Origin of the sequence: Salinisphaera sp. T5B8 (assembly GCF_040361255.1) — a bacterium.
In the GTDB taxonomy this organism is placed as follows: domain Bacteria; phylum Pseudomonadota; class Gammaproteobacteria; order Nevskiales; family Salinisphaeraceae; genus Salinisphaera.
The window spans coordinates 1-230,686 of the sequence record NZ_APNG01000003.1 but is presented as its reverse complement, the minus strand read 5'-3'; the positions used below and the strand labels follow the sequence as shown (position 1 = coordinate 230,686).

Below are 230,686 nucleotides of genomic sequence, written 5' to 3'. Positions count from 1 at the left end.
ATTTGCGTACCGAAAACACGGCAAACTCGTTACCTAACGCCGCTCTGCGCCCCTTACTTGCGAAACAATCGCTTAGTAGTCGACAACCCGTACGCGTGTATCAACCGACCCACCCTAAACTTAATATCGCACGGGCCACAATCGTGAGAAAGCACTCGATAGCCGAAGCCAAAAACGAATGATGTCTTCTTTTCTGGCCAGCACCCCACGACCGTAAGCGGTCTTGCACAGGCTCGCTGAATCGGCCGATTCGATTGGCATGAATTGGTACTTGCAGCGATATCCGGGGACAGGATATTTAATTCCTAACCGCCAAGGCGGTTCGACATTGCTAATCGTTCAATCCCGATACTCCGGAAAAAGCGGCAATGAACGAAAGAATGCGAAATCGTGGTTGGGCCAGAGTTCGGCCCCTTCGCGAGTGCCCATCTGTTTGATACGACGGATGCTGGCCAGGGCTTCGGCTTCGCGATCCTGCCAGCAGTAGCCAGGGGCGATTTCGTCGATCAGGTTTTCGGTGAGGTCGGCTGCGTCGCCGCACAGGATCACCGGGGAGCCCTTGGGCAGTTCGATGAATAGCGACATGTGGCCGGCGGTGTGGCCCGGGGTTTCGAAGGCATGTACGCCGGGGACAACATCGTAATCGTCCTGCTGAATTTTCCAGCGTTCGCGCTCGGCGATCTCGTCTTCGAAGATGCCGCTCACCTCGCCGGTATCTGCGGCCTCGACTTCGGCGGCATGCAGATGCACATCGCAGCCGGGCACGTCGCACAGCCCGCCCGCGTGGTCGAAATGCAGATGGCTCAGGAATACCAGATCGATATCGGCCACGCTCAGGCCCAGCCGCTCGAGATAAGCCGGAATGCGCTGCGTCTGCGACATCGCGGGAACGTCGAACGTCGGCCGCATGGGCTCAAGGTATTTCTTGCGCAGTTCGGGCGTGGCGATCTTGTGATAATCGCAGCCCACGTCGAAGAGAATGCGCCCGTTCGGGGTTTCGATCAGGTACGCCAGAATCGGGGCGTCGATATACACGCCGTGGCCGCGCCCCCGTGTCGAAACGGTCTTTTCGTAGCGGTGGGTGGCGGTGAGCAGTGGCCGGATGGAAAGCGCGCGGGTCATGGCGATCGGGTTGCAGCGTAACGATGGCATACCCGATGCAGCGACCGTGCCGTTTCGCCCGGTCAAAACGCCGCGACCGGCTCACCCCGTATCGGCGAGCGCGGGTGCGGCTTGCATCGCGGCGATCTGATCGACCAGATATTGGGCATCCGCACCGACCGCGGCGAACCGTCCCGAGCCCCAGGTATTGAGCCAGGGCAGCCCGAGAAAATACAGCCCGTCGACCGGCGTCACGCCGCGCCGATGTACCGGCTCCCCCCGGCCATCGAACACCGGTGCTTCCACCCAGGAGAAATCGCCGGCGAAACCGGTCGCCCAGATGATCGTGCGGATGCCGCTGTCATCGAGCGCCAGTGCTTCGGGCTCGAATGGCGGCTGCCAGACCGGTCGATACGGCTCGGCAGCGGGCGCGTCGATGCCCTGTTCGGCGATATAGGCATCGATGCTGTCGCGTATCTTGCAGTAGGTGGCGTCCGCGCTATCGAGGTTGTCGGCCAGATTGGCCTCGAACCGCATGCGCCCGCCGGCTTCGATCGTCGCCAGGCGACCATAGAGCTGCATACCATCGAGCGCGAACGCGCGCAGATCGATTTCGTGGCCACCGTCGCGCCCGCTCATATAGTGGTTGGCCTTGTGGCGCAACGTGTATTCCGATTCGGGATGATGGGCGACCGTGACATCGTAGGTGCCCATGCGTTCGAGCCAGTCCACCGAATCGCGGCCACGATAGACCCGCGGTGCGCGCGGGGCGCTGCCCACGCACAAATGCACACGCCGGCCGGCCCGGTGCAGGTCTTCGGCAATCTGGCAACCGGACTGGCCCGTGCCTACGACCATGACCTCGCCTGCGGCGAGCTGCTCGGGGTTGCGATAGTCGACCGAATGCAGCTGGTCGATCGTGGTCGGCACACGCTCGGCGATACGCGGCACGCGCGGCACGTGGTAACCGGCCACCGCGAGCACCACCTGATCGGCGGTGGCCGTACCGGCGCTGGTTTCGACGCGGAACGTAGCGCGTTCGTCGCGGCCCAGACGGGTAACGGTGACGCCTTCGCGCAGGGGCGGATCGACGAAATCCGCATAGCGCTCGAGATAGGCCACGATCTCGTCTTTTTCCATGAAGCCGTTAGGGTCGGCGCCGTCGTAGCCGAAACCGGGCAGCCGGCATTGCCAGTTGGGCGTGACCAGACAGAAGGTATCCCAGCGCTTGTCGCGCCAGGCGTGACCGACCCGATGCTTTTCCAGCACGATATGGTCGATATCGGCCTGCTGGAGCCAGTAGCTTGCCGACAGCCCCGCCTGGCCGCCGCCGATCACGACCACCGGCCAGTGACGGCCGATATCCGGGCCGTCGATCATGGCACGACGCATGAAACGGCTCATCGTTCGAACCCCTCGACGGTGACCGTGGCATCGCTTGCAAACGCCTGCGCGGCGCGCTCGATGGCCACCAGCTGTTCGGCCGAGGCGCTGCATGCATAGCCGTACTTCGCGCGTACCCGTTCGCCGGCGTGCGTGAGTGCCGTGCGCGCGATACGCACGAACTCCGGCACCGCGTAACGCGTGCCGGGCTCGAAGAATTGGGTGATCGTGCTCGACGGCGAATAACAGCGCATACGGCGATCGTCCGGCCAGCGCACGTTGAACCAGGTTTCAGGCATGAAAGGACTCCGACTCGGCAACAGCCTGTGTCCGTGCACAGGCGATATAGGGTTGGGTTCGAAAATCGCGGATCTCGCGTTCGGCGCGGCCCGCGCGTAGACGCAGCCGCAGGCTGTCGTCGCAATGGCCGATCGCGGCACAGGCGATATCGCGGGCACAAAAGCGCGCGATTACGGCGTCGACATCCGCCGCCGCCACGGCCAGCAGAAAACCGAAGCTGGGAAAGGTTTCGCACAGCCAGCGGGCGGGATCGGCGGTGTCCGGGCACGGCACGCGCTCGATATCGATCACCGCACCCACCTGCGACGACTCGGCCAGCATCATGGCCGTGCCCACCAAACCGCCCATGCTGATGTCCTTGGCCGCGCGGCACACGCCGTCCTCGGCCAGGCCCGGCAACAACGCGAGATCGGCCCGCAGGCGCGCGGCCGGCGCATCGGTACTCGCATCCCAGTTCGGCAGCGGGTGGCGATAACGCCCGCGTAGATCGATGGCGGCCACCAGGACATCGCCGGGCTGTGCATCGAAACTGGTCAGCAGCTGTCGCGCCCGGCCGATGATGGCCACCGACAGCTGTTCGTCGTCGCTATGGGCATTGCTGTGGCCACCTACGATGGGCACGCCGTACGCCTGCGCGGCGGCGGCCATGCCCTCGACAATCGGGCGCGCATGGGCCACATCGCGGCTCCACACGGCATCGACCACCGCGCTGGCACGTCCGCCCATTGCGGCGATATCGCTGATGTTCACCATCACGCCGCAGTAGCCGGCAAACCACGGCATATGCGCCACGAAGCTTTTGACGAAACCTTCGATCGCGAACAGCAGCCAGCCGTCGCCATCGGCAATCGCTGCGCAATCGTCGCCGATACGAATCGCGCCTGGATCGGCCCCGTGGGCACGTAGCGTGTCCATGACCGCGGCGATATCGGTCTTGCCGGTAATGCCCTTGGCCGAGCGCGCGGCCTGGACTACGGCATCGAGGCTGTTCATGCGGCCGCCCGGCGCGGCGCGACGACCGCGCAGGCATTCGGTGCACACGGCGGATACCAGGCCAGATCGGCCTGCATGAGCGCATGCGGTGCGCCGCACACGCGAACCTGTTCCAAGGTCTGCCAGTGCAGGGATTCGAAAAACGCCACGTTGGCCATCTGCACGGTGGCAGTGAATCGACGACAGCCACGGGCATGGGCACTACCGACGGCCACCCGAATGAGTTCACGGCCGAGCCCGGCCATGCGTCGAAAGCCGCGGGCTACGGCCAGCCGCGAGCCGTGCCAGAGACCATTGTCGTCGGCATGAATACGGACCGTACCTACGACCTGCTCGGCCATGCCGGCATTCCATGACAGGGCCACGATGGGTATCGCGATCGCATCGATGGCGTCGCGATCGGTGTGCGCGAACAGCCGTTGTTCGTCGCAGAACACCTGCTTGCGCAGCCGCTGGGCGGCACGGATCTCCCAGGCGCGATCGGCGCGCTTGACGCTGTACGCCGCAGGTACGAAGGCTGCCACCTTGTAGTCGTCGCCGTCGAGCAGCATCACGCGATCTCGGCGCTGCGCTCGTAAGCCGATAGCGACGAACAGGCACCGCAACGCCCGCAGCCGGCCTTGATATCGGCCGAGCGCATGCCGGCGGCCCCGAGCATTTCGCCGATCGGCTCGAGTAGCGACTGCATGAACGCCGCACTCGGGGCGGCGTGATTTTCCAGCGGCGTACCGGTGATCGGTACGAACGGCACCACGAACGGATAGACCCCGCGCGCGATAAGCGCACGGCTCATGTCGATAATCGCTTCGCGCGTGTCGCCCAGTCCGGCCAGAATATAGGTCGAGACCTGACCACGGCCGAATACCGCGACCGCCTGCTCGAAGGCGTGCAGATACGCATCGGGCGTGACTTCGGCCTTGCCCGGCATGATGCGCTCGCGCACCGCGGGCGTGACCGCTTCCAGATGCATACCCAGCGAATCCACGCCGGCGGCCTTGAGCCGCTCGAACCAGATTGGTTCGTCCGGCGGTTCGCATTGCGCCTGAATCGGCAGATCCACCGCCGCGCGCACGGCGGCCGCGCTTTCGCACAGAATCGCGGCCCCGCGATCGGTGAAATTGGGCGTGCCGGTGGTCATCACCATATGCGTCACGCCGTCGAGCTCGACCGCCGCGCGGGCCACTTCGGCCAGCTGTTCCGGCGTCTTGCGATTGATGGTGCGCCCTTCGGCCAGCGATTGGCCGATCGCACAGAACTGGCAGGAGGTCGCCCGGCGGCCATAGCGCACACAGGTCTGAAAGACGGTCGTGGCCAGCACGTCACGCGAATGCAGCTGGGCGATCTTCCAGTAGGGAATGCCGTCGGCGGTTTCGCGACCATAGAACCGCGGCTGCGGAGCAAAACCGATGGTGGTCACCGGCTCGCCATTGCGGGTCAGCCGCCCCTGGCTGTCGGTGGCGAACGGCGAGCGCTGCGAATGGCCGGTATGCACTGGCACCATCACGGTCTGGCCGTCGACGGTCACCGCCTTGTGATCCGACGGCCCGGCCCCGCCGCGCCGGCTGGGCGCGCCCTGATACTGGGCTTGGCTCGGGTCAGCCAGTCGAAGCCCGAGTGATTGCATCTCGGTAAGCAGCGTTCGGCTCGGATTCGCCATGGTCGGATTCCTCGGATTCAGCTAAGGACGGGGTCGCAACCCGCGCGGGATCGGCGTGCCGTGTCGCGTGGGAGCGCGGATCGATACGCAACGACAACAATTCCGGGCGGGCGTAATGGCCGACCGAATCCATCATGCGCTTGCGCTTGGTGATCAGATCCAGATCGATGTCGGCGATCATTCGGCCCGGCCCATCGCGTAGCGGCTCGACCACATGCGAGCCGTCCGGGGCGATGATGGCGGTATAGCAACCGCCGGACAGGCCTTTCTGGAGCGCCGGGTCGGGGGTCACGCTTTCGATCTGATCGGCATCGAGCCAGGCCGTGGCATTGACCACGAAACAGCCAGCTTCCAATGCATGGTGGCGCAGCGTGACTTCCTGTTGTTCGGCAAAGATCGGGCCCACCAGCGAGCCCGGGAACTGGCTGCAATGGATCTGTTCGTGGTCGGCCATCAGTGCATAGCGCGCCAACGGGTTGTAATGCTCCCAGCAGGCCAGCGCGCCGACACGCCCGACCGCGGTATCGACAGCATGCAGCCCGGAACCGTCGCCTTGGCCCCAGACCATGCGTTCGTGGTAGGTGGGCGTGATCTTGCGACGTTTGAGTACGATCTCGCCGTCGCTGTCGAACACCAGCTGGCAGTTGTAGAGCGTGCCGTGGTCGCGCTCGTTAATGCCAAGCACCACCACGATCTCGTGGGCACGCGCGGCCGCGGCCACCGCATCGGTGACCGGGCCGGGCACGCTCGGCGAATGGGCATAAAGGGCACGATGGCGTTCGCCCATGGCCATGGGCGCCATGACGAACGACCAGTACGGGTAATAGGGCACGGCGGTCTCTGGAAAGACCACCAGCTGTGCGCCCTCGGCGGCGGCCACGGCAATTTCGTCGAGCACCCGCGCGACGGTGCCATCGGCACTATCGAGCACCGGCTGCAATTGCACGGCTGCGACCTTCACGGTTCGTGGTTCACGCATCGCGACGTGGCGCTACATGGTCCAGGTGGACACGACATAGGCATTGTCGCGGCGTGCGATCAGCTGGATATCGAGCACATCGAGCGGGCTGATCGGCTGAATGCCTTCCACAAGTGCTGGCTCGCCGTGGCCGTAGAGCGCCTGCAGGGCAAACCGGCAGGCATAGACTTTGCCGCCTTCGTCCATGAATGCCTTGAGCTGGTTTTCGTAGTTCTGATGGCCGGGAAAGGCTTCGTCGCCAATGGTGGGAAAACCGCGTTGCACCCCCAGTGTCACGCCGGGTCCGTAGAGCAGAATGGTGGTTTCGAAACCCTTGCGCAGCAGCCGCTTGGCCTGAAGCATATTCACCAGGCCGATCGAGCCTTCGAAGGCGACGGTATGAAACGTCACCAGCGCTTTCTCGCCCGGTTCGGCCTGTACGTCCTCGAAGACCTTGTCTTCGTAGTCGACGAAATAATCGCCTTTCTGCACTTTCGCTGTGGTGACTTCAGGCATCGGGTTGTCTCCTGTTGAGTGGCCATATGTCAGGCCGACGCACCGGCGTCGGTCAGCAAGGATGTTGCAACGCCTGTGCCAAATGATCGGCCATACAATGCGATCATTTGTCGATCATTTACGCGAAAACTGTGCTAGCGTTTAGCTGCGCGGCGGGCGATTATTTTTCGCGTGACCGGTAACGGCGGGAAAGCGTGATGAAGAGCGCGCACCACACTGGTGAATTCCGCGTGCCGCGCACGATTCGAGGGCAGTCATGAACAACCATCTGAGCCGCTGGTGTGCAGCGATCACCGCCAGCGATCGGCCGACCTATCATGCGATCGCCGATGCGATCGCTGAAGATATTCAGGCCGGCCGTCTGCGCGCCGAGCAGAAACTGCCGCCGCTGCGCGCGCTCTCGCGCATGCTGGGGGTGAATTTCAGCACCGCCGCACGCGGCTATGCCGAAGCCGCCGAACGCGGGCTCATTGCCGGGCGCCCCGGCAGCGGCAGCTATGTACGCGGCGAGATCAGAAGCGACCCGGTACGCCATGCCAGCACGGTCGGGCCGATCGACATGCGCATGAATATGCCGCCGGAACCGCGCTCGCCTGCGTTGCGCGCCCGGCTGCGCGAAGGCTTTGCCAGCCTCGGCTCGGGCCACGATGTCTACGATTTGCTGCGCTACCAGGAATTCGGCGGTGCGCAACGCGACCGCGAAGCCGGCGCTGCCTGGATGGCCCAGCGCCTGCCCCGGGCCGACTGCGCCAATATCCTGGTGTGCCCGGGCGCGCATAGTGCGCTGCTGGGCCTGTGTGCCTCGCTGCTACGCGCCGGCGATAGCCTGGCCTGTGAAGCGATCAGTTATCCCGGCATCAAGGGCATTGCGGCCCATCTGGGTATTCGCCCGGCCGCCTTGCCTGCCGACCACCACGGACTCGATCCGGACGCCTTTGCTGCGTTGTGCGCGGCCGACCCGCCCAAGGCGCTGTATATCAACCCCACACTCAACAACCCGACCACCACCACCCTGCCCGCCGAACGCCGCGCGGCCATCGCCGAAATCGCGCTGCGTTATGGCGTGCCGATCATCGAGGACGACCCCTACGGCTGCCTGCCCAAACAGCGGCTTGCGCCGATCGCCACCTATGCGCCCGAATTGACGTTCTATGTGGCTGGCCTGTCCAAGGTGCTGGGGGCGGGTCTGCGCATCGGTTATCTGGTGACCCCGAATGCGCGCTACACCGCCCGCGTGTCGTCCACCATGGCGACGCTATCGGTGATGGCCAACCCGGCGATGATTCGCCTGGCCACGCGCTGGATCGAGGATGGCACGGTACGCGCTGCGACCCGCGCGATTCGCAAGGAATCGATGGCACGGCAGGCATTGGCGACACGCGTGCTGCGCGGAATCGAATACCAGAGCCAGCCGGAGGCCTTTCATCTGTGGCTACCGGTGCCGGCGCCGTGGAACCGTATCGAACTGGCCACACGACTGCAGCAACATGGCATCGCCGCGGTCGTATCCGATGCCTTTGCCATGCGCGCGCCGGCGCCGGAGGCCGTGCGCATATGCCTGGGCGGCACCGCCAGCCGCGAGGAATGCCATCGCCATCTGGAAATCATGCACGATGTGATCGAGCACCTGCCGGCGATGGCCGCGGGCGGCTATGGCGAGCCCTTGGCAGGCGCTTATTAGTCGCGCACCCAAACAGCTGCCTTGATCCGCTGTTTCAACGCCTCAGCCGAGGGCGATATAGCTCACAAGGCCGATCACGATCAGACCGAGCACGGCCGACAGCCCTTTCCAGAAGCGATTGGGGTCACGCTCGATCAGCGGCAGGCGATGATCGGCCACGAGTTCGCCGCGCGGATGGCGCAGGTCGTAGACGAATTCGGCCACCTCAGCGTAGCGCTTGTCGGGATTCGGATGCAGGGCCTTGCGTAATGCGTTGTCGACCCAGACCGGCACGTCGTCGTTGTAGACGATCGCGCTGGTATAACGCAGCCGGTTCAGATCGGTGGCATTGCGGGCCCGCGATACGTCCGGCCCGTACGGCAGATGCCCGGTGAGCATCTGATAGGCAATCACGCCCAGCGAATACACATCCGAACGCGTGGAACCACCCGCGCCGACGAAATACTCGGGGGCGGCATACTGGCTGGTACCGAGCACGTCGTCGCTGCCCAGACGCCCGGCGCTTTCCCGAATACCGGCGACCGCCACCGCGCCGAAATCGATAATCTTCACCGTACCCAGCGTATCGATGAGGATATTGTCGGGCCGCAGATCCTGGTGAATCATCTCCTGGCGATGAAAGGCGAGCACGCCCTTGCCGATCTGCTCGACGATGGGCCGCACGCTGGCCATATCCGGCCCGGAATGATCGACCATCCACTGCGACAGGCTCTGGCCCTCGATATATTCCATCGCAACGAACAGATGCGTCGGGTTCTGACGCGGCGCCGAGGCCTTGAGCACATACGGGCTATCGATACGGCGTGCGATCCATTCCTCGAGCAGAAAACGTTCTAGCAGCACCGGATCGGCTTTCAGATCGCTGGCCGGTATCTTGAGTGCGACCGGCGCGCCGTCGACTTCGTCACGGGCCAGAAACACATGGCTGCGCCCGCTGACATGCAAGGCGCGCACGATTTCATAGCCTTCGAAATGCATGCGCGCTTCCAGCGCGGGTGCAAAGGCGCGTTGTGCCACACCTTCGCTGATATCGTCGGCGCTGGCTTCGCCGACGCGATCGATACGCACCAGCTGTACGGTGAGATTGTCGTGGCTGCCGTGCTCGTAGGACATATCGACCAGATGGGCCGCCGCGGCTTCCAGGTCGTCGCCGTGCACGGCGACCGTATCGATCAGGGTCGGGTCGTCGGTGTATTCATAGACGCCGTCCGTGGCCAGCACGAACACATCGCCCGACGCGATGGCCAGGCGCTGGTAGTCGATCTCGACCCGATCGTTGACACCCAGCGCCCGCGAGAGATAGCTCTCGTAACGGGAAATACGCAGCCGATGACTTTCCGTCAACCGCTCCAACGCGCCGTCGCGGATGCGATAGATACAGGTATCGCCGACATGAAACAGATAGGCGCTGGCCGCCTTGAGCACCAGCGCGCTGAAGGTACACACATAGCCACGATCGGCATCGTCGCGATACTGGCTCTGGCGCGTCTGGGCATAAAGCCAGGAATTGAGCGCGGCAATCACCCGTTCGCCGGAGCGGCGGACCGACCAGGCCTGCGAGGTGCAGTAATAATCTTCCAGAAAACTCGAAACCGCGGTTTCACTGGCGATCTGGCTGACATCGCTGCTACTGATGCCATCCGCGATGGCCACCGCGATCCCCTTGGTATGCAGCGGCGTGCCCTGAGGCACGTACAGGCCGTGAAAATCCTGGTTCTGCTTCTTGCGTCCGGCCGAACTCGCCTGGCCGGTCGTGACCGTTAGTAAAGAGGGCATGACGATGTGCGCGGCTCGCGCGGCTCGCGCGGCCAGCCGCTAGCGACAGACAAAGCGCAGGTAAAACGACACGCGCCGAAACCGGCGCGTGTCGCTACCGAGCGTACAAGCGCTCGACCGATCAAACGATCTCCCGGCGCGGCTGGGTCCGCACATGGGTGGAGTAGAGCGTCAGACCGGTGAGCGAAATACCGCCCACGATATTGCCCAGCACGGTGGGGATTTCGTTCCAGAAGATGTAGTCCCCGAGGGTGAAACCGCCGCCCAGAATCAGACCCAGCGGAAACAGGAACATGTTCACCACCGAGTGCTCGAAGCCGAGATAGAAGAACACCATGATCGGCATCCACATGGCCGCGATCTTGCCGGTGGCCGAGGTCGATACCATCGCGCCGACCACGCCCATCGACACCATCCAGTTGCACAGGCAACCACGGATGAACAGCGTCAGCCAGCCACCGAAGCCATGTTCCTTGTAGCCGAGCGTACGGCCCTCGCCGACATGGGCGATGGTCTGGCCGACCTCGTTGACCGGCGTATCGAATCCGTAGGTGAAGTTGATCGACATGATCACCGCCACCGTCAACGCACCGGCGAGATTGCCGATGAACACCAGCCCCCAGTTCTCGAGCACCCGACCGATCGTGACCCCCGGGCGCTTGTCCAGCCAGGCCAGCGGCGTGAGCATGAACACGCCAGTGAGCAGGTCGAACTTCATCAGATAGAGCATGCAAAAGCCCACCGGAAACAGCACCGCGCCGAGTAGCGGGTTACCGGTGTTCACGGTGATGGTGACCGCAAAGACCACCGCCAGCGCCAGGATGGCGCCGGCCATATAGGCACGCACGATGGTGTCGCGCCGGCCCATATAGATTTTGGATTCGCCGGAATCGACCATCTTCTGGACGAACTCGGCGGGTTCTAGATACGACATGAATAATCCCCCAATGAAATCGGAACCATGTGATCGCAGCCGCTATCTTGCGGCGTGCTACCAGCGCACATAGGGCAGGAACTTGCCGTTCATCACGATCTTCACGCGGTCGCCCTTGGGGTGTTCCTCGCGTTCGACATCGATCATGAAATCGATGGCCGACATGATGCCGTCACCGAATTCCTCGTGAATGCACTGCTTCACGCCGGGGCCGAACACCGACAGAATTTCGTAGAAGCGATAGAGCAGCGGATCGCTCGGGATGGTCTTGTCCATCCACTGGCCCTTGAGCGGGCACTCCTGCAGCGCTTCGGCGACGTCGTCGCCCAGGTCGAGCACCGCGGTAATCTTCTGTGCAATCTCCTCGGTCGCCGAGGCCTCACCCAGACAGGCGGTCGCCGTCCATACCGGCGCCATGCCGATCTCGCCGGCGATATCGTCCCAGCGCAACCCCTTGGCTTTCTTGGCATCCAGAATCGCGCGGGTCATGGCCTTCTTTTCCATCTCGATCTCCCTTCAAACGAGGCAATACGGGCGTCATGGGCCCAGGTAAAAATGAGGCGCCTGCGACCCTGCCCCAGCGGCAGCGCCGCCTGCAGACGCCGGCTCGCCCCGGGCTATCGCGAAATTCGTGCCACTTGCCGCAAACACACCATTGCGACTTGGCATGTCGCCACTTGGAGTCGATGACTTGCGTCGCAGCAAAACAATTATTATTACCCTGTTGCACCGCAACATTGCATATGCACCATTTTTGACCCGCGCTGCGCACACGGGTGACGCTTGCGCCGCCCGCAACGAATCAGCGCCGTCGAAACGCCTCGCCAGGGCCTTTTGCCGGCTCACGGCTGTTGGCGGCGGTACACGGGCATGCGCATACGCGTGTTGTGGCCCCACCCGGCATACGGGTATGTTCATATTCGGGCAGAACAGGTTTCGTCGTACGCGTGCATCACGCAGGCAAACACCGATCACCCATCGTGCAACCGGGGGCCGTAAACTGAATGCGTAATCGTCTGGGCGCGGGTATTACCGCGCTGTTGTGTGTGGCCACCCTGGCCACGGCCGGTGCCGCACTCTACGGCTGGTGGCGTGCCGATCACTGGAACGGACTGCCGATTCCCCAGGCCGCCCTGACCCTGGCCACGATCCTGCTCGCCTGGCTTGCCAGCCGTGCGACCGACCGGCTGGCCAACGGTCTGAATGAAGGCCATCGCGCCTGGCAGCAACGTTTGCGACGCGTACTCAATGTCGAGGACGGCGAGCGTTTTCGCGAGGCCGATCTGATCGCGGCCTTGCTGCATCTGGCGATCTGGCTGGCCGTGCCGCTGGTGTTGCTGCGTATCTGGGGCCTGTCGCGAACGAGCTTCGACATGCTCCGCCATCTAGCCTGGACCGGGTTCAATCTCGGCCAGATCCAGATCGTGCCGGCACAGCTGATCATGGGCGCGCTGCTGCTGGTGGTACTGGCCACCGTCATTCGCTGGATTACCGGGCGCATGGAAAACCAGTGGCTGGCACGCACGCCCATGGAGACGCATACGCGTGAGGCCGTGGCCACGATCACCGGCTATGTGCTGTTCGTGATCGCGGCCCTCGTGGTGCTCAGCTATGTGGGCCTGGATCTGACCAAACTGGCATTCATCGCCGGTGCGCTGTCGGTGGGTATCGGTTTCGGCCTGCAGACGATCGTGAACAACTTCGTCTCCGGGCTGATTCTGCTGTTCGAACAACCCGTACGCCGCGGTAATTACATCACCGTGGGTGAAACCGAAGGCTTCGTACGCCGTATTCGTATCCGGGCCACCGAGATCGAAACACTACAGCGCACCACCGTGGTGGTACCCAATTCCGAACTGCTGACCCTGCACCTGAAGAACTGGAACCTGCGCGATCGCTACGGGCGCATCAGCGCGCCGGTGGGCGTGGCCTACGGCAGCGATGTGCGACTGGTGGAAAAGCTGTTGTTACAGGTCGCAAGCGAGAACAAGGATGTCATCAGCGACGGCCGCGCAGGCGTACCCGCCCCGGCTGCCCTGTTTCGCGGTTTTGGCGATTCGGCGCTGGATTTCGAGCTGCGCTGTTTCATTCGCGATGTGACCCGGCGCTTTTTCGTGGTTTCGGATCTGAATTTCGCTATCGACGCCGCCTTTCGCGAACACGACGTCACGATCGCCTTTCCGCAGCTGGATGTGTGGCATCGCAGCGCCCCGCCACCGCAGGATGGGGCCGGCGAAGGCTCGCCGGAGCGACCGAGCGAGCCCGATACGGCGTGATCCGCCACCGGGCACGCGAACCGGATCAGCCGTTGCTGGATACGGTATCGACCGGGCGTCCCAGGCGAATGGGCCCGCGTGCGCTGCGCACATCCACAACCGTGCCCTGCTGGGTGGCCACGATCTCACCGGCCTCGGCCAGACGCGCGGCGGCCGCGCGCACCGCGCCCATGTGATCGCGCCATTCCGTGGCTGCCCACAGATTGCGCGCCACATCCGACGGGCAGATCGTGGCCCCGGGCTCGCCGGCATCGACCTGGCTGAGAATCGTGGCTTCGATGGTTTGTGTATTCGGCTCGGTCATGGTCACTGACTCGCGGAAGATTTAGCACGTTCGGGCGCGCCCTGGCGCAGGCGCATGAGTACATCGGCAATCCGGCGCTGATCGTGGCCGCCGGCCAGCGCCGAACGCACGATACGCCCAATCGCGGCGCGATTGTCACCGTGCCGGGCCACGATCAGTGGCAGATCGGAATCGCGCGCCGACGGACTGCCATGCCAGGAGTGATAAAGCGGGGCGAAATAATAACGCTGGGCCGGGTCGTCGCGGTCGCCGTTGTGGGCCACCAGAATCAGATCGCCCGCACGATCGCCGTGGCGGCCCACGGTGAGGTCGTGCAAGCGCTGCGGCATATCGACATAGCTCGGATGCGGATGAGCCGCCAGATAGGCCGCGATCGGCTGGGTCCTGCCGTGACCGGTATACACTTCGAAGACCTGTTCGGCATCGCTGTCCGAAGCCGCGGTACGCACCAGAATCATATCCAGCGTGCCCCGCAATTCCGGCACGAGCAGGCCGTCTTCGTTGTTTCGATAGAACGCTTCGGCCGCGGTTTCGATATCTTCGGCGCGCGCCGGGCGGGTCCAGTCGCAGGGGGCGTCGCGCGTTGCACAGGTGGTGCGATCGGCCACGTAGACATAGGCCAGCGCGCCCTGATAGGCAATCACCGCATCGAAGAATACGTCGTCATCGATGGCCAGTTCGTAGGGCCGCAGGGTAAAGCCGGCGGCTTCGAGCAGATTGGGCGGCTCGCCTTCGCCGTCGGTCGACAACGAATGGGCATCGTCGTGCAATACGCCGGTATGGCCGTGATCGGAGGTGATCACGATATAGCGATCGTCGAGCTCGCCGGCCTCGGCAAGCGATTCGCGCAGATCGGCCATCATCGGTTCCAGGCCCTTCTTGAGATAGTCGCGACGCGAAACATCCGGATCGGCGTCGTGGATATGCGCGTAGTGATCCAGGCCGGGCAGATAGATCGTGATCACATCCGCGGCGAGTTCGTCCTCGATGAGATCGTCCATGTTCTCGATGACTTCGGCATCGAGTTCCTCGAACAGCGACAACGACTGCTCGCCGGTGAGCTGGCCGGCCACATGCTCGGCAAACAGACTCTGGAAGGCATCCAGCATCGCGGTACGATCGGTGAGAATGAGCCGGTCGGCCCCGGCATAGAACTGGTGCATGCCCACCCAGATGCGTACGCCGGGATCGGTTTCGCGCAGGCGCTGGTAGATCGTGGGCACTTCCAGCAAGTCGTTGGCATAGCCGTCGGTATAGATTTCGAATACCGGTGTGGCGTCATGGATGGTCACCGGCACCGGCGCCGCATATTCGCCGGTCGCACGAATGAAGTATTCGTTGCCGGCGACGCCATGTTCGGCCGGCGTGGCGCCGGTCACCGTGGTCGCCCACGACACCGCCGTGGACGAGGGCAATACACTGACGATTGAATCCTGGAACCAGGCATGGGCGAATTGCTGGTTGCCGTCATCGCCGAGCAGACGTGCCATTTCCGGCAGTTCGCCGGCACGCAGCATGTCGTAGAGCAGATGCCGGTCGATACCGTCGATCGCGACCACGAGCAGTTTCGGCGCCGCGTTCGCGGGCGGGCGCTCGTCGGCATCGGTTTCGCGCAGCGCCACCTGTTCGCCAGCCACCCAGAACTGGGCGGCCTGCCAGGCACAGCCGTTGATCCCCAGGGCCAGGCACCACACCAGAATGCGCACGCTAATCCGCCTACGCCAAAAACCTGCTAACGCCAAGCCCCACTCCTTTGTTTTCCTTCAACCTGCTCGCTGGCGCGACATGGATTCGCCCGTCGCGGCACATCGGCCTCTATCCCTGCGCGTCAAAATAACCGAAATTACGGGGCAGCGTCTCGATCGAACCCGCCAGCGCGAAGTAGAGAACGCAGCGCGGTGGCGGCGTGGCAGGAAAACTGCATGCCTGTGCAGTTGAGGCGGCCAATGGCGCGCCTGGTGTTCTGGAAACGTCTGCAATGCTCGAAACACTCGATAGTCCGATCGGCCGCTGGGCCGTAACCCTGGCCACCGGCGCGCTCACCGCCGCCGCGGTGACCTTCGCCTACATCCTGTTAATCAAGCTCGGTTATCGTCTGATCCAGCGGCGCGCGATCGCCCGTGAATTCCTGCAGCAATGCGACAACGCCGGCGGCGTGGTGGTGTTCTTTGTCGCCCTCCAGGCGGTCTGGCATGCCAGCGATGACAGCGTGCCGTGGATTGCGGCCATTCGCCATCTCAACAGCCTGTGTCTGATCCTGGCCCTGACCTGGGCAGCGCTGAAAGCGATTACCGCGATCGGCGATGTCATCGTCAGCCTCAATCCGGCCGTCGAAGGTCGCCACCACGCGGCCCGCCGGGTCGAAACCCAGGCGCGTTTTCTCACCCGCGGGCTGACCGTACTGGTGGCGATCATCGGTATTTCCACCGCGCTCATGACCTTCCCGTCGATTCGCCAGCTGGGCACCAGCCTGCTGGCCTCGGCCGGTATCGGTGGCCTGATCATCGGTTTTGCGGCCCGGCCGGTGCTGTCGAATCTGCTGGCCGGCCTGCAGATCGCGCTGTCTCAACCCTTTCGTATCGAGGACGTGCTCAAGTTCAAGGACGAATGGTGCTGGGTGGAGGAAGTCACCACCACCTATGTGGTGCTGCGCACCTGGGATCTGCGCCGGCTGGTCGTGCCCCTGCAGTGGTTCATCGAAAACCCGTTCGAGAACTGGACCCGTCGCCCGACGAGCCTGATGGGGACCGTATTCATGTGGCTGGATTACCGGATGCCGGTACCGCCGCTACGCGCCGAGTTCGAGCGGCTGCTCAAGGCCGACGGTGCCTGGGACGAACTCATCGGCACCACCCAGGTCGTGGATGCCGGCGAGCACGCCATGCAGATTCGTTTTCTGATGAGTTCCACCGACTCGATCACGCTCTGGCATTTGCGTTGTCGCATGCGCGAAGCATTGCTGGATTTCGTACAGCGCGAATACCCGGACTACCTGCCGAACGTGCGCGCCCGCGTCGACGAAAACGAAGTACCCGAGGCCTCGCGCCCGCCGGCCGCGCCCGAGATCTGATTCAGGCGCTTTCGCTGCGCTCGGCCGCGATCTGGCGCAGGGCATCGGCCAATGTCGCGGGCGGCTGGGCGCCGGCGAGCAGATATTGGTTGTCGACAATGAACGACGGCACCGACGATACCCCCAGCGACTGCCAGTGGGCGACTTCGCGCTCGACCTGTTCGGCATAGGCCTCACCGGCCACGATCTCGCGGATGCGCTCCCCATCCAGGCCCAGCGATGCGCCGATCGTCGCAAGCACGTTGGCATCGGTCGGGTTTTCGGCACGGCCGAAATACGCCGCGAACAACGCGCGATTGAACGCCCCGTCGCAGCCCTGTTCTTTCGCATAGGCCAGCACGCGATGCGTATCGAAGGTATTCCAGGAGCGCCGTGCCAGGGCCCGGTCGAAGTTCAGCCCGAGTTCGTTCGCGGCGGCCATGATCTCGTGCTGCGCGGCTTTCATCTCGTCTTCGCTGCGCCCGTATTTCGCGCTCAGATGTTCGAGAATATCCCGCCCGTCGTCCGGCACATCGGGGTTGAGCAGAAACGGATGCCACTCGAGTTGCACATCGATTTCGTCATCCAGTTGGGTAATCGCTTGTTGCAGGCGCGCGTCGCCGATGGCGCACCAGGGGCAGACCACATCGGAAACCAGGTCGATCTTGAGTGTTTGCATCGTGCGTATTGCCTTGGGTAATCCGCCGACGATGCCGCTGTTCGCCTGGCTTTCAAGCCCGGTCGGTCTGATCGTCCGCGCCAGAGGTATTTCCCGCGGCCGAACTTTGCTGGAACTGTACGGCCATGGTGAGCGCACTTTCACAAAACGCCATGACCCGCTCGAAATCCGCCTGCGGCAGCTGGCGGGCGGCTTCGTTGCCGCGGTAGATGTTCATCCATTGCCGATCGCGCTCGACCATGCCGGGCAGCCGGCCCACGCCCCAATCCTCGGCGAGCGCCCACAACCGCGGGTTGAAGCCACGAACGAGTTGAATCAGGAACGGGATCGGATCGTTGCGCGCCAAAAGTGAGGTCAGTCGCAGAATCAGATCGAAGGATACGGTGGCCGAACCCTGTTCCATGGCCTGCAATACGGTCTTGTCTTCCAGATCGAGCGCGCTGGCCAGTTCATCGCGCGAAAGCCCGGCCGTCTGGCGTGCATCCTGGATCGCCTCGCCGGCGCGCTTCATCCAGGCGCGCTGCTCGTCGGACAACAGACGACGCTGGGCGCGGTCGAGGATGATCGTACGTCCGATATCCAGGGTCAGCCCGCCGACGCGCCTTGTCAGCGCGCCCAGCGCCTTTTTCGACAGGCTGCCGCTCAGGCTCGCGAACTGACCCAACAGATTGCTGCGTGCACTTTCGCCTTTGTCTGCCATGCGATTCGACCATTGGAGGCGGAATGTCAGTGCCGATCATGCACGCCCGGCGTGTCGTGCGCGAGTCGGCGCCGTGGTTTTCGACACCGGGGCCGGGCACGGCCAAGCGTGGACGCTGCGCACGCACCGTTTCATCCGGCTGCATTGAGCGGCCGACGCCGAGACGAACCACATGGGCCGAATCGGTACGCAGGCTGTGTGCGATGTGAGATTACGCTGCGTTAATCCACCTACACTTACGCGCTGGCCGTATCGGCGCTGACTTCTCATTCGCTTCACAACCGGGGCCGAAGAAAGCACGTGACCCGTAGCGGTCAGTCGTTACAGCGACCAACCGGCATCGAACTCGGGGGCTACGTTCCTGTCGGATTACGCCTTCGGCTAATCCGACCTCCGACTGCAACTGCGTTCGCTGCGTATCGCGACGCCGAATCGAGGTCCTTTATTTGCGACCTTCGCGTTCATTGGCGAACTATTGATTCAAACCCAGTCCACCGCCTGCGCCAGATCCTGGACGAAACGCTGGTATTCGCTGGCGTTCGCGGCCGCCGTCCCGCGCCGAAGCAGATACGACGGGTGGACGGTCAGCAGATAACGCCGATCGTCGTGCGTGATGATGCGGCCACGATCACGGTTTATACGCACGTCGGTGCCCAGCAATGCGCGCCCGGCGGTCGCGCCCAGGCCGATCACCAGCTCCGGTGCCACCAAACCGATCTCGGCATCCAACCAGGGCCGACAGGCCATGACCTCGGTTTCGCTGGGCGTGGCATGCAGGCGGGTCTTGCCGCGTGGGCTAAACTTGAAGTGCTTGACCGTGTTGGTCAGATACAAACGCTCGCGCGCCACCCCCGCGGCCGCGAGCGCGCGATCGAGCAGCTGCCCGGCTGGCCCGACGAACGGCAGACCGGCCAGGTCTTCGCGATCGCCGGGTTGTTCGCCAACAAGCATGACGCGGGCATCGGCCGGGCCCTGGCCGAACACGGTCTGGGTCGCTGGTTGCCAGAGCGGGCAGTTACGACAGGTGGTGGCCTGCAACGCCAGGCGTTCGAGCGATGCCGGCGCGCTCGCCGCGACGGCCGCAGCGTTGTCGGCCTCGGGGCTGGCCGGGCGGGGCCCGCAGCGCAGTTCGTCACTATGCTTGCGGTTGGCCTCCATCGCCTGCACGCGCCGGTCGGCGTCGCGCAGCAAGGCGGGGATGAGATGCGCCTCGGGCATGTTCTTCCAGTACTTCTGCGGCATTTCGGATTGCATCGCCCGAACCTTGACCCGTGCCGGGTTGAAGATACTGCGGTAATAGATCTGCCAGGCCTGCTCGAGAGCATCGCCTTCGGGCGCGGCCGATTTGTCGGTGGCCGGCGAGAACCAGAGCTGGCCATGACCTTCCCAATGCACACAGCCGACCGGCGTGAGAATCGACCAGCGCATGTTGGCAAAACGGCGTTGGAAAAAGCCGCTGACGTACTCGACGATGAAATGCTCGGGTTCGAACCAGGCCAGATAACGTGGCACGCCGTCGTCGGTATCCGTCACCTCGCGAAACCGCACAAACGCTTTCATCTTGTGCACATCCCGCCGCACGGCCTTGGCATAGCGGTTAAAGCGCGCCGTATCGGCATCGCCGGAGAGTTGCAGCACATGCCGTTCGCCGTGGGTCAGCCGCCAGAGCAAGCGATACAGCAGCGCCCAGCGATCGTCGTCGCGATGACAGCTGACCGTACGTGCCTGGGCAACGAATGCTTTGGGCACCCGCGCGCCGGAGGCAGGCGCATCGGCGTCTGCCTGTTCATGATCGGGCGTGGGCTGCCACCAGACACGCGCCGGCGCGATACCGGCGGCCAGCAATCGACGTGCGGCGTTCTGCCAACCGGCGAAATTCGGCGCAAAACGCGCAACGACCTGATCGCCGGCCGTGCTCTGCGAATCGAATAACGACGCTTGAAAGCTCATGGGCAAAGCGCCTAGAAATCGAAGGCCTGCTGGGCAGCGCGTGCGGGCACAAATCGGGCTCTAAGCGCGGCGCTTGGTGCTTCGGCCAGCGCCGGTCGGTGATTGGCACAGATCACGAATGGCATGGCTTTCTTGACGCCAGCTCTGAGCGCAACCAGATCTTCGAGCCGGATTTTCTGCCAGCGCCGAATGGCCAGTAACCGGTCGACCGATTTCACCCCCAGCCCGGGCACGCGCAGCAGCCGTTCGCGCGCGTCGCGGTTGAGATCCACCGGGAAATAATCGCGGTTGCGCAATGCCCAGCCCAGCTTCGGGTCCACATCGAGATCGAGCATGCCGTGGCTCGCGCTGTCGTCGACGCCGGCGGTGATTTCGTCATGGCCGTAGCCGTAGAAACGCATCAGCCAGTCGGATTGGTACAACCGATGCTCGCGTATGAGCGGTGTACGCCGGGCCGGCAGCTTGGCCGAGGCGTCGGCGATCGGCGAAAAGGCCGAGAAATACACCCGCTTGAGGCGGTAGGCCGAATACAGATTCGCCGTGGTCGACAGAATCTGGGCATCGGTCGACGGCTCGGCGCCGACGATCATCTGGGTGGACTGGCCCGCCGGGGCGAAGCGCGGCGTGGCGATACGCCGCGGCGACAGACTGGATGTGCGGCGCGCCTCGCGTCGACGTTCGGCGTATTCGTCCTGGCGCGCACGAATACGCGCCATCGACAGCTTGATGGTGCGATGATCCTTTTCAGGCGCGAGATCGGCGAGCGCGATCCGCGTGGGTAGTTCCACGTTAATCGACAGCCGGTCGGCATAGGTGCCGGCATCAGCCAGCAATTGGCCGTCGGCATCCGGAATCGTCTTGAGATGGATATAGCCGCGAAAATCGTGATCGACACGCAGACGCCTGGCGACTTCCACGAGCTGGCCCATCGTATAGTCCGGGCTCTGAATCACCCCGGAACTCAGAAACAGGCCTTCGATATAGTTGCGCTTGTAGAAATCCAGGGTCAGGCGCACCACTTCATCGACGGTAAAACGCGCCCGTGCCACGTTCGATGAATTGCGATTGATGCAGTAGCTGCATTCGTAAATACAGAAATTGGTCAGCAGGATCTTGAGCAGCGAGATGCAGCGGCCATCCGGCGCATAGGCATGGCAAATGCCCGAACCCTCGCTCGAGCCGATGCCCTTGCCGCCGAGCGAGTGGCGCCTGCGCGTGCCACTCGACGAGCAGGACGCATCGTATTTGGCCGCATCGGCGAGAATCTCGAGTTTCTTGATCAGCTCCATAGCTGTAACTATATACAGCCGAGTGCGATCTGGATTCACCCGAATCGAAGTTTTCCTGCGGCGGCGGCGAATGCCGCCTTACCGGATACAGACTAGGCGCTGGCCAGCGCCGGCGGCGCACAGAGGCTTGCAGGCAGCGCGGTTTCGTCGCCCAGCAACTCGGCAGCCAGGGCCTGTAGGCACAGCAGCGACAGATACTGTTTACGTTCGCCCACCCCTACCGACGTCAGACAATGATGCCGTTGGGCCAGCGTCGGCCTGGCCGCGTCGCTACCGCGCCGATACACATGCAGGCTATCGGCCGGCGCTTCGATATATTCGATATCGTCGGCGGCGTCCACAATAAAGCCGATACGCCCGGCCGGCACCGGCACCACCAGCACACGGCAATCCCCGCCGGCGGCCTGTTCACGACCCAGCAGGCGACGCAGATCCACCAGGTTGACCAGCGCCCCCAGATGCCGGAATACGCCTTCGAACACACGGGCGTGGCCAAGCGGTGCATAGTGCTCGGGCATGGGCAGTACGGCCTCGAGTTGATCGAGCCACACCACGAACTCGCCCGCGACCTGAAAATGCAGAAAGGCAAAACGCCGCCAGGCGAGTCCGCTTGACTGACGTTGTTGCAGCATGTCCTGATTGAGTTCTGCGTGTACGCGCGCGATGTTGGCGAGCTCCTCGCGTGCGAAAAGCGCGCTGTGCGAAAGCATCAGCGCATCGGCCTGGCCCGGCCGCGACAACAACCCGGCTACCACGCTGTCGCGCAATTGATCGGCCGACCCGCTCAGCGGCAGGCAATCCTGCGACTGATACGTAGCCATGCTCTGAACATGCTCGACCGCCAACGCCAGCTTGCCCTGGCCGGTATCGATCACCAGCAACTGGGCCGGCGGCTGGGTCGTCGGGGCCTCGCCGAGCAGCGAGCGCGCATCGAAGACCGGCACCAGATCGTCGCGCAGGCGATGATTGCCCAGATAACCGGCAATCGCGACCGCGGGCTTGCTCAGATCCTGGCAGGCCGCGATTTCGCGTACGACATCGGCATCCACGGCAAACGTCAGGGGCCCGGCACAGGCAATCACGGCGCGCTTGCGAGCGGTTTCGCGCGCGTAGTTGCCGGTACGCGCTGCGCGTGCCTTGCGCCCTGCTTCGTCGCTGACATGGACCATGCCCTCGATCGCCAGCAAGGCCTCCATATCGAGTACGTAAATCGGCTTATCGCTTTGTGTACGGCAGAATACATGGGCCGCCAGCAAACGTTCGTCGCTGTCGGCGCGATCCAGGGTATTGAGTTGTTCGCCATCGATACTGATGACATCGCCCACCCGGTCGACGAGTACACCGAAGCGCCGCCCGCCGCTGGCAAGCACGGCGACGACATACCGCTGTTCGTCGGCCGACGATGGCTGGCCGTTGCCCATCAGCGCCGCCAGGTCGACCGTCGGGATCTGGGCGCCGCGCAGGGTAAAGCTGCCGCTGACCCATGCCGGCGTTCGCGGCAGCCGGGCCAACGGCTGTTGGAGCGCAACCACCTCGCGTAGCGAGTCCAGTTCGAAGGCGACCTCGCCGTCGCCGACGCCGAGAATACCGAAACTGTGCGTACTCATCAGCCGGCGTTGACGGCCTTGAGCCGGACCGGCGGCGCGTGCTGCTCGCGCGATTCGCGATGCACGTTTTCGTGGGCCGAATCGGTCAGCGCGCGAATGAGGCTATCGACACGCGTGGCCGTACCCAGTTGCTCTTGTGTGGTGGTCGCGATTTCTTCGACCGACGATGTGGTCTGCTCGACGCCCTCGGCGATCCGCCCGAAGGCATCGTGGGCCACCCGGATGACCTCGTTGCCGCTGTCGATCCGCTTGAGCGATTGGCCGATGAGACGATTGATCTGACGGGTGGCGTCGGCCGATTTTTCGGCCAGCTTGCGCACCTCGTCGGCCACGACGGAAAAGCCAAGCCCGTGTTCACCGGCACGCGCGGCCTCGATCGCGGCGTTGAAGGCCAGCAGATTGGTTTGCGAGGCGATCTCGCCAATGACCTTGACGATTTCCTCGATGTCTTCGGCGGATTTCTGGATCGCGCCCATGGCCTCGGTGGAATTGTCCAGCGCCTTGACGCCCTGGCTGGCTTCGCGCTGGGTCGTACGCGCCATTTCCTGCGTCAGCCGCGTATTTTCGGCGATCGAGGCGATCGAGGCATTGAGCTGTTCGACTGCATCGCGCATGGCGTCGCACTGGCGCTGGATATGTTCTTCGCGCTCGACCTGTTCGCTGATATCGGTGGCGAACTTGACCACCTTGTACGGCTGGCCATCGGCATCGAAGATCGGATTGTAGGTCGCCTGGATCCAGATCCGCTGGCCGAACCGGCCGATGCGCATGAAACGTCCGCCAAAGAATTCACCGCGCGCCAGCGCCAGCCAGAAATCGCGATAGGCGGCACTGGCGACATAGCTGGGTTCGCAAAGCAGGCGATGATGCTGACCGACCAGCTCGTCGCGCTGATAGCCCAGGGTATTCAGGAAGTTATCGTTCGCTGCCAGGATATAACCCTTGAGATCGAACTCGATCACGGCCTGCGAACGCGCGATCGCGTTGACCTTGCCTTCGAATTCCGTATTGCGGTGCTTGTCGGCGGTGATGTCGGTGGCGAACTTCACCACCTTATAGGGCCGACCGTGCAGATCGAAGATGGGGTTGTAGCTGGCCTGCAGCCAGATCTCGCGGCCGTCGCGCGCCAGGCGCTTGAACTGATCGGCGATATATTCGCCGGCCGCCAGTTTCTGCCACAGCCGCTTGTAGTCTTCGCTGGCCGCGTATTCGGGCTCACAGAACATGCGGTGGTGCTGGCCGACCAGTTCGTCGAGCCGATAGCCCACCGTATCGCGAAAATTCTTGTTGGCCGTGATGATGGTGCCATCGAGATTGAACTCGATGATGGCCTGCGCACGATCCATGGCCGTGAATTTGCCGTCGGCCTCGGCCTGGCTGCGTCGCTGCTCGGTAATGTCGCTGGCGAACTTGACGATCTTGGTCGGGCGTCCGCGCGCGTCGAGCACCGGATTGTAGACCGCCTGCACCCACACTTCGCGGCCATCCCGGGTATAGCGCTGAAACTCACCGGAGATGAATTCACCGCGCGCCAGACGCGCCCAGAAGTTTCGATACTCCTGGCTTTGCGCGTATTCCAGATCGCAAAGACGGCGATGATGCTCACCGACCAGTTCATCTTCGCTATAGCCCATCAGGTTCAGGAAGTTGGCGTTCGCTTTGAGGACATGGCCATCGAGATCAAACTCGACGACCGCGCGCGAGCGATCCAGGGCATCGAGCTTGCTGGCGTGTTCGGCGCTAATGCCTTTTTCGCGCGTGATATCGCTGGCGAGCTTGATGATGCGCACGACCTCGCCAGCCTCGTTGTAAATCGGGTTGTAGGTGGCCTGCAGCCACACTTCACTGCCGTCGCGTGCGATACGCCGATATTCGCCGCTGTCGAAATGCCCTTCGGCCAGGCGCTGCCAGAACTCGGCATAGGCCGGCTGCTCGACTTCTTCGGTCGCGCAGAACATGCGGTGATGTTCACCGATGATCGTTTGGCGTTCGTACCCCATGGTGCGACAGAAATTGTCGTTCGCATCGAGGACGTAGCCTTGGGCATCGAACTCGATCACGGCTTGCGCGCGATCAATCGCGGTGCGCAGCGCCTTGAACTGGGCAGCGGTGACGGCAGCGGAATCGGTCATGGCTTGGCCTGCATAAGATGAAAGAAACACGCCGGGATACAGAGGCGCTACGCGCGTGGGTCACAACGCTTGCATGCGCACCAACCCGGCCCCGCTACAGATCGGCGAAATGTCGCCAAACTTTATTCGCCGACCCTTGGGAGGGCGCGCGGTATCAGCGCGTCATAAAAACAGCGGGCGTCTCGGGTTGGTAACGCGCGTACGCGCCGTGGCAAAGGCCCTTTAGAACATTGAAAAACAACGTCGAAAAGGTGCTTTCGCTTATTACTAGATAATGTTGAACATAGCGGCCACACCGTGCTGTTTGGGCGTCGGATCAAGTCCGCCAATCGGTCACGTACGCCATGGCAATAGCTTGCAGTCGTGTGTCCGCGGGCGAACAATGGGCCGAACTGCCGCGCGAACGACCGGGGAGCATTCGAGCATGGCATCCAGTGCACAGGCCGCCGCGGCGCCCGATACGATCGACGAAGTCATGGCGTCGGTGCAGGACACCGTGCTCGTAAGCTGGGGTGATTTCGTCGATCATCTGCCGTTTATCGGCATCGGGCTGATGATTCTCGTGCTGAGCTGGCTGCTGGCCTGGCTGAGCCGGTTCATTGCCGCCCGCGTGGTCCGCTCGAAAACGCGCCCGTCGTTACGCCGTCTCATCGAACGTCTGCTGTCGCTGGGCATCTGGGCGCTGGGGCTTACGCTCGCGGCGATCGCGGTGTTTCCGGGCCTGTCACCCGCCAAGGCCCTCGGCGGGTTGGGCCTCCTGTCGGTCGCCGTCGGCTTCGCCTTCAAGGACACCTTCGAGAATTTCTTTGCCGGCATGCTCATGCTCTGGAAATACCCCTTCGAAAGCGGGGATTTCATCGAAAGCGGCGAGGTCATGGGCCGGGTCGAGCAGATCAATATCCGGGTCACCAATATTCGCCAGGTCACCGGCGAGCTGCTGGTCGTACCCAATGCCAGCCTGTTCAAGAACTCGGTTCTGGTACTCACCAACCAACGGGTACGGCGTATTCATATCACCACGGGCGTGGCCTACGACGAGGATCTGGCCAGCGCACTCGAGGTCATCGAAACCGCGGTCCGCGCCTGCGAAAGCCGTGTGCCCGACTATCCGGTGCAGGTCTTTGCCACCGGCTTTGGCAGCAGCAGCATGGATATCGACGTGAGCTGGTGGTGCGATTCGACACCGCTGGGCACGCGCAAATCGCGCAACGAGGTGGTGGTCGCGATCAAGGCCGCGCTCGACGCCGCGGGTATCGAGATCCCCTACCCCTATCGCACCCTGCACTTTCGAACGCCGGTTGCGCTCGAGCAGGTCGACTAGGACGGCGCGCCGATACAGAACAGGGCGACGCTGCGCAGGCCATCCGGCAGCGCCAGCGTGTCCACCAGTCGGCGATCGTCGAAGCCGGCAACGATCACCCCGCCCAGACCTTGTGCCTGTGTGGCTAGATGTAGATTCTGCAATACCGCGCCGGTCTCGATATGCGCATACCGATCGCCGCGCAGGCCATCGGGCTGCTGGTCGGCGAAATGGGCCCGGGCGGCCGGGTAATCGGCAGCCACCACGAGCACGACTGCCGCGTGTTCGAGCCAGTGATCGTCGGCCAGCGAGGTGGCGCGCAACGCCTGCGGCGAGGTCGTGCCGAGTCGCGGCCCCAGGCGCCGATGCGCCCCGTCGAACGCATACAGACCTGGCGGGCAGCTCGAATCGTCCAGGCGGTTGATGATGGCAAACAGGCGCAATGGATAGAGCGCATGCGCCGAGGGCGCGTTGCGCTGGCCGGCACCGGATGGCCCCTGGGCACAGGCCACGATCCATTCGAGCGCGGCGCGGCTGACCGGGGTACGACTGTACTCACGCAGACTACGACGGCTTTCGATCAGATCGGCAAGTATCGAGCGTGTATCTTCGCTGTAGTGGGACATGGTGGGTAAGCCGGGGCCGCACACGGCCCCGGCCTTTGCCTTAACAGGCCCTAGCCAAGGAAATCGAGGAGGGCCTTGTTGAACTCGTCCGCATGTGTGGCGTTGATGCCATGCGGGCCGCCTTCGATGAGCGTGAGCGAGGCGTCGTCAATCGCATCCACCGAGCGCTTGCCGCTGACTTCGAACGGCACGATGCCATCCGAATCGCCATGAATGACCAGCGTCGGCACATCGAACTTGGCGAGATCGTCGCGGAAGTCGGTCCGCCCGAACGCAGCGATGCAATCCAACGTGCCCTTGGGCGAAGCAAACCAGGCGATATCGCGGTGGTACTGGCGATTGGCCTCGCTGACCAAAAGCCCGCCCTGTTCGGTGGAAAAGAAATTGCCGGAAAAGTCTTCGAAGAAGGCAGGCCGATCGGCCTTCACGCCATTTTCGAAATCGGCGATGGTGGCATCGTCGAGACCGCCGTCGGGGTTGTCGTCGGCCTTATAGAGATACGGCGGCACGGCGGCGGCGAGCACGGCCTTGGCCACGCGATCAGTGCCGTAGGTGCCGATATAGCGCGCGACTTCGCCGCCGCCCATGGAAAAGCCGACCAGGGTCATGTCGGTCAGGTCCAGATGCTCGACCAGCGTGTTCAGATCGCGGGCCAGCGTGTCGTAGTCGTAGCCGGTAAACGGCTGCGAGGATTTGCCGAAGCCGCGGCGATCGTAGGTGATCACACGGTAGCCGGCCTGCACCAGTGCCGGTACCTGGTTTTCCCAGGAACGCCCGGACAATGGCCAGCCATGGATGAGCACGACCGGCTTGCCGCTGCCGACATCCTCGTAATACAACTCGACCGGTGCGTCGTTTTCGCGATCGACTTCAACAAATGCCATAACGCTGTTCCTTATCGAATGCTTCATCTTCGAACATGGGTCGGGCCCGGCGTGAGACAAGCCGTACCCCGGGCATCCCTGCATGGCGCTGGACGGGAGGAGAAATTCGGGTAGGCTTGCGCGCTGCAAAATCCAGTTGCGCACAATTCAATGCCCGATAGCCCGCCCCGCCCCATCCCGAACGCGCGTGTCTCCGCGCGTGCGATCTATCAGACCATTCGCCGCGATGGCGAAGAGGAAATGGCGCGCCCGATGGGCTCGCTGTGGTGGTCCGGTGTGGCCGCCGGTATCGCCATCTCGACCTCGGTGATTGCGGAAGGCCTGCTACACACCCATCTGCCCGACAGCCCCTGGCGCGAGCCGTTACAAGCATTCGGCTATTGCGTGGGGTTTGTGCTGGTCGTGCTCGGGCGTATGCAGCTGTTTACCGAAAACACCATCACCGCGGTATTGCCGCTCATGGCGCGGACCAACCGCCAGGCGCTGATGTGCATCGCGCGGCTATGGAGCGTGGTACTGATTGCCAATCTGCTGGGCACCCTGGTGGCCGCGACCTTTACTGACATCATCGGCTTCGCCACGGCCGACCAGCTGGCCGCTTTCCACGAGGTGTCCCGACCATTGCTGGAAAAAGGCTGGCTGGAAACGCTGCTGCACGGCATCCCGGCCGGCTTTTTCGTGGCTGCCATGGTGTGGATGCTGCCCAACGCCCGCGGCTCGGAGATCTGGGTGATCGTAATCACGACCTACATGATCGCCATCGGCGGTTTCGCCCACGTCGTGGTGGGTTCCATGGAGGCCTTCCTGCTCGTGCTCGCCGGCGAGGTCGCACTGGGCGATGCGCTCTGGAACTGCCTGGTGCCCGCTTTCATCGGCAATGTGCTCGGCGGCACGGTGTTGTTTTCGCTGCTCGCCTACGGCCAGGTGCGCCAGGAAATCGATTAACCTGAAATCATGGCGCTATCGATTTCCAATCGGGTATCTATCGACGAATCGGAACTCGAATGGCATGCCGTGCGCGCTTCCGGCGCCGGCGGGCAGAACGTCAACAAACTGGCCACGGCGGTTCATCTGCGCTTCGATATCCAGGCCTCGTCGTTACCGGACAGCTACAAGACGCGGCTGCTCGAACGCCGCGATCGACGTATCAGCCGCGACGGCGTGCTCGTGATCAAGGCGCAACGATTTCGCAGTCAGGAGAAAAACCGCGCGGATGCGCTCGCGCGCCTGGAGGCGATCGTACGCAGTGCCGGCACGGCACCCCGTCGGCGCAAGGCCACGAAACCGTCACGCGCGGCCAAGCGCAAACGCCTGAACGACAAATCCCGCCGCGCACGAACCAAGGCGCTACGCACGCCACCCAAGCGCCACGACTAGGGAAGCTCTGCACAACCTGTCATGGTCGCGCCGGCGTGCTTTGCGCGTGGCTGACAAACAGAGGTAGGCGTAGCGTGCTGGTTGCACAGTGCGTCTGACTTGACGCTGACCAGGCGGGCGCAAAGCCGGCGGCGCCGGAAGGGGTCGGCCTCAAATGCGAGCCGCGAGAGGTTATGCAGAGCTTCCCTAACCTTCACGATTTGCATCACTGCTGTATGCTGGCGCGCTTTATTTTGCACCGCAACAATGCGGCAACGGGGACCGAACCACACGTTAAAGCGGCCGAACTGGCAGGTTCCGGTGCGCGATCATGCGCGGGTGGCGTCTTCGTTGTAGACGAACCGGCTTGTTAATGAATCAATCTGCTACCGGCCCCCGCTCGCGCTGGGGCGATCCCATCACCCTGGCCTTGAGCGTGGGTTTCGTGGTCCTGTTCCTGGGTGCGTCGCTTTACGATCTCGACGGGGTCGCCGGCGCGATCGCCGGCGGATTCGCCTGGACGGCAGCGACCCTGGGCAGCTATTTTGAGTGGTTGTTGCTGGCCACGTTCTTCATCGGTATCGGGCTGGCCTGTACGCCGGCAGCGCGAGCGCGTATCGGCGGCGTGGATACGCCGGAACTGAGCACGTTCAAGTGGCTGTCGATCATCATGTGTACGCTGCTGGCCGGCGGCGGCGTGTTCTTTGCCGCGGGCGAGCCGGTCTATCATTTTCTGACCACGCCGCCGGCGTTCGATAGCCAGGCCGGCAGTGCAGCCGCGGTTTCCGATGCGCTGGCGCAATCGTTCATGCACTGGGGGTTTCTCGCCTGGGCCGTGCTGGGATCGCTGACTGCGATCGTGCTCGCCCATGCCCATTACGACAACGGTGAGGCGCTACGCCCGCGCAGCCTGTTGTTGCCGGTGCTGGGCCGGCGCCTGATCCACGGGCCGATCGGCAGCGTGATCGACGCCGTGTGCATTATCGCGGTGGTTGCCGGCACGGTCGGGCCGATCGGTTTTCTGGCCACCCAGGTCAGTTACGGGCTGCACGAAATCTTCGGCCTGACCGAAGGTTTGACCAGCCAACTGTCGATTCTGGCGGTGCTGGGCGTGGTCTATGTCACCTCGGCGGTGACCGGTATCAACCGCGGCATTCAGCTGATGAGCCGCTTCAACGTGTTTCTGGCTCTGGGCATCGCCGCGGTGATCTTCGTATTCGGCCCGACACTGTTTCTGGTGAATGCCTATAGCCAGGCCCTGGGCGACTACATCAGTTCGTTCATGACCATGGCCACGATGAACGCCCAGACCGCGCCGGCGTGGTGGATGAAGTGGTGGACGATCTTCTTCTTTGCCTGGTTCATCGGCTACGGGCCGTTGATGGCGATCTTCGTGGCCCGTATTTCGCGTGGCCGCACGATCCGCCAGATGATCATTTCGGTGGCCGTGCTGGCGCCGATCGCCACCACGATCTGGTTCACCCTGCTGGGCGGCTCGGGCATTCACTATCAGATGGCCGGCGTGTTCGATCTCACCGATGCCCTGGCCGACTTCAAGTTCGATGTGGCTACGCTCACCGTGGCCCAGGCGCTGCCGGGCGGGGCCGCCATGGCGCTGGCAATCATGGTACTGACCTCGATCTTCGTGGCCACCACCGGCGATTCCATGAGCTATGCGATCGCCGTGGTCGCGGCCGGCCACGACGAACCCGCGCCGCTGATGCGTGCGCTATGCGGCATTCTCATGGCGATCATGGCCGGCGTGTTGCTGACCATGGGCAGCGGCCAGATCGGCGCGCTGCAGCAGTTGATCGTGATTACCGCGATCCCGGTATCGCTGGTGTTGCTGTCCTCGCTTTGGACTGGCCCGAAAGCGGCCTATGCCATGGCTCGTGCCCAGGGCATTGTCGCCAGCTAAGCCGAATGCCCAAATGATTGCACCGTGCTGTCGTGGTACAAGACAACATCGTATGCACCATGGGCTGTGTCCGCCTTGGCCGAAACACAAGCGACAGACCGCGAACATGCGCTCGATCGCCTGACGATCGAGCGCTGCATGAACGATCGCCAGCGTCGCTTGCGCTTTCCGGCGCCCGTCGAACGGGCCTACGAGACCTATCGACGCGAATATCGCGCCCGGGTCATGGCCAGCACCATCGTGCCGTCGCTGCTCATCTACAACCTCTACCTGATCGTCGACTACCTGCTGCTGCCGGCCACCTTCGACATCGCGCTGTTGTGTCACCTGCTGGTGGTCACGCCGTGGTTGCTCGTCGCGGGGCTGGTGGTGCGACAGCGCCCCGGGCTGTGGCTGCGCGAATGCCTGTCCGCCAGCATGCCGCTGGCCATGGCGGCCCAGTTGCTGTTCATCTTCTATCTCAATCGCGAGGTCGGGACGGCCGAGCACTATCAGTACGCCGTTTCCGGCATCCTGACCTACGCCAACGTCAACCAAAGGCCGCCGTTTCGATTCGCGCTGGCCAGCACGCTCATTCTGATCGCCGGTTACTGCAGCGTGCTGCTGGCGGCACAGATCGCCTTTCCCGCGTTTTTTATCGGCATGGCGCTCATGAGCGGCGTGGGCTATGTGAGCCTCGTGGCCAACTATCGAATGGAGCGCGATACCCGCTACGCCTTCCTGCGCCGTATCCATGACCGGCTGGAAAACGAAATCAGCGCGCATGCAGCGACCCACGATGCGCTCACCGGGCTGGCCAATCGCCACGAATTCGATCGACAGAGCGCGCTGCTCTACGCGGACCGACGCCATGCGCGTACGAGTCTTGGCGTACTCATGCTCGATGTGGATGATTTCAAGGCCTATAACGACTACTACGGGCATCCGGCCGGCGATGCCTGTCTGCGATGTGTCGCCGGGGAAATATCGGCCCAGTTACGCAGCGACCGGGATCTGGCGATCCGCTACGGCGGCGAAGAGTTTCTCATCCTGCTATTCGATGCAACGCTTGCCGAAACGACGGTCATGGCCGAACGACTGCGCCGGGCCATCGAGACGTTCGGGATACCGCATGCGCCGACCGGCAGTCATGTGAGCGTCAGCATCGGCGCCGCTGCCGGCGTCATCGCCGAGCATCCACTCGATACACTCGTCGCGCAGGCCGATGCGGCGCTCTACGACGCCAAACATGGCGGCAAGAACCGCGTATCACCCAGCGTGATGGTCGACGCGGCAAGCACACCGCGCCCGGCGGTTGCGCGTTATTAGGGCCCGGTACCGGCATTCGTTTTTAATGGCGGTGAGAAACGCGGGCCGCGTAATCCGTTTTCCATGGCCTGCGGGGGTCGATCCGGGCAAACGCGGACTCAGCCGGTACAGCGCTGTCTCTGGCCACCGAGCAACTCGGCGAATACATCCGCCGCGCCGGGGCGGCTGTAATAAAAACCCTGCATGCCATCGCAGGCCTGATTGCGCAGGAAGGCTTCCTGTTCGGCGTTTTCCACGCCTTCGGCGATGACGTTCAGGCTCAAGCTCTTGCCCATGGTAATGATGGCGCTGGCGATGGATTGATCGGTGCTGTTGGTCGCCAACTCGTGCACGAAGGAACGGTCGATCTTGAGGGTATCCACGGGCAACGAGCGCAACTGGGTGAGCGAAGAATAGCCGGTGCCGAAATCGTCGATCGCGATCATCACACCCAGGCGCTTGATTTCGGCCAGCAATGCGAGCGCGCTCGCGATGTCCTGCATGACCGCGGTTTCGGTGATTTCGAGTTCCAGCAGATGCGGCGGCATACCCGTGCGTTCGAGCACCGAACGCAGGTGCGAAACCAGGGTCTGGTCGCCGAGCTGGACCGCGGAAATATTCACGGCCATACGCACCGCAGGCAGTCCGGCACGCTGCCAGGCCATATTCTGTTCGCAGGCGGTTTCCAGCACCCAGCGGCCGATGGGCACGATCAGGCCAAGCTCTTCGGCCAGCGGCAGGAACTGACCGGGCATCATCGGACCCAGTTCGTCGCAGTGCCAACGCAACAGCGCTTCGACGCCGGCAATCGCACCGTCGGCGAGATTGATCTTGGCCTGATAGGCCAGCTCGAACTGCTGTTTTTCGAGCGCGCAACGCAGATTGTTTTCCAGACACATGCGTACGCGCATACGATCCTGGAGTTCGGCGGCATAGAACTGAAAGTTGTTCTTGCCATCCTCCTTGGCGCCATACATTGCCATATCGGCCTGCTTGAGCAGGCCCGAGGCATCGCGCGCGTCCTGCGGATGCAGTGACACGCCGATACTCGCGGTGACGCGGTATTCCTGACCGTTAAGTGCCACCGGCTGCAACACGGTATCGAGAATCCGCCCGGCGACCGGTTCGACATCGCCGGCCATGTCGACATTGTCGATCAGTACCACGAATTCATCGCCACCCAGGCGTGCCACCCGATCGCTGGCGCCGACACAGGCACGCAGACGCTTGGCGATGGCCTGCAGCAACTGATCGCCTGCTTCGTGGCCGAGCGAATCGTTAATGAACTTGAATCGATCCAGATCGATGAACAGCACCGCGAAGTGATCCCCCGCGGCGATCGCCATTGACAACCACTGATTGAACAACGTGCGGTTAGGCAGGTGCGTCAGGGCATCGTGCGTGGCCAGGTATTCGATATGTTTTTCGCTTTCGCGACGAAATGCCTCGTGTTCGAGATTGTCCAGGGCGAACACCAGATTCTCGACCATACGCTCGATCAGGCGCACGCCCTCGCCGCCGAAGCCGCCGCGCTGTCCGGCAATCAACAACATCACGCCGACGGTCTCGCCATTCTTGACGATAGGCACCGCAGCGGCGGATTTCATGCCCGCCCGGCTTGCGATCCGGCGCCAGGGCAGCACGCGGTCATCGTTGAGATAATCGTCGGCAACCTGGGTACGACTTTGAAAAAAACAGCGACCAACCAGGCCGTTGCTGCGTTCGTCCTGTTTATCCAGCGGCACGACCAGATCGCGCACCTTCGGCGCGATCACACCGGCCACACCCGCTACCCGCAACGCCTGCCCGGTCTCATCGACACGCAGCGTGGCAGCAACGAGCACGTCGTCATTGGCAACCGCCGCTTCGCAGACTTGCTGATAGAGCGCTTCGGGGGTGGTGGCACGCAGCAGCGCTTCGTTGGAGGCACTGAGCGTGGCATACATGCGACTCAGCCGATCCCGCGCCTGTTCGGCGAGTTTGCGGTCGGTAATATCGTGCACGATGCTGACGATCACCCAACGCCCGCCCACGAACAGCGCACAGCGGCGGCGCTCGACCAACATGAACCCCCCACGCCCGAGACGGCTGCGATCTTCGACCGTGAGCCGGCCCTCGGCGATCACGCGATCGTACTGGGCTTCGAGCTTGGCCCGTTCGATGCCCAGCATTCGGTCCGGAGAGGACGATAAGAACGTTTCGCGGTCGTGGCCGGTGAGCTCGCAGGCAATATCGTTGACATAGAGAAAACGCATCGACTCGCGATCGATCACGAAGATCATGTCGTGCGACGCATCGATGGCCATACGCAGCTGTTTGAGCTCGCGGTAACGGCTGCGATGGCAGGTGATATCGCGCGCCAGGCCATGCCAGCCGACGCAGCCGCCCTGCGCTTGCTTCAGGCATTCGGCCGCGATGGACAGATAGCGAATCGAGCCGTTAGCGCCGACCCAGCTGACCACGCACTCGGAAACCGCCTGCTCGGGAAACGGCCAGCCCTCGCTGTCGAGCGTGCCCAGGCCAACGTCCGCTGGCATTCGGCCAATCCAATCGGCCGGGTCGATATCGCCGCGCTCGAGCGCCGCGCCCTCCAGGTGTACGAAGCGCCCCTGCGAATCGCAGCGGTAGTAGAAGTCCGAAACGAGGGTCAGAAGGCTTCCGGAATCCCCCGGTTGGCTTTGGTTGCCGTTCATGAGCGCCGCGTCCCACCCCGCGCATCACGCCAGCATCGCCACGGCCGGCATGATCAAGTGTTTTCAATCCGGCCACTGCCTGCGGCACGGGTATCTGCACCGACGCCTGGTCACCAGCGCGTTTGCGTATGTCGCAACGCCAACAACACGGCCCGTCCTTCGAACAGACCGTTGCCGGCTCGGTTTCGTATTTTCGTGATACGGATATCGGCCGCTGGCGAACAAACTTGAACAGCGTTCGCTGTCAGCGACGAACGCATGCATAGCTGCGCTGCCCCTGACCGTATCGGGATGCCGCTAGCACGGGCGTTCATCGCCGCCGGTCGATTCGTGCCTGGCTATCGCGTTCGCTGGCTTGGCGCTTTAGCCTTGGCGTATGCGTGATACCGACGATCTATTCGCCCACCTTCAGCGCTCGCGCTTTCGTAGCCGTTTCAGGCTGGGCGCGCGTGAAACCGCCTATCTCGAGCAGCGCGGGCTCGATACGGTCATCGAACATGCAGATCGATTCATCGCCGAGCGCCTGGCACCGGCCCAGCCGAAAAACGACGGACGCCAGACGCCGATGCGCAATCATCCGGTCTTCATCGCCCAGCATGCCACCGCCACCTGCTGTCGCAGTTGTCTGGAGAAATGGCACTGCATACCCCAGGGCGTCGAACTCGACGACACCGAGCAATCCTATGTGGTGGGCGTGATTCGGCGCTGGCTGGAAAGCCAGCAATGAGCGGCACCGCTGGTTCGCGTACAGGCCGGGCACGCGCGCGTGTAACGCGCAATCAGGGCGGGCATGCGAAAGTAGATGACATGTCGCCCGCAAACATTCATCAACCCGGAGGACGCAATGCGGCTAGACGATGACCTACAGGCACTGATCGAAAAAGTCGAACTCGAAAACGATGCCGCCGCCCCGCCGCGCTTCGACGATAGTGAACGTCGTCTCATGCGCGAAGCGATTCAGGCATCGCAGACCCGTCGTGACCACGGCGAACAACCCGCGACGAGCCATTTTCGGCGCGAACTGGATTTCTTCGTGGTCTGTCTGGGCTACGGCCTGGTCGCATTCGCCGTGCTGGTCATGATGCGCTGGTCGGCCGCCGAGCCGCTGGGCGCACCCGGCGTTTTCGGCCTGGCGTTTCTGGCCGGCGTGGCCGGCGCGCTGTTTCGTCATGTCTACCTGCGCCCGGACGCGGTCAATCGGAGCGTGATTCTGGTGGCCTCGGCGATCGTGCTGCTGGTGTGTCTGATCGCGCTGGTCGCGGCGCAGGCGATTGGCGGTCCGCTGGGGATCGTGCTGGGCGCCATCTTCTTTCGCGCGCTCATGCGTCGGCGGCATAAGACGTCGCCCATGGCGAATACCGCCTGCGACTGAACCAGCGCCGACACAGCGCAAAAAAAAAGCGGGGCCGAAGCCCCGCTTTTTTAGTGGACGGCCGCGGGCGAACCCGCGATGTCACGATGGAACCGGCATTTAGCCGAACTGGTTCATCGTGTTGTCCTTGCCACCGGCCTTCAGCGCGCTTTCACGCGAGAAGAATTCCTTGTGGTCATCGCCGATGTTGGAACCGGCCATGTCCTGATGCTTGACGGTGGCGATACCTTCACGGATTTCCTTGCGCTGCACGCCTTCCACATAGGCCAGCATGCCCAGATCGCCGAAGTAGCCCTTGGCCAGCTGATCGGTGGACAGCGCGGCCGTATGGTAGGTCGGCAGCGTGATCAGGTGATGGAAGATGCCCGCCTTGGCCGAGCCTTCCTTCTGGAAGTCACGGGTCCATTCGTCGGCAACCTTGCCCAGCTCGGTGTCGTCGTACTTGACGTCCATGAGGTTGTCACGATCGTACGCCGACAGATCCTTGCCTTCCTCGGCCCAGGCGTCGTACACCTGCTGACGGAAGTTGAGCGTCCAGTTGAACGACGGGCTGTTGTTGTAGACCAGCTTGGCGTCCGGCACTTCCTGGCGGATGCGATCGACCATGCCGCCGATCTGTTTGACGTGCGGCTTCTCGGTTTCGATCCACAGCAGGTCGGCGCCGTTCTTGAGGCTGGCGATACAGTCCATGACCACGCGATCTTCGCCGGTGCCCTTGCGGAACTCGAACAGGCCCGAGGCCAGACGCTGCAGACGCACCAGCTTGCCGCCCTGCTTGATCACGACGTCGTTCGGGTTGATTTCCGAGGCGTCCTTGATCTCTTCGCCGGCAATGAAGCTGTTGTACTGGTCGCCCAGGTCACCCGGCTCGTTGGAGACGGCGATCTGCTGGGTCAGGCCCGCGCCCAGGCTGTCGGTACGGGCGACGATGATGCCGTCGTCCACACCCAGCTCGAGGAACGCATAACGCACGGCGTTGATCTTGGCCAGGAACTGCGCATGCGGCACGGTGACCTTGCCGTCCTGATGGCCGCACTGCTTGACGTCGGAGACCTGGTTTTCGATCTGGATGGCGCAGGCGCCGGCCTCGATCATCTTCTTGGCCAGCAGATAGGTGGCCTCCTCGTTACCGAAACCGGCATCGATATCGGCGATGATCGGAATGACGTGGGTTTCGAAATTGTCGATCTTTTCCTGGGCCTTCTTGACCGCGACATCGTCGCCGGCTTCCTTGGCCGCTTCCAGATCACGGAAATAGTGGTTGAGCTCCCAGGCGTCGGCCTGCTTCAAAAAGGTGTAGAGCTCTTCGATGAGCATCGGCACGGTGGTCTTTTCGTGCATCGACTGATCCGGCAGCGGGCCGAATTCGCTACGCAGCGCCGCGACCATCCAGCCCGACAGGTACAGATAGTTGCGCTTCAGGCTGCCGAAATGCTTCTTGATCGAAATCGCCTTCTGCTGACCGATGAAGCCGTGCCAGCAACCCAGCGACTGGGTGTACTTGGAGCTGTCCTTGTCGTAGGCCGCCATGTCTTCGCGCATGATCTTGGCGGTGTACTTGGCGATATCCAGGCCCGTATGGAAACGGTTCTGGGCGCGCATGCGCGCGGCATGTTCGGGGTTGATGGCCGACCAGGCACTGCCCTGGGCATCGCGCAGCGACGCGATCGCATCAACGTCCTTCGAATACTGTGACATGTTCAATCCTCAACAATTGGCGAGTAGACACGGGCGCAGTCGATCGTCGCGAAGCCGAACCCCGCAGCGATCAACCGCTGACCCGGCGTATTCTAAGGGCGACCAGCCGATACGAACAGTAAATGCGCTCAATATTCGCCATTCACGCCCTGAATAAAGGGGCACTAATCACCCGGCGCTGGCCCCGGAACGCGCCAGGCAACGAATCTGGTGGCGTTCGTTTGTGCGTAATACGTACACCGGCATGGCGACAACCGCACTTAGGAATATTGCCCGATCGGGCGCGTGACGCTTCAGTCGAGCCTCAAGCCGCCGATCACTAGTCATTGAGGCCACAAAATGGGCAGCGCCCCAGCCGCGGGCCATTTTGTTGTCGGATTTCACCCGCGTGGGCCGCGCCCGCCCTACGTAAGGCTTGCATGACGAACCCGCGCACTCCACTGGAACAAGAAAACGATCGTCTTGCCGCCCTGCGCCGCACCACCTTGCTGCAGGAAATGCCGGACCCGGTTTTCGACCGTATCGTCGAGCTGGCCTCGCGCTTGCTGGGTACGTCCATCGGCTGTGTGACGATCGTCGATGCACGCCATCTGTGGTTCAAGGCATCCACCCGCGGCAGCCAGTACCGTGTCGAGCGCGAACACGCATTCTGTGCCCACACCATCGCCGGCAATGACGTGCTGGTCGTCCCCGATCTCAAGCGCGATGCGCGGTTCGCGGACAATCCGTTCGTCACCGACGAACCGTTTGTGCGTTTTTATGCGGGCGCGCCGCTGGCATCGGAAGGTTATAACGTGGGCGCGCTGTGTGTGCTGGATACCGTGGCGCGCAGCGACTTCGGCGAGCGCGAACGCACCATTCTCCGACAGCTGGCCGATTTTCTCGAGAACTGGCTGCAGGCCGCGAACCACCCGCTGTTTCGCGACCCCACCACGGGCATCTACACACGCCAGCGCATGCTCAGCGTACTCAAGCACGAACTCGCCCAGTCGAGCGTATGCCCGAACATGCATGTACGTCTGATCGGCATCGTGGATATCAGCGTGCCCAAGCAGATGCACGAACTCACGCAGGTGATGGGCCACGAGCAAACCGAACGCTTCATCGTCGAATGTATCGATCGCTTGTCCGACAAGATTGGCGCGAACCGCGAGCTTTATCGAATCGGCCTGTATCGGTTCGGTTTTTTCATGACCGAACAGGTCGGCATCGGCATCCAGCGCAAACTCGATGCGCTGGTGCAGTCCTTGCACGAACCCTTCGACTCGCAGGTCGGTCTGTTGCTTCAACCCAGCGCCAAGCTGGGCGTGACCATTCTGCGCGAGCACGATAACGACAACGCCGAAGAAATCCTGCGCCAGGCCTCGGTGGCAGCCGACGATGCCTGGGATCACAGCCGTCGCTGGACGTTTTACAAACCGCAAAGCGATGCATCGCGTCAGCGCAAGCTTCAGCTGCTCACCGAACTGCCCGCCGCGCTGACGTCCAACGATCAGCTGTATCTGCTGTTTCAGCCCCAGATCGACCTCGCCACGCAGGCCTGTGTGGGCGTCGAAGCGCTATTACGCTGGCAGCATCCCACGCTCGGCTTCGTTTCACCGATCGAGCTGATCGATGCCGCCGAAAAGACCGCCCTCATTCAACCCCTGACCAACTGGGTCCTCGATGCGGCCATCGCGCAGGGCGTGCGTTGGCGCGCCGAAGGGCTGAACCTGCGCGTGGCGGTCAACCTATCGGCCCATGATCTGGCCGACGACCGCATCGTTGAGCGTGTATCGCAACGATTGCGCGACCACGATCTGCCCGGCGAAAACCTGGAACTCGAGTTCACCGAAAGCACCTTGATCAGCGATCTCGACGCCAGCCTGCCGAAACTGCGGCAACTGCACATGCTCGGCGTGTCCACCGCGATCGACGATTTCGGCACCGGCTATTGCAACCTGTCGTATCTGCAAAAACTCAGTGCCAGCAAGATCAAGATCGACCGGCGATTCGTACAGGATATCGAGCGCAATCCGCGCGGCCAGACACTCACCCGCGCGATCATCAATCTGGCGCACGATCTGGGTTACGAACTCATCGCCGAAGGCATCGAGAACGAAAGCACCCTGGCACTGATGGCCGACTGGGGCTGCGAGCAGGCCCAGGGCTATCTGTTCAGTCGTCCGCTCACGCCTGAACATTTGAACCGCTGGATTGCCAACGGCGGCGCGGCCCGCGTGCTCGCCCGGCGGGTGGCCGAGCGCGACGATGCGCAGGCGCTATACGCCAAGCGGGTCAGCCAGCCAGGGCACGATGTCGATGACGAGCGATAATGCGGGCCAGCGCCGGCACCACGCTACGGATTTCGCCGGCCGCACGCCCACGAACCCGGGCATAGGCTGAACGGATCGGCCGGCTGCCCACGCGCTCGGCGCGGTGATCGGCGACCTCGAGCACGGCGTCGACCACCCGCGTATCACGGGCCGCCAGATAGTCGCCAAAGTCGGCATCGGGCCCGGCGCTTGCCTTGAAGTCGGCATGGCAGGGTTCTAGCGCGACCAGAAAATCGGGCATGAGCTCGCGTACCGTGCGTTCGACGATCGATGGCTTGAGTTTTTTGACCATACTCACCGCGGTACGCACAGTCATGCCACGGCCCTGGAGTTCGTTGGCGACGAGTCGATCGCAGTCGGCCACCAGGGCATCGAAATACGGCGAAGCCCCGAGCAAACCCGCCAGGGTTTCGTCGTTGTCGCACACGGCGTCATTCATACGGACAGTCCAGATAGATAAAATCGCCTTTGTAGGCGCCACTGTAGTTAAAGCACGGCCGTGCGACCAGGGAATCTCTGCACAACCTCTTGCGGATCGCGTTCGAGTCCTCACAGACGGTGCGGCAAGGCGTCCAAGCGCAGCGCCTGCCTTTTGGGCAGGTCAAGCTTGGCAACGCAGCCGCGGCGTCTGTGAGGCCGAACCCCTTGCGGGCCGCCGGCTTTGCGCGCTCCTGGTCTTCGTCAAGACACGCTGGCGTGCAACAAACACGCTACGTGCACCTTTGCTCGCCCGCCAAGCGCAAAGCACGCCGGCGCGACCGTGACAGGTTTTGCAGAGATTCCCTAGTTATCGGCCCGTATGGCGATGCCTTCATGCCGGCTCAAGAACCGATCTCACCCAACGCCCGTTCGATCAGCCCGCGCTGGTTTTCGTACTGGGGGGGCAACATGAGCCCACTACCCAGCTGCGCCACCGGTTCGTCGACGACAAACCCGGGGCCATCGGTGGCGATCTCGAAGAGCACGCCGCCGGGTTCGCGAAAATAAATCGACATGAAATACTGACGATCGATCGCCTCGGTAACCTGCAGGCCGCGATCGACCAGGCGCTTGCGCAGCGCGCTTTGCTCGGCCTCGTCGCTGGCTCGAAACGCGACGTGATGAACGCTGCCCACGCCCTGGCGCTGGGCTGTCATTTCCGGCGCGACACACACGTCCAATACCGCCCCCGGCCCCGGGTTGTCGTGGGCCACGAAACGCACCCGATCGCCCGCTTGCGCGCTGCGCTCGAAACCCAACACCTGCTCGATGACCCCCGCGCTGGGGGCAAGCTCGGCGACGTTGATGCTCACGCCGTACAAACCGCGAATGGCGTACTCGCCGGCCACCGGCGCGTCGTGCCAGGCGTCAATACGCCCGGCCGCCTCGCTGGCGACAAGTGCGAACCGGTTGCCGTGCGGGCCGGTAAAACAAAGCACCTCGTCGTCGAAACGGGGCTGACGGCCGGATTCGATGTCGTATGCGGCCAGACGCGTCTGCCAGAAATCGAGCGAGGCACTAGGCACCGCGAACGCGATTTCGCTCGCCCCGCCCAGGCCATGCTGACCCGCCGGCGCATCGGCAAATGCAAAGAAGGTGAGCACGGTACCGGGGGTGCCGACTTCATCACCGTAATAGAGATGGCAAGTGCCCGGATCGTCGAAGTTGACGGTCTTCTTGACCAGACGCAACCCCAGAACCTCGGCGAAAAACCGCCGATTCTGTTCCGGATCACCACAGATCGCGGTGATATGGTGCAAACCCGCTATGGATGATGTCATCGCCAACCTCTTGCCGCGTGACGGCTCGGCCACATGATGACAGCCGATGTGTGGCCAACCCATGACGTTTGCAAACCGCGCCTCGATGATTGACCAGACTCAGGCGGCTGCGTTCGAGCAGGCATCGGGCCCGCAAATGAACGCAAATGACCGCGAACAAGGCGAACGACAGGTCGATTCAAGGGCGCGTGCTCAACGTTTCACGCCTTCTGCCGAGCTTTGTACGGGATCAATAATGTTGTCGTCGTACAGGGTCTAGAATGACGGCATGACACCCGCCGAGGGGTTTGCACTCATGGCCGAGAATCGAAATCCACGCAGCAAGGGCAACCCCAGGGCAAGGGCAACTCGCTGGTGCTCGACACGCTCGATGCCCGGCGCCAACTGCCCGCGTCCCTGCCGCCCAAGCCTGTCGAGCAGATCAGTGCCGAGCTGTTCACATCGCTGTTCGTGCTGGAAAGCCGGTTTCGCTTCAAGCCGGTTCCTGGCCAGACCTATTTTCTGTATCGGCGCGGCACGTCGGCGTACTGGCTGGGGCTGACCCCGCCCCGCATGCTCGGCGAGACCGTGGCCGGACGCTTTATCGGCCATTGTGTGATGCAGACCGACATGACCTGGACACTCGCGCTCAGCGAAAGCGCGGCAAACGATCACGCCTTCCTCGACGAACTCGAACACAAGAAACACGAATTCGAGCAGCGCTTGCAGGCCGCCGAACGTATCGACGACTTGCTGCCCGTCTACGAACGCGGTTTCGACTTCTATCGCCGTGCGGCCGGATTCGCCCTGGCCTATTCGCTGTCGCGTTCGATGGTGCGCGCGGGGATTAGCGGTCTGTCCTACGACAGCGCCCGCGCCCTGCTGCCGGCTCGCCCGCAAACCGACCCGCAGGCGTAGCCGGTTCGTAGCCGGCGGCCGGTCGATCAGGCCACAACGCGGTCGCGCCCGTCCGTTTTGGCCTGATACAGGCGCCGATCGGCTACCCGCAACAGGCTATCCAGATCGCTGCCGTCGCGGCCGAATTCGGCGATACCGATGCTCGTGCTCAGGCTGATTTGCTGGCCGGCATAGACGCACGGCTGGGCGCGCACGCGTCGGCATAGGTCTTCGGCCAGGGTAATCGCCGCATCGCGGTGCGTATCGCGCAGCAGCACGCAGAATTCCTCGCCGCCGATACGACAGGCCAGATCCTGTGCACGCAGACGTTCGCGCATGACCCGCGCGACCATACACAGCACGGCATCGCCTGCTTCATGCCCATAGCAGTCGTTGATGTGCTTGAAGTGATCGAGATCGAGCATCAGCAGGGTCAACGGCATGGCTTGCGCCACGTCATCACGCGCAAGCGCTGCCATAAAGACCTCGCGCAAATGCATGCGATTGCTCAGGCCGGTCAGTGGATCGGTCTGGGCCATACGGCGCAGGCGTGACTCGGCATGCTCGCGACTGACCTCGTAGAGATGCGAAAAACCGAAGATACAGATCGCCACGAGCACGACGTTGGCCAGCGAGCGCAGTTCCGAATAGCCGTGCTCGAAACCAAACTGGGCAAAGAAAATCACGCCGGATACCGCCAGATAAAAGCCGGCGACCGCCGCCCCCAGCCACCGGCCCAACAGCAGATAGGACAGAATCGGGATCAACAGCACCCAGGCGAATACGCTCGGCACCACCGCCGCCGTGGTCAGGGCAAACATCATCACGGTGAAGAACGGCAGCAGAAAGACCATGATCCAGAGCTGCAGCCGTCGGGTGCGCGCGATCGTGCGTATCAGACTCGCCGCGAATCCCGCCATGAGCAGTTCCAGCGCCATGAGCGCGTAATCGCCCGCGTGATAGTTGAGCAGCGCGAACAGCACGCCGAAAACGGCGGTGAACAACAGCAGTGCCTGGGTAATCGGCCGGCGATACGGCGCCGCTGCCGTTGATTCGTCCCTCATAGAGGCCGGCCAGTCTGCCTGCGCCGGCAACGATGCATGGTCACCGCGGATCGTATTCTGCCTGGCTTTCATTCACTGACCTGTCATGCCGAGCGGCGACGTCCGTTATGCTTGGCTGCCGCAACCACCGGCCGAGGAATGGTTAACCTGGGCGGCTGCAACAGCGTGTGGGCGTACCGTTTTTATCGGCCGACGGCGTGATTTCGCAAGGCCTCGCCCGTGGCCCGGTTCGGCCGGCGTACTCGTACGCTTACGGCAACGCGATTCATACACCATTCAGCGATTCATCGTTAAATACATACTGAACGATTAAAACGACAAACCTGGAGAGCGCACATGAACATGTCCCTACGCAAATCGCTGACTGCGGCGACCCTCGTGACCGCCTTATCGAGCGCACCGGCCATGGCCTGGGATGACAACACCCTCTCGGCCGCGCTGGGCGGCGGCGTTGGCGGCGCGCTGGGCGCGGCGATCGGCAATGAAATCGGCGGCAATACCGGTGCGATGATCGGCGGCGCCGTGGGCGCTGCAGGCGGCACCATGATTACCAACCGCAACCACCGCGACGACGATCGTTATTACGATCGCGATTATCGTCGGCGTGGATACGATTACGGGCGCTACAGCCGCTATCGCTACTGATTCGCTCGCCCACGATCCGCGCGCAGCCCGTAGCGGATAAGCGCTTGCGCTTACGTTCGGACCGTATCGCCCCGGCATGACGCGATAGTCAGGCCGGGGCGATTGTGGTCAGGCACGACGGCGTTGCTCGTCCTTGGCCAGATACAGCACCTTGTCGGCATATTCGCTGAGCCCGCTGGCGTGCTGAGCATGGGTCGGGAAAATCGCGGTTCCCATACTCGCCGATACCTGCAGGCGATACTCGCCGAACAGCACCGGCTGTTCGATTGCCGCCACCATGCGTTGTGCCTGCGCGGAGGCATCGTCGTCGCCAGCGACATGCCATTCGATGATCGCGAATTCGTCGCCCCCGAGCCGTGCGACGAGATCCTCGCGGCGCGCCAGCCGCTTCATGCGCTCAGCGATGATCTTGAGCAACTCATCGCCTGCCCCGTGACCATAAGTGTCGTTGATGGGCTTGAACTCGTCGAGATCGAGCATATGCAGGGCAAAACGCTCCCCGGTGCGCCGACAATGGTCGATCCGGTCGGCCATGGCCTGTTCGAAGGCATACCGGTTGGCCAGCCCGGTCAACGGGTCGAGATAAGCCAGCTCCTTGTGCCGGGCGGCCTGGCGATATTCCGCCAGCGCCTCGCGTAGTTCCTGGGCGATTTCCAGCGTGGCCTCACCCCAGCGCTTGGCACGGTAGCGCACACTCTGCGACCAGGCCTCGAACGAACTGCGCGGCGTAAGCGTCTGCGCGGTATCGCCCGGTTCGGGCTGCTTGCCGGCCCAGGTGATCTTTTGTACCTGTTCCTTGCGCACGGCCAGCAATTCGCACTGCGGGCTGATCGACATACTGAGCACACCCGCGCCATGCCGGCACAGGCCCGGATGACCGCGCAGCGCCACCGGCAATACATCGAAATGCAGAAAATCGCCATGCTGATGGTCGCGCGTCCAATCGTCGAGTGCAGCCAGCGCAGCGGCATCGGGCAACTCGCCCTGCGTATGTTCGTCGTTGCCCCAGCGCAGGCGCAACCCATCGGCTTCGAGCATGGACTGCAGCCCCGCGAGCTGACCGACGAGCAATTGCTTGGGTTGATCCGCGGTGGGATCCAGCGCCCGGCTCATCACGGCCAGGCGCTCGCGCAGCACCGACCGCAACGATTCCATCGCGAGTCGACAGATGTTGGTCAGATGCAGACAGGCCAGACGCGCCATTTCCTCGAACGCCAGCCGCTCGATCGAGTTCAGCACCTTGCCTGCATAGTCGTGGCAGGTAACCAGCCCCCAGAGTTCGCCCTCGACCAGCAGCGACACGCTGAACGAGCCGCGAATGCCCATGTTGCGCAGATACTGGATATGCACCGGATGCACCGCCCGCAGCATCGAAAAGGTCAGATCCAGTGGTTCGTCTATATCGGGCGCGGCATAGAGCTCGACATTGTCGGTTTCGGTGTCCGCGATGATGCGCTGCCAGTTCAGCGTATAAAGTCGACGTGCATTCTCGGGAATATCGTGGGCAGGGAAACGCAGCCCGAGAAAACCTTCCACCCCCGGCTTGCAGCACTGGTCGATGACCTCGCCGTCCCAGTCTTCGAGAAACCGATAGACCATGACACGGTCGTAACCGGTACAGGCCGCGATCGTCGACGTGAGTACGCCCGCGATCTCCTTGGGCGTATGCACGCGCGACAATCGGGTGATGAAATCGATCCGCGCGGCCTCGTCCCACCAATCCGGCGCTGCGATGGCCGCCGGCTCGAATTCCAGCACGTAATGCCGGCCGCGCTGGTGGCCGACGGCAGTGACCGGCACGATCAGTTCGACCTGACCGATCCGGTTGGCGCCCACGCCCTGGGCCAGGCGTTCGAGTTGCGGCCAGGCCGCGCCAAGCACTTCGGCGGCCGGGCGGCCGAGCAGTTGCTGCGGCGTACGGCCGAGCCATTCGCCGATGTTGGCTGAGCAATATTCCACGCGGGCACTATCGATACATACCGCAACGAGCGCACCCAGCGGCTGCAAGGCACCAATAAGCTGCAGATCGCCCTTTTTGCAATCGGCGACGACCTCCGGGTTCATACCGGTCCCCGGCCGGGGTCATCCAGCGCCTGATAAAAATGTTCGAAGGTACGACGCGCCGAACGGGCAGCGCGGGCGACTTCGTCGCGGCTGTGCAGACCCGACAACCCCACCCGAAGACGACGCCAGTCATTGCGGCTGACAAACGCCGCCGACCAGAATTCGGCGCGGGCGGCCAACGGCGCTGCCGGCGAGCCTGCCAGCGCCGCGGCGATGACGCGGTGCCCGAACTGGGCGCCATCGACCACATAGCGCGCGCCGAGATAGGCGGGCGTGCTGTCGATCGGCCGGCCGCTGGCGGCAAGCCCGGCGCTGGACTCGCCAGCACGATGCAGGTCGGCCAGCAACGCCGGCGAACGCAGCCGATAGGCGCCGACAGCGCGCGGGCGCCAGTGCTCGGCGGCCACGAACTGCCGGTCGAGTGTGGCGTAGATTGCCGCCGACAAACGCAGCGCCCGACGATATTCTTCGACCGTACAATCATGCGCAGCCAGACGCGCCAGCGGCGTATCGCGCTCGATAGCGGTATGCAAACGCGCGGTGCTTCGCCGTATCAGCGCAAGCGGATCCGGCGTCGACACGGCGCAGCGCTGGGCAAGACTACGAACCTGCATGGTTGGGGCACTCTCTGGTCCGGCGTGCCCGCGCGCCGTCTTGTGCAGACGCTGCGAAGGGCAGAAGACACCGGTCGCGATCGTTTAGGGTAGCCCGACCGCGTGACGGAAAAACTAACGTGTCCGAATACTATACGCCGGGAACAACAGCGCACAATTAAATTGCGCCGCAGTGTTTACCTTGCAACCCGCCGCCGCCAGCCGTGCCATGGGCGACTCGTTGTCCCGTTCACACCGACCTGGCACGACATCAATCCGTCTTATTACGCGATAGCCTCCCGGTGTGCCCGCCCGGAGTGCCTGGCTTGTGCCCTCGCGCCTAACCCCGCCCGCCAGCCGTGACGCCGGGCGCCGTACCGATGACCGTTGCCGCCGGTACGCCGGTCGCGGCCTGGCTGCTCGAATAGGACCAGGTGCCGGCCACGACGATGGCACAGGCCACGCCCAGACAGGCCAGCGATGCATTGCGCCCGAACCGGGTATAGCTGTTTCGCTCGTTGATCGCGCGCCAGGCAAAGACAGCACCCGCGACGATACACACGGCCAGCGGCAGCCACACCAACGGCGACGAACAGGCGCCGTAAACCAGTGCTCGCAGATAGTCGAGGTCGCCCGCGAGACGCGCCCACTGTGTTTCAGTCATAGCGTTGTCACCGGAAATTCACTTTACAGTTTCGCTATCGGCGGATCGGGCCGTGGCTTGAGCCGGTCCAGCGCGTACGCACCGTTGTGCGATACGATCGCGGCTGGGTTTTGAACACGCGGCGCACGCGCCGACGCAACGGGCATGAATCGAGAACGAACGTTATGGCTGGCGCTGGGCGCCGGTGCGGCGATTGGCGCTGGTATCCTCGCACGGCGTAGCGCGGCGTCAGCATGGCGCTATACGCTGGCCGAAGAGCCGCCCATCAATATCGAGGATCAGGACCCGGGCTGGCCGCGGATTCTTGCCTGGGCCGCCGTGAGCGGCTTTTGCGTGGCCTTTGCCCGGGTGGTCGGGCGCGGCGTGGCCAGCCGCGCCTGGCAGCGCAGCCTCGGACGCCGGCCACCCGGTTACTGAGCGCGATTACCCGCGCAGATTGCCCAAGCGCGCGTCGAGCTGGGTCAGGCGCTGGCGCAGCAAGTCCGGAAAACGCTTGTACCACGTGGCATTCAACGGTGAGGGATGCGGCAAGGGCCGGATATCGAATACGGCCCGCTCGCCCTCGTCGGTCGTCAGCTCGATATCGATCGCGGATTCGAAACGATCCTCGCGTGCCCAGAACGCCTCGATACGCGCGCGTTCGTCTTTCGGCTGATCGATACCGAACCATAAAAACGCCTCGCGGCCGAGAGTAATCAACGAACGGCCCTGCCAGGCATTGATCAACAACGCGCGCATGGTCGGCGCAAAGCTACGCTTGACCTTCATCGACCAGGCTTTGTTGCCGATGGGCTTGTAGGGCACGGTGTTGATCCAGAAAAAATCCTCGCCAAGCGCGCGCGACGTTTCGAAATCCGGCAACTCGTCGCCATGCAGATGCCGATAAATCGTCTTGCGCACGAGCTGCCCACCGGCGCCGATGAACGGCTCGCCGTACTTGATTTCGTCGGTGCCGGGATCGCGGCCGAAAAAACCGATCCGCGTATCGGGTGCGCCGAGGCCGATCACCGGTTCGAGCGGATCTTTTTCGAAACGCGCATACACCGCGCGATCGATGCCGTCGACCTGGCTGGCCAGATCGCGCAGCGTGCGGTGTTGTTCTCGGCTCAAGGGCATGCCCGGACCTCGCTAGCAAAAAGGCCGACGCAGCCTATAGCGCTGCCCGGTTCGCGGCAACACGCAGTGGGCGTGCGTCAACGCCGGCGCAGATTCACCACCACCAGGATCACGCCCGCCACCAGGGCCATGAGAAACCACTGCGAAGCATAGGCATAGTGGCCGAACGGGCGTAGACCCACGGTATCGGTTTCTTCCGACCAGTCGCGCACAAAGCCGCCGGGCGCGCTGGCATCGAGCAGCAGCACCCCGTCCAGCAGGGCCGGGTCGTACTGACAACGCAGCGCCTCGATCGTGGGATAGCTCAGCACCCGCGGCCAGCCCTGGCCTTCACAAGCCGATGTCCTACCCCAATCGAGCGCTGGCGCAGGCAGCGGTTGCCAGATGCCGCGGATCTGCACGCGCGCCGCAGGCACGGCCGGATCGGGCAGGCCCGAATCGCTGCGCGCAATCCAGCCGCGATCGACCAGCACCCGCTTGCCGTCGTTCAGACGCAGCGCTGTCCATACGTGATACCCCACCTGCGAAGCATGGGTCTGATCGGCCAGCAGGATCTGTCGATCGGCATCGTAAACGCCGGCCGCGTCATAGGTGCGCCCGTAGACAAGCGCCTGATCCTGACCGGTGATCGCCACCGGTGCTGCTGCCTGCGCGGCCTGCTGGGCTTCGAGCAGGCGCTGCTTGTAATGCGCCCGCTCGATCTGCCAGACACCCAGCGCACAGAATATCGTCGCGCCCAGCGCGAACAACAACACGCCCCACCAGGGCGGCGAAAACCGATACGGGCCGATATCCATAGCAGCACAGTCTTTGATTGCAGCGGGCATCGCCCAGCCGGCGCTTTAGGCACCGCCGATACGCGCATCGAATCACACCGAGTATAAAGGCCCGCGACTTGGGCCACGCCAACGGCTAAAGCCGTGCGTGATAGCGGCCGTTAATCACGGCAAGGCCCGCACGACGCGTCGCCTTATCCACACGCCTCAGCCGAGGCAGGAAGGCCATCATGGCGTCTGGTAAGAAATCTGCTCCATCTCGCCCGGTACGCGGGCCTCAAGGTTCGCGCCGTGCAGCGCCGACCAGTGCAGCGCCCAAAGCCGAACCGCGTAACTGGTCGGTCCGGCTGCTCGATCTCGACTATTCCTGAACGGCGCGCCCGAGGCGGCTTGTACGCCGCCAGCCCCGGGCCGTTGGCGCTCACCCCGCGGCGAGTCGGCGCAACAACGCTTCGGTTGGTACCCAGCCCAGACAGGCATCGGTAACCGACACGCCATAGGCCAGCTCGGAGCCAAGCGCCTGTTTGCCGGTTTCCAGATGGCTTTCCAGCATGATCCCGGCGATGGCGCGCGTATCCACGCGCCGCTGGGCGAGCACCTGCTCGGCGACCTCGGGCTGGCGTAGCGCATCCTTGCCGCTATTGGCATGGCTGCAATCGACGATCAGACGCCGGTCGATACCGGCCCGTGCCAGCGCGTCGGCCGCGGCGGCTACGCTGTCGGCGTCGTAGTTGGGGCCACGCCGGCCACCACGCAGGATCAGGTGCGTATCCGGATTGCCGGCGGTCGCGACGAGCGCAGATTCGCCGGCGTCGCTCATGCCGAAATGGCTGTGCGCACGCGCGGCGGCCTGGATGGCATCCAGCGCGGCGCCGAGTTCGCCATCGGTGCCGTTCTTGAAGCCCACCGGCATGTCCAGACCGCTGACCAGTTCGCGATGGGTCTGGGATTCGGTGGTACGCGCACCAATTGCAGCCCAGCTGAGCGTGTCTTCGAGATAAGCCGCCGCCGCCGGACTGAGCACTTCCGTGGCAATCGGCAGACCCAGTTCGGCCAGCTCGATGAGCAGACGGCGCGAGATTCGCAGACCGGCTTCCAGATCGTTGCTTTCGTCGAGATGCGGGTCGTGCAGCAGCCCTTTCCAGCCGACGGTGGTGCGCGGCTTTTCGACATAGGCGCGCATGACGATGAGCAATCGGTCGCCCAGTTCATCGGCCAGCGCGGCCAGACGCCGGCCGTAGTCGAGCGCGGCCTGCGGATCGTGCAGTGAACAGGGGCCGGTAATCACCAGCAGGCGGTCGTCTTCGCCGCGCAGCACGGCGCGGATGGCCGCGCGCTGGCGCTCGATCTGCGCGGCCAGTTGGGCCGATACCGGCAAGGCCTTGCGCAACGCAGCCGGTGTGCTCAGACGAAAGGCCCGGCGCGCGGGCGAGACGGTGTCGAGATCGTGATTAACGCTGGCGAGACGGGCGGTCATGGGTCGTTCCTTGCAGTTCATGCGCGTTTGTGGCGCGCGAAGACATCAATACGTGGTCGGCGGTGTCGCCGTCGATAAACCAGTGGCGGTCGCGGTCGTCGTAATACATGGCGTGTTCCTGTGTGCTGCTGAATTCGTGGCGGTATGCCAGAACGAAAAAACCCCCGGTTGGGAGGCCAACCGGGGGTTTGAAAACTCTTCGGCAGGCGTCCCGTATGCCGGGCGCCTGTCCGGGTGGATCAGACGCCGTGGCGGCTAAACCAATACCCGTAGAAATAAATCGAGGCCACGCGCGCCTGTGCGCCGTGTCGCATCGTTATGCTGTTGTCGTGTGTTAACGGCATGGATGGAACGCCTCGTAGATTTCGCCAAGAAGCCTACGCCCTTGCGCGATCAAGCTCAAGCACCTGTTGCACAGGCCGATACGCTATAAAGGGCCCGCGCTCGTAAAGCACGGCACCGCTGGCGTGGCGGTCGGATTGTTCCTGGCGCACGCCAATACGTTACGTCTTGGATTCGGAGTCATGCATGGCCCGTCGTTCGATTGTGTTGTCGCTCGTTGCGGGCATCCTGCTCGCCGCCGGCTGTGCCCACGGCCCGGAGGAACACACCGCCCGTTATCAATGCGATAGCGACCGGCCGCTGACCATCACGTATCGGGGCCCGGATATCGCCGTTGTGCAAATGGGCCCGCGCCTGATCGAAATGCAAAGCGCACCGAGCCCGATCGGCCAACGTTATACAGGCACCGAGCTGCAACTGCTTTTGCGCATCGAAGACGAACAACGCCTGGCCACCGTATTCACCCGGGGCAATGACGGCGGGCCAGGCAATATCGTCGAACAATGCCGCGAGACCGAGCGCGACTGACTGACGCCCCGGCGGTGGGCGCGCCCTGCCTCGCCCAATCGGTCGTCCACAATACAAGCGCACAGACGCGGGGCGTATCTCTATACTCGGGGGCCGTATTCAGCCATGCCTGTCCGAGACGCGATCATGAAACCGGAAACTATTGCCCTGCATACCGGCTATACGCCGGATGAACAGCACGCGGTGGCCGTGCCGATTCACCAGACCACCTCCTTTGCCTTCGACAACGCCCAACACGCGGCGGATCTGTTCGATCTCAAGGAAGTCGGCAATATCTACAGCCGTATTACCAACCCGACCTGCGGGGTGCTCGAACAACGCGTCGCCGCCCTGGAAGGCGGTATCGGCGCGCTGGCGATGGCCTCCGGCATGGCCGCGATTACCGCGGCGATTCAGACCATTGCCGAGGCCGGTGACAACATCGTGTCGATCAGCGAGCTGTATGGCGGCACCTACAACCTGTTTGCGCATACGCTGCCGCGCCAGGGCATTTCGGTACGCTTTGCCGACAAGGACGATCTCGATGCGATGGCCGAGCTCATCGACGAGCGCACCAAGGCCGTCTATTGCGAATCCATCGGCAACCCCTCGGGCAATATCGCCGATATCGCCCGGCTGGCCGAAATCGCCCATGCCCACGGCGTGCCGCTGATGGTCGACAACACCGTCTGCTCGCCCATGCTGCTGCGCCCGATCGAGCACGGCGCGGATATCGTGGTGCATTCGGCGACGAAGTATATCGGCGGCCATGGCACCACCCTCGGCGGCCTGATCGTGGATTCCGGGCGTTTTCCCTGGCTCGATCATGCCCAGCGTTTTTCGCTGCTCACCGAGCCGGACGTGTCGTATCACGGCATCAATTACGCCAAGGACGCCGGCGAGGCCGCCTTCATCACGCGTGCGCGCGTAGTGCCGCTGCGCAACATGGGCGGCGCGATGAGCGCCTTCAATGCCTGGCTGTTCCTGCAGGGGCTGGAAACCCTGGCCCTGCGCATGGAACGCGTGTGTTTCAACACGCAACGCATCGCCGAATACCTGGAAGCCCACGAACGCGTGGCCTGGGTCAGCTATGCGGGGCTTGCCAGCCACCGCGATCATCATCTGGCCGAGCGCTATATGAACGGCCAGGCGTCGGGCATTCTCAGCTTCGGTATCGACGGCGGTTTTGAGGCCGGGGTCGCGTTCTACGATGCGCTCAAGCTATTCATCCGACTAGTCAATATCGGCGACGCGAAAAGCTGTGCCGCCATGCCGGCTGCCACCACCCACAGCCAACTCAACGAAGCCGAGCTGGAAAGCGCCGGCGTGACCGCCGATATGGTGCGGCTGTCGGTCGGCATCGAACACATCGACGACCTGATTGCCGATCTGGAACAGGCCCTGGCCGCAGCCCCTGCGGGCTAGCTAATAGCGCAGCCCGGTGACGATGCCCCGGGCTGCGCAGTCTGCTTACAGCAGGCTCGCGGGACTGACCGTGTTGCCACTGCGCTTGGCCTCTTCCTTGAGCCGCGTGATCAGACCCATGAGCGCACACTCGTGGCGTTGGCCGCTTTGCCCGGCCAGCTGCACCAGCGCACAGCTGGCCGAAAGCAGGGCAAAACGCGCGCGCTGGCCGCGCCGGTCGTGACCGACGATATAACCCGCCTGGCGGTGTTTTTCGTCGTACAAGGACTCGGCATCGCGTCGAAACGAGGCCACCACCGACAGCGCCGCCTCGAAGCCGGCCGCAAACGATACGTTCTGCAGGCCGCCGAAGAAATCGTCGCCGCCAATATGTGCGACCAGGCCCCCGAAGCCGCCAAAGACCTTGGATAGCCGCTCGGCAAACATGCGCAGGGCGCGGTCGCCCATGCGAAAACCGTAGGCATCGTTGAAGGTCTTGAAATTGTCGAGATCGAAATACATCAGCGTGAGCGCGTTGGCATCCGGCAGATGTGTGCCGATGAAGCGTTCGATCGAGGGGTTGCCCGGCAGGCCCGTGAGCGGGTTCTGATCGCGCGCGAGCTCCAGATTGCGTTCCTGAACCGCCAGCACCAACGCCTCGGCACTGAGCACACCGCGATAGCGTCCGTCTTCGGTGATAATCACGCCGTCGCGGCTCGGACTGACTGCATACTGTTCCAGTATCGTGTCGATCGGCGTGTTGATATCGGCCACCGGACAACGGCGCACGAACAGATCCAGATGGTCGTCGATCTTCTTGCGTGACAGCAGATCCCGGCCATAGGGCGAATAGATATATTCCTTGAGTTCGGTCTCCCGGATCACGCCAATGGGATGCCGATTGTCGTCCAGAAACGGGAAGAACGAGCGCTGCGGGTTGACCCGGAACGATTCGAAGATGTCTTCCATGCGCATATCGACATCGATCGCCGGCGCGCCGTCCAACTGATCACCGACGAACCGGGATTCGAGTTGCTCGCGACGGCGATCGTTGCCGCGTATGCGGCCAACGACTTCATACACCGGCACCAGCTGGTCGACACGGGTCGTGGGGCGTTGAATCAGATAGCCCTGCACCAGATCGCAGCCGATCTCGCGACAGGTATAGAACTCGGCCTCGGTTTCCACGCCTTCGGCGACCACCCGTATGCCCAGCGTCCGCGCCAGGCTCACCACATGCGAAAGAAACACTTTCTTCTTGCGGTTGCTGCCGATGTCGGCGACGAAGTAGCGATCGATCTTCACGTATTCCGGATGGGTGTCGTACAACAACGCCAGTCCGGAAAAACCGGTACCGAAATCGTCGAGCGCCACCTGGACCGTCGAGTCTCGAAAGAACTGCAATATGTCGCGGGACGCACGACCACGATCCAGATGCTTGCGCTCCGAAACTTCCAGCACCATCGAAGACGCACGCAGGCCGTATTGCTCGAGCAGTTGCATGGTTGATACGGCACGAAAGCCCGGCAGGCCGAACAACCGGTTATCGAGATTGAAGAACAAACGCAGCGCTCGGTGATGCGATATGCGGCAGAATTTCTCTACCGCGAGCTGCTTTAGCAGGGCATCGGTTTCGACCAGCAAATCATTTGCATGGGCGTAATCGAACACACGGTCGATGGTGCTGAACCCGGCATCGCCGTAGCCACGCATGAGCGCTTCCACACCGTAGCAGCGGCCACTGTTGAGACTGACGATCGGCTGAAACGCATAGTCGATATGGCGCGCGATCACACCCAGAAAATCAGCCTTGTCGTCGTGCTCGCGCACGGTGTGGTGTACTGCCTGTTGCATGTCTGCTCCCGCTCATCGCCAGATCGGGTGCCGCCTGGCAACACCCGTACAGCCGCTGTCTGATCTATCGACAACGACCGGCGACCGTTGACAGCAAAAACGCAGGTGTCACGAAAATTTCACGCGCCCGCGTCAGAGCATCAATCCGCCGAAAAACATGCCGCGCCAACAATTTGCACGCCACTCTAATCGTGGGCAACCGATCGCGGACGCGCGCACGTCGAACGATTATCATTTTCGCTGGCAAACCGCTGCCTGTCTGGCTGTGTTCAACGCCATGCCCGATCGTGGCGGCATCGTGCTTCGCGCTCATGCTGGCCCGTTTTGTTTTTCTCGTTCAAACCCGGGCGCACATGAAAAGGCCATGCCTACGCCTGGCCACCGATGGAATCACCTATGGCTTCCGGCAATCCGGCACTGACTAGCAAAACCTTCGAGCGCCTGCCCGCGACCGACGGCGCGCGCATGACCCTCAACGGCACGGTGCACAAAACCGCGCTGTTGTTGCTGCTGACCGTGGCCAGCGCCTTCATGAGCTGGCGCGCCGGCTACGGCATGCTCCCGCCCGATTACGACGCCGCGGCCAGCTTCGGACCGTGGATTATCGGCGCGTCCATCGCCGGTCTGGTGATCGCACTGGCGATCGTATTCCGAAAACAGTGGGCACCTTTTCTGGCGCCGGTCTATGCCATCGTCGAAGGCGTGGCCATTGGCTTCATATCGATGCTGCTGGAAATGCAATTCCCGGGCATCGCACTGCAGGCGGCCACGCTCACGTTCGGCACGCTCGCCGCCCTGCTCATGGCCTATCGCAGCGGCTTAATCCGGGCGACGGAGAATTTCAAACTGGGCGTGACCGCGGCGACCGGCGGCATTCTGGTGGTCTACCTGCTCGATCTGGGCATGCGCTTTTTCGGCATGTCGATCGGCTTCATCCACGAAAACGGCTGGATGGGCATCGGCTTCAGCCTGTTCGTCGTGGCCATCGCCGCGCTCAATCTGGTACTCGATTTCGACTTCATCGAAACCGGCGTCGAACGCGGCGCGCCAGCCTATATGGAATGGTATGGCGCCTTTGGTTTGCTGGTGACCCTGATCTGGCTGTACCTGGAAATTCTGCGCCTGCTGGCCAAGGCGCGCAGCCGTTAGCACACGGCCCGACGACGACGATTCATTCATCAGCCCCGGGAAAGACGCCATGAACGCTGAGGATGCCGAACAACACCGGCCCGCCACTCTGAGCGAAGCACAGCGCCAGCGTTTTCCGCTGGTCACCGACAAACCGGAGACGGATGACGCCCAGACCTATACCGTATTCAGTTATCTCGTGAGCGCGATCGGCCTGCTCACCTTGCTGGTCGGCGGGTATTTCCTGCTGTTCGGGCCCGAATACGTACGCTACAACGTCGTTACCGGCATGACGTTCAAACAAATACTCCAGGCCTACCCGGGCCCGATCGCCTCGCTCGGGGCGGTAGCCGTGGCGATCGGTCAGGCGATTGGCAATGCCGGCGAAAAACACCGCGTGGCCGCTGTAGAAGCGGTTGTGACCACAGCGCTCGAACGCGAACAGATCACACCGGAGGACTTCGGCGACGAATACCGGCTGAGCATGCGCAAACGACAGGACGATCGCCTCGAGCTGGACCTGGTGGACGTTACGCAATAGCGTTTTGAAAGCGCGCCCTTCAAGTCCGGCGTGCGCGCGGCCGATGGCCCCAGAGCAGCTCGGGGCCTGACATCGGCTCGCGGCAGGACACATTCAAAATAGAACCGGCCTATCGATGACGATCGACGTCCACGACGAAGCACGGGCCGCCGATGCACCGTTCGCCGATTATCTGGCCGCCCAGTTCGTGGCCCGCAAGAGTTTTTCGGCACAACTGAGCGTGCCCGAACTCGAGCCGGCCCGCGCGGCCTGCGACTATCTGCTGATCCGCCACGATGGCCTGCAATTCAGCGCGGTATGTATCGTCGACTGTGAACGCGACCCAGCACGCACCTTCGGTTTGTCGGCCGAGCGCACGCGCGAAATCATCGGCGCCTGTCGCCATTACGCGGGCCGTATCGGCATGGCGAAAATGCCGGTGCACCTGCATGTGATCGAGGTGCGCGGCCAGCCGATCGATGCACAAACGCGCGCCCGGCTGAAACCCTATAAACGGCGCTCGCCGTTGTCCAAAAGCGTGGTCACCGCCTGGGCGCTGGATAGCAGCAACGCCACGGTCTGGACCAATGCACCGATCGCCATGCGCTGGGGCCAGGGCCGCTGGTTCCAACGCCTGCTCGCCGGCCCGCGCACGCAGGTCACCGCCGATGACAACGGCCGACGTCTGGTCCGGGTCGCGCCGGGCCGGCCCTGGGCGAGCTTTGCCATCGCGCTGTTGCTGGTCGCGATGTACGGCGCCCAGATCGCGTTTGCCGTGAGTCCCCAGGCCAGCTTTTTCGGCTTCGATACCCAGAGCCTGTTCGCGCTCGGCGGGCTCAATCCGGTGGCCGTGTTCGAACAGGGGCAATGGTATCGGCTGATCAGCGCAATCCTGCTGCACGACGGTGTGTTGCACCTGCTGTTCAACCTGTTCGCGCTGTTGCTGGCCGGCTTTGCGGCCGAACGATTAATGGGCTCGGCCTGGTTCGCCGCCACCTTCGTGCTCGGCGGCGCGGCCGGTGCGGCACTGTCACTGTGGCTGGGGCCGCCCGGCATGGTGGCCGTCGGCGCTTCCGGGGCGATCATGGCGTTACTCGCGGCCGGCTTGATCTGCAGTTTCCGTCTGGTGGATAACGCCCAGCGCCTGCAGATTCAGATGCAGTTGATGTTCATGCTCATCCCGTCGCTGATCCCCGGCGCCAACCAGCATGATATTGGCGGCGCGACCGATTATGCCGCTCATTTCGGTGGCGCGATCGCCGGCGCCCTGATCGGGTTGGGCCTGCGCCGGAACTGGCGGCGCCACGCGTCGACGCCGGCCGGGCAACGCGTCGCCGCGGCGATTGCGGGGCTGGGTATCGTCCTGGCGGGTTGGTCGCTGATCGCGGTCGCCCATAACTACCCGCGTTATGCCGATATGCCCGAATATATTCCCCGCGATCGCGTAACCGGCGCGTGGTCGGCGCTTTCGAAGGACCAGGCCATCGAGCTGGCACAAGACTATCCCGACGATCCGCGCGGCCATTACGCGCTCGGGCGTATTCTGTTTGCCGATAAGCGTTATGGTGCGGCCGAACCGGCCTTTCGTGATGCCCTGGCGGCCTATCGGGCCCATCCGGACGATTTCGTGGACAGCTTCGCCGACCAGACGCGCCTTTTGCTCGCACTGAGTCTGCTGCTGCAAGGCCAGTCCGTCCCGGCCCGCCATGAGGCCGCGCCGCTATGCGATCGCGTCGATAGCGGCAAGATTCACGACGCACTGATGTCCGCTGAGTTGTGCACGCCGGATTGAACCGTCACTGACCTGTCTGACGGGCCGTGCGACGCCCAGGCTAATCGAAGCGCCAGACCTCGATGTTGTTTTCGCGGGCCACCCGATAATCACGCCCGCTGGGCACGGCACGCGCCAGGCCCAGGCGTTCGAGCTGGGTGCCGACCCGCGCTGCGGCTTCGTCGTTGACGATGGCCATCGTATCGGCCGCGCGCTGTAGCACATACAACAGATACGGCTCGGCCCCGACTTCGATCGGCACGCCGCGATACTGGGTATTCACGGTGCCCAGTTGACGGCGGTGGGGCTTGTCGGCGACCGGCCGGCCGTCGGCCGGGCGCTGTTCGGCGATCCAGCGATCGAAAAAATCCAGCTTGTCGTCGAGTTCGGGGAAGATATCCTCGGCGACATGGCGTAAAAACGGCTCCAGCGAAGGCGGGATCGTATCGTCGGCCACGAAAGCCGACGCCTGTTCGGGGTATTCGACGGTATCCAGGCCGGGCGCATTCATGCGCTCCACCCAGCGAAACACCCGCGGTGCGCGTTGCTTCATGATCGCCGCCGGCACCGGATCACGGCCGAGATGGGCGAACAACGGGGCAATCAGGCCGTAATCGGCGATCGACGGCCGGCCTCCCAGCAGATACGGCATGACCGCGAAATGCGCTTCGAGCGTATCCAGCAGGGTTTCGTAGGAGCGCTCGATCAAGGGCGCGGTTTGCTCGGTCACACCGAGCGCGGGCAGATAGGAATGCATCCGTCCCATGACCTTCTCGGCCACGGCCTCACCCGAACCGGTGACGAACGCATGCCAGAGAAAATCGCGCTGTTCGGGCAGATACGACCAGCGGTAATGCATGGCGTGCTTGCGCATCGCCTGGCAACCGAAATACTCGATAATCACCGCTACCACATGCTGCAGCGGTGTGCTCGGATAGACCGGGCGAACGTCACCACGACGCTCGAAGTAATCGATGATATCGATCGTATCCTGAATGATTTCGCCGTCGGGCGTTTCCAATACCGGAATGATCGCCCGCCCGAGCGCCGGCGCAATACGCGCGACGAAATCCGGGTGCGAGGTCGGGCGTTCGACATAGGCGATGCCCTGATTGCGCAAATAACAGCGCGCCTTGCCCGTATAGAGCGAATGCGGCGCGCCGTAGAGCACGTACGGTGTGGCTTGGCTGAACATCGACCCCTCGCTTGTCAACGAACCGACGCTACTTTGCCACAGTCGAACGCGCTTTTATCCGGCCAGCGTTCGACGCTGACCCTGTGCAGCCGTTTCGCGGCTAGATCGACACCGCCGAGCGCACGTCGTCCGGCAGGGAATCGGCCACCTTGGCGACAATGCCGGCATCAAGCTCGTCTTCGAGCACGCCCAGCACCGCACGCGATGCGCGTTCGAGCTGTGCGCCGTCGAGATTGTCGCCTGCGGCAGCCACGGCCGCATGCCAGTCCTCGGCGCGGCGATACGTGGTCGGCGTGTCGGCCGGCACATAGCCGTCGTAATAGACGCCGCGCACGAGCAGCGGCAGCTGGGCACCGAGATTCGCGGCGACATCGATCGGCAGGCGATCACGCAGCGTGGTCAGCACCGATCTGAGCGCCTGAAACGCGAACTGCTTATCGTCGGTGTCCATATCGGCCATGATCGCGCCCAACCAGCGGTTGGTTTGCTGTACGGACGTGTCGATCACTGCCAGTCCCAATTCCGGCATACATCCTCCATTATCGAAGCGAAAACGCCACGCGGGCTGTCGCCCACGCGACTCGAAACCCTGAAAGCGCCGCCGCTATAAATCAATCCGCATTCCAACGTAGTTCAGATCATCCCGGTCGACGGCATGGCCCAGGCCGGGTGGCGTCGCCCGCTGTCACACCGCAGATTGCGCCGGCATCACCGCCGACAATCGATCATTGGAGGCCGTCGATGCCCCGGGCAACAGACACACCGACTGCACGCCGTGGAGCTTGTCCAGCTGCGCACGCAACATGTCCGGACAACGGCTGCCGGAACACGACAGCCGGATGCGCAGCCGTCCCTTGTCGTGTTCGGCCGTGAAACGCTCGACCGAGAACCCGCGTTTACGCACCACCTGCAGTATCCGCTCCAGGGCTGCTGTTTCCGGCTTAATGCAGCAGGTCATTGTATGTAAAGGTTTATCGTTCATGGACATCGAACTAGGCTCCGGCTGTGGCAATGGGGGTCACGTGGTCATGTCGGCCCGCGGGCGGGGCGTCGATCATGTCGATATTGGCGCTGCCGGCACGCACCATCGGCCAGACGTTGCCTGCCCGAGCCACCGCGACATGCAGCAAACAGGGTCCGGTATGGGCAAACAGGCGATCGATGGCTGCCGGCATATCCGCGGCACGACAGATCGACTCGGCCGCGATACCGAAAGCCCGGGCCAGCATCACGAAATCCGGGTTGTCGTCGAGGTCGATCTGACTTTCGCGGTTGTCGTAAAACAGTTCCTGCTGCTGGCGCACCATGCCCAGACAGGCGTTGTCGAGCACCACGATCTTTACCGGCAGACCATAGCGACCGACGGTGGCCAGCTCCTGCAGGTTCATCAAAAACGAGCCATCACCGGCGACGTTGACCACCGGTCGTTGCGGATGGGCGAACTGGGCGCCGATCGCAGCCGGCAAGCCGTAGCCCATGGTGCCGAGACCGCCACTGCTCAAATGACAGCGCGGTGCGCAAAAGTCGAAATATTGCGCCACCCACATCTGATGCTGGCCCACATCGCAGGCCACGGTCGTACCCGGCGGCGCCTGATCCGATAGCGCGCGAACAAAGGCCGGGCCGCTGATTGCATGACCCGCCTGTGGGGGCACGGCAAAGCCATGCAGCGCCCGCCATTGCCGGCACTGCCGGCGCCAGGCATCGATGGCCAGCGGCGCCGTACGCAGCGCCTGCGTGAGTGCGGGCAGAACGGCGTTCAGATCCCCCTGCACGACCGCGCTGGCACACCGCAACTTGTTGAATTCGGCCGCATCGATATCGATATGCAACAGCCGTGCGTTCGGGGCGAAGCCGCCCAGACGCCCGGTGGCACGATCATCAAGCCGGGCACCGACGACCACCAGCAGATCGCAGTCATGCACGGCGAGATTGGCCGCCCGCGAACCGTGCATGCCCAACATGCCCAGATGATCAGGACAATCGCGGCCCGGATTGCCGATGCCGTTGAGCGTATTCACATGCGGCATGGCTGCAACGGCGGCGAACTCGCGAAAGGCGGCTTCTGCATTGGCCTTGCTCACGCCGCCGCCGCTGTACAGCAGGGGTCGTTGCGCCGAGCGCAGCAGTGCGAGCGCGCTGTCGATCGCGGGCTCCGCCGTTGCCCATGACCGGTATTCGGCGGCGCTGATCGAGGCCGCACGATAGTCGGCGTCGACTTCGGCTAGTTGCACATCCTTGGGGATATCGATCCAGACGGGCCCGGGCCGGCCCGACGCGGCCAATGCAAAGGCCTCGTCGAGCGTTGCTGCCAGCGTGCTGGCGTCGGTCACCAGATAACTGTGCTTGACGATATCCAGCGTCATGCCCAACACATCGACTTCCTGGAAGGCATCGGTACCCATCAGTGCCGAGGGCGTCTGGCCGGTGATCACCACCAGCGGCACCGAGTCGCGATGGGCATTGGCGACACCGGTAATCAGATTGGTGGCCCCCGGCCCCGAGGTTGCAATACACACACCCACGCGCCCGCTGGCGCGGGCATAGCCGTCGGCGGCCAGCGCACAGGCCTGCTCGTGGCGGCATAGCACATGCCGAATCCGGTCATCGTCGACCAGCGCATCGTAGAGCGGCATGATGCACCCGCCCGGGTAGCCGAACACGGTATCGATCCCGTGGCCCGTGAGTATCTGCAAAATCTGTTGTGCTGCGTTCACCTGAAAATCGCCCTGGTCAAAGACAAAAAAAAGCCCCCGGAACCTTGCGGTGCCGGGGGCCTGCGTCGCGATCGGAATGTGCTGTCTAGATCATCCTGTCGCCCACGCCAGCGCCCCCGGCGGTTACGAGTACCACCAGGGTGAGCGCTACGACTACGTGGGCGAATGCGAATGTCATCGAATGCCTACAGCACAATCCGAATAATCAGAAGGCGCAAAAGTAGCCGCGCGTTTTTCTGCTGTCAATGTGCGCATGCAAAGGCTCAGCCCGTGGAAGCCGTGGGATCGCCCCCGTCAACGCCGGTATCCACCGGGTCGTCCCGGCGTTTTTCCAGGGGCGGCATGGCTGCCGGGTCGGCGAACAGCAGCAGCCGGTCGATATCCAGCGCATGAATCGAATGCGCCCGGCAGAAGGCATGGACAGCCGGCCTCAGGCGACTGGCCGTCGCCAGAATAGCCTTCTGGCCCTTGCGGGTATCCACGAGGTCGACCAGTTCACGCACGATGGCAACATCCACAGACGCGTCGCTACCGTGTCGACATTGAACCAGCAGCACCTTGTTGCGCTCGCGCAGCACCAGATCGATGCCGGCGCGTTCGTGCTCGGGCGTGAATTCGACCTCGAAGCCCTTGCGCCGAAAAGACGCCGCGATGAGTTGTTCGAACTCGCGCGCCCCAAGTTGGGCAATGTTCGGCTCGCTGACCGCGGCGGGCGTGGCCGTGTAGATGTCGGGCGATTTCGGCGTCTGGACCTTCGAGCGCGGCGCGGATACATAGGGCGTTGGACGCTGGCGGCGCGATCGATGCCGTCGCCGGCGCCGTCTTCGATGTCGCCACCGCCGTCTTAGGGGCACCACGACCGCCGTTATCCAGCACCCGATCAGCCATAGCCAGGCCAGTGCAACGAACAGCTCGCCATGCGCGGGGCGCCCCAGCGCATCCGGATACGCTTCGTACAAGCCCGCCAGGCCGCCCAGGCCATAGCCAATGAAAACGAAGCCGGCCAGCCCGGCAAGTAGCCAGGCCAACCAGGGCCGAACCGCGAGTGCGGCGAGCGCGCGGCGCACGCGCCGCCTCATTCTGGACCTGCGTCGACGCGCCATATCGCCCCCCAGCTCGCGCATCCTCCCCCTGTCGCGACTCTAGACCGGGGTACAGCCACGCCGCAACAGGTAAAAAACGCGCGCTTACGCCATCAGGCGTCGGCGTCGCGCTAGCGCTTTTGCTGGGGTACGACGCGCAGATGGGACGGGTTGTAGCCGATGCGTGCGACGCGTTCGACCAGGCGATTGTAGTCGTCGGCTTCGATCGTCGGCTCACTGGACATGATCCACACGAAATCCAGGCGTTCGCGGGCGACAATGGTATGCCGATAATCGGCCGACACGTAGGCGATGACGAACTGCATCTTGATCGGCCAGATGAACTGCATGGCCCACACCGCATTGCCGGTACCGGGCACGACATAGCCGGTCGGGCGCATGCGTTTTTGCCGGGCGTTGAAGCCGCCTTTTCGAAAGGTGAAGGTCACATCGACCCGGTCGTCACCCGCTCGCCGATAGCGCTCGACGGCGTTGTGCGCGGTCCGGGTAATCGACGGCGGTTTATGCGCGATCACGTACCAGTCGCGCATATAACGGTCGAGATCGACCTGCTTCGCGCGGGGAAAATCCGTACGCGGCAGGATGCTGTTAACGCCCAGCCCAAACGATCGATTCATGAACGAGATCACGGGTGGCTCCCGGTGGTGCCGTCGACGGCGTGATCGCCCGCGGGACGAACACGGGCGTCGCACCGCGGTTGCGCAGCGCGCTGGCGGCCTGAATGAAGGCTGCCTACTGTCGGGCGTCGGCCGTGCCACCGCAATCCGTTGAATTGCCCACGTGCGTGGCGTTAGCGCTTGTCGGACGACTGCGCTTTATCCTGTTCGGCGGGCGTTGGCTGGGCTTTCACACAGTCGGCGATGGCCTCGAAATCGAAGCTGCGATCGAAGCGATTGGCACAGAACTGCCAGCGCGCGCTGGCCAGGTCGCCACTCTGGCGGGCGAAGTCTTCCAGCGCGGCATATTGTTCGGCCATCTGGCGCTCGAATTTTTCCAGCGTCCAGTTGCTGTGCGGGCGGGCCTTGGCGTTGCCGCTGTGGTCGTTATCGCTGTCGTCATGGGTAAAGCGCTCGGCGTAGCCGTCGAAGGTGGCGCGCAGCGAGTCGCTGAGTTGCTGGGCCTTGAGCTTCAGGCGCGTAAGCGTATCGCCATTGTGATCGGCCGCGTAGCGCGTGCTCAACGGGCAATCGGCGCGCAATTGCGGCACTTCGCCCTGCTTGAGCAGGGCCATGCGGTCTTCAATGAGTTGCGATTTTTGTGCATCGCCTGCGCGGGTGCTGGCAGGAAACGCATCGCCGGCCAGAAAATCGATCCGTTCGCGGGTCTTGGCCGCCCAGACCGCGTCTTCGTAGCCGCAGCCGAAATGGGTCAGATAACCGCGCACATAACCAGCATCGATCCCGTCGTTGAGCGCGGCAAAGGCCAGATCGCGATAGGCAGCCTCGTAACTTTTGCCCTGCTGGATCTGGGCCATCGCCACGGCCGCGGCCAGCCCGGCGTTGTCGGTCACCGCGTCCGGGTCCTCGCGATAGGCGTGCAGAATGACTTTCTGGGCCGCCGGGGTCTGATGCAAGGCCAGAGCTGGCGACATCCGCGCGTCCCCGTCATAGAGCAGCGTCACATAGCGTTCGGTCTGAGCGTCGTCCAGGGTCTTGAAACTGGCACAGCCCGAACGCTCGGGCCCCGCCAGCACATCTGCAACCCAGCGCCGTGTCGCTTGCGGATCGGACTTCGCCTGCAAGGCGCGTACCCGTGCGATCAGCGCATCGCCGCCCGGGCAACGCAGTTGGCTGTCATCGGCCGCGATGGTTGTATCGGTTTCGCTCACCTCGGGGGCCGCGGCCGCCGAGCCTTCGTCATCGTCGCTACCGCAGGCTGAGAGCAGGCCGACACAAGCCACGACAAGGGCGACACGGGCCAGGAAACTCGGGGGTCTGAAAAAACGCGGGGTGGCATTCGTCATGGCAGCAAACTCGCGCGGTCTGGCGGCATATGAGCGCTCATCATCGCATGCTCAGGACGGGCTGCCAGCACACTGGCCTCTGGGCAGGCATCTGCGCCTTTATGCGCGCCCGGCGTTGGCGTGACGCACTATCAGGAACGCGCCTAGCCGCCCGCCTGCCACTGGTTGATCGCCTCGATGGGGTAGATCAACTGAATGATATTCAGGGTGAGATTGTCGCGAATCGCATACAGCAGTACGCATTCCATGATCACCACCAGCGCCAGCGATAGGCGCAACGGCGCGAACCGGGCAATGACCAGTCCGAGCGCCATCGACAACGTATCGCCCACGGAGTTGACCACGCTGTCGCCGAAATAGCCGGCCGCGAGCGCGGTCTGGCGATAGCGATCCATGATGAACGGCGTGTTCTCGACGACTTCCCAGACGGCTTCGATGCCGAAGGCGATCAGCACGATGCCCCGAAACGGCGTGCCGGCCAACAGCAGCATGAGCAATGCGTAGAACAACAACCCGTGTTCCACGTGGGTGAAGCTGTACCAGTCGGTCAGATGCTGCGATGTCTGCGAACCCGAGACCGCGCCGTGCCAGAGCGCGACATGGCCGCATTCGCAGATCAACGGATGGCCCATGGCGAGCAGTGTGACCGCCTGAGCGGCCACGATCGCCACCAGGAGCGCCGAACATAGCCGCACACCCGGCCAGTGCATGGTTTCACCTCGAACAAAGATCGCGCGCATGCTACTTCCTGCAGCCGTGACGAATCGTAGCCCCCGAACAGCTGATTTTGCCGGGGCGTTTCAAGCGCCATCAAAAGCAATACGGGCAACCGTTCGTTGTGCTTTTCGATGGCTTGTCGCCCGCCGGGCGAGGCTCGCTTATTGAACGCCGGTCATTGTGCGCGAATACGCGATGCGGCGCCGCGCTTATACGCCACGGGGGCACACCCTGCGCAGTATTACGGACTGACCCCGCTGCGCAAGTCTGTTTGGCTAACGGCCTTGGCCATGTTGATGCATCCCTACTGGGGTGCTCAGGCCACAAGCAATTCGTCCCGGATAACGGCGCACGCTCCGTCCCGCAACAAGGAAATGGTCATGAGCAACGACCCGATTGATCTCGCTAGCTATCTCGAAGACGCCAACTTTCCGGCCACCGGCGGCGAACTGGCCGGCGTGGCTGCCGGTAACGGCGCACCGGCCGATCTGCTCGAACAGTTGCGCGCTTTCGAAGGCGATCATTTCGATAACGCCAACGCGGTCGTCGAAGCGTTGGGCCAGCAAAAATCCTGATGGGTACGACGGTCCGGGCCGGTTTCAACGCGCGCCTGAACACGCGCGGCACTCATGTCATAACGCGGGGCCGGCCATGAAGATCGACCTGTACGCACACCGGCTGTCGCAACCCAGCCGCGCGGTGGAAATCCTGCTGCGCGAACTGGCGATTCCGTATACCTGGCATGCGGTGGATTTCGCCAACGGCGAAACACGGCAAGCCTGGTTCGCTCGGCACATCAACGCCTTCGAAACCATCCCCGCGCTGGTAGTCGAGGCCGATGACGCGGCGCCCGAGACCGCGCCCTCGCGGCTGGCTGAAAGCCAGGCGATCATGCGCTATCTCTGTCGTATCGCGCCCGATCGCGAAGCCAGCGCGCACTGGTATGCCACCGATGATGCCCTGCGCTGCGCGCGCACCGATACCTGGCTGGCCTGGCACCACAACAACGTGCGTGCCTTCGACATGTTCCACGACATCATGAACCTGCATTTGACTCTGCCCATGCTCAAGTACGAGCTGCAGGCGAACAAGCTCAAGCCCTTACAGGACGGCCTGCGGGGCGGCCTGGCCCAGCTCGAACGCCAGCTCGCCGGCCAGACCGGGCCCACGCCTACGCTATGCGGGCATGATCACCCGGATCTGGCCGATCTCGCCATCGCCTGCGAGCTCTACCAGATCGCCGCCGTGGGCTATCGGTTCACCGGTTTCGCGCATGTTGCACGCTGGCTCGACACCATGGCCGAACGCCCGCATTTTCGCGATGTGTCGCGTGAGATTCTCGATCAGGGCCGCACCATTCGCGAGCACAGCGGCGACTATCTGGATCTCGCCAGCGCATTCGCCTAGCCCGCCGGCCGGATCGGTTCTGCGCTGATCGATCAGACCGTGGCAATCGGGGTCACGGGCGAACCGATCGCGCCGGGTAAACGCAGCGGCGGCGCGGTCAACAGAAACCGAGAGCGATCGTTGGCATGCAGCCAGTCCGCCAGCGCCTGCAGATACCAGAGCTCAGCCAGGGGCAGGCCGAGCTTGAACAGGCAATGATGATGCAGCGGCATCTTTGCATGCACATGCGGGCCCAGCGGATCGTCGAGGTTCTCGACCGCATAGTTATCCGCGGCCAGGGTGGCGATCTGGCTGTCGGTGATCCACTGGCATAGACGCGTGTCATGGCCATCGAGCACGGCGCCCGTATTTCGCAGCACGTCGATATCGGGCTCGCCCTGCATGGCCACGATCGCTTCGGCGAAGCCGGTACGCAGCACGAGCATGTCGCCGGCCTCGATCGTGACCTTCTGGGCCTCGATCGCCTGCATGAGTTCGTCGTAGCCGATCACGCAGCGCTCGCGCCCGAACACGCGAACCAGGTCGATCAGCACACCGCGCCCCTGCATGCCGTGCGCGGCGAAGTTGTCGATACCCAGGCGCCGGGCATAGCTGCCGTGCCAGGCATCATCGGCCGTATGGGAACACACATCGGTGTCGGCGCGATGGGCGTTGTAATAACGCATCTCCGCCTCGCCGTCGTCGTCGGCATCGAACAGCGCGCCCACATGGGCCAGCGAATCCCATTGCGAGGAGTACTGCAGCGATAGCCGGACTTCGTCGTCGCTGACCACGTCGCACAAACGCGGATCGTTATTGGCCAGGGCGAAATTGATATAGCGGTCATCACCCAGGCAGGTCGGCGCCAGGCGCGGCGGGAATCGTCGCGGGTTGAGGGCATTCGAGCCGGGTAGATCGAGCGGCAACGACAGGCAGAAGGTACGCCCGGCGCGTACTTCGGCCACGCCTTTCAATACCTGCTTTTCATTCAAAAGGTTGACCCGGCCAAGCTGGTCGTCGGCGCCGTAGTCGCCCCAGTTGGCCCCAACCGGGCGTTTTTTGAACTCGGGCATATCCGGCTCCTGCAAGCGACAAACGAGGCCGGCGATTGAAACACGCGAAACCGACCTCTTCTCTACGACCAAAGTCGTATTCCAAGGCTTGACCACATCTGGAAGGTTAGCCAACCGTCTCGGATGCGAACGATCGTTCGCCCAGCGAACAAATACGCGTCCCGTGTTCCGCTCGACCTTGAGTGATGTGAATGAACCAGATAGCCAATTTCTTCACCCGGCTGGTCAACCGCTACCTGCCCGACCCGCTCGTGATCGCCATCCTGCTGACCGCGCTGACGCTCGTACTCGCGGTCGCCATCGAGGGCGCCAATCCGGTCCAGGCACTCAACGACTGGGGCGATGGCTTCTGGGATCTGCTGGCCTTCAGCATGCAGATGACGGTGATCCTGCTCGCCGGCTATATCCTGGCCAAGACACCGCTCGTCGACAGCGTGCTCGGGCGTATTGCCGCCAGCGTGTCGACACCATTCATGGCCATTGTCGTGGCCACCCTGGTCGGCGGTATCGGCAGCTGGCTGAACTGGGGGTTCGGCCTGGTCATCGGCAGTCTGGTCGCCCAGAAACTGGCAATGAACGTGCGCGGGCTGCATTACCCGCTGGTCATTTCTGCGGCCTACTCGGGTTTCGCCCTGTACGGCATCGGCCTGTCGGGCACGGTGCCGTTGCTACTGGCCACGCCGGGTCATTTTCTCGAGGACCAGATCGGCATCGTCTCGCTGGGCGACACCATCTTCTCGCCGTTCGTACTGGGGGCAACGATCGCCGTGCTCGTGACCCTGCCGTTCTTCAACGCCTGGATGCACCCCAAGCGCGATGAAGACATCATCGAGATCAAGATGGATGACGGCGCGGCCGGCGACACCCCCGACCAGGGCCTGCCCACGCCGAAGAACACGGTCGCCGAACGGCTCAACGACAGCCCGGCGATCGGTATCGGCATCGGCCTGCTGGGGCTGATCTATGTCCTGCTGCATTTCTACGACGGCGGCTCGCTGAACCTGAACATCCTCAATTTCGCCTTCGTCTTTTTAGGCATTCTGCTGTTCGCCTCGCCCCAGAAATACCTGGGCGCGCTCAATGACGGCGTGCGCATCGTCGCCGGGATCATCGTTCAGTACCCGTTCTATGCCGGTATCATGGCCATCCTGACCGGGTCGGGTCTGGTCACCTCATTCGCCCAGGCATTCGTGGGTATTTCGACCGCCGAAACGCTGCCGATCTGGTCGTTCATCAGTGGCGGCATCGTCAACCTGCTGGCCCCGTCCGGCGGCGGCCAGTGGGCCGTGCAGGGCCCGGTGATGGTCGAGGCCGCCAAATCGCTGGGCGCCTCCCAACCGGCGACCGCGCTGGCGGTGCAGATCGGCGACCAGTGGACGAACATGGTCCAGCCGTTCTGGCTGTTGCCGGTACTCGCGATCTCGGGGCTCAAGCTACGCGACGTCATGGGCTATATGGTGCTCGTGCTGTTCTATCTGGGTTTCATCTTCGGCACCACCGTGTTGTTGTGGGGCTTTATCTCTGCCTGAGGAGCGATGACCCATGCCTTATATGATCGAAACCTTCGATAAACCGAACCACCACGATCTGCGTCTGGCCGTACGCGACGAGCATCTGGTTTATCTGGACGCCAACATGCATCTGCTGATTGCCTGCGGCGCCAAGCTCGACGACGCTGGCGACCACGCCAGCGGCGGGCTGTATCTGGTGGCACTGGAAACACGCGATGAAGCCCGCGCCTTCATCGAAGCCGACCCGTTCTACAAGGCCGAGCTGTTCGAACGCGTCGAGATCACCCGCTGGCGCCAGGCCTATCTCGACGGACGGAACACGCTTTAGGGCCTGTCGTCACGAGATAGGCCCTAACCACTCACCTCCTCATTTCGACAAAGAGACAACATGCTTTTTCATGTCCATATGCGCGTCGCCCTGCCGGGCGATATGCCCGCCGAGACCGCGGCCGAACTCAAGGCCCGGGAAAAGGCCCTGGCCCAGGCGTTGCAGCAAAGCGGCCACTGGCGTCATCTGTGGCGTATTGCCGGCGCCTACGAAAACATCAGCATCTTCGATGTGGCCGACAACAGCGAGCTTCACGAACTGCTTACCCAGCTGCCGCTGTTTCCCTATATGCAGATCGATATACGGCCATTGTGCCGCCATCCTTCCTCGATCCACGACGGCGATCGTTAATCCTGCGCGAAGGCGCGCGCGTGCTCAGATCACGCCGTGCCAGGACAGGCTGACCAACACCCCGAGCCCCATGACCGCCAGTACGGTATTGGCGATATACAGCGCGCGTGCCCGGCCGTGAAAGGCCGAATAGGCACAGAGAATGACCAGCAGCGTGAAACCATAGGCCGTGAGCATGGACATGAACACGTCCACGCCGCCCGAGCCTTCGAACCGGTTTTGGGGCCCGCCCGATTGCGCAATACCAAGCAGCAGGGCCGGCGCAGCCGCGGCCGGCAATGCCAGCAAAAAATAGCCAAGAATGGCCATCGGGCCGGGGCGCTTGCTGGCAGCTGTGTCGTTCATTGGGGCGTTGTCAAAAAAAACGGCGCAAAAAAGTTACCACAGCCCGGCATGTATCGAGGTTACGTATAAGTGCCTTCTTGATGATGTAAAAAATTCGGCATGCTGCGCGAACCCCAGGCCGAGTGGCGTCCCGGTGTCGTATCTTTCGCCTTGTTTGCCTGTCTTCGCGTTCATGGGCGGCCAGCATGCTCGCTTGTGCGCAGCCCGCCGCGTTTCATACATCATCAATAGCGCCTTCGCCTGGCACAGCGCGCGCCGCTGTTCGCATGCGATCATGGCGCATGAACGACTTTTCTACCCTGGCGCTGCGGCGCGAACTGATCGAAAGCGCGGCCGCACGCGGTTTCACCGACATGACGCCGATTCAGGCCCAGAGTCTGCCGGCCATACTTGCCGGCGAGGACGTGCTCGGCCAGGCCGAAACCGGCAGCGGCAAGACCGCGGCCTTCGGTTTCGGACTCCTCAACAAGCTGGTCGTGGAGCGCGCCGAAACGCAGGCGCTGGTGCTCTGCCCCACCCGCGAGCTGGCCGATCAGGTCGGCCAGGCGCTGCGCCAGTTCGCAGCGACGATCGCAAACGTGAAGCTGATGACGCTGTGCGGCGGCACGCCGATGCGTGCCCAGGTGACATCGCTGGCTCAACCGCCGCATATCGTGGTCGGCACGCCGGGGCGCGTGCTCGCACATCTGCGCCGCGACAGCCTGCACACCCATGCGCTGCAAACGCTGGTACTCGACGAAGCCGATCGCATGCTGGATATGGGCTTTATCGACGATATCGAGGCCATCGTTGCAGGCGTGCCGCACGATCGCCAGACGCTGTTGTTCTCGGCGACCTGGCCGGACGCAATTCGCAGCATATCGGCACAACTGCAACGCGAGCCGCAACAGATCACCGCAACGGCGGCCGAGCAGCCACTGCGCATCACCCAGATATTTCATCAGGTAGACGATGCCGACAAACTCAGCGCCCTCGATCGGGTGCTGGCCGATACCCAGCAACGCCGACAAGCCTTTACCCAGGCCCTGGTGTTTTGCAATCGACGCGACGAAGTCGACCGCGTATGCGCCCATCTGAATCAGCGTGGTGTATCGGCGCTGGCGCTACACGGCGATCGTGAGCAACGCGAACGCGATGAAGTATTGCTGCGCTTTGCCAATGGCAGCTGTGCCGTGCTGGTCGCTACCGACGTGGCCGCACGCGGGCTGGATATCGCATCACTACCGCTGGTGGTCAGCCTGGATCTGGCACGCGATATCGATACCCACACGCATCGCATCGGCCGCACCGGCCGTGCCGGCGAAGCGGGACGGGCCGTGTCGTTGTGTACGCCACGCGAACGCGACCGGGCCGAGCGTATCGCCGCCGCCGGCGGCTTTCGCCTGAACTGGACGCGCTGGCCCCAAACGCAGGCATCTGCCCGGGCCCAGCCGCCCATGGCGACGCTGGTCATTCAAGGCGGCCGACGCGACAAGTTGCGACCGGGCGATATTCTCGGCGCCTTGACCGGCGAAGGCGCACTCAATGGCGATGACGTTGGCAAGATCGAAATTACACCGGCGCGCAGCTATGTTGCCGTCGCGCGCGCTCAGGCCGTCGCGGCCCGCGATCGGCTGCGCCAGGCCGGCATCAAGAAACGCCGTTTTCGGGTCGCCGTCCTGGGCGACTGAACGGTGCTCGCGGACGCCGTGATATCACCAGGCCCGTCGCTATTGTTCGCCACGGGCCAACCGTTCGGGCCTGTCGTCGCGAGATAAGCCGTGCATGATGGCCGGGCCGTACGGTTTACCCGTACAGCGGCCCGCCGATAGAGGTTCAAACGTCGATGCCATGCATCCACGCTCAAGAGATCGTCCCCGCGGCCGTTGACATCTAGGGAAGCTCTGCACAACCTGTCACGGTCGCGCCGGCGTGCTTTGCGCGCGATTGACAAGGAAGTGAGAGCGTAGCGTGCTCGTTGCACGGTAGCGAACACTGACGCCGATCAAGCGCGCACAAAGCCCCGGCCCCGAAGGGGTTCGGCCTCAAATGCGCTGCGACTGCGTTGCCGAGCTTGACCTGCCAATGAGGCAGGCGCTGCGCTCGGACGCCTTGTCGCAACGCATTTGAGGACTCGAACGCGAACCGCGAGAGGTTATGCAGAGCTTCCCTAATAAAGCCGCGACCCAGGCCGCTGCGCGTCCCGAGACGCCGCAGCCACGCCTGCCGTTTGACCGACCTGCTCCGCTGGAATCCCAAATATGACTACCACCGCCGATCACCCCTACCGTCTTGTCACCCGTAGCGACTTCGACGGTCTCGTATGCGCCATGCTTCTGAAGGAACTGGCGCTGATCGACGAGATCAAGTTCGTCCACCCCAAGGACATGCAGGACGGCAAGATCGAGATCAGTGATCGCGATATCACCACCAACCTGCCGTATGTCGAAGGCGTGCGTCTGGCCTTCGATCACCACTCGTCGGAAACCCTGCGCGTAGGCGCACGTGATAACCACATTATCGATCCGAAAGCGCCCTCGGCGGCCCGCGTCGTCTACGACTATTACGGCGGCAAGGAACGCTTTCCGCGTATCTCGGAAGAGATGATGGAAGCAGTCGACCGGGGCGACTCGGCCAACTTCACCAAGGACCAGGTGCTGGACCCACAGGGCTGGGATCTCATGAACTTCATCATGGATGCGCGCACTGGCCTGGGCCGGTTTCGCGAATTCCGTATCAGCAACTATCAGCTGATGATGGAGCTGATCGACTACTGTCTCGATCACCCGGTCGAAGACGTGCTCGCTCTGCCGGACGTCAAGGAACGCACGGAGCTCTATTTCGAGCAACAGGAAAAGTTCAAGGCACAGGTCGAACGCTGTGCGAGCGTGCACGACAACCTTGTCGTACTCGACCTGCGCGACGAAGACACCATCTGGGCCGGCAATCGCTTCATCATCTATGCCCTGTTCCCCGAAACCAACATCTCCATGCATGTCATGTGGGGTTTTCGCCAGCAGAACACGGTGTTTGCCGTCGGCAAGAGCATCTTCGACAAATCCTCGCGTACCGATGTCGGCAAACTGATGCTGGAGTACGGCGGCGGTGGCCATGCCGCAGCCGGCACCTGTCAGGTCGAAAACGCCCGTGCCGACCAGGTCTGCCAGGAACTCATCGACCGGATTACCGCCGACGGCTGATACCACGCCCGGCCCGGGGCATGCTTTGCGTCTCGGGCCGTCGCCCGGGTCTCGCGCCGAGCGCTCGCGACGGCACGAAAACCGGTCGTGCTTATGCATGAAACGCAGTTGGCTAAGCCCAATCAGGCAGATTGTCCGCCCATGAACGCGAAGAAACGCGAATAGGGCGAAAGACAGATTGCGCGGCGGCCTTTACCCTACTGGCCACGCACGCGCTAGCCAGCGGGCGCTAGCCGCCGGCGCGCAACAGTGGCGTCGGTCAAAACGCTCGAACACGCGCCGTTGATGGCCGTGTCCGAGCGTCGCTTCAGGCTAGACCGTTTTTCTGGCCTCGGCCTTGGCAGCTTTTTCCGCGCGCTTTTCCTTGAGGGTACGCGTGGGCGCTTTCTTGCCCTGTTTCTTGCGATCCATTCCCTTACTCATGTCCGTTGCTCCTGGCTGTTCATGCGATGGCAATAGCGGCTGGCGTGGCGATCGTATCGCAGGCCGCGCGGGGCGCGGTCACGCTAGCCGGCGGTTGCCCGCGCCCTGGCGCCGACTGCAACCACGCAAATGAGTATATGCCTGTTTGCACACCATGCGGCACACACGATCGCAGCAGGAACCGGGCAGCAGCCGAACGCCGCCTCAACGAAAAAAACCCGCTACCCGAACACGTCGGGCAGCGGGCTCGGGCGGGCTGGCCTATTGCAGATTCAGCTCGTAAACCCGCTCATCGTTGTCGTTCACACGCAGAAAACGGGCATCGAAGCTGTCGCTGGCCATGGATTGTTCGGCCACGAAGTTACGCGCCCGATCGGTATTCGGTACGCGGAAGGTCAGCGTCAGGTCCACGCCGCTCTGAATCGGGGCAAACCGCCAGTTGCCATCCGCGGTTGGCGTCACCGGCGTATTGTCGCGGATGTAGTCGGCCAGAATCGTACGGTTGGCATCCGGTGAATTGATCACGATGTGATCGGGGCCGGTGCCCGGGAACTGACCGCCATTGGCACGATAGTTGTTGGTCGCCACGATGAATTCCTGGTCGTCGGCGACCGGCTGGCCATTATAGGTGAGCTCGCGAATACGGCTGGCGTCTTCGTTGATCACCTGGCAGCTGCGGTCGAAACGCGGCGGCTGGGTGACGTCGATCTGATAGGTCACGCCGTCGATCACGTCGAAGTTATAGGTGGGAAAGCCGGTGTAGTTGACCAGCGGCTGAGCTTCGCTCGAGTCGGGGTCGACCTGGTAGAACTGCGACGCCGAGCATTCCAGCCAGCCCTTGAGTTCGCTACCGCTGACCTTCACCGCGACGAGCGTATTCGGGTAGAGATACAGGTCGGCGGCGTTTCGCAGCGTCAGATCACCGGCGGGCACGGTGGTGAAGTCGCTTTCGTTGGCACAGATGCCGTTCCGATCGCAGGCCTTGAAGGGCGCGGCGGCCGACAGCACGGGCAGATCCTGCAGTTCGACGTCGCCCTTGATCAGGTTCTCCACGTAGGCCTTCTGGGCGTCGGCCACGATCTGTACCGACGGATCGTCCTTGACCAGCGCCAGGAAACTGAAGATATCGTCGGTGGATTCGCCCAGCGGCTGGCTCATGTAGTCGCGGGTGGCCTGATCATCGCTGGCGATGAGCGCCTTGATCGTGCCGTCGGCTTCGACCAGCGATTTGCCGTCAGCGAAAATCGGCCGTGCGACGGCCTTTGCATCGGCCACGCGCCAGGCATCGGTATCGGGCTCGTAGTTGAGCGTGAAGTCCACGATGCCCAGATGATCGCCCCAGAAACCGGGCATGACCGCCGGGACGCCCTTGATGGTGCCACGCTCCAGATCGACGCCCGGCGTATCGGCAAATGCCGAACCGGGAAACACCAGATGCGCATGGCCCATCAGGATGGCATCGATACCTTTCACATCGGCGAGATACCAGCTGCTGTTCTCGGCGCGCTTGGCCGGGTCGTAGTCTTCGGTATTCACGCCGGAATGGGCGATGGCCACTACCAGATCGGCGCCTTTCTCCTTCATTTCGGGCACATAGCGCTCGGCCATGGCCTTGATGTCCTTGGTGATGACGGTGCCTTCCAGATTGGAACGATCCCACTGCATGATCTGCGGCGGTACAAAGCCGATAAAGCCGACGGTGATCTCGTGCTGGTGGCCCTCGCGGTCGGTCAACGACTGCGTGACCAGCTTGTAGGGCGAAAAGTACGGCACGTCGTTGTCGGGATTGTTGTCGCCGTCGTCCTTGAAGATGTTGGCGCTGATATAGCCGAAATTGGCATCGTCGACGGCGTTGGCCAGATAGTCCAGCCCGTAATTGAACTCATGATTGCCGTAGTTCGCGACGACATAGTCGAGCGTATTCATCGCCGTATAGACCGGGTGCACCTCGCCCTTGGCCAAGCCTTCAGCGGCACGCCAGTCGCCCATCGGGCTGCCCTGGATGAGATCGCCGTTGTCGACGAGCATGGTGTTGCCGGTGACGTCCATTTCCTCGCGGGCCTGATGCACGAGGGTGGCGGTACGCACCAGGCCGATGCCGGGGTCCGGCGTATCGTTGTAGTAGTTGTAGTCGTTGACGTTGGCGTGGATATCGGTGGTTTCCATCACGCGGAAATCCACGGTCGCCGTCTGTGCGGCCGGCGAATCCGAGTCGCTGTTATCGTTGGCACTCGTGTCGTCGTTGTTGTCGTCGCTACAGCCGCTTAGGGCGGCCCCCAGGGCGAGCGCACTGAAAACCAGCATGCTTTTCGACAGCAGGGGCATACGTTGCATAAAAGTCATGATAAAAACCGCGGGATATGAGTTGTAGATAAAAGGCGGATCAGTTGCCGCACTGAACGATCGCCAGCGAGTCCACCGACTCGATGCTGGCCTCGCCGGCATATTCGTCGCGCTGGCCGCCACGCACGGAGACGGTTTCGTCGACGATGCCGGGGTTGTTGGCCGGGCTGTACATGCCGCGCTGGTCGGATTCGAGCTTGACCACAATGGTGGCGCTACCGGCGAGATCGCCCAGGCGCATCGCGTACGGGTCGTTCACGCCTTCGATGACCCGGCCGACGACATCCAGCGAGGTGCCGTTCGAGGCGGCCCGAGCCGTGGCCACCGACACGCCGTTGTCGTCGCCGCATTCGCCGGCGTCATTGCCGGCCGAGGCATCGACGATTTCCAGATCGCGGGTGGATTCCAGGCTCGGCCCATCGATATAGACGTCGCGGGTGCCGGTCACGCGCAGGGTCTTGCCGACCAGCGACGGATCGTTCTGGGGGCTGAAGCGCTCGCGATCGCCGGCCTCGAGCTTGACGTAGATCCGCTCGGAGTCGTCGTCCAGGTCGGCCATTTCCAGGGCGTACTGATCGTTGACCGCTCGGGTGATACGCCCGATGGCCGTCAGCGTGGTGCCTTCGCTGGCGGCCAGCGCCTCGCGCACCGATACCGCGTCGCCGCTATCCGGGTCGGGCGAGGACGTACCGCCACCCACCGGCTGCGGTGCGCCGTAGGCACCGTCGGCAAAGGTGGCCGGGTCGAACGGATCGTAGCCGCTATCGGGCTGGCGCCAGGGCGAACCATTGTCGGGGTCGGATTTCTCCACGTCGGCCATGGGCGTAGGCGTGGCTTCGCCGGCCGGATGCTCGGCGCTGGCGAACTGCGTATAGCTTTCCGGCGTGGCCAGCCAGTCGACGATCTGTGTCGACAGCCGGGCGGCGTTGCCGCTGTCGGTCCAGCCTGGGTAGGTGCTCTTGTCGTTGCCGTTCTCTTCGCGGCGATAGCGTGGCGTGTCGTCCTCGATGGGGCTGGAATCGCCGATGAAGGCGGCCTTGCCCTGCCCGGCCTTGGCGATGGCGACGTACGGGCCTTCCTCGCGGCCGCCGAAATACATGCCCCGATCGACCGCCGGGCCCCACTTCTCGGGGCTGTCGCTGGGCGAGAAGTACACCAGCCCCTTGGCACGGCTCGCATCCACGATCGCCAGAGTGGCCCCGCCGGCCATGAGGACCGGCTCCACGCCTTCGGTCAGGCCCTCGACGGCGGCCGGATCTTCGATACCGCTGACACCCGATTTCCAGTCGATGCCGTTGAAGCGATAGCGCACACCGAAGGTCTCGGCCAGCCAGCCGGCCTCTGCCGTGCCCGGGTTGCGCAGATCGCCGTAGGCGCCGCCCTTGTTATAGCGGGTGAGGTCCGAGCGGTTGTAGCCGTTGAACACCTCGGTGGCATCCCAGGTGTTCAGATTACGATCGGCGTTGTAGTGATCGGCAATGAAATAGATGCCGCCGCCCTCGGACACGAAGCGCTCGAGCGCATCCTGTTCGGCCTGGGTGAAGGGGCGGTTGCTTTCCGCCAGTACCAGCACGCTGGCCTGACGAATGCCGGCATAGGTAATGACGGCCTCGTTGGCGTCGGTCGCCGACTGGCTCGGGCTGCTGTAGTCGTCGACGAAATCGATGATGCCGTTGTCGTTCTTGTCAACGCCGCGGTATTCGCCCACGGTATAGCCACGTGCCACCAGCGCATCGGCAAAGTCCGAAAAGCCGCCGTCGAGCACCCAGTCGGCGTTGCCCTGGGTAGCCCCGTGGGAGACATCGAACAGCACCGTCTTGCCGTTGTCGGCCGCCGCGCTCGGTGTCTTGATCGGTGCCGGGTAGTTCCAGCCATAGGGCGCGGCATTGGCGCTACTGACATAGGCCAGCGAACACGCGGCTATGGCCAGCGCGCTACGAATCCATCGGCTTTTCATGGCGTTCCCCCTGCTTGTCGAGCCTGGGACGCTAGCAGCCGAATATGAATTTTTTATGTGTAGCCGATCGCGGTTTCGGGCGGCGGCTTGGACAAACGCACTGGATCAGTGGGCGGTACGCAACGCGGCGTCGACCTCGGCGGCCGCCCGTTCGCCGGATTCCAGCGCACCTTCGATATACCCGGTCCATGCGGTCGCGGTTTCGGTGCCGGCCCAATGGATACGCCCGGTCGGCCGCCGCAAGGCAGGCCAGAGCCGGCTGAGCGTGCCGGGCGTAGGTACGCCTACATAGCAGCCGTGGCTGTAGGGGTCCGTCGTCCAGTCATAGTCGACATAGTCCAGCGGCTTGGCCGCCGCCGGGCCGAACGCGTTCGTAAGCCCTGCAAGTACGGCATCGCGGCGCGCGGCGTCATCGCCGCTGTACTGCGTGGCGAGGCGCCCGGCCACGAAACCGGCGAGCACGCCCATGCTTTCATCGGCCGGGCTGGCATCGAACACCGGCGACAACGGCGAGCGGTTGCTCACCAGTTCGCCCGACAGCCCGGCCTCGCGCCAGAACGCACGCGGATAGGCAATTACACACTTGATGACCGAGCCCATCGGCAAGCCCTGGGCCAGCTGGATACGTTCAGCGCAGGCTGGCGTGATAGTCATCGCCGCCGTTGCCGAGGGCGCCAGTGCCATGATCAGCCGGCGGGCGTGATAGCCGCGGCCGTCGGACAGACGAACCGAGACGCGATCGTCCTGCTGGGTGATGGCCACGACTTCGGCGCCGGTCTGCACGACTTCGCCGAGCGTATCGGCCAACCAGCGCGCCAGTTGCTGCATGCCACCATCGACGATGAACGCCTGCGCGCCGCCGGTGGTGTCCACCAGATAATCGAGACTACGATTGGCACGCAGGTATTGCAGAAAACCCAACATGGAAATCTGGGCCGGCTCCACACAGAAGATCGCCCGCGTGGCGGCATCAAACAGCGCCCGCGCGCCGGCCGAGCGCACCCACCGCCGACGCCACTGATCCAGCGTCAATGCATCCAGGCGTTCGGCACGGGCGTGCTGCCAGGGTGCGTCGGCACGAACGCCGCGTTTGAGCCATTCGATACGCTGCATCGCCAGCGCCGTTTCCGCCAAGGCCAGTGGCGAGGCCGGCGGAATCACACCGGAAAAACGCCGTAGCCGATCGCCGATCTGCAGCAGATGCCTGCCCTGATCGTATTGGGCCACGAGCGTCGCCCCCGCCTCGCCCGCCAGGGCCATGAGCCGTTCGTGGCCGGCGCCCACCCACTGGCCGCCCACGTCGACTGTGCGTGCAGCCAATCGTGCAGCGCGTACGCGGCCCCCCACGACATCGCGCGCCTCGAGCACGCGCACGCTCTGACCGGCCGCGGCCAGCCGGCGAGCGGCCGTCAGCCCGGAAAAGCCGGCGCCCACCACCAGCGCATCGAGCAGTTCACCGTCACGCAACAGGCATTTCCAGCGTCATATCTGGGTACAGCCTACGCGCTTGTCCGGGCGAACCGAAAAGCGCCACCCTCGCGTTCCGCCTCTTTCTCGCCTGCCCTGCCACCTCATCTACACGCGGCTAGCGCCAGCGACGGGCTTCGATACGCAGACGTCCCTGGATACCCGGCTGGGCGCTCTGCTCAATCGGGATCTCGAAACGCAGGCCGTCGGGGTTGTTTTCGGCCTGGTTGATATCGCGTCCGGTCGCGCTGATACCGGGCTTGCCGGGATTGGTGCTCTGGAAACCGTATTTCGCCCGCCAGCCGCTGGGCGCGTCCTTATCGGGTATCGCTTCCACGAGAATGAGATCGCGATAGATGAAGCCACCTTCGTAGTGGCGGTTCAAGAACGCGATGCCATCGACTTCATAATCCGGTACCAGCACTTTCAGATCGAAGCCGAAGCTGATCGATTTCGAGGCTTTCACGCTCTTGTCGGGATCGAGAAACGCAGAGAACAGATGCGGGCTCTGGCGGCGATCCGGTGAGCGCACCCCATTGGCGTCGGCCGGGAAAAGCGCATCGTAGGTACGAAAAATCGCCGACTGTTCACGTGCCATACGGCGGGTCATCTCCCACTGGCAGCCCCGCAGCGTCACCACGATCTCGAACTGGTAGGACGCCCGGACCTTGTGCCCGGCCTCGAATTCTTTCTGCACCTCGGCGGGCAGCGTGATCGCATCGATATCGAGATGGCCATCCATGCGCATGCCGCCGAACAGAAACCGGGTAAGGTTCTGGTAGCCCTCTTCGGAATTGACGATGCCGTAGTAGCCGGAATGGCTGCGATTGACGAACGCCCGTGGCGAGCCGACCTCGTTGCCGTCGGCATCGGCGCCATGCGTGGTCGCGTTATCGATACGCACCAGCCCGTCACTGGCCTCACCGGCCGCCCAGGCCGACAGCCCACGCACCGCCGTATAGTCGCGGGCGTTCGTGCCCACGAGGTTGAACACGCGATCGGCCGGAAAATTCACCACCCGCGACACATCCGGGCCTTCGGGCAGGGCCAGATAGTCGGCCATGCGCTTGCGATTGAAGTTGTTCACGTCGCCAAAGGAAAACCAGCCGGGCACGTTGCGCACGATGCGCAGGTCAATGCCGTTATGCGGCGTGGCATAGGTAAAGAACTTGTCGACAGCTTGTCGCGCGGGCGCCGAGCCCAGTTGCGGGTTTTGCAGAAAGGCACGGCAGACCAGCCCGCCCATGGAATGCGCGACCAGATACACCCGAAAATCATCCGGGGCCACACCGTTGTCGGGATTCGCACAGACCTTGTCACGCAGACGCAGAATCAGCCGGTCCAGACCGCGAGCGAAATGCTCGATCGGCGGCGTGACGCTGGCATCGCCGAAATCCTGCGAGGCTTCGTCGTAATAGCGATAGATGACGATGCACTGATAGGGAATCGGCAGCCGGCTGTGTTCGGCGGCCACCAGATCGTCGCCTTCGACGAATACGTCCTGATACTTGTGATCGCTCATCAGCCGCACGAGCGGCGATTCGAAATAAAAGCGTTTGACGTCGCCGGTCCAGGCCACGCGGGCCTTGGTGGAGCCGATATTGAAACCCATATACGGGTCGGCCACGGTATCTTCGATTTCGCCCTGGGTGGCGGCAAAACCGCGCACATAGATAATCGGATGATACGGATGCTTCGAATTCGACGACATGGCCCACCCCTGACACGCTGTCCAATCACGCCCTGCCCACCCGGCCGGCGCGACGCCCCGGCACTTTGGAAATAAAGCTACGCCGATCGCCAATCGCCGTAGCGGGCTGATTGAATCGACTTCCCCGTGCTCATTGAAAAAGCCGCTGCGAAACAGCGGCTTTTTCATGCACTGGTAATTGGTCGAATAGACAGAATTAGGCGCTTCGATATAGTCACCCGCCGTTGCTACGCGCTGACCAGCCAGTGCGCGCACCGCTGACTAGCCGATGGCGCCAGCCGCGATCCAAATCGGCGTGCGGGATCAACGCCTTAGTACGGTGGCCCAGGCCGTGCACCACGCGCTTGGCTGGGCCGCCAACCGGGCACACGCTCTCGCCCATGACGCCGGGCCGGCCCTAACGCCTGCACCCACGCATGTAAGGCGTTGCGCGAGCGCGCGGGTCAGACGTTCCACACGCGGCGCCCGAGCACGTGCAGGTCAGACGACGATGCCGGCCGTCTTGGTTTCGAGATATTCGGCAATGCCTTCCTGGGCCCCTCGCGACCCATGCCGCTATCTTTCATGCCGCCGAAAGGCGCGGCCGCGCTGGTGGGGTTGATATCGTTAATGCCGAAGTCGAGGCCTTCGAAGGCACGCATTTCTAACCGGGCCGCAGCGCAGGAGGACGGCCAGCGCTTCGAACGCAGCCCGGACCCAACCGAACCCGGTATCGAAGCACGCGCCAGGCCGCGATCGGCCATTCCCGAAGAACAGCCGCCGGGTTCTATCTCTCAGGCTTTGGCAACGTTCTAGGCTCTGACGATTCTTCGAGACCGTGCCCGCGCTACGCCGAGTAGTCACGCACGTTATCGAGCACCCAGGCATCCTCGGCGAGGGCTTCGCCATGGCCATGCAGCACGTTTACGCTGCCGGTACCTTCCATGATCACCGCCTGGATCGTGGTGTAGTCGACGATGTTGGCGCTGCGCACGATACGGCGCAGATCGTCTTCGGTGACCCGCGCCACGCGCATGTTTTCAGCAAGCATGCGACCGCCCTCGCCCATGAGCCGTATCGGCCGGTTGTCGACGGCGCTTTCGACCGCCGTCATGCGCGTGCGCCAGCGCGATACCACGAGCTGAAAGCCGTAGAGCAGCAGCAGCGCGAACGCGCCTGCCATCAGCGAGGGGGTCTTGGCCACGATCGTGGTCGCAATGGTCGAGCCGATCGCCACCATGATCGCCACGTCGAACGTCGACATTTCGGCAAAACTGCGTACACCGGCCACGCGTACGAAAACCAGGACCGCCGCATACATCGCGAGGGTGCTGCAAAACACCCACAGCAGCGCCTGCGGTGACGCCACAAACCATTCATACGCCATATCTTCTACCCGTATAACCATTGGGAGGGCGGCGCAGCGTACGCCACCTTCCCCGAGGTAGAAAGCACAAGCCGATTACCCGTCTACGCGATTCGGTTGGCGACGTCCGGGCTACGGCTCCGACGCTCAGACCACCAGGCCGGCGGTCTTGGTTTCGAGATATTCGGCAATGCCTTCCTGGGCCCCCTCGCGACCCATGCCGCTGTCTTTCATGCCGCCGAAAGGCGCGGCCGCGCTGGTGGGGTTGATATCGTTAATACCGATAATGCCGAAGTCCAGGCCTTCGAACGCACGCATGGCAGTGGAGAGGTTTTCGCTGTAGACATAGGCCGCGAGGCCATAGGCCGTATCGTTGGCCAGCGCGATCAGATCATCGGTGTCGCGATAGGTGATAACCGGTGCGATCGGGCCGAAGGTTTCTTCGCGATAGATTCGCATCTCGGGGGTCACACCGGCCAGAATCGTCGGCGCATAGAAATGCCCGGACGCCAGCGCGCCCTCACGCATGCGCGTGCCGCCGTGCACGACCGTCGCGCCCTGGTCCACGGCGTCCTGTACCTGGGCATCGATCTTGTCGACCGCGGCCTCATTGATCAGCGGGCCGATGCCAATGCCCTCTTCCATGCCATTGCCCACCCGCAGGCGCGCAACACGGCGAGTGAGTTCGCCCAGAAACGCCTCGCCATGATCTTCGTGCACATAGATCCGGTTCGGGCTGATACAGGCCTGACCCATGTTAAGAAACTTCACCAGCGACAGGCCCTTGGCGGCGTGTACCGGATCGGCATCGGGGAACACCAGCGCGGGCGCATGGCCGCCCAGCTCCATGGACACACGCTTCAAGTGCAAGGCGGCCTCGGCGTTGAGCTTGCGCCCCACTGCAGTCGAACCCGTGAAGGTGAGCTTGCGCACCCGCGCATCGCTACAAAACGCCTGGCCGGTCGCGGTGGGATCCGACACGGTCAGCAGATTGACCACACCTTTGGGAAAGCCCGCCGCTTCGAAGATCTCGAACATGGCCTTGGCACACAGCGGCGTGCTCTCGGCCGGCTTGAGCACCACGGTACAACCCGCCGCCAGCGCGGGGCCCAGTTTGCGCGTGATCATGGAGATGGGATAGTTCCAGGGCGTGATTGCGCCGACTACGCCGACCGGATCGCGCCGCACCATGAAGCGCTGGTTCTCGCGAGCCGAGGGCACGAGTTGACCATAGACCCGCTTGGCTTCTTCGGCGAACCAGAGCAGAAAATCCGCTCCGTAGCCCACTTCGGCCAGCGATGCCTTGAGCGGCTTGCCCTGCTCGCGGGTCATCAGCTCGGCCAGCTCTCGCTTGCGCTCGTTCATCAACTGCCAGGCGCGATACAGCAGCTCGGAACGGTGATAGGCCGCGGTCGCCCGCCAGCTGGCAAACGCCGTGTGGGCGGCCTCGATCGCGGCCTCGATATCCGCTTGGTTGCAGTCCGGCACCGTATCGATCGTCTCGCCGGTGGCCGGGTTGGTGACCGCAAACGTCGGCCGGCCATCGAGCCATTCGCCGTTGATGAACATCGCTTACTCCAAAGAAATGGGACCGCCCGCGCTTGCGGACATATGAATTATGTCTTTTAGTTCATGTGCTTGCACGACACTCTAGAGCGCCACGCCGAGACTGACCAGCAGCAGATGCATGCCCTGCACGAGCGCTATGACCAGAATCAGCGCTACCGGATAGACCGAGGAATACGCCACGATCGGCCGCTCCGATTTATCCACCTCGTGGATGATGTCGAGGCCCGGGGTGAAGGTCATGCCGCCGCAGATCACGCCAAAGCATTCGCTGACCGGGATCTTGAGCAGATAGTGGCCCACCAGAAAGCTGCCCGCCATCGGCACGACCGCGAACAGCAAAGCATAGAAGGCGTAGTAGATCGCCTGAATATCCAGTGACTCGACAAAGCTCTGGCCGGTTTCCAGCCCGACCTGGACGAAGAACAGCGCCAGGCCCAGCTCCTTGAGCACGAGCGTGGCGTTACGCGGAAAACGGCCGATGAAATTGCCGATTCGCCCGAAGTGGCCAAAAATCAGTCCGGCCACCAGCGCCCCGCCGGCAATCCCGAGCGAAAACGGCCCCAACCCCGGTAGCGGCACCACGATCCCGCCGATCGCAAAGGCCAGAAACAGCACCGCCGCCAGCGAGCCGATATCCACCCGCCGCTGCACCGTGTGGTGTTCGTGGCCTAGAAACTGTTCGACCTGATCCAGCTGATACGGCGAGCCCACCGCGACCACGACATCGCCATCGGCCAGCGCCTGATCCTCCGACGGCACGAATTCGACATCGGCACGGATGATCCGGGTCAACGTCGCATTGAATCGCAGTTGCAGGCCCAGATCGCGCAGCGAGCGATTGATCACCGACGTGTTCTCGACCACGATCGAGCGGGTATCAAGCTCGGCCTGACCATCGAAAGATTCGTGCACTTCCTCGCCGATGTCCACGCCGGCCGCCGCGACGTTCTCGGGCAGGCCTTCCAGGCGCAGCAGATCGCCGGTTTGCAACACTGTACTGCCGCTCGCCGGCTGCACGGACAAATCACGCAACAAGCCCGATACCACCACATCGTGGGTCCGAAACTGGGCCACATCGCGAATCAGCCGACCGTGCAAGGCTTCGTTTTCGAGCTTGAATACTGCCGTGTGCAGCCGGCTGTGGCCCTGAATCTCGGCCTCCATCTTGCCGCGTAACAAACGCACCGCGATCGATATGAACAGGATCACCCCGATCAGGCCGAACGGATAGGCCACGCCGTAGCCGAAGATCACCTGCTCGTCCGGGCTGAACTGCAAGGCGCTGATCAAGGCCGGGCTGGAGGTGAAAGCACCCGCGAACAGACCGAGCCCCAGCCCGATCGGAATACCGCTCAGGAAAATGATCGCGACCGTATTCACCCAGGAGATGAGCAACAACACGAGCACATTGGAGATGAAGCGCCGGCCGTACTGTTTGAAGGCACGAAAGAAACTCGGCCCGGCCTCCAGACCGACACACAGCAGAAACAGCACGATGCCCAGGTTCTGCAGGATGGGCACCGGCTCGAACTGAAAGAAATAACCGGCCACCATCGCGGCAATGAGTACGCCACTGGAGCCGAAACCAACCCCCTTGATAGTGAGGTTCCCGAAGGCGATGCCCACGAGAATGATGAGGAAAGTGACCACCAGCTCCGATTGACGAAAAAAGATCTCAATCGGAATCAAAATGTCGACTTCGCCCATCCGCCGCTCCCAAGGCCCATGTAGAGCCGTAGATATTTACAGCGTCGGGGATATTTCGCAATGCTTGCACGCAGTTAGCGGGAAGTACGCCGAGGGATCGAGTCTACCCCGCGCTCACCGACTCGCGCCGGCGCATCTTATCGTTGCGATCACGACGGACAGGCTATGTGCTATTTGGCCAGCGCCTGCCATGCCAGTGCAGGCCTGGCTTACACGAAACACGGCCGCAGGCGCGCAACGGCGCGGGTGAGCGTGCCGATAAAACGCCTAGCCGCGGTCTTTGTGCACAGAGCTCCTGCGAATACAGGGCGCTAGCCCATGGAATCGCTGATTCCATTCCGTGAAAAAAGTTGGCGTCGAAACCTCTCAACGGTCTTGGCCGCGTAGATAATAGGCCATTAAAACAGGTCACACGGCTCGGGCAGCACAAGCCCAAATACGCCACAGGAAATATCCGCGCCGTAATATATAAAAAGCCTAAGCGCGCCTACTCCCGCAAACTGCGACGCGGCGTCTTTTACGCAAGCTGGTTGGTCATTCCCTCGTCACCGCCTACTAAATGATATGAACAAACTCGCGGGACTCGCGCTCGCTATTCTGGCCCTGCTGCTTGTACCTTCTATCGCGGGTTCTCGCGACTACGACGAAGCCGAACTACATCGTATTGGCGAAGATCTGAAATTCGCGCTCACCTGCGGTGGAGACTTCGACTTGACCTTCGGCCCAGACGAGATATGCATATCCTCGGTCTGGATACAGGACGACGCCAACGCGATATTTATCGGCTTCGAGCTAAAAAGCGAATCGGAGTTCGAGCGTATTGCCGACACGATGGATCACGAAGTCGCGCTGGGGCTGATATATCGGTCTCTACTCAAGCAAGAAAGAAACTTGCTCAGAAGCAATGCGATCAGTGGAGACACGAAGGCGTGGATTCGACAAGCAGGCGGTCTTAAGCGAACGACTATCAGCCTCACGTATCCACGCGGGGACGAAATCGTCTGGATAATTCGGACTGATCAGGGTCAGTGCGGGTACATCGTGCGTCCCGCGAGCGATTTCTATAATCCGGAATCTCATTAGCCTCGACATCAAGTCGCGGCCATGTAGTCAACTCGACTCGAGGTAAAACTGCGCTGTAGGCACTTTGTGATTTCGCCGATCCGACATAAAAAGGCCCCGACGCCAAAGGCGCCGGGGCCGTGGTACTTCGCGGCAAAGCCGCGATAAAACCAGCGCTAGTAAATACCCTGCGTATCCGGCGTTTCCAGCGTGCCGGCATCCACCACGAGGTTGATCGTGGCCAGTTCGTCGCCGCTGATCGAGTCCATGCCGTTCACGGCCTCGATGAAGCGGGCACGCTCGCCATCCGATACCAGATCCTTGGTGTAGTCGGCCAGCTTGGCTTCGTAGTCCGGGCGCTGCCAGGGCGTGTCGCCACCGGGGTGCGCATTGGCGCGGGTCTTTTCGTCGGCCACTTCCTTGCCGTCGGCCAGGGTGATGATCATGCGCCCGCCATAGGCCTGCACGTTCGGGTCCTGGTCGTGGTAGAGGTCTTCCCAGCGCTGGTCGAACTGGGTTTCGATACGGGCCATCAGCGCACGCAGTTCGTCTTTTTCAGCCTGCGTCATCTGGTAAGCGCGGTCTTTGTGGAACTCGCCGGCCTGAATGCAGCGGGCAATGGCGAACATGATGCTGTGGTCCAGCGTGCCGCGCGGCGAATCCGGGTCGATCTTCTGCGGGTCCTGGGCATCGGTGCCGATCACGTGATGGGTGTGATGGCTGGTTTCCAGCACGATCTTCTCGATCTGATCGAGATCGATGTCGTCGCCTTTCTTGGGCAGCTGAGCGCGCAGTTCCAGCGCCAGGTCGATGATGGCCTGGCCCTGGTATTCGAAGGCGTACTGCTTCGGATAGGTCTTCATGATGTTGCGCAGGCCGTCCACACCCGGCTCGGCCAGCTCGACCTTGTAGACGGCGTTTTCGTCGTCGCGGCCGTTCAGGAACCGACGGATGATGGAATCCACGCCTTCATAGACCGGGTTCGGTCCCTTGAGCCCGTGCATGGCGTGGTGGACGGCCTTGATGGAAATCTCGGCCGAGAAGCCCGGCACGAATTCCTTCTGGGCGCCGATATCGCCCTTGCGGGACTGGCGCGAGGAAATGGCGTTGTGCACCGCGAAGTTGATCGCGTGATAGGTCTGCTCGGTGGTCAGCCCCAGCATGGACGACAAACCGGCCGCGGTGCCCGCGGCGATATGGGTCATATGGTCGACCTTGTGCTTGTGCAGGCAAATGCCCGTGCCATCGCCGGTGCCCACCAGTGCCACATGCACTTCATAGGCCACCACGATGCCGCGCAGGATATCCGCGCCGGACACACCCAGATGCTGGCCGACTGCAATGATCGGCGAGATGTTGTCGTCCGGATGTGAATACTCGGCCGCCAGATAGCAGTCGTCGTTATCCAGAAAACGCACGGCCACGGCGTTGGCGAAGGCCGCGGGCACCGGCGCGAAGGTGTCGGTCAGGCCCCAGACGGTCGCCTTGCCGGTGCCCTTCGAGCCCTGCGCATCGCTGCGGGCGACCTTCACGGCACGCTCATTGGCGGCACCGAGCGCGATCGCGGCGTTATCGATGATGCGGTTCTTGGCCATCGCCACGGCCTCGTCGTCCTGCGGCGCGTCCTTCGCACGCGTGGCCAGCTCGGCCAGCTTCCAGGCCAGCTGCTGCTCGCGGGCCAGATCGCCGCTGGTTTTCTCGACGGCAACGGTGTGGATCGTAGCGGTCATACAACACATTCCTTCTGATTGAACGGGCTCGCCGGCACAGCGCGGCTTTTTCGTGGGCCCGATGTTAAACGATTTGGCGATGGGCCACGCCCACAAGCGCGGCGAGAACGAGTGGACGGGCACAATCCATCGATTCCGGGCTGAGCGTCTGGCTTGCCATACGTAGGCACGGTGAGGTGATCGAGTACGACCACCAAGCCGCAGAGGCTATTGATCGTGAAGACAAACCTGGCGCGTAAACCGTCGCGCGCCTGGCCGCTACTCGTCGGTCATCCGATAACACGCGCGCTCGCTGTGCGAGTCGTGGCGCCGCGCAAACGAGCAGACGCTGGTACGCCCTGTTACCCTTTTAATTGCATATGACAATTATTGGCACGAGGGGTGTCACACGATGAAGCGAACGAATCGTCTGGCTCTCGTCATGGGTGTGGCGACGGTCATTTTTGGCCTGCTGCTACTCGCCGAGGGCATCTGGCTTACCCGTGTCGGTGGCACACCGGCCTATCTGATCGGCGGCCTTGGGTATCTGCTCGTCGGCGGCCTGCTGATCGCGCGGCGCGGCATTTGCCTTCTGGCTGCACCTGCTGTTGTTCGCGGCGGTCGTCGTCTGGTCGTTTGCCGAAACCGGCTTCAATCAGTGGACGGTATTTACTGCGATCCCACGTCTGGACATGACGTTGTTGATCGCTTTGCTGTTGATGCTGCCCTGGGCATGGCGTGGCATCGCGTCGGCCAAGGCTCCGGCGCTGACGAGCGGTCTGGCATCGCTTGCGCTGATCGTCGTCGGTATCGGCGTAATGCTCAGCATGCCGTGGATAAGCCATCCCGATGGCCCCGTGGCGGATAACGACAACGGCGAGCACGTCACATTGCCGGCCACATCGGTCGGTCCCGGCGACTGGCCGAGCTGGGGCCGTACCAAGGGCCAGAGCCGATTCTCGCCGCTCGATCAGATCAACACCGACAATGTCGCGCAGCTGCAAAAAGCCTGGACGTATCGCAGCGGCGACATGAATCACGCCTACGACGAATCGCCGCACTGGGGCTCGGAGGCCACACCGATCAAGATCGGCAATACGGCCTATACCTGTACGCCCAATGCCTGGGTGGTGGCACTCGATGCCACCACCGGCAAGCAAAAGTGGAAGTTCAAACCCACGGGCATCGACGATTCGGTCAACAACTTCGTCAACTGCCGCGGCGTGGCCTACTACAAGGCACCGGCCGATTATCAAGCGCCCGACGGCAGCCAGATGTGCGCCACGCGCATCATCGCGCCGACCATGGGCCGATACGTCGTCGCGCTCGACGCGAAGACCGGCAAGAAATGCCCCGGCTTCGGCACGAACGGCATGATCGATCTATCCCAGAACATCGGTCCGATGAAGCCCGGTACGTTGGTACAAACCTCGGCACCGTTGGTCATGAACGGCCGGGTCTATACCGGCGGCAATGTATTCGACAACTGGTATTGGGGCGAGCCCTCCGGCGTCGTGCGCGCCTGGGATGCCGTCACCGGTCAACTCGTCTGGCACTGGGATCTGGGCAAGGCCAACCCCACCGCGCCGTTGGCCGAGGGCGAAATCTATACGCCATCCACCCCCAATGTGTGGGGGCGCATCAGTGGCGATGAAGACAACGACATCGTCTATCTGCCCACGGGCAACGCCACGCCCGACTACTTCGGCGACAAGCGCCGGCCGTTCGACGATGCATACTCCGGCTCGATCGTCGCGCTCAACGCCAAGACCGGCGAGGAACTCTGGCACTTCCAGGAAGCGCACACCGACCTGTGGGATTTCGATATCCCGATTGGCCCGAGTCTGGTGCAGTGGCCCGACCGGCATGGCGGCCACACGCCCGCGCTGGTGTCGACCAACAAGCGCGGCCAGGTGTTCGTACTCAACCGCCTGACCGGCGAGCCGATCAAGCGCGTGGTGGAACAGCCCGTACCCGGCGGCCCGGAAGACGGCGTCTACGACAAGGGCTGGCTGTCCAAGACCCAACCCTACTCCCCCGACGAACCGCAATTTCCCAAACGCGACCTGCGCGCCACCGATATGTGGGGCGCCACACCGTTCGATCAGATGTGGTGTCGCGTGCGTTTCCAGCAGTCGTATTACAAGGGGGATTTCACGCCGCCCACCCGCCAGGGTTCGATCATGTTCCCGACCTTCGACGGCACCAGTGACTGGTACGGCGCGTCGTTCTCGCCTGACGGCGAGATGAATATCGTCGCCAACTATCTGCCGTTTATCGGCACCCTGATCCCGCGCGACGAAGCCGACCACCCACCCGCAATCCAGCGCTGGGACGGCAAGGGCATGCCGCCGGACGGGTATGGCGGCGGCACGTGGAAACCGCAGTACGGCCTGGCCTATGCCATCCACCTGCATCCGTTTCTCAGCCCGATCAAGATGCCCTGTAACGCCCCGCCCTGGGCGACGATCAACCAGATCGATCTGGCCAGCGGCAAAACGAAGTGGCGTGCGCCCCTGGGCAACAGTCGCCATACCGGCCCGTTCAACTTCAAGCAGAATCTGCCCCTGCCCAGCAGCGTGCCGGATCTCGGCGGCGGCGTGATGACCGCCGGCGGGCTGACCTTCATCGCCGGCACCGCCGACAACATGCTGCGTGCCTACGACACCCAAACGGGCAAGGTGTTGTGGTCGACCTACCTGCCGGCCGGCGGCCAGGCGAATCCGTCGATCTATCGGGGCGCGGACGGGCGCGAATACGTGGTGATTACCGCCGGCGGCCATCAACCGTTGGGCACGTACCGCGGCGATTACACCATCGCCTTCGCGCTGCCCGACAAGCCGTCGACCTAGGCAAGCTCGCTAGACAAAAACAACGCCGGCCATACGCCGGCGTTGTTTTTTCAATCGTGTTGTAAAAACGCTGCGGGCTAACCTCGACGACGACATCGCGCGGGTATGCGCGGTCACGCGCTCAACCCGTACGACCCGCAAACTCACGCACGGCATCGAAGAAGTTGAGCACCTGGGGCAGGCGATTGTCGTTGCGCGCCTGAATCGTGAGCTGGGTGCCCGGATTCTCACCGAGCATGGGCCTAAAGCACACACCGGGGCGCTGCACCCGACTCACGCTTTCGGGCACGAGCGACAGGCCCACGCCGACGGATACCAGCGATATGGCGGTCTGGTAGTCCTGGGCGAAAATCTGGTCGCGTGGCGTGAATCCGTTCATTTCGCAGCAGCGCACAGCATGGTCGGCGAAACTTGGGCGCGGCCGGCGCGGGTAGAACACCCAGGTTTCGCGGGCCAAACCGGACAGGGCCACCGGCGCGGCCTGTTGGGCCAGCGCTGAGGTATCCGGCAAGGCCAGCACCAGCGGTTCGTCGACAAAGAGCATGGAGCGCAGATTGTCGCCACGCAGCCGCGGACGGGCCACGGCGATATCGATATCGCGTTGGATCAGCGCCCGCTCCAGTTCGGCGTTATTCATCGCCGAGGGCGACAGGTCCACATGCGGAAAACGCGAGCGATAGAACTTGATCAGCGCGGGCAGCGGGCCGTGCGTGGCCGAGCCGACGAAGGCGATCCGCAGACGCCCCGCGCCACCCTGGCCGATCAGTTGCACCTCCCGACAGGTGCTTTCCAGACGCTCGATCAGATCGCGGGCACGTTCGAGCAACGCCTCGCCGGCCTGGGTTAGACGAATCTGGCTACGCGAGCGGTCGAACAGGCGGGCTTGCAGCGTACGTTCCAGCGCGGCGATCTGGCGGCTGAGCGGTGGTTGCGCGATACCCAGGCGCGCCGCCGCGCGGCCGAAATGAAGCTCTTCGGCCACCGCGATGAAGTATCGAAATTTCTTCAGTTCCAAACCGCCCGGGCCTCCGCTGCCCGCGAAACCCGACCGGTTCAGGCCATCTTGTCCAGCGCTTCCAGAAAGAAGGGACGAAACGCCGCAGGGTTTTCGCTCATCGGAAAATGGCCGATACCCGGCATGATCGCAAGTGTGGCCCCATCAATGGCCTCGGCCGTGCGGCGCGCATCATCGGGCGTGCAGGTCATATCGTATTCGCCCACCATGATATGCACCGGGGTTTGGGCGGTATCGATCTCACCCAGCCGGCCCACGAGGCTGTCGTCCTGGGTATAGAAACTCAGGTCGCCACGAAACACGCCGGGGCCGGACTGCATGAACATCCACTGCGTATTCCAGCGTTCCACCGCCGGACCCTGCGGCGCTATGTTGGCGCTGACAAGCGCCGCGCCCATTTCGCCGCCGTGCGCATCGGGCCGATGGAACCAGTCGATGTCGTACCAGGCCGGTTGAAAATCGCTGGCCTCGATCGCGATAAAGCCCTTGAACGAGGCCGCATGATGCAACGCCAGTTGCAAGGCGATACGGCCACCCATCGAGCAGCCGGCAAAGATCGGTTGCGACAGATTCAGCGCCGCACACAGCGCCTGCACGACCTCGATATAGAACTCGGTGGTCAGCAGGTATTCCTGGGTCTCCCAGCCTTCGGGCGGCAGCGACTTGCCATGCCAGGGCATGTCCACAGCGATGAGCCGGTGATTCGCCGTGACCTGCGCATCGTTCATCAAATGGCGCCATTGGCGCGAATCCGCGCCGGCGGTATGAAAACACAGCACCGGCTGGCCCTCGCCGGCTTCTTCGAAGTAGACGCGATAGGTTTGACCTTGAACGTCCACACTGACGTAGCGGCCCACGATCGGTTCGATGTTCATACCTGCTCCTGCCTTCCCAGCGCCATGAATTCCTTGAAGAAACGCAGGTTCTTGACCAGAGCGAGAATGTCGCCGTCGATGCGCCCGCGCCCGGTTTTCACAAAACCGAAGATGTCGTGAAAAAACGGGGCCGGCTCCGGCGACCAGAATTCGTCCAGCGCTTCGCCGTCCACGCGCAAGGCAAAGCGCCACGGAATCTTCATCGACGGCCCTGGCTCGACGTGCTCCAGCGCTCCGCGATGAAAGCGCAGAAATACCTGCTCGCCGTCCACCTCGACGAGCACCGTTTCGCTGAACAGGGCGCCCAGCCGGGCCAGATGCGGCCGTTCCGCCAGGGCCTGGCCCATCGCCGCAAAGCGGGATACGAGATCGCGCGTGGTCATGTCAGTCCTTTTTCGCGAGTTTGTCGATAATGTCCGGATCGGGGGTGACACCAATACCCGGCGCGTCCGGCAGATGCACCTTAAAATCCCGATAGACGAGGCTGTCGGTCACCAGATCCTCGACGAGTATCTTCGGGCCGAACTGCTCAGTGCCCCACTCGAGCCGTGGCAGGGTCGCAAACACCTGCAGATGGCCCGCCGCGCCGATCGAGCTTTCCAGCAGACAGCCGCCATAGAGTTCGACTCCCGCCGCCGCCGCGATACCCGCCACGCGCTTGAGGTTATGCGCACTGCCGTGCTTGCACAGCTTGAGCGAAAGCACCTGGCCGGTGGCCGCTGCTGTTTCTTGGCGCGCCTCGGCCAGGGTCGAGACACTTTCATCCATCATGATCGGCATGGGCGCACGGGCAGCCACGCGCTGGCTGGCCTCGCGGTGACCGGCGACGATCGGCTGTTCGACCAGATCGACCTCCAGCGCCGCCAGCGCGGGCAGATGGCGTATGCACTCGGCTTCCGACCAACCCTGATTGACGTCGACAATAAGCACTGTGTGCGCCGGCAGGGCGTGACGCAGCGCACGAATACGGGCCATATCGGTGGCCGGATCAGCGAAACCGAGCTTGATCTTGAAGCGGTTGAACCAGCCGCGCGCGATCATCGCCTGTGCCTCGTCGACCTCCTGGACAGCATCGCCGGAGGCCAGCGCCCAGACCGTATCGAAGCTTTGCCGCACCGCGCCGCCCAGCAGCACATGGGCGGGCACGTTCAGCGTCTTGCCCAGGCCATCGAGCAGCGCCATGTCGATCGCGGATTTGGCGCCGAAGTTTCGCTTGGCAGCGCGATCCATCAACACGCTCGCCTGTTCCAGCTGCGAGGCAGCATGCCCGATCAGCGCGGGGGCGAGATAGCCGTCGATATTGGCTTTCATGGCCTCGACGCTTTCCTCGGCCCAGCGCGGCCCGCCCAGGGTCGAGCCTTCGCCGTAGCCGGTCACGCCATTGTCCAGCTGCACTTCCACGAACACATAGCCCTGATAGCGGATGCTCGTGTTGGACAGCTTGTGTTGCCGTGTCGTGGGCGCCTCGATGATGCGGGCGCGCACGGTGCAAATCGTGGTTTCGCGGCAGAGGTCGCGCGCCGGGCTCATGGACGGCCCCGCAGGCGCGTCGGACAAACAGATATCGTATTAATTGTCATAGTCATTTGTTTTGGTCGGCAAGACTGACACCGGCACTCAGGTGCCGAGCACAAGCGGGATGAGCGTCATCGCCAGAAACAGCACCACCCCGAGCGAGATGATGTTCAGCCACACACCGACACGCACCATCTGCTTGATCGACACCTCGCCGGAACCGAAGGCGACGGCATTGGAGGGCGTGGCCACCGGCAACATATAAGCCGAGCACACCGCCAGCGTGATGACCGCGGTCATCAGAAGTGGATCCATACCCATGCCGACAGCCACCGAACCGAAGATGGGGAAGAACGCCGCGGCTGTCGCAGTATTGCTGGTGAGCTCGGTCAGCGTCAGGCCGACGATGGCGGCAATGGCCAGCGACAACAGCAACGGCAGATCGCTGAACGCACCGACCTGGCTACCAATCCAGGTCGACAGCCCCGTGGCGGTGAACGCCGCCGACAGACTCAGACCGCCACCGAAGAGGATCAGCAGCCCCCAGGGCACGTCGCGCGCGGCCTCCCAATTCAGCAACGGCACCGCCCGGCCACGCCCGTCGCGTTCGCCGGACGACACCAGAAAACAGGCAACCGCCGCGGTCATAGCGACCTGGCTAGAGGAAATACGTGACAGAAACGGCAGCGTTGCCCTGACGGTCGGAATGGTCGAGATCAACGGCACGACGATCCAGAAAAAAATCGCCGCCAGAAAGATCATGCCCACCCGCGCCTCCGCCATGCGCAGGCCGCCGAGTTCACTCAACTGCTTTTCGATCAGCGCGCGGCCGCCCGGCAGCTCGCGTAGTGCCGGCCGATAGATGACCTTCGTCAACATCACCCATCCCGCCGCCAGCATGACCAGCGCAAAGGGCACGCCCACCAGCATCCACTGGCCAAAGCCCATGTCATAGCCCTGCTGTTCGGCCAGATACGCCTTCATCAGCGCGGTCGGCGGCTGGCCGATGAGCGTGGCGACCGACCCCATGGTCACGCCGTAGGCGATGCCCAGCATCAGCGATGCGGCAAAGTTGCGGTCGTAGCCGACGCCGTCCAGATCGCGCACCAGATGCAGGATGGACACCCCGATCGGCACCATGATGACCGCTGTCGCCGTATTCGAGATCCAGGCCGAAATAAACGCCGAGGCCAGCATCATGCCCAGCACGATCTGATCGGGCCGTGTGCCCACGATCGAAATCGTCACCAGGGCGATACGCCGGTGCAAATTGCTGCGCTCCGTGGCCAGCCCGAGGATCACCCCGCCCAGCACCAGAAACACCACCGAATTGGAGTAAGGGGCCGCCATGGCAGCAAAGGAACCGGCGCCGAAAAGCGGAAAGATCACCAGCGGCAGCAGCGACGTCACCGCGATGGGCACGGCCTCGGTCATCCACCAGATCGCCATCCAGAGCGCGCCGCCGGCAGCGACCCGGCCATTGAACTCCAGGCTGTCCGGTAACAGCAGCATGAGGACGGCCCCGGCAGCCGGCCCCAACGCCATCAACTTGTAACTCAGCGCGTCTGCACGCGCATTATCGTCATTATATTGCTTATCGTTCATGCGGTTACCTCCCCCTTCGACCGATCGCATTTCGTTTTTAAAGCGCGAATCCGTATGGATCGGATTCGGCCATAAAGAGTCACGGGCGAAGGCGCAAAGAACAATACAGCGCCGGGTATGGTGCGATACCCAAAACGTCATCACAGAAGGCCCGGCATGACGTTGATCGTCATCACCCGTCGCTCGCCCTGGCGCACCTGGCACGACGTCGACGACGATCAAATGCCAGCGCCGCCCGTCCTCCTGCGCGGGCATTGGGGTATTCTTGGGTTGTTCCACCACGGTCATGGGGTGAGCCGGGATGTGGGTCGTTGCGATCAGCGCTGCGGGGTTCGTTGCCCTATGCCTGGCTCCGGTTGCACTCGCCTGGCATGAAGCCCGCCAGTACACGCGGGAGATCCGCGCGGCCATGCTGGAACGCGAATACGGCCCGATACCGGAAACCTCGCGCCGGCTCTCCATCAAAGAGTTGCTCAAGGGCGTGCGGGGCCAGCGCGGAGAACCGATCTTCGTGGTTCCGTTTGCCGAGCTCAGACGAGTCAACGTCGAAGGCACGAAAACCCTCGACCCGCGTATCGACGACAAGCAGTTCGTCACCCTCACGCCGGTGACCTGGACGCTGGATCTCGCCTACGACCTCCTTGAAGGCAGCGCGCCTGATCCGTACTCGGGGCAACTCGGCCCCGGCGTGCTCACGGATTTCGCCTCCATCCCCGGGATCGCGCGCGGCCTGGTCGGCCAGCCGACCGGCCCGATCGTGCGAGCGGCCATCGCCCACGATTATGGATATCGCTGCGACGTCGACCGCAGTGCCAAACGACGCAAGGCCTGGGACCAGACCCTGCTCAAGCTGATGCGCCGGGATGGCCTCGCGCCATTGGCGCGCGTACTGATCTATTGGGCCGTACGGCTGTTCGGCAAAAGCGCCTGGAAAAGCGGCGGCCGGCTGCTCATCGACGACAGCTTCCAGCAATCCGTGGCCGATACGAAACGCATCACCGAACGCGTGATCGCCGATTTCCCCACCCTGTTCGACGATCAAGGCAAACCCATACCGGCCCCAGCGCGCACCGGGTACAAGCCATCGATTTATGCCAACGTCATTGCCGCACAGCAGGCAATACAGCGTCCTGACAACGACTCGAAATAGATCGGTGACCGCCAACCAGGCATACCGAGAACAGCTGCCGATAGAAAGTATGAGATTCCGGGTCGATCGCAATGAAAAACGGCCCCAGCACAAACGCACTGCGACCGCTCTGCCCCGAACACGCCGGGGCGGGATTTCCGTCAGGCAAACGTATTGATCTGCGTGCCGACAGTACCCGTGGTGGCCAAAGCCTGTTGCGGCGACACAGAGGACATCAACTGCTGCATCTGCGACGCCTGAATGTCGAGCGTGTCTTTTAACAGACTCGCCTGAGCATCCTGACTTTGGTTGTGTTGCTGCAAGGCCATCGCGGTGGCGACGGTCGAACTCACACTTCCTGCGTCCATAGTTCTCCTTTTAGACATGGAACCGCACTGGTCTATCGGCGAAGCGACGATGCGGCTTGAATGGGTCGGGCGCGGCGTACCCAATCGCACCGCATCAAACACAGCACGCGTCACGCTATCGACCGTACGACTTGGATACGTAAAGCGCCGGCCATCGCTGTCTTGCCGCTGCAGCGACGGGCTGCGTTTAGCGATGCGACGAATCGCCCGCAGCGCTTTGCAGCAACGCGCGCGCCATCAGGTTCAAATCCTCGACATAGGCCGCGGCCGCTGCTGTATCGCGCTCGAGAATATGGGCATATCGCATGCCGCCCCACACGGTTTGTACGAGGGTGTCGGCATGCCGCCTGGACGCCGGGCCGGGCAGGTCCGGCCAGCCTTTAATCAGGCTGTAGACACAGGCACTGCATTTTTCGAAGGCGTGCTGCTGGCGCCCGGGGTTGGCCACCAATGATTCCCGGGTGAGCATTTCCCGATCGAAGTACGGGCTATCGGAACTCTGCCCGTAAAGCCGTTGCACGAGCAGCGCCAGACGCGACGGCCAGGGCATGGCGGCGTTGCCTGCGTCGGCCGCCACAAATTGTTCGCAAAGCCGGTCGATGCAGTGTTCGTAGTAGCCGGCCAGCAGCGCGGTCCGGTTGGGGAAATAGTCGTAAATCGTGCCGACGCTATAGCCCGTTTCGGCAGCAATGGCGCGTGTGGTCGCGGCATCGGGACCGTCGCGGCGCCAAATCCGAACAAACCCGTCGTAAATGGCCTGCACGGTGAACACCGCCCGGGACTGCGTGGGCCTTTTACGTGGCCTGGGCAGGCCAGAGCCTTGTTTGCAGGCATGCATACTAAAACCGAACCCCCGTATCGCCCGCCGTTGCTAGCATGAGGCCTAGTGTATTCCAGTCGCCGGATGCGCCGGCAAGCAGGGGCCATGACCGACACGATCACGCAGCTGATGATAGACAAGACGGACCTCGGGCGGGCCGTCACCCAGGCGGTGCCCCGGCATCGGCCACTCGCCGACGGCGAAGCCGCCCTGGCGATCGAGACCTTTGCCCTGACAGCCAACAACATCACCTATGCCGCCTATGGCGATGCCATGCGCTATTGGGAGTTCTTCCCATCCAGGCACGATGGCTTCGGCATGATGCCGGTGTGGGGCTTTGCCACCGTCACCCAAAGCCGCGTCGACGGGCTGGCCGAAGGCACGCGCCTGTACGGCTACTACCCGATGGCCGAAGAGCTGATCGTACGGCCCGTGCACGTCACCGAGCGTGGCTTCTTCGACGGCTCGCCTCACCGCCAGGCGCTGCCCACGCCGTACAACCAATACAGCCGCGCCACCGAAGCCTTGGGTTATTCGCCCGATCTGGCAGACCACCAGATGCTGATGCGGCCGTTGTTCTTCACCTCCTGGATGCTCGCCGATTTCCTTATCGACAACGCCCATTTCGGCGCCCGCCAACTCATTCTATCCAGCGCACCGAGCAAGACCGCCTATGGCTGCGCATTCGCGTTGCAGCAGGCGGGCGTACGCTTGATCGGCCTCACCTCGCCGTCGAATAAAGACACGGTCGAAGGCCTCGGCCTGTATGACGCAGTTTTGGCCTACGACGAGGTCGACAAGATCGACGCCACCACGCCGAGCGCCTACCTGGATTTCTCCGGCCGCGGCGCGCTGGCCGAGGCAATACATGGCCATCTGGGCAGCGAACTCGTTCATCACGCATCGGTGGGCTCGGCCTCCACCACGGATACCGACGCCGTCAGCGACCAGCTCGAGCCGAAACCCACACTCTTCTTCGCACCGAACCAGATCCGCAAGCGCGTGGGCGACTGGGGCTCGGAGACCCTCTATGCCCGTTATGCCGAGGCCGAGCGCGCGTTTCTCGAACGCGTCAGCGATACCAACGACCCGTGGATGCAGGTCGAAGTGCATCACGGCCTGGACGCCGCCGCCAGCGTGATTCGCGATCTGGTGGATCACGGCGGCTCGGCTCGCGCGGGGCATGTGGTTCGGATGGGCTAGCGGCCAGGCACGCGAGCCACGTTGGACAGACTGTGGCCAGGCTCTCCAGACCACCGAGCGGTCTTATTGCCGACCCGAATTGTCTTGATCGGCAAGATAAGGCGTAAGTTTTCAGTCAAGGCGTTCGAGTTCGCTCGCCAGAAAATCGATGAAACAACGGGCGCGCCGGGATACCCAGCGGCGCTCCGGATACACCAGGTTAATCGGCAGGCGCGTCGCGTCGTATTCGTCGAGCAGAACCTGGACGGCACCGCTGTCGATATAGGGGCGCAGCACCCAGTCGGGCAGCATACCGATGCCCACGCCATTCACGACGGCATGGGCAATAGCGTTGGCGTTGTCGCTATACAGTGGGCCACTGACCTCGACGCTACGCCGGCCCAGGTCCGATTCGAATATCCAGCGACTGCCGGTCGGTGCGCCTTGATAAATCACGCACTGGTGACCCACGAGATCCTCGGGGATCACCGGATCAGGGTGTGTCGACAGATAGCTCGCGCTGGCGGCGACGATATGCCGAGCGGTACCGATACGCCGCGCCACCAGCGTACTCGACGGCAATTCACCAATACGTACGGCAAGCTCCACGCCGTCACTGAATAAATCGATTACCCGATCGGTGATCTGAACATCCAGCACGACCTTCGGATACTGGTGCATAAATCGCTGTAAGCGCGGCACGATGAACGCTTCGCCGAAGGACACGGGCACAGAGATCCGTAGTACGCCTTCCGGCTCTTCCGTCTTGCCCGCCACGCTGCGCTCTACGGTCTCCAGGTCTTCCAGCAACTGGCGGACATGGTCGTAAATGCGTATGGCATCTTCCGTGGGTTTGAGCCGACGCGCCGTTCGAGTGAACAACCGCACGTTCAGATGTGCTTCGAGCGCAGCGATATGCTTACTGACCGTGGGTTGGGTGATACCCAGCTGCCGCGCCGCCGCGGAAAAGCTGCCCTGCTCTACTGCCCGCGAAAACGCGATAAAGCTATCGATTCGGTCCATGCCCTAAACCATTCCGATATGGAATGGCCATTATTACACCCATTCGGGTTTTATATGGCAAGACCGTGAGGCAGTCTTGAGTGGCTACAAAAATAAGTACCGAGGAGAGCCCAATGACAAAACGTATCGCCATTATCGGCGCCGGCACAGCAGGCCTGCATCTCGGCCTGCTGCTTAGACAACACGACATCCCCGTGACCATCATCACCGACCGCAAGCCGGCGGATATGGCCTCGGGACGCTTGCTCAACACCGTTGCGCATCATCACGTGACCCTGGCGCGGGAAAAAGCGCTCGGTATCGATCACTGGCCAGCCGAGGAATACGGCTATTTTGGCCATGATCATTATGTCGGTGGCCCGCAGCCCATGCAGTTCTGGGGCTCGTTCAGCCAGCCCAGCCGTGCGGTCGACTATCGGATTTATCTGCCCCAGCTGATGAACGACTTTGTCGAACGCGGTGGGGATATTCGATATCAGCAAGTCACCGAAAGTCAGGTAAGCGATTTATCGCGTGAGTTCGATCTGATCGTGGTCGGCACCGGCAAGGGCGTATTCGGGCAAATGTTCAAGCATATCACCGAGCTGTCGCCGTACGAAAAACCACAGCGAGCCCTCTGCGTGGGCCTGTACAAAGGCGTGGCGCCCACTCAACCCCGCTCTACCGCGATGTCATCGGCCCCCGGACAGGGCGAACTGATCGCGATCCCCACGCTCACCTTCTCCGGCATGTCCACGGCATTGCTCATGGAAAACGTGCACGGCGGCGATCTGGAAGTGCTGGCCCGCCTGAATTACGAAGCCGACCCGAACGCCTTCCTCGACACCCTGCTGGCAAAGCTGGAAAAGCATCACCCCACGGTATACGAGCGTATTGATCAGAACGTATTCGATCTGTGTCAGCCGCTGGATATCCTGCAAGGCGGCGTCGTGCCCACGGTACGCCAGCCCTATACCGAACTTGCGAACGGCCGCTTTGCGATCGCGGTGGGCGACGTTCAGTCGGTGGTGGACCCGGTCGTTGGCCAAGGCGCGAACATGGCGTCCTATTCCGCCTGGGTGCTTGGCCACGCCATCATCAATGAAGCCGTATACGACAAACGCTTCTGCGAAAAAGTCGAACGTGAGCGACAAGACCGCATCCTCGCCGCGTCGAAATGGACCAATGCCATGTTGGCCCCGCCCAGCGAAGCGTTTCTGAGCTTGCTCGCTGCCATGGAGCAAAACCAGGACATCCGCGACGAATTTACGGAGAACTTCAGTTTTCCGGAACGCCAGTGGGATCGCCTTGCCTCGGACGAGCGAATCCACGCCTGGCTGGCGGAGGCTGGCGCCTTCTCGCAGGAAAGTGTCCCGCAGTCGCAGATGGCCTAGCCGAGGAGATACGCATGCACGCTCTAATCGTGACCTACCCAAAGCCGGCCGCCGCCCAAGCGTTCAAGACCTACTACCGAGACACACATATCCCGTTAGCCATCAAACTGCCAGGCCTGCTGCGCTATGAGTATGCCTATCCCGATGCGCTGGGCGCGGAACAACCACCGTTCTTTTGTATCTGGAAAGGGTATTTCGAGAACGAGCAGGCGATGCAGGCCGCACTGGCCTCGGCCGAAGGCAAGGCCTTAGCCGAGGACGTCCCCAACTATTCACCCAGCGGCGCCAAGCTCTCGCATGCCGAAATCGGCGGAGGCCAACCGTGAGACAAGAAAACCTAGCCTATGCATCCAGCCTGGCACAGCCACGTGTGGACGGCGATCTCTTCCGGCGCTGCGTATCCCGCTTTGCCACCGGCGTCACCGTCGTCACGGTCGGGGATACACAGCACGGCTTCCACGGTACGACCGCAAACAGCTTCGTGTCCGTCAGCCTGGCGCCGCCAACCGTGCTCATTTCGCTTAAGCCCGGCCGCATGCACGACCTCATCCGCCGGGCGGGTCGCTACGGCATCAGCATCCTCAACGACAACCAGAAAGACCTGTCCAGCCACTTCGCTGGCCAGCGCGACCCGGGCCGATCCTGCGGTATCGACCGCCACATAGACGTGCCGATCCTGAAAGACTCAATGGCGCATCTGATCTGCGAACTCACATCCACGGTGAATGTTCACGATCACACCTTGTTCATCGGCGAAGTCATCGGCTGCGATCATCAGGAGGCATCGCCGCTGATTTTCTACGGCAGCGAGTATGCAAATCTGAACGCGGCGGGTTAATCACTCGCAGAAGGCCGAAGGCGGGGCATTCATGCGCTATTCGCCTGAGCCCGTCACGCCGGCTTACGCACGTGCATACGCCCCGCGTTCGGCCGCTCGAACGGCGCGCCATCGTCGCTCTACAATGGTGCATCCCTGCAGATTCGAGCAGGGTGTTAACCGATAACAACAAGGGAGCGCGCGATGCAGACCACGGTGGGAGAGTTTCTGTTCACACGGCTGCGCCAGGCGGGGGTGAGCGACGTCATCGGCGTGCCGGGCGACTTCAACCTGAACCTGCTGGAACAGATCGAAGCCATGGACGGCATCCGGTTTGTCGGCGCCTGCAATGAACTCAACGCCGCCTATGCGGCAGATGGCTATGCCCGGCGTCGCGGCATCGGCGCCTTGCTGACCACCTACGGCGTGGGCGAGCTCAGCGCCCTGTGCGGTATCGCCGGTGCAAACTCCGAACACCTGCCGGTGTTTTCGATCGGCGGCGCCCCGCCGCTGTTTGCCACCCAGAACCGATTCCAGCTCCACCACTCGCTCGCCGACGGCGACTTCGACAACATGCTGTTGAGCATGGCGCCGTTCACGGCAACCGCCGTACATATCGACTCCACCAACGCCGTCGAGGAGATCGATCGCGCCCTGCACCTGTGCCTGCGCAAGCAACGACCGGTGCATGTGCAGGTGCCCTCCGACGTGTCGCATCTGCGTATCGAGGCGCCGGACACACCGTTCGACATCTACATGCCGCCCAGCGACGCCGAACGCCTCGACGCCGCACTCGCCCACGTGCAGCAAAAACTCGCATCCGCCAGCCGGCCCGCGATCCTTATCGACATGGACGCCGACCGCCACGGTTTGATCGACGGCCTGCGCGCACTCGCCCACCGCGGCGGTATTCCCTATGCACAGCTGCCCACCGCAAAGGCCCTGCTCGACGAAAACGACCCGTTGTTTCTGGGCACCTATGCCGGCGCCGCGTCGAGCGCCGACGTACGCGAGCGCATCGAATCGGCCGACTTTCTCGTCATCACGTCGCCGCGCTTCATCGAAAGCAATTCCGGCAACTTCACCGCCCAGCTGCCATTCGAGTCGATCGTGGACGTACGCAACCACCGCGTGACGGTCGGGCCGGACTACTACGAAGGCGTGGTCGGCGCCGAACTGCTCGACCGCCTCGTGGATGACTTGCCGCAACGCACTGCGGCAGACAACGCTGTCGATACACCAAAGCCCGCGCCGGCAGCCCCCGAAACGGCCAAACCCGGCGACGCGTTGACGCACGAACAACTATGGCCACGCATGGCCCGGTTTGTGCGCTCGGGCGACGTGGTAATCGCCGAAGCCGGCACATCGAATATCGGTCTGTCCGCCCAGCGATTGCCCGCAGACACCGCCTACGTGGCATCCAACATCTGGGGCGCGATCGGCTACACGCTGCCCGCCCTGTTCGGCAGCCTGCTCGCCGCGCCCCAGCGCCGTCACCTGCTGTTTATCGGCGACGGCTCGTTCCAGCTCACCGCACAGGAGCTGTCGTCGATTCTGCGCTACGACCAGCGGCCGATCATCGTACTGATCGACAACGACGGCTACACCATCGAACGCTACATACTCGGCATGGACCGCGCCTACAACGACATCGCCGCCTGGGACTACGCCCGCCTGCCGCAGGTATTCAACGCCAGCACGACAATGGCGTCGTACCACGCCTCCACCCACGGCGAACTCGAAGACGCACTCGCCCGTATCGAGTCGTCTGATCAAGGCGCGTTTCTGATCCTCAAGCTCGACCCGAAAGATGCACCGGCCGGCCTGAAGACCTTTGGCCCGGCCGTCGCGGACTTTGACTACGGGCCCACGGGCCCGCGCAATCCGTGACGGCTCAACCGCCCGGTCGGGTTCTCGGAAATCCCTATCGGGCCCAGCGCGGTTGACTATCGGTGCTCGTAACGAGCGTGTTGCGCGTGAAAACCGAATCCGGCGTGCCTCTTGGCGGCTTCAAACGGCGCGATGAGCCGGCGGTGGGCACCGCAAGACCGGTCCGCACGACGGCTCGGCAGTCCCTGGTTTGTCTTGATCGCGAGGCGATCTGCCAGAGACCCGCTGGTACGCCGCACGAACGACTGGCACGCTTTAGCCATACCCATTTCGAGCATTGCCGGAACGAACGATGAACGACCTATTGATTGATGCCGAAACGCTGGCCAGCTGGCTGGCCAAGGGCCGCGATGTCGTGGTGCTCGATGCACGGGCGCGCTTGCAGGATGCCGAAGCCGGGCGCGCGCTCTGGCAGGAAAGTCACGTGCCGGGCGCGGTGCACGCCGATATGGACCGCGCGCTTTCGGCGCCACCGTCGGCCGAAGGCGGCCGCCATCCGTTGCCGAGCCACGAACAGTTCGCTGCTCAACTGCGCGCCTGGGGCATCACATCGCAGTGCGATGTCGTGGTCTACGACGACATGGGCGGCGCGCTCGCGGCTGCGCGTGCCTGGTGGATGCTGGTCTGGGCCGGGCATCCATCGGTGCATGTGCTCGATGGCGGTTGGCAGGCCTGGCGCCACGGCGACCATCCCATCGAAAGCGTAGCGCCCGAACCGAGCCCCAGCGACTGGCAACCGACGTTCGACGACGACCTGATCGCCACCACCGAAGACGTCGCCCGCGGCGATGCGGTACTGCTGGACGCACGACCAGGCGAGCGCTTCCGCGGCGAAAAAGAACCGATCGACCCGGCCGCCGGCCATATCCCCGGCGCCCGAAGCCTACCGGCCGGATCGCTGGTGGATCAGCAGGCTCGTTTCCTTTCTCCAGATGAACTGGCCCAGGCGCTACCGCAAGGCGACAACACCATCAGCTACTGCGGCTCCGGCATCAGCGCCTGCCAGATCATTCTGGCCTGTGCGGTGCTGGGCCGGCCGTTGCCGCGTCTGTACCCGGGCTCGTGGAGCGCCTGGAGCAGCGACCCATCGCGGCCGGTCGCCACCGGGGCATAAGCGACAACCTTCGGTCGTGGGTGCTTTTCTTGCCCACGCGCCCTATGGCGCGCCAACACGGAAGTCCGCTCGTCCTCTACCGATCATAAAGTCCCAGGCGTGGTGACTGTTTCGGACAGCCAGACCCGGCGTTACGCACGGCCGCGCAGGATGCGAATGTTGCCTGAGGCGGCTGCTGGATAAAAAAAGAGCGGCCCGCCACGATCGCGGGCCGCTGCAGTTACGGCGTGTGAGCCTGAAGCCAGGTCAGGAAGTCAGGTCAGGCCGTCGCGGCGGCCGGAGCCTCGTTTTCTTCGCTCGTCGGCGCCGACGCGCGAATAAGATAATCGAAGGCACCGAGCGAGGCGGTCGCCCCTTCGCCCATCGCGATCACGATCTGCTTGTACGGCACGGTGGTCACGTCGCCGGCGGCAAACACGCCGGGCAGCGATGTCTGGCCGCGTTCGTCGGTGATGATCTCGCCGCGCGGCGTAAGGTCGACCACGCCCTTGAGCCAGTCAGTATTCGGGATCAGCCCGATCTGAACGAATATGCCTTCCAGGGCGATGTCGTGCATCTCGTCGCTTGCGCGGTCGATATATTTCAGCCCGGTGACCTTCTTGCCATCGCCGACCACTTCGGTGGTCTGGGCGTTGGTGATGATCGTGACGTTGCCCAGACTCCGCAGTTTGCTCTGCAGCACCGCGTCCGCGCGCAGCTGGCCGTCGAATTCGATCAGCGTGACATGCGAAACGATGCCAGCCAGATCGATCGCCGCTTCGACACCGGAGTTACCGCCGCCAATCACGGCCACGTGCTTGCCCTTGTACAACGGGCCGTCGCAGTGCGGACAATAAGCCACGCCGCGATTACGGTATTCGGCCTCGCCCGGCACGTTCATCTGGCGCCAGCGCGCGCCGGTCGACAGAACCACGGAACGCGACTGCAATGTAGCGCCCGACTCCAGCTTGATCTCGAACAGGTCGCCCGGGATCAGCTCGGCCGCAGTCTGCGGCTTCATGATGTCCACATCGTAGGACAGCACATGCTGTTCAAGCTGCATGGACAGCTCCGGGCCTTCGGTTTCGGCTACGGATATGAAGTTCTCGATGCCGGCGGTGTCCAGCACCTGGCCGCCGAAACGGTCTGCCACCACGCCGGTGCGAATGCCCTTGCGCGCGGCATAGATCGCCGCCGACGCGCCGGCCGGCCCGCCGCCAATCACCAGCATGTCGAACGGGTCCTTGGCGTTGATATCCGCGGCGTCACGTTCGGCAGCGCTGTCGTCAATCCGGTTGACGATTTCTTCCAGGCTGATGCGACCGGAGTGAAACGCCTCGCCGTTGAGAAAGATCGTCGGCACCGCCATCACCTCGCGGGACTCGACCTCGTCCTGGAAATGCGCGCCGTCGATCATCGTCGCGTGCACGTTCGGGTTGAGCACGGCCATCACGTTGATCGCCTGCACCACGTCCGGGCAGATCTGGCAGGACAACGAGATGTAGGTCTCGAAATGGAACTCGCCGTCGAGATTCTCGATCTGCGAGATCACCGACTCGCTGGCCTTCACCGGATGGCCACCGGCCTGCAGCAACGCCAGCACCAGCGAGGTGAATTCGTGCCCGCTCGGAATGCCGGCAAAGCGCAGATGCATGTCGCCGCCAGCACGGCTGATGTTGAACGAGGGCTTGCGCTCATTGTCGTCGCGCGACTCGTGCAACGAGATCTTCGGCGACAGCGCGGCCAGTTCTTCGAGCATCGACAGCATATCGGTCGAGCTCTTGCGGTCGTCGACCGAGGCCACGATCTCGATGTCGTGCGTGATCTTTTCGAAATGCGCGGTCAGCTGTTGCTTGATGTTGTCATCCAACATGAAAGAAACGCTCCGTTAATGCGAAGACGGCCGGCCCTCGGACCGGCCGTTTCGGGAAAGGTCGCTCGGCTTGGGCCGGTTGACGCAGCAACCGGCCCGCAAAGCGTCGGCTAGATCTTGCCGACGAGATCCAGCGACGGGTTCAGCGTTTCTTCGCCTTCCTTCCACTTGGCCGGGCACACTTCGTCCGGATGCGCGGCGACGTACTGCGCGGCGCGAACCTTGCGCAGCATCTCGTTGGCGTCGCGGCCGATGCCTTCGTCGTTGACCTCGAACAGCTTGATCTGGCCTTCCGGATTGACCAGGAAGGTACCGCGCAGGGCCACGCCCTGATCCTCGACCATCACTTCGAAGTTACGCGCCAGCGTGCCTGTCGGGTCGCCGATCAGCGGGTATTTCACCTTGCTGATGGCGTCCGAGGTGTCGTGCCACGCCTTGTGCGCGAAGTGCGTGTCGCAGGAGATGCCGTAGACCTCGACGCCGCGCGAAGAGAACTCGTCGTACAGATCGGCTAGGTCCTCGAGTTCGGTCGGGCAAACGAACGTGAAGTCGGCCGGGTAGAAGCACAGCACCGACCACTGACCCTTGAACGTTTCGTCTGAAACCTCGACGAATTCACCGTTGTGATAGGCGGTGGCCTTGAACGGTTTCACGTACGTATTGATCAGCGACATATCTGCTCCTGTTGAGACTAAAGGACTACAACGAAGGTCGTAGTGTGCCGTCAATTGGTCGTAAGTTTAAATCTATTATCAATATGATATGGATAGCAGATACCTATAATGCAGCGCACAATTTAAAGCCGTTTCATATAACGGCTCGCGTCCTAACAATAGTGCCGGGTCGCGATTTGAAGCTGAACCGACCTGCCAACTCGCGAATTAATTACCGCTCCCCGGAGCTAGGGCACGTGGTGTCGAGCGAATAAACCACGCGATGCGGCTAAAACATGAACGCCCCTGAGTCGGCTTGATCCAAGCCATACCCCATTACCGCAGATACTGCGTTTTACCTTTCGTACAGCCTCCGCTGGTTGCTCACGAAGCGACCGCCGACCTCAGCATGCTAGCGCCCAAGCGACCGTTCGTGTTCTCAACAGGCCACCCGATACAGAACGGTTCACCAGCGGCGCCGCGAAAAAACGTCTTGCGATTGGGACTTGAATTCATCGCCCCCGAAACACGACAGGTTGCCGCCCACCGCGGACCGGGTCACAATGACTCACGGTGATTCATGTGGAGCGTATCCATGACTCAACTCACATTACGCGGCTTCGATCCGGAACTTGAAAAACGCCTTCGCGAGCTCGCCGCCCGGGATAATTCGTCGCTGAACAAGGCCGCGCTCAAGCTCATGCGCCGCGGCGCCGGCCTTGAAGCGGTGCCATCGGTTGGGCCGGGTATCGGCGATCAGCTTCGAGCGTTTGCCGGTCAATTATCGAACGCCGAGGCCAAAGCGATCGATCAAGCGATCCATGAATCACGCGAGGACGATATACGACTTCAGCCATGATCGCGCTGCTCGACACCAACGCCTATACCGCCATCATGCGCGGCGACGAGGCGCTGCTACGCGGCCTGGAGAACAGCCAGGCAATCCTCATGGCATCGATCGTGATTGGCGAACTGGAATACGGATTCCGTTACGGCAGCCGATACGCCGCCAATCGACAGCAACTCGACCTATTCCTTGCGCAGCCTTTCGTGAGCTTCCTCACCATCACCCGCGACACAGCGCACCACTACCGGCAAATCATGAGCGCACTACGCGCCGCCGGCACCAAGATACCGACCAACAATGCATGGATCGCGGCCCTGGCACGAGAAAACCAGGCCGGCCTGTGGACGCACGACCAGCATTTCGACCATATCGAAAGCATTGACGTGCACCGCTGGTAAACACCGTATTTTTGGCGCCAAGCGCGCCGACGGGGTCGGTTCTTGTCACGTCGTACGCACGGCCGCAGGCACTAGCGCGATGACGTCGAATTCGGCAGGCGAACCCACGCTTGATGTCCCACCCGCCATTTGGCAACACTCGTGTTCGAATCCGCGGTCACAGCGTTCGCCTCAATATCAATATGGACTACGACTTTCTCACCACCTTGCGCCGTCAGCACCCGGGCTGGCGGCTGCTGGCCGCCGACCATGGGCCGCTGGTGGCGGCGTTTCTGCATCGCTATTTCATTGAGCCGAACCAGCGGACTTTCGCCGAGGCCGAGCTGGCATCGCGACTGGAGGATTTTCTGTTCCATCTGCGCGAGCGGTTGGGCGATGACGCCTTTCCCAAACCGGCCCGGCAGTATCTGAACGATTGGGCGGCGGACGAGCGCGGCTGGTTGCGCAAGTATTACCCGCGCGACAGCGACGAGCCCCATTACGATCTGGCGCCGGCCACGGAGAAAGCGGTGCAGTGGTTGGTGTCGCTGCAGGGGCAGCGTTTTATCGGCGCGGAGTCGCGGTTGTTGACGGTGTTCGAGCTGCTGCGCGAGATCACCGAGGGCACCGAGACCGATCCAAGGGCGCGCATTGAGGAACTGACCCGGCGTAAAGATGCCATCGAGCGGGAGATCGAGGAGATCAGTGAGGGCCGCTTACGGATGATGGACGACACCCGGCTACGCGAGCGCTTTTTGCAGATGTCGGACACCGCCCGGGGCCTGCTGGCGGATTTCCGGCAGGTGGAGCAGAACTTTCGCGATCTGGATCGCCAGGTGCGCGAAACGGTGGCGGCCTGGGACGGCAGCAAGGGCGACATGCTGGCGGAGGTATTCGGCGAGCACGATGCCATTACCGACACCGATCAGGGGCGGACGTTTCGGGCATTCTGGGATTTCCTGATGTCGCCGAGTCGGCAGGAGGAGCTGTCCGCGTTGCTGGAGAAGGTGCTGGCGCTGGAACCGGTGCGCGAGTTGGAGCCGGATCCGCGCCTGCAGCGTGTGCACTACGATTGGCTGGAGGCCGGCGAGGCGACATTGCGTACCGTGGCGCGACTTTCCGAGCAGTTGCGGCGCTATCTGGACGATCAGGCCTGGCTGGAGAATCGCCGCATCATGCAGTTGCTGCACGAGGTGGAGCAGCACGCCCTGGCGGTGCGCGAGGCGCCGGCCCGGGCACCGGGCATGATAGTGGACGAGTTGGCGCCGTCGGTGACGCTGCCCCTGGAGCGGCCCCTTTACCGGCCACCGTTGAAGCCGCACATTGAACAGAATGAGCTGGCCACCGGAGACGCCGATCTGGATGCTGGCGCTTTGTTCGATCAGTTTTATGTGGACCGGGCGGCGCTGCGCTCGCGACTGCAACGTGCGCTGCAGACCCGTGACCAGATCAGCCTGGCGTCGTTGCTGAAGCACAGCCCCCTGGAACGCGGCCTGGCGGAGCTGGTGGCTTGGCTGGCACTGGCCGCTGACGATCCGAGAGCGTTGATCGACGGGGCTGGCGAGTGTGAGGTGAGCTGGCGCGACGATCATGGCATGGTGCGCCGAGCCACCGTTCCCGATGTGCTGTTCAGCCGGTGATTGCATGAGTGAAAGTGATATCGATACCGCGTCCGATCTGTCGCCCCTGTTGATTCACCTGCTCAAGGGGGTGCTCTATCGCGACCAACAGGAGGCGCTGTGGCAGGCGCTGCTGACGCTGCAAAGCCGGGTACGCGATTACGTCGCGGTGCTGGGCCTGGAACTGGTGCTGGACGAGGCTGAAGGCTACGCGTACCTGCGTCAGGTGGAGCGCGGCGAGGACGAGCAGAGCCCGCCGAGGCTGGTGCCACGACGGCAGCTCTCCTACCCGGTCAGCCTGTTACTGGCGCTGTTGCGCAAGAAACTTGCCGAGCATGACGCCAGCGGCGGCGATCCGCGTCTGATTATGACCCAGGCGCAGATCGTGGAACTGGTGCGGCTGTTCCTGCCGGACACCGCCAACGAGGCGAAGCTCGTGGATCGCGTACAGAGCGACATCAACAAGGTGATCGAGCTGGGCTTTTTGCGCCGGCTGCGCGGTCAGAGCGATCGCTACGAGGTGCGCCGCATCCTGCAGTCGTTCGTCGACGCCCAGTGGCTGGGCGAGTTCGAACAGCGCCTCCAGGAATATCGGGAGCATGCCGATGCACAATGAGACGCTGGGATTGGATTTCGCGGATTCCAACGAGCAGGCCGGCTTTCGCCTACAACGGCTGGAGGTGTTCAACTGGGGCACCTTCGACCGCCAGGTTTGGGCGCTGGATCCGCGGGGCGACAACAGCCTACTCACCGGCGATATCGGCTCGGGCAAGTCCACCCTGGTGGACGCGGTTACCACCCTGCTGGTGCCGGCGCAGCGAATTACCTACAACAAGGCCGCCGGTGCCGAGAGCAAGGAGCGCTCGCTGCGCTCTTACGTTCTAGGCTACTACAAGGCCGAGCGCGGTGAGGCCGGGCTCTCTGCCAAGGCCGTGGCACTGCGCGATCACAACAGCTACTCGGTGATTCTCGGCCACTTCCACAATGCCGGTTACGATCAGGACGTGACGCTGGCCCAGGTGTTCTGGATCAAGGACAGCGCCGGCCAGCCGGAGCGTTTCTACGTGGTAGCCGACCGCGCACTCACCCTGGCCGGTGACTTCGCCGATTTCGGCAGCGATATCGCCGACCTGAAAAAGCGTTTGAGAAAACAAACCGGCGTCGAAGTGTTCGACGCTTTCCCCGCTTACGGCGCCGCCTTTCGCCGCCGTTTTGGAATCGACAATGAACAGGCCATGGAGCTGTTCAACCAGACCGTCTCCATGAAGTCGGTGGATAACATCACCCGCTTCGTGCGCGATCATATGCTGGAGCCGTTCCCGGTGGGCGAGCGCATCGAAGCGTTGATCCGCCACTTCGACGATCTCAACCGCGCCCACGAGGCGGTGCTCAAGGCGCGCCTGCGCATCGAGATGCTCGAACCACTGGTAGCCGATCTGGACCGTCACGACGAGCGTGAACGGCAGGTGGCGGACCTGCGGCAAAGCCGCGAGGCATTGCGGCCCTGGTACGCCAGTTTGAAAATGGATTTGCTGGACAAGCGCTTGGAGAATCTGGCCGTCGAAGCGCAACGCTTGGCCCAGCGACGCACCGCGCTGGAAAACCGGCGCCGCGACCAGCAGGCGCGCCGCGACGAGCTGCGCCAGTCCATCGCCGACAACGGCGGCGACCGGCTGCAACGATTGAAAACGGAGATACAGGACTGTCAGCGGCAAAAACAGCAGCGCCAGCACAAGGCGCAACAATACCGCGAACTGACCCGGGCGCTGTCGCTGCCCGACGCCGATACGCTTGATATCTTCGTCGACAACCGCCGCCAGCGCGAAAAGCGCCAGGAAGCGTTGCAAGAGCAGCGAGCACGGCTGCAGAACCACATCAACGAAGCCGGCGCCAACCTGCACGCCTTGAATGCTCAGCACGGCGAGTTGGAAACGGAGCTCGCCTCACTGCGCCAACGGCGCTCCAATATCCCCGGTCGGGTACTGGCGATTCGCGAGGCATTGTGCGAGTCGCTGCAACTCGACGAAGACGATGTTCCCTTCGTCGGCGAGCTGCTACAGGTGCCCGCCGAGGAACGCGACTGGGAAGGTGCCATCGAGCGTCTGCTGCACAATTTCGGTCTTTCACTGTTGGTGCCGGACGCCTTGTACGAGCGGGTCGCCGATTGGGTCGACCGCACACATCTGCGCGGCCGGCTGGTGTACTTCCGGGTGCGCGAATCGCGTGGCGAGGTGTCATCGGCGGCGCCGGAGTCGCTGGCGCACAAGCTGCGCATCCTGCCGGACAGCGCTTTTTACCCGTGGCTGGAGCGGGAATTGGTACGGCGTTTCGATTACGTCTGTTGCGAGGATATGGCCCGCTTCCGTCGGGAGCAGCGCGCCATCACCCGCACCGGGCAAATCAAGGCGCCGGGTGGGCGCCACGAGAAAGACGACCGTCATCGCATCGACGACGCCAGCCGCTACGTGCTGGGATGGGACAACCAGGCCAAGATTCGTGCCCTGGAAGCGGAGGCCGAATCCCTGGCCCGGCGCGGTCGGGAGCTCGCCAAGCACATCCAGGGCTGGGAAAACGAGCGCAAGGGCTTGGAAGATGCCCTGGGCATGCTGGGCCAACTGGCCATGTTCGGCGACTTCGAGGAGCTGGATTGGAAGCCGTTAGCTCGGCAACTGGAGCAGTTGGAAAACGAGCGCCTGGCTCTGGAGGCCGCCAACGATCTACTGCGGGAGCTGGAAAGCCAGCTCAAGACACTCGAAGGCAGTCTCAACGAAACCGAGGAGGCGCGGTCAGCCCTGGGCCAGGACGAAGGCGCCAACCGCACCAAGACCGAAACCGCCACCGCCCAGCGCGAGGAAAGCGCCGCCCTGCTCGCCGAAGCCGACGAGGCCCAGCGCGCCTGCTTCGAGACCCTCGCGGGCTACCGCGAAGAAGCGCTGGCCGGGCGCACGCTGACAGTGGAATCCTGCGACAACCAGCAAAGCGAACTGCGCGACTGGCTGCAAAAGCAGATCGACCAGCATGACAAGCAGCTCAAGGCACTGAGCGAGCGCATCGTCAGCGCCATGCAGCGCCACCAGCACGCATTCCCGCTGGAAAGCCGCGAGGTGGATGCCACCCTGGCCGCCGGCGGCGAATACCGCGCCATGCTGGACGCGTTGCAGCGCGACGACCTGCCGCGCTTCGAACGCCGTTTCAAGGAGCTGCTCAACGAGAACACCATCCGCGAGGTGGCAGCGTTTCAGGGCCAACTACACAAGGAACGCCAGGCGATCCGCGAGCGTATCGCCATCATCAACCGTTCGCTCAAAGGCATCGACTACAACCCGGGCCGCTACATCACCCTGCTGGCGGAACCCACCGGCGACCAGGAAGTACGCGACTTCCAGCAGGAGTTGCGTGCCTGTACCGAGGGCGCCCTCAGCGGCAACGAGGAAGAACAGTACACCGAGCAGAAATTCCTGCAGGTGAAACGCATCATCGAACGCTTCCGCGGCCGCGAGGGCACCGGCGAGCTGGACAAGCGCTGGACCCAGAAAGTAACCGACGTGCGCAACTGGTTCGTGTTTTCCGCCTCGGAACGCTGGCGCGAGGACGACCGCGAATACGAGCACTATTCCGATTCCGGCGGCAAATCCGGCGGCCAGAAGGAGAAGCTGGCCTACACCGTGCTCGCCGCCAGTCTCGCCTACCAGTTCGGCCTGGAATGGGGCGAGCAGCGCTCACGCTCATTCCGCTTCGTGGTCATCGACGAGGCCTTCGGCCGCGGTTCCGACGAATCCGCCCGCTACGGGCTGGAGCTGTTCAAGCGGTTAAATCTGCAACTCTTGATCGTCACCCCGCTGCAGAAGATTCACATCATCGAGCCCTATGTGCACAGCGTCGGTTTCGTGCACAACCGCGAGGGCCGCGAATCTCTGTTGCGCAATCTCAGCATTGAGGAGTACCAGGCGGAAAAAACCGCCCGTGAACGGATTCGTATGCAGCCATGAACTGGACGTCACCGGCCGACCTGAAACAGCAGCTGGACAAGTACTGGCGGCGCGGCGACATCCTGCGCGCGCGCCTGGACGGCGATGCGCTGTTCCCCGTGACTCTGCGACTGCGCAAGCCCAGCGCCCGGGATCTCACCGAACGCTTCGCGGATGTCGCCGACTGGGTGCGCACCCTGCGCGAGGGCGCGAAAGACAGCAAAGGCTTTGGCTACACGGTGCACTGGCGACAGCGCCGCCACCGGGTGCAGGGCGCCAACGACTTGCCCGACGTCATCACCGTGGATACGGAAGACGACGCCCTGCGCTGGCTCGGCCATCGTGACGATGCGGCACGCTTTACCCGCCTCGCCGAGCGCACCCTGACGCCCTTCCCCGCCTTGCGCGACTGGCTGCGTCAGCGCCCGCTGCGTGCGCTCGAACACGCGCCACACTGGGACGACCTGCTCGCCGTGCTGGCCTGGTTCCAGGCCCATCCGCGACCCGGCGTCTACCTGCGCGAACTGGACATCCCGGGCATTCACACCAAGTTCATCGAGACCCATCGCGGCCTGCTCGCCGAACTGCTCGACGCCGTCCTGCCAGCCGGCGCTATCGATACAGGTGCCACCGGGGTCCGCGGCTTCAACCGCCGCTACGGGTTACGCGACAAGCCGCCGCGATTGCGTTTGCGGCTGCTGGACGAGCGGCTGGCGATTCAGGGGCTCACCGACCTGGCGCTGCCGGTGGCGCAGCTCGCCCGCCTGGACGTGGGGGCGAATACCGTCTTCATCACCGAAAACGAAATCAACGGCCTGGCGTTTCCGGCATTCCCCAACGCGCTGGTGATCTTCGGCCTGGGCTATCGGGTCGAGGCGCTGCGCCGTCTCCCCTGGCTGGCTGACAAACGCCTCTACTACTGGGGCGATATCGACACCCACGGCTTCGCCATCCTGAACCGCTTCCGTCGCGCTTTTCCGCACGCCCGCTCACTGCTGATGGACCAGGCCACGCTCGAGGCGCACCGACCGGTCTGGGGCCAGGAGGCTGCGGACAAGCGCTTCACCGGGCTACTGGACCACCTGACGGAAGACGAAGCCGCGCTGTTCCAGGCACTCCGCGACGATCACCGTGCGCCCGCGCTACGCCTGGAGCAGGAGCATATCGCCCAGCGCTGGTTGCTGGAGGCACTGGCTCACATCGACGACCTCTACGAACGCTGAGCGGGCGCCAGCCTTGGCGCTGCCCGGCCAAGATGAGACGCCCAGCCCCCGCCGCCCAAAGGCGGCGCGCTGTTTCAGGAGCCCACCTCGAGCTTTAAATCGCGTAGCGAGAGATCCAGCTGTCCGAACAGCGTGCGGGCATTGTTGGAGCAGCCGCCGCTAGCGCCCATGAGCGGTTCCTCGTCCACCGCCGCCAGCACCATCCGCGAGAGCCAACGCATAACGCATCAGGTCGAGCAGAGGTGCCGCCAGGATCTGGCTGATAATACGAGTGGGAAGTGAGTGTCCCCTCCCGGGATCAAACCGTCGGCGAACGCCGCCGCGAAGTCCTCGTCTAGTGCCTATTAGTCATGTTCACGCTGTCGGCGGTGCAGAATCCTGAGCGTGCTTTTCCACTGCCGCGAACGGTACATCAGCCAGGCGGCCAAACAGGGTATGGCGCGTAAGTTTCGCCTTGGATAGCGACGGCGATGAAACGCCACACAAAAAGCGCGCCACGACACGTGCCGGGCCCAATACATTCGGGTGTTGTCGTCGCAGCGTCTCCATCTCGGCCCACACGGCCGGATCGATCTCGGTTTTGCGACGGGCCGGGATGCGCACCGGTTTGCCATCATTCAAGCACCAGGAGCAGTGGCCGCAGGGCTCGCGCTGTTCGCCGAAGTGCGCACTCAAGGCCGCCACTTGGCAGCCATCCGCTTCGATGAGCGCAAGCACTTGCTGCAAGCGCGCCAACTCGCTCTCCTCGCGGCGTAGCGCGTGCTCGTAAAGTTTGGCGGCCAATGCCTTCACGCTGTCGGGGCGCTGCAGAATCCGGTAGCGATGACGCACGCCGGCCGCGGTGACTTCCAGCATATGCTGCTCGCCCAGATAATCCAGCGCCGCGACGATGCGCTCGCGCGGCTGGCCCATCTCGGCGACCGCGCTATCCACATCCAGGTCAAACCAGGTCCGCGCCTTGCGCGCCCGGCGTAGCAGCTCGGCCAGGAACTGCCGGCGGGCCCCCTGGAAACGGGCCAGTATTTCCTCGGACGTCATCTTCGGCCGGAATCGGTAACTGGCGTAAAACGGCGTGCCGCCCTTCAGGTACCCCTGCAATTCCAGATAAGTCAGCAGCGTGCGCGCGACCAGTTCACGCAGATCATGCGTGCGGGATAGCGCCGACAGGCTGATGTCGAATTCCTCTTCCTGCGCGAATAGGTCGTGCAGGAAAGAATCGATCGCCGCTGCCGTGGGCGTATCGCCATAGACGAAATTTTCCAACGTGTTCTGGTCGTCGGCGCAAGCCAACATCTCGCACACAGCATTCTTGCCGTCGCGCCCGGCTCGGCCGATTTCTTGTGCGTAGTTTTCCAGGCTCTTGGGCAAGTTGTAGTGATAGACGTAGCGGATATTAGCCTTGTCGATGCCCATGCCGAACGCGATCGTCGCCACCACAATGCCGTCGCTCGAACGCACGAACCATTCCTGCACCACGCTGCGCTTCTCGCTGTCCATCCCGGCGTGGTAGGCCCGTGCTGGATGGCCCGCATCGGCCAGCTGCTTCGCCACCTGCTCTGCGGTCCGCTGAAGGGTTACATAAACGATCGTCGGCCCCGCCGACCGCTCATTCAGACGCGCCAGCAGATCATGGTCGCGCTGTTCCACGGTGGTCGGCGCGAACAGCAGCGTCAGATTGGGACGATAAAAAGCTGTACGCACGGCACAGCCAGCCCCGATATCGAGCACCCGGCAAATGTCGTCCAGCACGGCCGGCGTGGCGGTCGCGGTCAGCGCCAACAGGCGCTCGGCCTTGGCCGCCTTGGCGAAACCCACCAGCTTGAGATAGTCGGGGCGGAAATTGTGCCCCCATTCCGAGATGCAATGCGCCTCGTCCACCGCAAACAGCGATACGCGTAATTGGCTCAGCGTTTGCCGAAAGCGTTCGTTGTTGAAACGCTCTGGCGCCACATACAAAAGACGCAACTCGCCCGAGCGCAGGCGATCCATCACAGCACGGTAACCCTCGGCATCGAGGCTCGAATCCAGCCGCTGTGCAGCGATGCCACGGGCGCGCAACGCATCGATCTGATCCTTCATCAACGCGATCAACGGCGACACCACTAACGTGATACCCGGCAACGCCAATGCCGGCAGTTGATAGCACAGCGATTTACCGCCGCCGGTAGGAAATACCGCCGCCGCAGAACGGCCAGCCAACAAGTGCTCGATCACTTCACGCTGGCCGGGTTGAAAACGCTCGTAACCGAAATACGCCTTGAGTAGGCGATCAGGCTGGTCGTCCATGGTGCCCCCAACAATTCAAATCAAACCCTTGGCCGCGGGCTCACGATACTACGGGCGAATCAGACTGTTTATCGTGCCAGTGCCCACCACGTCGTGGCCGCCCGAATGAGGCGTAACGGGCGAGCCATGGCTGCCTTGTTTCGCGGTTTGAGGTTGCGTTCAACCGCGGCTATGCACGATGCATGACCTGTCCTATCGCCTTGCCAGTGTTCGAAAACGGGCACGCTATGAGGTAAGCCGGGCTAGCCTCTTATGAGTAGGCGTAGCCCATGCCAACTCGTGAATTAAATATATAGTCCCCGGATCACGCAAATGCCGCGTCCCAGATCACCGCGTCACGAGCGGACCACCTATCAAGTCACGGCGTGTAGAAAGAGCCGACTCGATGGTGGGTTTTAAGGTTCGGCGGTCGATATGGCTTCATCTCGTCAAGAAACGGCACGTGGGCGTATTTGAATCGTTCGACGACGGAAGGATGTAGCGTCGCGGCGTCGTTCGGTTCTCGAGGCCCGTGACCCCAGGTCATCCAACCCGGCGTTATCTTCCGCAGCCAATCCGGCAATGCCAGACGAAAGCGCTTTCGCTCGTCATGTTGCAGTCCGCTCGAGTCGGGCCAGGTCTGCAACAGATCGCTTCGAATGATCACGTCCGGCAATGCCTTCTTCAACTCCTCGACCATCCAGGCCAAGGGAATATCCGACAACCGAGATTCGGCTTCCGGATAACCCCCGCCGATATCCGAATGGTTGCCGGCGAACCAGATCTGTCGCATCCACGCGTCATTACCCTGCTCGTTATTCCATTCGATGTCTTCGCTTCTTCCCCAGGGCACCCGCGGAAACCGTTTGCGGTTCTCATCAATCGACAAGGCATGACGCAAGAAGCCGACCTCGCGATCGACGTATTCGTCGTAGTTCGAGCCATTCCAGTTCGCGAAATGACCGGCACGGATCGCCGCCGGCCAATGCAACGGATTCCAGAGATGAATCCGGCGCTCGGGGTCCTCGAAGAAATACTTGAACTGACCAGCCCAGACACGGGCCGCTCGATAGAGCATGAATACAGCCAGCAATGTGGTACCCATGCACGCCCAGAGCCACCCTTGATAAGCGGTGTATGCGACGAGCGCCACGAGAGACAGGGCAATGGCCGAGACAATCAGCGAGGCCGTGCGTGTCGTCAGCGATGCGACCGTATCGAACACGCCGATGAAATCAGGTTGCACGTTGCCCTGTGACTCGCCGTCCGCTCCTATTCCTTCGCAGGCATATTTCTTACGAAAACGAAGCGCTTTCTTCTCGCGCTGGTATTCATAACGATCGCGTTTCTTACCCGCCCCGTGGTTATAGACATAACGTACGGCATCGGTCGCGATCTTACGTAGGTGTGGGCCGTGGCGCGGCACCGGATGGCCATCCCCATCTTCACGGGGTACGCCACAGAGATTCATCACGTTCGCCAACGAACGCACGGTATAAGCACCCCGGCTGAAACCGAACAAACTAATCCGATCGCCTGGCTCATAGTTCGCAATGATCGCGACATAACAATCGATGATGTTTTCATCGATGCCGGTGCCCAGAGCGGCCGAAAACCGGTTATGTATGCGTTGCCGGAACCCACCGCCCGCGGCAGCCGCCCCAAGCCCCGGGTCATAGAACGCATACTGAACGCCCGGATCGATAGGCGACGTCGGCCCCGGCCGCATCGCCCGATACAGCTTGTAGACGTTGCTCAGCGTCTGGTCCGGCCGCAGCCCGCCCATCTGGCCGGTGCCATCCGAAAAGATCAGAATATGTTTGGCCACGGCCGCCTCGTCGTGTTGGGTCCGAGCGGTCGATACTGTCGCCTGCACGGTACGGGATTCAATCGATCAACGGGCTAAGCCGGCGTCTATCCGTACAAGCCGCTGATTGTGAAATCGTTATCGTTTCGGCGATCGGCGCTTTTTATCGCCGGTAACGAATATATGTCCGCAAACGGAGACAGACGACCGCGCCGGCACATGGCCCGACGCAAAGCGACGTTCGGCTCACGGCCGAACCTTCGATGCCACAGCCCGACCGACTGGCCCAGGGCGTTTGACCCCGCTAGCGCACCTACCGAAGGGAAAATAAGGGCAGACCGCCTTTTCCGGCGTAACGCCGCAAATGACGAAAACTGCCGCCCTTTTCAGAGCGATCTGGCGGCAAATTCGTGGTCTGCCCCTATTACTCGCTGGTCAGTCCAAGAACGTTTGAAAACTAACAGTAGACGAGCCGAGCCAAGCGAACCGTTGATGAATGGGCATCGCTCATGCCAACGCGTTAATTGAATATACTATTCCCGGATCCGTACATCACTTGATTCGCTAATCTCACACGAGTTGCAGTGCAAGACTTGGTATCGTAAAAAGCGCGGGACGCCCAAGTTCTAGGCGCTTCCAGCTTCTAGGTATTTGACGCCGCTGTCGGGAAATCTTCGACAACGCGCTCGTCTACGACACGCGTTCAGCTGCCCTAACGATGCGGCTCACCGTCGAATAATGCACGCCGAAATACGCGCCGACCTCGGCCATGCTGTAACCGCCGGAGCCGTAAGCCGCCACGATCGCTTCGTCACGCGTATTGCTCTGTGCAGCATAGTCAGCCAACGGCTTGGCACGACCAGCACGCTGGGCACGCGGCACTTCGCTAAGCGATCGGTTGGACTGCTCGATTTTTGAACGCATCCGATCGACGAACGCGTCATCGCCCAGCAGCACTTGATTGGCGAGCGCCGCCCACGGCGCAGGCTGACCGTGCCCCTCGCTCACGAAGCGACGATAGGCGAGCTGCGATTCTTTAAGCCAATCGCCAAACGCCGACAGAATCCAATCGGTGGTCAGTAAACGCGGCACCCTCGCACGCCCCGCCGTTGCGCGATAACTGCTCCACGGCCAGTCGCCGGCACTGCGCACCATCTGTGCCCGCACCGGATTAAGCACGACATAGCGCGCCACTTCCAGCAGATACGATTCCTTCTGTACGAGAATCGCCTTGTAGCGTCCCTGGAACAGATGCCCCACGCGGCCATGCCGGCGGTTGCTGTACTGCGTATACACCCCGTTCAACTGCCGCATGCCTTTCGACAAATTGCCGTCGGGCGTTTCGATGAGCAAATGATAGTGATTGGTCATCTCGCAGTAGGCGTGCACCAACCAATTGAAGCGGTCGGCCACGGCCGCGAGCACATCCAGAAACGCCTGACGGTCTTCATCGTCTTCGTAGATCGCTTCCTGGCGATCGCCGCGTGCGGTGACGTGATAGTGCGCGCCGGCGAATTCGAGGCGTAGTGGGCGGGCCATGGCGGATCAACTGTTGCGGTTTGATGTTGAGTTTAACCGCGCCTATGCACAATGCAAGACCTGACCCCATTACTGCTCCATGCAACACAGCCGCGATCGAATCTTGACTACCCATACCGGCAGCCTGCCGCGTCCGCGCGAGCTGTCGGAACTGCTGGTCAAGCAGGAAAAAGGCAAGCCGGTCGACGCCAATGCCTTGGCACGCCATATCGACGACGGCGTGGCCCGGGCGGTCAAGGGTCAGATCGATGCCGGACTGGATGTCATCAACGACGGCGAAGCGCCGCGCGTCGGTTTTTCCACTTACGTGGTCGAACGCATGAGCGGCTTCGGCGGCGAGCAGCGGCGCAAGACCGTGCTCGATATGCAGCGCTTTCCCGGCTATGCCGACCATATGGCGCGCCAGATCGGCGTGGCCGAGGATCTGGCCCGGGTGTGGGATACGGCCGAAGCCCAGCAGGCCGTCCACTACGAGGACTCGCTGGCGGGTGTCACCGCCGAGCTGGATGCCTTCGAGCGCGGCCTGGCCAATCATCCGAAACCGGCCGAAACCTTCATGACGGCGGCGTCCCCCGGCGTGGTGACCACCACCATGCTGCGCGGCGAGCACAACCCGGCGTATCGCACCGATCGCGACTACGTGCTCGCCGTCGCTAAAGAGATGAAAAAGGAATACGACGCCATCGTCGCCTGCGGCCACCTGCTGCAGCTCGATGCACCGGACCTGGCCATGGAACGCGTGGTGATGTTTGGCGACGCGCCGCTCGGCACCTTCCTCGAACGCGTCGAACTGCATGTAGAAGCGATCAACCTCGCGCTGGCGGACATCCCGCCCGAGAAGGTGCGCCTGCACGTGTGCTGGGGCAACTGGCAGGGCCCGCACCAGGACGACGTGCCGGTCGACGAATTGTTGCCGATTCTCTATCGCGCCAACGTGGGCGCGTTGAGCATCCCGCTCGGCAATCCCCGCCACGAACACGAAACCGTCGCCTTCAAGCAGCATCCGCTACCGGCGGGCATGCTGCTGCTGCCGGGCGTGATCGACGTAACCACCAACTACCTCGAACACCCGCAGGTCGTCGCCAACCGTATCTGTGCTGCGGTGGACGCCGTGGGCGATCGCGAGCGCGTCATCGCCGGCACGGACTGTGGTTTCGGCACCTTCGCCAGCTATGAATTCGTGGCACCGGATGTGGCCTGGGCCAAGCTCGGCTCGCTGACCGAAGGCGCCGCGATCGCTTCGAAGCGTATCTGGGGCTGAGGGCCGGCGGCGCTCCGCCAGCCAAGGTAGTCGTGTAAACACGCCACCTTAACGACGTAGCGAACCGCGTGTTGCCGCGCAGGCTGCCCGTCGGTTCGGGCGGCCAACATAGCAGTAGCGCCCAGGCCGACCACCGGCAGCAATATCGCGACGTAGATGACTGCGAAATAGGTCGAAGTGACCTCGTCCTTTCGGCGTGCAGGGGCTTGGGCCACAACGGCCCATGTGTAGCGCATGGCATTTTGAAATGCAGTTTGGCTACTTACTGGCACGAGATGATCGACCGAGACGAAGCAGGTATCATCGATTCATGTCGAAAAGCGAGCGCGTTCGCGAACAGATTGCGTATCTCAAGTTCTGGCTCGGGATACTTGCGGCATTGACGATCAGCCTGGTCGGCTGGCTACTGAGCCATTTTGATGTGGCCCCATGGCCTGTGTTGGTCGGCGGTGTCGTGGCGTTGGTATCTTTTGCAGCAGGAATTCGCGGATTACACCAGCAAATCGAACGCCGCATCGATCAACTCGAGGATTTATAGCGATGGACATTTTCATGGGCTTGCTCGTTATCGCGGTTGGCGGCTTTTTCAGCTATATGGCTATCTCCGCTTCGCGCCACGATTAATCATTTGTCAGAACACGATCCGTCCCTGCCCACGCGCTAGGCATCGCCACCCCTTAATGCGCTGATCTCGCACCAGGTGCCTGGAAGACTTCCTATCGTAAAAAACGCGACACGCCCAAGTGCTAGCCGCTTGCAGCTGCTACGTACTTGAAGCCTCTATTGGGAAATCCTCGACAACTCGTTCAGTTACGATACGCGTTCAGCTGCACGAACGACGCGGCTCACCGTCGAATAATGCACGCCGAAATACGCCCCAATCTCGGCCATGCTGTAACCACCGGATCTGAAGGCCGCAACGATCGCATCGTTCCGCGTATAGCTCTGGGCAGCATAGTCAGCCAAGGGCTTGGCACGACCGAGGCGCTGTGCACGTGGCACCTCGGCTAGCGTTCGGTTCGATTGTTCGAGCTTGGAACGCATGTCTTCAACGAACGCATCGTCGCCCAACAGCACCTGGTTGGCTAAATCAGCCCACGGCGCCGGCTGACCACGCCCCTCACTTACAAACCCTCGATAGGCAAGCTGCGATTCTTTTAGACGATCGCCAAACGCTGACAGAATCCAATCCGTCGTCAAAAAACGTGGCACGCCCGCACGCCCCGCAGTGGCGCGATAACTGCTCCACGGCCAGTCGCCCGCACTGCGTACCATCTGAGCCCGAACCGGGTTGAGCACGATATAACGCGCCACTTCCAGCAAATACGATTCCTTCTGCACGAGAATCGCCTTATAACGCCCCTGAAACAGATGGCCCACACGGCCATGTCGGCGGTTGCTGTACTGCGTATACACCCCATTCAGCTGCCGCATACCCTTCGACAGATTGCCGTCCGGCGTTTCGATCAGCAGGTGATAGTGGTTAGTCATCTCGCAGTAGGCGTGCACCAGCCAGTTGAAGCGATCAGCCACATCGGCAAGCACACCGAGAAACGCCTCACGATCTTCATCGTCCTCGTAGATCGCTTCCTTGCGATCGCCGCGGGCGGTGACGTGATAGAGCGCGCCGGCGAATTCCAAGCGTAGCGGTCGGGCCATCCGTGAATGCTCCTTAGGCGTTCATGCAAGCTAGAGGCCTACCGAACCACCTGCTTGTCCTTAGCTACGTCACGACATAACGCGTCGAGCTGATGCGCGATTCGTTGAATCATCGACGAATCTAAAGGCCTCGCGCGCGAGCCGCGGATCATCTTCCCGAATTCGATTGGGTTAACAACACGAATATCCGATTTTCCGGACCGGTTGACGTACCACCCTGGTAACGCCACTACGGGCTGCACGGCTACCGCCTCTCCTATAGCTGACGTAAGTTGGCGGCTAAGCCATTCCGCGTTCCGTTGCGCCTGTTTAAGCGGAGCGGCGGTCCGATAACCGGCGAAGTCGATCTGCCGCCCGTCAAAATCCGCGCGCCAATACTCTTCTTTCTCGACGCCTTGGCTTTTAACCCGTGCCTTGGTCTCGATCGCGAAAACGCCCGCGGGCCCAACGGCTACGTGATCGATATTGAAACGCCCGCCATCAAGATCATGAAAAATATCGTAGCCATGGGCATAAAGCTGATTAAGTTGTTCGCCTGTCGCAAGCTCGCCTTCCCAACCCAATCGCTTGCGGCGGATGAGCGCAAGTAGCCGAATGAAGCGGCCCGCCTCAACGCATCCCCAACCGAAAGCACCAGCGATGCCGACTAATATCCCGACCCAGCCCGGCACCCCGAAAATACCAAGCGCTATGGGTGCAACCACCGTGATCGTGGTACCGATTACGACCGCAAAGAACATCCTCGATACGGCTTCCATCTGAAGCTCGGGGATCTGAACAGAAAGAGAATAGCCAGGCGGCCGACGCAGACCGCGCGTAAAAGGATGCTTCAATCCTCGCTGTCTTATCGTTCGTTCCGTATATCGGTCTCTAACCCAAGCCGCTACAAGCATGGGCGCGAACGCCACTAACGGCACCAACCCAAAGAGAAACGCGTAGGGATTCATAACTGCGCCGGTCAGTTTGCTCTTGCATCCAAGTTAACAGGCCGGCACTCAAAATGCACAATGCAAGACCTGACCCCGGCGCTCCGCGTGAGCCTCGCTCACGCCACTACGATCATCCGAGGCTGGCATCGGGAGTACAACGAAGAACGACCGAAGAAAGAACTCAGCGGGCTGACGCCCGCTGACTACGCTGCGCAAATGGCCGCAGAGGCGGCCATTTAAACCCTGGGACTCTGGATCGAAACGCTACTGAAACCGGGGTATGGTCGGACGGGCCATAGCGGGCTTACTGTTGCGGGTTGACGCTGAGTTTAACCACCCAGATGCACGATGCAAGACCTGACCCCGCCACTCGCTATGACCCCGCCACTCGCTATGACCCCGCCACTCGCTATGACCCCGCCACTCGCTAGACCCCGCCACTCGCTATGCCAGCGGCTCCATCAGACGCTGGGGTATCGAACACCGCTAGAAGTGGAAGAGTCGCATCAAGCTGTGGCTTGATGTACTTGTCCGTGGGAGCCGGGCTAGCTCAACCTGACCCCGGCGCTCCGCCGGCTGCTTGCTAGATCGGGCTGCTACTCAATAGCAGGGGATGGTCGTTGACAGCTAATTTGCTCGGACTTCGGTCGCGACAGGACCTCTAAAACTAAATCCAAGATAACAACTGACTTCGTTTCCAACTCTGAGTTTACCCCACTGATCACCGCTAAATTGTGTGTAATGAGCGAAAACCGACTCTTGAATGGTTTCCAGTTGAATAAAACAGAAGCCATCCTCTAGCCGCGAAATATGACCGACAAAACTCTCGAGCTCGCCCGAATAATTCCTAGCGAAACCTTGCACGCGATTTCGGACAGCCGGCGGAACGCGTGCCTTTTCTAGCTTTTGAAACAATTCTTTTGCACGCGAGCGATCATCATAGAGAAAGTAATGGCGAGCACACCAGAATTGCGCTGCATAATTAGTATCACCTTCGGAGAAACTTGCCCGCAGGTGACGTATGACGGCTTTATTGTCAGGCTGCTTAGTGCGAATTAGCTGCCTCGCGTATTCGTAGCGCGCGCGCTTATCGGCTGGATTTCTTTCAATGCATTGAGCCAAAGTTGATAATGCGTCAGCTGGTACGCCAGCTTTGACTTGAGCTTTAGCAAGCCTGACAGCTATCAAACCATCGCCCGGACTGTGCGCAAACGCATTTTCTAAAGCAGTTATAAATCTTGGTTCTTGCTCTAGCAATTGAGCGAAAGACGCTTCTAAAGTGAGCATGTGGGAGTCTGCCGGAAATTTACTGTGGCCGTCGCTAACCACTTTTTCCAACTGCTTCGATAACGAGGCCACGGCCCGATCAACAAGCGCCGAATTCGGGTCTTCTACCTTTATCAGCGCTTCACGAAGCTCGTCAATTAAAAGTTGACCAATGGAGTGTAATGCATGTGACGTATGAGACGTCTTCGCTTGGCGCTCTAATATCCTTCTCGCCTCCTGTCTAAAAGCATCTTTTCCTAATCCTTCCGAGGCGTTTAGCGCCTTCTTTCGGAGGACGAGAGCTTTTGTATGAAGTATCGAAAACTGCGACCCTGAACCAGCGCTTAAAGCGCGCTCGATAGCTGATAAAGCGGCATCCAAATTCCCGGCGACATGGTTCAGTTCAAAAACTGCTCGCTGGTGCTCAACGTGGGAAAGATTAGCAGAGCTGTCCATAGCGGCTGAAAATATCCGGTCAGCGAATTGGCGATCAGAGAAAAGCGTCGCTAAGTGTTTCCCGCGTATCATCTGCTCAAACGCGCGCGAATCTGATTCGTAGTCCACGTTCATAAAACTGATGACTCGTTCGATTTGCGTCGCCCGATCGGCTTGAGTCTCAAATAAATTCTTGAATATCACATCCGCTATAACCGGGTGACGCGACCTATAAGCGTAATCTCTCGATGACGAATCAAAGTATGTGGAGACAAGATGCTCCAGCGGCTTGAAAAAATCCTTCTCAAACCTCTCAATCGATATACCCGAGATTCTCGAAAGCAAGCCAGCCCTAAGACCGACATCAAAACGGTGCAAAGTACAAACATCCAAATAGAGAGCTTTAGCACCTTCTGGACGAACATTTCTGAATTCGTCTAAGACGATATCTTCGAACGGGCGACCCATTGTAGCTTCGTGCAGCGCCACTAAAAGCTGGTACTCTGCAGTAAGCACAAAGAATTCTCTACGCTTTTCGTCCGGCACGTCTTTCAAGTGCCCAAGACAGTCATGTTCTTCGAGCTTCGCCAATAGCTCGGAGACCTCAGACGGATTAAGGTCTCTTAACTCGTACTCGTTATCAACCAGCGATTCAAGCTCGCCACTCCCGATATTCCATTCGTTGGTCCGGGCGGCCATCACAACTGTCACTGGGAGCTTTTCGGTTCTCGCTGCTTTCGATACTGCTGCAATATCGGTGCTACGCCTCATCGCATCATCGAATACGTAGGTGACACGCTGTTTGGTCAAATCATAGAGCTCTCTGGCTACATCACGCGTCAAGCGCCCTTCAGCTGGTACGTAAATAACTAACTGATTAAGCTTTTGGGAGAGCTCCCAAGCAAACCTTTTCAAGGTGACTGATTTCCCGCTTCCAGCGTGTCCCTTTAGAAGAAAGACCCTAGAGTCCTGGTCCCCCGCTTGTTGGAGGAGGATATTAATCAGAATATCCTCTGTAATTCTCCTCTTTATGTCTAAGTTACCTGCAATGGCGCTCCAATTATTGCCTTGACCCGCATAAAAGTCAGCCGGAATAATTCCGACGGCCGCCATATCAGCGTCGACCAACACCAAATTATTCGCCAGTTCAGCTTCAAGCTGTGCCGAAGGCGTACCGGCTACAACCCATCGATTTAGCGAACCTTGAGTGTTTGTTAAAAGACTAGCTAGCAGACGCTGCTCCCGGGGTATTTCAGTGTCTAAATATGCGATAAATTCTGAAAATTTAGCAGTTACCGGGGTGACGCGACGTGATTGCCAATAACTTTCTTCTATTTCGTCAAGATCAGGGGTACGTAGATGTATTGTTTTCTTTCTACAGATGAATCACCAATGTCGAATAGTATTTGTTGTATGTGCGGGTCAGCGATGTCGTAACCGCAAAAAACTATGGTGTAGTCTTTCGCCCATTCATTGAGATGAGTAAACAGCCGCTCTCTATATTTCTTATATTTAGCGTACTCTTCCTCCGCGAGAATGAGTGGAAGCCGTTCGTCGTTGGCCACGCTTATGCAGCCGTGCAGCTTTAGATAAGGCAACGCTCTGGGATTTCGGACTATCTCCGAAAAATTTTCGCCTCCTCTCACGATAGGGAACAGGTCTTGGACAGGCTTGGGTGTGGAATTTTGATATGCCCGTTCTATTACCAAATCGTAGTTGGTCGTGACAATTCCTTTCCAGGGAAAGCTTGCAACTTTTTTATGAAATTCTGAAGGTCGAAGCGCGGAAAACTTCGCTGCGACAAAGTTTTGAACATCTAATAGACTGCTCTCATTTTTTGCGAGCTCAGCGACTTTTGCGAGGCTTTTATTCTTTAGTCTGCCGCCCAGAAATTCGTCACATATCTGGTCTTTCAGAGCATCGCCAGATAACGGGCTTTCCCCAGTGCTTGAAGTAGCTCCAAAAGTGGAGCCAGCACCTAGAAATAAGACGGCTTCGCCACGTTTGATTCGCTCTAACAGCCACGGTTTTAACATCAATATATCAAAGCCTAAAAAAAGCGGGCTAATGCCCGCTTTAAAATTTTCTAGTCCCAGCTCAACGCCCCACCCGACTGATACTCAATCACCCGAGTCTCAAAAAAGTTCTTCTCCTTCTTCAGATCCATCGTGATTCGGCGTCAGGTCTTGCATCGTGCATAACTAGGACTTGGACTCAACAGAATGGACCAGCTCAATATCTTTCTTAAGCATTTCGTTCGCCAAATCACGCAACGGAATGCCTAGCGTGGCCGCACGCTCCCTGAGAAACGCTGTCACTTCGGAATCGAGATACAACGGCACATTATCAGCCGCTCCGGGCCGAAAGAATTTGCCGCGCTCGGCACGGCTCCAGTCTCTCACCTCGGGAATATCCGACGTATCGATATCGTCGTCCGACATGGCGGCCAATCGATTAAGTGCTCGGTCGCCAGGATTAGGCTTGTTGGTATTGCTTTCGCTCATGGCGTGTTGCGCGTCGCGCTGAGATGATGCGAATGACCTCATCATCTTGCCCCTCACGAACGGTGTGGGCAACCAGAATAAGCGCAACGCCGGCGACTTCGCCCATCGTCTGCCAGCGTTGCTCGCCGTCGACCACACGTTCGGGTTGGCTTAGGACGAGTGGGTCTTCAAAAACGCGACAGGCGGTTTCGAAGCTGAGGCCATGTTTACGCCGGTTGGCGTTGTTCTTGGCCTCGTCCCACTCGAATCGCATCGCTGCTTAGTCCCAGCTAAGCGCCCCACCCGACTGATACTCAATCACCCGAGTCTCGAAGAAGTTCTTTTCCTTCTTGAGGTCCATCATCTCGCTCATCCACGGGAACGGGTTTTCCGCGCCGGGGTATAGCTCGGCCAGGCCGATCTGCGAGCAGCGGCGGTTGGCGATGAACTTCATGTATTCGTCGAACATGCTGGCGTTCAGGCCGAGCACGCCGCGGGGCATCGTGTCGTGGGCGTATTCGATTTCCAGGTGCATGGCTTCGTCGATCATGCGACGGGCTTCGTCCTGGAATTCCTGCGTCCAGAGGTTCGGGTTTTCGATCTTGATCTGGTTGATCACGTCGATGCCGAAGTTCAGGTGCATGGACTCGTCGCGCATGATGTATTGCATCTGCTCGGCGGTGCCGGTCATCTTGTTGCGACGTCCGAAGCTCAGATACTGCACGAAGCCGGCATAGAACCAGATGCCTTCGAAGATCACGTAGAAGGCGATCAGGTCACGCAGGAAAATCTGGTCGTTTTCGTGGGTGCCGGTCTGGAAGTTGGGGTCGTTCAGGCTCTGGGTGTACTGCATGGCCCAGGCGGCCTTGTTGTGCACGCTGGGCAGCTCGCGGTACATGTTGAAGATCTCGCCCTCGTCGAGGTTGAGGCTTTCCACGATGTACTGGAAGGTGTGCCCGTGCACGGCTTCCTCGAAGGCCTGGCGCAGCAGGTACTGGCGGCATTCGGGGTTGGTGAGGTGCTTGTAGACACCCAGCACGATGTTGTTGGCGACCAGCGATTCGCTGGAGGCAAAGAAGCCGAAGCCGCGCTTCAAGATAAGACGCTCGTCTTCGGTGAGGGCGTCCGGGTCCTGCCACATGGCGATGTCGGCGGACATGCTCACTTCCTGCGGCATCCAGTGGTTGGCGCAGGCGTTGAGGTACTTCTCCCAGGCCCAGGTGTACTTGAAGGGTACGAGCTGGTTGACGTCGGCGCGGCAGTTGATGATGCGCTTTTCATCGACGGAGACACGGCCGGCGCCGAGTTCGACCTGTTCCAGGCCGGTAACGGCTTCGGCGTGCTCGCCTTCATGGCTGGCCGGCGCTTCTTCCTTGTCCAGCGCGTACGGATCGGGCGCGTTGCCGGCCGGGTTCGGGTTGGCCGTGCTGCCCGGCTTGTGCTCGGGCGTGCCTTGGCGGGGAGTGTCTTCGAAGTCGAGCATGGTGGCTTTCCTTTTGCTGTGCTTCGTTAAAAAGCGGTGTTCTGTTGCGTTGTTACGCGCGTTATTTGGACGTTCTTTCCGCCGCCTGCACGATCTCGATGTCTTTCTTGAGCATTTGATTGGCTAGCTCGCGCGGCTCAATGCCTTGATCGCGCGAGCGTTTCGCCAAAAACTCCATGACATCGCTGTCGAGATACAACGGAATATTGTGCGAGGCGTTGGGCCGATAGAATTTGCCGCGTTCGCCTTGTGAAAAATCGTATTCGTCTTTCATAGGTCGCCACCTTCGTAGTCGCGTTGTTCCCGTGTGCTGACACGCCGAGCCGAAATGATCCGTATATCGATCTCGTTTTCACTCCACTCGGCCAAGGTATGAACCACAACCAGCAGGCCTGTTTCCGGCACCACCACGAGTGTAATCCAACGCTCTTCAGTCTCGCTGTGCGCCGGATCGGCAATCGTCAAAGCCAGCGGATCACGGAACACACCGGCGGCGACATCGAAGCTCACGCCGTGTTTTCGTCGGTTGGAACGCGCTTTTGCAGCATCCCATTGGTAACGAAAACACGGCGTGCTCATGGCTAAAGCCTACTGACAGGCCTCGCAGTCCGGGTCGTCGATGGCACAGGCCATGGGCGCGGTCGGCTTGCCTTCCGGCGCCGGTGCCACGGCCGATGCCGTGGGCCGGGCCTTGGGCGCTTCGGTCGCGCTCGCGCCGTTGGACGCTGCGTTGACCGTCTGACCGCCGCCGTTGCTCGACGCACCGCCGGACACCGAGCCGCCGGCGCCAGTACCGCCGCCGGAGCCTTTGCCACTGCCTTGGCCGCCGTTGCCGACCGCGTTCAGGCGATGATCGGTGATCGTCGACTTCTCGGTATGCGTGGCGCTGGTGGAGCGCAGGTAGTAGGTGGTCTTCAGGCCTTTCTTCCAAGCGAACTTGTAGAGTTCGTCCAGTTTGCGGCCCGAGGGTTCGGCCATGTACAGGTTCAGGCTCTGGGCCTGATCCAGCCATTTCTGGCGGCGCGAACCGGCTTCTACCAGCCAGCGCGGGTCGATCTCGAAAGCGCATTTGTAGAGCACTTTCAGGTCGTCCGGAATGCGGTCGATGCCCTGCACGCTGCCGTCGTAATACTTGAGATCGTTGGCCATGACCTCGTCCCACAGGCCGAGCGCCTTGAGGTCTTCCACGAGGTAGGGGTTGGCCACGGTGAACTCGCCCGACAGGTTCGATTTGACGTACAGGTTCTGGTACGTCGGCTCGATGGACTGGCTCACGCCGGTGATGTTGGCGATGGTCGCGGTGGGCGCGATGGCCATGCAGTTGGAGTTACGCATGCCCACACGCTGCACGCGCTCGCGCAGGGTGTCCCAATCCAGCGTCTGGCCTTCGTCCTGATCCAGATATTCTTCGCCGCGGTTTTCACGCAGGATCTTGATCGAGTCGATCGGCAGGATGCCCTGGTCCCACAGGCTGCCCTTGAAGGAGCTGTAGGCGCCGCGCTCTTCGGCCAGGTTGGTCGAAGCCTTGATGGCGAGATAGCTGATCTGCTCCATCGAGCGATCGGCGAATTCCACCGCGTCGCTGGATTCGTAGGGCAGCTTGAGCTTGTAAAGCGCGTCCTGAAAGCCCATCAGGCCCATGCCGACCGGGCGGTGACGCAGGTTGGAGTCACGCGCGGTCTTCACGCTGTAGTAGTTGTACTCGATGACGTTATCGAGCATGCGCATGGCGGTGTTGATGGTGGCTTCCAGCTTGGCCACGTTCAGTTCGCCGTTTTCAATGTGCTGCGGCAGGTTCACCGAGCCCAGGTTGCAGACCGCGATTTCCTTGCCCGGCGAGGTGTTGAGCGTGATCTCGGTGCACAGGTTGGACGAATGCACCACGCCCTTGTGCTGCTGCGGGCTGCGCAGGTTGCACGGGTCCTTGAAGGTGAACCAGGGGTGGCCCGTTTCGAACAGCAGGCTGAGCATCTTGCGCCACAGGTTCACGGCCGAGAGCGTCTTGTAGTTCTTGATCTCGCCGCGGGCCGCCTTCGCTTCGTAGCCCACATAGGCTTCTTCGAACGCCTTGCCGGTGAGGTCGTGCAGGTCGGGCACATCGTTGGGCGAGAACAGCGTCCACGGCTCGTCGTTGAGCACACGCTTGACGAAAAGATCCGGGATCCAGTTCGCGGTGTTCATGTCGTGGCAGCGACGACGGTCGTCGCCGGTATTCTTGCGCAGGTCGAGGAATTCCTCGATGTCCTTGTGCCAGGTTTCCAGATAGGCACAGACCGCGCCCTTGCGCTTGCCGCCCTGGTTCACGGCCACGGCGGTGTCGTTGACCACCTTCAGGAACGGGACCACGCCCTGGCTCTTGCCGTTCGTGCCCTTGATATGGGCACCCATGGCACGCACCGGCGTCCAATCGTTGCCGAGACCGCCGGCAAACTTGGACAGCATGGCGTTGTCCTGTACCGCGCCATAAATGCCGTGCAGGTCGTCCGAGACGCTGGTCAGGTAGCAGCTCGACAGCTGCGGGCGCAGCGTGCCGGAGTTGAACAGCGTCGGCGTGGAGGACATGAAGTCGAAGCTCGAGAGCAGCTTGTAGAACTCGATGGCTTTTTCTTCGCGCTCGATCTCGTTGATCGCCAGGCCCATCGCCACGCGCATGTAGAACGCCTGCGGCAGTTCGAAGCGCATGGATTCGTGATGGATGAAGTAGCGGTCGTAAAGCGTCTGCAGGCCCAGATAGGTGAACGACAGATCGCGATCGGCAATCAGGGCCTGGCCCAGACGGTCCAGATCGTATTCGCCGAGCTGCGGATCGATCAGTTCGTGTTCGACGCCGGCGGCGATGAAATCCTTGAAGTAGGACGGATAGCGCTCGCGCATCTCGGCATGCGTGGCGTATTCCACGGCGCCGTCGGCAAGGAAGGTCAGGCCTTCGTGACGAATCTTGTCCATGAGCAAGCGCGCGGCAACCATGCCGTAGTTCGGCTCGGCTTCCAGGCGCTGGCGGGCCGACAGCACGAGTGCTGTGGACAGCTCGTCTTCGGAGATGCCATCAAACGCGTTCTTGAGGGTGTCCTTGAGGACCTGCTCGGCGGCGACGCCGTCGATGCCGGCACAGGCTTCGTCGATCACGCGGGTCAGGCGATCGCGGTCCAGCGGGCGGGTGGTGCCATCCTTGAAAGCGACGTTGATATCGGCAGCCTGGGCCGGCTCGCCGGCTTCGGCGCCCTTTTCGGCCAGCTTGGCGGCACGCTCGTGGGCACGCTCTTCGCGATACAGCACGTAGGAGCGGGCCACCTTGTGCTCGCCGCTGCGCATGAGCGCGAGTTCGACATAGTCCTGAATATCCTCGATATGCACCGCGCCGCCGCCCGGCAGGCTGCGGGTCACGCCCTGCACCACCTGTTCGGTGATCTGCTTGACGGTTTCACGGATACGCGACGACGCCGCGCCCTGCTGACCTTCGACATCGATAAAGGCCTTGGTCACGGCCAGCTCGATCTTGGAGGCATCGAACGGGGTGACCTTGCCATTGCGACGGATGACCTTGTAGCTGCCCGGCGCCGTCGCCTCGATGCTGGCGCCGTACGAATCGGCCGATGCCGGCTGTTCGCTGCGCGCATTCGCGCGATCGGAAACCTGTGTTTGCTCCATGGCTATGCCTCTTGAAATACACCGCGCCGGAAGAACGACGCCGCGCTAAAACGAAACCGGTAGACGCCGTGCCGCGCTGGGGACAACGTCTTGTCGGCGAACTCTACCCCACTAGATACTGTGGTCAAGCACCCCTTTTCGCCACCAACAGAACTATATGTTGTGGTGCTGCGGTGAACAAGGCGTGGACAACACTGTGGATAAACTGGGGTGAAAACGGCGCAATCGCGTGTCCCGCAAGGCCTCGCGGGGATGATCATCGGCTGGCCAGCCGACGACATACTTGGGTCGTAGCCTCGCGCACCGGCGTGGGCGCCCAGCGCATGCAAAATTTCTACAGATCTCGTGGACGATCTGTAAAAGACTTGGCGTACAAGCGTTTTTACCGATACCGGAAGGCGAAACGATTCATGAAAATAATGACGATAAAAATTTTTAGCGGCTCCGCGATTTTCGATAGCTTCGACCCGAGCAAACAGCCATCGCGCGGTGGCAGTGCAAGCATTCACAGGGGACAATAGCGCCATGGATATCATCGTCATTCGCCACGGTATTGCGCTCGACGCCGAGAAGGCCCACGACCTGGGTCTGTCGGATGAAGAGCGCCCCCTCACACCGGAGGGCACGCGCCGTACGCGAGCCGCCGCAGCCGGCCTGCGCGCCACGCTCAACGAACTGGCCGTGGACGATATCGTCACCAGCCCGCTGGTGCGGGCCGTTCAAACCGCCGAAATTCTGGCCGGTTATCTGGACGACCCCACCATCGAGGAAGCCGATGTGCTCGCTCCGCCGGTGGATATGGCCGCACTCGACGAATACCTGCACACGCACTTCGGCGATCGCCGCCTGGTACTGGTCGGCCACGAGCCGGATCTGGCCACCTGGGTGTCCTGGAGCCTGACCCGCCGGCGCGATCGTTTGATGGCGTTCAAGAAAGCCGGCGCCGCCCTGCTGGAATTTCCCGGCCCGCCGGACGGCGGCACCGGCACGCTGCGCTGGCTGCTGACCGCCCGCCAGCTGCGCAAGCTCGGCTAAGACGTATCGCCAGCGCTGGCATGTACGACTGGCTGATCGTCGGCGGCGGCCTGCACGGCAGCTTCGTCGCACAATCGATTGCGGCGGCCGCGCCGCGCGCACGGCTCGCCGTGATCGACGACCGCCCCGCGCTCGCCGCCTGGCGGCGCCGTGCCGACGCCTGCGGCATGACCTACCTGCGCTCGTCGAACGCACACCATCTGGGCCAGCGCGCCGATTCGCTACGCGTGTTCGCGGCCGAACACGGTTTCGACGGCGCCAACGAACTGGGCTATTACCGGCGCCCCTCGCGTGCCTTGTTCGAAGCCCACGCAGCCCAAGCACTGGCCGAGCCACCACGTATTGCCGCACGCGCCGAGCGCATCGAACGCCTGAGCCGCGGCTGGCGCGTGCATACGACAGACGGTGCCCGGCACGACACGGCACGACTGGTGCTCGCACTCGGGCCCAACGCGCCGTATCGCCCGGCGTGGGCCATACGCTGCGAACATGTTTACGACCGCGATTTCGATATCAACACATCCACCGACATGCGCATCGCGGTCGTCGGCGGCGGCATCACCGGCGCCCAGCTCGCGCTGCGTCTACGCGGACTCGGCCACGCGGTCTGCTGGGTCACACGCGAGGCACCGCGGCGTGCCGATTTCGATAGCGACCCCTGCTATGCCGGCCCGCGCTGCCTGACCCCGTTTGCCAACACGCCAGTCGAACAGCGCACCGCCCTGCTCGCCGAAGCCCGCCAGCCCGGCACCCTGCCACCGGATGTTTTCGCGCGGATCACCGCCGCCCTGGCTGCCGGCGATATCGCATGGCGGCGTGGCAGCGTTGCAGTCCGTGACGATCACGGATTGCTTTTCGACGACGGCCGGCGACTCGATGCCGACCGCGTGATTCTGGCCACGGGTTTCGAGCCATGGCCGGCCGAGAACAGCCTGCTCGATCGTTGTATCCGTAATTTCGATCTACGCTGCGATCGCGACGGGCATGTCTTCATGAACGACGACCTGGAAGCCGCGCCCGGCCTGCATCTGCTCGGGCGACCGGCCAGTCTTCAGCTCGGGCCCATGGCGGGCAATATCAAGGGCGCACGACTGGCGGGGGCGCGGCTGTCGCCCGTTGCACAGGGCAACGCCCGGCACGTCGCCTAGCCAGGTAAACGCATTCCGGCTCGCTTCGGTTTGCCGCCTGGATCGACATACCGCGCTGAAATACGCCCCCCGTTCACGCGTTCGCGAGATGCCTTGAGCGCGTGCTAGCCGGTCGGTTTGCGGCAGAACAAATGCGTAAGAAACACGATCTCGTGCGCTGCGAACAAGACGGTCAGGACTCGGTGGAACGCCAGACGCTCACGGACTACGCCATCAGCGGCGGCGCTTCCTTGATGTAGTCGCGACGCTTGTTGGTGGCTTCGCCGGTGAGCGCAAAGCCGATGAGCCGGCCGTCCTCGCTCATGCAGCGGGCTTCGAAATCGGGCATATCGCCTTCGATTTCCCACTGGCCGCCGCTTTCGACCGGCGGCAACACGACCACCGGGCAGACATGGGTTTTCACGATGATCGGCAGCGTCGGGTATTTGACCTGCCCCGGGGTGTCGCCGTCGGCGCCGGCCAGTGTCTTGCCCAGCGTACGCGCGCACTGCATGAGCGGGCCGACATAGGGCCGCCATTGACCATCAACCTCGGCACAGTCGCCGAGCGCGTAGATGTTGGGATCGCTGGTGACCAGCGTGCGATCGACCACGATGCCCTTGTCGATCTTCAGGCCGGCCTTTTCGGCCAGCTCGATGCCCGCCCGCAGGCCGACGGCTGACAACACCGCATCGGCATGGATGCTTTCGTCGTTGTCGAGCACGACCTGCAGATGCTTGTTGCTGTGATGCACACCGGTGGCCGCATGGCCCAGATGCCAGTGCACGCCGGCCCGGGTCAACGCATATTCGACCGCCTGACCGCAGGCCTTGGGCAGCAGCTGCGAAAGCGGCCAGTCGGCCGGGTCGGCAATCGAAACCTCGTAGCCGGCCTTGACCAGATCGTTGGCGAATTCGCAGCCGATCAGCCCCGCGCCGAGAATCGCCACATGCTTGGCCTCGCTCAGGTTCGAACGAAAGCTGCGGTAGTCGGACAGGTTGTTGACCTTGTGGATCGACTGGGTGGCATCGCCGGCGAGCTTGAGTACGATCGGGTCCGCGCCGAAGGCAAGCACGAGCTTGTGATAGGTCAGCGTGTCGCCATTGAGCGCGACCTGGCGCTTGTCGCGATCGATGGATTCCACCTGGCGGTGGGTCAGGATCGTCGCGTCCAGCTCTTCGGCCATGGCGTCGGCGTCTTTCTTGATCAGATCGTCCGGCGCCGCTTCCTTGGCATGAGCTTCCGACAGATCGGGCTTGTAGTAGTTGGCGCCGTCGTCACGGGTGATCAGAACCAGCGGACGCTCCTTGTCGTGCTTGCGAAATTCGCGGGCGGTACCGTAACCGGCCAGCCCCGTGCCGACGATGATGATCGGATCCATGCCTGCTCTCGATTGCGATCAAATAGCGGGCCGGCGAGCGGCCCGTGCGTGACGACGTATCGGCGCGATCAGTCGACTTCCATCATTTCGAAATCGTCCTTGGGCGCGCCGCAGTCAGGACAGGTCCAGTCGTCAGGAATGTCTTCCCACTTGGTGCCCGGTTCGATGCCCTCGTCCGGCATGCCCTCGGCTTCGTCGTACTCGAAACCACAGACAATGCATTGCCATTTCTTCATCTAACGTCCTTTATGAACTATTGCGTTGTAGCAAATTCGGGTGCCGTGGCCACGGCACCCGCTCGGTGGACCTCAAGGCTACCAAAACCACCGTACGACGGCGATTGGTTGATTACGCAGCGATCACTCTAGGCAGACACATCAGCAGGCGTGGCGGGCGGCGGATACTTGGCCAGCAGGCGCTCGCGTTTTTCCGGCTGCAGGTTGGCCCGGCGCAAGTCACCATCGTAGTGGGCAACCACGCGCTTATCCATAACGCGATACCAGAGCGGCGGGAAGTAGGCCAGCACGATCATGCCGGCATAACCGGTGGGCAACTGCGGCGCTTCGTCAAAATGGCGAAGCGACTGGTAGCGCCGCGTCGGATGCGCATGGTGATCGGAATGGCGCTGCAGATGGAACAGGAAGATATTGGTCACGATGTGATCGTTGTTCCAGGAATGCTCCGGCTGACAACGCTCATAGCGACCGCTTTCCAGTTTCTTGCGCAGCAGGCCGTAATGCTCGGCGTAGTTGACCGCCTCCAGCAGCGAGGCGCCGAGAATGGCTTGCACGATCAGAAACGGCAAAAGCTCGATGCCGAAGGCCAGCATCATCGCGCCCCAGAGCACGACCGTCATGGCCCAGGATTGCAGCACCTCGTTATGTACGCTCCAGAAGCTGCGGTTCTTGCGCGCCATGCGCCGCTTCTCGATTTCGAGCGCGGAACGCGCGCTACCGCCGGCGGTACGCAGCAGAAAGCGCCAGAATGGCTCGCCCATGCGGGCACTGGCCGGATCTTCCGGTGTGGCCACGTTCTTGTGATGGCCACGATTGTGCTCGGTATAGAAATGCCCATAGGCCACTGGCGCGAGCGCGATTTTGGCCAGCCAGCTTTCGATGGCCGTGTTCTTGTGACCCAGCTCGTGGGCAGTATTTATCGACACACCCGAGAGCATGCCGATGGTGGTCACAAAACCCAGCCACTGCCAGAAGGTTAGATCCTGGGTGCCGACGATGGCACACACCGCAACGAAGAGAATGAGCTGCACGACCACGTAGATATAGGTCGAGTAACGGTAAAAGGGGTCGTCTTCGAGGATGTCGAGCACGCGCTCGGGCGGGTTGGTGCTGTCCTTGCCAATAAGCAGGTCGAGCACCGGCACTACGCCGTAGACCACGATCGGCCCGGCAAAAATCAGCCAGGTCTGGCCGGTAAGCCAGCCGGTCAGTGCCAACGCGGCCACGATGATGATGATCCCGAAGCCCATGGGCCAGAGCCAGCGCTTGCGGTCGTGGGCCCGCGCTTCGGCCATTGTCATTGTATTCATGCGATCTCCTTGCGTTCGCGACATCGGGCCGATCGAGCGCACGGATTTGCGCCCGACCGATCGGTTGATTACATTGCACGATGTAACACTAATAATTAAACGACCGGTTAGTCAATAGCCTGTGCTACGGTCGGGCTCTATTCGACGATCACAACAAGCCATGGCACGACCGGCAGACAGCGATCCACGCGAAACACGCGAGCGCATTTGCGAGGCGGCGTTTCGGGCGTTCGGTCGTTTTGGCTACGACGGCGTTTCGATGACGCGTCTTTCCAAGGAGTCGGGGGTGACCAAAGCCGCCCTGTACTGGCATTTCGATAGCAAGCAGGCGCTCTACGCCGAGGCCATGAAGCGGCTGATCGGTATTTTCGAAGCCCACGTATTCGACGCCGTGGCTGATGAAACCGACCCGGTGGAACAGATCTTCGCGATGTTTTCCGGCCTCGAGCAGCTGGTCGAGGATCCGCGCCTGGCCGAGGGGATCGCCGGTTACTGGCTCAAGCCCAGTACGGCCGACGTCGATGCCGCCACGACCGTGCAGCAGGCATTCGAAGCCGAGGCCGTGGCCGCAATCGAACAGGTGCTCGACGAGGCCCGTGCCGCCGATGCGCTGGGGGTGGAAGGCTCGACACGGGATATGGCACGCGCGTTCATTTCGCTGATCGAAGCCATCGTGCTGCCGCTGGGCCATCGCAGCACCCGGGATCATCGACGCGTGGTGCGCGTACTCGCCCATATCTTCTTTCAGGCCCATGCCCGCGCACCGGAACTGGCCCAGCGTGCCGCGCAACGCCTGGATATGGCCACGCCCTCATAACCGCCGCTCGCCGCTTCGACACGAAACTGACATACCATCGGGCCATGCGAATAACTTCGACGCGATCGACGTCGAGCCAGGAGGAACCCACCATGAGTACTGCCGTAGACCACATCGCGACCGCGCCCGAAGAGGCCGATGCCAATCGTACCGAGCGGCTGCTCGCGGCCCAGCAGGTCAAGACGCTGTCCCTGCGCACCTCGACCGCGGCCGAGCGCATCGACAAGATCAAGCGCCTGCGCCAGGCGATGTTCGATCGCACCGAACAGATCTACGAGGCCTGCCACGCGGACTTCGCCAAGCCGGCCCCGGAAGTCGATATCACCGAAATCCTGCCGGTGGTGATGGAAGCCAATCACGCCATCCGCCATCTCAAGGGCTGGATGAAGCCCGAACGCAAGCGCCCGACGCTACTGATGTTCGGCACCTCGGCCGAGGTGCGTAACGAACCCAAGGGCGTGTGCCTGATCATTTCGCCCTGGAACTATCCGCTCAACCTGAGCTTCGGGCCGCTGGTATCGGCGCTGGCCGCCGGCAATACGGTCATTCTCAAACCCTCGGAGCTGACCCCGCATTGCGCCCAGCTCATGGATGACATCGTCAGCGACATCTTCGACGAGGATGAAGTCGCGGTGGTTCAGGGCGCGGTGCAGACCTCGCAGCATCTGCTGGGCCTGCATTTCGACCATATCTTTTTCACCGGCTCGCCCGCGGTCGGCAAGATCGTGATGCGCGCAGCCGCCGAAAACCTCACCTCGGTAACGCTCGAGCTGGGCGGCAAATCGCCGGTGATCGTCGACAAGAGCGCCGATATCGCCAACGCCGCCAGGAACCTGGCCTGGGGCAAGTTCGCCAACAACGGCCAGACCTGTATCGCGCCGGACTATATGTATGTCCATGCCGATATCGTGGATAGCTTCATCGAGGCCATGGGCAAGGCCATGAAAAAGCTCTATGGCGACCAGTCGCACATGCAATCCAATCGCGACTACTGCCGTATCGTCAACGACAAGCACTACGGCCGGGTCAAGGGCCTGATCGAAGATGCCACCGAGCGCGGCGCGCAAGTGGCCATGGGCGGGGTGCCGGCCAGCGACGACAATTTCATTGCCCCGACCGTGCTCACCGATGTCGATCGCGATGCGCGCGTGCTCGACGAAGAGATCTTCGGCCCGGTGCTGCCGATCATCCCCTTCACCGATACCGATCGCATCATCGGCGAGATCAACGCCAAGCCCAAACCGTTGGCGCTGTACGTGTTCGCGCGCGACAACGATTTCATCGAAAAGGTGCTGTCCAACACCAGCGCGGGCGGCTCCTGTGTGAATCATTCCATGGTGCAGTTTCTGCACGCCAATCTGCCCTTCGGCGGGGTCAACAACTCGGGGCTGGGCAATTCGCATGGCCACTACGGCTTCAAGGCCTTCAGCCACGAACGCGCGGTGGTGCGCGAACGCTTCTCCTTGAGCTTTTTGTTCCTGCCGCCCTACAAGGGCTTCACCCGCTGGTTCATCAAGTTCGCCACGCGCTGGTTGAGCTGATCTACGGCGCGTCGAAACCGGCCAAGCGGCATTCGCGCAGGCCTCGGCGTGCGCGGGGTACGCATTGTTCGCGCGGCGCGAATCGCCAGTCGCGCGTCAGGATCGTGCCCCGCGCGAGGGCCGCCTTGCGTTAAGCTGATGCCCGCCATTCAACCCGACCCGTAGACGATCATGTCCGCAGCCCAACGCTTTCTTTCCGCGCTCGAAACCGAACACCCGCTCCAGATCGTGGGGGCGATCAATGCCTATTCGGCGATGCTGGCCGAACACAGCGGCTTCAAGGCGATCTATCTGTCCGGCGGCGGCGTCGCGAACTGGTCCTATGGCCTGCCGGATCTGGGCATGACGACCATGAACGACGTACTCGAAGACGTACGCCGCATCACCTACGCCACGGATGTACCACTGCTGGTGGATATCGATACCGGCTGGGGCAGCGCCTTCAATATCGCGCGCACCGTCAAGCTCTTCGAAGGCGCGGGCGCGGCCTGTGTGCATATCGAGGATCAGGTTGCCGCCAAGCGTTGCGGGCATCGGCCCGGCAAGGCGATCGTCTCCAAGGAAGAAATGGCCGAACGCGTGACCGCAGCCGCCGATGCCCGCGACGAAATGCTGATCATGGCGCGTACCGATGCGCTGGCCGTGGAAGGCCTGGATTCGGCGGTCGAGCGCGCTGCTGCCTGTGTGGAAGCCGGTGCCGATTTCATCTTCGCCGAGGCGATGACCGACCTGAGCATGTACAAGCGCTTCACCGAGCTGGGCGTGCCGGTACTGGCCAATATCACCGAATTCGGCCAGACCGAACTCTATACCACCACCGAACTGGGCGATCAGGGCGTGGGCATGGTGTTGTACCCGCTATCGGCCTCGCGGGCGATGGCCAATGCCGCGCTCGATGTCTATGGCGCGATTCGGGCCGACGGCACCCAGAAGCACGTGGTCGATCGCATGCAGACGCGCAGTGAACTTTACGAGCATCTGGGCTATCACGAATACGAAGACAAGCTCGACGCCCTGTTCGGCGACCAAAAGGACTGATCCACACCCGCCACCGCCGTTCCAGCCACCGAGGACACGCCTGTGAGACCTATATTCTTCATCACGCTTATCGTTGCGATCTTTCTGGGCCTGCTCATCTTCTGGCTGGCCGGCGGGCCGGGCTATCTCACCCCGGATGCCGATCGCGCCGAGGCGCAGTCCGATCAGGCCGCGCTCGTTACGGATGACGCTGCCGCGACCGGCGCAAAAGACAGCGAGACAGCGCAGGCCTCGGCTGAAAAGCCGGCACAGGAACCCGGTTTCTGTGAGCGCGACTTCGATCAGGTCGCCGAGCGCGAGGCCGATGTGCCCGAACTGCGCGACGCCGGCGGGCTGGTCTATATCTTCGAACGCGAAGCCCGCCTCGACGACCCTTACGGCTGTGCCGATTTCTATCTCGCCCACGGTCTGGATATCAATGCCGCCGACCCGCGTGAAGACGGCGAGCAGCTCACCGGGCTGTTCTATGCCATCCAGCGCAACGACCCGAAGATGCTGCGCTTCATGATCGACCACGGCGCCGACCTGCAACAGCGCGCCGGCAAGAACGACACGCGGGCGATGGGCTATGCCTATTTCCTCGCCCTCAAGGATCAGCGCATCGATCGCAACCGCATCATCGGCATCCTCGATAGCGAACTCACCCGCCAGGCCAGCGCCAACGACGCGCCCAAGGCCAAGCCGGCCGACGCCAAACGCGCCGACGCGGCTTAAACCGGCCCGAACGCCGCCAATGCCGGCCGGCGGCTAGCTCCCAGTCAGCCTTTGTTGGGCTTCGCGGTACTTGGCCGCCGTATTGTCGATCACCTGCTGCGGCAGACGCGGGCCCGGGGCGGTCTTGTCCCAGTCCAGCGTTTCCAGATAATCGCGCACATACTGCTTGTCGAAGCTCGGCGGGCTCATGCCGGTGGCGTATTCGGATACCGGCCAGAAGCGTGAGGAATCCGGGGTGAGCACTTCGTCGATGAGCACGAGCTCACCGGCGGCATCCACACCGAACTCGAACTTGGTATCGGCGATGATGATGCCGCGCTCGCGGGCATAGGCCGCCGCGTCCGTATAGATCGACAGGGTCGCGTCGCGTACCGCGGCAGCACGCTCGGCACCGATCAGTGCCACCACCGCGTCGAAATCGATCGCCTCGTCGTGTGCGCCGGCCTCGGCCTTCGTCGACGGGGTGAAGATCGGCTCGGGCAGCTGTTGTGCCTGCGCCAGACCGGCCGGCAGCTCGATGCCGGACACCGTGCCGGTCGCCTGATAATCCTTCCAGCCGGAGCCGATGATATAACCGCGGGCCACGGCTTCCACCGGCAAGGCATCGAGGCGCTTGACCAGCATCGCCCGCGTGCCGACCTGGGCGATTTCGGCGTCGGTGAGGACATCGGTCAACGGCCTCTCGGCACGATGATTGGCGATATGGCCGGCGAAGCGGTCGAACCAGAAATTGGAAACGGCCGTGAGCACCTCACCCTTGCCGGGGATCGGGTCGGGCAGGATGACATCGAAGGCCGACAGCCGATCCGTGGCCACGATCAGCAGATGCTCGTCGCCCACGGCATAGACATCGCGCACCTTGCCGCGCATGAGCAGCGGCACGCTGTGCAGATCGGATTCGAATAGGGTTTCGGGCATGACGCTTGGGCCGCGACGGCGTTCGATGGATGACCCGCGCGATTCTATCAGCGCGGGCCGCGAAAACCCGGCCTCAGCCGACCCAGTAGCGCCCGCCCGTGGCGATCACCACCACGATCAGGCCGATCGCCAGGTTGATGGCGGCGAACAGACGCAGCTGGCCCATCGCGCGGCTGGCATCAGCCAGGGCGCCTGCCGACAACGCCACGCGCACCCGCCGCCAGGGCGAAAAGAACATATGCCCGAACAGCAAAAACATGGCCCAGCCCAGCGCCTGCATGAGATGGATATACAACGGCACGCCGCCCATGCCCCCGAGCATGAAAATCATGGTGTTACCGGTGACCAGCAACACGATGATCGCGATCCACACCCACAGAAAGAAACGCCCCATCGCGGTGGACAGCAGCGGCAGGCGTTCGGCCAGGGGTACCGACGAGGCGGCCGGACGCAGAATACCCACCAGAAAGAACAGCCCGCCCACCCAGATCACGGCGGCAAGCGCGTGCAACGCGATAAGAACGCTCATTCAAGCTCACTGACACAGACAATCCGCAAAGCGTAAACTAGCGCCGCTATTCGATCCACGGTTTTGACCCATGCCCCGTTCCACGCGCGCGCCGCTTATCGCCCCTTCGATTCTTGCTGCCGATCTGGCCGCGCTCGGTGACGAATGCGAGGCCGTGATCGAGGCCGGCGCCGACTGGATTCATTTTGATGTGATGGACAACCACTACGTGCCGAATCTCACCTTCGGCCCGCCGGTGGGCGCGGCGCTGGCCAAACGCTTGAAAAACACCCATCCGAACGTGCCGATCGACGTGCATCTGATGGTCAAACCCGTCGACGCCATGATCAGCGCCTTCGCCGAGGCCGGCGCCACGTCGATCACCTTCCATCCGGAAGCCAGCGAACATGTCGATCGCAGCCTGCAGCTGGCCCGCGATGCCGGCTGCAAGACGGGGCTGGTGTTCAACCCGGCCACCCCGCTGGAATGGCTGAAATACGTGCTCGACAAGGTCGATATCGTGCTCATCATGTCGGTCAACCCCGGCTTTGGCGGCCAGAAGTTCATCGAGGAAGCCATCGGCAAGATCGCCGAAGCGCGCGAGATCATCGACGCATCGGGCCGCGATATCCGCCTGGAAGTCGACGGCGGCATAAAGACCGACAACATCAAGCGCGTGGCCGACGCCGGCGCCGATACCTTCGTGGCCGGCTCCGCCATCTTCGGCCAGCCCGATTACGCCAAGGTCATCGCCGACATGCGGGCCGAGCTGGCCGAGCGCTGATCCTTGAGCAGGTTCGCTTAACCCGAAGGCCGTAAGCCAACACAGAGCCGCCACCGGCATCGGTTCATAGCCGTACGTCCGCTCGGCTTTGCGGGTCGAGTTCCTTGTTGGATTAAGCGGCGCTAATGCACCGATGCAAGGCGCCAGCATTGGCGCGCCTCGCGTTCGTCTGCGGACTTAATCCGGCAAACCGGCGTTGCGATCGCGCCGCAGCGGTGCACGACTTGGCAACGCGCACGAGATACGTCAGCATTGGCCTACGAAAGCGCGCATACGCGCCGCAGACGAACCGCGATAGACATGACATCGAATCGATCGAAAAACACCGCCAACCGGGCATTCGATGCCGCGTGGCGATGGCGGCAAGGCGACTGGCGAGGCTAAAAACGCCTGTTCCCGGTCGCGCGCTGTGCGCGGGCATACCCCGTTTTTCAAGCGCGCGCTTGTTGCGATTTTCGATCGAGTGATTTCATGAACAATTCGTCTTCTTCCCCCCGCGAATCGGCCCATTCGCTCCACCACCCGCGCGTGCCGCTGGTGGTCGAAGCCCTGGCCGATCTCGACACCCCGCTTTCGACCTATCTCAAACTCGCCGACGCGCCCTACTCGTTCCTGCTGGAATCGGTTCAGGGCGGCGAGCGCTGGGGCCGGTATTCGATCATCGGCCTGCCCTGTGCCGAGCGTATTCGCGTACGTGGCCATACGCTGGTTCACGAACGCGACGACGAGATTCTCGAACAGATCGAAACCGACGATCCGCTGGCCTGGATTCAGGCCTTCAACGATGCACGGCCGTTGCCACGCCTGCCCGAGCTGCCGCGACTGACCGGCGGGCTGGTGGGCTATTTCGGCTACGACACCATTCGTTATATCGAGCCGCGCCTGGCCGCGGGCGGTGCCGGCAAGGACGATCCGCTCGACCTGCCGGACATCCTGCTGCTGATCGCCGAAGAGCTGGTCATCTTCGACAATCTCTCGGGCAAGCTCTATTGCGTGGCCCATCACGTCGAGGGCGACAGCGAAGATCGCGAACGCGTGGCCAAACGGCTCGACGCCCTGCTCGACCGGCTCGAACAACCGCTGACCACGAGTACGACGCGCGCGAAAGCCGGTGATACCTCGGCCGAGCTGCTCGACGACAGCCGCTTCGTGTCCGGGCTGACCCAGGCCGGCTATGAAGACGCGGTGCGCCTGATTCGCGACTACACCCAGGCCGGCGACGTGATGCAGGTGGTGCCCAGCCAGCGTCTGTCGGCGCCGTTCAATGCCGAGCCGATGTCGCTCTATCGGGCGCTGCGCAGCCTGAACCCGTCGCCCTATATGTACTACTTCAACTTCGGCGATCACCATGTAGTCGGCGCCTCGCCGGAGATTCTGGTGCGCGCCATGGACGGCGAGGTCACCGTGCGCCCGATCGCCGGTACCCGCAAACGCGGCGCCACCGAGGCCGAAGACGAAGCGCTTGCCCAGGAGTTGCTCGACGATCCCAAGGAAGTCGCCGAGCATCTGATGCTCATCGATCTCGGGCGTAATGATGTCGGCCGCGTATCGCAGCCGGGCAGCGTGAAGCTGACCGAACGCATGGCCATCGAGCGCTATTCGCATGTCATGCATATCGTGTCGAACGTCACCGGCAAGCTGCGCGACGATCTCACCCCCATGGATGCGCTGCGCGCGGCCTTCCCCGCCGGCACGCTTTCGGGCGCACCCAAGATCCGGGCGATGGAAATCATCGACGAAATCGAGCCGGTCAAACGCGGCGTCTATGGCGGGGCCGTAGGCTATCTGGCCGGCAATGGCAGCATGGATCTGGCCATCGCCATTCGGACCGCCGTGCTCAAGGACGGCGAAATTCATGTCCAGGCCGGGGGCGGCATCGTGGCCGATTCGCAGCCCAACGCCGAATGGGAAGAAACCATGAACAAGGCCAAGGCGGTGATGAAGGCCGCGGCCATCGCCGAGCGCGGCCTGAGCACGCGTGCCCGGGCCAGCACGCCACACAACGGGGGTGACGCATGATTCTCATGCTCGATAATTACGACTCGTTCACCTACAACCTGGTGCAGTATCTCGGCGAGCTCGAGGCCGAAGTGCACGTCGTGCGCAACGATCAGGTCACGGTCGAGGATATCGAAGAGCTCAAGCCCGCCGGCATTGTGGTGTCGCCCGGGCCCTGCACGCCGGACGAAGCCGGCGTCTCCGTCGAACTGATCCAGCGTCTGGCCCATCGACTGCCGATCTTCGGCGTCTGCCTGGGCCATCAGGCATTGGGCCAGGCCTATGGCGGCAAGGTCATCCGGGCACGCCAGGTCATGCACGGCAAGACCTCGGTGATCCGTCATACCGGCCGCGGCGTGTTCGAAAACCTGGCCGATCCGCTGACCGCGACCCGCTATCACTCGCTCATCGTCGCCCGCGAGGGTCTGCCGGACGATTTCGAGATCACCGCCTGGACCGAAACCGAAGACGGCGAGATGGACGAGATCATGGGCCTGATCCATACGCCCACCGGCGCCGAAGGCGTGCAGTTTCATCCCGAGTCGATTCTGTCCGAACACGGCCACGAAATGCTGCGCACCTTCCTCAAGCGCTGCGGCGAAGGCCGACCCGCCACGGGAGACGCGCCGTGATCGACAAGGAATTGATGAACCACATCGTCGCCGGCCGCGATCTGTCGGCCGAGCGCATGCACCAGGCGATGACCGCGATCATGACCGGTCAGGCCACGGCGGCCCAGATCGGTGGCTTTCTCATCGCCATGCGCATGAAAGGCGAAACCGTGCCCGAGATCGCGGCCGCCACGACGGTCATGCGCGAGTTGGCTACCGATGTGCCGGTCGATCCGGCCCTGGCCGATCAACTGGTCGATACCTGCGGCACCGGCGGCGACGCGGCCGGGCTGTTCAACGTCTCCACGGCGGCCGCGTTCGCCGTGGCCGCAGCGGGCGGCCATGTGGCCAAACATGGCAATCGCTCGGTCTCGAGTTCCTCGGGCAGCTCGGACCTGCTCGAGGCGGCAGGAGTCGCCATCGACACCTCGCCGGAACAGGTCGCCGAATGTATTCGTCGGCTGGGCGTGGGTTTCATGTTCGCCCCGGCCCACCACGGCGCGATGAAATATGCCGTCGGCCCGCGCCGTGAACTGGGCGTGCGCACGATCTTCAATATCATCGGCCCGCTGACTAACCCGGCTGGCGCCCGCAATCAGGTGATGGGCGTGTTCAACGGCCATCTATGCGAACCGCTGGCCGAAGTGCTGCAACGCCTGGGCAGCCGCCACGTGATGATCGTGCACGGCGAGGACGGCCTCGACGAGTTGTCGATCAACGCCCCCAGCCGCGTCGCCGAGCTCAAGGACGGCCAGATCTCGACCTACAAGATCGCGCCGGAAGATGTCGGCCTGGAACGCGGCTCGCTGGACGGCCTGCGCGTCAAATCCGCCGATGAAAGCCTGGCGATCGTGCGCGATGTGCTGGCCGGCAAGGCCGGGCTCGCCCTCGACATGGTCGCCTTCAACGCCGGTGCCGCGCTGTATGTGGCTGGCAACGCGCCGGATATCGCCGCCGGTGTGGCCAAGGCGCGCGAGGTGCTGCTCAGCGGTGCCGCTGGCGAGCGCATGAACGCGCTGGCTGAACTGACCCAGACGATGACCGGCCGCGCCGGCATGGTGGATTCATGAGCATTCGTACGACCGCCACGATTCTCGATCGCATCCTCGTGCGCAAGCGCGAAGAGATCGATGCCTTCAAGGCACAGACCTCGCAGGCCGAGCTCGATGAGGCAGTGGAACGCGCCTTCGCACCGCGCGGTTTCGCCGATGCCTTGCGTGCGAAATCACCCCGCGCGGTGATCGCCGAAATCAAGAAGGCCTCGCCCAGCAAGGGGCTGATTCGCGAGGATTTCGACGTGGCCTGGCTGGCCGAGCGCTATGCCGCCGGTGGCGCGGCGTGTCTATCGGTACTCACCGATCACGACTTCTTTCAGGGCGATAACGATTTTCTCGCCCTGGCACGCCAGGCCTGCGATCTGCCGGTACTACGCAAGGATTTCATGATCGACCCGATCCAGGTCGATCAGGCCCGCGCCATGGGCGCGGACTGTATTCTGCTGATCGCGGCGGCCCTGGACACCGGACTCATGACCGAACTGGCCGAGCGCGCCTTCGAACTGGGCATGGACGTGCTCGCCGAAGTGCACGACAGCGAAGAACTCGAGCGAGCCCTGGAACTGCCGGAACGCACCATTCTCGGCATCAACAACCGTGATCTGCACACCTTCGAAACCACGCTCGATACCAGTATCGACATGCGCGAACCCATTCCCGCGGGCCGCGTGGTGGTCAGCGAAAGCGGCATTCACACCCCGGCCGATCTGGCGCGCCTGACCGAAGCCGGTTTCGGCGCCTTTCTGATCGGCGAATCGTTCATGCGCGAAGCCGACCCGGGCGCCGCCCTGGCCGATCTGCTGGCTTCACCCGACTAGAACGCGTCTTCGCGCCGCCACTTTTTTTCGCCGCTACAAGCCCCATCGTCGCCTGACGGTATCGATCATCATTTTTGGCACATGAAAGCAACCATCGACTGGCAGGGCCAGCTCAAGTTCTCCGGCAGCGCCGATAGCGGCCACGAAGTCATTATCGACGGCCCGCCCGATATCGGCGGCGAAAACGCCGGCTTTCGACCCATGGAAATGATTCTGCTCGGCGTGGGCGGCTGCAGCGCGATGGATGTCATGCATATCCTCAAGAAATCGCGCCAGGACGTCACCGGTTGCCGCATCGAAGTCGACGGCACCCGCGCGAGTACCGATCCGAAAGTCTTTACCGACATCCATCTGCAGTTTTTCGTGTCCGGACGCGATCTCAACGAAAAGCATGTCGCCCGCGCGGTTCAGCTGTCGGCCGAGAAATACTGCTCTGCCTCGATCATGCTCCAGGCCAGCGTGAACATCACGCACGACTACACCATCGAGGCTTCGGGCTGAACATCCCGCGCGATGCGGCCCGCACGGCTGCGTGCGTAACGCTTGACGTGCGCGCGTTCGCGCGGATACTGCGCCCTTTCATCGACCTTCGTATGTCGCTAGCCAACGCATCGCCTGAACACCGCCGCCGGACAACCGGTGTTATCGTCGCGCCGCCGGCGCGTTGACCACGACATTCAGGCTCACACCGAATTACTTATTCGCCATGGAAAAACTGCGCCTGCACGGCTTCAACAATCTGACCAAGTCGCTGTCGTTCAATATCTACGACATCTGCCATGCACGTACGCAGGAGCAGAAGAAAGCCTATGTGGCGTATCTGGACGACATGTTCAGTGCCGACCGGCTCACCCAGATCCTGACCGAGGTGTCGGACATCATCGGTGCGCATATTCTCAATATCGCGCGCCAGGACTACGAGCCCGAGGGCGCGAGCGTGACCATCCTCATCGCCGAGGAAGCCGCCTACGACGGGCCCACGCCGGATGCCGTGGTAGGCCATCTCGACAAGAGCCATATCACGGTGCATACCTATCCGGAGTTTCATCCGGACAACGGCATCTCGACCTTCCGCGCGGATATCGACGTGTCCACCTGTGGCCTGATCTCGCCGCTCAAGGCACTCGATCACCTCATTCACAGCTTCGAATCGGATGTGGTGTCGATGGACTATCGCGTGCGCGGCTTCACCCGCGATGTGGATGGCGTCAAGCACTTCATCGATCACGAGATCAACTCGATTCAGGACTACATTCCCGAAGACATCTGCAACCGCTATCAGATGATCGACGTGAACGTGCTGGCCGAGCGTATTTTCCATACCAAGATGCGGCTGACGGAGTTTTCGCTCAACGACTATCTGTTCGCGGAAAAGGCCGAAGACCTGTCCGCCGAAGAAGCCGCCGAGCTCACCGACCGGATCGAGGCCGAGGTCAACGAGATCTTCTACGGCCGCAATTTCGCCAACGACGCCCAGGACGACGAATAACCCCGCGCCTGCGCGCCATGGCGCGTATCGTGCTTGTATGAACGGGGAGTGTTCATGTTCGTATTCAGCGACCGTTCTCGGGTGGCTGTCCTAGCGAGGTAGAACCGTGGAATTGCGCCCGGACCAGTTCCAGCGCCAAGTCGAAACCCAGCCGCTGGCCCGCTGTTATCTGCTGGCCGGTGACGAACCCCTGCAGGTGCTCGAGGCCGCGGATACCCTGCGCGCTGCGGCCCGCAAGCAGGGTTTCGACGAGCGCGAGGTACTGCACGCCGAGCCCGGTTTCGATTGGGGCCAGCTGGCCAGCGCGGGCGCGAGCCTGTCGCTGTTTTCGGAAAAACGTTTGCTGGAACTGCACCTGACCGACAAGGGCCCAGGCAAGCCCGGCAGCGCGGCAATCAGCGACTACGCCAAGAACGCCCCGGATTCGACGCTGCTTTTGATCCTGGCCACGCCGCTGGCGGCCAACGCGCGCAAAAGCGCCTGGTACAAGGCCATCGCCAAGGCCGGCGTCGCCATGTACGCCTGGCCGCTGCCGGGCGCGCGCATGGCGCAATGGGTCGAACAGCGCGCCCGGGCCAACGGACTGTCGCTCGATGGCGATGCCGTTGCCCTGCTTGCCGAACAGACCGAAGGTAACCTGCTGGCGGCCGCCCAGGAGATCGACCGGCTCGCGCTGCTGCACCCGAACGACACCATTGGCGCCGCCGAAATCGAGGCCGCGGCCAGCGATCACAGCCGTTTCGGAATTTTCGACCTGCCTGCCAAGGCCCTGGCCGGCGACAGCGCCAATGCCTTGAAAACACTGGCCAAGCTACGCGCCGAAGGCGTGGATACGGTGCCCATCACCTGGGCGCTGGTGCGCGAAATCCGCCTGCTTTATCAGGCCACGCTCGCCGCGCGCGCGAATCGCCTGGACGCCATGCTGGGCAAGGTGTTCATGCCGCCGGCACGCAAGCGCCAGATCGGCGAAGCCGCGACCCGGGCCGATCCGGCCATGCTCGCCGAGTTATTGCGCCGCGCGGCCCGGCTGGATCAGATCAACAAGGGGGCCGCGGTCGGGCGCGCCTGGGACGAACTGGTAACATTGACGCTCGGTCTGGCGGGACGGCCTGCGCGCGCGTCCTGCCTCGTATCCAATCGTCTTTAAGCAACAACCATAATCATGAGCGCCAATCTTAGCGATCGCGAAAACCACGACAGCAGCTCGCACTCCCGTGTCGAGCGCCAGATGCAGGCCATGGGCAAGCGTGCCCGTGCTGCGGCCCGGCATATGGCCGCGGCCGAGCCAGGCGCGAAAAACGCCGCCCTTTTCGCTATCGCCGAAGCCCTGATCGCGTCGCGCAGCAGCATTCTCGCGGCCAATGCCCGCGATATGCGCGAAGGCCGCGACGAACTCGACCCGGCCCTGCTCGAGCGCCTGGAACTCAATGACAAGCGTCTGGAACAGATGGCCGAAGGCCTGCGCCAGGTCGCGGCCCTGGCCGATCCGATCGGCGGCATTACCGATCTCAACTATCGCCCGTCCGGTATTCAGGTCGGGCGCATGCGCGTACCGCTGGGCGTGATCGGCATCATCTACGAATCGCGCCCGAACGTGACCGCGGACGCGGCCGCGCTGTGTCTGAAATCCGGCAATGCCGCGATTCTGCGCGGTGGCTCGGAAGCCGCACACAGCAATCAGGCCATCGCAGCCTGTATCAGCCGCGGGCTCACCGACGCCGGCCTGCCCGCGGATGCGGTCCAGGTGGTCGAGACCACCGATCGCGCGGCGGTCGGCGCATTGCTGCGCATGCCCGAATACGTGGATGTGATCGTGCCGCGCGGCGGCAAAGGGCTGATCGAATTCGTGGCCGATAACGCCCGCATGCCGGTGATCAAGCACCTGGACGGCGTATGCCATGTCTATATCGACGAGCATGCCGATATCGACAAGGCGATTGCCATCGCGGTCAATGCCAAGACCCAGCGCTATGGCACCTGCAACACCATGGAAACGCTGCTGGTGGCCGATGCCATCGCCGAACGCGTGCTCAAGCCGCTGTCGCAGGATCTGCGTCAGGCCGGCGTCGAGCTGCGCGGCTGCCAGCGCACGCGCAAGCTGCTGGGCAGCACGGTCAAGCCGGCATCGGATGCCGACTGGGCCGAGGAATATCTGGCGCCGGTGCTGGCGATTCGCATTGTCGACGACATGGACGAGGCGATCGACCATATCGAAACCTGGGGCTCGCACCATACCGATGCCATCGTCACCGAAAGCGTAACCAAGGCCCGGGCGTTCATGCGCGGCGTGGATTCGTCGTCGGTGATGGTCAACGCCTCGACCCGTTTTGCGGATGGATTCGAGTACGGCCTGGGCGCCGAGATCGGCATCTCCACCGACAAGCTGCATGCACGCGGCCCGGTGGGCCTGGAAGGGCTGACCTCGCTCAAGTATGTCGTGTTCGGCGACGGACACGTGCGCTGATGCCCTGCGCGATCACGCCCGGAGAAGTATTTTGAGCACGGCTCCTGTCGGTGTCCTCGGCGGCACGTTCGACCCGATCCACAACGGGCATCTGCGCCTGGCCATGGAACTCGCCGGCGCACTCGAACTTGCGCATGTGCGGCTTGTGCCCTGCGCACGCCCGCCGCATCGCGACGCGCCCACGGCCTCGCCGGGCCAGCGCTCGAAATGGATTCGGGTGGCGGTCAGCAACGAGCCACGACTGCGGCTGGACGATCGCGAACTGCTGCGTAATGGCCCGTCCTATACCGTGGACACGCTGGCCTCCATGCGGGCCGACATGCCGGATACGCCGCTGTGTCTGATCATGGGCCGCGACGTCTTCGCCAAGTTGCCGCAATGGCATGAATGGGAACGCATTTTCGACAGCGCCCATATCGTGCTCATCGACCGACCAGGCATCGATTGCAAACTCGATGAGGCCGCCGCCGAGGCCCTGGCCGAGCGTGAAACCGACAGCCACGAAACCCTGCATCGTCGGCTGGGCGGGCATATCTATACCTATATGCCGCCGCCGCTGGTGATTTCGGCCAGTTATATCCGCGAGCTGCTCGCGCGCGGGGAAAGTCCGCGCTACCTCTTGCCCACCGCCGTGCTCGACGACATTATGGATGCAGGCGTCTATCAGTCCCAACCGGCCACGGCCGCGAGTCAATGAATCTACAAGACACCCCCGACACCGCCCGCAACAGCGATCCACAGATCAACGCCCTGCTGAAACTGGCTATCGAGGCCGTCGACGAACTCAAGGGCGAATCCGTCCAGGTGCTCGACGTCGCCGAGCTGACCACCATCGCCGATCACATGGTCATCTGCAGCGGCCGCTCGGCGCGCCACGTCAAACGCCTGGGTGAGACCGTGATCGCCCATGCCAAGGAAGCCGGCATCCAGCCACGCGTGGAAGGCCTGAGCCAGGCCGAATGGGTGCTCATCGACCTCAACGGCGTGGTGGTACACATCATGCAGCCGGTCACGCGTGCCTATTACCAGCTGGAAAAACTCTGGGACATGGACGCGATCGCCGGCGAAAGCTCGACCACCACCCACTAGCGCTTCGATAGCGCGGCCATGCGAATACGTCTGCTGGCCGTGGGCCGGCGCATGCCAGCCTGGGTCACGAGCGCCTACGACGATTACGCCCGGCGCCTGCCGCATGAATGCCGGCTGGAACTCACCGAAATCGCGCCCGGCAATCGCAAGGGTGGCAAGCCCGAGCGCGCGATCGCCGATGAGGACCGGCGCATCTGCGATGCACTCTCGCCCGATCTGGACGTGATCGCCCTGGCCGTCGACGGCAAGCCGTGGAACACCGACCAACTCGCCGCGCAGATGCGCGAATGGCTGGCCGATGGGCGCGACCGGGCCTTGCTGGTGGGCGGGCCGGACGGGCTCGGCCCCGACAGTCTGGCGCGCGCCAATCGGCGCTGGTCGCTATCGGCGCTGACACTGCCGCACCCGCTGGTACGCGTGATTCTGGCCGAACAGCTGTTTCGCGCGCACAGCATTCTCACCGGTCATCCCTACCATCGCGGCTGACCCGGGCGCACCAGCCACTGCATACGGTGCTTGCAGATACGCCTGCTGTGCGCAGACAATCGAACGCATGGCACTGAATTCGCACAATCTGTTTCGTATCCACGCGCTTGTGCGCGGCACGCGGTGAGCGCCTCCGGGCAGACAGCGGCCGAGCTCGAATCGCCGCGTATCGAGATTCTGGTCAACGTCTCGCAGGGCGAAACCCGGGCCGCACACCTGGAAAACGGCGTGCTCCAGGAAATCTATATCCAGCGCGACGCCACCGGCAGCGTGGTGGGCAATATTTATCTCGGGCACGTCCAACGCGTGCTGGCCGGCATGCAGGCGGCATTCATCGATGTCGGCCTGCCCCGGGCGGCGTTCCTGCAGATTTCCGACATGGTTCGGCGCCCGGCTGAAACCCAGGATGTCGCCCCGCGTATCCAGAACCGCCTCAACCAGGGCGATCGGGTACTGGTACAGGTCACCAAGGATGCGATGAGCAGCAAGGGCGCGCGCCTGACCACGGACCTGGCGATCCCGTCGCGCTTTCTGGTGTACATGCCCTACAACCCTCGGATCGGCGTATCCGCGCGAATCGAAAACGAAGCCGAACGCAATCGGCTGCACAGTGCCGTGACCGGCATTCGTGAAGAACTCGGGCTGAGCGGCGGCTTTATCGTGCGTACGGTCGGCGACGGCGCGCCGCACCACGCGCTGGCCGCGGATATGCGTTTTCTGGCCACGGTCTGGAAAGATATCCTCGCGCAAAGCCGTACCGTGGCGCCGGAAACCCTGCTCTACGGCGATCTTGCCCTGCCCATTCGCATGCTGCGCGACATGCTCACGCCCGAGGTGGTGGCGATCACCATCGACGACGAAGCCGCCTGGCAGGAAATGACCGGTTTCACCCAGCGCTTCGCGCCGGAATTCACCGAACGCACGCTGCATTACACCAAGCCCGTGCCGCTGTTCTCGCAATACGGTATCGAAGAAGCCATCGAACGCGCGCTGGCGCCCAAGGTGCCGCTGCGTTCGGGCGGGTTTCTGATCATCGAACAGACCGAGGCAATGGTCACGGTGGATGTGAATACCGGCGGCTATGTGGGCACGCGCAGTCTCGAACAGACGGTGCTGCGTACCAATATCGAGGCCGCCAATACGGTCGCCCGCCAGCTGCGGCTGCGCAATCTCGGCGGCATCATCGTGATCGATTTCATCGACATGGTGGATGCCGATCACAAGGCCCAGGTACTCACCGCCCTGCGCGCCGCGCTCGATGCCGACCCGGCCAAAACCAGCGTCGGCGCGATCTCGCCGCTGGGGCTGGTGGAAGTCACCCGCAAGCGCACCCGTGAATCGCTGCAGCAGCTGATGTGCCATGACTGCGACACCTGCGGCGGGCGGGGCTTCGTCAAGACCGGCGAAACCGTGTGCTTCGAATTGTTTCGCGAGATGACGCGGCTGGCGCACAGCCAGCGTGTGGACGAACTGCTGATTCTCGCAGCACCCGATACCATCGGCCTGTTGCTCGACGAACTGGCCACCGCCTTTCACGAGGTCTGCGCGGAAACCGGGCTTGCGGTGCGGTTGCAGTCGGAATCGTTATATACCCCGGAACAGTTCGATCTGGTGGTGATGTAAGCTGTGTCTGGCGACGACGCCTGCGCGGTCGCGGTACGCGCCTGCGCTGGAGCGCGCGAGTTCGAACTGGCGCGGTACGAAATCGGCGTCTCATCGCGAACCCTGAGCGCTTGGGTGTGTCGCACCCCCATCGCCTTTGTCCGATCGCTGCCCGACACGTTCATGCTCGCACCGCGCCTCGTCAACGTTTTCGCTCTACGGCATGCATCGCAGCGCTCGGCGCGCGCTGAGAGCGAACGACATGGCTAGCACCACGATCATCAAACGCGCGCTGGTCATCACCCTGGCCAGCGTGGTCATCCTGGCCGGTCTGCTGGTGGGGGGCGTGCGCTTGATCGATCATCTGGTGCCCGGCTATCGGCAGGCGCTGGCCGAACGTATCGGCCGTCGCATCGATGCCGATATCGACATCGATGCCATCGAGCTGCGCTGGCAATGGAATGGACCGTTGCTGGAGCTGGCCGACGTACGCGTGACCCGTCACGGCTTCGATAAGCCCGCGGTTACGCTCGCAAGCCTTGGCCTGCATTTTTCCTTTACCGATCTCATCGACGGCAAACGCCTGCCCGACGGGCTGGTGCTGGAACAGCCCACGGTCGCGGTACGCCGCGGCGACGACGGCCGCCCGCAACTCGAATACTGGTCGCGCCCGGACGACGAACCGCTGGACTGGGACACCATCAACGAGCGCCTGGCCCTGCTGCATACCGCCACCATCAGCGATGCCGATATCACCCTGCTCGACGAAGCGCTGCCGGACGGGCGCGCGCGTATCGAGCGTCTTGATGCCCATATCGCCCATCGCGGCAACGACAGCTATGCCCTGCGCTTCAATCTCGACGGCCCGTCCTGGCTGAAGCAGGCCGACGGCAAGGCGCGTTTTTCCGGGCGCCTGCCGACGATCGATACGGCCGATTTCGAATTCAACGTCGACGCGCTGGATACACCGACCCTGGCCCACGGCGCGGGCCTGATCGGCGACAGCCTCTATGAACGCCTCTCCGGCGGCCGGTTGACCACGACCATCGACGGGCGTTGGCAACAGGGGCATCTGCTCGACGCCCGCGCCAAATTCGATCTGGACGCCGTACACGACGACAGCCGTAAAACCGATCTGCTGCCGGCCCTGTCGAGCACGCTGGAGGCCACCGGCATCGAATCCCCCGAGTCGGGCCAGGCCTCAGCGCCCGACGACGACATCCGTGTGGCAATGACCTCGCTGTCCGGCGATGCGCCCGGGCTGGAGGACTTCAGCCTGACCGGTACAGTCGACCTGGACGAGCCGCGCCTGCGAGTCGACGCCCGGCATGTCCCGTTTTCGATCGCCTGGCGCCTGGCCAAATTGCGCGTCGCGCGTCTGGCCGACACCACCGCCGATGCGCGCATCGATAATCTGGCGCTCACCCTCCGCGCCGATACCCCGCTGCAATTGGCCTTCGATTTTCAGGATCTGTCGATCGACGATCCGGCGATCACGCTCGGCCCGGTCGCCGGCAGTTACTACCAGCAGGCCGATAACCATCGGCTGCAGTTCAACGACGCCGGCGGCACGCTGGCCGCGCGGCGCTATCTGCGCGGCGAACTGCCGGTTGACGATCTCGACGGCGAGATCGCCTGGCAACGCCGCGACGAGGGTTGGCAGATCGATGCAAACAAGCTCGAGCTGACCAGCGCCGAGGCAACGTTTGCGACCAGCGGTCGTATCCAGCTGCAACCGGGCAGCGCGCCCGTGGTCGATATCCAGGCCAGCGCCAGTGCACCGCAGATCGCGCCCGTGCTCGCGCGTATCCCCCAGGCCAAGGATCTGCCCAACGAGAAGCTGCGCGACTGGCTGCCCAAGGCAATCACCGCCGGCACGCTGGATAGCGCGTCGCTCGAAGTGCGCGGGGCCATGGATCGGTTTCCCTTCGCCAAGCCGCGCGGCGACGAGCGTTTTCATCTGGAACTGAGCGGCCACGATGTGGATGTCGCCTACAAGGACGATTGGCCGCCGCTGAAGTCTGCCCGCGGCAAACTCACCCTCGATGGCGACGATCTGCGTGTGGATGTCGCTGCCGCACGCATGTTGGATGTGGATCTGGGCCCAGCCACCGGGCGCGTGGCCAACGTGCGCGAACCGGTGCTCAAGATCGACGGCAAGGCGCGCAATGCCCGCGCCGAGAAGATGCTGGCGTTTCTGGTGCGCTCGCCACTACGCGATCGATTCGAAAAAATCGTCGATGCGCTCAAGATCACCGGGCCGGCCAATCTGGCCATCGATCTGCGTATCCCGCTCAAGCCCGAGCTGGGGGATGTCGATGTCAGCGGCGACGTGCAGGCACGCGGCGCAACGCTGCGTACCGACGTGCTGCCCGGGCCGATCACCGATATCACCGGCACGCTGCATTTTGACGATAAACGCGGGCTCGCCGCGCACGCACTCAAGGGCAAGCTGCTGGGCGTGGCGCTGAATACCGATATCGAGCCGGCGCCGGGCGAGCGCCAGCGCATTGTCAGCCGCGCCCGCCTGCAACTGCCCGAAGACGGCACGGCCCTGGCGCATTATCTGCCCGAATCCTGGCTGCGCTATGGCCACGGCGCGACCGATTTGCGTATCGCCTTCGAAGTCGCTCGCGATGGCGAGGTCTCGGCTATCGATATCGACAGCGACCTGCGCGGTCTGGCCCTGAATCTGCCTGCGCCCCTGACCAAGCCAGCCGATCGCGCCGCGCCGATGGCGATTACCGTCGCCGGCGATGCGAGCCGCGTGCATATCGACTACGACAAGCGCCTGGATACACGCGTGCGCCTGCGCGATGGCGCGGTCACGCGTATCCAGGCGCTACTCAACGACAACACGCTCGAGCCACCCGATGTCGATGGCATCTGGATTGGCGGGCGCACCGAGACCGCCGACGGCTTGGGCTGGTTCTATGTGGTAACCGAGCAGATCGAGGCCGCGGAAAAACTCGCCAGACAATCCGGCGGTCCGGCCTCGACGCTGGATTTCGTCGGCGGCGATGTGCGCGTGGGCGCGCTCGAACTCGACAATCGCTATTTCGAAAACACGCATATCCGCGCCCAACCGATGAACGCCCGCCCCGGCTGGCGGGTGGACTTCGAAGGCCCGGACACCCAGGGCCAGATCACCTGGACCCAGCCGGCCGGCGGCAACGTCAATATCGCCGGCAATCTGGCCCGGCTGGCGCTCAAGACCCGTGCACAGCAGCCCGCAGCGCCGCCTGCCGAAAGCGACCCGGTGATCTGGCAATACATCGACCCGGTCGATCTGCCGCACCTGGACGTGTTCGTGGCCAATGTTGAGATCGACGGCACCGATTTCGGCGAGGCCGAACTCAAGGCGCGTGCCCAGCCCAACGGCTGGCAGCTGGACCGCTTCCAGCTCAAGAACGGGGCCATGGCCGGCTGGGCAACCGGCCGCTGGACCCACGACAACGGTCTGACCCAGGCCAGCGCCCAGACCCGTTTCGCCGGCCGTGGCATGGCCGGGCTGCTGCGCGCACTCGGCTATGCGGCCACCGTGACGGCCGAATCTACCCAGGTACATGCGCGGCTCAATATCGCGCCCAACCCGCTGGGGCTGGACTTGCGCTCGCTCGACGGCAGCGTGGATCTAGAGCTGGATAACGGTACCTTCACCGCCGTCGAGCCCGGCGCGGCGCGGGTGCTGGGGCTGGTCAATCTCTATGTACTGCCGCGGCGCCTGCGGCTGGATTTTCGCGACGTGGTCGACGAAGGCCTGGCTTTCGATCATGTGCGTGCCCACTTCAATATCGACAAGGGCAACGCCTATAGCGACAACATGCTTATCGAAACCCCCTCGTCGCAGATCCGCATGACCGGGCGTATCGGCCTGGCCGCGCGCGACTACGACGAACGCGTGACTATCGTGCCCAAGGTCGGCAGCGGTGTGGCGGTGGCCAGTACCGTACTCGGCGGCCCACTCGTGGGCGCAGCGGTATTCGCCATGCAGGAAATATTCAAGAAACCGATCAAGAAATTCTCCAGCATCGCGTATACCCTGAAAGGCAGCTGGGACGATCCGCGTATCGAACAGCCCAGCGCCGAACAATAGCCCTACCCGACGAACCGATCGCCATGACTTCCGATTCCGATCTGCCCCGTGTCGCTGCCATCCAGATGAACTCACGCGGTGAGGTGGCGCCCAATCTCGCCCGTGCCGACGACCTGCTCGCCGACGCCGCGCGCCGCGGCGCCCAGCTGGCCGTACTGCCGGAAAACTTCGCCCTGATGGGGGCGCACGAAACCGACAAGATTGGCGTGGCCGAGCCCGACGGCGCCGGCAACGGTCATACGCCGATTCAGGATTTCCTGGCCGACGCGTCCCGCAAATACGGCCTATGGATCGTCGGCGGCACGATCCCGCTGGCCAGCGACGAAGCCGATCGCGTTTATCCCACCTGCCCGGTGTATGCCGACAACGGCGAACGCGTGGCCCGCTACGACAAGATCCACCTGTTCGATGTCGGCGTGCCCGATTCGGCCGAGGCCTATCGCGAATCTGCCACCTTCGTGGCCGGCCCACCCACGCCGCATGTGGTGGATACGCCGTTCGGCCGCCTCGGGCTGAGCGTGTGTTACGACCTGCGTTTTCCCGAGCTGTATCGCGCGCTTGCCGACGAAGGCGCGGAAATCGTGGTCGCGCCCTCAGCCTTTACGCATACCACCGGCAGTGCCCACTGGCATGTGCTCACCCGCGCGCGGGCAATCGAAAACCTGGTCACGCTGATCGCGCCCAATCAAGCCGGGCATCATGCCAACGGCCGTCGCACCTATGGCCACAGCCTGATCGTCGACCCCTGGGGCCAGATCAAGGCCGAAGCCAAGAGCGAGGCCAACGAAGTGGTCGTTGCCCCGATCGATCGGGCCCGTACCGCCAGCCTGCGTGACGGCTTTCCCTGTTTGTCGCATCGACGTCTATTCTAGAGGCTGCTAGAAATAGCGCATTGATTTACTGCGCTGTTTTCAAAGGAGCGTGCCATGGCTCGTCAGATCCAGTTCACCCAAACCGGCGGCCCTGAAGTTCTCGAACTCGTCGATGTCGAGCCCCGCGCGCCGGGCCGCGGCGAGATTCGTATCGCCAATCGCGCGGTGGGCCTGAACTTCATCGATATCTATGTGCGTAGCGGCCTGTACCCGGCCCATCCACCCAGCGGGCTCGGCACCGAAGGCGCCGGCGTGGTCGACGCGGTGGGCGAAGGCGTCGAGGATTTCGCCGAAGGCGATCGGGTGGCCTATGCCCAGGCGCCGCTCGGCGCGTACGCCGATTTCGTGGTCATGGACGCAGACAAGGCGATCGCCCTGCCCGAGGCCATCGATTTCGAAACCGCGGCTGCCGGCATGCTCAAGGGCCTGACCGTGCAATATCTGCTGCGCCAGACCTATGCCATCGGCGAAGACGACACCATCCTGTTTCATGCCGCCGCCGGCGGCGTGGGCTCGATCGCCTGCCAGTGGGCGCATGCGCTGGGCGCGCACGTAATCGGCACCGTCTCCAACGAAGACAAGGCCGGTATCGCCAAGCGCAACGGCGCCTGGATGACCATCGACTACACCCGCGAATCGGTGCCCGAGCGCGTACGCGAACTCACCGACGGCGTCATGGTGCCCGTAGTCTATGATTCGGTCGGCCGCGACACCTGGAAGGATTCGCTGGCGTGCCTTTCCAAGCGCGGGCTGATGGTGAGCTTCGGCAATGCCTCCGGACCGGTGGAGGGCGTGAACCTGGCCGAACTCAACAAGGGCGGTTCGCTGTTCGTCACCCGGCCCAGCCTGAATGGCTATGCCGATACACGCGAACGCTTCGAGATGATGTGCGACGACCTGTTCGCCGTGCTCGAATCAGGTGACGTGAAGATCAAGATCGGCCAGCGCTTCGCCCTGGAAGACGCCGCCGAGGCCCACCGGGCGCTGGCCAATCGCGAGACCACCGGTTCGACCATTCTCACGCTCTGAGCCCGCGAGCCGGCTCGCCCGGCTGCCCAATGGGCGGCCCGGCGGTGTTAATGTGTCGGCATGAAAAACGCTATCGATATCGCTTCCGACACCCTGCTCGGCCGGGCCGGCATCGACGCCGGCCAGCTGCAATCCGCGCTCGGCGCGCTGATGGTGCCGGGCGTGGACTATGCCGATCTGTATTTCCAGATTCTCAAGAACGAATCGTGGCTGCTCGAGGACGGCGTGGTGCGCAGCGCCGGTGCCTCCACGTCTCAGGGCGTGGGGGTACGCGCGCTGGCCGGCGAACAGACCGGTTTCGCCTATGCCGACGAACTCGCTTTTCCGGCGTTGGCCGAGGCATCGAAGGTCGCCGCTGCCATCGCCCGCGACGGCAAGAGCGCGAGCGTGAATACGCTCACCCGTCGCGATAGCGGCGCGCTAGGCCGCTATGCGCCGATCGACCCGGCCGCCACGCTCGACGCCGACGCCAAGGTCGCGCTGCTGCATCACGCCGACAAGATCGCCCGCGACGCGGATGATCGCGTGGTGCGGGTAACGGTATCGCTGGCCGGCTCCTCGGATACGATGCTGGTCGCTGCCTCCGACGGCACGCTGGCCGGCGACGTCCGCCCGCTGGTACGGGTGAACGTGTCGGTCCAGGTCGAGGAAAACGGCGTACGCGAATCCGCCAGTGCCGGCGGCGGCGCCCGCATGGGCTACGACTACTTCGGCGTGGCCAGCGGCGATGCCGCCGATCGCGTGGCCGGCTATGCCCGCGAGGCCGTGCGCCGCGCGCTCGTGCGTCTGCATGCCGAAGCCGCGCCGGCGGGCAGCCTGCCCGTGGTGCTCGGCGCCGGCTGGCCGGGCGTGTTGCTACACGAAGCCGTCGGCCACGGCCTGGAAGGCGATTTCAATCGCCGCGGGTCGTCGAATTATTCCAACCGGATCGGCGAGAAAGTCGCCTCCGATCTGTGCACCATCGTCGACGACGGCACGCTCGACGGGCGCCGCGGCTCGCTGGCCATCGACGACGAAGGCAGCCCCGCGGCGTGTAACACGCTCATCGAAAACGGGCGTCTCGTGGGTTACATGCAGGACAAGCACAACGCACGGCTGATGGGCATGAAGCCCACCGGAAACGCGCGCCGCGAGTCCTATGCGCATACGATCATGCCGCGCATGACCAATACCTATATGCGCGCCGGCGACAGCCAGCCGGGCGATATCATCGCCTCGGTCGACAACGGCATCTACGCGGTGAACTTCTCGGGCGGCTCGGTGGATATCACGTCGGGCAATTTCGTGTTTTCGGCCGACGAGGCCTATCGCATCGAAAACGGAAAGATCGGCGCGCCGATCAAGGGCGCCACGCTGATCGGCAACGGGCCCGACGTGCTCGAGCGTATTTCCATGGTCGGCAACGATCTGGCCCTGGATGAAGGCATCGGCGTATGCGGCAAGAACGGCCAGAGCGTACCGGTGGGCGTGGGCCAGCCCACGCTCAAGGTGGATGCGATTACCGTGGGCGGCACCCAGCAGGGATGAGCACCACGCCGAATCGCGTCTGAGCATGGCGCGTCGAGCACGCCAGCGGCGCCCGGGCGCTGCCCCTGCGAGCACCACCGTACGCATCATCGGCGGGCAGTGGCGTGGCCGGCGCCTGCCGGTCGCGGTGGCCGACGGGCTGCGCCCGACGCCGGATCGCGTGCGCGAAACGCTGTTCAACTGGCTGGCCCCGCGGATCGAGGGCGCCCGCTGTGTCGATCTGTTCGCCGGCACCGGCGCGCTGGGTCTGGAAGCGTTATCGCGCGGCGCGGCGCATGTGCAGTTTGTCGATCGCGATCGGCAGGCCATCACGGCGTTGCGCACGACACTGGAAACCCTCGCGGCCGGCGAGCGCGCCACGCTCGTTCAGGCCGATGCATTGGCGCTTACGCTTACCGCGCCGGCCCCGGATATCGTATTCATCGACCCGCCTTTTGCCGCGCAGCTGCACGCAGGCGCACTGGCAGCCGTGATCGCACAACTACGCCCCAACGCGCGTATCTATCTCGAATACCCGGCCGCCCAAGGCGACGAAATTCTGGCCATGCTGGCCGATCGGGCGCATGTGTTGCGGCAAAAGCGTGCCGGCCAGGTGGGTTATTGCCTTGCACAGCCGCGCGCCGCCAGCGAAGATGATGGCGCATCTTCGATCTCGTAATACATGCTCGCGCAGCGTGCAGCCGCACGCGCGCGAAAAACGCCTGAGGAGACTTCACGTGCGGTCAGCAGAACAGCACTGGGCCAACGACAACACCTGCATGTGTGTCGCATGAGTAATGCCCCCCGTATTCGTGCCGCCTATACCGGCACATTCGACCCCATCACCAACGGCCATGCTGATGTGATCCGCCGTGCTGCGGGCATGTTCAACGAGTTGATCGTGGCCGTGGCCAGCAATGCCAGCAAGAAATCGATCTTCGATCATCAGGAACGTGTCGAGCTGGCCAAGCAGGTCTTGGCCGATGTCGACAACGTCACCGTCATGCCGGTGAGCGGGCTGGTGGTCGATTTCGCCCGCAAGCATGGCGTGAGCGTGCTCGTACGCGGCGTACGCGGCGTGGGCGATTACGAATACGAAAAACAGATGGCGGTAATGAACCGCCACCTCGCCCCGCAGGTGGATACGATATTTCTGGCGCCCTCGCCCGAATATGCCCATATCTCGTCCACGCTGGTGCGCGAGATCGCGTTTCTCGATGGGCGCATCAGCGGCCTGGTCCCCAGCCTCGTCGCCGACAAGCTCCACGAAAAGACCGCCGGCTGAACCACAGGCTAGAGCCTGACGATCACAGGCGGTATCGTGATGATCCGCCTTTCGTTTTTTCGGTAATGTCCATGCCTGTTCGGCTTCGCCTGATCGCCTGCGTGGCGCTTGTTTCATGCCTGCCATTTTCAGCCGCATTGGCGGGCAACGACACACCGCCCGCGCCAGCGGTGGCCAGCGCGCATCCCGCCGCGACCGCGGCCGGCATGCAGATACTCGAAGCCGGCGGCAACGCCTTCGATGCAGCAGTCGCCGTCAGCGCGGCGCTGGCCGTGGTCGAACCGCAGGGTTCGGGCCTGGGCGGGGGCGGCTTCTGGCTGCTGCACGACGCCCAGAACAAGCGCGACGTCATGATCGACGGCCGCGAAGAAGCGCCGGGTGCTGCGACCCGCGACATGTATCTCGATGACGAAGGTAACTTCGTACAGGAACGCTCGCGCAACGGCGCGCTCGCGGCCGGCATTCCGGGCGAACCGGCGGCGCTGGCGCATATCGCCGCGCGCTACGGCAAGCTCGATCTGGCCACCACCCTCGCGCCCGCGATTCGCTTGGCCCGCAACGGCTTCGAAATCAACGATCACATGCACGCGCTGGCGCAATACCGCAAGGACGTGCTCGCTCGTTATCCGGCCAGTGCCGCCCTGCTGCTCGATGACGACGGCGAACCGCTGCCGGCCGGCACACTGTTCAAACAACCGGAACTGGCCCGTACGCTGGAAGCCATCGCTGCCCAGGGCCGCGACGGCTTCTACAAGGGCGATATCGCCCGCCAGCTGGTCGAGGCCGTGCGTAGCGCCGGCGGTATCTGGACCCGCCAGGACCTGGCCGACTACGACGTCGTCGAGCGCGAGCCGATTCGTGGCACCTATCGCACGCCCGACGGCGAATATCAGATCATCTCGGCCGCACCGCCGTCCTCTGGCGGGCCGGTGCTGGTGGAAGCACTCAACATCCTCGAAGGGTTCGATTGGGGCGCGCTCGACGACGTCGAACGCCGGCATGTGACCATCGAGGCCATGCGCCGTGCCTATCGCGATCGCGCGGTCTATCTGGGCGACCCCGACTTCGTCGATATGCCTATCGACCGGCTGACCGACAAAAACTACGCGGCCGGACTGCGCGTGGGCATGCGCATGGATCGCGCCACGCCCAGCGACGAACTCGCCAGCGTCACGGCCGACCATGCCAATGGCCATCACACCACGCATTTTTCCGTCATCGATGCCCAGGGCAATCGCGTGGCGGCCACGTTGTCGGTGAATTTCCCGTTCGGCTCGGGCCTGGTCGCGGCCGGTACCGGCGTGTTCCTCAACGACGAAATGGACGACTTCTCGGCCAAACCGCTCACGCCCAATGGCTATGGCCTGGTCGGCAGCGAAGCCAACGCCATTGCCCCCGGCAAGCGCCCGTTGTCGAGCATGACGCCTACCTTCGTCGTCGGCGACGATCGCGAGATCGCGCTCGGCACGCCGGGCGGCAGTCGCATCATCAGCATGGTCCTGCTCGGCGTGCTCGACTTCACCCACGGCGGCGATGCGGCCAGCGTGGTCGGCAAGCCTCGCTATCACCACCAGTATCTACCCGACCACGTCGAATACGAACCCGGTGCGCTGTCGGCACAAACGCTGGCCGGGCTGAAAAAACTCGGCCACAAGTTCGAGAACGTGGATCGCCACTACGGCGATATGCACGCCGTGATCTGGAACAAGGCAGAAAACACGATGGATGCGGCCTCCGATCCGCGTGGGATTGGCTGTGCCACGATCGGCGATAGCGCCCCGGTGTGCGAACACGAATCTCGGGATGCCGTCACCGCGTCGGAATAAGTCGCGTAGGTTGGCTTAGGCCGCAGGCCGTAAGCCAACGGGTGATTGCCACCGTTGCTGGTTCAAATCTGTAGGGCGAAATGCACAACAAGGGCTGCGTTCTTTGTTGGATTACGCTTCGCTAATCCAACCTACGTCCTTGCTCGGCTGCAAGGCAACGCGTCAAGCAGCATCCATCGGCCGTGCCGAAGCCAGCCCTTCGCGGCCGCTGGGCACCCCGAAGCGTTCACGCAGCAGCGCGGCTTCGTCGAGCACGGCGTCCTTGGCGGCGACTTCGAGCATTTCCCGTTCCCGATCCAGACGCCGGATTTCGGCGCGCGGCCAGGCATCGCGTTCGGCGCCGCGCGGCATGGTGCAGGTCGACAGGAACAGGCTGTAAATCGCCGGGTAGTCGGCCTGGGCCCCACCCGGCGCATGGTAGTGATCGAGCAATACCTTGAGCCGGATGGCGCCTTCCGAAAGGTTGAGTTCGCCGGTGAGCAGGCTATCGGCAATGATGGCCATGCTGTGTTCCAGATCGGCCTCGGTTTCGGCGAGGACGGCGGCGTTGTGGGTTTCGCGCTCTTTTTTCTGGTTGAACACGCGCCACCACAGCCAGCCGGCATAGGCGGCCAGCGCGACGACCAGCACAACCGCGAATGCGACGAGCCAGACCATCATTGATTGTGTACCGTGTCAGTTCGCGACATGCATGCTCCGTGTTCTGTTGGGCCGGGCCGCGCTCGGCCATTTGGCGGGGCGCTGACGAGCGCCAGCCCTAGCGCTGCTTGTCGGTATTGCCGCTCGGGCCGGGGCGTAGCGCATACTGCTCGGTGATATCGATCGTGGCCAGCCCGGGACGGTTGTTGGGGCGAAACAGCACGATCTGAATGGCCCGGTCCGGATAACTGAAATACACGCGCGAGGTGCTGGCATCGCCGCTGACGCCGGTGTCCGTGCGTACCGCAGGCGTATCGCCGCCATTGGGCGCACGCGAAAAGGCTGCGATCAGACGTTCGATGGCCTGTTCGCCGTCTTCACTACGAAACGAGCCGAGGTTACGGCTGATACGGGTGAGTCGGTTGTCGCGAATGGTGAGCGTACCCACGGGTTTGCCGTAGGTATCGCGGCCGACGATCACCGGGCCCTGTTTGGGAAAGAGCATGTACTGACCGTCGACCTGGGCCGGCACGATATTGAAATGCGCATTGGCGATAGCGAGCGTATCCGCACGCGAGGCGCCCAGTTCGAGGGTGGTACCGCCGATGGCCACGCTCTGCGCCGCAGCCAGGGGGGCGATGCACAGGGCCCACAGGCCGAGTGCTGCATAAGTCCAGGAATGTCGTTTCATGTTTGACCTCGTCGTTGCCCGCCCCCACCGCGTGCATCTGACAATCACTATGCCTGCAACCGGCGCAACGAGCGAGGCCCGCACAGGGCGGGCCTCGACGAAAGTTGACGATCGAGCGCCGGGGCGGGCGTGAAACGCACCGCGACGCGCCCGGGTCACGACTGCGTTGCCGAGCTTGACCTGCCAATAAGGCAGGCGTTGCGCTTGGACGCCTTATCGCAACGCATTTGCCCTTGAAAGTCTTTTCAGGGCGAACTCGCGCCGCGAGATGTTATGCAGCGCTTCCCTGGGAAACCGCCAGCAGCATCTGGTTCATGCGGCGCACGAAGGTGGCCGGATCGTCCAGCTCGCCGCCTTCGGCGAGTACGGCCTGTTCGAACAGCAGCTGCGAAAAGGCGTCGAATTCCTCTTCGCCCTGTTCGCCGGCCAGCTTTTCGACCAACGGGTGCGTGGGGTTGATTTCCAGATGCGGCGCGGTGTTCGGCATCTCCTGGCCCGCTTCCTTGAGGATGCGCTCCAGATGCGCGGAAATACCGTGCTCGTCAGCCACCAGACAGGCGGGCGAATCGGTCAGCCGATGGGTCACGCGCACTTCGTTGACCCGCTCGCCAAGGGCTTTCTTGACGCGCTCGACCAGATCCTTGGACTCTTCCTCGAGCTTGGCCTGCTCGGCTTTTTCTTCCTCGGTTTCGGCATCGCCGAGATCGAGCGCGCCCTTGGCAACCGACTGGAAGGTCTTGCCTTCGTATTCGGTCATATGGGCCATGACCCACTCATCGACGCGGTCGGTGAGCAGCAACACCTCGATATCCTTCTTCTTGAAGATTTCGAGATGCGGGCTGTGCTTGGCCTCGGCCAGCGTATCCGCGGTGATGTAGTAGATCTTGTCCTGGCCTTCGGCCATGCGGGCGATGTACTCGTCCAGCGATACGCCCGGGTCCGCGCTTTCGTTCTTGGTGGTCTTGAAACGCAGCAGCTTGGCGATCTTGGCCTGATTTTCGTGGTCTTCGACGATGCCTTCCTTGAGCACCTGGCCGAATTCGTTCCAGAAGGTCTTGTACTTCTCGGGTTCTTCGTCGTCCTTGGCCATGGACTCGAGCAGGCCGAGCACCTTCTTCACCGAACCGGCGCGAATCTTGTCCAGCAGCTTGTTGGACTGCAGGATTTCGCGCGAGACGTTGAGCGGCAGGTCATTGGAATCGATGATGCCCTTCACGAAGCGCATATAGCGCGGCATGAGTTTCTCGGCATCGTCCATGATGAACACGCGCTGCACGTACAGCTTTACGCCGTGGGCCTTGCCGTTCGGATCGAACAGGTCATAGGGCGCGCGCTTGGGAATATAGAGCAGGTTCGTATATTCCTGGCTGCCTTCGACCTTGTTGTGGGTCCAGGTCAGCGGGTCTTCGTAGTCGTGGCAGGCGTGCTTGTAGAACTCGGCATAGTCCTCGGCCGAGATCTCGGACTTGGGCTGGGTCCATAGCGGCGCGCCACGGTTGATCTGTTCCCAGCCGGCTTCCTTACCCTCCTTCTCGTCTTCCTCGGACAGCTGCTCGCGCATCATGATCGGGAAGGCGATATGGTCCGAATAGGTGCGCACGAGATGGCGCAGGCGCCAGTCGTCGAGGAACTCGTCCTCGCCTTCGCGCAGATGCAGCGTGACTTCGGTGCCACGTTTTTCCTTGGCGACGGTTTCCAGGGTGTATTCGCCGCCGCCGTCCGACGTCCAGCGCACGCCTTCGGAATCGCCGCCGTGGCGCGTATCCACCACCACCTTGTCGGCAACGATGAACGCGGAATAGAAACCGACACCGAACTGGCCGATCAGATGGGCATCCTTCTTCTCGTCGCCGGACAGCGAATCGAGAAAGGCACGCGTACCGGACTTGGCAATGGTGCCGATCCGGTCGATGACCTGCTCGCGGGTCATGCCGATGCCGCTGTCACCGATGGTCACGGTGCGCGCGTCCTTGTCGTAGTCGATCCAGATCTTGAGTTCGGGATCGTTTTCGAACAGGGCATCGTTCTTCAGGCCCTCGAAGCGCAGCGTATCCAGCGCGTCCGAGGCGTTGGAGATCAGCTCGCGGGCAAAGACCTCCTTGTTCGAATACATCGAATGGATCATCAGCTGAAGCAGCTGCTTGACCTCGGCCTGAAAGCCACGGGTTTCGGTGTTCTGGTTTTCGCTCATGGCGGTATTCGGTGGTTGTGAAACGGTTGTTGGGCGGCGATGACCCGACAAACTATCGCCTTGATAGCCTTGAGTGTGGCCCGTAAAGCCGATTTTCAAGCGTCGGACGCGCCGGAGCGCTCCCAGGTCTTGCACTGGCGCCCCCGTGTCCGGATGATGCGCGCTCTCATTCACAGCCGGCGTGCCCATGGCCTATAGCGACGACACCTCGATGAATACCCTGTTGGCCGGCATGGCGAGCGTGGATGCCGAGGCCTGTCACGAGTTCGCGCGGCGCCAGCATGTCGCCGGCCACGGCGCGGATCTGCAAACCGCGGCGCATCTGCTGCACGATCAGGCGTTTGCCGCCCAACTCGATCGGCCGGCCGAACTCGTGGCCTGGAAATATCCGGAGCGCTTCGAGCCTGTCGATCAGGCACTGCTCACCACCCTGCTTCAGGCGGCCTCCGATAACGAGCGCGAGCGTGTACGCAGCCTGATCGCCGATCTCGATTTCGCCGATATCACGGCCCTGTCGAGCATCGCCAATCATCTGGCGCGTGCCTGCGAACAATTCGGGCGCTTTGGCGCACGCCGGCCCGATCCACAGCAGTCGCTGTTCTAGTCGTACGCGTCCCGTGAAGCTCGACCTATTGGTATTGCGCTGCCAGGAACTGGAAACGAGCCGTCAGTTCTACGAAAGCCTCGGCTTTCGCTTCGTCGCGGAAAAACACGGCACCGGGCCGCGGCATTACGCCGCTGTGCAAGACGGTTTCGTTTTCGAACTCTATCCCGCCTCGGCAAACGAAGCAGTCGACAACACGCGCCTGGGCTTCGGGGTAAAACACATACCGCAATCGCTAGCGCAGGCACCGGAAACCACCACACGCGAATTCGACGGCACACGGATTTATATCGTGCGCGATCCCGATGGCCGCAAGATCGAACTGCGCGAGCAAGCCGCGGCCTGATTCTTGTACAAAGTTCAGCACGGGGCGCGGGTATCAGTCCCGGGCTTCGAGCAGGCGATGTTCTGCCTTGTTCGCGTGTCTTCGCGTTCATTCGCGAACAATCTGCTTGCTCGAGAACGGCCCCCTCTGTCATCCACAGATTACGCCGATTACGCAGATGCATTGATTAGGCCGTAGCGGGCAACAGGCTTCATTTGAGCCGCGGCGTTGGTGGGATTAGCAGTAAGCAAAGGTCCGCAGATCAAAGACCAAGAAGCTGCGGTCGTTCGCTGTCGTGTGGCGCCTGTACCAAGCGCTTCTTCATCTGCGTAATCTGCGAAATCTGTGGTTCTGCTTGAGGAACGAAGCCGACGCGGTCGTTTATCGAGCTCCGCATACATCGTGCTGCATTTGCGGACTGCCTCTAGCGTGCGGTGTACACATCAAGTCACCCGGCCTTCGAGCGATCCGTTGTTTGCCTTATTCGCGTGTCTTCGCGTTCATTTGCGGACAACCTGCTTGAGAACAGCCTGCTGCGTTTCATACATACCGAAGCGCCGCGTCGCCAGACCGTCCATCGCAATCGCACGCCGCTGATATTCGGGGCACGGCCGCTACACCGCGCCCCGAACTCGGCCCATTCAGTTCATCGTCAACACCACCCGAAAGCGGGCTTCGTTGTTGATCATGCGGGCATAGGCTTCATTGACGTCGGCCAACGGATAGGTCTCGATTCGGGTTTCGATATCGCGCAGCGCCGAAAAGCCGAGCGTGTCCTGGGAATCCTGCGGCGCGCCGCTCGGATGCCCGGCCACACTGCGCCGCGCCATGAGCAGTTGAAACGGCGATACCTCGATCGGCTCCGGCGACGCGCCGACCACCAGCAACTGGCCATTCACACCGAGGCCGTCGATGACGGAACTCATCAGCTTGGGGTTCGGCGCGGTGGCCAGAATCACGCGCGCGCCGCCAAGCGCCTGTAACGCCTCGGCGGCGTCCTGTGCTTCGGTATCGATATAGGTATCGGCGCCGAGATCCAGCGCCAGTTCCTTCTTGTCGGTACCGCGCGACAGGGCCACGGTATGAAAGCCCATCGCATACGCATACTGCACGGCCAGATGGCCCAGCCCGCCGACACCGAGCACGGCCACCACATCGCCCGGCTGCGCACCGGAATTACGCAACGCGTTGTAGGTGGTCACGCCTGCACACAGAAGCGGCGCGGCCGCGACCGACGTTAACTCGTCGGGAATGGCCACCAGCGCTTCGGCCGGCGCGAGCATGTATTCGCCGTAGCCGCCGTCGTAGGAAATGCCACAGATCTGCTGATTGGCACAGGTCACGAAATCGCCGCGCCGGCAGGAATCGCAGGCAAAGCAATGCCCGCCGTGCCAGCCCACACCCACGCGCTGGCCGGCCTGCCAGTGATCGACATCGTCGCCGACCGCATCGATCACCCCGGCGACTTCGTGGCCGGGCACGCGCGGATAGTCGAGCCCGGGAAAGCCGCCGTCCTTGACGAAGGCATCGGAATGACAGATGCCGCAGGCCTCGACCTTGACCCGAACCTGATCCGGCCCCGGCTCCGGAATATGCCGATCGACCAGTTCAAAATCGCCGCCCGCGCTGTTGATCTGGGCCACTTTCATTTGCGCCATGACACCCAACTCCTGTGGTTTGGCTGAACATGACAGACGATACCACCGGCCGTCGATTGCGCGCGCCCGAGCCCAACGAGCACACAGTGCTTGCCTCCAGCGAAACACCGTCGCAAGATCGCGCCATGTCGATACGTCACATCAGTGCCGTCACGCTTTTCGTGACGGACATGGCACGCAGCTGCGCGTTTTACAAAGGCCTGGGGTTCGAGCTGAAATTCGGCGGCGAGGACGCCGGTTTTTCCAGCTTTTTTGCCGGCGAGAGTTTCCTCAACCTCAGCGCGGGCGAGAAGGCACGTCCGGGCGGCGGACTCACCATCTTCCATGTCGACGATGTCGATGCCCAGCATGCCCGCGCCCTCGCAGCCGGCCTGACGCCGGATTTCGCCCCCGCGGACGCGCCCTGGGACGAACGCTATTTTCATATCCGCGATCCGGACGGCTATACCCTGTCGTTCGCCACCCCGCTGGCCGATTACCGGCGCAACCAGCGTCGGCTGCGCGAATGTATCGGCATCGATGGCTGTCCCGGCGGCTGGGTCGCAGTCTCCCACGAAGGCGCTTTCGTTGATCGCGATCTGTCCACGCTGCTCAACCGCCTCGCCCCGGCAGTGGTCGCTATCGACATGCCCATCGGCCTGGCGGACGAACAACAGACCCGTGCCTGCGATCATGCCGCGCGCGAACTGCTGGCTGGCCGGCGCGCCAACAGCGTGTTTCCCACGCCGGTACGGGCGGCCTTGCTCGGGCGCGATCATAGCGAAGCCAGCGCCATCAATGCCCAGTATTGCGGCAAACGGCTATCGGCCCAGACCTACAACCTGCTGCCCAAGATTCGCGAACTCGACGACCTGCTACGCCGGTCGGCCTACTGGCAGGCGCGGCTCTACGAAACCCACCCCGAAGTCAGCTTCGCGGCGATGAACGCCGGCGAAGCACTGGCCGACCCCAAGCGCAGTGCCACCGGCCATGCCCGGCGGCGCGAACTCATCGCGGCTCATTTCGGGCGCGACGCATTTGCCAATGCACGCACGCTGGTGTCCCGCCAGCAGGTCGACGACGACGATATCGCCGATGCCTTCGCCTGCCTGTTCACCGCCGAACGCATCGCCAACGAAGAAGCCGTGACCCTGCCCGAGGCACCTGAGTACGACAGCGAAGATCTGCCGATGCGGATCGTCTATTGAACGCGCAGGCTCGCTTTCAAGTCCGCCCATGAACGCGAAAAGCGCAAATGATGGCTCGTCATTCGATCATCCGCCCACCGGCAAATACCGAGCGTAGGTTGGATTAGCGAAGCGTAATCCAACATGGAACACGGCACCCAACAAGCCGCGCCGCGCCCTGCGGCTGCGCCCCCTCGGCAGTTCTTGTTGGCTTACGGCCTTCGACCTAAACCAACCTGCGCCCGGCGGCCCGGGCCAAGCGCCGCAGCGCCGGCTCCGTAGCCGATTCAACCGCCGCCGAACAACTGCCCGACAATCCGAAAACCGGCGATATAGGTGCCTGCAGCAGAGCCGATGGTGGAGAACACGAATACCAGCAATGTGCGCGATACGCGGTTCTTCCACCAGCCCGTGGCCTTGGTGACATCGCTTTTCAACGTGGAGAAATCACCCACACGCGGTTTACGCAGCCACAACTCGGCCGCGGCGGTAACCATGCCGGCCCCGATGGTCGGGTTGAGCGAGGTCAGCGGTGCGGCGATGAATGCCGTGACCACGGTCAATGGATGCGCAAGCGCCAGCGCCGCCCCCACGGCCGACAGCGCGCCGTTGATCACGACCCATTCGATGACCATCTGCTGGCCGAGCCCGGCACTGCGCGAAAACCCGATCGCAAAGCCAATGAAAACCAGGGCGACCACGACCCACGGAATCCATTTCACCCAGCGCGCGCCGGGTGGCACGCGATCGAGTTCCGCCACGGTGGCGCCCGGATCGTCCATGCCCGCTTCCAGATAGCGGGCCAGACCTTTCAGATGGCCGGCACCGACCACCACCAGCGTATGTTGGGTGGGGGTTTGCTTGAGCAGTTGCGCTGCCATGTAGCGGTCACGCTCGTCGATGAGCGTTTCGTGCATGGTCGCGGATTCGGCCGCGAACTCGTTGAAGGTGGATTCGAGCATGTCGCCTTCCTTGAGGCGCTCTATATCCGATTCCTCGATCTTTTCGCGCGACAGCAGGCTGGCGAACAACGCCCCGAGCGTGCTCATGCGCTGCCACCAGGGAATACGTCGATATACACGTTTGAGGGTGACGCCGATATTGCGATCGACCAGCACGATCGGCAGACCCGCAGCCTCGCAGCTGGTAATGGCGGCCCGCATCTCGGCCCCCGGCTCGATACCGAACTGATCGGCCAGGCGTTGCTGGTAGGCGCCCAGCGCCAGGTTCGCGGCGACCATGCCGGCCTTGCCCTGGCGCAGCACCTGAAACAGATCCATCTGTTCGAGCTCGCCGGCGCGCGTAAGCGCGGCATGGCGCGCGTCGCAGAGTTCGATCGCCACCGTGTCGTAGCGCTGCGACTCGATTTCGTGCTGCACCTCTTCGGCACTGGCGCGCGAGACATGGGCCGTACCCAGCAGCGTGTATTTGTGTTCGCCGCGCATGACCACGCGCCGCGGCCCGCCGGTCTGCGCCTCGGGCGCGCTATCCATATCCGTCATATTTGACCTTGTCGGCGCCATCGGGCGCACGCGTGCCGCCGGCTGTCGGCGGCGCCGTTAAAAGTTGTTCGGGTTGCCCTCGACGAGCGTGCCCTTGCCCTGGACCTCGCCCTGGCGATGCCATTCCAGCGACCGCCCATCGATTTTCACCCGGTAGCAATCGATCTGCAGGGCTTCGTCATAGTCGAAGCACAGCTGGTCGTCCTTGATCGTCCAGCGGGCCTCGTAGCTCGGCCCGTGAATGGTGCCGTCGGGGGCATAGAATTCCGTATAGGCGCTATCGGGCGACATCGTGCCGGTCACGGTATTGCCGATCACACGCTCACGAATGGTATCGGCATCGACAAACCCCGAGGAGGCCTCGGCGTTGGATGTCGTGTCGTCGGGCCCACTCGTGCTCTCGTCGTCGCTACCACAGCCGCTCACGATCAGGGCCACCACGGCCACCATGGCAAACCCGGCATAACAACCCCGACGGGGACGTACGGACAACAAGCTCGGCATTTTCTGCACCACGATTTCCCTCAAACGTTGGCGCTGATGGTAGCGGTTTCACGCGCGAGCGTCAGCGCAACGCTATACAGCAGACACGCCGAAGACTATTATTGCGAATCGTTCTCAATAACAGTCCATGTTCTTACTTCCCGGGGGATTCGTCTTGCGATATTCATCGACGCGTAGCATGCGCCTCATTCACTGTGTCTTTCTGCCGGGCTTGGGTGCGAGCCTGCTGTGCGGCGGTATCGCCTTCGCACAGGACAACACGACCGGCACGCAGACGGAGACGTTGTCGACGATCAGCATCGAAGGTAGTCGCACGGTTCAGTCCCCCACGTCCCCGATCGAGGGTTATGTCGCCGAACGCAGCGCGGGCGCGACCAAAACCGATACCCCGCTGGTCGAAACGCCACAGTCGGTGTCGGTGATTTCGGCCGATCAGATCGAAGCGCAACAGGCACGCGATATTCGCTCGGTGCTGCGCTATGTTGGCGGTGTGGTCCCGGAAGTCCGCGGTAATGTCGCCAGCCGCTACGATCAGATCCGGTTGCGCGGCTACCAGCCCGATCAATATCTCGACGGGCTCAAGCTCAGCGGCTACTACTACACTATCCCGCAGATCGATCCTTACCTGCTCGAACGCGTCGAAGTGATCAAGGGCCCGGCCTCGGTGCTCTACGGTCAGACCCCGCCCGGCGGCGTAATCAATCTGGTCACCAAGCGCCCGACCGAAGAAGCGCACAACGAAGCCTATGTACAGGTCGGTAACGACAGCCGCGTCGGGCTGGGCTTCGATATCGGCGGCAAGCTCGACGAACAGGATGACGTGCGCTATCGCGTGGTTGCGACCGGCAACCGGCGTAACGGCCCGCAGGAAACGGTGGAAAGCGAGAATTTCTCGATCGCGCCGTCGGTGACCATCGACATTTCCGACGCCACCGAACTCACGCTCCTGGCCAGCTATCGCGCGGACCCCGAAAGCGGCTCCTATGGCGCGCTGCCCTATGAAGGTACGGTGGTCCCGCTGCCCAACGGCGGCAAGCTCGATCGCGACTTCTACGACGGCGATACGAACTTCGAAAGCTTCGATCGCAAGCAGGCGCTGCTTGGCTACGAGCTGTCGCACTGGTTCAACGACAACCTTCAGTTTCGACAGAACCTGCGCTTTGCCGACGTTGAGGTGGATTACCGCAGCGTCTACGGTCGAGGACTGACCAACGGCGGCACCGAACTGGCACGCGGCACGGCCGCCTCACGCGAGTCGGTGAATACCCTGTCCATCGACAACCAGTTGCTTGCCCACGCCGAAACCGGCGTGCTCAAGCACACGATCCTGGCTGGTACCGATTATCAGAACCTCGATGGCGATCGCGCCAGCGGCTTCGGCGGCGCGGGTAACCTGTCCCTGGCCAATCCCGATTACAGCACGCCAATCGACGATCCGGCGCGGACTTTCTACGATTTCGACCAAGATCAGCTGGGTTTCTATCTTCAGGATCAGGTCAAGCTGGGCCAGCTCACCCTCATCGGCGGCGGACGCTACGACACCATCCAGACCAGCCAGACCGAATTCGGCGCCAACCGCGAAACCCGCAAGGACCGCGCATTCAGTGGCCGGGTGGGCGCGATCTACAACTTCGACAACGGACTTGCGCCCTATGTCGCGTACACGGAGTCCTTCCAGGCACCCAGTACCGATAGCGTGAGTGCCACGATTCTCGATCCCACCGAAGGCGAACAGTACGAAGCTGGCATCAAGTTCCAGCCCAAGGGCACGAATGCCTTGATCACGACCTCGGTGTTTCAGCTCACCCAGACCAACGTCGCCGGACCGACCCAGCCTGACGGTAGCCGCAGCCAGACCGGCGAAGTCGAAGTCCAGGGCGCGGAAGTGGAAGCCAAGGCCAGCCTGGCCAGCGGGCTCGACCTGTCCGCCGCAGTCACCTATCTGGATTCGGAAATCACCCGCGACGAAACCGGCAATCAAGGCAACGAATATCCGATGACGCCCGATTACACCGCCTCGATGTGGCTCGACTACACGCAGCCGAGCGGTGCATGGAAAGGCGCCGGCGGCGGCGTAGGCGTTCGTTATGTAGGTGAACAGCAGGTCAGCAATGCCAATGAACGCCAAGTACCGGATTACACCGTCGCCGATGCCAGCCTGCACTACGAACTGGGTGGCCTGAACCCGAAATACGACGGCTGGCGGGTCGGTCTGAACATGCAGAACGTGTTTAACAAGAAGTACGTCTCGTCCTGTATCAATCCGAACTTCTGCTACTACGGCTACGGTCGCGAAACCACCGCCACGGTGAGCTATCGCTGGCAATAGCGGGCAACCGCCCGGCAGACCCAACGGCCCCCGCATGGGGGCCGTTTTTGTTTGTGCACAACCTAATCGCCTGCTCACGATCGTTGCGCCAATTCATTTTTTATATAAAATGAGAATCGTTCGCATTTGCACCTAGCGGTTGCAATGCAACGAAGGGAAACCTTCATCTCGGTGGATTGCGCGGCCCGAACCCGGGCCGCGCTCTTTTATTGCTGCCCAGATGAACACGCATCGGTATCGCCACGCGCAACCGATATTCGCCCCGGGGGAGGCCATCATGAACCGCTCGCACGCCCTTCCGGCCGCCGTTCCAAGCTGCGGCGCCACGCATGCCCGCGCTCGGCGTAACGCCGAACACGACGCGCACCGCCTCGCCCTGTCATAACCAACGCTCTGACACCCATGCTCGAACGGATTCGCGCGCTCGACCCCATCTTCCAACTGCACTGGCTGGTGGGTATTACCGCCGGCGCAGTACTCATGCTCATCGGCGTGACCGGCGGCCTGATGTCGTTTCAGGAGGATATTCTGGAATGGCTGAATGCCGATCAGGTCGCGCATTTCGAAAACGAGGCCCGTCTGAGCCCGCCGGCCCTGGTCGCGCGCTATCAGGCCGAACACCCGACCCATGCCGTCAGCAGCCTGTTCTGGCGCCAGGACCGCGCCTATCCGGCGTTCGTGGGTTATCGCACGCCGGAAACCACCGGCCGGCGCGGCGAACGCGCCATGCTCGACCCGACCACGGCCGAACCGATCGGCATGCTGCGCGGGCAATGGACCTTCGGCCTGATCCGCCAGCTGCATCAGCGCCTGGCCGCGGGTGCGACCGGCAAGCTGATCGTGGGCATCTCCACCATCGCCCTGGTGGGGCTGTCGATCACCGGCCTGTGGATTCGCTGGAAGCGCCGTCCGCGTCAGGCCTGGCGCTGGATCTGGCCGCGCGCGCTGGGCGGCAAGCTGGCCGGCGAATGGCATGCGGTGCTGGGGCTGTGGGCATTGCTGGCCTATCTGATCGCCTCGCTGACCGGCCTGTGGTGGTCGTTCGACTGGTATCGGGATGGTGCCAAGGCGTTGTTCGCCAGCGATAGCGCGACCGCGGTCGAACTCGCCGCGCCTGTCGACGGCGTGGATATCGAGCGCGTGTGGGCGGCGATCGCGCCGCAGCTCACCGATGCCAAATCGGTGTTCATCCGCTGGCCGGGCGAGGCAAGCGCGCCGCTCGAAGTGCACTATGTGCCGGGCGATGCATTTCATCGCTATGCCGACGACGAACTGTTCGTGCATCCGGCCAGCGGCGCGATCCTGAGCGAGCAGCGGTTTTCCGACGAGGCCTGGGGCGATCAGCTGCTGGCCAGCCTCTATGCCCTGCATATGGGCGCGTTCTTCGGCACGCCGGGCGTCATCCTGATGATGCTGGCCAGCTTCGCCATGCCGGTGTTCTTCATCACCGGGCTGTTGCTGTATTTGCGCCGGCGCCGGATGAAGCGCCAGGTCGCGGCCACGCCATCCATCCAGGCCAATGCGCCGGCCGGTGCGAACACGCTGCTCGTGGCCTATGCCAGCCAGAGCGGGCTCGCCCAGCGTATCGCTACACAGACCGCGGCCGCGTTGCAGGCCACCGGCCGCGCCGTGCGTATGTCCGGCCTCAACGAAATCCAGCCGCTGGCTCTGTGCGAGCATCGCCAGGCGCTGTTCGTGGTCAGCACGCATGGCGAAGGCGATGCCCCGGTAGCCGCGCGCAGCTTCGACCGGCACTTCTGCGGCGCCAGCGAACCGGCGCTGGAAACACTCGACTATGCCTTGCTGTCGCTGGGCGATACCGACTACGGCGACAGCTACTGTGCCTTCGGTCGACGGCTCGATCGCGCCCTGCGCGAACGCGGCGCGCGTACGCTGATCGCGCCCATCGAAGTCGACAAGGCCGACGCGGCGGCCCTGGCCGACTGGCATGCCGCGCTGGCCGGGCTGTTCGGTACCGCCAATACAGACCGTGAACCGGTCTTCGATCGCTGGCGCTTGAGCGCACGCACGATCGTCAATCCGCACAGCCTCGGCGCGCCCACTGCCTGCCTGCGTCTGGAAGCGCTCGAACCGGGCACCGCCGGCTGGCAGGCCGGCGATATCGTCGAAATTCGACCGCGCCAACCGCAATCCATCGTCGATGCCTGGTTGCAGGATCACGGTATCGACGGCGAGACGGCCGTACTGCGTGGCGGGCATTCGCAACCACTACGCCAGGCGCTGACCGACCGCCGCCTGCCCGACGACGGCGTGCCGGCCTCGACCGCCATCCAGGACTGGTTCGATGCGCTCGCGCCCCTGGCTGCACGCGATTATTCGATCGCCAATATCGGCGACGACCGTATCGAACTGCTGGTGCGTCTGGCCCGCCACGAAAACGGCACCGGTCTGGCCTCGGGCTGGCTGATCGAGCGTGCAGAAATCGGCGATATCGTCGAGCTGCGGCTACGCGCCAACCCCGGTTTTCGCGGCGACGAGACGAGCCGCCAGCGCGCGGCGATCTTCATCGGCAACGGCACCGGCATGGCCGGACTGCGCAGCCATCTGCTCGCCCGTATCGGCGACGGTCAGCGTGCCAACTGGCTGCTGTTCGGCGAACGCCAGCGCACGGTGGATTTCTATTACGGCGGCGATATCCGCGCCTGGCACGACAACGGCGATATCGCCCATCTCGACGCCGTGTTTTCGCGCGACGCCGACGACGGCCGCTATGTCCAGCAGGCCCTGGCCGAACACGCCGAACGCCTGCGCGACTGGGTCGACAACGGTGCGTTCATCTTCGTGTGCGGCAGTCACGACGGCATGGCCACGGGCGTAACCGAAACGCTCACCGCGATCCTCGGTGCCGAAACCGTCGAACGGCTCAACGAGGCCGGGCGTATCCGCATGGATGTCTACTGACCCACCGCTACCCGAACCCGCATCGCCATCATTCAAAAAAGGGGGACGCATGACCGACCGACTCGCCGGCCCACATCGACGACGGATCAATCGACGCCTGACCGGCGCGCTTTCACTGGTATTCGCGGCGACCGGCGCGCTCGCTGATGACAGCCAGCCCGTGCCGCTGGCGCCTATCGATATCCAGGGCGCCGGCGTGGAAAGCGCCTATGCGCCGGTCGAAGGCTATGTGGCCGAGCGCAGCGCCACGGCGACCAAGACCGATATTCCGCTCATCGAGTCCCCGCAGTCGGTCAGCGTCATCGGCCGCGAGCAGATCGAGGACCGCGGTGCGGATACGCTCACCGAAGCGGTCGAATACGCGCCGGGCGTGGATACCGACGACAGCGTCAACAACGACGTAATCGACAGTAACGGCATCCGTATCCGTGGGTTTTCTGCCGCCGATGCGACCTATCGCGATGGCACCCGGCTGTTCGCCGGTCTGCCCTACGATGCACCGATCGAGGCCTATGGCGTGGAGCGTATCGAGGTGCTGCGCGGCCCGGCCTCGGTGCTCTATGGCCAGGGCCAGCCCGGCGGCATCATCAATCTGGTCACCAAGCGCCCCACCGATACGCCCCTGCACGAAATCGGCCTGGAAATGGGCACCTTCCACCACAAGCAGCTCAAGGGCGACGTCAGCGAAGCCCTCGACGACGCCGGGCGCTGGCGCTACCGGCTTACCGGCCTGGTGCAGGATTCGGGTACGCCCATCGACTATATCGACGACGATCGGGTCTATCTCGCGCCCGCGCTGTCGTGGACGCCGAGCGCGGGCACCGAACTCACCCTGCTGGCGCGTTACCAGAAGAGCGAGTCGGACTATTACTGGACAGGCTTTCCGCTGGCCGGCACCAAGCGGCCCAATCCCACGACCGGAGAGCGCATTCCCCGCGATCGCTATATCGGCCAACCGGGGCTCGGCGGCTACGATTCGGAAATCTGGGAAGTCGGCTATCTGTTCGAGCATCTGATCAACGACCATCTCAGCTTCGAGCAGAACGTGCGGTATCGCCAGATCGATTACGACGTGGTCGACGTGTTCCGCAACTATTTCACCGCCGATCCGTTCAACGCCGATCTCACCACGCTTGAGCGCGATATTCGCGTGCGCTACGACGATGCCGACACCCTCACCGCCGATCAACGCCTGCTGGCCGACGTCGAACTCGGCGGTATCGACCACAGCCTGCTGGTCGGCTTCGATTACAAGAGCCTGGATTACGACAGCCGCACCTCCGGCTTTCTGCGCCTGAGCAACCAGGCACCGGTGCCGGACCTCGATCTCTACGATCCGGATTACACGCAATCGTTTGCCATTCCCGAGGCCACCAACCGCAACGCCACCGACGCCAACCAGTACGGGCTTTATGTGCAGGATCACATGAAGTTCGCCGAGCGCTGGGCATTGACCGTCGGCGCCCGCCAGGACTGGGTCGACGAGCGCTCGCTGGGCGCCGACAAGAACGATCAGAACGAACTGACCTGGCGCGCGGGCCTGGTCTATCTCGCCGATAACGGGCTGGCCCCGTATGTCAGCTACAGCGAATCCTTCGTCCCCCAGTACGGCGTCAACGAGGTCACCGGCGAAAGCCTCGACCCCATCAGCGGCGAACAATACGAAGCCGGTATTCGCTATCGCCCCGACGGCTGGAATGCCTCCTTCGAACTCGCCGCATTCGAGATCACGCGCCAGAACGAAACGGTGGCACTGCCCAGCAACCCGACCATCCAGAGCCAGATCGGCGAGACACGCTCACGCGGCGCAGAAGCCTCGGCACAGCTGGACCTGAGCGCCGGACTCAAGGCGATCGCCAGCTACACCTACAACGAGGTCGAGGTGGTCGAAGCCGGCGGCAGTCAGACCACCAACGGCAATCGCGTGCCCGACCGACCGGATCATCTGGCCAAGCTGTGGCTGGACTATAGTTTCCAGCAGCCCACGCTCGACGGGCTGGGCGTCGGCGCCGGCCTGCGCTACACCAGCTCGTCATACGCCGATGCCGCCAACGAGAGCCGCTATCCGTCAGCTACGCTGGTGGATGCAGCGATCCGGTATCAGTTCGACGACGTCACGCTACAGCTGTCGGGTCGCAATATCTTCGACGAGGTCAAACTCTACTGCGACGGCGCGCAGGCAACGTCATTCTGCAACTACGGCGTACCGCGCAGCGTGGTGGGCAGCCTCACCTATCGCTGGTAGCACGCGATACACGCCGGCCCGCGGCACAGCGGGTCGGCTTCAGCCATGGCGTTCGAGCTGGAAATCCAGGTTCTGCCGGACCGCCGGCCACTCATGCGCCAGAATCGAAAACACGACGGTGTCTCGCAGACTGCCGTCGGCGCTGATCTGATGATTGCGTAGCACGCCATCCTGCTTGGCGCCCAGGCGCGCGATCGCCGCCCGCGAGGCGCGATTGTGCCAATGGGTCCGGAACTCGATTGCGATTGCATCCAGGGTTTCGAAGGCATGGGCGAGCATGAGCCGCTTGCATTCGGTATTGATTGCGGTGCGCTGAAAACGTCGGGCATACCAGGTATAGCCGATCTCGGCCCGCCGGTTGCTGGCGTCCACATGGCACAAACGCGTCGAACCGATCACCGTATCGCTGGCACGATCGCGTACCGCAAAAGCCAGCCCGCCGGCGGCCTGCTCGGCGTGCGCTGTCTCGATATAGCCAGCAACGGCGTCCGGCGTCGGCACGAAGGTGTACCACAGCTTCCACAGCTCGCCGTCGGCGACCGCTTCGGCCAGCGCGGGCGCATGCGCGTGCGTGAGCGGCTCCAGCACCACTCGCTCACCCTTGAGCGTGGTGGGCTCGATCCAGCGATTCATATTGCGCGCAATCTAATTGCGCATTTATTCAATTGCGTTTTCATACAACAATTTACCCGGCCTTGCTATCATTTTTCGTCATAGATCATACATCTAATCGCAGTCGGCCAAGCGGCGTAGTCATGCTGTTAGCGCCACTGCGCATCCAATCGTGGCACGCCGGCGATGCTCGCCAGTTTGCGTGGTACGAGCGATACACGAAAACCGTCGAACGCTTGTCGCCTTTTATGGCGCCGCTCTCGATTTGAACGTTATAGCGCGTGATGAACATACGTCGATGGATTGCAGGCGCGCTTGGCGTCGTCGCAGCCGGTGCCGCGGTCTATATCGTGATGGCGCCGCGTGAACCGCGTCTCGTTTTCGATCCGGCCTCGGGCGAATCGCATCATTATCGTGTCGGCAACCGGGTGGTCGTCGATATCGACGGGCGCGAACTCGACCACACAGTGCAAAGCCACGGGATCGTGACCTATGGCGTGACCGAGCGCAGCCCGCTGCACCTGCATGCCGGAATCGACCTGCTCAATCTGACCGTTAACGACCAACCGGTGCTGGCCAGCGCCGATCTCGGCGGGCGCGATCGCGAGGTCGCCGAGGCGCTGCGCGACGGCTTCGACGTGACGCTGGCCGACAATGGCCAGTTGCACATGCAGCCGGTCAACGCGGCCGCCTTCGAACGTCTGTCCGAACAATTCGAAAAGGTGGCCGAGAATCCCCTGGCCCAGGCCATGCTCGGCCCCGCGGTGCCGCCGGGCGTGGTTGCGCGGCAAGGTGCCACGACCACGCTCGACAACTTCCAGGGTTTTGAAGGGCTCACGCTCACCGTCGACGCGCTCGACGACGCGCACGCCTGGCTGCGTGTGGAAGGCCAGATCGATACCCTGGCCGCCGATGCATCGCTCATTCAGCGTCTGGCGCCACCCGACACACCGATCGACGTGTCCGATGTGCACGTATCGGCCCGCATGACCGTGGAACGCAAACACGGCTGGATCGAGGATATGACCCTGGTCACACGCCTGCGCATGGCCGCGAACGACAAGGCCGCGACCATGCGCTCGATCACCTATGCGCATCGCCGCGACAACCTCACGGCCGGCTCGGTGACAGCATCGCTGGACGGTTTTGCCCGTCTGCCCAACGCCTTTACCGAAGGCAGCGAGCTGATGCTGGCGCAGTACAGCAGCGCCTTCTTGCCGCCGCCCATGTATACCCCGCCGGATCGCTTCGATCCGCCCGAGGCCGCGCAGGAGCTCAGCGCCTATCCGGGCGGGGTCATGCTCTATCTGGATGGCGGCAATGCCCGAGAACTGCCCTATGGCAGTATCGAAGTGCAAGACGTGGCGCTCTACGACGCCCACGGCGAGCGCCTGCCCGACTTTCTTGCCTTCGATACCATGCAGTATTACGGCGAGGAAGACGGCGGCTGGCTGATCAATCTGCTGCCGCTGGGCTGGGACGAACACGACGTGAGCGCCGTTGCCGAGGCTCGTGCCGAGATCGGCTATCGGCAGCGGTCATCCGGCGAGCCAGTCACGCTCGTGCTCGACGACCAGCGCCATGTGCTCGAAAACGGCGACGCCCGGGCAATAGCCGAACCCATCGCCGACGCCGACAACGCCTGGCAGATCACCCTGTCCAGCGGTGGCGATACGTTCTACTGGCTGGACCCGGGCGCACTGCCCGAGGGCGTGACCGGACAGGGTCTGCTCGCCGATCCGACCACTGGCTGGAACGCGGCCGAGCAGATGATGCTGGCGCGCAACGACAACCCGCGCGCCTGGCAGCATACGCTGCGTATCGAAGCCGAGCTGCCCACGCTGGAATTGCCCCTGCAGACGGCCGACAACGGCCAGATCGTACAAACCGAAACCGTGCGTTTTGTCGGCGCACAGTACGACGCGCGCAACCAGCGGCCGGACTCCACTCGCCATCTCGACACCCCGCTGTTGTCAGAACGCGATCTGTCGCTGGCCGATATCGCGCCCGAAGACGACGGGCGCGGCGGGCTGCGTCTGGATGTGCCCGTCGGCCTGGATCCGCAGTGCGGCATCAGCGCCTGGGTCAAGCGCGCCGATATGCCCGCGCGCCTGTGGCGCAAGACCGATACCCCCGACGCCGTGGCCGAACAGGGCCGACAACGCTGGCATCTGACCCTCATGGATGGCGCCCATGCCGATGTCAGCGATCTGGCCCTGGATACCGTTCTGCGCTGCCCGGGCACACCGACATGGAAGCGTTTGACGGTCGACAGCGATACCCCCTGGCTGATCGACCTGCCCGAGCTGACCGGACGCTGGCCACAATCCACGGGCACCGCAGGCGACTATTTCGACACCGTCCAGTTTCTCGATGCCGACGACCGCCCGCTGCGGCCGATGCTCAGAAGCGGCGAATACAGCGGCGCCGACTGGGCCGATGAAGCCGCGCAGCACGGGCTGCGCGACTACATCTACGAGGATGGCCATATTCGAATCTGGGGCGACGTAGCGAGCGTGCTCACCCTCGCCTTCGAGCCGCCCGCGATCGAAAAAAGCTGGCCCCACCGGCCCGGCCACAACGCGGCCAGCGCGAACGACGACCCGGAGAAAACGCCATGAAACGCGCGATCCTCATCACCGGGGCTCTGGTGGCAATCGGCGCCAGCGCACTGGCGTTGACCGAGTTCGTCGACCCGGCGGGACTAAACAGCGCCGGCTTCGCGCCCGAAGCGGGTGCGAGTAGCGATTATGTCGTCGGTCAGCGCGTCACGGTCCGCCCGCTTGGTGCCGCCACGCCCGAGCGCTGGGTGCAGACCTACGGGGTCATGCGATACCGCTTCGAAGACTTCGGCGACAAGCGCCAACTGCACGTCGAGCCGTTGCTGGTGCATGCCCGCAACGAGGACGAACTGTTGCTGACCACCGACCTCGTCGACGCCGCGCCGAGCCCGGATTTCTCGACCGTCATGCACGGTGGCCTGGACCTGCCATTCGAAAACAATCGCCCGCAACGCGGCCCGGAATTCGGTCGTACGTTTTCAACGCTGAGTGAAAAACTCGATGCCGCGGCCGGCAACCCGTGGGTCGATCAGGTCGTCGTTCCGACCTTGCCGACGGCCATCGACGCAAGCGTGGGCGCCACGCACGAACTGGCGGCCTATCGCGGCCTGAGTGCGATGCGCCTGCGCGTGACACACGTCGACGACGACAACATCCTCCTGCGTATCGAACCCACGGCCGACACCCGGGCCCTGGATATGGACCAACAGCCGGCCGAGCTGCGTTTTGTCGGTCGCATGCGCGTGAACCGTCACGACGGCTGGCTGGAATCGCTCACCCTGGTGCGCCGCGACGTGGTCGAACGCGACGGCCGCACGCTCGCGATCGATCGCATCACCCACGCGCAGCGTCGGGCCGACCTCACCCGGGCCGATGCGCGGGGGCTGCTGGACCCGTTCCGGGGCATCGGCGACGAATCGGGCCGCGAGATCGAGCTGCCGGAAAGCGACCGCGATTCCACTCAGCCCGCGCCGGCCGTTGACGACCCCCAGCTGGACAAGGCCAGGACCGCGCTGAGCGTGGAGTTAGACCAGCTCAATCTGCATCTGGGGCTCGACAGCGAACAGCGCGTGCCGCTGTTCACGATCGCGCTGCGCGATATCACCTTCTACGATGCCGACGGCCATGCGATCGACCCGCCGATCGTATTCCAAACCATGTTGCCCGCTTACGACACCCAGGACTTCGACGACGGGCGCATGTATTCCTATCTGGCGCTCGGTGACGATCCGTCCGTATTCGATCAAATCGACCATGCCGAGGCGACGGTGACCTACCGCCCATCGCAGTCGCAATATCTCACCCTGCCGCTCGACGGCGAGGCCCACGAGCGCCAGCACGGCACGGCCAAAGTAGCGGCCTGGCCGGACACGCAGCAGCCCGACCGCTGGTGGCTGCGGTTGCAGGACAGTGCAACGGTGCACTACGCCGCCAGTTATGCCAGAGCGCTGCCCGGCGCAACGGTCATGGCCGACATTGCGCCCGAAAAGCCATGGTACGGCGCCGGCGCGGCCCGACTGCTGGCCCAGGTCGACAACGCACAGGCCGACGTTCGATACCTGCGCGTGGATAGCCAGCAAAGCCCGATCGAGTATCCGCTGGAACGCACCGATTTTGCCGAACCCCGCACTTACCGGGTGACCTTCGAACGCCGCGAATCGCCCTGATCGCGCGGCGCTGAAACGACGTTCCAACAGAATTCAGGGAGTTAACGTGTCGAAGCAAACAATGATGTTGGCGCTGACCGCGCTGTTCGCGCTCGTTGCCGCCACCCAGGCAAGCATGGCGTCTGCCAGCACGGATACCGTGGCTTTCGAGCCCGCCAAGGGCGATCAGCAAACGTATCGCATCGGTGTGCGTGTGCTAAGCGAAGGCGAAGGCGAATACCGCGACTGGCAGGTCGCCCAAAGCCTGTTGCGCTATCGCGTGAGCGCGACCAAACCCACGCGCGAACTGCATGTAACGCCGCGCTTCATGCGTGTCGAGAACGAAGACAAAGTCGTGTTCTCCAGCGCCCAGCCGGCCACGCTTTCCGACAGCCCGCTACCGACACTGATGCAGGCCGGCTTCGATGTAGCGATTGACGCCGAGGACGCCGCCTCGCAGGTAAAAGTCAGCAACAACGAGGCCTGGCGGGCCGCGGTCGACGACAACCGTACACCGCTGGCGGCGATCGTGCGCCAGCTGCTCATTCCAGCGCTTGCGCAGCCGATACCGGCGCGCAAGGGCGCCGAGGTCGATATCGCCGGCTTTCAGGGCATGCCGACACTGCGCCTGACCGTGACCGATGTCGATGCCGACACCGTGACCGCGACCCTGGCACAGACCGATGAGCGCACCGACCCACGGTTCACCAATGTGCGCGGGCGCCTGCTCATGGATCGCGACAGCGGCTGGATCCGGGCGATGACGCTGATCAGCGATCAGCACAGCCAGCACATCGAAACGCAGCATGTCGTGATGACCATGCAGGCCGTGGACAACCCGGCGGTCGGCGGCATGGGCGACGGCCTGCGGCGCTTGCGGATCAACACCCTGGAGGCGGCCTCGCCCGACTACGACCTGTCCCTGCCGACCCGCGCGGACGAGGCGACGGAGCGCGAGGCCCTGGATGTGCCGCAACAGCCGCTCGCCCACGCCCAAACCGGTTTTCATGTGGACGATGAAGACGGCGCGCTGGTGCTCACCATTGCCCATCGGGACAAGGAGAATCTCGACCTCGACCAGATGACGCTGACAAAGCTCACCCTGCGCGATGCCAACGGCGAACCCCTCGATCAGGGCTTCGTGCTCGACTCGATCGGCCGTGATTACGGCGATCAAGACAGCAGCGCCGTGCGCCTGCTGCCGCTGGGCTGGGACCGTGCCGATCTGAGCGATCTCGCCGAAGCCGAGGCCACATTCCGCTATCAGCCGGTGGACGGGCCAACCTATGTCGACCTGCCGCTGCGCGACGGGCCCACCCATCTTGAGGACGCGCCGGCCAAGGCCGTGGCCGAGCCCATCGACGGTGGCTGGCTGGTTACATTGACCGGTCGCTATACCCACTTGTACCTGGCGGATAACACCACGGCCTTCAAGGGCCGCTCGGCGGTGACGAGCAACCGTCGCCGCCACGGCCTGACGCCGGCCGATCGCATGCTCGTCGAGGGCGTGGATACGCACGCATTGTGGATCCAGCAGATCACGCTCAAGGGCGATATCGACACATTCGCCGTGGCGCTTTACGACGACGAGACGCCCGCCAGCACCCACACATTGACCTTCACGCCAGCACCGCAGCGCTAGCGCGCCGCCGGCACACGACAACCAGGAGTAACACGTGTCGAGTAAAAAACTGCTTCTGGGCCTGATCGGCGTTCTGGTGCTGATCGGCATCGGCGCCGCCGCGGTGGTGTTGTCCAAACCGTCGGATATCACCTTCGACCCGGCCAAGGGCGATACCCGCGATTATCGCATCGGGGTGATTGCGCAGATGCGCGAAGGCGATGACACATCCAGCAAATCCAGCCAGGAGTCGCTGGTCATGCAGAGCGTGATGCGCTATCGGGTGGATGCAGCCGGGCCGACGCTCAAACTCCATGTGCTGCCGCGTTTCGTCCAGGTCCAGGACAAGGACGGCTACACGCTGTTTTCCAGCACCCAGGCCGCCAAGCTCGACGACACGCCCGTGCCCGCGCTTATGAAGGACGGCTTCGCGCTGGTCATGGATCGCGACAGCGGTCACACGCGCCTGAGCGCGGTCAACCGCGACGCCTGGAATGCGTTCAAAGACCATATCGGCCACACCCAGGCCCAGCAGTTCGAACAGCAGCTGGGCACGCCGGCTGTCACCAACCGCATCCCGGCCCGTGTCGGCGCGCAGGTGCGTGTCGATGCCTTTCAGGGCATGCCGGCACTCACGCTCACCGTCGATCGCGTCGACGATGACAGCGTGAGCGTCGCCCTCGAACGCACCGACGATACGCCCACGACCTATACCACCCTCGGTAGCGGCTACGACGCCGTGCGCACGCGGGTGACCGCCGTACACGGGCGCATGCGCCTGTCCCGTGACGGCGGCTGGATCGAATCACTCGCGCTGATCAGTGAACAGGACGTCAAAAGCCAGGACAAAAGCGGGAACATCCATACGACGATGACCATGCGTCACGTCGACAACCCGGCGCTGGGCTCGATCGAGGACGGGCTCGACCAGCTCGGCAATCGCGCGACGACGGGTGTGCGTGAGGGCGGGGTGAAACTGCCGTTGGCGCACAGCAAGGCCGAAACCGAAGCCTTGCGGGCGAACAAACCCGCCCCCCAGCCGTTCGCCGATGCCGATGCGCGTTTTTCCATCGACGATAAGGACCACGCCCTGGTACTCACCGTGATCCAGGATATCGCCCCCGACGCGCATCTGGGCCTGTCGGCGCTCAAGCAACTGACCCTGCGCGACGCCGACGGCAAGACACTCGATATCCCGTTGGTGCTGGAATCCATCGGCCCCGATTTTTCCCAGGGCGAACTCAATACCCGCGTGCGCCTGCTGCCAATGGGCTGGCAGGACGCCCGGCTCGATCGCATCGCCCGCGTCGAGGCGCGTCTCGACTACCGTGACCCGCTCCAGCCGGAATCCATCGAGCTGCCGCTGGCCGATACCCCGACCGAACGCCAGGACCCCGGCGCGCACATCCAGGCAACTCCCACCGACGACGGCTGGCGGCTAGTGCTGAATGTGAGCGAGCAGACGTTCTATACCTACGATCCGAGCGCGGTCTACGGCGATCTGTCGGCACGCCTGAGCGACAAAGCCTATGACGGTCTGACACCGGCTGATCTCACCCAGCTCGCCCGGGTGGATAAGCCGGGCGCCTGGATCCAGCAGATACTGGTGACCGGCGACAGCGACCGGTTCCCGCTGGCGCTCTACACCAGCCCGTCCGCGCCCAGTTCGCACGAGCTTCAGTTCACCAGCATCGAACAGCACTACAGCAACCGCGAATTGTCGCCGCCGAAAAAGCGCAATCTCGTGGTCACCCCGGTGCCGGAGAAGCCGTCGCTGGCGCTTGACACCGCCCCGCAAGGCGCCGACCAGAATCGGCTGAGCCTGCGCCTGCCGATCGGCGTGGGCTCGGCCTGCGAACTCGCCGCCGATGCACCGGCGCAAGAAGGCCATGCCCTGGTCTGGCGGCCAGAAGAGCAACGTGCGCCCGGCTTCGGCATCGGCGAGCCGCGCACCGGCGAACACCCCGATACCGACCGCTGGGTATTGATGACCGACGACGGAATCCGTGTCTATTTCTACGGCATCGATGTCACCACCACGCTGACCTGCCGCGGTACGCCGGCCTGGCAGACCCGCGAACTCGACAGCGATCGCGACAAACCCTGGCTGGTGGACATCAACACCGTGGTCGACGGCGAGATCGATGCCGGCATGCAGGCGGCCCGCTTTTTCGACAGCCACCGTTTTCTCGACGCGCGCGGCAAACCGCTACGGCCCATGCTCAAGCACATGACCGCGGATACCCGGCTCGACGACTGGCGTAACGAAGGCATGAGCCACCGCGTGTCCGACTATCTCGACGACGAGGGGCGTATCCGTTTCTGGGGCGATGTCGCTGCGGTCAAATCGCTGACCTTCTCCGGCGCGCCGATCGAAAAACAATGGCGCAACCATCTGAAGGACCTGCAATGATCCATTCAACACGATTGCGCCCACAATTCGCCGTGGTCGCAGCCTATCTGCTCGTGCAGACCGGCAGCGCCTGGGCCCAGGGCACCTTCTGGCTCGACGACAACTTCGACGTCGTCGCCAAATCCAAGGCCAGCCGCAAGGCCACGGTCGCCGACGAACGCGACGGGCCGGGCTGGCCGGTGGAAATACGGCGGATTCGCTACGACCAGCTCAATTTTCGCGGCTACAGCTCGACGCCGGATCTGGCGGATCCCGATCAGAAATGGGTCGGCGCCTATCAACTCTACCGCTTCGCCGGCGATTACAGGCTCGCGGAAGTGGGTACCCGCAATATGGCCGGCGAACGCAACGGGCTATCGGTCGGCTTTGACCGGGATGGGGTGCTCAGCTACGAAACGCCGTATGTAAACGGGGTGATGCAGGGCATGGGGCGCCGCTATGTCGGCGGCGAGCTGCGCTATCTCACGCCGCTGGTCGACGGCAAGCGCGAAGGCTTTGAAACCAGCTACTACGACGGGCGCATTCGCAAGCTCACCGAGGTGCACAACAACAAGATCGACGGCGTGGTCGAACAGTACGGCAGCCTGCATTCACCGCAGGTACTCACCCAGCGCAGCCACTATCGCGATGGCCGGCTCGACGGTTGGGAGCGCGTCTGGTCGCTCGAAGGCGCACTGTTGCAGGAAACCCACTATGTGGATGGTCGCAAGAATGGTATCCAGCGCAACTGGCTCAACCAGGCAGCCGGACAACTGGCCTCCGTCTACCGCTATGACGACGACCAGTTACGCGGGCTTCAGCAGTACTACAGTGGTGGCCGTCTCGATGAAGAGCGCGTGCTCGGCGACGACGGACAGCGGCTACGCCGCACCCAGTTCTGGCCGATCGACGGCAGTCCGCGCAAGGCCGAGGATCGTCTCGAAACCGACGCACAGGGACGCCGCCGGCGGGTCGACGAGACCTTCTCCAACACCGGCCATCTGCTTACCCGCCACATCAGCTTTCGCGACGCGCCGCACTATATCAAGACGCACTACAGCGAAGACGGCCAGGTCGTCTATCGCAAGGAAGTCGTCGACGGCAAGCCGAGCGGCCTGCAGGTCGAACAGACCTTCGACGGCCAGTACGAATGGCGTCGCTACGACGACCAGGGGCGCCTGCACGGCGAACAGGCCGATTATCGCAACGGCGAGCCGGTGCGCCAGTGGACGATGAACCACGGCGAGCCGGTCGACGACAGCCAGAACGGCGGTTCGGACAACGGCGGCTGATACGCCGTGCCACCACGAGAGGCTTTTGCATGATCACCCGTGCCCGCCATGCCCTGGCCGCCGGCCTGCTCGTCGCGGCCGGCGCTGTCCATGCCCAGGACCCGACCCGCTTCTGGTACGACGCCGAACTCAACCCCGTCGACGATGCGGCCGCGGCAACCTATCGGGTCAGCGTGCAGAGCCAACGTGACGGGATCGGCTGGCCGGCCGAACTGCGCCGTATCGAAGACGATGCCCTGCGCATGCGCGGCTATGTCGCCAAGCCCGAGCGAGACGATACCGATGTCACCTGGATCGGCCATTACGCGCTGTATCGCATGAACGGCGAACATCGCCTTGCCGAAGTCGGCACGGCCGATGCCCAGGCGCGCTATCAGGGCCTGATGACCACCTTCGATGCCCAGGGCCGGCTCGAACGCGCCGCGCTCTATCGCGACGGCGAACTCGAAGGCAAGACCCGCCAGTATGTCGACGGCAAACTTTACAGTGTCACCGATTACGAAAACGGCGAGCGCGAGGGCATCCATGCCCAGTATGTTCAGGGCGCACTGTTTCGTATCGAGGAATATCATCACGATCGCCTCGACGGCGTCACAGAGCAATACAGCACGGGCGACCGGGCCTGGCTGGTCAGCCGCGTCGAATACCGCGACGGCCGACCCGATGGCTGGGCACGCGAATACGAGGCCGGCAAAACCGTCGCCGAAACCCGTTTCGTCAACGGACGCAAGGACGGCCCACAACGCCAATGGCACGATCAGGAAAAAAACCTGCTCAGCGAGATCGTGTACTACCGCGACGGCGAACAGGTCAGTCATGACATCGTCAATCGCTACAACGTAAACGACCAGGTCACCGCGCAAACCGTGCTCGATCGCGACGGGCGGCTACTGGTCACGACCCGTTACGACACCGCCACCGGGCAGCCGAAAACCCGGGTGCGTCATGTCCGCGATACCGATACGCCGAAGGAGATTCACGAGTATTTCGACCGCTACGGCTATGTCGAAGTCCGCCGCATCGCCTTCCCTCAACAGGCCCACGAAATCGAATTGCGTTTTGCCGCCGACGGGCAAATCACCTATCGCCGTGAGCTACGCGATCATCACCGAGTGGGGCTGTATATCGAAACGCTCGAGCCCAATCACAGCCTGCGGACCCACTACGACGACAACGGCAAACGCCAGGGCAAAGAGGTCGAAATCCGCCACGGTAAAATCGTGAAGATGACCACCTGGGCCGATGGCCAACGCAACGGCCCGTTCTTCGAGCGCGACTATGGCGGCCAGCGCACCGAGGGCCAGTATGTCGACGACAAGCTCGACGGCGAATACCGCGTGGTCGACAGCGACCAGCAACTCATCGAAATCGCCCACTACGACGAGGGCAGCAAAGACGGCCTGTACGAGCGTTACGATCGCTACGCCGACGACGACAAACCGGTGGAGCGGGGCCACTATGTCGACGGCGTCCGGCATGGGGCCTGGATCGAGACATCGGCCAGCGGCGGGCCGACCTGGCACGGCCGCTATCGCAAAGGCCAGAAGATCGGCCGCTGGCAGGCCGTCAACGCCGAGGGCTACCCGCTTACCGAAGGCAATTTCGAGGCCGGCCAGCGCAGCGGTCTATGGCTGAACTACCGCCACGACGGCGAACTCGACAGCTGTGAGCTGTATCGCAACGGCGAGCGCGTCGACACGCCGCCCTACGACCCTAACGCCGGCCAGACACGGCGCGAATACTGCAACGGCCTGCGCGATACCCACTGACCTATTCTTCAAACGCCCGTTTGCCCGCTTTAATGCCTCGCCCTTAAACCCATAGCAGCGCGCCCCGCTACGCAGGCGCGCGTTGCACTGTCCCGATAGGCCTGTTTTGAACAGAAAAATTCTCTGGATCGCTTTAGTAGTCATCATCGGCGGCTTCGCGATTGCCGCCTATATGCTGTATTCCCCGGGCGGCCCGCGCACCGTTCGCTTCACGCCCACCGAAGGCGAGGTACGCGACTATGCCGTGGCCAGCCGGGTGGAAATCATCCCCGAGGATGCATCCCGCGCCAATGAAACAAGCAGTACGGGCGTGCTGCGCTATCGCGTGGATCATGTCGGCGAAAGCACACGGCTGCGCGTGACTCCGGAACTGCTCGAGATCAGACGCCGTTATCAGACGCTGTTCTCCAGTAGCGAGTCCGAGGATGGCAAAGCCGGCGAGGTCGCCGATATGCTGCGCGACGGCTTCGATCTCACCATCGATGCCGACGGCAAGAGCGATATCGCCCTGGTCGATCAGGACAAGATCGACGCACTCGACACCGAGGCCCCCGGGCTGACCGGCGATGCCTTTCAGACCCAGATCGTCGATCCGACGATCGCCGCATCGCTGCCGGCACGCGAAGGCGCCGAAGTCCGCCTGGATGCCTATCGCGGCCTGCACGACGTTGCCGTCACGGTCACGCGGGTAACCGACGACTCGGTCTCGCTGCAAATCACCGGCCGCGCCGACACCCTCGACAACGACAACCCGATTAGCCGACAACTGGCCGGCCTGGCCCTGGACGCACGTATCTCCGACGTGCGTCTTGAAGCACGCGTCCGCCTGGATCGCGCCACCGGCTGGCTCGAGTCGATGGCCGCCGTATCGCATATGAATATACGCGTCGGCGACCACTCGGCCGCCGTTCGTAGCCTGGCCTATGCCGTGCACCGCGAGGACCTGGCCACTGGCTTGTATGCCGATGGCCTGTCGAACCTGATCACCGGCCCGTCGTTCGACGAAGACCGCGAGTACCCCATACCGCAAACCCAGGCACAGGCCCAGGATGAGGCGCCCGCCGCGCCCACCGAGCTCGATCTCGACGCGCGCAACCCGGTATTCATGGCCGACGGCCACGAGCTGGAACTGGCTTTTGAAGTCGACGCCTTTGACGAAATCCCCTTCGGCTCGCTCGCACTCACCGATATCACGCTCTACGACAACCAGGACCAACCGCTGGATATCCCGCTGGTATTCGACGCACTCGACTACGACAGCCGGCCGGACAACCCCGGTGCCCTGCAGATATTCCGCCTTCGCAGCCTGGGCTGGAACACGCCCGCGCTCGATCGCGTGGCCCGCGTCGAGGCGCAGCTCGAATACACGCCGACCGACGCGGGCGAAAAGACACAGCTCAAGCTCGGCGAACAACCCACGCAAGTGGGCGAAAACCGCGTCAAGGTGACCGCAAACCCGGTCGCCAATGAAGACAATAGCTGGTGGGTGGATCTGTATACCTCGGGCACCGCTTATTACTGGCCCGATTCGACCACGCCCCAGGCCGGTCTGAATGCACGAACGCTGGGTACAGGCCATGACAGCTGGCTCAGCACCACCGAAGAAATCGCACTGGCCCGTGTCGATCAGCCGCTGGCCTGGATACAGCACTTCAAGGTGCAATCCGACCACACGCCCGCCGAGCTGGCGCTGCGCCATGCAAAGACCAGCACCGAAAGCCAATCCTATCGCGTGTCATTCCGGGATTTCGCCGCGCGCTATAGCAACCGCGATCTGGCGCCGCCCGAGAAGAAGACTCTGGGCACTGCGGCACAGACTGACACGCCGAGCGAAGGGCCGATCGCATTCGACGACATCCACACCGAGGATGCCGATAAGAACCGCCTGCGCCTGATCCTGCCCGAAGGGCTGGCCGGCGCCTGCGAACTGACCGCCGACGCCCCCGCCCAGGCCGGCCATGCGCTGGTCTGGCAACCGCGACCCAGCGCCAATCGTTACGGCAGGCGCGCAGACGACGAAGACGCGCCAGGCGAGCAAACCTGGGAGCTGGCCACCGACGACGGCGTGCGGACCTATTTCTACGGCATCGAAGTGCAAACCACCCTCACCTGCCCCGGTACGCCGCGCTGGCAGCGCATCGCGATCGACTCCGACAAGCCCTGGCTGATCGACCTGAAAGCCGTAACCGGCCGTACGCCAGATCCGCAGCGCTCCGCAGCGGCCTTTTTCGACAGCATTCGGTTTTACGACGCCAAAGGCCATGCGTTACGTCCGATGCGCAAGGACGCCGCACCGGATCAACGCCGGGACGACTGGCAGACAGAAGCCAGCGAGCACGCGCTGGGCGATTACATGTACGACGATGGAGTCATCCGGCTCTGGGGTGCGGCGGATCACGTGATGGTCATGCAACTCGACGGCGAACCGCGCACACACAGCTGGCATGACGAGCTCAAGGCGCTGCCATGAAGTGGATCCGGCATAGCGCAATCGCACTCAGCCTGGCCTGTGCGCATAGCGCAGCATTCGCCCAGGGCACCTTCTGGCTCAATGACGATTTCGACCCGGTAACCAAGGCGCAGGCCGTCTACAAGGCCACCGTCGCCGATGAGCGCGACGGCCTCGGCTGGCTCACGGAAGTGCGCACGATCGACAGCGATCGGCTGCGTTATCGCAGCTACCTGTCCGACCCGGACATGAACGCCGACGACAGCCACTGGGTCGGTTATTACGAAAGCCACGACGCCGAAAACGGCACGCTCAAGCAGGTGGGCATCCACGACAGCGAGGGCCGCTTTCACGGGCTGGTGGTCAGTTTCGGCGAAAACGGCAAGCTACGCTCCGAACAGCCGTTGCGCCACGGCGTGATCGACGGCGAGGTGCGCTGCTACAACCCCGTCACTGGTCTGCTGCGCTGTCGTACGCCGTATGTCGACGGCAAGATCGAAGGCATCAAGCAAACCTACTCGGCGGGTACGCTCTACCGGCTGGAACAATACGAAAACGACGAACGCAACGGCTGGGCCGAAAGCTATGGCAACGGCGGCAAACACCTGACGCGGCGCAGCCATTATCGCAACGACAAGCTCGATGGTGACTATCGCGCCTGGAACGACGAAGGTCGGCTGGTCAGGCACTGGCACTACGCAGCCGGCGAGAAAGACGGTGAACAACGCAGCTGGTTCAGCGATAGCCAGCTCAGAAGCGTCAAGCATTTTCGGGCCGGCCAGCCGGTGGGCACCCATCGCTGGTTCGATAACAAGGGCCAGCCCAAACGCTCGCGCAGCTATGCCGAGGATGGCAGCGGCGATGTGATTGCATCTAAGAGCTACCGGGACGGCGAGCCCAGCATATTCATGCATCACGTCGAGCACAACGGCGAAACACTCAAGATCACGCGCTGGCACGACAAGAACGGCTACGTGACCTCGAAGCGTATCGAAAACCCCGAAACCGGCTATAAGGAGAACCGCTCGTTCTACGGCAATGGACGCCTGCGCCGGCACACGGTCGAACGCAACGGCCACCCGGTGGGCCGGCAGTACCAGGCCCGCGGTACCGATGCCGGGACCTACGAAATCGAACACTACGACGCCAACGGCAAACGCCACGGCGAACAGCGCAGCTATCGCGATTTCGAACTGCGCGAATATGCACACTTTCGCCACGGCACCCAGATTGGCGAGGCTGTGGAATACGGCTACAGCGGCCAGCGCACCGAAAGCCACTACGACGACCAGGGCAAACTCGACGGCGCGGTCACGACCACCGACGACAACGGCGAACTGCTTTCACGCGCGCATTACCAACACGGCGTTCAGGTCGGCGACTATGTCGAATACCGGGCCTACGACCGTCGCCTGGTCGCCCGTGGCGACTACAAGAACGGCAAGCGCCACGGCGAATGGACCACGTACCAACACCAGCAGGTGTGGAAAGGCCGCTATCGCGAGGGCGTTCAGATCGGCCGCTGGGAGGCCGTCGACGAAAACGGCTATGTGCGTGCCGCCGGGCAGTACGACGACCAGGGCCGTCGCGATGGCCGCTGGTACGACTTTGCCGAAAACGGCGTCCGGATCGGCCTGCAGACCTACAGCGGCGGTAAACGCGACGGACGTGCAGCCTACTACGGCAACAACGGCCAGCTGACCGGCGAGCATTATTATCGCGACGGTCGGTATATGCCGACAGCCCCCGACAGCGACTGACCCACGCAAGCGGTCCCGCGTCGGCTCAATAGCGACGCGGGACGCCCGCCGCCAGCTGATAAGCCGCGGCGGGGCCGTTGCAATCGCACCAGTCAGGCCGGTGAGCCGATAAGCCGGGGCCTTGCGCCCCGGCCCGCGCTGGCCCGACGGGCACGCCGTCATGCCCGCTCAAGCTCCCCCACAGCACGCCGATATCGGCAGAAATAGGCCGACCCACGGCTCGAGTCTGAAACCCGCACCGTGGGTGCCAAAGCCGGATTAACAATAACGGCTGGTACATGACAAGGCGCCGAAAACCGACCCCCACGTCGCCTGTTATGTCGCCAGAACTAGAAAAATCGGGGAGATTGCATGAACCGACGAGACACCAACCGCCGCATGATCACGCCTGTTCGCAGCACGGCGCGCGCTAGAGCGCGATCGCATGGCCAGCGCGCGTCGATATTGCTGGCCTTCGTCGCATGGGTCGCGCCCGCTTTGTGCACGGCCCAACCGACCGATTACACCGGCGCGAACGAAGCGCCGGGCATCATGCTGCGCGATACCCTGCTCGGCGACATCGGTGGGCTACGATCGGCCGCCGAGGCCCGTGGACTGAGTATCAATGCAGTCATAGTCGGCGATTACTCGGTCGTGCTCGACGGCGGTGCTAACCCGCGCGCGACCGCCGCCCGGTATCTGCTCGAGGCCGGGCTCGAGCTGGATACCGACGCCGCCTTCGGCTGGCCGGGCGGTACGCTACGTGTGGCTTATGTCGGCTTTCATGGCGATAACGGCAATCTCGACAGTGGCGATATCTAGGTTTATTCCAATATCGACGAAACCCCGTTCGATGCGCTGTATTCGCTGTGGTATCGCCAGGATCTGTTCGACGAGCGCCTGTCCGTCAAGCTCGGCAAGATGGACGCCAATGAAGACTTCGCCTACGTGGAAAACGGCGAACAGTTCCTGAACTCTTCGCCCGGTTTTTCGCCCACGGTGCTGGCGTTTCCCTCCTACCCCGATCCGGCCACCGGCCTGGCGCTGTTCGCCAAGCTGGGCGCCGGCGTCTATGCCCGGGCCGGTATTTACGACGGGTCGACGCTGAACGGCCGGCGCACCGGCACGCACGGACCGGAGGATTTTCTCACCGACGACAGCGACCGCTTTGGTATCGGCGAAACCGGAATCAACTATCGCGTGGCCGATCTCGACGGCCGTCTGGGCGTGGGCTACTGGCGCCACGACGGCGAGTTCGACCGTTTCGACGGCGGCGTCGAGGATGCCAGCGACGGCGTGTACCTGGTCTGGGATCAGTCGTTCTACGACGATCCCGGCTCGGCCTTTGCGGTCGACGGCTTTGCCCAGTACGGGCATGCCGACGACGCCGTCAGCGAACTGGCCCGGCATATCGGCGCGGGCGTGCAGATTACCGCCCTGCTCGCCGACCGACCCGAGGATATCAGCGGGCTGATGATCAGCCGGGTGGATTTTTCCGATGCCCCGGGCGCGGATTTTACCAAGGACCACGAAACCGCCATCGAGATCTTTCACGCCATCCAGGTCACACCGTGGATGGCGCTCAAGCCCGATTTCCAGTACATCCTCAATCCCGGCGGCATGGGACTGGACGACGCCAAGGTCGCCACGCTGCGCGGCGAGATCGCGTTCTAGCGGTTTACCGCTGGCCATGACGGCGTATGTTTGACGCAGCCGCCGTGGCAGCCTAAAACGTTCGCCATGGAATTCGGCGTCATCGGCGATATACACGGCTTCTGGGACGAACGCGATACCGCGTTCTTCAATGCCAGCGATTACGACATGCTGCTGTTCGTAGGCGATTTCGCGCGCGTGGCCAACAGCTTGCCCGTAGCACGCCAGCTCGCCGCACTCACCAAACCCGCCTGGGCGATTCCAGGCAACCACGACGCCGTCGGGCTCTGGCAACTGCTCGCCGAGGTCAAGAATCGCCCACTGGCCGCTCGCCTGGGCGCACTCGGCATGGCACAGCGCGTGCGCCGGCTCGACGAAACCCTGGGCGGTGTGCAGCTGGGCGGCTATACCCTGGCCAAGCTGGATCACAATCTCGGCCTGCTCGTCGCGCGTCCCCATGCGATGGGCCCGAATCGTTTCTATTATCGGCACTATCTGAAGTCGGCCTTCGGCGTAGCCGACTTCCAGGCCAGCAGCCGCAAATTGTGTGCACTGGTCGATGAGGCCCCGGCCAATCTCATCGTGCTCGCCCACAACGGCCCGTCCGGTCTGGGCGATACGCCGGGCACGCCTTTCGGCTGCGACTTCGATGCGGACCACGGCGACTTCGGCGACCCGGACCTGCGGGCAGCCATCGACCATGCCCATGCCACCGGCCGCCACGTGCGCGCCGTGCTGGCCGGGCATATGCACCATCGCAGCAAGCATACCGGCGCCTGGCGCAATACCTGGGCGCAGGATGAACACACCCTCTATCTCAACGCCGCGCGGGTGCCGCGTATCGAAGATAAGGGCGAAAAACGCCACCATATTGCGCTGACCGTCGAGAACGACACGGTGCATGCCGAAACCGTGTTCGTGGACAACAACGGCCATGAAACCGGACGCAGCCCGCTCGGGCGCAGCACGCCGGCTAATGACTAGGAACGCGACTCAAGTCGCCGTCCTACAAACAAAAATTTGTCCGCGAATAAACGCGAATAAGACAAAACAGCGCGGTCGGCGTTCGCGAACCCAGCCTTCCCTGCGCCTTTGCATTCCTTGGCGGATCGAATACAGCCAATGCCAGCGGGTCAGTGGTATAGACCGGATGAACAACGCGTAGACCGACGGCGGTAAGCACACGCAGGATCGCACTTTGAAGCAAAGGGTTGTTCATTGCATACAAAGCGCAGCAAACGACGTTGCTTCCCAGCTATCTGTCTTCTGACTTATTTGCGTTCATTCGCGGACCACATACTCGCTTGAACGCAGCCAAGGGTTTTGAAACGTAGGTCAGAACCGATCAGCGTTCGCGCGCGATCAGCCAGCACAGGGGCAACGTCATCGCCAGCATTAACACGCCCACGCCGGCATAGGCTGGGCCGTAGCCGAACAGGCGCCCCAGTTCCAGGCCGGCCGCCGGTCCGAGCGCGCCGCCGAAATCGCTCGACCACTGGTAGACCGACAAGGCCCGGCCATGCAGATGCGCGGGCGCGACATCGCCGAGCAGTGTGAGCAACGGAATGGTCAGCCCGCCCGAGCCTACGCCGATCACCAGCAAGGCGATCGCCGCGGCCAGCGCACTGCTGGCCAGGCCCAGCCCGACGAAACCGATCGCGACCAGCGCCATGGCGGGTAACAACAGCCGTGTCCGCGACGCCGACTGGTCGAGTACCCGCCCTGCCACCAGCGACGCCCCAGCACGCGCGCTCATCAGCACCGCCATCAACAACCCCGCACTGCCTTCTGCGCCCAGGCCGAATACGAACAGGCCACGCTGATCGACCAGCACGGCGATGGTCGCCAACAGCACCCCGGACACCGCGAAGAACAAAAGCGCATTCGCGCCCCAGATGATGCGCAGGGTTTTCAGACCCAGCAGGTCTCGCCATTGCTCGCGCGTGGTGTCGGTGCGCGTACGCCGTTGCGTGGATTCCGCTTCCACCCGGGACGCCTGCGTAGGCGGCAACACGTACAGGGTCAAAAGCGCGGCGAAGACACTCAAGGCGGTCGCGGTCAGAAACGCCGCATTGGCCGAAGCGCTATCCGCGATCAGCCCGCCGACCACCAGCCCGGCCGGCAGCCCCAGACTGATCGCCGTGCGTACCCGCGCGGTCATGCCGCCACGACGCGCCGGCGGCGCAATCGCCATAACCGCGGCCAGCGTACCGACGAGCAGCAACGAAGAGCCGATACCCCAAATCACCCGCCCGGCCAGAAACCACAGCCCCGGCGCATCGGCGCCCAGGCCGATGGAAAACGCCAGCGTGCCCACGGCCTCAATCGCCAGCCCGATCGCGACCGGCCAGCGCGCGCCAAAACGATCCAGCAGGCTGCCAGTGACCGGGTTGAAGCCGAGCCGGGTGATGCGGTTAGCCGACAGAATCAGCCCGATCATGAATCCGGAAATCCCCAGATCCATGCCGATGACCGGCAGGATCGGAAACACCACCCCGCCACCGAGACCGCCCAGAAAGGCAATGCCGGCAATACCCCAGCCGGTGGCCGCGCGCGGGCCTGGTAGCGGCGCGCTCAAATTCAGCGGCTCACCGCCGCCTGCGCGTTCCGGGCCTCCGCAGCATCGGCAGCCCGCCCGTAGCGTGCCGCGATGAATGCACACACGATCAACTGCAGCTGGTGAAAGAGCATCAACGGCAGCACCGCACTACCCAGCGCACTGCCGGCAAACAGCACCTTGGCCATGGGAATACCGCTGGCCAACGACTTCTTAGAGCCGCAGAACAGCAGCACGATTTCATCCTCGCGCGCGAAAAAGCGCCGGCCCACGGCAAAGGTGACCGCCATGACGATTGCCAGCAACACCACGCAGACCAGGACGATGACCGCCAGTGCCGATAACGGCATGCGCTGCCACATGCCTTCCACGACCGAGGCACTGAAGGCGCCATAAACCACCAGCACGATCGAGCCCTGATCGACGAATTTCACCACCTTCGGATGTGCGGAAATCCATTCACCCACCCAGCGGCGCGCGATCTGGCCGACCACGAATGGCAACAGAATCTTGAGCAGAATATCGACCACGGCATTGAGCGAGCCGCCGCCGCTGATCGATTGCGAGCTGATCAAAACGCCCGCCAGCAGCGGCGTAATGAACACCCCGAGCAGATTCGACAGACTCGCACTACAGACCGCGCCGGGAATATTGCCGCGCGCCACGGATGTGAACGCAATCGACGACTGCACGGTCGACGGCAGCAGACACAAAAACAGCACGCCAGCGAGCAACTCGGGCGTAAGCCAGGCGCCCAGCAACGGCTGTGCGGCCAGACCGATCAGCGGAAACAGCACGAACGTGGACGCCAGCACACAGATATGCAGCCGCCAGTTCGTGGCTCCGGCATAGATCGCATCACGCGAAAGCTTGGCGCCGTGCAAAAAGAACAGCAGCGCGATCGCGGCATTGGTGAGGTAGTCGTAATACACCGCGGCCGTGCCATGAATCGGCAGGAAACTCGCCAGCGTAATCGCGCCGAGCAGCGCCACGATGAATCGGTCGGGCAAGAACCGCTTGAGCCAGGAAAGTCGTTTCATTCTGCAATTATACCGATCGAAAACCGCGCAAAGCGTATGCAATCGATATACCAGCGTCGATCCCGATCAACCGCCCCGCCGCTGTACGCGTTCGCGATATTGCAAAACGCCCGTGAGCATCGCCGGCAAAAAGGTCACGGTCGTGGCCATGGTAAACAACAACCCGAACATCACGATCGCCCCCAGGCCGCGATAAAGCTCGGTGCCCGCGCCCGGCAGAAATACCAGCGGCGCCAGCCCGAAGGTGGTGGTGATGGTGGTCATCAGGATCGGACGCAGCCGCACGGCCACGGCATCCTGTACCGCCTCGATCGCGGCCATGCCGGCGGCCACGTTGGCGCGGGCGCGCTCGACGATGAGGATCGGGTTGTTCACCACCGTACCCACCAGAATGAGAAAGCCGAGCATGGTGATCAGGTCAAAAGGCTGCGACAGCGTCGTGAGGCCGACCAGCGGCAACAGCGCGCCGACACCGTTGAGCATGGCAAGCCCTACCACGCCGCCGGCGATCCCAAGCGGCACGCTGGTGAGAATGAGCAGCGGATACCCCCAGTGGGAGAAGATCGCCACCAGCAGCAGATAGCACACCCCGATGGCGACCATATAGTTGCCCATGAGCGCATCGCGGGTGACTTCCAGCTCGTCGCTGGCCCCGGAGATATCCAGCGCCAGCGAGGCATCGATCGCGCCCTGTTCGCGCAGGTGGTCGATCACCTCGCGGTTGACCCGATCCACGCCGGCTTCCAGCGGTACGCTGGACGGCGGGATGACCCGAATGGTGACCGTACGCCGGCTATCCAGGCGTCGGATCACGTCGGTATCCACCGTGGGCACCACATCGGCGAGTGCGACGACCGGCAGCACGCCCGCGCTCGTGGCGATGGGTAGGCGCGATATCGCATCCACGCTGTCGGGCTTGCCGGCCGCGTCGTAGAGATAGATATCGACCTTGTCGTCGGAGAAGAAATACTCGTCGACATAGGCGCCGTCGGTGAGCGCGGCGATCGTATAGCCCATATCGGCCGCATCCAGACCCAGCTCGGCGATACGCGCATGGTCGGGCTCGATACGCAGCAGCGGCTGGCCAAGCGTGAGCGTGGACGGCTCGGCCAGTACCTGCGGGTTGTCGAACACTGCGTTGGCACGGGCATAGATCGCCTCGGCCGCGGCATAGATCGTGGCCAGATCCGCGCCTGAGATGTCTATATTGATCGCCCGCGTGCCGCCGTCGTTCGACGAGATGATCGAACCCTTGGTCGAGAAGGCCCGCATGCCGGGATAGGCCTCGAAGCTTTCATCGAAAGCGTTCATGAGCGCGCCGATCTCGCGGTCGTTGACCGGCTCGGCGATCACGCGCAGCTGATTGGTGGTCACACTCATGTTCAGATAGGCGATCGCCGGCATCGCGCCGTCGTCGGCTTCGATATCGCCGTTTTCATCCGGCACATAGCGCATGAAGCGCTCGCGCAGTTCCTCGGCAATATCGCCCAGTTCGGTGAGGTTGTAGCCGGCCGGCGGCAGCATGGAGGAAAACGTTTTCGCTTCTTCGCCGTCGGGCAGATATTCCGCCGGCGGCGTGAGCGCAAACACGCCCACGCCCAGCGCCCCGGCGATCGACACCATGCTCAGATACCGCCGCGAGCGCACCGCGATGATCCATGCGCACAGGGCAAGCACGCCACGCGATACCGGCCCGTTCGCCGTCTCCGCCGCGCCGGAATCCCGCGGCAGAATACGGGCGGCCGCGGTCGGCACCATCATGATCGCCACCAGCATCGATACCAGAATCGCCGCCGAAATGGCGATCGAGATATCCGAGAACAGCTGGCCGGCCTTCTGGGTGATGAACAACACCGGCGCGAACACCATCACCGTGGTCAGCGTGGAGGCCAGCACCGCCGGCCAGACTTCGCGTACGCCGTCGATGGCTGCCTGCCAGCGGCGTGCGCCTTCGCTGCGTTTGCGGGCAATGTTTTCGAGCACGACGATGCTGTTATCCAGCGTCATGCCGATGGCAAAGGCGATGCCGGCCAGCGAGATCACGTTGATGGTGCGACCGAACGCCGCCAGGCCAATGAACGCTGCGATCGCGCAGATGGGAATACCCAGAATCGCAATCAGCGTGGCGTAGACCGAGCGCAGGAACACGAACATCACGATCGCGGCGAGCACGGCGCCGATCGCCAGATTGCGATAGACACTGGCAATGGAGGCGCTCACATAGCGCACATCGTCCGAGGTCAGGCGCATGCGCATGCCCGCCGGCTCGAGCACGCTGGCATTGAGCTCGGGCAGCAGCGCGAGCATGTCGCGCTTGATATCGATGACGTTGGAGCCGGGCTGACGGCGGACCTGCAGGTTGACCACCGGCTGGTCGTTGTAGAACCCCAGCTCGCGGACTTCGGCATGGTCGAGCTGAATTTCCGCTACGTCGCCGAGCGTGGTCACCGAGTCGCCGCGCCGTGAAAGCACCACCCCGGCCAGGCCCGACACGTCGTCGAAACGCCCGACCGTACGCACCAGATAGCGCCGCTTGCCGGCATCCATATCGCCGCCGGAAATATCCTGGTTGCGGGCACGAATCGCATCGCGCACGTCGGTCATCGAGATGTTGCGGGCGGCCAGTTTCGACGGGTCGATATGAATCTGCACCTGGCGTTCGGCGCCGCCGCCGACCTGCACATCCGCCACGCCCTCGACGCGCTCCATGCGTCGGCGCACCTCGTCGTCGACGAAGTCGCGCATGAACGCCATGTCCAGCCCCGCCGGATTGCCAGCCTCGGCCGCCACGCTCAGATACATGAAGGAATTTTGGGAGAACGAGGCCGCGACCACCTCCGGCTCGTTCACGTCCTCGGGGTAGCTGGGCACCTGCATGAGCGCGTTGGTCACACGAATGAGCGCTTCGTTGACGTCGGTGGAGAAGGGAAACTCCAGCTCGATCTCGGCCTCGCCGGTCTTGGCCTCGGCGCTCATGCGCTGCAGGCCGATGATATTGGCGAGATATTCCTCCTGCTCGATGAGGATTTCGTTTTCCACGTCCTGCGGCGTGGCCCCCGGCCAGCTGGTGGTCACGGTGATCGTGCGCACCGCCAGATCGGGAATCATCTGGACGGGAATGCGCATCGCCGCTAGCACGCCGAACAGACAGATCAGCAGCACGACGATGGTCATCAGCGTGCCGCGCTTGATCAGCGCTTCGAACATCGATCAGCCCCCGGGCTGCGAAAGCCGCAGGCTTCGGCCATCGTTGTCCGGCGGGATGGCCGATGGCCCAGCCGAGGCGGAGCGCTCGTCGCGTATGCGCACCGGTTGCCCGGCTTCCAGGCTTTCGTTGCCGCGCACCACCACGCGATCGCCGGCCTCGAGACCGTCGAGCACTTCCACCTCGTTGTTCGCGCTGCGCCCGAGCGAAACCTGGCGCTTGACCGCGCGCAGGGTGCCGTCGTCGTCTTCGCGCACCAGCCACATGCGTGTGCCCCCGCCGGGCACACGCACGAGCGCATCCCGGGGCGCGATTACCACGGCCTCGGCGCTTGCAAGTTCCAGCATTGCCTTGGCCGACATGCCGGGCGTGAGTGCGCCGTCACGGTTGTCCACGAACATGCGCACCAGGAAACTGCGGGCCGTGGCATCGCTGGCGCCCACGATCACGTCCACCTTGGCGTCAATCGGCGCGTCGATCGGCGTTTCCGGCTCCACCCGCACGCCCATGCCCGGCTCGATGAGTCCGAAATATTGCTGCGGCGCGTATACGTCCAGGCGCAACGTATCGGTGGCCACCAGCGATACCGCCGGCGTGGTCTGGGCCACGTATTCGCCCGGGTCCACCATGCGTGCGCGTACCACGCCATCGAAGGGCGCGATCAGCGTATGTCGTGCCAGGCGTTCGCGCTGGGCCGCCACTTCGGCGCGCAGGCGTTGCACCGCCGCCGCGCGTACCGCCACCTGCGAACGCCGGGCCTCCAGTTCGCTTTGCGACACCGCGCCGCGCCCGGCCAGCCGATCGGCTTCGCGCAGCAGTCGTCGTGCTTCTTCAAGCTGGGCGGCGGCTTCGTCGGCCGAGGCCTGGAGCGTGTCCAGTTCCAGCCTGGAAAGCGCCCGGTCGAGTTCGATGAGGGTATCGCCGGCCTTGACCCGGTCGCCGGCATCCACGGCCACCGTTTCGACCAGACCGGCGATACGCGGCGTTACGTCGGCATCCCGGGGCGAGGTGAGCGTGCCGTAAAGCGGCACCGTCTGCTGCCAGCGGCGCTCGTCCACGCGCACCGTATCCACCACCACCGCCGGCTCGGCCGCGGCCAGCACCGCGCTGGTCAAACCCATGAACGCCGCCAGCAGCCAGCGCAGGAATTGATTCTGCGCTGCGCTGCGCGGCGCCTGTATGCGATCGCTCACCCTGCCCCCTTCGGCTGTCGGGCCTGTCGTTGGCGACTGCCCGCCCAAAAAATGCGTCTCAACCACCCGCTACTCCTATGGAACACGCCTGGACGCATTCGGTTCCACACGCTGGTGGTCGGTCGACGACTGTGGGTATGCTGGCCGCCATCGGTTCTTCAACGCTCGACCGCCATGAATCCACGCGCCATTGCCTGTGCGCTGACCTTCGCCGTCTGCAGCACGGCCTTCGCCGCCGCTCACGCGCAAGATGCCAGCAACAACGCCCAGGCTGCCGATCTCGGCCCCAATCTGGAAAACTACGACTACCCCTGGCCGGTTTCGCACTTCGAGATCGATGAACCCCAGGGCAAGGTATCCATGGCCTATATGGATATCGCCCCCACCGATGACATCCGCAACGCGCCGGTGGCGGTCCTGCTGCACGGCAAGAACTTCTGCGGCGCCTACTGGCAGGATACGGCCCAGGCCCTGGCCGACAACGGCTATCGGGTGATCGTGCCGGACCAAATCGGCTTCTGTAAGTCCGACAAGCCGGCGGCCTACAGCTACAGCTTCCATCACCTGGCTGCGAACACGCAGGCGCTGCTGGCATCGCTGGATATCGACAACGCCACGATCATCGGCCATTCCATGGGCGGCATGCTGGCCATGCGCTATGCGCTGATGTACCCCGACACCATCGAACAGCTCGTGCTGGTCGACCCGATCGGCCTGGAAGACTGGAAGGCCAAGGGCGTGCCCTATCGCGGCATGAACGCCTGGTATGCCCGCGAGATGAAAAAGGACTATGCCGCCATCAAGTCCTATCAGGTGAAAAGCTATTACGACGGCGAATGGAACGACGATTACGCCGAATGGGCGAAGATGCTCGCCGGCATGTACACCGGCAGCGAGGCCGACAAGTCCAAGGTCGCCTGGGCCCAGGCCGCAACCTACGACATGGTCTATACCCAGCCCGTGTTCTATGAATTCGAGCAGATCGACGTGCCCACCACCCTCATGATCGGCACCCGCGATCGCACAGCACTCGGCAGCGATCTCGTCTCCGACGAACTTGCCGCCGAGCTCGGCGATTACCCCGCCCTCGGGCGTAAAGCCGTCGCCCGCATGCCCAACGCCGAACTGGTGACGTTCGAAGGCATCGGCCACCTGCCGCCGATCGAATCGCCCGAGCTGTTCAAGCAGGCGCTGTTCGACGCGCTGAAAACGCCGCGCAGTGAAAGCGACAGCGACAGCGAATAACGCATATCAAGTTCGAGAACGACAAGGATAACGACCCGATGACCGATATCCATCAACTCAGCGCCGGCGAACTGGCCGGCGCCATCGCCCGTGGCGACATCTCCAGCCGCGTAGCGCTCGACCACTATCTGGAACGTATCGAAACGCTGGGCGAACCGATCAACGCCGTCGTGGCCATGGATATCGAAGCCGCCCGCCAGCGCGCCGATGAAGCCGATGCCGCGATCGCGGCCGGCCAGAACTGGGGGCCGCTGCACGGCGTGCCGATGACGATCAAGGACACCTATGAAGTCGCCGGCCTGCCCACCGTGGTCGGCGAGCCCAAGCTCAAGGACTATCGCAGCAGCGACGATGCCGTGGCCGTGGCCCGGCTACGCGCCGCCGGCGCGGTAATCTTCGGCAAGACCAACACGCCGCGCCTGGCCCAGGATGTACAGACCTTCAACCCGATCTACGGCACCACCAACAACCCCTGGAACACCGAGCGCACCTCGGGCGGCTCCTCCGGCGGCGCGGCCGCAGGTCTGGCTGCCGGCTTTACGCCCCTGGAGCTGGGCTCCGATCTGGCTGGCTCGATTCGTACACCGTCGAGCTGGTGCGGCGTGTACGGGCACAAGAGTTCCTACGGCGTGATTCCCATGCGTGGGCATATCCCGGGGCCGCCCGGCACCCGCAGCGAACCCGATCTGTGCGTGGCCGGCCCGCTGGCTCGCCATCCGGCGGATCTGGCCCTGGCACTCGACGTCATGGCGGGCGCCGACAGCATCGAAGCCAGCGTCTGGCAGGCGAAGCTGCCCGCGCCCAAACCCACGACGCTTGCCGACTTCAAGATCGGCTATCTGTTCGAGCACGACTTCTGCCCGATCTCGTCAGCAGTCAAGGCACGCCTGGAAGACGCGCTGGAAGCCGCCCGCCGCGCGGGGGCTACGGTCACGAAGCTCGACGACCTGCCGGGCGGTTTCGAAGCCAGCTACGAAACCTACGACCGCCTGCTCAACGGCTTGGTCGGCGCCTCCATCCCCGACAAGCTCTATAACAAGGCCCGACGCGGCGCCAAGTTCATGGGCCTGGTTGGCAAGAACGACATGGGCACTGTCGGCGGCTTTGCCGAACGCGCCACCACCAGCCATCGCGACTGGGCCAAGGCCGACGAAGCCCGACACAAGCTGCGCGCCAAATGGCACAGCCTGTTCGCCGACTACGACGTGCTGCTGCTGCCCAGTGTCTGCGTACCCGCCATAGCCCACGATCACGGCGGCAATGTGCTTTCGCGCAAGATCGACGTGGACGGCAAAAGCCACGGCTATACCAATCTGTTCCGTTGGATCGCCCCGGCCACCGTCGCCGGCCTGCCAGCCACCAGCGCCCCCGTGGGCCTGACCGACGACGGCCTGCCCGTGGGCCTGCAGATCGTCGGCGACTACGGCCACGACCGCACCACCATCGCCTTCGCCCAGCATCTGGCCGCCGCGGGCGTCGAGGCGCCGGCCTGCCCGTACGCGACCAAGGAAAGCGGCTAATCCGGCGATCGCATGGATCTGCAGACACGCCATGGGCTGACTCCCATCATCAATGCAGCGGGGACCTTCACCCCGCTGGGCGTGTCGCGCTCGTCGCCGTATGTGGCCCAAACGGTGGCCGATGCGCTTGGGCAATTCTTCGTTATCGACGAATTGCAGACACGGCTAAGCCAGACCGTCGCCGATCTATAAGGCGCCGAGGCCGCGGCGCTCACCCACTGCGTCGCCGCAGGCATCACCGTGGCCGTCGCAGCGGCGATGACCGGTACAGACCAAGCCAAGATCGCGGCATTACCCGATACCCGCGGCATGCCGAGCCGTGTGGTCATTCCGAACGCTCATGTCGTGAATTACGGCCATCCGATTCTCACCGATATCCGCCTGGCAGGCGCAACGCCGATCCAGGTCGGCGACCCGGCGGCATGCGAGATCGCCGAGCTGGACGCCGCCCTGGCCCACCCCGAAACCGCCTGTCTACTGCTCGTTTCGTCGCGTCTCACTCAAGGGCCGCGGGTTGATTTCGACGCAGCGGTTAGCGTTGCGCACAGGCGTGGCATTCCGGTGATCATCGAGGGGGCCGCGCACGATATTCGTCTCGACGAACTGCTGGATACCGGCGCCGATCTGGTGCTCGTGAGTGCACACAAGTACCTCGCCGCGCCGCCCGCCGGCCTGATGATCGGGCGTGCCGATTATGTGGCCGCGTGCCGGGCCCAGGAGCGCGGCATTGGCCGGGGCATGAAAGCGAGCAAGGAAGCGTTATGCGGTGTGCTTGCCGCGCTCGAAGAACGTGCTTCATCCCACCGCGATACATGGCGCGACGAACAGGCCTGCAAGGTCGCCTGGTTTCTGGATCAGATGCAGGCGGTGCCCGGCCTCACGGCCAGCGAATGGCCCGATCCTTCACAGGCGCCGTTTTCGCGCGTCGTGCTACAGCTCGACTCGCCAGAGCACGCCACCGCGCTGACCCAGGCGCTCGCCAGCGGACGCCCCGCGATTCGCGTCATGGAACACGCCCTGGCCCATGGGCAGATCGTATTGGAGCTCGTGCCGCTCGATAACAGCGAACTACATCTGGTCGCATCGCGGATCGCGGACGCGCTTCGGCCGGATTAACACTACCGCCTGATGCGTACGAGCTTCGTTCTCGCGAATAAGAAAGTCCGCAGATCAACGCAGATGCTCGCAGATGCGGTTGTGTACTTTCGCGGCGTATTCGATACGGAATACGAAACGGCGACAGAGTGATCGAGACGCTTCGCGCCAAGGCTTGGTTCCGCACTAAAGCCGCCATACCGGGGCGCTTGATTAGGTCCAGCGTTCAGCATGCGGCATGAACACCAGCCCAAACGGCTTTCGATCGCTCTGTCTTTCGGCTTATTCGCGTTCATTTGCGGACAATCGGCTTGCTTGAGCGCGGCCCACTGCGTTTCATACATAACCGAGAAGCGCTTTGAAACGGGCGCAAAGCTAAAGCGCCTGATTCATTAGCGCCAGGACCGATCATCGCGCGGCAGCCGGTGCCAGTCGTCGTTCACGGCCACCTGGCACGGCGGTGTGGCTTGCCAGCGCCAGAACACGATATTGCGGTCGCCTCGACTGGCGCCCACCGCAAACGAGGGCACGACAATGGCGCCGACGCCGGCCGCGATCAGCCGATCGGCCAGTGCCCAGCTCGGCGGCATTTGCCCCTTCGTAGGCGATCAGTTCCCAGGCACAGCCCAGATCTTCGAATGCCACGTTGGCCACGTCGCAGGCTGCCGGCGTTGACAGGTCGAGCACGCTTTCGTGCACGATGGCGTAGCTTACGATGGTGAGCGGTTGGAGCTTGTAGGCCAGGCCCTGGTGCGCTTCCGCGATGGCGAGTTCGTAGCGGCTACTGGTATACAGCGCCGGCACGCCGGGCCGGTTGAACCGCCCGCCATGCTTGGCCGCACCGGCGCCGGAGTCGGGCGCGAACGACCAGCGCGGGTTATGCGCGCGATAGACCGTACCGCTGAAATAGTCGCCCGCCATGCCCGGCCTTAGGCATAGCCGCCTTCATTGATGCGCGACAGATAGGCTTTCACGGCATCCGCGCGCCCTTCCTTCACCAGTTCTTCGGCGGTCTGATCGCCGAACGACGGCAGGGGCTGCGAGCGATACCAGGCAAACGCCTGGTTGACCGAACCGGCCCAGGGCTGGGCCCGGTTGATGATTTCTATCATGTCGCGCATGCGCGTCTGCACGCGTGCGGCGCGCTCGCGATGGCTGCGTCGCAGGGAGTCAACGCCAATCCCCAACACATCGGCAAGCTGGGTTTTGTTGACATGCAGGCGCTGTGCGATCGCCCGGGATTCGATCGCCTCGTTGCCGGCGAGATGAAAGAAGCGGTCGTCGGTGTCGTTGATATTCATGGACATGCCATATCTTTAGCCACCAATGTGGTCATATTAGCATGTGCTCGCGGTTTGGCTGCCGGGTTGCCAGGCCGTGCTGAGGCGGCAGTCGATAGGGCAGCAGCCTCGACCGACCGGCAGAATTCACGGTTGTGCGGCGGCCGTCGCCTTGGCATCGATCAAGGGCGCAAGCTCCGGCCAGACGGCATCGAGCATCGCGGGCTGGGCCTTGGCGTTGGGGTGCACGCCGTCGTTCTGGAAATTGCCGCGATCGGTGGCGATGTCTTCCAGAAAGAACGGTACGAAAGCGACCTCGGTTTCTTCGGCCAGATCGACGAACGCCTGGTGAAACTGGTCGGCATAGCGCTTACCGTAGTTGGAGGGAATACGCATGCCCAACAGCAGCACTTTCGCACCCGAATCGCGGCTGGCCTCGATCATGGCGGCGAGGTTGTCCTTCATGGTTTTAACCGGCAGCGCGCGCAGGCCGTCGTTACCGCCCAGCTCCAGAATGACCACCGCCGGCTCGTGGCGTTTCAGCGCGGCATCCAGCCGCCCACGCCCGCCGGCGGTGGTTTCGCCGGAAACGCTGGCATTGACTACTTCAACGTCGCGATCGTTTTCCGCAAGGCGATCGCGCAGTAGCGCCACCCAGCCTTCGCCGCGATCGAGGCCGTAACCGGCGCTCAGGCTGTCGCCGAAAACCAGCACGCTCGGCTGTGCGTATGCGAAGCTGCATGTCGCAAACAGCAGCGCTGCGGTCATGCTGACCCATACGCGCCGCGCCAACCCTTTTTCGGACCAAGAAACTCGGCTCAATGTCATCTCCTGCATTAGAAGCGGTCGATCTGTCCAAGACGATCGAAAGCGGTGAGCGTGCGCTCACCATCCTCGACGGTATCGAACTATCGCTGAACGCGGGCGATACGCTCTCGATCGTGGGTACGTCCGGCTCGGGCAAATCGACGCTTCTGGCCCTGCTCGCGGGGCTGGATACGCCCAGCCGCGGCAAACTCTCCCTGCTCGGACGCGAGATGTCGGATCTCGACGAGGATGCACGCGCGGCCTGGCGCAGTGGCCAGGTGGGCTTCGTGTTTCAATCGTTCCAGCTGCTCTCCGGCCTGTCGGCGCTGGATAACGTCACTCTGCCGCTGGAACTGACCGGCGCCGATCTGGGCGAGGCACGCGAAACCGCGCAGGGGCTGCTCGAACAGGTGGGCCTGGCGCATCGCATCAAGCACACGCCGCGCCAGCTCTCCGGCGGCGAACAGCAGCGCGTGGCCCTTGCCCGCGCCTTTGCCTGCCGGCCCAAGATCCTGTTTGCCGACGAACCCACCGGCAACCTCGACGGCGCGACCGGGGCCGAAGTGATCGACCAGCTGTTCGAACTCAACGCTGAACAGGGCACCACGCTCGTGCTGGTCACCCACGACGAGGACCTGGCCGCCCGCTGTGCCCGACGGACCCGGCTGGCCGACGGAAAGCTGCATGAGGACTGATCGCACCTCCGCCGTACGGCTGGCCTGGCGCCAGATCGGGCGCAGCCGGCGCGACGGCTCGGCCTGGATTCTGCTGATCGCGCTCGTGGTGGCCGTGGCCGCCGTGGGCGCGGTCAGCCAGATGACCGATCGCGTACGCGCCGGCATGGAGCGCCAGGGCGCGGCCACGCTCGCCGGCGACCTGGAACTGGAACTGCGCGCGCCGCTGGATGAAAAGCGGGCGGCCATTCTCGACGAGATCGGCGTGGCCCATCACGGCGTGACCGTGTTTCCGAGCGTGGTCAGCCAGAACGACGACGAGATCACGCTGGTCTCGGTCAAGGCGGTGCAAGACGGCTATCCGCTGCGCGGCGAAGTCACGCTGCGGCGCGGCGCCCCGGACAGCCCGACCGAAACGATCACTCAGCCCCCCGAGCCGGGTACGGCCTGGGTGGCCCAGCGTATTCTCGATGCCCAGCAGCTTGCGGTGGGCGACACGCTCAACCTCGGCGATGCACGTCTGAAAATCGCCGCCGTACTGGTCATCGAACCCGATCGCGGCCAGGGCTTTGCCAATATCGCACCGCGGGTGCTCATACGCGATGCCGACGTGCCCGCCACCGGCCTTCTCGGCCCGGGCAGCCGGGCGAACTACGACGAACGCATCGCCGGCGAACCGGCCGCGCTCGAACAGGTGCGCGAACGTCTGGAGCCCACCCTGCAGCCCGGCGAGAGGTTGCGCACCCCGGCCGAATCCAACCGCGCGCTGGCGCGGGCGCTGGATCGCGCCGACGTGTTTCTGGACCTGGCCGCACTCGTGGCCGTGGTACTCGCGGGCGTCGCCATCGCGCTGACTGCGCGCCAGCATGCATCGTCGCGGCTGGATGAAATCGCCCTGCTCAAGACCCTGGGTGCAGCCCGTGGCTTGATCGCCCGGCTGATGGCCTGGCAGCTGGTATTCGTGGGCGCGATCGGTATCGGCCTCGGGCTGCTGGTTGCCTGGCTGGCCCAGCTGGGTATTTCACAGCTGATCGCCCGCGCCTTCGAAATACAGCTGCCCGCGGCCTCGTGGCTCGCCCTGTGGCCGGCCGCGGCCACCGGCGCGGTGCTGCTGGCCGGGTTTGCCTGGCCGGCGCTGGCCCAGGCCCGGGCCACGCCGCCGGCACGGGTGCTCGCCCGCTCGCTTGCCGAACAGCGCGGGCGCATGTGGCTGATCTATGCCGCTGCACTCGCAAGCGTCGCCCTGCTGGCGGCGGCCGCCACCCGCGATATCACGCTGACCGCCTGGGTCGTGGGTGCGACTATTGGCGGCACCGCCGTGCTGTGGGTCGTCGCCCTGGGCCTGCTGGCCGGTATCGACCGGCTGCGCCCACGCATCGGCAACCGCGGCGGGCCGGGCCTGCGGCTGGCGCTGTCGGCCCTGGCACGCCGACGCCAGGCCAGCGCGCTGCAGATCGTGGCCTTCGGCATCGGCCTGACCATGCTGTTCATGCTGGTGATTGTCCGCGGCGACCTGCTCGCCGGCTGGCAGGCGGATATCGCCGCCGACGCGCCCAATCGTTTCCTGATCAACATCACCCGCGAACAACAGCCGGCGGTCGCCGAACGTCTGCAACAGGCCGGTCTGAACGCGGACTTCTACCCGCTGGTACGCGGGCGGCTCACGGCGGTGGACGGCACCGCGATCGCAGACGACGCCGAACTGGCTGAACAGGCCGGCGAGCTGACCCGGCGCGAACTGAACCTGTCGTGGATCGACACGCTGAAAAACGACAACCGTATCGTCGCCGGCCAGTGGTTCGATGCGGACGATACCGGCAAGCCGCGCATGTCCATCGATACCTCGGTGGCCGAACGCCTGGGTGTGGACGTGGGCGATAGCCTCACCTTCGACATCACCGGCACACCGGTCACCGCCACCATCGAAAGCATTCGCGAAATCGACTGGTCCAGCCTGCAGGCGAACTTCTATGTGCTGTTCGCGCCGGGCGTGCTGGACGAATTCTCGGCGACCTATATCACCAGCCTCTACGTGCCCGACGACGCGCACGGCGTGATCGGTGCACTGGTGCGCGAATTCTCCAATATCAGCGTGATCGATATCGCCGCCATCCTCAAACAACTCACCACGCTGATCGACCGGCTGAGCCTGGCCATCGAGCTGGTGTTCGGCTTCACCCTGGCCGCCGGTCTGGTGGTACTGCTGGCCGCCATGCAGGCCAGCCGCGCCGAACGGCTACGCGAAGCCGCACTGCTGCGAGCGCTCGGCGCGCGCTCGAGCTGGCTGCGTCAGGCTACCTTCGGCGAGTGCCTGCTCATTGGGCTGTGTGCGTCGCTGCTGGCAGCCGCGATCGCCCAGGTCACCGCCATCGTGCTCGCGGTGTGGGTGTTCGACCTCGACTACGCCTGGCGCTGGCCGCTGTGGCTGATCGCAATCACTGTCGCCACCGGCGTAATCGCCCTCTCCGGGTTGGCCTCGCTGCGCGATGTGTTGCGCCAGCCCGCCTGGACCACGCTGCGGGCCAACGATTGATCGCGACCGGGCGGGCGACGTTGCACGCACTCGGCCGGACATCGACACTCGGCGTTGACCAATAATAATCAGACCGAGGCGCGACCATGCCCACCAAAGCACCAACCAGCGAATTCTGGCGCGATATCCCACCGATCCCCAACAGCTTCAAGCCCGATACGCTGCCGGAAGTGCATATCGCCAACGCGCCCACCGAGGACGAACGCTACTACGTGCCCTTCAACGATACGGTGTCCTCGCGCCCGCTATGGATATCGCCGTCCTCGAACCGCTGGTGCGACGTGCTCATGGCCAAGGGCGCGGGCCTGGTCAATCGCCACTACCACCCCAACGAAGTGTTCGCCTACACCATCTCCGGTAAATGGGGCTATCTGGAACACGACTGGATCGCCACTGCCGGCGACTTTGTTTACGAAACGCCGGGCGAAGGCCATACCCTTGTCGCCTACGAACACGAAGACCCGATGCGGGTGTTCTTCGTGGTGAAAGGCCCGCTCATCTGGCTCGACGAACAGGGCGAGTCGGACGGCTATTTCGACGTCCACGACTATATCGCCCTCTGCCGTGAGCACTACGACCGGGTAGGCATCGGCGCCGATCATATCGATACGCTGTTTCGGTAAGCACACACATACTTAAAATACAGCTCAATTTCTAAAGGGGAATACCTTGCTATCGAATATTCTTGGTATTGCAGGTCTTGTAGTCGGCATAGCTGGAATAGCATATGCGCGATACGAGAATAGAGAGAGAGCAAAAGCAGAGCGCTTTGTCCGAGCTGCGGGGTGGGATTTATACAATAAAGCTAGCAACCAAAATGGGCACGTACAAATTGTTTCCGATCTTCTCATCAAGGCGCCCGAAAAGAATATCGAGGCAATAAACCAGATATCTAAAGCTGATGCATTCGGACAATATCTACTACGTGATGCTGCAAAGCTCATTCACCATGTTGAACCGAAATTTGACGAAGAGCTAATTATAAGATGGGTAGAGTCTGAGAGAGTTTTCTCTGGGCACAAAGAAATATTTATGGCCCTTACCCCGTCAATTGACACAAAGTATAAGCATCGAAGCAAAGATGACGACAGATCGAGCGGGAGGGGCGACAACCAAGCTGACAGGCCTCTTTGAATCGATACGAACTCGCGCAGCTATTTACGCTGATCGCCCGCAAGCGCGTTCTTTAGCCAGGCAATGAACAGAGCCGCGCGGCGCGTGTGGGCCTTCAACGGCCCGGTAATCAGGCGATAGGCATGGCCGGGCATGCGAATCTCCGGCCGCCAGGCCACCAGCCAGCCACGCGCGACCATATCCCGTACCAGCAGTTCGCTCACCAGCGCCACGCCCTTGCCGGCGAGCGCCGCCTGAACCACTTCCTGCTCGTGCGCGAAGGTGCGTAGCTTCGCCTCGTCCAGCGGGCCGACGCCGGCCTGCACTTGCCATGTGGCCCAGTCGATAGGGGCCAGCCGCGCGTCCGGCCAACACGTGGCCAGTCGATCGACCGTCTCGATCGGCACACCCGCGGCGAGATAGGCCGGGCTCGCAAACGCCCCCACCGACTCGCGCACCAGAATACGGCTGTCGTCGGTATCGGGGTCGGCGGCTGAATACCGAATCGCGATATCAACCTCGCGATCGCGCTCGAGATCGACGGGCTCGGTCGAAGACACCAGTCGTATCCGCAGATCGGGATGGCGCTGCTCGAAGTCGTCGATACGCGGGGCCAGCCATAGTGTGGCAAACGCCGGCGTGGTGGAGATCGTCAGGCGGTTTTCGTCATCGCGCAGTGCGGCGACGGCCGCCTCGAGTTCCGAAAACGCACGCGTGGCCGCCTGCGACAGCTGCAACCCGGCCTCGGTCGGCGTAATGGCGCGCGTGCGGCGTACGAACAACGACACGCCCAGCTGTGCCTCAAGCCCGCGAATATGGTGGGACACGGCGGTGGGCGACAAATGCAGTGCCTCGGCCGCTGCCTTGAAACTACCCAGCCGGGCCGCGGCTTCGAATGCGCGTAGCGCCGATAGCGACGGGAACGACACCCGCACCCCGCAACAGATGAATTTAGCGCATCTATAGACGCTTTCTTTGCTTTTGTCACGGCAGTCGCCCGACTGGATAGTTGCAGCCAACACATCCCTTGGACCGACCCATGACCACCCTCCTGCGTATCGACGCCAGTGCCCGCCTCAACCGTTCGCTCACTCGCATGCTCGGCGATCTGTTTATCGCCCAGTGGCAGACAAACGAACCGACGATCGAACTCATCCGCCGCGATATCGGCATCGAGCCGCCGCCGGCCGTGTCTGAAGACTGGATCGCCGCGGCCTTCACACCAGCGGCCGAGCGCAGCGACGCACAAAACGCGGCACTGGCCCTGTCCGATACGCTGATCGACGAACTGGAACAGGCCGACGTACTGGTAATCGCCACGCCCATGTACAACTACGGCCTACCCGCCGCACTGAAGGCCTGGGTCGATCAGGTCGTGCGGATCGGGCGGACCTTCAGCTTCGATCTCGCCCGCGGCGACCGGCCGCTGGAACCGATCCTCGGCGGCAAGCAACTGGTGGCGCTGACCGCATCGGGGGAATTCGGCTTCGGCCCAGGCGAATTCAACGAACACGCCGGCCATCTGTTGCCGCATCTGCGTTCGCTATCGGGCTATCTCGGGGCCGACGAAATCCATCATGTCGGGATCGAATATCAGGAATTCGGCGATGATCGTTTCGCGGCGTCGAAAGCGCAGGCCATCAGCCAAACGCGCGCACTGGCCGGCCGACTTTGCCAGTCGGCCACATAAAAAAACGGGGCCAAGCGGCCCCGTTTTCGGCTGTGCCGGGCAGGCGATCAGGCGCTTTCGGCCTGATCCTGCGTGTCCACCGTCGCGGTGCCGGTGTCGCCGCTGCGCACGGTGATACGCCGCGGTTCGCTGGTGGCTTTCTTGTTGATGGTCAGCCGCAGCACACCGTGTTCCGCGCGGGCTTCGATGTTTTCCTCGTCCGCGGTTTCGGGCAACGAGAAGCGGCGCACGAACGATCCGAAGCGACGCTCGCGATAGCGTGCCTGACCGTTGTCGTCGGTCTTTTCTTCGCTGCGTTCGCCCTTGAGCGTGAGCACGCCCTTGTCGAGGGTGACCTCGATATCCTGCGGGTTCACGCCGGGCACTTCGGCCTCGATGTGATACGCGTTGTCGGTTTCGCGGATATCCACGTTCGGCGTCCAGGCCCCGCCGGCCAGTGCCGGGAAGGCGTTGCTGTCCTGTACGAACATGCGATTAATTTCGTCGTTGAACTGCGCGAGCAGGCTGCTCGGTTCGAAACGGTTCTGATAACGCTGAATAGCCATAATCTACCCTCCTGTTTTTTCGCCCCGAATCAATGGGCTGCGTCGTTACATCAGCAACGATAGGGGCAGCGGATAACGTTTCAATAGTTATTTTATCGTTTTTTTTGGACATTTTGCCGGGGCCGACCGGTAACTGATATAACCGACCCATCGATAACAATGCCCAACGGATAAACGATGCGAACGCTTACGTTACCCACGCTCTGTGCGACAGCACTGGCCGCGACGGGTCTTTTGACCGCCGGCCACGCCAGCGCCGCGGCCGATTGCGAGACCGCCGGCCTCGACCTGCCCGACGGCTTCTGTGCCACCCAGTTCGCCGAGGACGCCGGCAAGCCGCGGCATCTGGCCGTCGCCGATAACGGCACGGTGTATGTGAATCTGGCCAACAATGTCGACGGCCACGGCCTGATGGCGCTCCGCGACAGCGATGACGACGGCGTGGCCGACGAGCGCGAAACCTTCGGCGAAGGCGGCGGTACCGGCCTGGCGATCCATGACGGCTGGCTCTACGCCGCGACCGTCACCGATATCTATCGCTACAAGCTCGACGATAATCTGGTGCCGCAAGGCGAGCCCGAACATATCGTCACCGGCCTGCCGCAGCAGTCCTCGCATGCCGCACGCGGGTTGGCGATCAGCGATGACGGCCAGCTGTTCGTCAACAACGGCGCGCCGTCCAACGCCTGCCAGGAAAACGACCGCCAGCCCGGCTCGAAAGGTCAGGAGCCCTGCCCGCTGCTCGACAACCACGGCGGCATCTGGAAATTCTCGGCCACCGAAACCGGCCAGACCTTCGAGCCAAAAACCGAATACGCCACCGGCCTGCGCAACATGTTCGCGCTGGACTGGTACGACGGCCAGCTCTACGGCGTTCAGCACGGGCGCGATCAGCTGCATTCGAACTGGCCGGACACGTTCACGCAGCAGCAGAGCGCGCATCTGCCCGCCGAGGAACTGTTCGCCATTGATGAAGGCGATCACTTCGGCTGGCCGTTCTGCTACTACGATCCGAAACAGGACAAGAAAGTCCTCGGCCCGGAATACGGCGGCGACGGCGACAAGGTGGGCCAGTGCGCCGACTACGAACAGCCACTGGCGGCCTATCCGGCCCACTGGGCGCCCATGGATATTCTGTTCTATGACGGTGACAGCTTTGGCTCGAAATACAACGGCGGCGCCTTCATCGCCTTTCATGGCTCCTGGAACCGCGCGCCCAGTCCGCAGGCCGGTTATCGGGTGATTTATCAGCCGTTTGAAAACGGCCAGGCCACCGCCGACTACGAAGACTTCGCCGGCGCGCCCGGCTTTACCGGCAGCGGCGAAACCGTGGCCTCGCCCGGCAGCGCCGACCATCGCCCGGCCGGCCTCGCCCAGGGCCCCGACGGGGCGCTGTATATCAGCGACGATGCCGGCGGCACGATCTTCCGGGTCGTCGCAGCCGACGAGTGAACATCCTCGGCGCAACAGCCTGACCGGCAGCATGGCCCCGTTTGTATCGCAGGCGGGGCTTTTTTCGATGGGTACCGGGCGATGGCGTTATGCGCCCACCGCGGCGCGTGTTCGCAAGCCGTATCGGTGTTCAAAAAAATACTGTCTACAAGTTACTTTATAACGTAATATAGCCAGCGCGCCGGGTCGGCGCATACCTGGATTCGAACAGGCCATGGGGAATCACAAGCTACGCTGCGCGCTCGTGCTGGTCGTACTACTGTGCGCCCAGGCGCTGGCGTTCGCCCATGCCTTCGAACACCCCATCGCGCTCGGTCACGGCGACCATGTCTGCGTGCTGTGTGCGCACGATCACACCGGCAGCGCGCCGCCGGGCGCCGCCGCGATCACGCTCGGCAACGCGCCGGCCGATCTCGCCACCCCGCCTATCAACACCGGCCCTACGCCACCCGTCGCCAACGGGCGTACGGCGCGCGCGCCGCCTTTGTCTTTCGTCTGATCACACGCGCTTTTCCTGCTGCCCAAGGCGGCATTTTTCGCGAATTCGTAGTCCGTATTCGCTTATCAGACGGAAACCCTCTACATGGCTTATTCAAACGTTGCACGCCTGCTCGTGCCGGCGGCCGGTGTGTGCCTGCTCGGCGCAGGCCAGCCCCTATTTGCCCAATCCGATACCGCGCCCGGCGACAGCCTGATGCTCGGGCCGATTTCGGTGGAAGCCCTGGCTTTCGACGATCAGGACCCGAGCCAGGCCATCGAAGCCGCCACCGTGGTCGCCGGCCCGGAACTGGTTCGCAAACGCGGCCAGAGCCTGGGCGCGACGCTCGCCGATACGCCCGGCATCAGTTCGGCCGACTTCGGCCAGGGCGTGGGCCGCCCGGTCATCCGTGGCCAGTCCGGCGCGCGCGTACGCGTACAGGAAAACGGGTTGTCCTCGGCCGATGTCTCCACGCTCAGCCAGGATCATGCCGTGAGCATCGACCCCTACTCGGCACGCCAGGTGGAAGTGCTCAAGGGCCCGTCGACTCTGCTCTATGGCTCCGGCGCGATCGGCGGCGTGGTCAATGTGGTCACCGATCGCATTCCCATGACCGCGCCCGACGGCGTGACTGGCGAGGCCACCCTCGAGCGTGGCGACAGCACCCTGGGCCAGCGCCTGCAGCGCCTGGACGTCACCGGCGGTATCGGCGATTTCGCCCTGAACGTGCAGGGCATGAAACGCCTCACCGACGACTACAAGGCCGACGACAGCCGCCTCATCGACAACAGTGAAACCGATACCGACACCTACAGCGCGGGTACCTCCTATTCCGGCGACTGGGGCTATGTCGGCGGCGCGGTCAGCCATTTCGGGCGCCAGTACGGCATTCCCGGTGAAGAGGCTCAGATTCGGCTGACCCAGGATCGCTACGATCTCAAGGGCGAGGTCTACGATGTCGCCCCCGGCCTCAAGCGGCTCGAATTCTCCGGCGCCTATACCGACTACCTGCATACCGAGGGCGAAGAAACCCCGGAAGCCTTCTTCGACAACAAAGAAACCGAACTGCGTATTGCTGCCGAACACGCACCAGTCGCCGGCTTTACCGGCATCTTCGGCTTGCAGGGCTTCGACCGCGACTTCAAGGCCTACGGCGAGGAAGAGTCGTTCGTGCCGGCCACCGAGACCCGCTCGATCGCGGCGTTCTGGGTGGAACAGCGCCCGCTCGACGACAACTGGACCGTCCAGGGCGGCCTGCGTGTCGAATACCAGGAACAGGACACCAGCGAAGGCCGCTCGGATGTCGACCACACCCCGATCAGCGTATCGCTGGGCGCCAAGCGCACCATTGGCGATCACTACGTGTTCACCGCCACCGCCGGCCGCTACGAACGCGCGCCCGCCACCGAAGAGCTGTACAGCTTCGGCCCGCACGAAGCCACGCTCACCTACGAACGCGGTAACGGCAGCTTCGGCGAAGAAGCCGCCAACAGCTTCGATCTGGGCCTGCGTCGTATCAACGGCCGGCTGCGTTTCGATACCAGCCTGTTCTATACCAAGTACGACGACTACATCTATCAGCGCTCGGTCGACGCCGGCCTCAACGCCGATGGCACCGGCACGCCGGCCTCCGACGGCATTGCCGACCGCGTCAACGAAGAAGGCGAATTCGAACCCGATGGCGAATTCCTGCTCATCGACTACGCCGCCGCCGATGCTACTTTCTATGGCGGCGAAGCCGAGATCGGTTACGACCTGATCGAAGGCGCGCACCGCCTGACCGCCCGCCTACTCGGCGACTACGTCCGAGCCGAACTCGACGACGACACCAACCTGCCGCGGATCACGCCCGGGCGTTACGGCGTGGGCCTGGACTACGACAGCAAGACCTGGCTGGGCACGATCGAAGCCCTGCGTGCGTCGCATCAGGACCACCCCGGTCCGCTCGAAGACGAAACCGCCGGCTATACCGACCTCACCGCCTTCGTGGGCTATCGCCTGGCCGGCTACGACGACACCGAAACCATGGTCTATCTGCGGGGCGACAACCTGCTCGACGACGAGATCATCCGCAGCACCTCGTTTCTGCGTGTCGCCCAGCCGGGGCGTAGCGTGATTGCCGGGGTGAACGTGAAGTTCTAGCTCCGCGTCGCTGAAACTGAAAGAGAAAACGCCTCGGCTTTGCCGGGGCGTTTTTTTGTTGGGCCTGTCCAAACAGCGATCAGGGCAGAGCAGGCGCGGCGTCGGTTTGCGGCTGAGGCTTCTCGGTCGAGACTTACTCGCTTCGGATCAACTCGACCATTGATTCAGAACCCGAAAATTTTCGAGTTGCCCGGCTTTCGGCACTCACGAGTTCGGCGTCCCTTCTGTTTCGCGCTGCAGCGCGACCCACTTTCGTTTGCTTGTCCAAACGAAAGTAGGCAAAGGAAAAGACACCCGGGTTACGCGTCGGAGCGAAGCGCGCCGAACCACTGCGATGCTCGGGCCGAAGGGTGCGGCCCTAGTCAATCAATATGGCTCGGATCGCTTTGGCGATCCTCAAACACCTTGCCGCACCGGCGCAGTGCGCCGGAAACCCTTCGGCCCTGTGCTTCTCGTTCGCTCCACACGGGGCCCGAATACAGGCGGCTAGCCCATAGAGCTGAGTTGATGCGGCTATCAACCGAAATCAGGGCACGTGTCTGCGTTCTTGTCGGATTACGCCTTCGGCTAATCCGACCTTGTATGTTGATACCCAGCGCCTGATACGCGACCAGGCGCTATGCG

The 230,686-nt window shown here is 63.0% G+C and carries 194 protein-coding genes and 5 pseudogenes; 98 read left to right on the top strand and 101 right to left on the bottom strand.

Annotated elements, in window-relative coordinates; translation table 11 throughout:
* Positions 1 to 339: 339 nt before the first annotated feature.
* From T5B8_RS04285 to T5B8_RS04250, 8 genes are all read right to left on the bottom strand, one after another.
* Positions 340 to 1,122 (bottom strand): N-acyl homoserine lactonase family protein, encoded by a 783-nt coding sequence (locus tag T5B8_RS04285; RefSeq protein WP_353176543.1) that lies wholly within the window; start codon positions 1,120 to 1,122, stop codon positions 340 to 342.
* Between the two features lie 81 nt (positions 1,123 to 1,203).
* A complete protein-coding gene (locus T5B8_RS04280; RefSeq protein WP_353176541.1) occupies positions 1,204 to 2,505 on the bottom strand; it encodes an MSMEG_0569 family flavin-dependent oxidoreductase in 1,302 nt (433 codons plus the stop codon).
* The gene (locus T5B8_RS04275) at positions 2,502 to 2,783 is read right to left on the bottom strand and encodes an MSMEG_0570 family nitrogen starvation response protein (RefSeq protein WP_353176539.1); all 282 of its coding nucleotides are present in this window, start codon (positions 2,781 to 2,783) and stop codon (positions 2,502 to 2,504) included. The genes T5B8_RS04280 and T5B8_RS04275 overlap by 4 nt, the downstream gene beginning before the upstream one ends.
* Positions 2,776 to 3,777: a sll0787 family AIR synthase-like protein gene (locus T5B8_RS04270; protein ID WP_353176537.1), complete on the bottom strand. Its 1,002-nt coding sequence runs from the start codon at positions 3,775 to 3,777 to the stop codon at positions 2,776 to 2,778. The genes T5B8_RS04275 and T5B8_RS04270 overlap by 8 nt, the downstream gene beginning before the upstream one ends.
* On the bottom strand, positions 3,774 to 4,328 hold the full coding sequence (locus T5B8_RS04265) for an MSMEG_0567/Sll0786 family nitrogen starvation N-acetyltransferase (protein WP_353176638.1): 555 nt from the start codon (positions 4,326 to 4,328) through the stop codon (positions 3,774 to 3,776). The genes T5B8_RS04270 and T5B8_RS04265 overlap by 4 nt, the downstream gene beginning before the upstream one ends.
* A complete protein-coding gene (locus T5B8_RS04260) occupies positions 4,328 to 5,434 on the bottom strand; it encodes an MSMEG_0568 family radical SAM protein (protein ID WP_353176535.1) in 1,107 nt (368 codons plus the stop codon). Before T5B8_RS04260 ends, T5B8_RS04265 begins: the two co-directional genes overlap by 1 nt.
* Positions 5,373 to 6,413 (bottom strand): Nit6803 family nitrilase, encoded by a 1,041-nt coding sequence (locus T5B8_RS04255; RefSeq protein ID WP_353176534.1) that lies wholly within the window; start codon positions 6,411 to 6,413, stop codon positions 5,373 to 5,375. Before T5B8_RS04255 ends, T5B8_RS04260 begins: the two co-directional genes overlap by 62 nt.
* A gap of 12 nt (positions 6,414 to 6,425) precedes the next feature.
* The gene (locus tag T5B8_RS04250; RefSeq protein ID WP_353176532.1) at positions 6,426 to 6,908 is read right to left on the bottom strand and encodes an MSMEG_0572/Sll0783 family nitrogen starvation response protein; all 483 of its coding nucleotides are present in this window, start codon (positions 6,906 to 6,908) and stop codon (positions 6,426 to 6,428) included.
* 256 nt (positions 6,909 to 7,164) lie between these two features.
* Here T5B8_RS04250 and T5B8_RS04245 point away from each other — a divergent pair, with 256 nt between their 5' ends.
* Positions 7,165 to 8,589: an aminotransferase-like domain-containing protein gene (locus T5B8_RS04245; protein WP_353176530.1), complete on the top strand. Its 1,425-nt coding sequence runs from the start codon at positions 7,165 to 7,167 to the stop codon at positions 8,587 to 8,589.
* Between the two features lie 42 nt (positions 8,590 to 8,631).
* On the opposite strand, the gene T5B8_RS04240 is transcribed toward T5B8_RS04245, so the two are convergent.
* The 3 genes from T5B8_RS04240 to cynS form a co-directional block, all read right to left on the bottom strand.
* Positions 8,632 to 10,365: a bifunctional protein-serine/threonine kinase/phosphatase gene (locus tag T5B8_RS04240; protein WP_353176529.1), complete on the bottom strand. Its 1,734-nt coding sequence runs from the start codon at positions 10,363 to 10,365 to the stop codon at positions 8,632 to 8,634.
* A gap of 121 nt (positions 10,366 to 10,486) precedes the next feature.
* Entirely contained in the window at positions 10,487 to 11,299 is an 813-nt protein-coding gene (locus T5B8_RS04235; protein ID WP_353176527.1) for a formate/nitrite transporter family protein, read from the bottom strand.
* 57 nt (positions 11,300 to 11,356) lie between these two features.
* Positions 11,357 to 11,803 carry a cyanase gene (gene cynS / locus T5B8_RS04230; RefSeq protein ID WP_353176525.1) on the bottom strand — a complete coding sequence of 149 codons (447 nt, stop codon included), beginning with the start codon at positions 11,801 to 11,803 and terminating at the stop codon, positions 11,357 to 11,359.
* Between the two features lie 500 nt (positions 11,804 to 12,303).
* Between cynS and T5B8_RS04225 the strand changes: the two genes are divergently transcribed.
* Positions 12,304 to 13,575, top strand: coding sequence for a mechanosensitive ion channel family protein (locus tag T5B8_RS04225; RefSeq protein ID WP_353176523.1), 1,272 nt, complete (start codon positions 12,304 to 12,306; stop codon positions 13,573 to 13,575).
* A 25-nt stretch (positions 13,576 to 13,600) separates the two neighbouring features.
* Here T5B8_RS04225 and T5B8_RS04220 read toward each other — a convergent pair whose 3' ends face one another.
* Together T5B8_RS04220 and T5B8_RS04215 are read right to left on the bottom strand one after the other, a co-directional pair.
* Positions 13,601 to 13,879, bottom strand: coding sequence for a DUF3253 domain-containing protein (locus T5B8_RS04220; protein WP_353176521.1), 279 nt, complete (start codon positions 13,877 to 13,879; stop codon positions 13,601 to 13,603).
* A 2-nt stretch (positions 13,880 to 13,881) separates the two neighbouring features.
* Positions 13,882 to 15,585: an alkaline phosphatase family protein gene (locus tag T5B8_RS04215; RefSeq protein ID WP_353176519.1), complete on the bottom strand. Its 1,704-nt coding sequence runs from the start codon at positions 15,583 to 15,585 to the stop codon at positions 13,882 to 13,884.
* A gap of 272 nt (positions 15,586 to 15,857) precedes the next feature.
* Here T5B8_RS04215 and T5B8_RS04210 point away from each other — a divergent pair, with 272 nt between their 5' ends.
* Positions 15,858 to 16,949, top strand: a complete 1,092-nt coding sequence (locus T5B8_RS04210) for a mechanosensitive ion channel family protein (RefSeq protein WP_353176516.1) — start codon at positions 15,858 to 15,860, stop codon at positions 16,947 to 16,949.
* A 1-nt stretch (position 16,950) separates the two neighbouring features.
* Here the strand turns inward: T5B8_RS04210 and T5B8_RS04205 are convergent, their stop codons facing one another.
* From T5B8_RS04205 to T5B8_RS04180, 6 genes are all read right to left on the bottom strand, one after another.
* The gene (locus T5B8_RS04205; RefSeq protein ID WP_353176514.1) at positions 16,951 to 17,607 is read right to left on the bottom strand and encodes a DsbA family oxidoreductase; all 657 of its coding nucleotides are present in this window, start codon (positions 17,605 to 17,607) and stop codon (positions 16,951 to 16,953) included.
* A 52-nt stretch (positions 17,608 to 17,659) separates the two neighbouring features.
* Positions 17,660 to 18,307, bottom strand: coding sequence for a helix-turn-helix domain-containing protein (locus tag T5B8_RS04200; RefSeq protein ID WP_353176513.1), 648 nt, complete (start codon positions 18,305 to 18,307; stop codon positions 17,660 to 17,662).
* A 480-nt stretch (positions 18,308 to 18,787) separates the two neighbouring features.
* Positions 18,788 to 20,257: a UdgX family uracil-DNA binding protein gene (locus T5B8_RS04195; RefSeq protein ID WP_353176511.1), complete on the bottom strand. Its 1,470-nt coding sequence runs from the start codon at positions 20,255 to 20,257 to the stop codon at positions 18,788 to 18,790.
* Positions 20,258 to 20,268: 11 nt separating this feature from the next.
* Positions 20,269 to 21,546 (bottom strand): putative DNA modification/repair radical SAM protein, encoded by a 1,278-nt coding sequence (locus T5B8_RS04190; RefSeq protein WP_353176509.1) that lies wholly within the window; start codon positions 21,544 to 21,546, stop codon positions 20,269 to 20,271.
* Positions 21,547 to 21,638: 92 nt separating this feature from the next.
* On the bottom strand, positions 21,639 to 23,153 hold the full coding sequence (locus T5B8_RS04185) for a chemotaxis protein CheW (protein WP_353176508.1): 1,515 nt from the start codon (positions 23,151 to 23,153) through the stop codon (positions 21,639 to 21,641).
* The gene (locus tag T5B8_RS04180; protein ID WP_353176506.1) at positions 23,153 to 25,285 is read right to left on the bottom strand and encodes a methyl-accepting chemotaxis protein; all 2,133 of its coding nucleotides are present in this window, start codon (positions 25,283 to 25,285) and stop codon (positions 23,153 to 23,155) included. The genes T5B8_RS04185 and T5B8_RS04180 overlap by 1 nt, the downstream gene beginning before the upstream one ends.
* A 424-nt stretch (positions 25,286 to 25,709) precedes the next feature.
* Between T5B8_RS04180 and T5B8_RS04175 the strand changes: the two genes are divergently transcribed.
* Entirely contained in the window at positions 25,710 to 26,606 is an 897-nt protein-coding gene (locus tag T5B8_RS04175; RefSeq protein ID WP_353176504.1) for a mechanosensitive ion channel family protein, read from the top strand.
* On the opposite strand, the gene T5B8_RS04170 is transcribed toward T5B8_RS04175, so the two are convergent.
* Together T5B8_RS04170 and T5B8_RS04165 are read right to left on the bottom strand one after the other, a co-directional pair.
* On the bottom strand, positions 26,603 to 27,211 hold the full coding sequence (locus T5B8_RS04170) for a nitroreductase family protein (protein ID WP_353176503.1): 609 nt from the start codon (positions 27,209 to 27,211) through the stop codon (positions 26,603 to 26,605). The genes T5B8_RS04175 and T5B8_RS04170 overlap by 4 nt on opposite strands.
* Before the next feature lie 50 nt (positions 27,212 to 27,261).
* On the bottom strand, positions 27,262 to 28,095 hold the full coding sequence (locus T5B8_RS04165; protein WP_353176501.1) for an alpha/beta fold hydrolase: 834 nt from the start codon (positions 28,093 to 28,095) through the stop codon (positions 27,262 to 27,264).
* A gap of 150 nt (positions 28,096 to 28,245) precedes the next feature.
* Between T5B8_RS04165 and T5B8_RS04160 the strand changes: the two genes are divergently transcribed.
* From T5B8_RS04160 to T5B8_RS04145, 4 genes are all read left to right on the top strand, one after another.
* Positions 28,246 to 29,040, top strand: coding sequence for a formate/nitrite transporter family protein (locus T5B8_RS04160; RefSeq protein ID WP_353176499.1), 795 nt, complete (start codon positions 28,246 to 28,248; stop codon positions 29,038 to 29,040).
* A 9-nt stretch (positions 29,041 to 29,049) separates the two neighbouring features.
* Positions 29,050 to 29,472 carry an alternative ribosome rescue aminoacyl-tRNA hydrolase ArfB gene (arfB, locus tag T5B8_RS04155; RefSeq protein ID WP_353176497.1) on the top strand — a complete coding sequence of 141 codons (423 nt, stop codon included), beginning with the start codon at positions 29,050 to 29,052 and terminating at the stop codon, positions 29,470 to 29,472.
* Between the two features lie 352 nt (positions 29,473 to 29,824).
* Positions 29,825 to 31,369, top strand: coding sequence for a BCCT family transporter (locus T5B8_RS04150; protein WP_353176495.1), 1,545 nt, complete (start codon positions 29,825 to 29,827; stop codon positions 31,367 to 31,369).
* 75 nt (positions 31,370 to 31,444) lie between these two features.
* On the top strand, positions 31,445 to 32,677 hold the full coding sequence (locus T5B8_RS04145; protein ID WP_353176493.1) for a GGDEF domain-containing protein: 1,233 nt from the start codon (positions 31,445 to 31,447) through the stop codon (positions 32,675 to 32,677).
* Between the two features lie 98 nt (positions 32,678 to 32,775).
* Here T5B8_RS04145 and T5B8_RS04140 read toward each other — a convergent pair whose 3' ends face one another.
* Positions 32,776 to 35,349 carry a sensor domain-containing protein gene (locus T5B8_RS04140; protein ID WP_353176491.1) on the bottom strand — a complete coding sequence of 858 codons (2,574 nt, stop codon included), beginning with the start codon at positions 35,347 to 35,349 and terminating at the stop codon, positions 32,776 to 32,778.
* A gap of 376 nt (positions 35,350 to 35,725) precedes the next feature.
* Here T5B8_RS04140 and T5B8_RS04135 point away from each other — a divergent pair, with 376 nt between their 5' ends.
* The gene (locus tag T5B8_RS04135) at positions 35,726 to 36,076 is read left to right on the top strand and encodes a DUF4186 domain-containing protein (protein WP_353176490.1); all 351 of its coding nucleotides are present in this window, start codon (positions 35,726 to 35,728) and stop codon (positions 36,074 to 36,076) included.
* A gap of 117 nt (positions 36,077 to 36,193) precedes the next feature.
* Complete coding sequence (locus tag T5B8_RS04130; RefSeq protein ID WP_353176488.1) at positions 36,194 to 36,721, top strand: hypothetical protein; 528 nt, start codon at positions 36,194 to 36,196, stop codon at positions 36,719 to 36,721.
* Positions 36,722 to 36,820: 99 nt separating this feature from the next.
* On the opposite strand, the gene T5B8_RS04125 is transcribed toward T5B8_RS04130, so the two are convergent.
* Positions 36,821 to 38,419 (bottom strand): isocitrate lyase, encoded by a 1,599-nt coding sequence (locus T5B8_RS04125; RefSeq protein WP_353176486.1) that lies wholly within the window; start codon positions 38,417 to 38,419, stop codon positions 36,821 to 36,823.
* 419 nt (positions 38,420 to 38,838) lie between these two features.
* Between T5B8_RS04125 and T5B8_RS04120 the strand changes: the two genes are divergently transcribed.
* Positions 38,839 to 40,734 (top strand): putative bifunctional diguanylate cyclase/phosphodiesterase, encoded by a 1,896-nt coding sequence (locus T5B8_RS04120; protein WP_353176484.1) that lies wholly within the window; start codon positions 38,839 to 38,841, stop codon positions 40,732 to 40,734.
* On the opposite strand, the gene T5B8_RS04115 is transcribed toward T5B8_RS04120, so the two are convergent.
* Both T5B8_RS04115 and T5B8_RS04110 read right to left on the bottom strand, forming a co-directional pair.
* The gene (locus T5B8_RS04115) at positions 40,697 to 41,173 is read right to left on the bottom strand and encodes a DUF6918 family protein (RefSeq protein ID WP_353176482.1); all 477 of its coding nucleotides are present in this window, start codon (positions 41,171 to 41,173) and stop codon (positions 40,697 to 40,699) included. The two genes, T5B8_RS04120 and T5B8_RS04115, sit on opposite strands and share 38 nt — an antisense overlap.
* Positions 41,174 to 41,555: 382 nt before the next feature.
* Positions 41,556 to 42,494 (bottom strand): ring-cleaving dioxygenase, encoded by a 939-nt coding sequence (locus T5B8_RS04110; RefSeq protein ID WP_353176480.1) that lies wholly within the window; start codon positions 42,492 to 42,494, stop codon positions 41,556 to 41,558.
* A 354-nt stretch (positions 42,495 to 42,848) separates the two neighbouring features.
* On the opposite strand from T5B8_RS04110, the gene T5B8_RS04105 reads away from it, so the two are divergent.
* Positions 42,849 to 43,391, top strand: a complete 543-nt coding sequence (locus tag T5B8_RS04105) for a DUF2452 domain-containing protein (protein ID WP_353176478.1) — start codon at positions 42,849 to 42,851, stop codon at positions 43,389 to 43,391.
* 26 nt (positions 43,392 to 43,417) lie between these two features.
* Here the strand turns inward: T5B8_RS04105 and T5B8_RS04100 are convergent, their stop codons facing one another.
* Entirely contained in the window at positions 43,418 to 44,434 is a 1,017-nt protein-coding gene (locus T5B8_RS04100) for a GGDEF domain-containing protein (protein ID WP_353176476.1), read from the bottom strand.
* Positions 44,435 to 44,770: 336 nt separating this feature from the next.
* On the opposite strand from T5B8_RS04100, the gene T5B8_RS04095 reads away from it, so the two are divergent.
* Positions 44,771 to 45,079 (top strand): YMGG-like glycine zipper-containing protein, encoded by a 309-nt coding sequence (locus tag T5B8_RS04095; protein WP_353176474.1) that lies wholly within the window; start codon positions 44,771 to 44,773, stop codon positions 45,077 to 45,079.
* A gap of 108 nt (positions 45,080 to 45,187) precedes the next feature.
* Here T5B8_RS04095 and T5B8_RS04090 read toward each other — a convergent pair whose 3' ends face one another.
* The 3 genes from T5B8_RS04090 to T5B8_RS04080 all read right to left on the bottom strand — a co-directional run bounded on the left by T5B8_RS04090 (position 45,188) and on the right by T5B8_RS04080 (position 48,400).
* The gene (locus tag T5B8_RS04090) at positions 45,188 to 47,143 is read right to left on the bottom strand and encodes a sensor domain-containing diguanylate cyclase (RefSeq protein ID WP_353176472.1); all 1,956 of its coding nucleotides are present in this window, start codon (positions 47,141 to 47,143) and stop codon (positions 45,188 to 45,190) included.
* Positions 47,140 to 47,757 carry a heme oxygenase-like domain-containing protein gene (locus tag T5B8_RS04085; RefSeq protein ID WP_353176470.1) on the bottom strand — a complete coding sequence of 206 codons (618 nt, stop codon included), beginning with the start codon at positions 47,755 to 47,757 and terminating at the stop codon, positions 47,140 to 47,142. Before T5B8_RS04085 ends, T5B8_RS04090 begins: the two co-directional genes overlap by 4 nt.
* 319 nt (positions 47,758 to 48,076) lie before the next feature.
* Complete coding sequence (locus T5B8_RS04080; RefSeq protein ID WP_353176468.1) at positions 48,077 to 48,400, bottom strand: hypothetical protein; 324 nt, start codon at positions 48,398 to 48,400, stop codon at positions 48,077 to 48,079.
* Between the two features lie 144 nt (positions 48,401 to 48,544).
* On the opposite strand from T5B8_RS04080, the gene T5B8_RS04075 reads away from it, so the two are divergent.
* Entirely contained in the window at positions 48,545 to 48,817 is a 273-nt protein-coding gene (locus T5B8_RS04075; protein WP_353176466.1) for a DUF4235 domain-containing protein, read from the top strand.
* Between the two features lie 6 nt (positions 48,818 to 48,823).
* Here the strand turns inward: T5B8_RS04075 and T5B8_RS04070 are convergent, their stop codons facing one another.
* The 4 genes from T5B8_RS04070 to T5B8_RS04055 all read right to left on the bottom strand — a co-directional run bounded on the left by T5B8_RS04070 (position 48,824) and on the right by T5B8_RS04055 (position 51,878).
* Positions 48,824 to 49,516, bottom strand: a complete 693-nt coding sequence (locus T5B8_RS04070; RefSeq protein WP_353176464.1) for a uracil-DNA glycosylase family protein — start codon at positions 49,514 to 49,516, stop codon at positions 48,824 to 48,826.
* Positions 49,517 to 49,593: 77 nt separating this feature from the next.
* Positions 49,594 to 50,313, bottom strand: a complete 720-nt coding sequence (locus T5B8_RS04065) for an SURF1 family protein (protein WP_353176462.1) — start codon at positions 50,311 to 50,313, stop codon at positions 49,594 to 49,596.
* Positions 50,314 to 50,713: 400 nt separating this feature from the next.
* Positions 50,714 to 51,769 carry a 3-deoxy-7-phosphoheptulonate synthase gene (locus tag T5B8_RS04060; RefSeq protein ID WP_353176460.1) on the bottom strand — a complete coding sequence of 352 codons (1,056 nt, stop codon included), beginning with the start codon at positions 51,767 to 51,769 and terminating at the stop codon, positions 50,714 to 50,716.
* Positions 51,744 to 51,878, bottom strand: coding sequence for a hypothetical protein (locus tag T5B8_RS04055; RefSeq protein ID WP_353176458.1), 135 nt, complete (start codon positions 51,876 to 51,878; stop codon positions 51,744 to 51,746). The genes T5B8_RS04060 and T5B8_RS04055 overlap by 26 nt, the downstream gene beginning before the upstream one ends.
* A 419-nt stretch (positions 51,879 to 52,297) precedes the next feature.
* Between T5B8_RS04055 and T5B8_RS04050 the strand changes: the two genes are divergently transcribed.
* Positions 52,298 to 52,639, top strand: coding sequence for an MliC family protein (locus T5B8_RS04050; RefSeq protein ID WP_353176456.1), 342 nt, complete (start codon positions 52,298 to 52,300; stop codon positions 52,637 to 52,639).
* Between the two features lie 126 nt (positions 52,640 to 52,765).
* Entirely contained in the window at positions 52,766 to 54,043 is a 1,278-nt protein-coding gene (locus tag T5B8_RS04045; protein WP_353176454.1) for an O-acetylhomoserine aminocarboxypropyltransferase/cysteine synthase family protein, read from the top strand.
* Positions 54,044 to 54,088: 45 nt separating this feature from the next.
* Here the strand turns inward: T5B8_RS04045 and T5B8_RS04040 are convergent, their stop codons facing one another.
* Positions 54,089 to 55,876, bottom strand: coding sequence for an EAL domain-containing protein (locus T5B8_RS04040; RefSeq protein ID WP_353176452.1), 1,788 nt, complete (start codon positions 55,874 to 55,876; stop codon positions 54,089 to 54,091).
* 396 nt (positions 55,877 to 56,272) lie between these two features.
* On the opposite strand from T5B8_RS04040, the gene T5B8_RS04035 reads away from it, so the two are divergent.
* The 3 genes from T5B8_RS04035 to T5B8_RS04025 all read left to right on the top strand — a co-directional run bounded on the left by T5B8_RS04035 (position 56,273) and on the right by T5B8_RS04025 (position 59,316).
* Entirely contained in the window at positions 56,273 to 57,025 is a 753-nt protein-coding gene (locus tag T5B8_RS04035) for a Bax inhibitor-1/YccA family protein (protein WP_353176450.1), read from the top strand.
* A 49-nt stretch (positions 57,026 to 57,074) separates the two neighbouring features.
* Positions 57,075 to 57,545, top strand: coding sequence for a hypothetical protein (locus tag T5B8_RS04030; RefSeq protein ID WP_353176448.1), 471 nt, complete (start codon positions 57,075 to 57,077; stop codon positions 57,543 to 57,545).
* A 115-nt stretch (positions 57,546 to 57,660) separates the two neighbouring features.
* Complete coding sequence (locus T5B8_RS04025; protein ID WP_353176446.1) at positions 57,661 to 59,316, top strand: rhomboid family intramembrane serine protease; 1,656 nt, start codon at positions 57,661 to 57,663, stop codon at positions 59,314 to 59,316.
* Positions 59,317 to 59,356: 40 nt separating this feature from the next.
* Here the strand turns inward: T5B8_RS04025 and T5B8_RS04020 are convergent, their stop codons facing one another.
* From T5B8_RS04020 to T5B8_RS03985, 8 genes are all read right to left on the bottom strand, one after another.
* Positions 59,357 to 60,490 (bottom strand): glutathione S-transferase N-terminal domain-containing protein, encoded by a 1,134-nt coding sequence (locus T5B8_RS04020; RefSeq protein WP_353176445.1) that lies wholly within the window; start codon positions 60,488 to 60,490, stop codon positions 59,357 to 59,359.
* Positions 60,491 to 60,590: 100 nt separating this feature from the next.
* Positions 60,591 to 61,019 carry a DUF2267 domain-containing protein gene (locus tag T5B8_RS04015; RefSeq protein ID WP_353176443.1) on the bottom strand — a complete coding sequence of 143 codons (429 nt, stop codon included), beginning with the start codon at positions 61,017 to 61,019 and terminating at the stop codon, positions 60,591 to 60,593.
* Between the two features lie 156 nt (positions 61,020 to 61,175).
* Positions 61,176 to 61,478, bottom strand: coding sequence for an ACT domain-containing protein (locus T5B8_RS04010; protein WP_353176441.1), 303 nt, complete (start codon positions 61,476 to 61,478; stop codon positions 61,176 to 61,178).
* Positions 61,479 to 61,482: 4 nt separating this feature from the next.
* Positions 61,483 to 63,207: an acetolactate synthase 2 catalytic subunit gene (gene ilvG, locus T5B8_RS04005; protein WP_353176439.1), complete on the bottom strand. Its 1,725-nt coding sequence runs from the start codon at positions 63,205 to 63,207 to the stop codon at positions 61,483 to 61,485.
* 263 nt (positions 63,208 to 63,470) lie between these two features.
* The gene (locus T5B8_RS04000) at positions 63,471 to 64,274 is read right to left on the bottom strand and encodes a restriction endonuclease (protein ID WP_353176437.1); all 804 of its coding nucleotides are present in this window, start codon (positions 64,272 to 64,274) and stop codon (positions 63,471 to 63,473) included.
* A 146-nt stretch (positions 64,275 to 64,420) separates the two neighbouring features.
* Positions 64,421 to 64,927, bottom strand: coding sequence for a lipocalin family protein (locus tag T5B8_RS03995; protein WP_353176435.1), 507 nt, complete (start codon positions 64,925 to 64,927; stop codon positions 64,421 to 64,423).
* Positions 64,928 to 65,100: 173 nt separating this feature from the next.
* Positions 65,101 to 66,273 (bottom strand): hypothetical protein, encoded by a 1,173-nt coding sequence (locus T5B8_RS03990; protein ID WP_353176433.1) that lies wholly within the window; start codon positions 66,271 to 66,273, stop codon positions 65,101 to 65,103.
* A 143-nt stretch (positions 66,274 to 66,416) separates the two neighbouring features.
* Positions 66,417 to 67,013, bottom strand: a complete 597-nt coding sequence (locus T5B8_RS03985; protein WP_353176431.1) for a DUF2585 family protein — start codon at positions 67,011 to 67,013, stop codon at positions 66,417 to 66,419.
* Between the two features lie 357 nt (positions 67,014 to 67,370).
* Between T5B8_RS03985 and T5B8_RS03980 the strand changes: the two genes are divergently transcribed.
* Positions 67,371 to 67,565 carry a DUF2795 domain-containing protein gene (locus tag T5B8_RS03980; protein ID WP_353176429.1) on the top strand — a complete coding sequence of 65 codons (195 nt, stop codon included), beginning with the start codon at positions 67,371 to 67,373 and terminating at the stop codon, positions 67,563 to 67,565.
* 76 nt (positions 67,566 to 67,641) lie between these two features.
* The gene (locus tag T5B8_RS03975; protein ID WP_353176427.1) at positions 67,642 to 68,397 is read left to right on the top strand and encodes a glutathione S-transferase family protein; all 756 of its coding nucleotides are present in this window, start codon (positions 67,642 to 67,644) and stop codon (positions 68,395 to 68,397) included.
* Positions 68,398 to 68,429: 32 nt separating this feature from the next.
* Here T5B8_RS03975 and T5B8_RS03970 read toward each other — a convergent pair whose 3' ends face one another.
* On the bottom strand, positions 68,430 to 69,449 hold the full coding sequence (locus T5B8_RS03970) for a cyclase family protein (RefSeq protein ID WP_353176425.1): 1,020 nt from the start codon (positions 69,447 to 69,449) through the stop codon (positions 68,430 to 68,432).
* Positions 69,450 to 69,640: 191 nt separating this feature from the next.
* Here T5B8_RS03970 and T5B8_RS03965 point away from each other — a divergent pair, with 191 nt between their 5' ends.
* From T5B8_RS03965 to catC, 3 genes are read left to right on the top strand one after another with little or no spacing between them, the layout of a single operon-like run.
* Positions 69,641 to 70,978 (top strand): short-chain fatty acid transporter, encoded by a 1,338-nt coding sequence (locus tag T5B8_RS03965; protein WP_353176423.1) that lies wholly within the window; start codon positions 69,641 to 69,643, stop codon positions 70,976 to 70,978.
* A gap of 13 nt (positions 70,979 to 70,991) precedes the next feature.
* A complete protein-coding gene (locus tag T5B8_RS03960; protein WP_353176421.1) occupies positions 70,992 to 71,288 on the top strand; it encodes a YciI family protein in 297 nt (98 codons plus the stop codon).
* Between the two features lie 60 nt (positions 71,289 to 71,348).
* Entirely contained in the window at positions 71,349 to 71,639 is a 291-nt protein-coding gene (catC, locus tag T5B8_RS03955; RefSeq protein ID WP_353176419.1) for a muconolactone Delta-isomerase, read from the top strand.
* A 24-nt stretch (positions 71,640 to 71,663) separates the two neighbouring features.
* Here catC and T5B8_RS03950 read toward each other — a convergent pair whose 3' ends face one another.
* The gene (locus tag T5B8_RS03950) at positions 71,664 to 71,984 is read right to left on the bottom strand and encodes a hypothetical protein (RefSeq protein WP_353176418.1); all 321 of its coding nucleotides are present in this window, start codon (positions 71,982 to 71,984) and stop codon (positions 71,664 to 71,666) included.
* Positions 71,985 to 72,265: 281 nt separating this feature from the next.
* On the opposite strand from T5B8_RS03950, the gene dbpA reads away from it, so the two are divergent.
* Positions 72,266 to 73,654 carry an ATP-dependent RNA helicase DbpA gene (gene dbpA, locus T5B8_RS03945; protein ID WP_353176416.1) on the top strand — a complete coding sequence of 463 codons (1,389 nt, stop codon included), beginning with the start codon at positions 72,266 to 72,268 and terminating at the stop codon, positions 73,652 to 73,654.
* 570 nt (positions 73,655 to 74,224) lie between these two features.
* Positions 74,225 to 75,163, top strand: a complete 939-nt coding sequence (locus T5B8_RS03940; protein WP_353176414.1) for an exopolyphosphatase — start codon at positions 74,225 to 74,227, stop codon at positions 75,161 to 75,163.
* A 684-nt stretch (positions 75,164 to 75,847) separates the two neighbouring features.
* Here the strand turns inward: T5B8_RS03940 and T5B8_RS03935 are convergent.
* From T5B8_RS03935 to T5B8_RS03900, 8 genes and pseudogenes are all read right to left on the bottom strand, one after another.
* Positions 75,848 to 77,929, bottom strand: coding sequence for a bifunctional 2',3'-cyclic-nucleotide 2'-phosphodiesterase/3'-nucleotidase (locus T5B8_RS03935; protein ID WP_353176412.1), 2,082 nt, complete (start codon positions 77,927 to 77,929; stop codon positions 75,848 to 75,850).
* Between the two features lie 40 nt (positions 77,930 to 77,969).
* On the bottom strand, positions 77,970 to 79,886 hold the full coding sequence (locus T5B8_RS03930; protein ID WP_353176410.1) for a hypothetical protein: 1,917 nt from the start codon (positions 79,884 to 79,886) through the stop codon (positions 77,970 to 77,972).
* Between the two features lie 105 nt (positions 79,887 to 79,991).
* Entirely contained in the window at positions 79,992 to 81,353 is a 1,362-nt protein-coding gene (locus T5B8_RS03925) for a flavin monoamine oxidase family protein (protein WP_353176408.1), read from the bottom strand.
* A gap of 118 nt (positions 81,354 to 81,471) precedes the next feature.
* A complete protein-coding gene (locus T5B8_RS03920; RefSeq protein ID WP_353176406.1) occupies positions 81,472 to 83,064 on the bottom strand; it encodes a PGAP1-like alpha/beta domain-containing protein in 1,593 nt (530 codons plus the stop codon).
* A gap of 480 nt (positions 83,065 to 83,544) precedes the next feature.
* Positions 83,545 to 83,705 (bottom strand): annotated as a pseudogene (locus tag T5B8_RS03915) (aldehyde dehydrogenase family protein); the annotation flags it as partial.
* A gap of 185 nt (positions 83,706 to 83,890) precedes the next feature.
* Positions 83,891 to 84,430 (bottom strand): DUF421 domain-containing protein, encoded by a 540-nt coding sequence (locus tag T5B8_RS03910; protein ID WP_353176403.1) that lies wholly within the window; start codon positions 84,428 to 84,430, stop codon positions 83,891 to 83,893.
* 126 nt (positions 84,431 to 84,556) lie between these two features.
* Positions 84,557 to 85,978 (bottom strand): NAD-dependent succinate-semialdehyde dehydrogenase, encoded by a 1,422-nt coding sequence (locus tag T5B8_RS03905; RefSeq protein ID WP_353176401.1) that lies wholly within the window; start codon positions 85,976 to 85,978, stop codon positions 84,557 to 84,559.
* An 81-nt stretch (positions 85,979 to 86,059) separates the two neighbouring features.
* Positions 86,060 to 87,685, bottom strand: coding sequence for an aspartate:alanine exchanger family transporter (locus T5B8_RS03900; protein WP_353176399.1), 1,626 nt, complete (start codon positions 87,683 to 87,685; stop codon positions 86,060 to 86,062).
* A 564-nt stretch (positions 87,686 to 88,249) separates the two neighbouring features.
* Here T5B8_RS03900 and T5B8_RS03895 point away from each other — a divergent pair.
* Positions 88,250 to 88,768 carry a hypothetical protein gene (locus T5B8_RS03895; RefSeq protein ID WP_353176398.1) on the top strand — a complete coding sequence of 173 codons (519 nt, stop codon included), beginning with the start codon at positions 88,250 to 88,252 and terminating at the stop codon, positions 88,766 to 88,768.
* A 155-nt stretch (positions 88,769 to 88,923) separates the two neighbouring features.
* Here T5B8_RS03895 and T5B8_RS03890 read toward each other — a convergent pair whose 3' ends face one another.
* Entirely contained in the window at positions 88,924 to 90,477 is a 1,554-nt protein-coding gene (locus tag T5B8_RS03890) for an MmgE/PrpD family protein (RefSeq protein WP_353176396.1), read from the bottom strand.
* 569 nt (positions 90,478 to 91,046) lie between these two features.
* Here T5B8_RS03890 and T5B8_RS03885 point away from each other — a divergent pair.
* Positions 91,047 to 93,308 (top strand): annotated as a pseudogene (locus T5B8_RS03885) (outer membrane protein assembly factor BamB family protein); the annotation flags it as partial.
* A gap of 121 nt (positions 93,309 to 93,429) precedes the next feature.
* Here the strand turns inward: T5B8_RS03885 and T5B8_RS03880 are convergent.
* The 5 genes from T5B8_RS03880 to T5B8_RS03860 all read right to left on the bottom strand — a co-directional run bounded on the left by T5B8_RS03880 (position 93,430) and on the right by T5B8_RS03860 (position 98,318).
* Positions 93,430 to 94,323 (bottom strand): LysR family transcriptional regulator, encoded by an 894-nt coding sequence (locus T5B8_RS03880; protein ID WP_353176394.1) that lies wholly within the window; start codon positions 94,321 to 94,323, stop codon positions 93,430 to 93,432.
* 38 nt (positions 94,324 to 94,361) lie between these two features.
* Positions 94,362 to 95,198, bottom strand: a complete 837-nt coding sequence (locus tag T5B8_RS03875; protein WP_353176393.1) for an alpha/beta fold hydrolase — start codon at positions 95,196 to 95,198, stop codon at positions 94,362 to 94,364.
* The gene (locus tag T5B8_RS03870; protein ID WP_353176392.1) at positions 95,195 to 95,581 is read right to left on the bottom strand and encodes a hypothetical protein; all 387 of its coding nucleotides are present in this window, start codon (positions 95,579 to 95,581) and stop codon (positions 95,195 to 95,197) included. Before T5B8_RS03870 ends, T5B8_RS03875 begins: the two co-directional genes overlap by 4 nt.
* 1 nt (position 95,582) lies before the next feature.
* Positions 95,583 to 96,728, bottom strand: a complete 1,146-nt coding sequence (locus T5B8_RS03865) for a muconate/chloromuconate family cycloisomerase (RefSeq protein ID WP_353176390.1) — start codon at positions 96,726 to 96,728, stop codon at positions 95,583 to 95,585.
* 87 nt (positions 96,729 to 96,815) lie between these two features.
* Positions 96,816 to 98,318, bottom strand: a complete 1,503-nt coding sequence (locus tag T5B8_RS03860) for an SLC13 family permease (RefSeq protein WP_353176388.1) — start codon at positions 98,316 to 98,318, stop codon at positions 96,816 to 96,818.
* A 301-nt stretch (positions 98,319 to 98,619) separates the two neighbouring features.
* Here T5B8_RS03860 and T5B8_RS03855 point away from each other — a divergent pair, with 301 nt between their 5' ends.
* Positions 98,620 to 99,468, top strand: coding sequence for a DUF1353 domain-containing protein (locus T5B8_RS03855; protein ID WP_353176387.1), 849 nt, complete (start codon positions 98,620 to 98,622; stop codon positions 99,466 to 99,468).
* A gap of 140 nt (positions 99,469 to 99,608) precedes the next feature.
* Here the strand turns inward: T5B8_RS03855 and T5B8_RS03850 are convergent, their stop codons facing one another.
* Positions 99,609 to 99,800 carry a putative motility protein gene (locus T5B8_RS03850; RefSeq protein ID WP_353176386.1) on the bottom strand — a complete coding sequence of 64 codons (192 nt, stop codon included), beginning with the start codon at positions 99,798 to 99,800 and terminating at the stop codon, positions 99,609 to 99,611.
* A 202-nt stretch (positions 99,801 to 100,002) separates the two neighbouring features.
* Positions 100,003 to 100,587 carry a TetR/AcrR family transcriptional regulator gene (locus tag T5B8_RS03845; RefSeq protein ID WP_353176384.1) on the bottom strand — a complete coding sequence of 195 codons (585 nt, stop codon included), beginning with the start codon at positions 100,585 to 100,587 and terminating at the stop codon, positions 100,003 to 100,005.
* Between the two features lie 153 nt (positions 100,588 to 100,740).
* Between T5B8_RS03845 and T5B8_RS03840 the strand changes: the two genes are divergently transcribed.
* Positions 100,741 to 101,838, top strand: coding sequence for a DUF2855 family protein (locus T5B8_RS03840; protein ID WP_353176382.1), 1,098 nt, complete (start codon positions 100,741 to 100,743; stop codon positions 101,836 to 101,838).
* Between the two features lie 111 nt (positions 101,839 to 101,949).
* Here the strand turns inward: T5B8_RS03840 and T5B8_RS03835 are convergent, their stop codons facing one another.
* Complete coding sequence (locus T5B8_RS03835) at positions 101,950 to 102,840, bottom strand: LysR family transcriptional regulator (protein WP_353176380.1); 891 nt, start codon at positions 102,838 to 102,840, stop codon at positions 101,950 to 101,952.
* A 113-nt stretch (positions 102,841 to 102,953) separates the two neighbouring features.
* On the opposite strand from T5B8_RS03835, the gene styA reads away from it, so the two are divergent.
* The 5 genes from styA (at position 102,954) to T5B8_RS03810 (ending at position 108,034) form a co-directional block, all read left to right on the top strand.
* Complete coding sequence (gene styA / locus T5B8_RS03830; protein ID WP_353176378.1) at positions 102,954 to 104,213, top strand: styrene monooxygenase subunit StyA; 1,260 nt, start codon at positions 102,954 to 102,956, stop codon at positions 104,211 to 104,213.
* A gap of 14 nt (positions 104,214 to 104,227) precedes the next feature.
* Entirely contained in the window at positions 104,228 to 104,539 is a 312-nt protein-coding gene (locus T5B8_RS03825; RefSeq protein WP_353176376.1) for an EthD family reductase, read from the top strand.
* Positions 104,536 to 105,051 (top strand): flavin reductase family protein, encoded by a 516-nt coding sequence (locus T5B8_RS03820; RefSeq protein WP_353176375.1) that lies wholly within the window; start codon positions 104,536 to 104,538, stop codon positions 105,049 to 105,051. Before T5B8_RS03825 ends, T5B8_RS03820 begins: the two co-directional genes overlap by 4 nt.
* A 183-nt stretch (positions 105,052 to 105,234) precedes the next feature.
* On the top strand, positions 105,235 to 106,920 hold the full coding sequence (locus T5B8_RS03815; RefSeq protein ID WP_353176373.1) for an alpha-keto acid decarboxylase family protein: 1,686 nt from the start codon (positions 105,235 to 105,237) through the stop codon (positions 106,918 to 106,920).
* Positions 106,921 to 107,212: 292 nt separating this feature from the next.
* On the top strand, positions 107,213 to 108,034 hold the full coding sequence (locus tag T5B8_RS03810; protein WP_353176371.1) for a sulfurtransferase: 822 nt from the start codon (positions 107,213 to 107,215) through the stop codon (positions 108,032 to 108,034).
* A gap of 259 nt (positions 108,035 to 108,293) precedes the next feature.
* Here T5B8_RS03810 and ahpF read toward each other — a convergent pair whose 3' ends face one another.
* The 3 genes from ahpF to T5B8_RS03795 form a co-directional block, all read right to left on the bottom strand.
* Positions 108,294 to 109,886 carry an alkyl hydroperoxide reductase subunit F gene (gene ahpF, locus T5B8_RS03805; protein ID WP_353176369.1) on the bottom strand — a complete coding sequence of 531 codons (1,593 nt, stop codon included), beginning with the start codon at positions 109,884 to 109,886 and terminating at the stop codon, positions 108,294 to 108,296.
* Between the two features lie 110 nt (positions 109,887 to 109,996).
* Positions 109,997 to 110,560, bottom strand: a complete 564-nt coding sequence (gene ahpC, locus T5B8_RS03800; RefSeq protein ID WP_353176367.1) for an alkyl hydroperoxide reductase subunit C — start codon at positions 110,558 to 110,560, stop codon at positions 109,997 to 109,999.
* A 589-nt stretch (positions 110,561 to 111,149) separates the two neighbouring features.
* A complete protein-coding gene (locus tag T5B8_RS03795) occupies positions 111,150 to 111,320 on the bottom strand; it encodes a hypothetical protein (RefSeq protein ID WP_353176365.1) in 171 nt (56 codons plus the stop codon).
* A gap of 74 nt (positions 111,321 to 111,394) precedes the next feature.
* Between T5B8_RS03795 and T5B8_RS03790 the strand changes: the two genes are divergently transcribed.
* The 5 genes from T5B8_RS03790 to T5B8_RS03770 all read left to right on the top strand — a co-directional run bounded on the left by T5B8_RS03790 (position 111,395) and on the right by T5B8_RS03770 (position 118,573).
* A complete protein-coding gene (locus T5B8_RS03790) occupies positions 111,395 to 111,784 on the top strand; it encodes a type II toxin-antitoxin system VapC family toxin (protein ID WP_353176363.1) in 390 nt (129 codons plus the stop codon).
* 182 nt (positions 111,785 to 111,966) lie between these two features.
* Complete coding sequence (locus T5B8_RS03785; RefSeq protein WP_353176361.1) at positions 111,967 to 113,403, top strand: DUF3375 domain-containing protein; 1,437 nt, start codon at positions 111,967 to 111,969, stop codon at positions 113,401 to 113,403.
* A 4-nt stretch (positions 113,404 to 113,407) separates the two neighbouring features.
* Complete coding sequence (locus T5B8_RS03780) at positions 113,408 to 113,998, top strand: DUF4194 domain-containing protein (RefSeq protein ID WP_353176359.1); 591 nt, start codon at positions 113,408 to 113,410, stop codon at positions 113,996 to 113,998.
* A complete protein-coding gene (locus T5B8_RS03775) occupies positions 113,982 to 117,371 on the top strand; it encodes an ATP-binding protein (protein ID WP_353176357.1) in 3,390 nt (1,129 codons plus the stop codon). Before T5B8_RS03780 ends, T5B8_RS03775 begins: the two co-directional genes overlap by 17 nt.
* Positions 117,368 to 118,573, top strand: a complete 1,206-nt coding sequence (locus T5B8_RS03770; RefSeq protein WP_006914860.1) for a DUF3322 domain-containing protein — start codon at positions 117,368 to 117,370, stop codon at positions 118,571 to 118,573. Before T5B8_RS03775 ends, T5B8_RS03770 begins: the two co-directional genes overlap by 4 nt.
* Before the next feature lie 74 nt (positions 118,574 to 118,647).
* Here T5B8_RS03770 and T5B8_RS03765 read toward each other — a convergent pair whose 3' ends face one another.
* The 4 genes from T5B8_RS03765 to T5B8_RS03750 all read right to left on the bottom strand — a co-directional run bounded on the left by T5B8_RS03765 (position 118,648) and on the right by T5B8_RS03750 (position 124,184).
* Entirely contained in the window at positions 118,648 to 118,794 is a 147-nt protein-coding gene (locus tag T5B8_RS03765) for a hypothetical protein (RefSeq protein ID WP_006914859.1), read from the bottom strand.
* Positions 118,795 to 118,927: 133 nt separating this feature from the next.
* Positions 118,928 to 120,859 carry a RecQ family ATP-dependent DNA helicase gene (locus T5B8_RS03760; RefSeq protein ID WP_353176354.1) on the bottom strand — a complete coding sequence of 644 codons (1,932 nt, stop codon included), beginning with the start codon at positions 120,857 to 120,859 and terminating at the stop codon, positions 118,928 to 118,930.
* A 358-nt stretch (positions 120,860 to 121,217) separates the two neighbouring features.
* Positions 121,218 to 122,666, bottom strand: coding sequence for a phospholipase effector Tle1 domain-containing protein (locus T5B8_RS03755; protein WP_353176352.1), 1,449 nt, complete (start codon positions 122,664 to 122,666; stop codon positions 121,218 to 121,220).
* A gap of 669 nt (positions 122,667 to 123,335) precedes the next feature.
* Positions 123,336 to 124,184: a transposase gene (locus tag T5B8_RS03750; protein WP_353176350.1), complete on the bottom strand. Its 849-nt coding sequence runs from the start codon at positions 124,182 to 124,184 to the stop codon at positions 123,336 to 123,338.
* A gap of 103 nt (positions 124,185 to 124,287) precedes the next feature.
* Between T5B8_RS03750 and T5B8_RS03745 the strand changes: the two genes are divergently transcribed.
* Both T5B8_RS03745 and T5B8_RS03740 read left to right on the top strand, forming a co-directional pair.
* Entirely contained in the window at positions 124,288 to 125,445 is a 1,158-nt protein-coding gene (locus T5B8_RS03745) for a cobalamin-independent methionine synthase II family protein (RefSeq protein ID WP_353176348.1), read from the top strand.
* Between the two features lie 310 nt (positions 125,446 to 125,755).
* Complete coding sequence (locus T5B8_RS03740; protein WP_353176346.1) at positions 125,756 to 125,983, top strand: hypothetical protein; 228 nt, start codon at positions 125,756 to 125,758, stop codon at positions 125,981 to 125,983.
* Between the two features lie 272 nt (positions 125,984 to 126,255).
* On the opposite strand, the gene T5B8_RS03735 is transcribed toward T5B8_RS03740, so the two are convergent.
* Positions 126,256 to 127,104 (bottom strand): REP-associated tyrosine transposase, encoded by an 849-nt coding sequence (locus T5B8_RS03735; protein WP_353176344.1) that lies wholly within the window; start codon positions 127,102 to 127,104, stop codon positions 126,256 to 126,258.
* Positions 127,105 to 127,142: 38 nt separating this feature from the next.
* Positions 127,143 to 127,937 carry a nuclease-related domain-containing protein gene (locus T5B8_RS03730; RefSeq protein WP_353176342.1) on the bottom strand — a complete coding sequence of 265 codons (795 nt, stop codon included), beginning with the start codon at positions 127,935 to 127,937 and terminating at the stop codon, positions 127,143 to 127,145.
* Positions 127,938 to 128,141: 204 nt separating this feature from the next.
* Between T5B8_RS03730 and T5B8_RS19980 the strand changes: the two are divergent.
* Positions 128,142 to 128,273 (top strand): annotated as a pseudogene (locus T5B8_RS19980) (IS3-like element IS407 family transposase); the annotation flags it as partial.
* Between the two features lie 387 nt (positions 128,274 to 128,660).
* Here the strand turns inward: T5B8_RS19980 and T5B8_RS03720 are convergent.
* From T5B8_RS03720 to T5B8_RS03680, 9 genes and pseudogenes are all read right to left on the bottom strand, one after another.
* Positions 128,661 to 130,862: a P-loop NTPase gene (locus tag T5B8_RS03720; protein WP_353176340.1), complete on the bottom strand. Its 2,202-nt coding sequence runs from the start codon at positions 130,860 to 130,862 to the stop codon at positions 128,661 to 128,663.
* A gap of 203 nt (positions 130,863 to 131,065) precedes the next feature.
* The gene (locus T5B8_RS03715; protein WP_353176338.1) at positions 131,066 to 131,770 is read right to left on the bottom strand and encodes an SIR2 family protein; all 705 of its coding nucleotides are present in this window, start codon (positions 131,768 to 131,770) and stop codon (positions 131,066 to 131,068) included.
* A gap of 50 nt (positions 131,771 to 131,820) precedes the next feature.
* Positions 131,821 to 131,901, bottom strand: a pseudogene (locus T5B8_RS03710) (hypothetical protein); the annotation flags it as partial.
* Positions 131,902 to 131,935: 34 nt separating this feature from the next.
* A complete protein-coding gene (locus T5B8_RS03705) occupies positions 131,936 to 132,238 on the bottom strand; it encodes a hypothetical protein (protein WP_353176336.1) in 303 nt (100 codons plus the stop codon).
* Complete coding sequence (locus tag T5B8_RS03700; RefSeq protein WP_353176334.1) at positions 132,210 to 132,491, bottom strand: BrnT family toxin; 282 nt, start codon at positions 132,489 to 132,491, stop codon at positions 132,210 to 132,212. The genes T5B8_RS03705 and T5B8_RS03700 overlap by 29 nt, the downstream gene beginning before the upstream one ends.
* Positions 132,492 to 132,497: 6 nt before the next feature.
* On the bottom strand, positions 132,498 to 133,700 hold the full coding sequence (locus tag T5B8_RS03695) for a ribonucleotide-diphosphate reductase subunit beta (RefSeq protein ID WP_353176332.1): 1,203 nt from the start codon (positions 133,698 to 133,700) through the stop codon (positions 132,498 to 132,500).
* A 61-nt stretch (positions 133,701 to 133,761) separates the two neighbouring features.
* Complete coding sequence (locus T5B8_RS03690) at positions 133,762 to 133,974, bottom strand: ubiquitin family protein (protein WP_353176331.1); 213 nt, start codon at positions 133,972 to 133,974, stop codon at positions 133,762 to 133,764.
* Positions 133,971 to 134,279, bottom strand: coding sequence for a BrnT family toxin (locus tag T5B8_RS03685; RefSeq protein ID WP_353176329.1), 309 nt, complete (start codon positions 134,277 to 134,279; stop codon positions 133,971 to 133,973). The genes T5B8_RS03690 and T5B8_RS03685 overlap by 4 nt, the downstream gene beginning before the upstream one ends.
* Before the next feature lie 9 nt (positions 134,280 to 134,288).
* On the bottom strand, positions 134,289 to 137,348 hold the full coding sequence (locus T5B8_RS03680) for a ribonucleoside-diphosphate reductase subunit alpha (protein WP_353176327.1): 3,060 nt from the start codon (positions 137,346 to 137,348) through the stop codon (positions 134,289 to 134,291).
* Positions 137,349 to 137,873: 525 nt separating this feature from the next.
* Between T5B8_RS03680 and sixA the strand changes: the two genes are divergently transcribed.
* Both sixA and T5B8_RS03670 read left to right on the top strand, forming a co-directional pair.
* Complete coding sequence (sixA, locus tag T5B8_RS03675; protein WP_353176325.1) at positions 137,874 to 138,383, top strand: phosphohistidine phosphatase SixA; 510 nt, start codon at positions 137,874 to 137,876, stop codon at positions 138,381 to 138,383.
* Between the two features lie 20 nt (positions 138,384 to 138,403).
* A complete protein-coding gene (locus tag T5B8_RS03670) occupies positions 138,404 to 139,531 on the top strand; it encodes an FAD/NAD(P)-binding protein (RefSeq protein WP_353176323.1) in 1,128 nt (375 codons plus the stop codon).
* Between the two features lie 205 nt (positions 139,532 to 139,736).
* Here the strand turns inward: T5B8_RS03670 and T5B8_RS03665 are convergent, their stop codons facing one another.
* From T5B8_RS03665 to T5B8_RS03655, 3 genes are all read right to left on the bottom strand, one after another.
* A complete protein-coding gene (locus T5B8_RS03665; RefSeq protein WP_353176321.1) occupies positions 139,737 to 140,891 on the bottom strand; it encodes an NAD(P)/FAD-dependent oxidoreductase in 1,155 nt (384 codons plus the stop codon).
* Between the two features lie 68 nt (positions 140,892 to 140,959).
* Complete coding sequence (locus T5B8_RS03660) at positions 140,960 to 141,127, bottom strand: rubredoxin (RefSeq protein WP_037335711.1); 168 nt, start codon at positions 141,125 to 141,127, stop codon at positions 140,960 to 140,962.
* A gap of 128 nt (positions 141,128 to 141,255) precedes the next feature.
* The gene (locus T5B8_RS03655; protein WP_353176318.1) at positions 141,256 to 142,437 is read right to left on the bottom strand and encodes an alkane 1-monooxygenase; all 1,182 of its coding nucleotides are present in this window, start codon (positions 142,435 to 142,437) and stop codon (positions 141,256 to 141,258) included.
* A gap of 160 nt (positions 142,438 to 142,597) precedes the next feature.
* Here T5B8_RS03655 and T5B8_RS03650 point away from each other — a divergent pair, with 160 nt between their 5' ends.
* The 4 genes from T5B8_RS03650 (at position 142,598) to T5B8_RS03635 (ending at position 146,547) form a co-directional block, all read left to right on the top strand.
* Positions 142,598 to 143,254: a TetR/AcrR family transcriptional regulator gene (locus T5B8_RS03650; protein ID WP_353176317.1), complete on the top strand. Its 657-nt coding sequence runs from the start codon at positions 142,598 to 142,600 to the stop codon at positions 143,252 to 143,254.
* 92 nt (positions 143,255 to 143,346) lie between these two features.
* Positions 143,347 to 144,795, top strand: coding sequence for an aldehyde dehydrogenase family protein (locus tag T5B8_RS03645; RefSeq protein WP_353176316.1), 1,449 nt, complete (start codon positions 143,347 to 143,349; stop codon positions 144,793 to 144,795).
* Between the two features lie 171 nt (positions 144,796 to 144,966).
* On the top strand, positions 144,967 to 145,833 hold the full coding sequence (prpB, locus tag T5B8_RS03640; protein WP_353176315.1) for a methylisocitrate lyase: 867 nt from the start codon (positions 144,967 to 144,969) through the stop codon (positions 145,831 to 145,833).
* Between the two features lie 42 nt (positions 145,834 to 145,875).
* On the top strand, positions 145,876 to 146,547 hold the full coding sequence (locus T5B8_RS03635) for an ankyrin repeat domain-containing protein (RefSeq protein ID WP_353176314.1): 672 nt from the start codon (positions 145,876 to 145,878) through the stop codon (positions 146,545 to 146,547).
* A gap of 33 nt (positions 146,548 to 146,580) precedes the next feature.
* Here the strand turns inward: T5B8_RS03635 and T5B8_RS03630 are convergent, their stop codons facing one another.
* Complete coding sequence (locus tag T5B8_RS03630; RefSeq protein WP_353176312.1) at positions 146,581 to 147,465, bottom strand: phosphoribosylaminoimidazolesuccinocarboxamide synthase; 885 nt, start codon at positions 147,463 to 147,465, stop codon at positions 146,581 to 146,583.
* 73 nt (positions 147,466 to 147,538) lie between these two features.
* Positions 147,539 to 147,994: a CopD family protein gene (locus tag T5B8_RS03625; RefSeq protein WP_353176311.1), complete on the bottom strand. Its 456-nt coding sequence runs from the start codon at positions 147,992 to 147,994 to the stop codon at positions 147,539 to 147,541.
* Between the two features lie 70 nt (positions 147,995 to 148,064).
* Between T5B8_RS03625 and rpe the strand changes: the two genes are divergently transcribed.
* The 20 genes from rpe (at position 148,065) to ggt (ending at position 170,983) form a co-directional block, all read left to right on the top strand.
* Positions 148,065 to 148,757, top strand: a complete 693-nt coding sequence (gene rpe / locus T5B8_RS03620; protein WP_353176309.1) for a ribulose-phosphate 3-epimerase — start codon at positions 148,065 to 148,067, stop codon at positions 148,755 to 148,757.
* Between the two features lie 471 nt (positions 148,758 to 149,228).
* Positions 149,229 to 150,776 carry an anthranilate synthase component I gene (trpE, locus tag T5B8_RS03615; RefSeq protein ID WP_353176307.1) on the top strand — a complete coding sequence of 516 codons (1,548 nt, stop codon included), beginning with the start codon at positions 149,229 to 149,231 and terminating at the stop codon, positions 150,774 to 150,776.
* The gene (locus T5B8_RS03610; RefSeq protein WP_353176305.1) at positions 150,773 to 151,387 is read left to right on the top strand and encodes an anthranilate synthase component II; all 615 of its coding nucleotides are present in this window, start codon (positions 150,773 to 150,775) and stop codon (positions 151,385 to 151,387) included. The genes trpE and T5B8_RS03610 overlap by 4 nt, the downstream gene beginning before the upstream one ends.
* Positions 151,388 to 151,401: 14 nt before the next feature.
* On the top strand, positions 151,402 to 152,436 hold the full coding sequence (gene trpD, locus T5B8_RS03605; RefSeq protein ID WP_502950776.1) for an anthranilate phosphoribosyltransferase: 1,035 nt from the start codon (positions 151,402 to 151,404) through the stop codon (positions 152,434 to 152,436).
* Positions 152,433 to 153,239 (top strand): indole-3-glycerol phosphate synthase TrpC, encoded by an 807-nt coding sequence (gene trpC, locus T5B8_RS03600; protein WP_353176303.1) that lies wholly within the window; start codon positions 152,433 to 152,435, stop codon positions 153,237 to 153,239. Before trpD ends, trpC begins: the two co-directional genes overlap by 4 nt.
* Positions 153,240 to 153,320: 81 nt before the next feature.
* Positions 153,321 to 153,740 (top strand): OsmC family protein, encoded by a 420-nt coding sequence (locus tag T5B8_RS03595; protein ID WP_353176301.1) that lies wholly within the window; start codon positions 153,321 to 153,323, stop codon positions 153,738 to 153,740.
* Between the two features lie 205 nt (positions 153,741 to 153,945).
* Positions 153,946 to 154,728 (top strand): adenosylmethionine decarboxylase, encoded by a 783-nt coding sequence (speD, locus tag T5B8_RS03590; protein ID WP_353176299.1) that lies wholly within the window; start codon positions 153,946 to 153,948, stop codon positions 154,726 to 154,728.
* 106 nt (positions 154,729 to 154,834) lie between these two features.
* Complete coding sequence (gene holA, locus T5B8_RS03585) at positions 154,835 to 155,875, top strand: DNA polymerase III subunit delta (protein ID WP_353176297.1); 1,041 nt, start codon at positions 154,835 to 154,837, stop codon at positions 155,873 to 155,875.
* Between the two features lie 15 nt (positions 155,876 to 155,890).
* A complete protein-coding gene (locus T5B8_RS03580) occupies positions 155,891 to 157,192 on the top strand; it encodes a glutamate-5-semialdehyde dehydrogenase (protein WP_353176295.1) in 1,302 nt (433 codons plus the stop codon).
* Between the two features lie 31 nt (positions 157,193 to 157,223).
* Entirely contained in the window at positions 157,224 to 157,889 is a 666-nt protein-coding gene (nadD, locus tag T5B8_RS03575; RefSeq protein ID WP_353176294.1) for a nicotinate-nucleotide adenylyltransferase, read from the top strand.
* Positions 157,886 to 158,281: a ribosome silencing factor gene (rsfS, locus tag T5B8_RS03570; RefSeq protein ID WP_353176292.1), complete on the top strand. Its 396-nt coding sequence runs from the start codon at positions 157,886 to 157,888 to the stop codon at positions 158,279 to 158,281. The genes nadD and rsfS overlap by 4 nt, the downstream gene beginning before the upstream one ends.
* 18 nt (positions 158,282 to 158,299) lie before the next feature.
* Complete coding sequence (gene rlmH, locus T5B8_RS03565; RefSeq protein ID WP_353176290.1) at positions 158,300 to 158,767, top strand: 23S rRNA (pseudouridine(1915)-N(3))-methyltransferase RlmH; 468 nt, start codon at positions 158,300 to 158,302, stop codon at positions 158,765 to 158,767.
* A 123-nt stretch (positions 158,768 to 158,890) separates the two neighbouring features.
* On the top strand, positions 158,891 to 160,390 hold the full coding sequence (locus T5B8_RS03560) for an Rne/Rng family ribonuclease (RefSeq protein ID WP_353176288.1): 1,500 nt from the start codon (positions 158,891 to 158,893) through the stop codon (positions 160,388 to 160,390).
* A gap of 241 nt (positions 160,391 to 160,631) precedes the next feature.
* Positions 160,632 to 164,465 (top strand): YhdP family phospholipid transporter, encoded by a 3,834-nt coding sequence (locus T5B8_RS03555; protein WP_353176287.1) that lies wholly within the window; start codon positions 160,632 to 160,634, stop codon positions 164,463 to 164,465.
* A 23-nt stretch (positions 164,466 to 164,488) separates the two neighbouring features.
* The gene (locus tag T5B8_RS03550; RefSeq protein ID WP_502950735.1) at positions 164,489 to 165,337 is read left to right on the top strand and encodes a carbon-nitrogen hydrolase family protein; all 849 of its coding nucleotides are present in this window, start codon (positions 164,489 to 164,491) and stop codon (positions 165,335 to 165,337) included.
* Positions 165,338 to 165,391: 54 nt separating this feature from the next.
* Positions 165,392 to 166,366 (top strand): quinone oxidoreductase family protein, encoded by a 975-nt coding sequence (locus T5B8_RS03545; protein ID WP_353176285.1) that lies wholly within the window; start codon positions 165,392 to 165,394, stop codon positions 166,364 to 166,366.
* 60 nt (positions 166,367 to 166,426) lie between these two features.
* Positions 166,427 to 167,893 carry a metalloprotease TldD gene (tldD, locus tag T5B8_RS03540; protein WP_353176283.1) on the top strand — a complete coding sequence of 489 codons (1,467 nt, stop codon included), beginning with the start codon at positions 166,427 to 166,429 and terminating at the stop codon, positions 167,891 to 167,893.
* A 25-nt stretch (positions 167,894 to 167,918) separates the two neighbouring features.
* On the top strand, positions 167,919 to 168,551 hold the full coding sequence (gene rsmD / locus T5B8_RS03535) for a 16S rRNA (guanine(966)-N(2))-methyltransferase RsmD (RefSeq protein WP_353176281.1): 633 nt from the start codon (positions 167,919 to 167,921) through the stop codon (positions 168,549 to 168,551).
* Positions 168,552 to 168,662: 111 nt separating this feature from the next.
* Complete coding sequence (gene coaD / locus T5B8_RS03530) at positions 168,663 to 169,157, top strand: pantetheine-phosphate adenylyltransferase (protein WP_353176280.1); 495 nt, start codon at positions 168,663 to 168,665, stop codon at positions 169,155 to 169,157.
* Positions 169,158 to 169,222: 65 nt separating this feature from the next.
* Positions 169,223 to 170,983, top strand: a complete 1,761-nt coding sequence (gene ggt, locus T5B8_RS03525; protein ID WP_353176279.1) for a gamma-glutamyltransferase — start codon at positions 169,223 to 169,225, stop codon at positions 170,981 to 170,983.
* 162 nt (positions 170,984 to 171,145) lie between these two features.
* Here ggt and T5B8_RS03520 read toward each other — a convergent pair whose 3' ends face one another.
* The 3 genes from T5B8_RS03520 to htpG form a co-directional block, all read right to left on the bottom strand.
* Positions 171,146 to 171,640, bottom strand: coding sequence for a DUF2489 domain-containing protein (locus T5B8_RS03520; protein WP_353176277.1), 495 nt, complete (start codon positions 171,638 to 171,640; stop codon positions 171,146 to 171,148).
* A gap of 100 nt (positions 171,641 to 171,740) precedes the next feature.
* Complete coding sequence (locus T5B8_RS03515) at positions 171,741 to 172,313, bottom strand: hypothetical protein (protein WP_353176275.1); 573 nt, start codon at positions 172,311 to 172,313, stop codon at positions 171,741 to 171,743.
* A gap of 271 nt (positions 172,314 to 172,584) precedes the next feature.
* Complete coding sequence (htpG, locus tag T5B8_RS03510) at positions 172,585 to 174,504, bottom strand: molecular chaperone HtpG (RefSeq protein WP_353176273.1); 1,920 nt, start codon at positions 174,502 to 174,504, stop codon at positions 172,585 to 172,587.
* A 187-nt stretch (positions 174,505 to 174,691) separates the two neighbouring features.
* On the opposite strand from htpG, the gene T5B8_RS03505 reads away from it, so the two are divergent.
* Positions 174,692 to 175,108, top strand: coding sequence for a hypothetical protein (locus T5B8_RS03505; protein ID WP_353176271.1), 417 nt, complete (start codon positions 174,692 to 174,694; stop codon positions 175,106 to 175,108).
* A 13-nt stretch (positions 175,109 to 175,121) separates the two neighbouring features.
* Positions 175,122 to 175,454, top strand: a complete 333-nt coding sequence (locus T5B8_RS03500) for a VOC family protein (protein WP_353176270.1) — start codon at positions 175,122 to 175,124, stop codon at positions 175,452 to 175,454.
* 620 nt (positions 175,455 to 176,074) lie between these two features.
* Here the strand turns inward: T5B8_RS03500 and T5B8_RS03495 are convergent.
* A complete protein-coding gene (locus tag T5B8_RS03495; RefSeq protein WP_353176268.1) occupies positions 176,075 to 177,091 on the bottom strand; it encodes an alcohol dehydrogenase in 1,017 nt (338 codons plus the stop codon).
* A 125-nt stretch (positions 177,092 to 177,216) separates the two neighbouring features.
* Here T5B8_RS03495 and T5B8_RS03490 point away from each other — a divergent pair, with 125 nt between their 5' ends.
* On the top strand, positions 177,217 to 178,278 hold the full coding sequence (locus T5B8_RS03490) for a DUF429 domain-containing protein (RefSeq protein ID WP_353176266.1): 1,062 nt from the start codon (positions 177,217 to 177,219) through the stop codon (positions 178,276 to 178,278).
* Between the two features lie 266 nt (positions 178,279 to 178,544).
* Here T5B8_RS03490 and T5B8_RS03485 read toward each other — a convergent pair whose 3' ends face one another.
* On the bottom strand, positions 178,545 to 179,759 hold the full coding sequence (locus T5B8_RS03485) for a TraB/GumN family protein (RefSeq protein WP_353176265.1): 1,215 nt from the start codon (positions 179,757 to 179,759) through the stop codon (positions 178,545 to 178,547).
* Between the two features lie 57 nt (positions 179,760 to 179,816).
* Positions 179,817 to 180,275, bottom strand: coding sequence for a hypothetical protein (locus tag T5B8_RS03480; RefSeq protein ID WP_353176263.1), 459 nt, complete (start codon positions 180,273 to 180,275; stop codon positions 179,817 to 179,819).
* Positions 180,276 to 180,417: 142 nt separating this feature from the next.
* On the opposite strand from T5B8_RS03480, the gene T5B8_RS03475 reads away from it, so the two are divergent.
* From T5B8_RS03475 to T5B8_RS03465, 3 genes are all read left to right on the top strand, one after another.
* The gene (locus T5B8_RS03475; RefSeq protein ID WP_353176262.1) at positions 180,418 to 182,592 is read left to right on the top strand and encodes a TonB-dependent siderophore receptor; all 2,175 of its coding nucleotides are present in this window, start codon (positions 180,418 to 180,420) and stop codon (positions 182,590 to 182,592) included.
* 402 nt (positions 182,593 to 182,994) lie between these two features.
* Positions 182,995 to 185,514 carry a PepSY domain-containing protein gene (locus tag T5B8_RS03470; RefSeq protein WP_353176260.1) on the top strand — a complete coding sequence of 840 codons (2,520 nt, stop codon included), beginning with the start codon at positions 182,995 to 182,997 and terminating at the stop codon, positions 185,512 to 185,514.
* 49 nt (positions 185,515 to 185,563) lie between these two features.
* The gene (locus T5B8_RS03465; protein WP_353176258.1) at positions 185,564 to 187,759 is read left to right on the top strand and encodes a TonB-dependent siderophore receptor; all 2,196 of its coding nucleotides are present in this window, start codon (positions 185,564 to 185,566) and stop codon (positions 187,757 to 187,759) included.
* Positions 187,760 to 187,798: 39 nt separating this feature from the next.
* Here the strand turns inward: T5B8_RS03465 and T5B8_RS03460 are convergent, their stop codons facing one another.
* Entirely contained in the window at positions 187,799 to 188,392 is a 594-nt protein-coding gene (locus T5B8_RS03460; protein ID WP_353176256.1) for a GNAT family N-acetyltransferase, read from the bottom strand.
* A gap of 263 nt (positions 188,393 to 188,655) precedes the next feature.
* Between T5B8_RS03460 and T5B8_RS03455 the strand changes: the two genes are divergently transcribed.
* The 11 genes from T5B8_RS03455 (at position 188,656) to T5B8_RS03405 (ending at position 206,477) form a co-directional block, all read left to right on the top strand.
* Positions 188,656 to 190,992, top strand: coding sequence for a hypothetical protein (locus T5B8_RS03455; RefSeq protein ID WP_353176255.1), 2,337 nt, complete (start codon positions 188,656 to 188,658; stop codon positions 190,990 to 190,992).
* Positions 190,989 to 192,599, top strand: a complete 1,611-nt coding sequence (locus T5B8_RS03450; RefSeq protein WP_353176254.1) for a hypothetical protein — start codon at positions 190,989 to 190,991, stop codon at positions 192,597 to 192,599. Before T5B8_RS03455 ends, T5B8_RS03450 begins: the two co-directional genes overlap by 4 nt.
* A 46-nt stretch (positions 192,600 to 192,645) precedes the next feature.
* Complete coding sequence (locus T5B8_RS03445) at positions 192,646 to 194,220, top strand: hypothetical protein (protein WP_353176252.1); 1,575 nt, start codon at positions 192,646 to 192,648, stop codon at positions 194,218 to 194,220.
* A gap of 34 nt (positions 194,221 to 194,254) precedes the next feature.
* The gene (locus T5B8_RS03440; RefSeq protein WP_353176250.1) at positions 194,255 to 196,612 is read left to right on the top strand and encodes a hypothetical protein; all 2,358 of its coding nucleotides are present in this window, start codon (positions 194,255 to 194,257) and stop codon (positions 196,610 to 196,612) included.
* Complete coding sequence (locus T5B8_RS03435; protein WP_353176248.1) at positions 196,609 to 197,883, top strand: toxin-antitoxin system YwqK family antitoxin; 1,275 nt, start codon at positions 196,609 to 196,611, stop codon at positions 197,881 to 197,883. The genes T5B8_RS03440 and T5B8_RS03435 overlap by 4 nt, the downstream gene beginning before the upstream one ends.
* 29 nt (positions 197,884 to 197,912) lie before the next feature.
* Positions 197,913 to 199,652 (top strand): toxin-antitoxin system YwqK family antitoxin, encoded by a 1,740-nt coding sequence (locus T5B8_RS03430; RefSeq protein WP_353176247.1) that lies wholly within the window; start codon positions 197,913 to 197,915, stop codon positions 199,650 to 199,652.
* 106 nt (positions 199,653 to 199,758) lie between these two features.
* Positions 199,759 to 202,122 carry a hypothetical protein gene (locus T5B8_RS03425; RefSeq protein WP_353176246.1) on the top strand — a complete coding sequence of 788 codons (2,364 nt, stop codon included), beginning with the start codon at positions 199,759 to 199,761 and terminating at the stop codon, positions 202,120 to 202,122.
* Positions 202,119 to 203,861 carry a toxin-antitoxin system YwqK family antitoxin gene (locus T5B8_RS03420; protein WP_353176245.1) on the top strand — a complete coding sequence of 581 codons (1,743 nt, stop codon included), beginning with the start codon at positions 202,119 to 202,121 and terminating at the stop codon, positions 203,859 to 203,861. Before T5B8_RS03425 ends, T5B8_RS03420 begins: the two co-directional genes overlap by 4 nt.
* Positions 203,862 to 204,212: 351 nt before the next feature.
* Complete coding sequence (locus tag T5B8_RS03415; RefSeq protein ID WP_353176243.1) at positions 204,213 to 204,662, top strand: hypothetical protein; 450 nt, start codon at positions 204,213 to 204,215, stop codon at positions 204,660 to 204,662.
* A gap of 12 nt (positions 204,663 to 204,674) precedes the next feature.
* Complete coding sequence (locus T5B8_RS03410; RefSeq protein WP_353176633.1) at positions 204,675 to 205,514, top strand: carbohydrate porin; 840 nt, start codon at positions 204,675 to 204,677, stop codon at positions 205,512 to 205,514.
* Positions 205,515 to 205,580: 66 nt separating this feature from the next.
* Positions 205,581 to 206,477, top strand: coding sequence for a metallophosphoesterase (locus T5B8_RS03405; protein ID WP_353176241.1), 897 nt, complete (start codon positions 205,581 to 205,583; stop codon positions 206,475 to 206,477).
* 361 nt (positions 206,478 to 206,838) lie between these two features.
* Here the strand turns inward: T5B8_RS03405 and T5B8_RS03400 are convergent, their stop codons facing one another.
* The 4 genes from T5B8_RS03400 to T5B8_RS03385 form a co-directional block, all read right to left on the bottom strand.
* The gene (locus T5B8_RS03400; RefSeq protein ID WP_353176239.1) at positions 206,839 to 208,071 is read right to left on the bottom strand and encodes an MFS transporter; all 1,233 of its coding nucleotides are present in this window, start codon (positions 208,069 to 208,071) and stop codon (positions 206,839 to 206,841) included.
* Positions 208,072 to 208,073: 2 nt separating this feature from the next.
* Positions 208,074 to 209,090, bottom strand: a complete 1,017-nt coding sequence (locus T5B8_RS03395; RefSeq protein WP_353176237.1) for a bile acid:sodium symporter family protein — start codon at positions 209,088 to 209,090, stop codon at positions 208,074 to 208,076.
* A 66-nt stretch (positions 209,091 to 209,156) separates the two neighbouring features.
* Positions 209,157 to 212,297 (bottom strand): efflux RND transporter permease subunit, encoded by a 3,141-nt coding sequence (locus T5B8_RS03390; protein WP_353176236.1) that lies wholly within the window; start codon positions 212,295 to 212,297, stop codon positions 209,157 to 209,159.
* Positions 212,298 to 212,300: 3 nt separating this feature from the next.
* Entirely contained in the window at positions 212,301 to 213,488 is a 1,188-nt protein-coding gene (locus T5B8_RS03385; protein WP_353176234.1) for an efflux RND transporter periplasmic adaptor subunit, read from the bottom strand.
* Positions 213,489 to 213,662: 174 nt separating this feature from the next.
* Here T5B8_RS03385 and T5B8_RS03380 point away from each other — a divergent pair, with 174 nt between their 5' ends.
* The 4 genes from T5B8_RS03380 (at position 213,663) to T5B8_RS03365 (ending at position 217,369) form a co-directional block, all read left to right on the top strand.
* Complete coding sequence (locus tag T5B8_RS03380) at positions 213,663 to 214,733, top strand: alpha/beta fold hydrolase (protein ID WP_353176233.1); 1,071 nt, start codon at positions 213,663 to 213,665, stop codon at positions 214,731 to 214,733.
* Positions 214,734 to 214,771: 38 nt separating this feature from the next.
* Positions 214,772 to 216,253 (top strand): amidase, encoded by a 1,482-nt coding sequence (locus tag T5B8_RS03375; protein WP_353176232.1) that lies wholly within the window; start codon positions 214,772 to 214,774, stop codon positions 216,251 to 216,253.
* 12 nt (positions 216,254 to 216,265) lie between these two features.
* Positions 216,266 to 216,445 (top strand): hypothetical protein, encoded by a 180-nt coding sequence (locus tag T5B8_RS03370; RefSeq protein ID WP_353176231.1) that lies wholly within the window; start codon positions 216,266 to 216,268, stop codon positions 216,443 to 216,445.
* A 66-nt stretch (positions 216,446 to 216,511) separates the two neighbouring features.
* Positions 216,512 to 217,369, top strand: a complete 858-nt coding sequence (locus tag T5B8_RS03365; protein ID WP_353176229.1) for a PLP-dependent aminotransferase family protein — start codon at positions 216,512 to 216,514, stop codon at positions 217,367 to 217,369.
* Positions 217,370 to 217,740: 371 nt separating this feature from the next.
* Here T5B8_RS03365 and T5B8_RS03360 read toward each other — a convergent pair whose 3' ends face one another.
* The 4 genes and pseudogenes from T5B8_RS03360 to T5B8_RS03345 form a co-directional block, all read right to left on the bottom strand.
* On the bottom strand, positions 217,741 to 217,938 hold the full coding sequence (locus T5B8_RS03360; RefSeq protein ID WP_353176228.1) for an RES domain-containing protein: 198 nt from the start codon (positions 217,936 to 217,938) through the stop codon (positions 217,741 to 217,743).
* A gap of 115 nt (positions 217,939 to 218,053) precedes the next feature.
* Positions 218,054 to 218,269, bottom strand: a pseudogene (locus T5B8_RS03355) (RES family NAD+ phosphorylase); the annotation flags it as partial.
* Positions 218,270 to 218,277: 8 nt separating this feature from the next.
* Positions 218,278 to 218,655: an antitoxin Xre/MbcA/ParS toxin-binding domain-containing protein gene (locus tag T5B8_RS03350; RefSeq protein ID WP_293623698.1), complete on the bottom strand. Its 378-nt coding sequence runs from the start codon at positions 218,653 to 218,655 to the stop codon at positions 218,278 to 218,280.
* A gap of 120 nt (positions 218,656 to 218,775) precedes the next feature.
* Positions 218,776 to 219,456: an arylesterase gene (locus tag T5B8_RS03345; RefSeq protein WP_502950775.1), complete on the bottom strand. Its 681-nt coding sequence runs from the start codon at positions 219,454 to 219,456 to the stop codon at positions 218,776 to 218,778.
* Between T5B8_RS03345 and T5B8_RS03340 the strand changes: the two genes are divergently transcribed.
* The 4 genes from T5B8_RS03340 (at position 219,450) to T5B8_RS03325 (ending at position 223,776) form a co-directional block, all read left to right on the top strand.
* Positions 219,450 to 220,130: an ABC transporter ATP-binding protein gene (locus T5B8_RS03340; RefSeq protein ID WP_353176224.1), complete on the top strand. Its 681-nt coding sequence runs from the start codon at positions 219,450 to 219,452 to the stop codon at positions 220,128 to 220,130. The two genes, T5B8_RS03345 and T5B8_RS03340, sit on opposite strands and share 7 nt — an antisense overlap.
* Positions 220,120 to 222,642: an ABC transporter permease gene (locus T5B8_RS03335; RefSeq protein ID WP_353176222.1), complete on the top strand. Its 2,523-nt coding sequence runs from the start codon at positions 220,120 to 220,122 to the stop codon at positions 222,640 to 222,642. Before T5B8_RS03340 ends, T5B8_RS03335 begins: the two co-directional genes overlap by 11 nt.
* Positions 222,643 to 222,728: 86 nt before the next feature.
* Positions 222,729 to 223,265: a 2,4'-dihydroxyacetophenone dioxygenase family protein gene (locus T5B8_RS03330; protein WP_353176220.1), complete on the top strand. Its 537-nt coding sequence runs from the start codon at positions 222,729 to 222,731 to the stop codon at positions 223,263 to 223,265.
* 46 nt (positions 223,266 to 223,311) lie between these two features.
* Entirely contained in the window at positions 223,312 to 223,776 is a 465-nt protein-coding gene (locus tag T5B8_RS03325) for a hypothetical protein (RefSeq protein ID WP_353176218.1), read from the top strand.
* A gap of 20 nt (positions 223,777 to 223,796) precedes the next feature.
* Here the strand turns inward: T5B8_RS03325 and T5B8_RS03320 are convergent, their stop codons facing one another.
* Positions 223,797 to 224,684, bottom strand: coding sequence for a LysR substrate-binding domain-containing protein (locus tag T5B8_RS03320; protein ID WP_353176216.1), 888 nt, complete (start codon positions 224,682 to 224,684; stop codon positions 223,797 to 223,799).
* Positions 224,685 to 224,794: 110 nt separating this feature from the next.
* Here T5B8_RS03320 and T5B8_RS03315 point away from each other — a divergent pair, with 110 nt between their 5' ends.
* Complete coding sequence (locus tag T5B8_RS03315) at positions 224,795 to 225,445, top strand: FMN-dependent NADH-azoreductase (RefSeq protein WP_353176214.1); 651 nt, start codon at positions 224,795 to 224,797, stop codon at positions 225,443 to 225,445.
* Between the two features lie 47 nt (positions 225,446 to 225,492).
* On the opposite strand, the gene T5B8_RS03310 is transcribed toward T5B8_RS03315, so the two are convergent.
* Complete coding sequence (locus tag T5B8_RS03310; protein ID WP_353176212.1) at positions 225,493 to 225,990, bottom strand: Hsp20/alpha crystallin family protein; 498 nt, start codon at positions 225,988 to 225,990, stop codon at positions 225,493 to 225,495.
* 177 nt (positions 225,991 to 226,167) lie between these two features.
* Here T5B8_RS03310 and T5B8_RS03305 point away from each other — a divergent pair, with 177 nt between their 5' ends.
* The 3 genes from T5B8_RS03305 to T5B8_RS03295 all read left to right on the top strand — a co-directional run bounded on the left by T5B8_RS03305 (position 226,168) and on the right by T5B8_RS03295 (position 230,062).
* The gene (locus tag T5B8_RS03305; RefSeq protein WP_353176210.1) at positions 226,168 to 227,442 is read left to right on the top strand and encodes a PQQ-dependent sugar dehydrogenase; all 1,275 of its coding nucleotides are present in this window, start codon (positions 226,168 to 226,170) and stop codon (positions 227,440 to 227,442) included.
* Positions 227,443 to 227,656: 214 nt separating this feature from the next.
* A complete protein-coding gene (locus T5B8_RS03300; RefSeq protein WP_353176208.1) occupies positions 227,657 to 227,941 on the top strand; it encodes a hypothetical protein in 285 nt (94 codons plus the stop codon).
* A gap of 84 nt (positions 227,942 to 228,025) precedes the next feature.
* Positions 228,026 to 230,062, top strand: a complete 2,037-nt coding sequence (locus T5B8_RS03295) for a TonB-dependent receptor (protein WP_353176206.1) — start codon at positions 228,026 to 228,028, stop codon at positions 230,060 to 230,062.
* Positions 230,063 to 230,686: the final 624 nt, after the last annotated feature.

Coding starts and splice junctions, on each gene's coding strand:
- rpe (WP_353176309.1), top strand. CDS start 148,065: ATGCCCCGTTCCACGCGCGCGCCGCTTATCGCCCCTTCGATTCTTGCT.
- T5B8_RS03940 (WP_353176414.1), top strand. CDS start 74,225: ATGACTACCACCGCCGATCACCCCTACCGTCTTGTCACCCGTAGCGAC.
- T5B8_RS04065 (WP_353176462.1), bottom strand. CDS start 50,313: ATGGATATCGGCCCGTATCGGTTTTCGCCGCCCTGGTGGGGCGTGTTG.
- T5B8_RS03395 (WP_353176237.1), bottom strand. CDS start 209,090: ATGAAACGACTTTCCTGGCTCAAGCGGTTCTTGCCCGACCGATTCATC.
- tldD (WP_353176283.1), top strand. CDS start 166,427: ATGAAAAACGCTATCGATATCGCTTCCGACACCCTGCTCGGCCGGGCC.
- T5B8_RS04280 (WP_353176541.1), bottom strand. CDS start 2,505: ATGAGCCGTTTCATGCGTCGTGCCATGATCGACGGCCCGGATATCGGC.
- T5B8_RS03965 (WP_353176423.1), top strand. CDS start 69,641: ATGAACCAGATAGCCAATTTCTTCACCCGGCTGGTCAACCGCTACCTG.
- T5B8_RS03645 (WP_353176316.1), top strand. CDS start 143,347: ATGAGTACTGCCGTAGACCACATCGCGACCGCGCCCGAAGAGGCCGAT.
- T5B8_RS03740 (WP_353176346.1), top strand. CDS start 125,756: ATGTCGAAAAGCGAGCGCGTTCGCGAACAGATTGCGTATCTCAAGTTC.
- T5B8_RS04140 (WP_353176491.1), bottom strand. CDS start 35,349: ATGAACGGCAACCAAAGCCAACCGGGGGATTCCGGAAGCCTTCTGACC.
- T5B8_RS04040 (WP_353176452.1), bottom strand. CDS start 55,876: ATGCAACAGGCAGTACACCACACCGTGCGCGAGCACGACGACAAGGCT.
- catC (WP_353176419.1), top strand. CDS start 71,349: ATGCTTTTTCATGTCCATATGCGCGTCGCCCTGCCGGGCGATATGCCC.
- T5B8_RS03705 (WP_353176336.1), bottom strand. CDS start 132,238: ATGAGCGAAAGCAATACCAACAAGCCTAATCCTGGCGACCGAGCACTT.
- T5B8_RS04075 (WP_353176466.1), top strand. CDS start 48,545: ATGAATCGAGAACGAACGTTATGGCTGGCGCTGGGCGCCGGTGCGGCG.
- sixA (WP_353176325.1), top strand. CDS start 137,874: ATGGATATCATCGTCATTCGCCACGGTATTGCGCTCGACGCCGAGAAG.
- T5B8_RS04125 (WP_353176486.1), bottom strand. CDS start 38,419: ATGTCACAGTATTCGAAGGACGTTGATGCGATCGCGTCGCTGCGCGAT.
- T5B8_RS03505 (WP_353176271.1), top strand. CDS start 174,692: ATGGCCTATAGCGACGACACCTCGATGAATACCCTGTTGGCCGGCATG.
- T5B8_RS03555 (WP_353176287.1), top strand. CDS start 160,632: ATGGCTAGCACCACGATCATCAAACGCGCGCTGGTCATCACCCTGGCC.
- T5B8_RS03490 (WP_353176266.1), top strand. CDS start 177,217: ATGTCGATACGTCACATCAGTGCCGTCACGCTTTTCGTGACGGACATG.
- T5B8_RS03420 (WP_353176245.1), top strand. CDS start 202,119: ATGAAGTGGATCCGGCATAGCGCAATCGCACTCAGCCTGGCCTGTGCG.
- T5B8_RS03495 (WP_353176268.1), bottom strand. CDS start 177,091: ATGGCGCAAATGAAAGTGGCCCAGATCAACAGCGCGGGCGGCGATTTT.
- T5B8_RS03595 (WP_353176301.1), top strand. CDS start 153,321: ATGAAAGCAACCATCGACTGGCAGGGCCAGCTCAAGTTCTCCGGCAGC.
- T5B8_RS04175 (WP_353176504.1), top strand. CDS start 25,710: ATGGCATCCAGTGCACAGGCCGCCGCGGCGCCCGATACGATCGACGAA.
- T5B8_RS04055 (WP_353176458.1), bottom strand. CDS start 51,878: ATGTATTACGACGACCGCGACCGCCACTGGTTTATCGACGGCGACACC.
- T5B8_RS04045 (WP_353176454.1), top strand. CDS start 52,766: ATGAAACCGGAAACTATTGCCCTGCATACCGGCTATACGCCGGATGAA.
- T5B8_RS03930 (WP_353176410.1), bottom strand. CDS start 79,886: ATGAAAAGCCGATGGATTCGTAGCGCGCTGGCCATAGCCGCGTGTTCG.
- T5B8_RS04100 (WP_353176476.1), bottom strand. CDS start 44,434: ATGAGGGACGAATCAACGGCAGCGGCGCCGTATCGCCGGCCGATTACC.
- T5B8_RS03655 (WP_353176318.1), bottom strand. CDS start 142,437: ATGAATACAATGACAATGGCCGAAGCGCGGGCCCACGACCGCAAGCGC.
- T5B8_RS03875 (WP_353176393.1), bottom strand. CDS start 95,198: ATGAACATCGAACCGATCGTGGGCCGCTACGTCAGTGTGGACGTTCAA.
- T5B8_RS04265 (WP_353176638.1), bottom strand. CDS start 4,328: ATGCTGCTCGACGGCGACGACTACAAGGTGGCAGCCTTCGTACCTGCG.
- T5B8_RS03460 (WP_353176256.1), bottom strand. CDS start 188,392: ATGAATCGCTGGATCGAGCCCACCACGCTCAAGGGTGAGCGAGTGGTG.
- T5B8_RS04260 (WP_353176535.1), bottom strand. CDS start 5,434: ATGGCGAATCCGAGCCGAACGCTGCTTACCGAGATGCAATCACTCGGG.
- T5B8_RS03865 (WP_353176390.1), bottom strand. CDS start 96,728: ATGAGCCCGGCGCGCGACCTCTGCCGCGAAACCACGATTTGCACCGTG.
- T5B8_RS04020 (WP_353176445.1), bottom strand. CDS start 60,490: ATGTTCAGCCAAGCCACACCGTACGTGCTCTACGGCGCGCCGCATTCG.
- T5B8_RS03735 (WP_353176344.1), bottom strand. CDS start 127,104: ATGGCCCGACCGCTACGCTTGGAATTCGCCGGCGCGCTCTATCACGTC.
- T5B8_RS03950 (WP_353176418.1), bottom strand. CDS start 71,984: ATGAACGACACAGCTGCCAGCAAGCGCCCCGGCCCGATGGCCATTCTT.
- T5B8_RS04180 (WP_353176506.1), bottom strand. CDS start 25,285: ATGACCGATTCCGCTGCCGTCACCGCTGCCCAGTTCAAGGCGCTGCGC.
- T5B8_RS03840 (WP_353176382.1), top strand. CDS start 100,741: ATGACCGACACGATCACGCAGCTGATGATAGACAAGACGGACCTCGGG.
- T5B8_RS04050 (WP_353176456.1), top strand. CDS start 52,298: ATGGCCCGTCGTTCGATTGTGTTGTCGCTCGTTGCGGGCATCCTGCTC.
- trpC (WP_353176303.1), top strand. CDS start 152,433: ATGAGCATTCGTACGACCGCCACGATTCTCGATCGCATCCTCGTGCGC.
- prpB (WP_353176315.1), top strand. CDS start 144,967: ATGTCCGCAGCCCAACGCTTTCTTTCCGCGCTCGAAACCGAACACCCG.
- T5B8_RS03985 (WP_353176431.1), bottom strand. CDS start 67,013: ATGCGCGCGATCTTTGTTCGAGGTGAAACCATGCACTGGCCGGGTGTG.
- cynS (WP_353176525.1), bottom strand. CDS start 11,803: ATGGAAAAGAAGGCCATGACCCGCGCGATTCTGGATGCCAAGAAAGCC.
- T5B8_RS03660 (WP_037335711.1), bottom strand. CDS start 141,127: ATGAAGAAATGGCAATGCATTGTCTGTGGTTTCGAGTACGACGAAGCC.
- rsmD (WP_353176281.1), top strand. CDS start 167,919: ATGGCGCGTCGAGCACGCCAGCGGCGCCCGGGCGCTGCCCCTGCGAGC.
- T5B8_RS03405 (WP_353176241.1), top strand. CDS start 205,581: ATGGAATTCGGCGTCATCGGCGATATACACGGCTTCTGGGACGAACGC.
- T5B8_RS04190 (WP_353176509.1), bottom strand. CDS start 21,546: ATGGAGCTGATCAAGAAACTCGAGATTCTCGCCGATGCGGCCAAATAC.
- T5B8_RS03315 (WP_353176214.1), top strand. CDS start 224,795: ATGACCACCCTCCTGCGTATCGACGCCAGTGCCCGCCTCAACCGTTCG.
- T5B8_RS03770 (WP_006914860.1), top strand. CDS start 117,368: ATGAACTGGACGTCACCGGCCGACCTGAAACAGCAGCTGGACAAGTAC.
- T5B8_RS04185 (WP_353176508.1), bottom strand. CDS start 23,153: ATGAGTACGCACAGTTTCGGTATTCTCGGCGTCGGCGACGGCGAGGTC.
- T5B8_RS04015 (WP_353176443.1), bottom strand. CDS start 61,019: ATGCCGGAATTGGGACTGGCAGTGATCGACACGTCCGTACAGCAAACC.
- T5B8_RS04150 (WP_353176495.1), top strand. CDS start 29,825: ATGAATCAATCTGCTACCGGCCCCCGCTCGCGCTGGGGCGATCCCATC.
- T5B8_RS04235 (WP_353176527.1), bottom strand. CDS start 11,299: ATGTCGTATCTAGAACCCGCCGAGTTCGTCCAGAAGATGGTCGATTCC.
- dbpA (WP_353176416.1), top strand. CDS start 72,266: ATGAACGACTTTTCTACCCTGGCGCTGCGGCGCGAACTGATCGAAAGC.
- T5B8_RS03435 (WP_353176248.1), top strand. CDS start 196,609: ATGATCCATTCAACACGATTGCGCCCACAATTCGCCGTGGTCGCAGCC.
- T5B8_RS03415 (WP_353176243.1), top strand. CDS start 204,213: ATGAACCGACGAGACACCAACCGCCGCATGATCACGCCTGTTCGCAGC.
- T5B8_RS03685 (WP_353176329.1), bottom strand. CDS start 134,279: ATGAGCACGCCGTGTTTTCGTTACCAATGGGATGCTGCAAAAGCGCGT.
- T5B8_RS03670 (WP_353176323.1), top strand. CDS start 138,404: ATGTACGACTGGCTGATCGTCGGCGGCGGCCTGCACGGCAGCTTCGTC.
- T5B8_RS03360 (WP_353176228.1), bottom strand. CDS start 217,938: ATGCCGCCGAGCTGGGCACTGGCCGATCGGCTGATCGCGGCCGGCGTC.
- T5B8_RS04200 (WP_353176513.1), bottom strand. CDS start 18,307: ATGGCAGACAAAGGCGAAAGTGCACGCAGCAATCTGTTGGGTCAGTTC.
- T5B8_RS03625 (WP_353176311.1), bottom strand. CDS start 147,994: ATGAGCGTTCTTATCGCGTTGCACGCGCTTGCCGCCGTGATCTGGGTG.
- T5B8_RS03970 (WP_353176425.1), bottom strand. CDS start 69,449: ATGCCCGAGTTCAAAAAACGCCCGGTTGGGGCCAACTGGGGCGACTAC.
- T5B8_RS03330 (WP_353176220.1), top strand. CDS start 222,729: ATGCCCACCAAAGCACCAACCAGCGAATTCTGGCGCGATATCCCACCG.
- T5B8_RS03375 (WP_353176232.1), top strand. CDS start 214,772: ATGACCGATATCCATCAACTCAGCGCCGGCGAACTGGCCGGCGCCATC.
- T5B8_RS04195 (WP_353176511.1), bottom strand. CDS start 20,257: ATGAGCTTTCAAGCGTCGTTATTCGATTCGCAGAGCACGGCCGGCGAT.
- T5B8_RS04135 (WP_353176490.1), top strand. CDS start 35,726: ATGCGTGATACCGACGATCTATTCGCCCACCTTCAGCGCTCGCGCTTT.
- T5B8_RS03810 (WP_353176371.1), top strand. CDS start 107,213: ATGAACGACCTATTGATTGATGCCGAAACGCTGGCCAGCTGGCTGGCC.
- T5B8_RS03345 (WP_502950775.1), bottom strand. CDS start 219,456: ATGACATTGAGCCGAGTTTCTTGGTCCGAAAAAGGGTTGGCGCGGCGC.
- T5B8_RS04255 (WP_353176534.1), bottom strand. CDS start 6,413: ATGCGTGAACCACGAACCGTGAAGGTCGCAGCCGTGCAATTGCAGCCG.
- T5B8_RS04085 (WP_353176470.1), bottom strand. CDS start 47,757: ATGCAGGTTCGTAGTCTTGCCCAGCGCTGCGCCGTGTCGACGCCGGAT.
- T5B8_RS03295 (WP_353176206.1), top strand. CDS start 228,026: ATGGCTTATTCAAACGTTGCACGCCTGCTCGTGCCGGCGGCCGGTGTG.
- T5B8_RS04210 (WP_353176516.1), top strand. CDS start 15,858: ATGCTCGAAACACTCGATAGTCCGATCGGCCGCTGGGCCGTAACCCTG.
- T5B8_RS03905 (WP_353176401.1), bottom strand. CDS start 85,978: ATGTTCATCAACGGCGAATGGCTCGATGGCCGGCCGACGTTTGCGGTC.
- T5B8_RS03665 (WP_353176321.1), bottom strand. CDS start 140,891: ATGGATCCGATCATCATCGTCGGCACGGGGCTGGCCGGTTACGGTACC.
- T5B8_RS03370 (WP_353176231.1), top strand. CDS start 216,266: ATGGATCTGCAGACACGCCATGGGCTGACTCCCATCATCAATGCAGCG.
- T5B8_RS03485 (WP_353176265.1), bottom strand. CDS start 179,759: ATGACGGATATGGATAGCGCGCCCGAGGCGCAGACCGGCGGGCCGCGG.
- T5B8_RS03350 (WP_293623698.1), bottom strand. CDS start 218,655: ATGTCCATGAATATCAACGACACCGACGACCGCTTCTTTCATCTCGCC.
- T5B8_RS03550 (WP_502950735.1), top strand. CDS start 164,489: ATGACTTCCGATTCCGATCTGCCCCGTGTCGCTGCCATCCAGATGAAC.
- T5B8_RS04090 (WP_353176472.1), bottom strand. CDS start 47,143: ATGAACCCGGAGGTCGTCGCCGATTGCAAAAAGGGCGATCTGCAGCTT.
- T5B8_RS04130 (WP_353176488.1), top strand. CDS start 36,194: ATGCGGCTAGACGATGACCTACAGGCACTGATCGAAAAAGTCGAACTC.
- htpG (WP_353176273.1), bottom strand. CDS start 174,504: ATGAGCGAAAACCAGAACACCGAAACCCGTGGCTTTCAGGCCGAGGTC.
- T5B8_RS03960 (WP_353176421.1), top strand. CDS start 70,992: ATGCCTTATATGATCGAAACCTTCGATAAACCGAACCACCACGATCTG.
- rsfS (WP_353176292.1), top strand. CDS start 157,886: ATGAATCTACAAGACACCCCCGACACCGCCCGCAACAGCGATCCACAG.
- T5B8_RS04275 (WP_353176539.1), bottom strand. CDS start 2,783: ATGCCTGAAACCTGGTTCAACGTGCGCTGGCCGGACGATCGCCGTATG.
- T5B8_RS04270 (WP_353176537.1), bottom strand. CDS start 3,777: ATGAACAGCCTCGATGCCGTAGTCCAGGCCGCGCGCTCGGCCAAGGGC.
- T5B8_RS03990 (WP_353176433.1), bottom strand. CDS start 66,273: ATGACGAATGCCACCCCGCGTTTTTTCAGACCCCCGAGTTTCCTGGCC.
- T5B8_RS03780 (WP_353176359.1), top strand. CDS start 113,408: ATGAGTGAAAGTGATATCGATACCGCGTCCGATCTGTCGCCCCTGTTG.
- ahpF (WP_353176369.1), bottom strand. CDS start 109,886: ATGTTGGATGACAACATCAAGCAACAGCTGACCGCGCATTTCGAAAAG.
- T5B8_RS03825 (WP_353176376.1), top strand. CDS start 104,228: ATGCACGCTCTAATCGTGACCTACCCAAAGCCGGCCGCCGCCCAAGCG.
- T5B8_RS03920 (WP_353176406.1), bottom strand. CDS start 83,064: ATGTCGTCGAATTCGAAGCATCCGTATCATCCGATTATCTATGTGCGC.
- T5B8_RS04110 (WP_353176480.1), bottom strand. CDS start 42,494: ATGACATCATCCATAGCGGGTTTGCACCATATCACCGCGATCTGTGGT.
- trpD (WP_502950776.1), top strand. CDS start 151,402: ATGAACCACATCGTCGCCGGCCGCGATCTGTCGGCCGAGCGCATGCAC.
- T5B8_RS03390 (WP_353176236.1), bottom strand. CDS start 212,297: ATGTTCGAAGCGCTGATCAAGCGCGGCACGCTGATGACCATCGTCGTG.
- T5B8_RS03515 (WP_353176275.1), bottom strand. CDS start 172,313: ATGAAACGACATTCCTGGACTTATGCAGCACTCGGCCTGTGGGCCCTG.
- styA (WP_353176378.1), top strand. CDS start 102,954: ATGACAAAACGTATCGCCATTATCGGCGCCGGCACAGCAGGCCTGCAT.
- T5B8_RS03545 (WP_353176285.1), top strand. CDS start 165,392: ATGGCTCGTCAGATCCAGTTCACCCAAACCGGCGGCCCTGAAGTTCTC.
- T5B8_RS03765 (WP_006914859.1), bottom strand. CDS start 118,794: ATGCGTTGGCTCTCGCGGATGGTGCTGGCGGCGGTGGACGAGGAACCG.
- T5B8_RS04160 (WP_353176499.1), top strand. CDS start 28,246: ATGCCCGATAGCCCGCCCCGCCCCATCCCGAACGCGCGTGTCTCCGCG.
- T5B8_RS03630 (WP_353176312.1), bottom strand. CDS start 147,465: ATGCCCGAAACCCTATTCGAATCCGATCTGCACAGCGTGCCGCTGCTC.
- T5B8_RS03750 (WP_353176350.1), bottom strand. CDS start 124,184: ATGGCCCGCCCACTACGCCTCGAATTCGCCGGCGCGCACTATCACGTC.
- T5B8_RS03300 (WP_353176208.1), top strand. CDS start 227,657: ATGGGGAATCACAAGCTACGCTGCGCGCTCGTGCTGGTCGTACTACTG.
- coaD (WP_353176280.1), top strand. CDS start 168,663: ATGAGTAATGCCCCCCGTATTCGTGCCGCCTATACCGGCACATTCGAC.
- T5B8_RS04285 (WP_353176543.1), bottom strand. CDS start 1,122: ATGACCCGCGCGCTTTCCATCCGGCCACTGCTCACCGCCACCCACCGC.
- T5B8_RS03790 (WP_353176363.1), top strand. CDS start 111,395: ATGATCGCGCTGCTCGACACCAACGCCTATACCGCCATCATGCGCGGC.
- arfB (WP_353176497.1), top strand. CDS start 29,050: ATGGCGCTATCGATTTCCAATCGGGTATCTATCGACGAATCGGAACTC.
- T5B8_RS03890 (WP_353176396.1), bottom strand. CDS start 90,477: ATGACCGCTACGATCCACACCGTTGCCGTCGAGAAAACCAGCGGCGAT.
- T5B8_RS03695 (WP_353176332.1), bottom strand. CDS start 133,700: ATGCTCGACTTCGAAGACACTCCCCGCCAAGGCACGCCCGAGCACAAG.
- T5B8_RS03715 (WP_353176338.1), bottom strand. CDS start 131,770: ATGTTAAAACCGTGGCTGTTAGAGCGAATCAAACGTGGCGAAGCCGTC.
- T5B8_RS03450 (WP_353176254.1), top strand. CDS start 190,989: ATGAAACGCGCGATCCTCATCACCGGGGCTCTGGTGGCAATCGGCGCC.
- T5B8_RS03775 (WP_353176357.1), top strand. CDS start 113,982: ATGCCGATGCACAATGAGACGCTGGGATTGGATTTCGCGGATTCCAAC.
- T5B8_RS03870 (WP_353176392.1), bottom strand. CDS start 95,581: ATGACCACGCGCGATCTCGTATCCCGCTTTGCGGCGATGGGCCAGGCC.
- T5B8_RS04030 (WP_353176448.1), top strand. CDS start 57,075: ATGAACGCTGAGGATGCCGAACAACACCGGCCCGCCACTCTGAGCGAA.
- T5B8_RS03520 (WP_353176277.1), bottom strand. CDS start 171,640: ATGGTCTGGCTCGTCGCATTCGCGGTTGTGCTGGTCGTCGCGCTGGCC.
- T5B8_RS04010 (WP_353176441.1), bottom strand. CDS start 61,478: ATGTCCATGAACGATAAACCTTTACATACAATGACCTGCTGCATTAAG.
- ahpC (WP_353176367.1), bottom strand. CDS start 110,560: ATGTCGCTGATCAATACGTACGTGAAACCGTTCAAGGCCACCGCCTAT.
- T5B8_RS04060 (WP_353176460.1), bottom strand. CDS start 51,769: ATGACCGCCCGTCTCGCCAGCGTTAATCACGATCTCGACACCGTCTCG.
- T5B8_RS03690 (WP_353176331.1), bottom strand. CDS start 133,974: ATGAAAGACGAATACGATTTTTCACAAGGCGAACGCGGCAAATTCTAT.
- T5B8_RS03380 (WP_353176233.1), top strand. CDS start 213,663: ATGAATCCACGCGCCATTGCCTGTGCGCTGACCTTCGCCGTCTGCAGC.
- T5B8_RS03760 (WP_353176354.1), bottom strand. CDS start 120,859: ATGGACGACCAGCCTGATCGCCTACTCAAGGCGTATTTCGGTTACGAG.
- T5B8_RS03610 (WP_353176305.1), top strand. CDS start 150,773: ATGATTCTCATGCTCGATAATTACGACTCGTTCACCTACAACCTGGTG.
- speD (WP_353176299.1), top strand. CDS start 153,946: ATGGAAAAACTGCGCCTGCACGGCTTCAACAATCTGACCAAGTCGCTG.
- T5B8_RS04115 (WP_353176482.1), bottom strand. CDS start 41,173: ATGAATGACGCCGTGTGCGACAACGACGAAACCCTGGCGGGTTTGCTC.
- T5B8_RS03470 (WP_353176260.1), top strand. CDS start 182,995: ATGCTCGAACGGATTCGCGCGCTCGACCCCATCTTCCAACTGCACTGG.
- T5B8_RS03340 (WP_353176224.1), top strand. CDS start 219,450: ATGTCATCTCCTGCATTAGAAGCGGTCGATCTGTCCAAGACGATCGAA.
- T5B8_RS03995 (WP_353176435.1), bottom strand. CDS start 64,927: ATGAATCGATCGTTTGGGCTGGGCGTTAACAGCATCCTGCCGCGTACG.
- T5B8_RS03430 (WP_353176247.1), top strand. CDS start 197,913: ATGATCACCCGTGCCCGCCATGCCCTGGCCGCCGGCCTGCTCGTCGCG.
- T5B8_RS03855 (WP_353176387.1), top strand. CDS start 98,620: ATGTGGGTCGTTGCGATCAGCGCTGCGGGGTTCGTTGCCCTATGCCTG.
- T5B8_RS04170 (WP_353176503.1), bottom strand. CDS start 27,211: ATGTCCCACTACAGCGAAGATACACGCTCGATACTTGCCGATCTGATC.
- T5B8_RS03310 (WP_353176212.1), bottom strand. CDS start 225,990: ATGGCTATTCAGCGTTATCAGAACCGTTTCGAACCGAGCAGCCTGCTC.
- T5B8_RS03650 (WP_353176317.1), top strand. CDS start 142,598: ATGGCACGACCGGCAGACAGCGATCCACGCGAAACACGCGAGCGCATT.
- T5B8_RS04245 (WP_353176530.1), top strand. CDS start 7,165: ATGAACAACCATCTGAGCCGCTGGTGTGCAGCGATCACCGCCAGCGAT.
- T5B8_RS03835 (WP_353176380.1), bottom strand. CDS start 102,840: ATGGACCGAATCGATAGCTTTATCGCGTTTTCGCGGGCAGTAGAGCAG.
- T5B8_RS03860 (WP_353176388.1), bottom strand. CDS start 98,318: ATGAACGATAAGCAATATAATGACGATAATGCGCGTGCAGACGCGCTG.
- T5B8_RS03910 (WP_353176403.1), bottom strand. CDS start 84,430: ATGGCGTATGAATGGTTTGTGGCGTCACCGCAGGCGCTGCTGTGGGTG.
- T5B8_RS03580 (WP_353176295.1), top strand. CDS start 155,891: ATGAGCGCCAATCTTAGCGATCGCGAAAACCACGACAGCAGCTCGCAC.
- T5B8_RS03680 (WP_353176327.1), bottom strand. CDS start 137,348: ATGGAGCAAACACAGGTTTCCGATCGCGCGAATGCGCGCAGCGAACAG.
- T5B8_RS04080 (WP_353176468.1), bottom strand. CDS start 48,400: ATGACTGAAACACAGTGGGCGCGTCTCGCGGGCGACCTCGACTATCTG.
- ggt (WP_353176279.1), top strand. CDS start 169,223: ATGTCCATGCCTGTTCGGCTTCGCCTGATCGCCTGCGTGGCGCTTGTT.
- T5B8_RS04095 (WP_353176474.1), top strand. CDS start 44,771: ATGAACATGTCCCTACGCAAATCGCTGACTGCGGCGACCCTCGTGACC.
- T5B8_RS03815 (WP_353176373.1), top strand. CDS start 105,235: ATGCAGACCACGGTGGGAGAGTTTCTGTTCACACGGCTGCGCCAGGCG.
- T5B8_RS03785 (WP_353176361.1), top strand. CDS start 111,967: ATGGACTACGACTTTCTCACCACCTTGCGCCGTCAGCACCCGGGCTGG.
- T5B8_RS03935 (WP_353176412.1), bottom strand. CDS start 77,929: ATGACTTTTATGCAACGTATGCCCCTGCTGTCGAAAAGCATGCTGGTT.
- T5B8_RS03335 (WP_353176222.1), top strand. CDS start 220,120: ATGAGGACTGATCGCACCTCCGCCGTACGGCTGGCCTGGCGCCAGATC.
- T5B8_RS03900 (WP_353176399.1), bottom strand. CDS start 87,685: ATGGGCGAAGTCGACATTTTGATTCCGATTGAGATCTTTTTTCGTCAA.
- T5B8_RS04225 (WP_353176523.1), top strand. CDS start 12,304: ATGCGTAATCGTCTGGGCGCGGGTATTACCGCGCTGTTGTGTGTGGCC.
- T5B8_RS03975 (WP_353176427.1), top strand. CDS start 67,642: ATGAAGATCGACCTGTACGCACACCGGCTGTCGCAACCCAGCCGCGCG.
- T5B8_RS04205 (WP_353176514.1), bottom strand. CDS start 17,607: ATGCAAACACTCAAGATCGACCTGGTTTCCGATGTGGTCTGCCCCTGG.
- T5B8_RS03305 (WP_353176210.1), top strand. CDS start 226,168: ATGCGAACGCTTACGTTACCCACGCTCTGTGCGACAGCACTGGCCGCG.
- T5B8_RS04025 (WP_353176446.1), top strand. CDS start 57,661: ATGACGATCGACGTCCACGACGAAGCACGGGCCGCCGATGCACCGTTC.
- T5B8_RS04120 (WP_353176484.1), top strand. CDS start 38,839: ATGACGAACCCGCGCACTCCACTGGAACAAGAAAACGATCGTCTTGCC.
- T5B8_RS04240 (WP_353176529.1), bottom strand. CDS start 10,365: ATGCCCTCTTTACTAACGGTCACGACCGGCCAGGCGAGTTCGGCCGGA.
- rlmH (WP_353176290.1), top strand. CDS start 158,300: ATGCGAATACGTCTGCTGGCCGTGGGCCGGCGCATGCCAGCCTGGGTC.
- T5B8_RS03895 (WP_353176398.1), top strand. CDS start 88,250: ATGAACAAACTCGCGGGACTCGCGCTCGCTATTCTGGCCCTGCTGCTT.
- T5B8_RS04165 (WP_353176501.1), bottom strand. CDS start 28,095: ATGGCATTTGTTGAAGTCGATCGCGAAAACGACGCACCGGTCGAGTTG.
- T5B8_RS03465 (WP_353176258.1), top strand. CDS start 185,564: ATGACCGACCGACTCGCCGGCCCACATCGACGACGGATCAATCGACGC.
- T5B8_RS04070 (WP_353176464.1), bottom strand. CDS start 49,516: ATGCCCTTGAGCCGAGAACAACACCGCACGCTGCGCGATCTGGCCAGC.
- T5B8_RS03455 (WP_353176255.1), top strand. CDS start 188,656: ATGAACATACGTCGATGGATTGCAGGCGCGCTTGGCGTCGTCGCAGCC.
- T5B8_RS03700 (WP_353176334.1), bottom strand. CDS start 132,491: ATGCGATTCGAGTGGGACGAGGCCAAGAACAACGCCAACCGGCGTAAA.
- T5B8_RS03980 (WP_353176429.1), top strand. CDS start 67,371: ATGAGCAACGACCCGATTGATCTCGCTAGCTATCTCGAAGACGCCAAC.
- trpE (WP_353176307.1), top strand. CDS start 149,229: ATGAACAATTCGTCTTCTTCCCCCCGCGAATCGGCCCATTCGCTCCAC.
- T5B8_RS04220 (WP_353176521.1), bottom strand. CDS start 13,879: ATGACCGAGCCGAATACACAAACCATCGAAGCCACGATTCTCAGCCAG.
- T5B8_RS03365 (WP_353176229.1), top strand. CDS start 216,512: ATGACCGGTACAGACCAAGCCAAGATCGCGGCATTACCCGATACCCGC.
- T5B8_RS04035 (WP_353176450.1), top strand. CDS start 56,273: ATGGCTTCCGGCAATCCGGCACTGACTAGCAAAACCTTCGAGCGCCTG.
- T5B8_RS04250 (WP_353176532.1), bottom strand. CDS start 6,908: ATGCCTGAAGTCACCACAGCGAAAGTGCAGAAAGGCGATTATTTCGTC.